This is a genomic window from Agrobacterium sp. Ap1 (assembly GCF_017313375.1).
GTDB classification, from domain to species: Bacteria; Pseudomonadota; Alphaproteobacteria; order Rhizobiales; family Rhizobiaceae; genus Neorhizobium; species Neorhizobium cellulosilyticum.
In genome coordinates this window covers 168,838-388,365 of record NZ_JAFLMY010000004.1, presented here as the reverse complement: position 1 = coordinate 388,365, position 219,528 = coordinate 168,838, and the positions used below count along the sequence as shown (strand labels likewise).

At 58.5% G+C, this 219,528-nt stretch carries 249 protein-coding genes, 8 tRNA genes and 1 pseudogene (2 of these 258 cut by a window edge); 110 read left to right on the top strand and 148 right to left on the bottom strand.

All coding sequences use genetic code 11. The features are described from left to right. Window positions 1–626, bottom strand: the 5' portion of a protein-coding gene (locus tag JZX87_RS10885) for an ATP-binding cassette domain-containing protein (protein ID WP_206825387.1). It extends 313 nt beyond the left edge of the window; 626 of the gene's 939 nt are visible here — the first part of the coding sequence; it begins with the start codon at window positions 624–626; its stop codon lies off the left edge, out of view. Between the two features lie 109 nt (window positions 627–735). Between JZX87_RS10885 and JZX87_RS10880 the strand changes: the two genes are divergently transcribed. Then, the gene (locus JZX87_RS10880) at window positions 736–1,713 is read left to right on the top strand and encodes a metal ABC transporter solute-binding protein, Zn/Mn family (protein ID WP_206825386.1); all 978 of its coding nucleotides are present in this window, start codon (window positions 736–738) and stop codon (window positions 1,711–1,713) included. A gap of 145 nt (window positions 1,714–1,858) precedes the next feature. Here JZX87_RS10880 and JZX87_RS10875 read toward each other — a convergent pair whose 3' ends face one another. The 10 genes from JZX87_RS10875 to JZX87_RS10830 all read right to left on the bottom strand — a co-directional run bounded on the left by JZX87_RS10875 (window position 1,859) and on the right by JZX87_RS10830 (window position 14,345). Next, the gene (locus JZX87_RS10875; protein ID WP_206825385.1) at window positions 1,859–2,215 is read right to left on the bottom strand and encodes an RcnB family protein; all 357 of its coding nucleotides are present in this window, start codon (window positions 2,213–2,215) and stop codon (window positions 1,859–1,861) included. Between the two features lie 151 nt (window positions 2,216–2,366). Further along, complete coding sequence (locus JZX87_RS10870) at window positions 2,367–3,986, bottom strand: glycoside hydrolase family 43 protein (protein ID WP_206825384.1); 1,620 nt, start codon at window positions 3,984–3,986, stop codon at window positions 2,367–2,369. 261 nt (window positions 3,987–4,247) lie between these two features. Beyond that, a complete protein-coding gene (mgrA, locus tag JZX87_RS10865; protein WP_206825383.1) occupies window positions 4,248–5,297 on the bottom strand; it encodes an L-glyceraldehyde 3-phosphate reductase in 1,050 nt (349 codons plus the stop codon). 68 nt (window positions 5,298–5,365) lie between these two features. Next, window positions 5,366–6,499, bottom strand: coding sequence for a Gfo/Idh/MocA family protein (locus JZX87_RS10860; protein ID WP_206825382.1), 1,134 nt, complete (start codon window positions 6,497–6,499; stop codon window positions 5,366–5,368). A 26-nt stretch (window positions 6,500–6,525) separates the two neighbouring features. Next, on the bottom strand, window positions 6,526–7,290 hold the full coding sequence (locus JZX87_RS10855) for a sugar phosphate isomerase/epimerase family protein (RefSeq protein WP_206825381.1): 765 nt from the start codon (window positions 7,288–7,290) through the stop codon (window positions 6,526–6,528). A gap of 23 nt (window positions 7,291–7,313) precedes the next feature. Continuing rightward, on the bottom strand, window positions 7,314–9,758 hold the full coding sequence (locus tag JZX87_RS10850; protein ID WP_206825380.1) for a beta-mannosidase: 2,445 nt from the start codon (window positions 9,756–9,758) through the stop codon (window positions 7,314–7,316). A 274-nt stretch (window positions 9,759–10,032) separates the two neighbouring features. After that, window positions 10,033–11,130 (bottom strand): ABC transporter ATP-binding protein, encoded by a 1,098-nt coding sequence (locus JZX87_RS10845; RefSeq protein ID WP_148146487.1) that lies wholly within the window; start codon window positions 11,128–11,130, stop codon window positions 10,033–10,035. A 6-nt stretch (window positions 11,131–11,136) separates the two neighbouring features. Then, the gene (locus JZX87_RS10840) at window positions 11,137–12,081 is read right to left on the bottom strand and encodes a carbohydrate ABC transporter permease (protein WP_148146486.1); all 945 of its coding nucleotides are present in this window, start codon (window positions 12,079–12,081) and stop codon (window positions 11,137–11,139) included. Beyond that, window positions 12,074–13,009 carry a carbohydrate ABC transporter permease gene (locus JZX87_RS10835; RefSeq protein ID WP_206825379.1) on the bottom strand — a complete coding sequence of 312 codons (936 nt, stop codon included), beginning with the start codon at window positions 13,007–13,009 and terminating at the stop codon, window positions 12,074–12,076. Before JZX87_RS10835 ends, JZX87_RS10840 begins: the two co-directional genes overlap by 8 nt. A 103-nt stretch (window positions 13,010–13,112) precedes the next feature. Continuing rightward, the gene (locus JZX87_RS10830; protein WP_183821781.1) at window positions 13,113–14,345 is read right to left on the bottom strand and encodes an ABC transporter substrate-binding protein; all 1,233 of its coding nucleotides are present in this window, start codon (window positions 14,343–14,345) and stop codon (window positions 13,113–13,115) included. Between the two features lie 358 nt (window positions 14,346–14,703). Between JZX87_RS10830 and JZX87_RS10825 the strand changes: the two genes are divergently transcribed. Next, the gene (locus tag JZX87_RS10825; RefSeq protein WP_206825378.1) at window positions 14,704–15,750 is read left to right on the top strand and encodes a LacI family transcriptional regulator; all 1,047 of its coding nucleotides are present in this window, start codon (window positions 14,704–14,706) and stop codon (window positions 15,748–15,750) included. Between the two features lie 60 nt (window positions 15,751–15,810). On the opposite strand, the gene gnd is transcribed toward JZX87_RS10825, so the two are convergent. The 5 genes from gnd to ccoG form a co-directional block, all read right to left on the bottom strand. Then, window positions 15,811–17,244: an NADP-dependent phosphogluconate dehydrogenase gene (gene gnd, locus JZX87_RS10820; protein ID WP_206825377.1), complete on the bottom strand. Its 1,434-nt coding sequence runs from the start codon at window positions 17,242–17,244 to the stop codon at window positions 15,811–15,813. 131 nt (window positions 17,245–17,375) lie between these two features. Continuing rightward, on the bottom strand, window positions 17,376–17,528 hold the full coding sequence (gene ccoS / locus JZX87_RS10815) for a cbb3-type cytochrome oxidase assembly protein CcoS (RefSeq protein ID WP_112455538.1): 153 nt from the start codon (window positions 17,526–17,528) through the stop codon (window positions 17,376–17,378). Continuing rightward, on the bottom strand, window positions 17,525–19,804 hold the full coding sequence (locus JZX87_RS10810) for a cation-translocating P-type ATPase (protein WP_206825376.1): 2,280 nt from the start codon (window positions 19,802–19,804) through the stop codon (window positions 17,525–17,527). The genes ccoS and JZX87_RS10810 overlap by 4 nt, the downstream gene beginning before the upstream one ends. Then, a complete protein-coding gene (locus JZX87_RS10805) occupies window positions 19,801–20,295 on the bottom strand; it encodes a FixH family protein (protein WP_206825375.1) in 495 nt (164 codons plus the stop codon). Before JZX87_RS10805 ends, JZX87_RS10810 begins: the two co-directional genes overlap by 4 nt. Beyond that, the gene (gene ccoG, locus JZX87_RS10800; protein ID WP_206825374.1) at window positions 20,292–21,878 is read right to left on the bottom strand and encodes a cytochrome c oxidase accessory protein CcoG; all 1,587 of its coding nucleotides are present in this window, start codon (window positions 21,876–21,878) and stop codon (window positions 20,292–20,294) included. The genes JZX87_RS10805 and ccoG overlap by 4 nt, the downstream gene beginning before the upstream one ends. Before the next feature lie 130 nt (window positions 21,879–22,008). On the opposite strand from ccoG, the gene JZX87_RS10795 reads away from it, so the two are divergent. Then, complete coding sequence (locus JZX87_RS10795) at window positions 22,009–22,413, top strand: SRPBCC family protein (protein WP_206825373.1); 405 nt, start codon at window positions 22,009–22,011, stop codon at window positions 22,411–22,413. 92 nt (window positions 22,414–22,505) lie between these two features. Here JZX87_RS10795 and ccoP read toward each other — a convergent pair whose 3' ends face one another. Genes ccoP through ccoN form a run of 4 tightly spaced genes read right to left on the bottom strand, consistent with a single transcriptional unit; the run spans window position 22,506 to window position 25,902 of the window. Beyond that, window positions 22,506–23,369, bottom strand: a complete 864-nt coding sequence (gene ccoP, locus JZX87_RS10790; protein WP_206825372.1) for a cytochrome-c oxidase, cbb3-type subunit III — start codon at window positions 23,367–23,369, stop codon at window positions 22,506–22,508. A 1-nt stretch (window position 23,370) separates the two neighbouring features. Further along, entirely contained in the window at window positions 23,371–23,523 is a 153-nt protein-coding gene (locus tag JZX87_RS10785) for a cbb3-type cytochrome c oxidase subunit 3 (protein ID WP_148146476.1), read from the bottom strand. A gap of 12 nt (window positions 23,524–23,535) precedes the next feature. Further along, a complete protein-coding gene (ccoO, locus tag JZX87_RS10780) occupies window positions 23,536–24,267 on the bottom strand; it encodes a cytochrome-c oxidase, cbb3-type subunit II (protein ID WP_206825371.1) in 732 nt (243 codons plus the stop codon). A 12-nt stretch (window positions 24,268–24,279) separates the two neighbouring features. Beyond that, entirely contained in the window at window positions 24,280–25,902 is a 1,623-nt protein-coding gene (ccoN, locus tag JZX87_RS10775) for a cytochrome-c oxidase, cbb3-type subunit I (protein ID WP_206825370.1), read from the bottom strand. A gap of 207 nt (window positions 25,903–26,109) precedes the next feature. Here ccoN and JZX87_RS10770 point away from each other — a divergent pair, with 207 nt between their 5' ends. Then, complete coding sequence (locus tag JZX87_RS10770; protein WP_246435748.1) at window positions 26,110–26,616, top strand: hemerythrin domain-containing protein; 507 nt, start codon at window positions 26,110–26,112, stop codon at window positions 26,614–26,616. Window positions 26,617–26,623: 7 nt separating this feature from the next. On the opposite strand, the gene JZX87_RS10765 is transcribed toward JZX87_RS10770, so the two are convergent. The 8 genes from JZX87_RS10765 to hemN form a co-directional block, all read right to left on the bottom strand. Further along, the gene (locus JZX87_RS10765) at window positions 26,624–27,334 is read right to left on the bottom strand and encodes a PAS domain-containing protein (RefSeq protein ID WP_206825369.1); all 711 of its coding nucleotides are present in this window, start codon (window positions 27,332–27,334) and stop codon (window positions 26,624–26,626) included. A 154-nt stretch (window positions 27,335–27,488) separates the two neighbouring features. Then, window positions 27,489–28,424 (bottom strand): lipid A biosynthesis lauroyl acyltransferase, encoded by a 936-nt coding sequence (locus JZX87_RS10760; protein WP_206825368.1) that lies wholly within the window; start codon window positions 28,422–28,424, stop codon window positions 27,489–27,491. A gap of 6 nt (window positions 28,425–28,430) precedes the next feature. Continuing rightward, complete coding sequence (locus tag JZX87_RS10755; protein ID WP_206825367.1) at window positions 28,431–29,459, bottom strand: zinc-binding dehydrogenase; 1,029 nt, start codon at window positions 29,457–29,459, stop codon at window positions 28,431–28,433. Between the two features lie 163 nt (window positions 29,460–29,622). Continuing rightward, a complete protein-coding gene (locus tag JZX87_RS10750; RefSeq protein ID WP_148146470.1) occupies window positions 29,623–30,909 on the bottom strand; it encodes a beta-ketoacyl-ACP synthase in 1,287 nt (428 codons plus the stop codon). An 11-nt stretch (window positions 30,910–30,920) separates the two neighbouring features. Beyond that, window positions 30,921–32,120, bottom strand: coding sequence for a beta-ketoacyl-ACP synthase (locus JZX87_RS10745; protein ID WP_206825366.1), 1,200 nt, complete (start codon window positions 32,118–32,120; stop codon window positions 30,921–30,923). Window positions 32,121–32,257: 137 nt separating this feature from the next. Further along, window positions 32,258–32,731, bottom strand: coding sequence for a 3-hydroxyacyl-ACP dehydratase FabZ family protein (locus JZX87_RS10740; RefSeq protein WP_148146468.1), 474 nt, complete (start codon window positions 32,729–32,731; stop codon window positions 32,258–32,260). 18 nt (window positions 32,732–32,749) lie between these two features. After that, the gene (locus tag JZX87_RS10735; RefSeq protein WP_092662234.1) at window positions 32,750–33,034 is read right to left on the bottom strand and encodes an acyl carrier protein; all 285 of its coding nucleotides are present in this window, start codon (window positions 33,032–33,034) and stop codon (window positions 32,750–32,752) included. 145 nt (window positions 33,035–33,179) lie between these two features. After that, the gene (gene hemN / locus JZX87_RS10730; protein ID WP_183821807.1) at window positions 33,180–34,529 is read right to left on the bottom strand and encodes an oxygen-independent coproporphyrinogen III oxidase; all 1,350 of its coding nucleotides are present in this window, start codon (window positions 34,527–34,529) and stop codon (window positions 33,180–33,182) included. A 233-nt stretch (window positions 34,530–34,762) separates the two neighbouring features. On the opposite strand from hemN, the gene JZX87_RS10725 reads away from it, so the two are divergent. Next, entirely contained in the window at window positions 34,763–35,488 is a 726-nt protein-coding gene (locus tag JZX87_RS10725) for a Crp/Fnr family transcriptional regulator (RefSeq protein WP_206825365.1), read from the top strand. A gap of 19 nt (window positions 35,489–35,507) precedes the next feature. On the opposite strand, the gene JZX87_RS10720 is transcribed toward JZX87_RS10725, so the two are convergent. After that, entirely contained in the window at window positions 35,508–36,473 is a 966-nt protein-coding gene (locus JZX87_RS10720) for a nucleoside hydrolase (protein ID WP_206825364.1), read from the bottom strand. 129 nt (window positions 36,474–36,602) lie between these two features. Between JZX87_RS10720 and JZX87_RS10715 the strand changes: the two genes are divergently transcribed. Then, the gene (locus tag JZX87_RS10715) at window positions 36,603–37,439 is read left to right on the top strand and encodes a TSUP family transporter (protein WP_148146464.1); all 837 of its coding nucleotides are present in this window, start codon (window positions 36,603–36,605) and stop codon (window positions 37,437–37,439) included. Window positions 37,440–37,447: 8 nt separating this feature from the next. On the opposite strand, the gene cobU is transcribed toward JZX87_RS10715, so the two are convergent. Beyond that, window positions 37,448–37,969: a bifunctional adenosylcobinamide kinase/adenosylcobinamide-phosphate guanylyltransferase gene (gene cobU, locus JZX87_RS10710; protein ID WP_206825363.1), complete on the bottom strand. Its 522-nt coding sequence runs from the start codon at window positions 37,967–37,969 to the stop codon at window positions 37,448–37,450. A gap of 302 nt (window positions 37,970–38,271) precedes the next feature. Between cobU and JZX87_RS10705 the strand changes: the two genes are divergently transcribed. From JZX87_RS10705 to JZX87_RS10680, 6 genes are all read left to right on the top strand, one after another. After that, window positions 38,272–38,415 (top strand): hypothetical protein, encoded by a 144-nt coding sequence (locus JZX87_RS10705; RefSeq protein ID WP_183686908.1) that lies wholly within the window; start codon window positions 38,272–38,274, stop codon window positions 38,413–38,415. Between the two features lie 735 nt (window positions 38,416–39,150). After that, window positions 39,151–40,146 (top strand): ABC transporter substrate-binding protein, encoded by a 996-nt coding sequence (locus JZX87_RS10700; RefSeq protein WP_206825362.1) that lies wholly within the window; start codon window positions 39,151–39,153, stop codon window positions 40,144–40,146. Window positions 40,147–40,333: 187 nt separating this feature from the next. Further along, window positions 40,334–41,242: an ABC transporter permease gene (locus tag JZX87_RS10695; protein WP_148146461.1), complete on the top strand. Its 909-nt coding sequence runs from the start codon at window positions 40,334–40,336 to the stop codon at window positions 41,240–41,242. Continuing rightward, window positions 41,235–42,287, top strand: a complete 1,053-nt coding sequence (locus JZX87_RS10690) for a quaternary amine ABC transporter ATP-binding protein (protein WP_206825361.1) — start codon at window positions 41,235–41,237, stop codon at window positions 42,285–42,287. The genes JZX87_RS10695 and JZX87_RS10690 overlap by 8 nt, the downstream gene beginning before the upstream one ends. Window positions 42,288–42,389: 102 nt before the next feature. Further along, the gene (gene bmt, locus JZX87_RS10685) at window positions 42,390–43,403 is read left to right on the top strand and encodes a betaine--homocysteine S-methyltransferase (protein WP_206825360.1); all 1,014 of its coding nucleotides are present in this window, start codon (window positions 42,390–42,392) and stop codon (window positions 43,401–43,403) included. A gap of 19 nt (window positions 43,404–43,422) precedes the next feature. After that, window positions 43,423–43,773, top strand: coding sequence for a hypothetical protein (locus JZX87_RS10680; protein ID WP_183821823.1), 351 nt, complete (start codon window positions 43,423–43,425; stop codon window positions 43,771–43,773). A gap of 118 nt (window positions 43,774–43,891) precedes the next feature. Here JZX87_RS10680 and JZX87_RS10675 read toward each other — a convergent pair whose 3' ends face one another. From JZX87_RS10675 to JZX87_RS10655, 5 genes are all read right to left on the bottom strand, one after another. Continuing rightward, the gene (locus tag JZX87_RS10675) at window positions 43,892–45,904 is read right to left on the bottom strand and encodes a vWA domain-containing protein (protein WP_206825359.1); all 2,013 of its coding nucleotides are present in this window, start codon (window positions 45,902–45,904) and stop codon (window positions 43,892–43,894) included. A 2-nt stretch (window positions 45,905–45,906) separates the two neighbouring features. Beyond that, window positions 45,907–46,434, bottom strand: a complete 528-nt coding sequence (locus tag JZX87_RS10670) for an RNA polymerase sigma factor (protein ID WP_206825358.1) — start codon at window positions 46,432–46,434, stop codon at window positions 45,907–45,909. 167 nt (window positions 46,435–46,601) lie between these two features. Then, window positions 46,602–46,967: a hypothetical protein gene (locus JZX87_RS10665; protein ID WP_183822440.1), complete on the bottom strand. Its 366-nt coding sequence runs from the start codon at window positions 46,965–46,967 to the stop codon at window positions 46,602–46,604. Between the two features lie 113 nt (window positions 46,968–47,080). Beyond that, window positions 47,081–47,776, bottom strand: a complete 696-nt coding sequence (locus JZX87_RS10660) for a 4Fe-4S dicluster domain-containing protein (protein ID WP_206825357.1) — start codon at window positions 47,774–47,776, stop codon at window positions 47,081–47,083. Window positions 47,777–47,885: 109 nt separating this feature from the next. Continuing rightward, window positions 47,886–49,460 carry a trimethylamine methyltransferase family protein gene (locus JZX87_RS10655; RefSeq protein ID WP_206825577.1) on the bottom strand — a complete coding sequence of 525 codons (1,575 nt, stop codon included), beginning with the start codon at window positions 49,458–49,460 and terminating at the stop codon, window positions 47,886–47,888. Between the two features lie 252 nt (window positions 49,461–49,712). Between JZX87_RS10655 and JZX87_RS10650 the strand changes: the two genes are divergently transcribed. Next, window positions 49,713–50,414 (top strand): cobalamin B12-binding domain-containing protein, encoded by a 702-nt coding sequence (locus tag JZX87_RS10650; protein WP_112507838.1) that lies wholly within the window; start codon window positions 49,713–49,715, stop codon window positions 50,412–50,414. Between the two features lie 53 nt (window positions 50,415–50,467). Here JZX87_RS10650 and JZX87_RS10645 read toward each other — a convergent pair whose 3' ends face one another. Continuing rightward, a complete protein-coding gene (locus JZX87_RS10645) occupies window positions 50,468–50,629 on the bottom strand; it encodes an entericidin domain-containing protein (RefSeq protein ID WP_148146456.1) in 162 nt (53 codons plus the stop codon). A gap of 14 nt (window positions 50,630–50,643) precedes the next feature. On the opposite strand from JZX87_RS10645, the gene JZX87_RS10640 reads away from it, so the two are divergent. The 4 genes from JZX87_RS10640 to JZX87_RS10625 all read left to right on the top strand — a co-directional run bounded on the left by JZX87_RS10640 (window position 50,644) and on the right by JZX87_RS10625 (window position 54,767). Then, the gene (locus JZX87_RS10640) at window positions 50,644–51,285 is read left to right on the top strand and encodes a DUF1638 domain-containing protein (protein ID WP_286194421.1); all 642 of its coding nucleotides are present in this window, start codon (window positions 50,644–50,646) and stop codon (window positions 51,283–51,285) included. A gap of 118 nt (window positions 51,286–51,403) precedes the next feature. After that, window positions 51,404–51,706, top strand: coding sequence for a virulence factor (locus JZX87_RS10635; protein ID WP_206825356.1), 303 nt, complete (start codon window positions 51,404–51,406; stop codon window positions 51,704–51,706). 46 nt (window positions 51,707–51,752) lie between these two features. Beyond that, window positions 51,753–52,718, top strand: a complete 966-nt coding sequence (locus JZX87_RS10630) for a methyltetrahydrofolate cobalamin methyltransferase (protein WP_206825355.1) — start codon at window positions 51,753–51,755, stop codon at window positions 52,716–52,718. A 9-nt stretch (window positions 52,719–52,727) separates the two neighbouring features. Beyond that, complete coding sequence (locus JZX87_RS10625) at window positions 52,728–54,767, top strand: ASKHA domain-containing protein (protein WP_206825354.1); 2,040 nt, start codon at window positions 52,728–52,730, stop codon at window positions 54,765–54,767. Between the two features lie 33 nt (window positions 54,768–54,800). Here JZX87_RS10625 and JZX87_RS10620 read toward each other — a convergent pair whose 3' ends face one another. Further along, window positions 54,801–55,739, bottom strand: coding sequence for a LysR family transcriptional regulator (locus JZX87_RS10620; RefSeq protein ID WP_373289340.1), 939 nt, complete (start codon window positions 55,737–55,739; stop codon window positions 54,801–54,803). 175 nt (window positions 55,740–55,914) lie between these two features. On the opposite strand from JZX87_RS10620, the gene JZX87_RS10615 reads away from it, so the two are divergent. Further along, on the top strand, window positions 55,915–56,112 hold the full coding sequence (locus JZX87_RS10615) for a hypothetical protein (protein WP_206825353.1): 198 nt from the start codon (window positions 55,915–55,917) through the stop codon (window positions 56,110–56,112). A 286-nt stretch (window positions 56,113–56,398) separates the two neighbouring features. Beyond that, window positions 56,399–57,427, top strand: coding sequence for a GlxA family transcriptional regulator (locus JZX87_RS10610; protein WP_148146450.1), 1,029 nt, complete (start codon window positions 56,399–56,401; stop codon window positions 57,425–57,427). A gap of 123 nt (window positions 57,428–57,550) precedes the next feature. On the opposite strand, the gene JZX87_RS10605 is transcribed toward JZX87_RS10610, so the two are convergent. Next, window positions 57,551–58,816, bottom strand: coding sequence for an FAD-dependent oxidoreductase (locus JZX87_RS10605; protein WP_183821831.1), 1,266 nt, complete (start codon window positions 58,814–58,816; stop codon window positions 57,551–57,553). A gap of 157 nt (window positions 58,817–58,973) precedes the next feature. Beyond that, window positions 58,974–59,726 (bottom strand): pyridoxine 5'-phosphate synthase, encoded by a 753-nt coding sequence (locus JZX87_RS10600; RefSeq protein WP_206825352.1) that lies wholly within the window; start codon window positions 59,724–59,726, stop codon window positions 58,974–58,976. Between the two features lie 417 nt (window positions 59,727–60,143). Between JZX87_RS10600 and JZX87_RS10595 the strand changes: the two genes are divergently transcribed. The 19 genes from JZX87_RS10595 to JZX87_RS10505 all read left to right on the top strand — a co-directional run bounded on the left by JZX87_RS10595 (window position 60,144) and on the right by JZX87_RS10505 (window position 75,550). Then, window positions 60,144–60,220, top strand: a tRNA-Pro gene (locus JZX87_RS10595). 103 nt (window positions 60,221–60,323) lie between these two features. After that, window positions 60,324–61,922, top strand: a complete 1,599-nt coding sequence (locus tag JZX87_RS10590; protein WP_206825351.1) for a site-specific integrase — start codon at window positions 60,324–60,326, stop codon at window positions 61,920–61,922. Further along, entirely contained in the window at window positions 61,919–62,524 is a 606-nt protein-coding gene (locus JZX87_RS10585; RefSeq protein WP_206825350.1) for a hypothetical protein, read from the top strand. The genes JZX87_RS10590 and JZX87_RS10585 overlap by 4 nt, the downstream gene beginning before the upstream one ends. A gap of 92 nt (window positions 62,525–62,616) precedes the next feature. Further along, window positions 62,617–63,849, top strand: a complete 1,233-nt coding sequence (locus JZX87_RS10580; RefSeq protein ID WP_206825349.1) for a phage portal protein — start codon at window positions 62,617–62,619, stop codon at window positions 63,847–63,849. Next, the gene (locus tag JZX87_RS10575) at window positions 63,846–64,232 is read left to right on the top strand and encodes a gene transfer agent family protein (RefSeq protein WP_206825348.1); all 387 of its coding nucleotides are present in this window, start codon (window positions 63,846–63,848) and stop codon (window positions 64,230–64,232) included. The genes JZX87_RS10580 and JZX87_RS10575 overlap by 4 nt, the downstream gene beginning before the upstream one ends. Next, the gene (locus JZX87_RS10570; protein ID WP_206825347.1) at window positions 64,229–65,770 is read left to right on the top strand and encodes a phage major capsid protein; all 1,542 of its coding nucleotides are present in this window, start codon (window positions 64,229–64,231) and stop codon (window positions 65,768–65,770) included. Before JZX87_RS10575 ends, JZX87_RS10570 begins: the two co-directional genes overlap by 4 nt. A 3-nt stretch (window positions 65,771–65,773) precedes the next feature. After that, complete coding sequence (locus JZX87_RS10565; RefSeq protein ID WP_206825346.1) at window positions 65,774–66,370, top strand: hypothetical protein; 597 nt, start codon at window positions 65,774–65,776, stop codon at window positions 66,368–66,370. Next, window positions 66,367–66,711 (top strand): HNH endonuclease signature motif containing protein, encoded by a 345-nt coding sequence (locus JZX87_RS10560; RefSeq protein ID WP_206825345.1) that lies wholly within the window; start codon window positions 66,367–66,369, stop codon window positions 66,709–66,711. Before JZX87_RS10565 ends, JZX87_RS10560 begins: the two co-directional genes overlap by 4 nt. Then, a complete protein-coding gene (locus JZX87_RS10555) occupies window positions 66,660–67,304 on the top strand; it encodes a hypothetical protein (protein ID WP_206825344.1) in 645 nt (214 codons plus the stop codon). Before JZX87_RS10560 ends, JZX87_RS10555 begins: the two co-directional genes overlap by 52 nt. 1 nt (window position 67,305) lies before the next feature. Next, window positions 67,306–67,896 carry a hypothetical protein gene (locus JZX87_RS10550; protein WP_206825343.1) on the top strand — a complete coding sequence of 197 codons (591 nt, stop codon included), beginning with the start codon at window positions 67,306–67,308 and terminating at the stop codon, window positions 67,894–67,896. Beyond that, on the top strand, window positions 67,893–68,195 hold the full coding sequence (locus JZX87_RS10545) for a head-tail connector protein (protein ID WP_206825342.1): 303 nt from the start codon (window positions 67,893–67,895) through the stop codon (window positions 68,193–68,195). The genes JZX87_RS10550 and JZX87_RS10545 overlap by 4 nt, the downstream gene beginning before the upstream one ends. Further along, window positions 68,185–68,616: an HK97-gp10 family putative phage morphogenesis protein gene (locus tag JZX87_RS10540; protein ID WP_206825341.1), complete on the top strand. Its 432-nt coding sequence runs from the start codon at window positions 68,185–68,187 to the stop codon at window positions 68,614–68,616. Before JZX87_RS10545 ends, JZX87_RS10540 begins: the two co-directional genes overlap by 11 nt. Beyond that, complete coding sequence (locus tag JZX87_RS10535) at window positions 68,613–69,032, top strand: DUF3168 domain-containing protein (protein ID WP_206825340.1); 420 nt, start codon at window positions 68,613–68,615, stop codon at window positions 69,030–69,032. The genes JZX87_RS10540 and JZX87_RS10535 overlap by 4 nt, the downstream gene beginning before the upstream one ends. Continuing rightward, the gene (locus JZX87_RS10530) at window positions 69,032–69,346 is read left to right on the top strand and encodes a phage head closure protein (RefSeq protein ID WP_206825339.1); all 315 of its coding nucleotides are present in this window, start codon (window positions 69,032–69,034) and stop codon (window positions 69,344–69,346) included. The genes JZX87_RS10535 and JZX87_RS10530 overlap by 1 nt, the downstream gene beginning before the upstream one ends. Continuing rightward, window positions 69,343–69,726: a phage terminase small subunit P27 family gene (locus tag JZX87_RS10525; protein ID WP_206825338.1), complete on the top strand. Its 384-nt coding sequence runs from the start codon at window positions 69,343–69,345 to the stop codon at window positions 69,724–69,726. Before JZX87_RS10530 ends, JZX87_RS10525 begins: the two co-directional genes overlap by 4 nt. Further along, entirely contained in the window at window positions 69,726–71,351 is a 1,626-nt protein-coding gene (locus JZX87_RS10520; protein ID WP_206825337.1) for a terminase large subunit, read from the top strand. The genes JZX87_RS10525 and JZX87_RS10520 overlap by 1 nt, the downstream gene beginning before the upstream one ends. Before the next feature lie 11 nt (window positions 71,352–71,362). Continuing rightward, entirely contained in the window at window positions 71,363–74,023 is a 2,661-nt protein-coding gene (locus tag JZX87_RS10515) for a phage tail tape measure protein (protein WP_206825336.1), read from the top strand. A gap of 333 nt (window positions 74,024–74,356) precedes the next feature. After that, complete coding sequence (locus JZX87_RS10510; RefSeq protein ID WP_206825335.1) at window positions 74,357–75,166, top strand: hypothetical protein; 810 nt, start codon at window positions 74,357–74,359, stop codon at window positions 75,164–75,166. Window positions 75,167–75,205: 39 nt separating this feature from the next. Then, window positions 75,206–75,550 carry a hypothetical protein gene (locus JZX87_RS10505; protein WP_206825334.1) on the top strand — a complete coding sequence of 115 codons (345 nt, stop codon included), beginning with the start codon at window positions 75,206–75,208 and terminating at the stop codon, window positions 75,548–75,550. Window positions 75,551–75,615: 65 nt separating this feature from the next. Here JZX87_RS10505 and JZX87_RS10500 read toward each other — a convergent pair whose 3' ends face one another. The 5 genes from JZX87_RS10500 to JZX87_RS10480 form a co-directional block, all read right to left on the bottom strand. Further along, on the bottom strand, window positions 75,616–76,767 hold the full coding sequence (locus JZX87_RS10500; protein ID WP_206825333.1) for a hypothetical protein: 1,152 nt from the start codon (window positions 76,765–76,767) through the stop codon (window positions 75,616–75,618). A gap of 16 nt (window positions 76,768–76,783) precedes the next feature. Then, the gene (locus JZX87_RS10495) at window positions 76,784–77,497 is read right to left on the bottom strand and encodes a hypothetical protein (RefSeq protein ID WP_206825332.1); all 714 of its coding nucleotides are present in this window, start codon (window positions 77,495–77,497) and stop codon (window positions 76,784–76,786) included. Continuing rightward, window positions 77,494–78,087, bottom strand: coding sequence for a DUF4145 domain-containing protein (locus JZX87_RS10490; RefSeq protein ID WP_206825331.1), 594 nt, complete (start codon window positions 78,085–78,087; stop codon window positions 77,494–77,496). Before JZX87_RS10490 ends, JZX87_RS10495 begins: the two co-directional genes overlap by 4 nt. A 477-nt stretch (window positions 78,088–78,564) precedes the next feature. After that, the gene (locus tag JZX87_RS10485; RefSeq protein ID WP_286194414.1) at window positions 78,565–79,041 is read right to left on the bottom strand and encodes a DUF192 domain-containing protein; all 477 of its coding nucleotides are present in this window, start codon (window positions 79,039–79,041) and stop codon (window positions 78,565–78,567) included. 35 nt (window positions 79,042–79,076) lie between these two features. Further along, entirely contained in the window at window positions 79,077–79,655 is a 579-nt protein-coding gene (locus tag JZX87_RS10480) for a cold-shock protein (protein ID WP_148146447.1), read from the bottom strand. 195 nt (window positions 79,656–79,850) lie between these two features. On the opposite strand from JZX87_RS10480, the gene gloA reads away from it, so the two are divergent. From gloA to JZX87_RS10450, 6 genes are all read left to right on the top strand, one after another. Then, window positions 79,851–80,291, top strand: coding sequence for a lactoylglutathione lyase (gene gloA, locus JZX87_RS10475; protein WP_183822444.1), 441 nt, complete (start codon window positions 79,851–79,853; stop codon window positions 80,289–80,291). Between the two features lie 127 nt (window positions 80,292–80,418). Then, window positions 80,419–81,027: a hypothetical protein gene (locus JZX87_RS10470; RefSeq protein ID WP_206825330.1), complete on the top strand. Its 609-nt coding sequence runs from the start codon at window positions 80,419–80,421 to the stop codon at window positions 81,025–81,027. A 117-nt stretch (window positions 81,028–81,144) separates the two neighbouring features. Further along, a tRNA-Glu gene (locus JZX87_RS10465) sits at window positions 81,145–81,219 on the top strand. A gap of 141 nt (window positions 81,220–81,360) precedes the next feature. Further along, a tRNA-Glu gene (locus JZX87_RS10460) sits at window positions 81,361–81,435 on the top strand. A 141-nt stretch (window positions 81,436–81,576) separates the two neighbouring features. Beyond that, a tRNA-Glu gene (locus tag JZX87_RS10455) sits at window positions 81,577–81,651 on the top strand. Between the two features lie 141 nt (window positions 81,652–81,792). Beyond that, window positions 81,793–81,867 (top strand) — tRNA-Glu (locus JZX87_RS10450). A 24-nt stretch (window positions 81,868–81,891) separates the two neighbouring features. Here the strand turns inward: JZX87_RS10450 and recJ are convergent. The 5 genes from recJ to JZX87_RS10425 form a co-directional block, all read right to left on the bottom strand. Next, window positions 81,892–83,724 carry a single-stranded-DNA-specific exonuclease RecJ gene (gene recJ / locus JZX87_RS10445; protein WP_206825329.1) on the bottom strand — a complete coding sequence of 611 codons (1,833 nt, stop codon included), beginning with the start codon at window positions 83,722–83,724 and terminating at the stop codon, window positions 81,892–81,894. A gap of 46 nt (window positions 83,725–83,770) precedes the next feature. Beyond that, on the bottom strand, window positions 83,771–83,992 hold the full coding sequence (locus tag JZX87_RS10440; protein WP_183821839.1) for a hypothetical protein: 222 nt from the start codon (window positions 83,990–83,992) through the stop codon (window positions 83,771–83,773). Window positions 83,993–84,192: 200 nt separating this feature from the next. Beyond that, entirely contained in the window at window positions 84,193–85,512 is a 1,320-nt protein-coding gene (locus tag JZX87_RS10435) for a homoserine dehydrogenase (protein ID WP_206825328.1), read from the bottom strand. Between the two features lie 71 nt (window positions 85,513–85,583). Then, window positions 85,584–86,804, bottom strand: coding sequence for an LL-diaminopimelate aminotransferase (locus tag JZX87_RS10430; RefSeq protein WP_148146442.1), 1,221 nt, complete (start codon window positions 86,802–86,804; stop codon window positions 85,584–85,586). A gap of 109 nt (window positions 86,805–86,913) precedes the next feature. Further along, the gene (locus JZX87_RS10425; RefSeq protein WP_183686906.1) at window positions 86,914–87,495 is read right to left on the bottom strand and encodes a hypothetical protein; all 582 of its coding nucleotides are present in this window, start codon (window positions 87,493–87,495) and stop codon (window positions 86,914–86,916) included. On the opposite strand from JZX87_RS10425, the gene JZX87_RS10420 reads away from it, so the two are divergent. Genes JZX87_RS10420 through radC form a run of 4 tightly spaced genes read left to right on the top strand, consistent with a single transcriptional unit; the run spans window position 87,466 to window position 91,797 of the window. After that, window positions 87,466–89,334: a PHA/PHB synthase family protein gene (locus JZX87_RS10420; protein ID WP_502711310.1), complete on the top strand. Its 1,869-nt coding sequence runs from the start codon at window positions 87,466–87,468 to the stop codon at window positions 89,332–89,334. The two genes, JZX87_RS10425 and JZX87_RS10420, sit on opposite strands and share 30 nt — an antisense overlap. Before the next feature lie 10 nt (window positions 89,335–89,344). Continuing rightward, complete coding sequence (sfsA, locus tag JZX87_RS10415) at window positions 89,345–90,088, top strand: DNA/RNA nuclease SfsA (RefSeq protein ID WP_206825327.1); 744 nt, start codon at window positions 89,345–89,347, stop codon at window positions 90,086–90,088. A gap of 47 nt (window positions 90,089–90,135) precedes the next feature. Further along, window positions 90,136–90,975, top strand: a complete 840-nt coding sequence (map, locus tag JZX87_RS10410; protein ID WP_206825565.1) for a type I methionyl aminopeptidase — start codon at window positions 90,136–90,138, stop codon at window positions 90,973–90,975. 3 nt (window positions 90,976–90,978) lie between these two features. Continuing rightward, window positions 90,979–91,797 (top strand): RadC family protein, encoded by an 819-nt coding sequence (gene radC, locus JZX87_RS10405; protein WP_206825326.1) that lies wholly within the window; start codon window positions 90,979–90,981, stop codon window positions 91,795–91,797. Window positions 91,798–91,810: 13 nt separating this feature from the next. Here the strand turns inward: radC and JZX87_RS10400 are convergent, their stop codons facing one another. Next, window positions 91,811–92,707, bottom strand: coding sequence for an SDR family oxidoreductase (locus JZX87_RS10400; RefSeq protein WP_206825325.1), 897 nt, complete (start codon window positions 92,705–92,707; stop codon window positions 91,811–91,813). A 105-nt stretch (window positions 92,708–92,812) separates the two neighbouring features. On the opposite strand from JZX87_RS10400, the gene JZX87_RS10395 reads away from it, so the two are divergent. Together JZX87_RS10395 and sthA are read left to right on the top strand one after the other, a co-directional pair. Continuing rightward, window positions 92,813–93,664: a helix-turn-helix transcriptional regulator gene (locus tag JZX87_RS10395; protein WP_206825324.1), complete on the top strand. Its 852-nt coding sequence runs from the start codon at window positions 92,813–92,815 to the stop codon at window positions 93,662–93,664. Window positions 93,665–93,864: 200 nt separating this feature from the next. Then, entirely contained in the window at window positions 93,865–95,364 is a 1,500-nt protein-coding gene (gene sthA / locus JZX87_RS10390; RefSeq protein ID WP_286194413.1) for a Si-specific NAD(P)(+) transhydrogenase, read from the top strand. Between the two features lie 127 nt (window positions 95,365–95,491). Here sthA and rpsD read toward each other — a convergent pair whose 3' ends face one another. The 9 genes from rpsD to JZX87_RS10345 form a co-directional block, all read right to left on the bottom strand. Further along, a complete protein-coding gene (gene rpsD, locus JZX87_RS10385; RefSeq protein ID WP_148146435.1) occupies window positions 95,492–96,109 on the bottom strand; it encodes a 30S ribosomal protein S4 in 618 nt (205 codons plus the stop codon). A gap of 223 nt (window positions 96,110–96,332) precedes the next feature. Then, window positions 96,333–97,856 (bottom strand): helicase HerA domain-containing protein, encoded by a 1,524-nt coding sequence (locus tag JZX87_RS10380; RefSeq protein ID WP_206825323.1) that lies wholly within the window; start codon window positions 97,854–97,856, stop codon window positions 96,333–96,335. Window positions 97,857–98,007: 151 nt separating this feature from the next. Continuing rightward, a complete protein-coding gene (locus tag JZX87_RS10375; RefSeq protein ID WP_206825322.1) occupies window positions 98,008–98,646 on the bottom strand; it encodes a LysE family translocator in 639 nt (212 codons plus the stop codon). Between the two features lie 64 nt (window positions 98,647–98,710). After that, entirely contained in the window at window positions 98,711–99,166 is a 456-nt protein-coding gene (locus tag JZX87_RS10370) for a GNAT family N-acetyltransferase (protein WP_353654177.1), read from the bottom strand. Beyond that, entirely contained in the window at window positions 99,163–99,414 is a 252-nt protein-coding gene (locus JZX87_RS10365) for a hypothetical protein (RefSeq protein ID WP_148146431.1), read from the bottom strand. Before JZX87_RS10365 ends, JZX87_RS10370 begins: the two co-directional genes overlap by 4 nt. A gap of 399 nt (window positions 99,415–99,813) precedes the next feature. Next, complete coding sequence (gene murI, locus JZX87_RS10360; RefSeq protein WP_206825321.1) at window positions 99,814–100,614, bottom strand: glutamate racemase; 801 nt, start codon at window positions 100,612–100,614, stop codon at window positions 99,814–99,816. Continuing rightward, window positions 100,598–101,437 (bottom strand): RNA methyltransferase, encoded by an 840-nt coding sequence (locus JZX87_RS10355; RefSeq protein ID WP_206825320.1) that lies wholly within the window; start codon window positions 101,435–101,437, stop codon window positions 100,598–100,600. The genes murI and JZX87_RS10355 overlap by 17 nt, the downstream gene beginning before the upstream one ends. A gap of 62 nt (window positions 101,438–101,499) precedes the next feature. Further along, window positions 101,500–103,500, bottom strand: a complete 2,001-nt coding sequence (locus JZX87_RS10350; protein WP_502711309.1) for an FUSC family protein — start codon at window positions 103,498–103,500, stop codon at window positions 101,500–101,502. Between the two features lie 60 nt (window positions 103,501–103,560). Next, window positions 103,561–104,091 (bottom strand): hypothetical protein, encoded by a 531-nt coding sequence (locus JZX87_RS10345; protein ID WP_148146427.1) that lies wholly within the window; start codon window positions 104,089–104,091, stop codon window positions 103,561–103,563. A 228-nt stretch (window positions 104,092–104,319) separates the two neighbouring features. On the opposite strand from JZX87_RS10345, the gene JZX87_RS10340 reads away from it, so the two are divergent. The 5 genes from JZX87_RS10340 to JZX87_RS10320 all read left to right on the top strand — a co-directional run bounded on the left by JZX87_RS10340 (window position 104,320) and on the right by JZX87_RS10320 (window position 107,728). Further along, a complete protein-coding gene (locus JZX87_RS10340; protein WP_148146426.1) occupies window positions 104,320–105,531 on the top strand; it encodes an NADP-dependent isocitrate dehydrogenase in 1,212 nt (403 codons plus the stop codon). A gap of 71 nt (window positions 105,532–105,602) precedes the next feature. Next, window positions 105,603–106,058 (top strand): GNAT family N-acetyltransferase, encoded by a 456-nt coding sequence (locus JZX87_RS10335; RefSeq protein WP_148146425.1) that lies wholly within the window; start codon window positions 105,603–105,605, stop codon window positions 106,056–106,058. Window positions 106,059–106,167: 109 nt separating this feature from the next. Further along, entirely contained in the window at window positions 106,168–106,794 is a 627-nt protein-coding gene (locus JZX87_RS10330) for a glutathione S-transferase family protein (protein ID WP_206825318.1), read from the top strand. Window positions 106,795–106,894: 100 nt separating this feature from the next. After that, entirely contained in the window at window positions 106,895–107,236 is a 342-nt protein-coding gene (locus JZX87_RS10325) for a hypothetical protein (RefSeq protein ID WP_206825317.1), read from the top strand. Between the two features lie 114 nt (window positions 107,237–107,350). Then, window positions 107,351–107,728: a hypothetical protein gene (locus JZX87_RS10320; RefSeq protein ID WP_206825316.1), complete on the top strand. Its 378-nt coding sequence runs from the start codon at window positions 107,351–107,353 to the stop codon at window positions 107,726–107,728. A gap of 63 nt (window positions 107,729–107,791) precedes the next feature. Here the strand turns inward: JZX87_RS10320 and JZX87_RS10315 are convergent, their stop codons facing one another. The 4 genes from JZX87_RS10315 to JZX87_RS10300 form a co-directional block, all read right to left on the bottom strand. Then, window positions 107,792–108,229, bottom strand: coding sequence for a hypothetical protein (locus tag JZX87_RS10315; protein WP_148146421.1), 438 nt, complete (start codon window positions 108,227–108,229; stop codon window positions 107,792–107,794). A gap of 185 nt (window positions 108,230–108,414) precedes the next feature. Then, window positions 108,415–110,037: an ABC-F family ATP-binding cassette domain-containing protein gene (locus tag JZX87_RS10310; RefSeq protein WP_206825315.1), complete on the bottom strand. Its 1,623-nt coding sequence runs from the start codon at window positions 110,035–110,037 to the stop codon at window positions 108,415–108,417. An 88-nt stretch (window positions 110,038–110,125) separates the two neighbouring features. Further along, window positions 110,126–111,598 (bottom strand): trigger factor, encoded by a 1,473-nt coding sequence (gene tig / locus JZX87_RS10305; RefSeq protein ID WP_206825314.1) that lies wholly within the window; start codon window positions 111,596–111,598, stop codon window positions 110,126–110,128. A 159-nt stretch (window positions 111,599–111,757) separates the two neighbouring features. Next, a tRNA-Leu gene (locus tag JZX87_RS10300) sits at window positions 111,758–111,842 on the bottom strand. Window positions 111,843–112,487: 645 nt separating this feature from the next. Between JZX87_RS10300 and JZX87_RS10295 the strand changes: the two genes are divergently transcribed. The 3 genes from JZX87_RS10295 to trmFO all read left to right on the top strand — a co-directional run bounded on the left by JZX87_RS10295 (window position 112,488) and on the right by trmFO (window position 114,687). Beyond that, a complete protein-coding gene (locus tag JZX87_RS10295; RefSeq protein WP_112507721.1) occupies window positions 112,488–112,634 on the top strand; it encodes a DUF1127 domain-containing protein in 147 nt (48 codons plus the stop codon). A gap of 315 nt (window positions 112,635–112,949) precedes the next feature. Then, on the top strand, window positions 112,950–113,093 hold the full coding sequence (locus tag JZX87_RS10290; protein WP_119940433.1) for a DUF1127 domain-containing protein: 144 nt from the start codon (window positions 112,950–112,952) through the stop codon (window positions 113,091–113,093). Window positions 113,094–113,277: 184 nt separating this feature from the next. Then, window positions 113,278–114,687, top strand: coding sequence for a methylenetetrahydrofolate--tRNA-(uracil(54)-C(5))-methyltransferase (FADH(2)-oxidizing) TrmFO (gene trmFO / locus JZX87_RS10285; protein ID WP_183821875.1), 1,410 nt, complete (start codon window positions 113,278–113,280; stop codon window positions 114,685–114,687). Here trmFO and JZX87_RS10280 read toward each other — a convergent pair. The 4 genes from JZX87_RS10280 to yajC all read right to left on the bottom strand — a co-directional run bounded on the left by JZX87_RS10280 (window position 114,665) and on the right by yajC (window position 116,978). Next, on the bottom strand, window positions 114,665–115,174 hold the full coding sequence (locus JZX87_RS10280) for a hypothetical protein (RefSeq protein ID WP_286194408.1): 510 nt from the start codon (window positions 115,172–115,174) through the stop codon (window positions 114,665–114,667). The two genes, trmFO and JZX87_RS10280, sit on opposite strands and share 23 nt — an antisense overlap. 91 nt (window positions 115,175–115,265) lie before the next feature. Next, window positions 115,266–116,120 (bottom strand): phytoene/squalene synthase family protein, encoded by an 855-nt coding sequence (locus JZX87_RS10275; RefSeq protein WP_206825313.1) that lies wholly within the window; start codon window positions 116,118–116,120, stop codon window positions 115,266–115,268. 1 nt (window position 116,121) lies between these two features. Beyond that, window positions 116,122–116,508: an Mth938-like domain-containing protein gene (locus tag JZX87_RS10270; protein WP_206825312.1), complete on the bottom strand. Its 387-nt coding sequence runs from the start codon at window positions 116,506–116,508 to the stop codon at window positions 116,122–116,124. Between the two features lie 113 nt (window positions 116,509–116,621). Further along, window positions 116,622–116,978 (bottom strand): preprotein translocase subunit YajC, encoded by a 357-nt coding sequence (yajC, locus tag JZX87_RS10265; protein ID WP_148146415.1) that lies wholly within the window; start codon window positions 116,976–116,978, stop codon window positions 116,622–116,624. Between the two features lie 182 nt (window positions 116,979–117,160). Here yajC and JZX87_RS10260 point away from each other — a divergent pair, with 182 nt between their 5' ends. Continuing rightward, window positions 117,161–118,033 (top strand): ATP-binding protein, encoded by an 873-nt coding sequence (locus JZX87_RS10260; RefSeq protein WP_206825311.1) that lies wholly within the window; start codon window positions 117,161–117,163, stop codon window positions 118,031–118,033. Window positions 118,034–118,165: 132 nt separating this feature from the next. Here the strand turns inward: JZX87_RS10260 and JZX87_RS10255 are convergent, their stop codons facing one another. From JZX87_RS10255 to JZX87_RS10195, 13 genes are all read right to left on the bottom strand, one after another. Continuing rightward, window positions 118,166–119,707: a peptidoglycan DD-metalloendopeptidase family protein gene (locus JZX87_RS10255; protein ID WP_206825310.1), complete on the bottom strand. Its 1,542-nt coding sequence runs from the start codon at window positions 119,705–119,707 to the stop codon at window positions 118,166–118,168. A gap of 124 nt (window positions 119,708–119,831) precedes the next feature. Beyond that, window positions 119,832–120,473: a protein-L-isoaspartate(D-aspartate) O-methyltransferase gene (locus tag JZX87_RS10250; protein WP_148146506.1), complete on the bottom strand. Its 642-nt coding sequence runs from the start codon at window positions 120,471–120,473 to the stop codon at window positions 119,832–119,834. Window positions 120,474–120,481: 8 nt separating this feature from the next. Then, the gene (gene surE, locus JZX87_RS10245; RefSeq protein WP_206825309.1) at window positions 120,482–121,252 is read right to left on the bottom strand and encodes a 5'/3'-nucleotidase SurE; all 771 of its coding nucleotides are present in this window, start codon (window positions 121,250–121,252) and stop codon (window positions 120,482–120,484) included. A gap of 12 nt (window positions 121,253–121,264) precedes the next feature. Next, window positions 121,265–122,545, bottom strand: a complete 1,281-nt coding sequence (serS, locus tag JZX87_RS10240; RefSeq protein ID WP_206825308.1) for a serine--tRNA ligase — start codon at window positions 122,543–122,545, stop codon at window positions 121,265–121,267. A gap of 50 nt (window positions 122,546–122,595) precedes the next feature. After that, window positions 122,596–123,417 (bottom strand): twin-arginine translocase subunit TatC, encoded by an 822-nt coding sequence (gene tatC, locus JZX87_RS10235; protein ID WP_148146410.1) that lies wholly within the window; start codon window positions 123,415–123,417, stop codon window positions 122,596–122,598. Beyond that, window positions 123,414–124,247: a Sec-independent protein translocase protein TatB gene (gene tatB, locus JZX87_RS10230; protein ID WP_206825307.1), complete on the bottom strand. Its 834-nt coding sequence runs from the start codon at window positions 124,245–124,247 to the stop codon at window positions 123,414–123,416. The genes tatC and tatB overlap by 4 nt, the downstream gene beginning before the upstream one ends. Window positions 124,248–124,280: 33 nt before the next feature. Next, on the bottom strand, window positions 124,281–124,493 hold the full coding sequence (locus JZX87_RS10225) for a twin-arginine translocase TatA/TatE family subunit (RefSeq protein ID WP_112507697.1): 213 nt from the start codon (window positions 124,491–124,493) through the stop codon (window positions 124,281–124,283). A gap of 154 nt (window positions 124,494–124,647) precedes the next feature. Then, window positions 124,648–125,376: an SMC-Scp complex subunit ScpB gene (scpB, locus tag JZX87_RS10220; RefSeq protein WP_206825306.1), complete on the bottom strand. Its 729-nt coding sequence runs from the start codon at window positions 125,374–125,376 to the stop codon at window positions 124,648–124,650. Continuing rightward, entirely contained in the window at window positions 125,373–126,176 is an 804-nt protein-coding gene (locus JZX87_RS10215; RefSeq protein ID WP_206825561.1) for a segregation and condensation protein A, read from the bottom strand. The genes scpB and JZX87_RS10215 overlap by 4 nt, the downstream gene beginning before the upstream one ends. Before the next feature lie 69 nt (window positions 126,177–126,245). Continuing rightward, window positions 126,246–127,262 (bottom strand): beta-N-acetylhexosaminidase, encoded by a 1,017-nt coding sequence (gene nagZ / locus JZX87_RS10210; protein WP_206825305.1) that lies wholly within the window; start codon window positions 127,260–127,262, stop codon window positions 126,246–126,248. A 126-nt stretch (window positions 127,263–127,388) separates the two neighbouring features. Continuing rightward, the gene (locus JZX87_RS10205) at window positions 127,389–130,382 is read right to left on the bottom strand and encodes an SPOR domain-containing protein (protein WP_206825304.1); all 2,994 of its coding nucleotides are present in this window, start codon (window positions 130,380–130,382) and stop codon (window positions 127,389–127,391) included. Window positions 130,383–130,447: 65 nt separating this feature from the next. After that, complete coding sequence (gene argS, locus JZX87_RS10200) at window positions 130,448–132,205, bottom strand: arginine--tRNA ligase (protein WP_206825303.1); 1,758 nt, start codon at window positions 132,203–132,205, stop codon at window positions 130,448–130,450. Between the two features lie 63 nt (window positions 132,206–132,268). Further along, entirely contained in the window at window positions 132,269–133,486 is a 1,218-nt protein-coding gene (locus JZX87_RS10195) for a deoxyguanosinetriphosphate triphosphohydrolase (protein WP_183821894.1), read from the bottom strand. 169 nt (window positions 133,487–133,655) lie between these two features. Between JZX87_RS10195 and erpA the strand changes: the two genes are divergently transcribed. Then, the gene (gene erpA, locus JZX87_RS10190) at window positions 133,656–133,985 is read left to right on the top strand and encodes an iron-sulfur cluster insertion protein ErpA (protein WP_148146403.1); all 330 of its coding nucleotides are present in this window, start codon (window positions 133,656–133,658) and stop codon (window positions 133,983–133,985) included. Window positions 133,986–134,079: 94 nt separating this feature from the next. Then, window positions 134,080–134,886, top strand: a complete 807-nt coding sequence (gene xth, locus JZX87_RS10185) for an exodeoxyribonuclease III (RefSeq protein WP_206825302.1) — start codon at window positions 134,080–134,082, stop codon at window positions 134,884–134,886. Window positions 134,887–134,933: 47 nt separating this feature from the next. Here the strand turns inward: xth and exoR are convergent, their stop codons facing one another. The 6 genes from exoR to JZX87_RS10155 all read right to left on the bottom strand — a co-directional run bounded on the left by exoR (window position 134,934) and on the right by JZX87_RS10155 (window position 142,997). Beyond that, window positions 134,934–135,728: an exopolysaccharide production regulator ExoR gene (exoR, locus tag JZX87_RS10180; RefSeq protein ID WP_148146401.1), complete on the bottom strand. Its 795-nt coding sequence runs from the start codon at window positions 135,726–135,728 to the stop codon at window positions 134,934–134,936. A gap of 469 nt (window positions 135,729–136,197) precedes the next feature. Then, window positions 136,198–137,460: an OmpP1/FadL family transporter gene (locus JZX87_RS10175; RefSeq protein ID WP_206825301.1), complete on the bottom strand. Its 1,263-nt coding sequence runs from the start codon at window positions 137,458–137,460 to the stop codon at window positions 136,198–136,200. A 352-nt stretch (window positions 137,461–137,812) separates the two neighbouring features. Continuing rightward, the gene (locus JZX87_RS10170; RefSeq protein WP_206825300.1) at window positions 137,813–140,728 is read right to left on the bottom strand and encodes a valine--tRNA ligase; all 2,916 of its coding nucleotides are present in this window, start codon (window positions 140,726–140,728) and stop codon (window positions 137,813–137,815) included. A 133-nt stretch (window positions 140,729–140,861) separates the two neighbouring features. Beyond that, a complete protein-coding gene (locus JZX87_RS10165; protein ID WP_206825299.1) occupies window positions 140,862–141,755 on the bottom strand; it encodes a PopZ family protein in 894 nt (297 codons plus the stop codon). Between the two features lie 218 nt (window positions 141,756–141,973). Then, window positions 141,974–142,627 carry a protein-L-isoaspartate O-methyltransferase family protein gene (locus JZX87_RS10160; protein ID WP_206825298.1) on the bottom strand — a complete coding sequence of 218 codons (654 nt, stop codon included), beginning with the start codon at window positions 142,625–142,627 and terminating at the stop codon, window positions 141,974–141,976. Window positions 142,628–142,799: 172 nt separating this feature from the next. After that, window positions 142,800–142,997 (bottom strand): hypothetical protein, encoded by a 198-nt coding sequence (locus JZX87_RS10155; protein WP_148146396.1) that lies wholly within the window; start codon window positions 142,995–142,997, stop codon window positions 142,800–142,802. A gap of 422 nt (window positions 142,998–143,419) precedes the next feature. On the opposite strand from JZX87_RS10155, the gene JZX87_RS10150 reads away from it, so the two are divergent. Continuing rightward, window positions 143,420–143,776: a hypothetical protein gene (locus JZX87_RS10150; protein ID WP_206825297.1), complete on the top strand. Its 357-nt coding sequence runs from the start codon at window positions 143,420–143,422 to the stop codon at window positions 143,774–143,776. Here JZX87_RS10150 and JZX87_RS10145 read toward each other — a convergent pair. The 3 genes from JZX87_RS10145 to JZX87_RS10135 form a co-directional block, all read right to left on the bottom strand. After that, window positions 143,715–144,362, bottom strand: a complete 648-nt coding sequence (locus tag JZX87_RS10145; protein ID WP_286194394.1) for a hypothetical protein — start codon at window positions 144,360–144,362, stop codon at window positions 143,715–143,717. The genes JZX87_RS10150 and JZX87_RS10145 overlap by 62 nt on opposite strands. A 162-nt stretch (window positions 144,363–144,524) precedes the next feature. Next, entirely contained in the window at window positions 144,525–144,827 is a 303-nt protein-coding gene (locus tag JZX87_RS10140; protein ID WP_206825295.1) for a hypothetical protein, read from the bottom strand. Beyond that, entirely contained in the window at window positions 144,809–145,312 is a 504-nt protein-coding gene (locus tag JZX87_RS10135; RefSeq protein ID WP_206825294.1) for a hypothetical protein, read from the bottom strand. The genes JZX87_RS10140 and JZX87_RS10135 overlap by 19 nt, the downstream gene beginning before the upstream one ends. Between JZX87_RS10135 and JZX87_RS10130 the strand changes: the two genes are divergently transcribed. Then, window positions 145,291–145,893 (top strand): HNH endonuclease signature motif containing protein, encoded by a 603-nt coding sequence (locus tag JZX87_RS10130; RefSeq protein ID WP_206825293.1) that lies wholly within the window; start codon window positions 145,291–145,293, stop codon window positions 145,891–145,893. The genes JZX87_RS10135 and JZX87_RS10130 overlap by 22 nt on opposite strands. On the opposite strand, the gene JZX87_RS10125 is transcribed toward JZX87_RS10130, so the two are convergent. The 8 genes from JZX87_RS10125 to JZX87_RS10090 form a co-directional block, all read right to left on the bottom strand. Continuing rightward, window positions 145,844–146,326, bottom strand: a complete 483-nt coding sequence (locus tag JZX87_RS10125) for a lysozyme (protein WP_206825292.1) — start codon at window positions 146,324–146,326, stop codon at window positions 145,844–145,846. The two genes, JZX87_RS10130 and JZX87_RS10125, sit on opposite strands and share 50 nt — an antisense overlap. Further along, window positions 146,313–146,633 (bottom strand): DUF7940 domain-containing protein, encoded by a 321-nt coding sequence (locus tag JZX87_RS10120; protein WP_286194393.1) that lies wholly within the window; start codon window positions 146,631–146,633, stop codon window positions 146,313–146,315. The genes JZX87_RS10125 and JZX87_RS10120 overlap by 14 nt, the downstream gene beginning before the upstream one ends. A 163-nt stretch (window positions 146,634–146,796) precedes the next feature. Beyond that, entirely contained in the window at window positions 146,797–149,085 is a 2,289-nt protein-coding gene (locus JZX87_RS10115) for an SGNH/GDSL hydrolase family protein (RefSeq protein ID WP_206825291.1), read from the bottom strand. A gap of 17 nt (window positions 149,086–149,102) precedes the next feature. Then, window positions 149,103–151,244, bottom strand: a complete 2,142-nt coding sequence (locus JZX87_RS10110; protein ID WP_206825290.1) for a phage tail protein — start codon at window positions 151,242–151,244, stop codon at window positions 149,103–149,105. Window positions 151,245–151,250: 6 nt separating this feature from the next. Beyond that, on the bottom strand, window positions 151,251–151,658 hold the full coding sequence (locus JZX87_RS10105; RefSeq protein WP_206825289.1) for a DUF6950 family protein: 408 nt from the start codon (window positions 151,656–151,658) through the stop codon (window positions 151,251–151,253). Then, window positions 151,645–152,235: a hypothetical protein gene (locus tag JZX87_RS10100; RefSeq protein ID WP_206825288.1), complete on the bottom strand. Its 591-nt coding sequence runs from the start codon at window positions 152,233–152,235 to the stop codon at window positions 151,645–151,647. Before JZX87_RS10100 ends, JZX87_RS10105 begins: the two co-directional genes overlap by 14 nt. Then, complete coding sequence (locus JZX87_RS10095; RefSeq protein WP_206825287.1) at window positions 152,235–152,822, bottom strand: hypothetical protein; 588 nt, start codon at window positions 152,820–152,822, stop codon at window positions 152,235–152,237. Before JZX87_RS10095 ends, JZX87_RS10100 begins: the two co-directional genes overlap by 1 nt. Before the next feature lie 116 nt (window positions 152,823–152,938). Further along, window positions 152,939–154,867 carry a hypothetical protein gene (locus tag JZX87_RS10090; RefSeq protein WP_206825286.1) on the bottom strand — a complete coding sequence of 643 codons (1,929 nt, stop codon included), beginning with the start codon at window positions 154,865–154,867 and terminating at the stop codon, window positions 152,939–152,941. Between the two features lie 379 nt (window positions 154,868–155,246). Here JZX87_RS10090 and JZX87_RS10085 point away from each other — a divergent pair, with 379 nt between their 5' ends. Further along, entirely contained in the window at window positions 155,247–155,639 is a 393-nt protein-coding gene (locus JZX87_RS10085; RefSeq protein ID WP_206825285.1) for a hypothetical protein, read from the top strand. Window positions 155,640–155,973: 334 nt separating this feature from the next. Here the strand turns inward: JZX87_RS10085 and JZX87_RS10080 are convergent, their stop codons facing one another. Continuing rightward, entirely contained in the window at window positions 155,974–156,228 is a 255-nt protein-coding gene (locus JZX87_RS10080; RefSeq protein ID WP_206825284.1) for a hypothetical protein, read from the bottom strand. Beyond that, window positions 156,228–156,932, bottom strand: coding sequence for a phage antirepressor KilAC domain-containing protein (locus JZX87_RS10075; protein ID WP_206825283.1), 705 nt, complete (start codon window positions 156,930–156,932; stop codon window positions 156,228–156,230). Before JZX87_RS10075 ends, JZX87_RS10080 begins: the two co-directional genes overlap by 1 nt. 330 nt (window positions 156,933–157,262) lie before the next feature. On the opposite strand from JZX87_RS10075, the gene JZX87_RS10070 reads away from it, so the two are divergent. After that, window positions 157,263–157,646 (top strand): Arc family DNA-binding protein, encoded by a 384-nt coding sequence (locus tag JZX87_RS10070; RefSeq protein WP_206825282.1) that lies wholly within the window; start codon window positions 157,263–157,265, stop codon window positions 157,644–157,646. A gap of 340 nt (window positions 157,647–157,986) precedes the next feature. Here JZX87_RS10070 and JZX87_RS10065 read toward each other — a convergent pair whose 3' ends face one another. The 17 genes from JZX87_RS10065 to JZX87_RS09985 form a co-directional block, all read right to left on the bottom strand. Next, a complete protein-coding gene (locus tag JZX87_RS10065) occupies window positions 157,987–158,433 on the bottom strand; it encodes a hypothetical protein (RefSeq protein WP_206825281.1) in 447 nt (148 codons plus the stop codon). Window positions 158,434–158,441: 8 nt separating this feature from the next. Then, entirely contained in the window at window positions 158,442–158,906 is a 465-nt protein-coding gene (locus JZX87_RS10060) for a hypothetical protein (RefSeq protein WP_206825280.1), read from the bottom strand. Between the two features lie 17 nt (window positions 158,907–158,923). Then, window positions 158,924–159,319: a phage tail terminator-like protein gene (locus JZX87_RS10055; protein WP_206825279.1), complete on the bottom strand. Its 396-nt coding sequence runs from the start codon at window positions 159,317–159,319 to the stop codon at window positions 158,924–158,926. Further along, window positions 159,316–159,693, bottom strand: coding sequence for a hypothetical protein (locus tag JZX87_RS10050; RefSeq protein ID WP_206825278.1), 378 nt, complete (start codon window positions 159,691–159,693; stop codon window positions 159,316–159,318). The genes JZX87_RS10055 and JZX87_RS10050 overlap by 4 nt, the downstream gene beginning before the upstream one ends. A gap of 47 nt (window positions 159,694–159,740) precedes the next feature. After that, window positions 159,741–160,421, bottom strand: coding sequence for a phage minor head protein (locus JZX87_RS10045; RefSeq protein WP_206825277.1), 681 nt, complete (start codon window positions 160,419–160,421; stop codon window positions 159,741–159,743). Between the two features lie 17 nt (window positions 160,422–160,438). After that, window positions 160,439–160,822 (bottom strand): hypothetical protein, encoded by a 384-nt coding sequence (locus tag JZX87_RS10040; protein ID WP_206825276.1) that lies wholly within the window; start codon window positions 160,820–160,822, stop codon window positions 160,439–160,441. A gap of 8 nt (window positions 160,823–160,830) precedes the next feature. Then, on the bottom strand, window positions 160,831–161,187 hold the full coding sequence (locus JZX87_RS10035) for a hypothetical protein (protein WP_206825275.1): 357 nt from the start codon (window positions 161,185–161,187) through the stop codon (window positions 160,831–160,833). 2 nt (window positions 161,188–161,189) lie between these two features. Next, window positions 161,190–161,684: a DnaT-like ssDNA-binding protein gene (locus JZX87_RS10030; RefSeq protein WP_206825274.1), complete on the bottom strand. Its 495-nt coding sequence runs from the start codon at window positions 161,682–161,684 to the stop codon at window positions 161,190–161,192. A 52-nt stretch (window positions 161,685–161,736) separates the two neighbouring features. Continuing rightward, entirely contained in the window at window positions 161,737–162,267 is a 531-nt protein-coding gene (locus JZX87_RS10025; protein ID WP_206825273.1) for a hypothetical protein, read from the bottom strand. Between the two features lie 12 nt (window positions 162,268–162,279). Continuing rightward, window positions 162,280–163,230 carry a DUF2184 domain-containing protein gene (locus tag JZX87_RS10020; protein WP_206825272.1) on the bottom strand — a complete coding sequence of 317 codons (951 nt, stop codon included), beginning with the start codon at window positions 163,228–163,230 and terminating at the stop codon, window positions 162,280–162,282. Window positions 163,231–163,245: 15 nt separating this feature from the next. Further along, window positions 163,246–163,683: a structural cement protein Gp24 gene (locus JZX87_RS10015; protein ID WP_206825271.1), complete on the bottom strand. Its 438-nt coding sequence runs from the start codon at window positions 163,681–163,683 to the stop codon at window positions 163,246–163,248. Continuing rightward, on the bottom strand, window positions 163,683–164,831 hold the full coding sequence (locus JZX87_RS10010; protein WP_206825270.1) for a DUF2213 domain-containing protein: 1,149 nt from the start codon (window positions 164,829–164,831) through the stop codon (window positions 163,683–163,685). The genes JZX87_RS10015 and JZX87_RS10010 overlap by 1 nt, the downstream gene beginning before the upstream one ends. Before the next feature lie 74 nt (window positions 164,832–164,905). Beyond that, window positions 164,906–166,249, bottom strand: a complete 1,344-nt coding sequence (locus JZX87_RS10005; RefSeq protein WP_206825269.1) for a hypothetical protein — start codon at window positions 166,247–166,249, stop codon at window positions 164,906–164,908. A 102-nt stretch (window positions 166,250–166,351) separates the two neighbouring features. Continuing rightward, entirely contained in the window at window positions 166,352–166,705 is a 354-nt protein-coding gene (locus tag JZX87_RS10000; protein ID WP_206825268.1) for a hypothetical protein, read from the bottom strand. Then, window positions 166,705–168,546, bottom strand: coding sequence for a phage portal protein (locus tag JZX87_RS09995; RefSeq protein ID WP_206825267.1), 1,842 nt, complete (start codon window positions 168,544–168,546; stop codon window positions 166,705–166,707). The genes JZX87_RS10000 and JZX87_RS09995 overlap by 1 nt, the downstream gene beginning before the upstream one ends. Then, window positions 168,546–169,781 (bottom strand): PBSX family phage terminase large subunit, encoded by a 1,236-nt coding sequence (locus JZX87_RS09990; RefSeq protein ID WP_206825266.1) that lies wholly within the window; start codon window positions 169,779–169,781, stop codon window positions 168,546–168,548. The genes JZX87_RS09995 and JZX87_RS09990 overlap by 1 nt, the downstream gene beginning before the upstream one ends. Next, window positions 169,765–170,067 carry a hypothetical protein gene (locus JZX87_RS09985; protein WP_206825265.1) on the bottom strand — a complete coding sequence of 101 codons (303 nt, stop codon included), beginning with the start codon at window positions 170,065–170,067 and terminating at the stop codon, window positions 169,765–169,767. The genes JZX87_RS09990 and JZX87_RS09985 overlap by 17 nt, the downstream gene beginning before the upstream one ends. 137 nt (window positions 170,068–170,204) lie before the next feature. On the opposite strand from JZX87_RS09985, the gene JZX87_RS09980 reads away from it, so the two are divergent. Further along, on the top strand, window positions 170,205–170,459 hold the full coding sequence (locus JZX87_RS09980) for a hypothetical protein (protein WP_206825264.1): 255 nt from the start codon (window positions 170,205–170,207) through the stop codon (window positions 170,457–170,459). A gap of 29 nt (window positions 170,460–170,488) precedes the next feature. On the opposite strand, the gene JZX87_RS09975 is transcribed toward JZX87_RS09980, so the two are convergent. From JZX87_RS09975 to JZX87_RS09890, 18 genes are all read right to left on the bottom strand, one after another. Then, window positions 170,489–170,821, bottom strand: coding sequence for a DUF3307 domain-containing protein (locus JZX87_RS09975; RefSeq protein WP_206825263.1), 333 nt, complete (start codon window positions 170,819–170,821; stop codon window positions 170,489–170,491). 512 nt (window positions 170,822–171,333) lie between these two features. Next, on the bottom strand, window positions 171,334–171,882 hold the full coding sequence (locus JZX87_RS09970; RefSeq protein WP_286194390.1) for a DUF6362 family protein: 549 nt from the start codon (window positions 171,880–171,882) through the stop codon (window positions 171,334–171,336). 15 nt (window positions 171,883–171,897) lie between these two features. Further along, window positions 171,898–172,194 (bottom strand): hypothetical protein, encoded by a 297-nt coding sequence (locus tag JZX87_RS09965; protein WP_206825262.1) that lies wholly within the window; start codon window positions 172,192–172,194, stop codon window positions 171,898–171,900. Continuing rightward, entirely contained in the window at window positions 172,191–172,544 is a 354-nt protein-coding gene (locus JZX87_RS09960; protein ID WP_206825261.1) for a hypothetical protein, read from the bottom strand. Before JZX87_RS09960 ends, JZX87_RS09965 begins: the two co-directional genes overlap by 4 nt. Then, entirely contained in the window at window positions 172,541–173,047 is a 507-nt protein-coding gene (locus tag JZX87_RS09955; RefSeq protein WP_206825260.1) for a hypothetical protein, read from the bottom strand. Before JZX87_RS09955 ends, JZX87_RS09960 begins: the two co-directional genes overlap by 4 nt. A gap of 64 nt (window positions 173,048–173,111) precedes the next feature. Beyond that, entirely contained in the window at window positions 173,112–173,966 is an 855-nt protein-coding gene (locus JZX87_RS31295) for a YdaU family protein (protein WP_286194389.1), read from the bottom strand. Between the two features lie 2 nt (window positions 173,967–173,968). Beyond that, window positions 173,969–174,532 (bottom strand): putative endonuclease domain-containing protein, encoded by a 564-nt coding sequence (locus JZX87_RS09945; protein WP_206825259.1) that lies wholly within the window; start codon window positions 174,530–174,532, stop codon window positions 173,969–173,971. After that, window positions 174,529–174,729, bottom strand: a complete 201-nt coding sequence (locus JZX87_RS09940; protein WP_206825258.1) for a hypothetical protein — start codon at window positions 174,727–174,729, stop codon at window positions 174,529–174,531. The genes JZX87_RS09945 and JZX87_RS09940 overlap by 4 nt, the downstream gene beginning before the upstream one ends. Then, window positions 174,726–175,055 (bottom strand): VRR-NUC domain-containing protein, encoded by a 330-nt coding sequence (locus JZX87_RS09935; protein ID WP_206825257.1) that lies wholly within the window; start codon window positions 175,053–175,055, stop codon window positions 174,726–174,728. The genes JZX87_RS09940 and JZX87_RS09935 overlap by 4 nt, the downstream gene beginning before the upstream one ends. Beyond that, window positions 175,052–175,393, bottom strand: coding sequence for a hypothetical protein (locus JZX87_RS09930; protein WP_206825256.1), 342 nt, complete (start codon window positions 175,391–175,393; stop codon window positions 175,052–175,054). The genes JZX87_RS09935 and JZX87_RS09930 overlap by 4 nt, the downstream gene beginning before the upstream one ends. Next, a complete protein-coding gene (locus JZX87_RS09925; protein ID WP_206825255.1) occupies window positions 175,390–175,647 on the bottom strand; it encodes a hypothetical protein in 258 nt (85 codons plus the stop codon). Before JZX87_RS09925 ends, JZX87_RS09930 begins: the two co-directional genes overlap by 4 nt. Further along, window positions 175,644–175,820, bottom strand: a complete 177-nt coding sequence (locus tag JZX87_RS09920; protein WP_206825254.1) for a hypothetical protein — start codon at window positions 175,818–175,820, stop codon at window positions 175,644–175,646. Before JZX87_RS09920 ends, JZX87_RS09925 begins: the two co-directional genes overlap by 4 nt. Then, window positions 175,820–177,334 carry a DNA cytosine methyltransferase gene (locus tag JZX87_RS31765; protein WP_353654176.1) on the bottom strand — a complete coding sequence of 505 codons (1,515 nt, stop codon included), beginning with the start codon at window positions 177,332–177,334 and terminating at the stop codon, window positions 175,820–175,822. Before JZX87_RS31765 ends, JZX87_RS09920 begins: the two co-directional genes overlap by 1 nt. Before the next feature lie 18 nt (window positions 177,335–177,352). Next, entirely contained in the window at window positions 177,353–177,694 is a 342-nt protein-coding gene (locus JZX87_RS09910) for a hypothetical protein (protein ID WP_286194388.1), read from the bottom strand. A 374-nt stretch (window positions 177,695–178,068) separates the two neighbouring features. Beyond that, window positions 178,069–178,260 (bottom strand): hypothetical protein, encoded by a 192-nt coding sequence (locus tag JZX87_RS09905; protein ID WP_206825252.1) that lies wholly within the window; start codon window positions 178,258–178,260, stop codon window positions 178,069–178,071. 139 nt (window positions 178,261–178,399) lie between these two features. Further along, window positions 178,400–178,606: a hypothetical protein gene (locus tag JZX87_RS09900; RefSeq protein WP_206825251.1), complete on the bottom strand. Its 207-nt coding sequence runs from the start codon at window positions 178,604–178,606 to the stop codon at window positions 178,400–178,402. Beyond that, window positions 178,603–179,529 carry a DUF2312 domain-containing protein gene (locus JZX87_RS09895; RefSeq protein ID WP_206825250.1) on the bottom strand — a complete coding sequence of 309 codons (927 nt, stop codon included), beginning with the start codon at window positions 179,527–179,529 and terminating at the stop codon, window positions 178,603–178,605. Before JZX87_RS09895 ends, JZX87_RS09900 begins: the two co-directional genes overlap by 4 nt. Further along, window positions 179,526–179,765 (bottom strand): hypothetical protein, encoded by a 240-nt coding sequence (locus JZX87_RS09890; protein WP_206825249.1) that lies wholly within the window; start codon window positions 179,763–179,765, stop codon window positions 179,526–179,528. Before JZX87_RS09890 ends, JZX87_RS09895 begins: the two co-directional genes overlap by 4 nt. Window positions 179,766–179,848: 83 nt before the next feature. Between JZX87_RS09890 and JZX87_RS09885 the strand changes: the two genes are divergently transcribed. Genes JZX87_RS09885 through JZX87_RS09870 form a run of 4 tightly spaced genes read left to right on the top strand, consistent with a single transcriptional unit; the run spans window position 179,849 to window position 182,221 of the window. Further along, window positions 179,849–180,580, top strand: coding sequence for a helix-turn-helix domain-containing protein (locus JZX87_RS09885; RefSeq protein ID WP_206825248.1), 732 nt, complete (start codon window positions 179,849–179,851; stop codon window positions 180,578–180,580). Window positions 180,581–180,582: 2 nt separating this feature from the next. Further along, window positions 180,583–181,146 carry a hypothetical protein gene (locus JZX87_RS09880; protein ID WP_206825247.1) on the top strand — a complete coding sequence of 188 codons (564 nt, stop codon included), beginning with the start codon at window positions 180,583–180,585 and terminating at the stop codon, window positions 181,144–181,146. Continuing rightward, window positions 181,143–181,361: a hypothetical protein gene (locus tag JZX87_RS09875; RefSeq protein ID WP_206825246.1), complete on the top strand. Its 219-nt coding sequence runs from the start codon at window positions 181,143–181,145 to the stop codon at window positions 181,359–181,361. The genes JZX87_RS09880 and JZX87_RS09875 overlap by 4 nt, the downstream gene beginning before the upstream one ends. 47 nt (window positions 181,362–181,408) lie before the next feature. After that, entirely contained in the window at window positions 181,409–182,221 is an 813-nt protein-coding gene (locus tag JZX87_RS09870) for a DUF3800 domain-containing protein (protein ID WP_206825245.1), read from the top strand. Between the two features lie 132 nt (window positions 182,222–182,353). On the opposite strand, the gene JZX87_RS09865 is transcribed toward JZX87_RS09870, so the two are convergent. After that, entirely contained in the window at window positions 182,354–182,662 is a 309-nt protein-coding gene (locus JZX87_RS09865; RefSeq protein ID WP_206825244.1) for a hypothetical protein, read from the bottom strand. 389 nt (window positions 182,663–183,051) lie between these two features. Between JZX87_RS09865 and JZX87_RS09860 the strand changes: the two genes are divergently transcribed. The 26 genes from JZX87_RS09860 (at window position 183,052) to JZX87_RS09735 (ending at window position 197,601) form a co-directional block, all read left to right on the top strand. Beyond that, on the top strand, window positions 183,052–183,405 hold the full coding sequence (locus JZX87_RS09860) for a hypothetical protein (RefSeq protein WP_206825243.1): 354 nt from the start codon (window positions 183,052–183,054) through the stop codon (window positions 183,403–183,405). 5 nt (window positions 183,406–183,410) lie between these two features. Continuing rightward, window positions 183,411–183,662 carry a hypothetical protein gene (locus JZX87_RS09855; RefSeq protein WP_206825242.1) on the top strand — a complete coding sequence of 84 codons (252 nt, stop codon included), beginning with the start codon at window positions 183,411–183,413 and terminating at the stop codon, window positions 183,660–183,662. Then, window positions 183,659–183,991, top strand: a complete 333-nt coding sequence (locus JZX87_RS09850) for a hypothetical protein (RefSeq protein ID WP_206825241.1) — start codon at window positions 183,659–183,661, stop codon at window positions 183,989–183,991. Before JZX87_RS09855 ends, JZX87_RS09850 begins: the two co-directional genes overlap by 4 nt. Further along, window positions 183,991–184,551 (top strand): hypothetical protein, encoded by a 561-nt coding sequence (locus JZX87_RS09845; RefSeq protein WP_206825240.1) that lies wholly within the window; start codon window positions 183,991–183,993, stop codon window positions 184,549–184,551. Before JZX87_RS09850 ends, JZX87_RS09845 begins: the two co-directional genes overlap by 1 nt. After that, window positions 184,544–184,900 carry a hypothetical protein gene (locus tag JZX87_RS09840; RefSeq protein WP_206825239.1) on the top strand — a complete coding sequence of 119 codons (357 nt, stop codon included), beginning with the start codon at window positions 184,544–184,546 and terminating at the stop codon, window positions 184,898–184,900. Before JZX87_RS09845 ends, JZX87_RS09840 begins: the two co-directional genes overlap by 8 nt. Further along, the gene (locus JZX87_RS09835) at window positions 184,900–185,148 is read left to right on the top strand and encodes a hypothetical protein (RefSeq protein ID WP_206825238.1); all 249 of its coding nucleotides are present in this window, start codon (window positions 184,900–184,902) and stop codon (window positions 185,146–185,148) included. Before JZX87_RS09840 ends, JZX87_RS09835 begins: the two co-directional genes overlap by 1 nt. Then, window positions 185,141–185,407, top strand: a complete 267-nt coding sequence (locus tag JZX87_RS09830; protein WP_206825237.1) for a hypothetical protein — start codon at window positions 185,141–185,143, stop codon at window positions 185,405–185,407. The genes JZX87_RS09835 and JZX87_RS09830 overlap by 8 nt, the downstream gene beginning before the upstream one ends. Beyond that, window positions 185,391–186,392, top strand: a complete 1,002-nt coding sequence (locus tag JZX87_RS09825; RefSeq protein WP_206825236.1) for a hypothetical protein — start codon at window positions 185,391–185,393, stop codon at window positions 186,390–186,392. The genes JZX87_RS09830 and JZX87_RS09825 overlap by 17 nt, the downstream gene beginning before the upstream one ends. Next, window positions 186,389–187,366, top strand: coding sequence for a recombinase family protein (locus JZX87_RS09820; RefSeq protein WP_286194387.1), 978 nt, complete (start codon window positions 186,389–186,391; stop codon window positions 187,364–187,366). The genes JZX87_RS09825 and JZX87_RS09820 overlap by 4 nt, the downstream gene beginning before the upstream one ends. Before the next feature lies 1 nt (window position 187,367). Beyond that, window positions 187,368–187,787: a recombination protein NinB gene (locus JZX87_RS09815; RefSeq protein WP_206825235.1), complete on the top strand. Its 420-nt coding sequence runs from the start codon at window positions 187,368–187,370 to the stop codon at window positions 187,785–187,787. Next, window positions 187,784–188,206: a hypothetical protein gene (locus JZX87_RS09810; RefSeq protein WP_206825234.1), complete on the top strand. Its 423-nt coding sequence runs from the start codon at window positions 187,784–187,786 to the stop codon at window positions 188,204–188,206. Before JZX87_RS09815 ends, JZX87_RS09810 begins: the two co-directional genes overlap by 4 nt. Further along, on the top strand, window positions 188,203–188,721 hold the full coding sequence (locus JZX87_RS09805; protein ID WP_206825233.1) for a hypothetical protein: 519 nt from the start codon (window positions 188,203–188,205) through the stop codon (window positions 188,719–188,721). The genes JZX87_RS09810 and JZX87_RS09805 overlap by 4 nt, the downstream gene beginning before the upstream one ends. Then, window positions 188,718–188,966: a hypothetical protein gene (locus JZX87_RS09800; protein WP_206825232.1), complete on the top strand. Its 249-nt coding sequence runs from the start codon at window positions 188,718–188,720 to the stop codon at window positions 188,964–188,966. The genes JZX87_RS09805 and JZX87_RS09800 overlap by 4 nt, the downstream gene beginning before the upstream one ends. Continuing rightward, complete coding sequence (locus tag JZX87_RS09795; protein ID WP_206825231.1) at window positions 188,966–189,385, top strand: DUF968 domain-containing protein; 420 nt, start codon at window positions 188,966–188,968, stop codon at window positions 189,383–189,385. Before JZX87_RS09800 ends, JZX87_RS09795 begins: the two co-directional genes overlap by 1 nt. Further along, window positions 189,382–189,654 carry a hypothetical protein gene (locus JZX87_RS09790; RefSeq protein WP_206825230.1) on the top strand — a complete coding sequence of 91 codons (273 nt, stop codon included), beginning with the start codon at window positions 189,382–189,384 and terminating at the stop codon, window positions 189,652–189,654. The genes JZX87_RS09795 and JZX87_RS09790 overlap by 4 nt, the downstream gene beginning before the upstream one ends. Then, window positions 189,651–190,427, top strand: coding sequence for a phosphoadenosine phosphosulfate reductase domain-containing protein (locus JZX87_RS09785; RefSeq protein WP_206825229.1), 777 nt, complete (start codon window positions 189,651–189,653; stop codon window positions 190,425–190,427). The genes JZX87_RS09790 and JZX87_RS09785 overlap by 4 nt, the downstream gene beginning before the upstream one ends. Then, the gene (locus tag JZX87_RS09780) at window positions 190,424–190,768 is read left to right on the top strand and encodes a hypothetical protein (RefSeq protein WP_206825228.1); all 345 of its coding nucleotides are present in this window, start codon (window positions 190,424–190,426) and stop codon (window positions 190,766–190,768) included. The genes JZX87_RS09785 and JZX87_RS09780 overlap by 4 nt, the downstream gene beginning before the upstream one ends. After that, window positions 190,765–192,801: a DNA cytosine methyltransferase gene (locus tag JZX87_RS09775; RefSeq protein ID WP_206825227.1), complete on the top strand. Its 2,037-nt coding sequence runs from the start codon at window positions 190,765–190,767 to the stop codon at window positions 192,799–192,801. The genes JZX87_RS09780 and JZX87_RS09775 overlap by 4 nt, the downstream gene beginning before the upstream one ends. Further along, complete coding sequence (locus JZX87_RS09770; protein ID WP_206825226.1) at window positions 192,798–193,067, top strand: hypothetical protein; 270 nt, start codon at window positions 192,798–192,800, stop codon at window positions 193,065–193,067. Before JZX87_RS09775 ends, JZX87_RS09770 begins: the two co-directional genes overlap by 4 nt. Beyond that, window positions 193,060–193,809: a DUF5131 family protein gene (locus JZX87_RS09765; protein ID WP_206825225.1), complete on the top strand. Its 750-nt coding sequence runs from the start codon at window positions 193,060–193,062 to the stop codon at window positions 193,807–193,809. Before JZX87_RS09770 ends, JZX87_RS09765 begins: the two co-directional genes overlap by 8 nt. Continuing rightward, complete coding sequence (locus tag JZX87_RS09760; RefSeq protein WP_206825224.1) at window positions 193,806–194,078, top strand: hypothetical protein; 273 nt, start codon at window positions 193,806–193,808, stop codon at window positions 194,076–194,078. The genes JZX87_RS09765 and JZX87_RS09760 overlap by 4 nt, the downstream gene beginning before the upstream one ends. Next, the gene (locus tag JZX87_RS09755; RefSeq protein ID WP_206825223.1) at window positions 194,078–194,317 is read left to right on the top strand and encodes a hypothetical protein; all 240 of its coding nucleotides are present in this window, start codon (window positions 194,078–194,080) and stop codon (window positions 194,315–194,317) included. The genes JZX87_RS09760 and JZX87_RS09755 overlap by 1 nt, the downstream gene beginning before the upstream one ends. Further along, a complete protein-coding gene (locus JZX87_RS09750) occupies window positions 194,317–195,570 on the top strand; it encodes a hypothetical protein (protein WP_206825222.1) in 1,254 nt (417 codons plus the stop codon). The genes JZX87_RS09755 and JZX87_RS09750 overlap by 1 nt, the downstream gene beginning before the upstream one ends. Before the next feature lie 66 nt (window positions 195,571–195,636). Further along, window positions 195,637–195,710 (top strand) — tRNA-Cys (locus tag JZX87_RS09745). A 219-nt stretch (window positions 195,711–195,929) separates the two neighbouring features. Beyond that, complete coding sequence (locus JZX87_RS09740) at window positions 195,930–196,187, top strand: DUF982 domain-containing protein (protein WP_183822088.1); 258 nt, start codon at window positions 195,930–195,932, stop codon at window positions 196,185–196,187. Window positions 196,188–196,959: 772 nt separating this feature from the next. Then, window positions 196,960–197,601 carry an exopolysaccharide biosynthesis protein gene (locus tag JZX87_RS09735; RefSeq protein ID WP_206825221.1) on the top strand — a complete coding sequence of 214 codons (642 nt, stop codon included), beginning with the start codon at window positions 196,960–196,962 and terminating at the stop codon, window positions 197,599–197,601. 67 nt (window positions 197,602–197,668) lie between these two features. On the opposite strand, the gene JZX87_RS09730 is transcribed toward JZX87_RS09735, so the two are convergent. Beyond that, complete coding sequence (locus JZX87_RS09730) at window positions 197,669–197,842, bottom strand: hypothetical protein (protein WP_206825220.1); 174 nt, start codon at window positions 197,840–197,842, stop codon at window positions 197,669–197,671. A gap of 266 nt (window positions 197,843–198,108) precedes the next feature. Then, window positions 198,109–198,183 (bottom strand) — tRNA-Asn (locus tag JZX87_RS09725). Between the two features lie 153 nt (window positions 198,184–198,336). On the opposite strand from JZX87_RS09725, the gene JZX87_RS09720 reads away from it, so the two are divergent. After that, window positions 198,337–198,660 carry a hypothetical protein gene (locus JZX87_RS09720; RefSeq protein ID WP_206825219.1) on the top strand — a complete coding sequence of 108 codons (324 nt, stop codon included), beginning with the start codon at window positions 198,337–198,339 and terminating at the stop codon, window positions 198,658–198,660. Window positions 198,661–198,832: 172 nt separating this feature from the next. Continuing rightward, on the top strand, window positions 198,833–199,075 hold the full coding sequence (locus JZX87_RS09715; protein WP_148146393.1) for a DUF982 domain-containing protein: 243 nt from the start codon (window positions 198,833–198,835) through the stop codon (window positions 199,073–199,075). An 88-nt stretch (window positions 199,076–199,163) separates the two neighbouring features. Here the strand turns inward: JZX87_RS09715 and JZX87_RS09710 are convergent, their stop codons facing one another. After that, window positions 199,164–199,808, bottom strand: a complete 645-nt coding sequence (locus JZX87_RS09710) for a ChrR family anti-sigma-E factor (protein WP_206825218.1) — start codon at window positions 199,806–199,808, stop codon at window positions 199,164–199,166. Window positions 199,809–200,072: 264 nt separating this feature from the next. On the opposite strand from JZX87_RS09710, the gene JZX87_RS09705 reads away from it, so the two are divergent. The 5 genes from JZX87_RS09705 (at window position 200,073) to JZX87_RS09685 (ending at window position 203,892) form a co-directional block, all read left to right on the top strand. Next, on the top strand, window positions 200,073–201,110 hold the full coding sequence (locus JZX87_RS09705; protein ID WP_183822133.1) for a cysteine synthase A: 1,038 nt from the start codon (window positions 200,073–200,075) through the stop codon (window positions 201,108–201,110). A gap of 22 nt (window positions 201,111–201,132) precedes the next feature. Continuing rightward, on the top strand, window positions 201,133–201,870 hold the full coding sequence (locus JZX87_RS09700) for an alanyl-tRNA editing protein (protein WP_206825217.1): 738 nt from the start codon (window positions 201,133–201,135) through the stop codon (window positions 201,868–201,870). A gap of 33 nt (window positions 201,871–201,903) precedes the next feature. Beyond that, window positions 201,904–202,767 (top strand): 3-mercaptopyruvate sulfurtransferase, encoded by an 864-nt coding sequence (gene sseA / locus JZX87_RS09695; protein ID WP_502711312.1) that lies wholly within the window; start codon window positions 201,904–201,906, stop codon window positions 202,765–202,767. 15 nt (window positions 202,768–202,782) lie between these two features. Continuing rightward, window positions 202,783–203,340 carry a GNAT family N-acetyltransferase gene (locus JZX87_RS09690; RefSeq protein ID WP_206825215.1) on the top strand — a complete coding sequence of 186 codons (558 nt, stop codon included), beginning with the start codon at window positions 202,783–202,785 and terminating at the stop codon, window positions 203,338–203,340. A gap of 81 nt (window positions 203,341–203,421) precedes the next feature. Then, window positions 203,422–203,892 carry a DUF1203 domain-containing protein gene (locus JZX87_RS09685; protein ID WP_206825214.1) on the top strand — a complete coding sequence of 157 codons (471 nt, stop codon included), beginning with the start codon at window positions 203,422–203,424 and terminating at the stop codon, window positions 203,890–203,892. An 87-nt stretch (window positions 203,893–203,979) separates the two neighbouring features. Here JZX87_RS09685 and JZX87_RS09680 read toward each other — a convergent pair whose 3' ends face one another. Together JZX87_RS09680 and ald are read right to left on the bottom strand one after the other, a co-directional pair. Further along, window positions 203,980–204,690: a PadR family transcriptional regulator gene (locus tag JZX87_RS09680; RefSeq protein WP_206825213.1), complete on the bottom strand. Its 711-nt coding sequence runs from the start codon at window positions 204,688–204,690 to the stop codon at window positions 203,980–203,982. A 160-nt stretch (window positions 204,691–204,850) separates the two neighbouring features. After that, window positions 204,851–205,969, bottom strand: a complete 1,119-nt coding sequence (gene ald, locus JZX87_RS09675; RefSeq protein ID WP_206825212.1) for an alanine dehydrogenase — start codon at window positions 205,967–205,969, stop codon at window positions 204,851–204,853. A 157-nt stretch (window positions 205,970–206,126) separates the two neighbouring features. Here ald and JZX87_RS09670 point away from each other — a divergent pair, with 157 nt between their 5' ends. Next, window positions 206,127–206,588, top strand: a complete 462-nt coding sequence (locus tag JZX87_RS09670) for an Lrp/AsnC family transcriptional regulator (protein ID WP_148146384.1) — start codon at window positions 206,127–206,129, stop codon at window positions 206,586–206,588. 64 nt (window positions 206,589–206,652) lie between these two features. Further along, window positions 206,653–207,405 (top strand): pYEATS domain-containing protein, encoded by a 753-nt coding sequence (locus JZX87_RS09665; RefSeq protein ID WP_206825211.1) that lies wholly within the window; start codon window positions 206,653–206,655, stop codon window positions 207,403–207,405. A gap of 15 nt (window positions 207,406–207,420) precedes the next feature. On the opposite strand, the gene JZX87_RS09660 is transcribed toward JZX87_RS09665, so the two are convergent. Beyond that, window positions 207,421–208,254, bottom strand: coding sequence for an EamA family transporter (locus tag JZX87_RS09660; RefSeq protein ID WP_206825210.1), 834 nt, complete (start codon window positions 208,252–208,254; stop codon window positions 207,421–207,423). Between the two features lie 220 nt (window positions 208,255–208,474). Between JZX87_RS09660 and JZX87_RS09655 the strand changes: the two genes are divergently transcribed. From JZX87_RS09655 to JZX87_RS09645, 3 genes are all read left to right on the top strand, one after another. After that, a complete protein-coding gene (locus tag JZX87_RS09655; protein ID WP_206825209.1) occupies window positions 208,475–208,813 on the top strand; it encodes a PilZ domain-containing protein in 339 nt (112 codons plus the stop codon). A 95-nt stretch (window positions 208,814–208,908) separates the two neighbouring features. Then, window positions 208,909–210,897 carry a bifunctional 2',3'-cyclic-nucleotide 2'-phosphodiesterase/3'-nucleotidase gene (locus tag JZX87_RS09650; RefSeq protein ID WP_206825208.1) on the top strand — a complete coding sequence of 663 codons (1,989 nt, stop codon included), beginning with the start codon at window positions 208,909–208,911 and terminating at the stop codon, window positions 210,895–210,897. Between the two features lie 88 nt (window positions 210,898–210,985). Continuing rightward, window positions 210,986–211,822, top strand: a complete 837-nt coding sequence (locus tag JZX87_RS09645) for a PhzF family phenazine biosynthesis protein (RefSeq protein ID WP_206825207.1) — start codon at window positions 210,986–210,988, stop codon at window positions 211,820–211,822. 3 nt (window positions 211,823–211,825) lie between these two features. Here JZX87_RS09645 and JZX87_RS09640 read toward each other — a convergent pair whose 3' ends face one another. Then, window positions 211,826–212,434, bottom strand: a complete 609-nt coding sequence (locus tag JZX87_RS09640; RefSeq protein ID WP_206825206.1) for a DUF2087 domain-containing protein — start codon at window positions 212,432–212,434, stop codon at window positions 211,826–211,828. 202 nt (window positions 212,435–212,636) lie between these two features. Continuing rightward, the gene (locus tag JZX87_RS09635) at window positions 212,637–213,620 is read right to left on the bottom strand and encodes a LysR family transcriptional regulator (protein ID WP_206825205.1); all 984 of its coding nucleotides are present in this window, start codon (window positions 213,618–213,620) and stop codon (window positions 212,637–212,639) included. Between the two features lie 154 nt (window positions 213,621–213,774). On the opposite strand from JZX87_RS09635, the gene JZX87_RS09630 reads away from it, so the two are divergent. After that, complete coding sequence (locus tag JZX87_RS09630; RefSeq protein ID WP_206825204.1) at window positions 213,775–214,392, top strand: FMN-dependent NADH-azoreductase; 618 nt, start codon at window positions 213,775–213,777, stop codon at window positions 214,390–214,392. 15 nt (window positions 214,393–214,407) lie between these two features. Here JZX87_RS09630 and JZX87_RS09625 read toward each other — a convergent pair. The 5 genes and pseudogenes from JZX87_RS09625 to JZX87_RS09605 form a co-directional block, all read right to left on the bottom strand. After that, window positions 214,408–215,665, bottom strand: a pseudogene (locus JZX87_RS09625) (GGDEF domain-containing protein). Between the two features lie 361 nt (window positions 215,666–216,026). Next, on the bottom strand, window positions 216,027–216,200 hold the full coding sequence (locus tag JZX87_RS31760; protein WP_353654181.1) for a diguanylate cyclase domain-containing protein: 174 nt from the start codon (window positions 216,198–216,200) through the stop codon (window positions 216,027–216,029). Window positions 216,201–216,301: 101 nt separating this feature from the next. Continuing rightward, window positions 216,302–216,622 carry an HlyU family transcriptional regulator gene (locus JZX87_RS09615; protein WP_183989070.1) on the bottom strand — a complete coding sequence of 107 codons (321 nt, stop codon included), beginning with the start codon at window positions 216,620–216,622 and terminating at the stop codon, window positions 216,302–216,304. Between the two features lie 80 nt (window positions 216,623–216,702). Then, on the bottom strand, window positions 216,703–217,950 hold the full coding sequence (gene ilvA, locus JZX87_RS09610) for a threonine ammonia-lyase (protein WP_502711308.1): 1,248 nt from the start codon (window positions 217,948–217,950) through the stop codon (window positions 216,703–216,705). 143 nt (window positions 217,951–218,093) lie between these two features. Beyond that, a complete protein-coding gene (locus JZX87_RS09605; protein WP_206825202.1) occupies window positions 218,094–218,993 on the bottom strand; it encodes an alpha/beta hydrolase in 900 nt (299 codons plus the stop codon). A gap of 182 nt (window positions 218,994–219,175) precedes the next feature. On the opposite strand from JZX87_RS09605, the gene JZX87_RS09600 reads away from it, so the two are divergent. Further along, window positions 219,176–219,528: the 5' portion of a DUF3597 domain-containing protein gene (locus JZX87_RS09600; RefSeq protein WP_206825201.1), read on the top strand. The gene runs 76 nt beyond the window's last position; 353 of the gene's 429 nt are visible here — the first part of the coding sequence; its start codon is at window positions 219,176–219,178; the stop codon falls past the right edge of the window.

The following is a 219,528-nucleotide window of genomic DNA, read 5'->3' as shown; positions in this document are numbered from 1 at the left end:
ATCACCGTATCGGTGCCGGCCATGACCATGTGGAGATCATGCGAGATCATCAGGATGCCGCAGCCTGTCTTGTTGCGGATGGTGCGGATCAGATCGTAAAGGGCTGCCTCGCCGGCGAAATCGACGCCCTGGACGGGTTCGTCGAGCACCATCAGGTCGGGCTTGCGGGCAATCGCACGGGCCAGCAGGGCGCGCTGGAATTCGCCGCCCGAGAGGTGGCGGACTTCGGAATTGGCGAGATGCGCAATGCCGGTGGCCTCAAGAGCGGTCGCGATCTCGGTGTCCTTCAGCGGGCCGGTCAGCGTCATCAGGCGGCGGACAGAAAGCGGCATGGTCCAGTCGATGGCGAGTTTTTGCGGGACATAGCCGATACGCAGATCGCGCTTGCGGGTGACAGAACCTTCATCGGCCTTCAAAACGCCGATCGCCATCTTGGCGGTGGTCGATTTTCCGGCGCCGTTCGGGCCGATAAGAGTGACGACCTCGCCTCGGGCAATATCGAATTCGACGCCGCGTACAAGCCAGCGGCCATCGCGGCGGATACCGGCATTGGAAAGAGAAACCAGCGTTTCCTTCGATTTCGGGCGGTTATCTGCGGCCGGGGCGGCCCGCTTGCTCATCAGCATCTTGGTTCAAAATTCCTGTTACCGGCCCTCTTGCCGACCGTCTTGGCACACGTTATAGCATAACGCAATTGATGTAATAACATTACATCTCTAAACAAGGAAGAATGCCATGAAATTTGCTGCCGCCCTCCTTCTTTCCTCGGCTGCGATGATAACCGCACCTTGCGCCTTTGCTGCCGAGCCGAATGTCGTCGTGTCGATCAAGCCGATCCATTCGCTGGTCGCTTCGGTGATGAAGGGCGTTGCCGAGCCGAAACTGATCGTCGAGGGCGCAGCTTCCCCGCATACTTATAACATGCGGCCATCGAATGCGGCGGCATTGCAGAATGCCGACCTGATTTTCTGGGTTGGCCATGGCATGGAGGCATTTCTGGAGAAACCCCTCGAGGCGCTGGGCTCGAAGGCAAGCGTAGTGACGCTGGAAGATGCGCCGGGGCTGACGAAGCTGAAATTCCGCGAAGGCGGCGTGTTCGAGCCGGAAGCGGAAGAGGAAGGCCATGACCACGGGCATAGCCATGGCGCCGGCGAAGAACATGCCGATGGCGAGGATGACGGCGATCACGACCATGAAGGCAATGACGTGCATCTGTGGCTCGACCCGATGAATGCCAAGGCGATGACCGTCGAAATCGAAAAGCAGTTGGTTCAGGCCGATGCAGAACACGCCGCCGTCTATCAGAAGAATGCTGCCGAACTGATGGGCAGGCTCGACGCACTGGATGCGGAATTGAAGCGCGAACTGTCACCGGTGAAAGACAAGCCGTTCATCGTGTTCCACGACGCCTATCAGTATTTCGAGCATCGCTATGGCGTGAAGGTGGCCGGCTCGATCACCGTCAGCCCGGAAACGATGCCGGGTGCAGAACGGGTCAAGGAAATTCACCAGAAGGTCGAGGATCTGGGTGCGACCTGCGTCTTTGCCGAGCCGCAGTTCGAGCCGAAGCTGGTGAAGGTGGTGACGGAGGGCAGCAAGGCGAAATCCGGCGTGCTGGATCCGGAGGCCGGCGCTCTGAAGGAAGGTCCGGAACTTTATTTCGACATGATGCGCGGTATCGCTACCTCGCTGAAAACCTGCCTGTCGCAGTAATGTGAAGGCCGGGCTGCGAGTTTCCCCTCACGACCGGCCTTAAGGGCAGATGACCGGCGGGTGCCTAACGACACACCCGCCGGTCGCATATTTTCTGGTGCAATACCGGCCACAAAGCCGGCTTCCACCTTTGCTGGAATTGCTCTTAGCGCGCTGCGATGATGCTGGAGATGACGCCGGTGGCGATGCCGATCATCAGGTAGTCGTTATCGACCTTTACCCACTTATAGCCGCGCGGCGGAGCCGACAGACGGTAACGGCGGTAGTCGCGAACATCAGCCATACGACGGCGCTCGGCTGCAGTCGCACGATGCCCCTTGGACCAGCGCTGCTTGTGGATGACCACCTTCTTTTCGACATGGACGCGCTTGTCTACCCGCTTGTCGACGTGACGCTCCACCTGACGGCTGCGGTCATTGCGCCAATCCTGCGCCTGGGCTGCGGTGGCGATCGGGCCGGCCAGAACGGTGGCGGCAACAAGTGCGACAATGAACTTCTTCATGGCTAAATCCTCGCGTTGAACACACCATGAGAATTAGGGCGCAAGCGATGAATGCCGTATGAATGTAAGATTAAATATGCGTAATGAAAATATGGACTTGCGGTAACGCTCTCATGGTGAAAATTAACGAATTCGCAAGCCCTTCCAAAGATCAGCCGGGAATCGCCTCATAGGAGAAGCGGCTGAAATCCGCTGATTTCGCCCGGCCAGACGTATCGAAGGCGAACATGCCGGCAAAGGCACCGGTAAAAGAGCCGTGCTCGCCGCGCCCACCCTCGTCCGATATTACGCTGGCATCAAGGGTGGGGCCGATCGGCTGCCAATCATTCGTTCCGCCGGAACGCCACGAAAATTGCAGGTCGTTGTCGCGGATTCCCATGGAAAGCTCCACCGGGCCATCGGGGATGGCGACACCGCTGCCGGCCGGGAACTGCATGCGGCCATGGGGAAAATCACCAGGGCAGGAAAAGATCGTCACAACGCGGCCGAGCTTTTCATGCAAGGTGACGACTAGGGCGTGGAACTTGTGCCGATTGTAATAGTGGGCCAGGCCGCAGGCCTGCTGGTAGGTGTCGGGATCGAAGGTCTCAACCGTGGTTTCAGCCCGAAACCTGTGATGCTCCTGCCGGCGAGCGACAAGGGACTGCTCGAACCACGAGCCGATGCTTTCGCGGCCGATCAGACGCAGGCGGCCGGGATTTGCCGTGAGGCTGAAGATGCGATCCGGCTCAGGCGTGCGCAACCATTGAAAGTCGATCGGCAGCGTGCCACCGTCGAAGGTGTAATTGATACGTTCGGGTTTTGCGGCTGGCTCGGCATCGGTCGGAGCCGGGACGTCGACATCCGGCACGAGGCCGCCCTGAGCGAGATAAAGCCAGTCGTCCTCCTTCCAGACGCATTTCTGCAGGCCGGTTTCGCGGCCGAGCGGCGAGCGACGGTTGGGCGCCAGCGGCCGGCTGCAGAGATGGGTGTGATAGACGTCACCATCCGGTGTCTCGACATATTGGCCGTGGCCGGAGCGCTGCAGAACGGCCTCGGGATTATCCTTCGACGTCAGCAGATGGGTGTTGGGGTGGAGTTCGTATTGCCCATCGATCGTGCGCGAGCGGGCCATGGTTACCGCATGGTCGTAACCGGTGCCTCCTTCAGCCGTTGTCAGGTAATACCACCCGTTGCGCTTGAAGAGATGCGGCGCCTCGACGAGACCGAGCGGACTGCCGGGAAAGATGTTGGTGATCGGGCCTTTCAGCGCGCTTGCCTCCGTATCCCATTCCTGCAGCAGGATGCCGTCGAAGGCCGGATGTTTCGGGGCGCCGCCATAGCTTTCGGTGCGATGGTTCCACTGCATGTTGACGAACCATTTGCGGCCATCGTCATCATGGAACAAAGACGGGTCGAAACCGGAGGAATTGGCATAGGCCGGATCGGACCACTCGCCTTCGATCGTCGGTGATGTGACGATGTAGTTGTGGGCATCCTTGAAATTTCCGTCATAACGTTTGACGTCGGTGTAGACCAGCCAGAACAGGCCATCGGCATAAGAGAGGCACGGTGCCCAGACGCCGCAGCTATCGGGATTGCCGCGCATATCGAGCTGGGATTTTCGCTCCAGCGGGCGGCGGATGAGCGTCCAGTTGACGAGATCGCGGGAGTGGTGGATCTGGACGCCGGGATACCATTCGAACGTGGAGGTGGCGATGTAATAGTCCTCGCCGACACGGCAGATCGATGGGTCGGCGTTGAAGCCTGGCAGGATCGGGTTGCGGATCATGATCGTGTCTCCTCCCAGAGAATGTGTGAGGCGGCTCCTCAACCGCCTGATGGCAATTTTTGATGTCTGTGTTGGCGACCGGAGCTGCCCCTCATCCGCCTGCCGGCACCTTCTCCCCGTTCTGACGGGGAGAAGGACGCAAGTCGCACCTCTCCGCCTCTCGCTGACGTTCACCGTGGCAAGTCCCCTCTCCCCGCCTGCGGGGAGAGGGTTAGGGTGAGGGGCAGCTTCTTGCACAGAGCGTGGGCAACTATCTCCCGCCTACTTGTTCCGTGCCGGCCCCTGACGTTCTGCCGAGGCTGCCCAGATGTTGATGTCGGCCTCCTTTGCGAACCCGTCGATCTCGGCCAGCTCCTCCGCCGTGAAATCGCGCTTTTCGAGAGCCTTGACGCAGTCCTCGACCTGTTCCGGGCGGCTGGCGCCGATCAGGGCGGTGGTGACGCGGTCACCGCGCAGAACCCAGGCGAGTGCCATCTGCGCCAGCGTCTGGCCACGGCGTTCGGCGATTGCGTTGAGGCCTTTCAGGTTCTCGATGTTCTTGTCATTCAAGAACGCCGGGCGCAGTGACTTGCCCTGAGCGGCGCGGCTGTCTTCCGGGATGCCGCCGAGATATTTCGAGGTCAGCATGCCCTGCGCCAGCGGCGAAAAGACGATCGAGCCGACGCCGAGATCCTCCAGCGTATCGAGAAGACCGTCTTCCTCGACCCAGCGATTGATCATCGAATAGCTCGGCTGATGGATGAGGACCGGTACGCCCATTGCTTTGAGGATCTCGACCGCCTCGCGGGTGCGCTTCGAATTGTACGAGGAAAGACCGACGTAAAGCGCCCTGCCCGAGCGGACGATATGATCCAGCGCGCCACAGGTTTCTTCCAGCGGCGTATCCGGGTCGAAACGGTGCGAATAGAAAATGTCGACGTAATCGAGGCCCATACGCTTGAGGCTCTGGTCGCAGGAGGCGATCAGATATTTGCGGCTGCCCCATTCACCGTAAGGACCCGGCCACATGTTGTAGCCGGCTTTCGACGAGATGATCAGTTCGTCGCGCAGGCCGGAAAATTCCTCGCGCAGGATCTGGCCAAAGGCCAGTTCGGCGCTGCCGGGCTTGGGGCCATAGTTGTTGGCGAGATCGAAATGGGTGATGCCGAGATCGAAAGCCTTCTTGCAGATATCGACCTTGCGCTGGTGCGGCGTGTCGTCACCGAAATTGTGCCAAAGGCCGAGCGAAATTGCCGGCAGCTTGAGGCCGGATTTGCCGCAGCGATTATAGGTCATGCTTTCGTAGCGGTTTTCCGCCGGGAGCCAAGCCATGATGAAAAGTCCTCCAAATGAAACCGGCGCCGAACCTCATTCCCGGCGCCGGATGCTGTTTTAACCGGTCAGGCGAGAAGCGCCAGTGCCTCATCTATGCCAAGTGCCGCAGGTTTCGTGCAGGTCGTGGTGGTGGCGATGAAATTCCCTTCTGCACCGGATTTCAGGATCGAGGTCATGACATCGACACCGTGAAGCGCGCGATCGATCGAGCAGCGGATATCTCGCCCTTCGATCAGCGCCACCGCCATATCGGCCAATCCCGCCGTGCGGTAGTTGGCGCGCGGGCCGTTCGGATGGTCCTGATTGGCCTTGCCGAAGGGATGGTCCCAATCCTTCAGTGGCTGAATATCCTTGTTCCGGCCGCTCGCCTCGACCACGCCGCCGAAGAAGTTCGGGTCGGGCACGTAGAGCGAGCCTTCCGTGCCATAGAGCTCCATATTCGCATGGCGGTGGGACCAGACATCCCAGCTGGCCGAGAGCGTGATCGTCGCGCCTTCCGCGAACTCCAGCAATGCATGGATGTTGGTCGGGGTTTCGACCGGGATGATCGTACCGCTAAGCGGCTCGCTGGTGACGGTGCGGGTCTTGTTCGCCATCGAGGTCAAAGCCGCGACGCGCTTTACCGGGCCGAGGAGGTTGATCAGGTTGGCAATGTAATAGGGGCCGAGATCGAGGATCGGGCCGCCGCCATTCAAGAAGAAGAAGCCCGGATTGGGGTGCCACATTTCCATGCCGGGGCTCATGACGTGGCAGGTGCCGGACGTGATGCGCCCTACCCCGCCGCCATCGATATAGGCGCGGGCGAGCTGATGCGCCCCGCCGAGAAACGTGTCAGGCGCGCAGCCGATCGCGAGACCTTTCTCGCGGCCAAGCGCCTGCAGCTCCTTGCCCTCTTCCAGCGTCACCGTCAGCGGCTTTTCCGAATAGACATGTTTTCCGGCCTGCAGGATTGCCTTGGAGACGGCGAAATGTGCATCAGGAATGGTCAGGTTGACGATTACATCGATCTCGTCATTGGCGAGAAGCTCTTCGACCGTCTGCGCCTTGACGCCATATTCCTTGGCTTTCGCCTCGGCAGCGGCCGGGTTCAGGTCGGCGCAGGCGAGGACCTTGATGCCCTTGAACAGCGGTGACAGTGAAAAGTAGGTGGTGGAAATGTTGCCGCATCCGAGGATGCCGACGCCAAGTTCCTTGGTCATTTTGAAACTCCGAAGATTTTGTCAGATCAATAGGTCTTGAAGGAGGCGATGGAGCGGGAGGCAAGGCGCTCGATATCCTTGGGGTTATCGTGCTCCAGAACATAGTATTTCGCCGACGTCTTCGCCTTCAAGGCGGCGATCAGATCCTTCCACGGAACAGTGCCGTGACCGACATCGGCCCAGCCATCCTCATCGGTGTTCTCGCCGGCCGGCGCGATATCCTTGACGTGGACGGCGGTGATTTTGCGGCCATAGTTCTCGATCCAGGCGAAGGGATCTGCGCCGCCGCGGATGACCCAGGCGATATCCGCTTCCCAGGTGAGATCCGGACCGCCGGCAAAGATCTGCTCCTGCGGGGTGGAGCCATCCGGCAATGCCTTGAACTCGAAATCGTGGTTGTGCCAGCCGAATGTATAGCCGGCATCCTGATAACGCTTGCCGGCTTCAGCCAGCCGCTTGCCGAAGGCGAACCAACCGCCAGCGTCGGTCGGGCGCTGGTCGGCGACCAGATGCGGGCAATAGATTGCCTCGACACCGAGGGTCTTTGCGATCAGCAGTGCCTGTTCCGGCTCCTTTTCGAGAAGGTCGATGCCGAAATGGCCGGTCGGCATGGTGAGGCCGTTGGCGTCGAGTTCGGCGCGCATCGCCTTGAGGCCCGCCTCGTCCAGCGTCGCATAAAGAGCGCCATAACCTTCGACATGCTTGTAGCCATTTTTCGCCACGAGTTTCAGCACGTCCGAGAGCGGCGGGAAATTGCGGGCGCTATAAAGCTGGAAACCAAAGGTCGTCATGTCATCCTCCTTGAAATGAAATATCAGCCTGCGGACTGGCAGGATTGAAGATCGTAGATGCGGAAAACGGGCGGGGAGCCTGGGGTACTTGCCGCCGGCACGCTAGGGGTAAAGCGAACCTTTCGGTTTTCGCCGGCGGCAAGATCGAAAGCGTTGTCCGAATAACGGCCGGGCGTTTCGCTTTCGATGAGAACGAAAAGCGCGAGGCCGGCGGACTGGACGAGAATGTCGAATGCGCCGTCTCCGGATGGAGACACGGACATCTCCAGGCTCGCGGGCAGAAGCTCCAGCGCCTTGTAGCTGTCCATCACATGATGGCCCTCGCCGCCTGAACCGTTAGACGCTGTGAAGTTCCAGGAAAGCAGGCTGTCTCTCGGGATCGTGTCTGCGGGGATGGTCAGGACCGTGACGGCCGCATCCGGTGAGCAGACGGCGTCTATGCTCCTCAGCGGGCGGCGTTCGCCCGTCAGGCTCAGTGTCGAGATATTGAGCGTGACGGTGATGTCTTCGAGCGTATCGTTGACCAGCGAGAAGCGGATTTCACGGCCGTCTTCCGACGGGATTGCGGCGACGGCGACCGGCTGGAAGAAGCAGCGCGCCATGTAATGCAGCACTTTCCAGCCGCCGCCGTAATCGAGGCTTGCCCAGGAGGCGACCGGCCATGTGTCGTTGAGCTGCCAGTAGAGCGCGCCCATGCAATGGGGCTTCAGCGAGCGCCAATAATCGACCGCGGTTCTGATCGCGATGCCCTGCTGGACCTGGCTCAGATAGACGAAATTGGCAAAATCCTTCGGGAAACGGAAATTGCGGAACATGGTGGCGGCGATGCGCTCGTTGCCGCCGACATTGCGCTGGTGATGTTCCATCACCGGGGAGGCGATGTTGAGATCCTTCTCCTCCGCGTAGGTGTGGATCACCGGCAGCGACGTGTAGGACTGGAAGCCGAATTCGGAGCAGAAGCGCGGCTTGACATCGCGGTAGTGTTCGAACGGCTTGTTTTCGTGCCAGACCGACCAGAAATGCATGTCGCCAGAGCCGTCGGCGTGCCAGGCATCGCCGTAATCTAGATAACCGGAGGCTGGGCTCGACGGCCACCAGATCGCCTGCGGCACTGCCTTTTTCATCGCCCGCTCGATCGTGTGGTTGAGGCGATCGTAGGAGACGAGATAGCGGTCGCGATTATTGCGGGTCTCCTCGTACCAGAGAAGCGCGCCGACGAGTTCGTTATCGCCGCACCAGAGGACGATAGAGGGATGGGAGATCAGGCGTTTGGTCTGGTACTCGACCTCGTGTTCGACATTTTCGAGAAAATCCGGCGTCGAGGGATAGATGTTGCAGGCGAATTGAAAATCCTGCCAGACCATAAGGCCGAGCCGGTCGCAGGTGTCGTAAAATTGCTCGTCCTCGTAAAAGCCGCCGCCCCATATGCGGATCATGTTCATGTTGGCGTCGACGGCGGATTTCAGCAGATCTTCCGTCTTCTCCGGGCTGGTGAGCGAGAAGAGCGCGTCGGCGGGAATCCAGTTGGCGCCTCGGCAAAAAATTTCATGACCGTTGATGCGGAAGGCAAAACGGCTGCCGGCCTCGTCCTTGTCGGTCAGGAGTTCGACTGTGCGCAGGCCGATCTGTCTGGTGATCGTTTCGCTCGGTGTGTCGACGATCAGGGAATAGAGCGCCTGTTCACCGCTGCCGGCCGGCCACCAGAGTTTGGGATTTTCGACATGGAAGAGGTGGGTGATGCTGTTTTCGCCGGGGCGCATGCCGCAATCGAGGCGAAGACGTTCTTCGCCGAATGCGAAATGAATGGGGATGACGCCCTGTGTGTCGGCATGCAAGGATACGGTGACGTAGAGATCGACGGAGCCATCATCGTGATGTCTCTGTTCGGTGATGACGTGTTCGATGCGGGCGACATCCAGGCGTTTCAGGGAGATTTCGCCGTAGAGGCCGAGCGGGGCAATGGCGAGGTTCCAGTCCCAACCGAAATGGCATTGCGGCTTGCGCAGCATGTTGCCATCGGGGATCGGGCAGTTTTTTGAGAACGGCAGATAGAAAGGCTGTTTTGCCTGCCGCTCTGCCCCCGCCTTGATGTTGGAATGGAAGAGGATGCGGACGGTATTTTCGCAGGGTTTCAGGGCTGCGGAGACATCCGGGCGGTAGCGGCGGAAGCAATTGTCGGCGGAAAGGACGGGCACGTCGTTGACGAAGACGATCGCCACCGTATCGAGATAGGTGATATCGAGATACCAGGAGCCATCGGGCTCATCAACGTTGAAACTCCGCTCGATCTGCCAGTCTTGATGCGCGACCCATTGGACGTCGTTTTCGTTACGGCCGACATAAGGGTCGGGGATGATGTCGGCGGTTTTCAGCGCCGTGTGGATGTCACCAGGGATGGATATGGTGGCGGCGTGGGTGCTGTCGGGGGATGTGAGGCGCCATTGGCCGGTGAGCGGGATGATGGTCATTGGTGCCTCCCCGGGAGACTACCAGTTGCGGCAGCGAGCCCCCCTCTGGCCTGCCGGCCATCTCCCCCACAAGCGGGGAGATCAGCTAGGCTCAACCGTCTGCCCAAATTTTTACCGGAACTCGTCTCACCAAGTTGATTGCTCTCCATTTGAAGGCTCAGCAAAGAGCAAGCGTAGAGCTTGGGCAAAGGGCGCGCCACTTGTGATCTCCCCCCTTGTGGGGGAGATGGCCGGCAGGCCAGAGGGGGGTGGAACGAGGGACGCAGGACGGCCATCAGATCCGTTCCTCCGTTTCCGCATCGAACAGCGAGGCCATGGTCATGTCGAAGCCGAGGCGGACTTTTGCGCCGACAGCGTAACGGCGGGCGCCGCCGATGCGGACGGAGATCGTGTGGCCGGCGAGTTTCAGCCAGATCAGGTTGTCGGCGCCCATCGGCTCCTCGATATCGACGATTGCGTCATGGGCTTCCTCGCCCGCCAGATCGCCGTCGACCTTGATATGTTCGGGGCGGACACCGAGCACGACCTTGCGGCCGGGCGTGAGCGTTTCTGTTGCCTCGTAGCCGGCGAGCGAAAAGCTGGTGCCGTGGGTTCTGAACACAGTGTGGCCGCCCTCCTCCGCCAGTTCGCCGGTCAGAAAGTTCATCGAGGGCGAACCGATGAAGCCGGCGACGAACTTGTTCCTTGGGCGGTTGTAGATGGTGATCGGGTCGTCGAGTTGCTGGATGACGCCGCTTTTCATGATGGCGATGCGGTCTGCCAGCGTCAGCGCCTCGATCTGGTCGTGTGTGACGTAGATCATCGTGTTCTTCAGCGACTGGTGCAGGCGCTTGATCTCGACGCGCAGTTCGGAGCGCAGTTTCGCATCAAGGTTGGAAAGCGGCTCGTCGAAGAGGAAGACATCGACATCCCGGACGAGCGCGCGGCCGATCGCGACGCGCTGGCGCTGGCCGCCGGAGAGCGCTGCGGGCTTGCGCTGCAGTAGCGGTTCGATCTGCAGGATGCTCGAGGCGCGGGCGATGCGTTTGGCGATCTCGTCCTTCGGCATGCCGGCGACGCGGAGCCCGAAAGACAGGTTCTTCTCGACCGTCATCTGCGGGTAAAGCGCGTAGGACTGGAAGACCATGCCGATGCCGCGGTCCTTGGGTTCTTCCCAAGTGACATTCTTGTCCTTGATGAAGATCTGGCCGTCGGTCGGTTCCAGCAGGCCGGCAATGCAGTTGAGCAATGTCGACTTGCCGCAGCCGGAGGAGCCGAGCAGGACAAGGAACTCGCCGTCCTTGATGTCGAGATCGAGGTTCTGGAGGACGGTCACCGCCCCGAAGTGCAGGGACAGGTCACGGATGGAAACGGAATTGGAGAGGTCGGTCATCAAGGCTTACCCCTTAACTGCGCCGGCGGCGATGCCGCGAACGAACAGCCGGCCGGAGACGAAATAGACGATGAGCGGAACAGCGCCGGTGAGCAGCGTCGCTGCCATGTTGACGTTGTATTCCTTCACCCCCTGGACGGAGTTGACGATGTTGTTGAGCTGGACAGTCATTGGATAGGTATCCGGCCGCGTGAAGACGACGCCGAAGAGAAAGTCGTTCCAGATGCCGGTGACCTGGATGATGATCGCGACGACGAAGATCGGCAGCGACATGGGCAGCATGATGCGGCCGTAGATCTGCCAGAAGCCTGCGCCATCGATGCGCGCGGCCTTGAACAGTTCCTCCGGCAGGCCGGCGAAATAGTTGCGGAAGAGCAGCGTCAGGATCGGCATGCCGAAGATCGTATGGACGATGACGAGGCCGGTCAGCGAGCCGTAGATGCCGATTTCGCGCAGGATGATGACGAGCGGATAGATCATTACCTGATAGGGAATGAAGGCACCGATGATGAGCACGGAGAAGAAAAGTTCCGAACCCTTGAAGCGCCAGTTGGCAAGCGCATAACCGCTGACCGAGGCGACCGCGATCGAGACGATAACCGAGGGCACGAGAATGCGCACCGAGTTCCAGAAGCCGCGGGAAAGACCGTCGCAGTTCAAGCCGGTGCAGGCCTCAGCCCAGGCCTTCACCCAGGGCTCGAAGGTGATTTCCATCGGCGGCGAGAAGATGTTGCCGAGACGGACTTCCGGCATGCCCTTCAATGAGGTGACGACCATCACGTAGAGCGGCAGGAGGTAATAGAGCGCTGCCAGACCGAGGATGCCGTAGATCATGATATTGCGGCGGGAGAGGACCTTCTTCGGCTTTTTGCCGCGCGGTCCCGCTGCAATTTCAGTTCTCACGGCGTCTATCGCAGCGCCGGTCGCATTGAGAGTGGAGACGTTAGCCACGCTTCTTCCCTCCGAATTCGAGATAGGCCCAGGGGATGATGATGATGGCGACGGTGAGCAGCATCATGGTGGAGGCGGCAAAGCCCTGCCCCAGGTTCTGCGCCTGAAACATGTAGTCGTAGACATATTTTGCAGGCACTTCCGACGCATTTCCGGGGCCGCCTGACGTCTGCGCCACGACCAGATCGTAAAGCTTGACGATGCCGCTGCCGATGAGCACGAGCGTGGTGATGAAGACCGGACGCATCATCGGGATGACGATGAAGAGATAAGTTCGCCACATCGGGATGCCGTCGACGCGCGCCGCCTTCCAGATATCCTCGTCGATGCCGCGCAGGCCTGCGAGCATCAGGCACATGACGAGCCCTGTCCCCTGCCAGAGACCTGCAATCAGGATGCCGTAAATGACGATGTCGGGATTGTAGAGCGGGTCGAAGGTGAAGCTTGTCCAGCCAAGCGAACGGACGATGCCCTGCACGCCGAATTCCGGATTGAGGATCCATTGCCAGACAAGGCCGGTGACGATGAAGGACAAAGCGAAGGGATAGAGGAAAATGGTGCGGAAGGCGCTTTCGAAGCGGATCTTCTGGTCCATCAGCGCCGCCAGCACGAAGCCGACCACGAGCGAGAAGATCAGGGACAGGATGCCGTAGATCAAGAGGTTCTGGATCGAGATGATCCAGCGGGACGAGGCCCAGAGGCGCTCATACTGGTCAAAACCGACAAAGCTTGCCCGCGGCAGAAGTCTGGAATTGGTGAAGGAATATATCACCGTCCAGATCGTACCGCCGAAGAATACGACAGCGGCAACTAATATCATGGGGGTGAGCGCAATCTTGGAATTGAGATTGCGGAAGAGCTGATTAGGCCGGCCGGACGATTTCGGCAGCGGTCTGGATGGTGTAGCGGACGGCACGGTACGAGACATTATTCCTCCTCGATCGGCGCGCTCAAGGCGCAGCCCTTCCTTCCGGCCCCGCCCCTCTTGCGAAAGGGCGAGGCCAGTGCGGTTCAGGATCGTGATGGAGTGATCAGTCCGCCGAGCCGATGATGGAGGCGAAGCGTTCCTGCGCCTGTTTCGGCGTGATCGACGCATTGGCGAAGAATTCGGACATCAGGTCCTCCTTCTGCTTCTGCGTATCGGCCGAAACGAGCTGGTCGGTACTGGTTGCTGTGCTGCCCTTCGAGATGATCTCGATGCCCTTCTTCATGCAGTCGTTTGCAGCAGCAAGATCGACGTCACTCCGGATCGGCACGGAGCCCTTCTTGAGGTTGAAGGCGACCTGTACCTTGGGATCGACGATGGTTTCCGCCAGCACTTCCTGCGCCTTGGACTTTGCCTCGTCCTTCAGAACCGGGAAGTAGATGGCGTCACCACCGGTGGTCAGGGTCTGGTTAAGACCAAGGCCCGGGAGGCAGGTATAGTCCTTGCCGGCAACCTTTCCGGCCTGCTGGAACTCGCCCTGCGCCCAGTCACCCATGATCTGGCCGCCGGCCTTGCCGGTGATGACCAGATTGGTGGCCTGGTTCCAGTCCTGCACGTTGGAGCCCTTGGCAAGCTTGCGGGCATCGTCGGCCGCCGCAAAAATCTTTGCCATTTCAGGACCGGCCGCGGTCTCCTCGTCCTTTTCCTTGTAGACCTTGTTGTAAAGGTCTGTGCCGCCCAGCGCTATCACCAGCGTGTCGAACAGGCCGTTGACCTGGAAGGCGGAACCGCCCACGGCGAGCGGTTGAAGACCGGCTTCCCGCAACTTGGGGCCGGCTGCGACGAACTCGTTCCAGTCTTTCGGGACCGGTACGCCCGCCTTTTCGAAGGCCGCATTGGAAAGCCACAACCACTGCCAGGAATGGATGTTGACCGGGGCGCAGTAGATCTTGCCCTCAAAGGTGCAGCTGTCGAGCAGGCTCGCGGGTTTGATGATATCCTTCCATTTGCCCTTTTCGGCGACGTCGCTCAGGTCGCGCATCAGGCCGGACATGACCAGTTCTTCGGCCTGGCGTCCGTGGTTGAACTGGGTGGCGCCCATCGGGTCACCACCGGTGATACGGCTGATCATGATCGGGCGCGCCGTGCTGCCTGAACCGGCAATTGCACCATCGACCCATTTATTGCCGGTTGCATCGAATGCGGTCGCCAGCTCTTTCACGGCTGCCGCCTCGCCTCCCGATGTCCACCAATGCGTGACTTCCAGATCGGCGGCCATAGCTGCACAAGGCAGCGCCGCGGTGGCAGCCAGAACGGCTGCAAATGCACGGATACGCATGAGTCTCCTCCCTCACTGAAACGTTGCAGTAAAAAGCTAGGGCAAAGCCAGAGGGGTGGCAAGCCTGCTTCTCCAAATTATTGCATGACCCATCACAATAGCAACTTATAAGGGCATTAAATTCAGAATTATCAGGTATATAATTCCATGAAATGCCGCCATGAGATCGATCCAAGGCGATTTTATTTCGCATATGCACAAAATCGATGTGCAATTGCGTAATGCCAACACATGGTTGCGGATCGAGATGTTTTCATCGGAGACGGGTTGAAAATTACCTGTAACGTTTCAGTTTTTTCTGTAATAACCGGACTGCGTCATTCAAAAGCCAATGGCGGCAATCGATGCGAGCAGCAAGATGGACGAGATCAGAAAAACATCCACGAGCAGCGCGGCGGCTAACGAACGCCCTACCCTCAAGACGATCGCCTTCATGACGGGTCTTGGGATCACGACCGTATCGCGCGCGCTGAAAGATGCGCCGGATATCGGGTCCGAGACCAAGGAGCGGGTACGACTGGTGGCGCGCCAGCTCGGCTACCAGCCGAACCGGGCGGGTGTGCGCCTGCGGACCGGCAAGACCAACGTGATCGCGCTGGTGCTGAGCATCGAGCAGGAATTGATGGGCTTCACCAGCCAGATGGTGCAGGGAATTTCGGAAGTGCTGGGGGGAACCCAGTATCACCTTGTGGTGACGCCGCACTCCTTCGAGAAAGACCCGATGGTGCCGGTGCGCTACATTCTCGATACCGGTTCGGCGGATGGGGTGATCATCTCGCGCATGGAACCGGAGGATCCGCGCGTGCGCCTGATGACGGAACGGAACCTGCCTTTCGTTACCCATGGGCGAACGGATATGGGCATCGCTCACCCATTCCACGACTTCGACAACGAGGCCTATGTCTATCAGGCGGTGCAACGCCTCGTGCAGCGTGGAAGACGGCGCATCGCGCTCCTGGCGCCGCTCAGCCGGTTTTCCTACCAGATACATAGCCGGATAGGTTTCGAGCACGGCATGAACGATTTTCAGGTGACGGAAGTTTCGATGGGCCGGATGACCACGGAGACGCCACTCGAGGAAATCCGCGCCTATGCGGAGCGCCTGTGTCGCCTTACTGAGCCGCCGGACGGTATCATCTCGCTCAGCGGATCCGCATCGATCGCACTGGTTGCCGGAGCCGAGGCAGCCGGACGCCGGCTAGGCAAGGAGATCGATATTGTCTCGAAACAGTCGGCCGAATTCTTGAACTGGATCAGGCCGGAAATGCTGACCGTGACGGAAGACGTGCGTCACGCCGGCCGGGAACTGGCAAAGGCGGTACTGGCCCGTATCGACGGTGTAGCGCCCGAATTGCTGCAGAGTATCGATGGTCCGGTCTGGTCGCTGATGGGACCGAAGGATTAGGCACTACCTGCAAAAAAGCCCGGCACTTGGCCGGGCTTTTTCATCTAGTTTATCAAGCGATCAGGCGAAATCGGCGAGGCCGCTGCCCCAGGGGCCGTGATGCTTGTCGACGCCATCGAGGCGGTCGAAACCGTGCGCGCCGAAGAAGTCGCGCTGGGCCTGGATGAGGTTGGCCGTGCCCCTGCCGCGACGGTAGGCGTCGAAGTAGGAAAGAGCCGAAGTGAGCGCCGGAGCCGGCAGACCGTTCAGCGCGGCATAGGAGACGATGCGGCGAAGCGCGCCGTCGGTTTCCTTGACCAGCTGCGAGAAGGCCGGGGTGACGATGAGGTTTGCCACGTTCGGATCCTTGGTGAAGGCCGAGGTGATCTCATCGAGGAACTGCGAACGGATGATGCAGCCGGCGCGCCAGATCTTGGCGATGGTCGGCATCGGCAGGTTCCAGCCGAATTCCTTCGAGGCTTCCGCCATGACGGCAAAGCCTTGCGCATAAGCGCCGATCTTGGCGGCCAGAAGCGCGAGTTCCAGATCGGCGAGGAACGCCATTCCGTCCTTAGGGCGATCTACCAGAGCCGGCTTGCCGAGGATCTTTTCGGCGGCTTGGCGCTCTGACCGGAGCGAGGAGATGACGCGGCCGGCAACGGCTGCTTCGATGGCGGTCGCTGCAACGCCCATGTTCTGGGCCTCGATGACCGACCACTTGCCGGTGCCCTTCTGGCCGGCACTATCGACGATGACATCGACCATAGGCTTGCCGGTGATCGGGTCGTTGGCCTTCAGCACCTTTTCCGAGATTTCCATGAGATAGGAATCAAGACGGCCTTCGTTCCAGCGGCCGAAGACGCCGCCGATCTCGGGTGCGCTCATGCCGAGGCCATCACGCAGGATGCCGTAGATTTCGGCGATCATCTGCATGTCGGCATATTCGATACCATTATGGATGGTCTTGACGAAGTGGCCGGCACCGTTCGGGCCGAGCCAATCGACGCAGGGTTCGCCGTTGAATTTTGCCGAAATCGAGGTCAGGACCTTTTCGACGCGCTTCCAGCTGTCTTCCGTGCCGCCGACCATGATGGATGGTCCGTGACGCGCACCTTCCTCACCGCCGGAAACGCCCATGCCGATGAAGGTCAGGTCGCTGCCTTCGAGGCTCTTGAAGCGCCGCATCGTATCGCGGAAATTGGCATTGCCGGCGTCGATCATGATGTCGCCGGACGACAGGTAGGGCTTCAGAAGTTCCATCTGCTGATCGACCGGATCTCCGGCCTTGATCATGATGATGATCGGGCGTGGCGGGCGGATGGCCTTGATGAAATCTTCCATTGTTTCGCACGGAATGATCTGGCCCTGAAGAGCGCCTGCATCCGCGTAGAATTTCTTGGTGACTTCGGTAGTGCGGTTGAAAACCGCGATCTTGTTGCCTTTTTCAGCAATATTGAGGGCAAGGTTGGCGCCCATGACGCCAAGGCCGATTAGGCCGATTTCTGCCTGTTCCACGGGAGGAGCCTCCGATTTTGTTGCGCCTTCTTTTGGCATTGGTGCGCCATGGGGGCAAGGGAGCGATTGTCTAAATCGGTGACATTCTGCATTTGTCTGCCCCCATAGCCTGCCCCTATAATTCGGGCCTGTCAGCCGGGGCGATCCTCGCCATCGTCGATGATGCGCCAGGCGGCACCGTCGAGATCGTCATACTGGCCGTTCTTCAACGACCAGAGGAAGGCCGCAAGCCCGAGGCCGCCTAGAAAGAGCGCGACCGGGATGAGGTAGATGAGCATGTTCATGCGGCGCGCATCTTTCCTTTTTCAGCCGTCTTCTCGGCCCCCACCTGTGCCGTCAGATCCTCGCTGCCGATCCGGTTCAGGCGCAACGCGTTGACGACGACGATGATCGAAGAGGTGGACATGGCGACGGCGGCGATCAGCGGCGTTGCATAGCCGGCAAGCGCGATCGGCACGGCGATGATGTTGTAACCGATGGCGAGCCCGAAATTCTGCCGGATCAGGCGGCTTGCGCGGCGCGAGATATCGATCGCCAGAGGCACGGCATTGAGGCTTTCATGCATGAAGACGAAATCTGCGGCCTTGCGGCCGATATCCGCCGCGGTAGCCGGCGCCATCGAGACATAGGCCGCGGCGAGCGCCGGCGCATCGTTGATACCGTCGCCGACCATCAGCACCTTGCGGCCTTCGCCGGCAAGCGAAGCGCAATAATCGGCCTTGCCCTTGGGCGAGACTTCCGCCTTCCAGCGGGCGATGCCGAGTTGAGTGGTCAGCGCCCTTACCGGCCCGGCGCGATCACCCGAGACGAGGTCGACCGGCATGCCGTCAGCTTCGAGCGTGCGGATAGCCGAGGCGGCGTCCTGACGAAGCGCATCCTCGAAACGGATGCAGGTAACCTCGTGACCGTCGCGCGACAGCACGACTTCGAGATCGGCGTTTTCGCTACCGGCTGCATCACCGCAGGCGAAGCGGCGATTGCCGAGCCGATAGAGCCCTTCGGCACGGCGCGCCTCAAGCCCGCTTCCGGGGATTTCGATCACGTCGTCGAAGAGCGGGAACGGGCCGGATGCCACAGCGCAGATCGCCCGCGACAGCGGATGGCGCGAATGGGCGGCAAGGCCGGCTGCGAGTGACAGGACCGGCCCCGGAATATCGCTGCCATTGACGAGGCGTGGACGGCCGAGCGTCAGGGTTCCCGTCTTGTCGAAGATGACGCTGTCGGCTTGAGCGAGCCGTTCCATCGCCGAGCCGTCCTTGACCATGATGCCGTTCTTGAACAGGCGACCGGCGGCGACCACTTGCACGACCGGTACGGCCAGACCCAATGCGCAGGGGCAAGTTATGATCAGGACTGCGATGGCGATCAGCATGGCGCGCTTCCAGTCCCCGCCGGCAAGCCCCCAGGAGACGAAGGCGGTGAGCGCCAGAAGGTGGACGGCGGGCGAATAATATTGCGCGGCGCGGTCTGCGAGACGGCGGTAACCGGCCTTGGCGCCTTCTGCCACTTCCATCAGCGAGATGACTTCGGCGAGGAAGGATTCTCGTGCCGTTGCGGTGACCTTGATGATGAGCGAACCGGTGAGGCTGAGCGTGCCGGCATGGACGGCGGCACCGGCAGCGACTGCCTGCGGCACGCTTTCGCCGTTGACGATCGAGACGTCGAGATCGCTTGCGCCCCATTCGACGGTGCCATCGACCGGGATGCGTTCACCGGCAGCAATCGCGACGCGATCTCCGGGCTTCACATCCTCGACGGGGCGGTATTCGCGCGTGCCGTCGGGCAAGACGACCATGGCACCGCGCGGTGACAGGCGTGCAAGACCGCTGATCGCCGCCCTCGCCCGATCTCGCATGATATGGTCCAGCGTGCGGCCGATCAGCAGAAAGAACAGAAGCGAGACGGTGGCATCGAACCAGGCATGTTCGCCGTGATGCATGGTTTCCCACAGCGACACCACATAGGAGAGCGTGATCGCAAGAGCGATCGGCACATCCATATTGGTGCGGCCGCGTTTCAGCGCCGCCCAGGCGGAAGCGTAGAAGAACCGGCCGCCATAGATCAGCGCGGGCGCGGCGATGAAGGCGGAAATCCAGTGGAACATGTCGCGCGTGGCATCATCGGCACCGGACCAGACGGAAACGGACAGAAGCATGATGTTGGCAGCGGCGAAACCGCAAAGGGCGACTGCGCGCACGAGATCACGCTGCAGCTTGTCGCCATCGTCGAGCGAGGCATCGAAGAGATAGGCGTCATAGCCGGTTGCTGCAGCGATCGAGCCGACGAAATCGGCAGGATCGACGGCCGATGCGTCGGGGTTCTGGTGCCAGACGATGGAGACGCGTTTGGTGGAAAGATTGACGCGGGCTTTTTCCACTGCGGGCATGACCTTCAGTGCATTTTCGATCGAGACGATGCAGGCGCCGCAATGGACGCCGGGTACGCTCAAATCAACCTGCCGCCGGCCCTCGCCGAGATCGCGGCTTGCCAGCAGCATTTCTTCGGAAGACGGTGCGGATCTGACGATCTCTCCTTCCGTTCCGGGTGCGCAGCAGCTCATTTCCTTGCTCCACGAACGGAAACGCGTTCCGCATGGTGGAGGATGCGTTGTCCGCCGCGCTCGGCGATTGCCTCGACAATCCAGTGACCCGGCAGGATCTCATGGGAAGCGCTGAAAGCTCCCTTGCCTTCTGCGGTCATATCGATGCTGAAATCCTGATGCTCGCCGACAGGGCGCTTGAAATTGAGGACAAGGTGGTCTGCCTCAACCGGCTGGCCGTCGGGGCCGAGCACTTCATAGCGAGCTCCATTGGCGGCAACGGCGAGCCGGCCGTTGACACCCGTCGCGGCAAGCGCCCTCGCTTGGGCCACCTTGCCGTTGAACTGCTGGCTGGCGACATAGGTGTTCGGGACGACGAGACCGCTCCAACTGGTAATGGCGTTATAGGCCATGAAGACATTGACCGATATGATCGTGCCGAAGAAGAGAACCATGACGCCCACCATGTGCCAGCCCGTGAAAACGAAGCCCTTTTGCGATGCCGTGCTCATCTTTTGCCTCCTGGTACGAAAAAGTTAGCCGAGTAACTGTTGCGCTCGTGACTGGAGCGGTCTTCGGCGATGAAATGGAAGGATGCTTCGCTTTTGGCTTCATCCTTCGGCAGCGTGACATAGACCTTCAGCGCCATCGCCTTGTCCGGCGCGGCCTCGATGGCGAATTCGCGTCCGGGCACGTCCGAAATGCCGATGATCTTCATCGTCGCCTCCGGCATGCCGTCAAGCGTCAGCATGATCGTGCGCGGTTCGGGGATCATGTTGAGGAGGCGAACGGTGTAGCCATTGCGGATGGAACCATCCGACTCCATGACGAATTGCGGATTGCGGTCATGCAGCACGTTGATTTCCAGCCGGTCGCGGGACAGGAGCGCAACGACAAGGCCGATGCCGACCGCAGTCCAGACGCCCATATAGAGCAGCGTGCGCGGGCGAAGCAGGATTTTCCAGTTGAAATGGCGGACGCCTTCAACAAAACCACCATCCGGCTTGCGGGTTCGGGTGGGATTGATCGGCGAGGTACCACCGGCCGTCGCCAGCGCCATGTTGGCATCGTATTCGTCGAGCGTCGCATAAGCGATCAGGCCGCGTTCCTTGCCGATCTTGTCCATCACGCCATCGCAGGCGTCGATACAGAGCGCACAGGTGATACAGGCCATCTGCTGGCCGTCGCGAATGTCGATGCCCATGGGACAGACTGCGACGCAGGCGTTGCAATCTACACAGTCGCCGACGATCTGGCCGCTCGCTGCCGCCTTCTTGGCGTGGCGGCTGCGCGGTTCACCGCGCCAGTCGTTATAGGTCACGACCAGAGAATGCTCGTCGAGCATGGCGCCCTGAATACGCGGCCAGGGACACATGTAAATACAGACCTGCTCGCGCATCAGGCCACCGAGCAGATAGGTGGTGGCGGTCAGGATGGCGACGGTGGAATAGGCAACGAAGGCGGCCTGACCGGTGATGAAATCGAAGGCAAGAGATGGCGCGTCGGCGAAATAGAAGATCCAGGCGCCGCCTGTAGCGATTGCGATGGCAATCCAGATCGAATGCTTGACGACACGCTTGGCGATCTTGTTCGCTGTCCAGGGGCCGGCATCGAGTTTCATCCGCGCATTGCGATCGCCTTCAATGAAGCGTTCGACGACGAGAAAGAGATCGACCCAGACCGTCTGGGGACAGGCATATCCGCACCAGGCGCGACCGACGGCCGAGGTCAGCAGGAAAAGGCCAAAGCCCGCCATGACCAGAAGACCGGCGACGAAGATGAATTCCTGCGGCCAGATCTCGATGAAGAAGAAATAGAAGCGCCGGCTGGCGAGATCGACAAGCACGGCCTGATCGGGTGCGAAGGGGCCACGATCCCACCTGATCCACGGCGTCAGATAATAGATGCCGAGCGTGACAAGCATCACCAGCCATTTGAAACGGCGGAAACGTCCCTCGGCACGTTTGGGGAAAATCTTCTTGCGTTTTTCATAAAGCGGCTGGCGTTTTTCGCCAGGCGAATGCACCGCCTTGACATCAATCCGTTCGACAGATGCGTCACCTGCGGCAACGCTTTCGGCGGTATAGAGTTTCATCGGAACATTCCTTTGCACCATGCCTTTTCCCACCGCGCGACCCTCAATTCCTTGACGCAAGTCAAGGCATGCAGCATTCGCAGACCGGTTCACGCCCCTCGCCCATGCGGACGACAGAACGGAGATTACAATGACGCCAATGCCCGCACGCATCATTCACACGACGATCGATAGGCCCTGGCGTGACGTTTACGCCTTCGCATTCCAGCCGGAAAACATGCCCCGATGGGCTGCCGGCCTCGCCTCTGGCTTGAGCCGAGAAGGCGAAGACTGGATCGGCGACGGTGGGCCTATCGGCAAGATCCGTGTGCGGTTTACGCCCCGAAACGATCTTGGCGTCATCGATCACACCGTCACGCTGGATACAGGGATGAGTTTCGAAAATGCACTGCGGGTCGTGCCCAATGGCGATGGCGCAGAAATCATGTTCACCTTGCTCCGACAGCCAGACACGGACGATCAGGCTTTCGAGGTGGATGCGGCGGCCATCCAAACGGACCTAGGCACCCTGAAGCATATCCTTGAACAATCCTAATCGGCTGTAACCTCCTGCCATACCGGATGTTCGATGGCCGGGACCCAAGGATCCCGGCCCAAAAGAGTTTCTGCCCTTGAAGGACTGAAACTCTACTCCCCGCCTCCCAGGGAATGGACATAAACTGCCAACTGCTTGACGGTGACGTCACCAAGACGGGTGGTCCAGGCCGGCATGACGCCGTGCTTCGGTGCACGGATCTGGCCCGCAATCTGATCTTCACCATGCACCTTCAGCCAGATGGCGTCGGCCAGGTTCGGAGCACCCAGATCGCGATTGCCCTCGGCATTTTCGCCGTGGCAGGACGCGCAGTTATCCATGAAGATCTGCTTTCCGGGTTCGACCATAGAAGGATCGCGAGGCTTACCGGTGAGGCTGACAACATAGGCCGCTGCCTGACGTATTTCGTCCGGCTGAAGCACATCCGCAAAAGCGGTCATCTCGCCGATACGAGTATCGGGATCGACAGCATCGCGAATTCCATGCGCAACAGTCTGGTAGATGGCATCTACGCTGCCACCCCAAAGCCAGTCATCGTCGTTAAGGTTGGGATAACCTTCACCACCGGCTGCACCGGTTCCGTGACAGGGCGTGCAGTTGACGCGGAAAGCCGCCGCGCCGCCGGCCATGGCAAACTGATTGAGTTCAGGGTTGGCGATGATTTCTTCTGGTGTCGCCGCCGCGATCCGTTCAAGGATTGCGCCCTGGGCTGCTTTTGCTGTCGCCATTTCGTCCAACAGCGCACCACGGCTGGAATAGCCGAGAACACCGCGGGTCGCATCGTTTACCAGCGGCCATGCAGGATAAAGGATGGTGTATCCGAGAGCCCAGACGATCGTGGCGTAAAACGTCCACACCCACCAGCGGGGCATGGGATTGTTCAGTTCGCGGATGCCGTCCCACTCGTGGCCGGTGGTTTCGACGCCGCTGATCTCATCGATATGTTTGTCCGCCATTTTAGTCCTCCTTCAGAGGGATCTGGGCGGCATCGTCTGCATGAGACTTCGAGCCCGGGCGCAAAGTGAACAGGATGACGCCGGCGAAGAACAGGGTCATGGCGAGCAGCCCCCAACTGTCGGCGAATTGGCGGAGTGCGGTATAGGTTTCCATATCACGCCCTCCTCAGCGGTAACCGGTTGTGTCGTCATAGGTCGAAAAATCGACCAGCGTTCCGAGCATCTGCAGATAGGCGACCAGCGCATCCATTTCGGTCAATTTGGTCGGATCGCCGTCGAAATCGCCGACCTTTGCCTTCGGATACCGTGCCAGCAAAGCGCTGGTATCGGCATTCGGATCGGCCTGCGCCTTCAGATCGGCATTCGCCTCTGCGATCATCTCGTCAGTATAGGGAACACCGACGGTGCGGTTTGCCTTCAGATCCATGGAGACATCGGTCACTTCGAGCGTATTTTCCTTGAGGAAGGAATAGCTCGGCATCACCGATTCCGGCACGACGTCGCGCGGTTCGATGAGATGCTGTACGTGCCACTCGTTCGAATAACGATCGCCGACGCGTGCCAGATCCGGCCCGGTTCGCTTCGAGCCCCACTGGAACGGATGGTCGTACATCGATTCCGCCGCAAGGCTGTAATGACCGTACCGCTCCACCTCGTCGCGGAACGGGCGGATCATCTGGCTATGACAGACGTAGCAGCCCTCGCGGATGTAGATGTTGCGGCCGGCGAGCTCCAGCGGCGTATAGGGCCGCATCCCGTCGACTTTCTCGATGGTGTTTTCGAGATAGAAGAGCGGTGCGATTTCCACGATACCGCCGATGGAAACGACAAGTAGTGATCCGACGAGAAGGAGCGTGGCATTTCGCTCGATGAATTTGTGTTTATCGAGAAGAGACATGCTGTCAGCTCCTTATTCGGCCGGCTGCAGACCGGCGGGGGCGACACCGGGGGTGCGTTCCTGCCGTTCGTGACCGAGAATTGTCATTGTGACGTTGAATGCCATGAGCAGTGCGCCGGCGAGGAACATGAGGCCACCGAGGGCGCGCAGCAGGTAATAGGGGAACATGGCCGCGACAGTTTCCGCGAAGGAATAGACGAGGAAGCCCTGGTCATCATACTCGCGCCACATCAGGCCCTGCTGGATACCGGCAACCCACATGACGGCGGCATAGAGAACGATGCCGAGCGTTGCGAGCCAGAAGTGCCAGTTGACCAGCTGCAGGCTGTAGAGCCGCTTGCGGTTCCATAGTTTTGGCACGAGGAAATAGACCGCGCCGAAGGTGATCATGCCGTTCCAGCCGAGTGCGCCGGAGTGGACGTGACCAATGGTCCAGTCGGTATAGTGGCTGAGCGAGTTGACGGCCTTGACCGACATCATCGGGCCTTCGAAGGTCGCCATACCGTAAAAGGCGACGGCCATGACCATCATGCGGACGATCGGGTCAGTACGGATACGGTCCCAGGCGCCGGAAAGCGTCATCAGGCCGTTAATCATGCCACCCCAGGACGGCATCCACAACATGATGGAGAAGACCATGCCGAGCGTCTGCGCCCAGTCGGGCAACGCTGTGTAATGCAGGTGGTGCGGGCCTGCCCAGATATACATGAAGATCAGGGCCCAGAAGTGGATGATCGACAGGCGGTAGGAATAGACCGGACGGTTCACCTGCTTCGGGATAAAGTAGTACATCATGCCGAGGAAGCCGGCCGTCAGGAAGAAGCCGACCGCGTTATGGCCGTACCACCACTGGGTCAGGGCATCCTGCACGCCGGAGAAGGCCGAATAGCTCTTGATGCCCAGGAAAGAGACCGGCATCGCCAGATTGTTGACGATGTGCAGCATGGCAATCGTGACGATGAAGGCCAGATAGAACCAGTTCGCCACATAGATATGCGGCTCCTTGCGCATGAAGATCGTGCCGAGGAAGACGACGAGATAGGCGACCCAGACGATGGTCAGCCAGATATCGACATACCATTCCGGCTCCGCATATTCCTTGCCCTGGGTGATACCGAGCAGATAGCCGGTTGCCGCCATGACGATGAAAAGCTGGTAGCCCCAGAACACGAACCATCCGAGATTGCCGCCAAACAGGCGGGCCCGACAGGTGCGCTGGACAACGTAGAATGATGTGGCGATCAGGGCGTTGCCGCCGAAGGCGAAGATGACGGCTGAAGTATGCAGCGGGCGCGTGCGACCGAAATTGAGCCATGGCTCAATGTTCAGATCAGGGAAAGCCAGTTGCAGGGCAACGACAACGCCGACCAGGAAGCCGACGACACCCCAGAAAACAGTGGCGATCGTGCCGTATTTGATGACTTCGTCGAAATATTCCGACTTTGCCGGGACGGCTCGTGGTGCACCTGCGGGTGCGAAAGAGACGCGGCGCAGCATGACGATGCTGCTGATGCAGAGTGTCAGGAACAGCACCCACATATGGGCGGCAAACAGACTGTCATGCGCGTAAGCCGCGCCAAGCAGCGCCAGGAATGTCCCGATTACCAGCGCTGCAGTTTCCAAAGGGTAGTTCATTGTTGGTATCCCCCAACGGCGTGATTGGCCGTCGCGAGGGTGGCTAAACAACGATTCCGAACGAATCCCCCCTGCCACTTTCCGTCGCGACCACCGCGACAGATGGCAGCAGGCCACGTCAAATGCCTTGATTTGAATCAACGCAAGTAAGCCGGGCATGATGGAACTTTGCGCGATCAACGGTCATGCAGCTTCCGGAGGTCAGACTTGAGACACGATATCGATCTGACGAATGCAGTTCTGTCTGCTCAGCCCGTCCGACAATACGATCAGGACGTCATCATGTCGTGGATCCGGCAGGCGCATGGGGAACAACTCGCGCTTTGCGTCGAACTTGAAGAAATCGCCGACTCGCTGCCTGCGAGCATCAACAAACAGAAGTGCATCTATGCCGCCAAGGCACTCTGTCCGCTGATCCGCAGCATCCACCATTACGAAGAGAGCGTTCTGTTTCCCCATATTGCACGACAGCACGCCCATTCTGGACCGATGCTGGCAACGCTTTCACGGCTCAAATTCGAACATCTCGAGGATGAAGGCTATGCGGAGGAACTGACGGAAGCGCTCTTGCGCCTTGGCTCAGGCGAACCTGTCAATGACGAAGCAGTAGGATATATGTTGCGCGGCTTCTTTGAGGGCGTAAGGCGGCATATCGCCTTCGAAAAGGCCTATCTGCTACACGACTACCTGCCGTTCAGCCCGATATCTGAGTAACGACCGGTCAGTCGGCACGTCGCCGCCGGCGATCTTCCTTCTCCTGCATCACCACCAGCGCTCCGATCAATGTTCCCGATCTGCTTATCGGCGACATGCGGCAATGAATGACGACTGTGCGGCCCTCAAGCTTGTCAGCATAGGTCAAGGTCAGGCTCTCGCCTGCAAAACAACGATCAAGGCTGGGCTGCAGATCATGACGGAAATGATGCAGTCCGACAAATTCGGCGAAATGGCGGCCAATGAGAGTATCGCGCGGCACATCCATTCGCTGCGCATTGGTTTCGTTACTATAAAAGATGCGATAACCGGGCGCGACAACCATGACCCGTTCCGGCAGGCTATTCAGCAGCGCATCATCGAGATAACCGTCGGCGATGGCCTGCGGGATATCGACGGGCTGGGCCGGATCTTCGGTGGTTTTCGTTTTGGAAGGCAGATGCTGGTCGGTTATCAGATAACGCTCGACCAGCATCTGCAGCAGGTGGCCATTGCGCCTGACGCAGCCACCATCATCGGCTTCCTCATTCAACAGATCGAGTGCGAATCGGAACTGCACGCCAATCGCCGACTGATCGCGCCCCTGGCTTCCAAGTATAGCCTTGACGAGCGGATCAATTTCCCGGTCGATCCGAGAAACCGCATCGTCGTCTTCCTGCTCGACCGCCTGGCGAAGATCAGAATATTTCGCCCAGAACAGATCAATCAATGCCTTCAAAATCGACCCCTCTCAAAACAACGCGAGAAGTGGCGCCTTCTACTGATGCGAGCCTACCCTGCATAAGATATGATTATAATTAATCATTTCGTCTAGTGCGGCCCCCAATAATGCCCCACAAAATACCATAGGATCACAAGTTATCGAAGGCAGATCAGCGCTCGACTGTTCCTTTGATGTTCCAGCGATCATGATACCACAGCCATTGTTCGGGATATTCGCGAACCCAGGTCTCCACCTTGTCGTTCAACACCTGAGCCGTACCCTGAACATCAAGGTTGCCCTTTTCATCGCGCGGCAGATCGATTCTCGGTTCGATCTCAAGGCGGAAGCGATTGTCGGGAAGGCGGATGCAGCGGGCCGGGTAGACCTCCGCATCGAACTGACGGACCAGTTTGGCCAGAAGCGGATTGGTTTTGACCGGCTGCCCGAAGAAAGAGGTCGACAGGCCCTTCTTGAATTTCTGGTCGACCAGAACGCCTACTCCGCCGCCGGCCTCGAGGCGGCGGGCAAGCGCGAAGGACGATCCCGCATGCGAGGGGACGAGACTTCCCATCCGGGCCGCACGGAAGGAAAAGACCTTGTCGGCAATGTAAGGGTTGTTCGGCGGACGGAACAGCACCATGACCTCAAGACCGAATGCCTTTCCAGCAACAGGCAGCAGTTCGAAATTGCCGGTATGCGCGGTAAAGACGATAAAAGGCCGCGGATTATCGCGTAGATCGAGGAAAATCGGTATGCCCGAAACTTCTACCCTGCCCGCTTCCGTCTTTTCCGGATCGAAATCGAAAAGCCGGTCGAGGAACACATATTCGGCAGCCATGCGCCCCATATGTCCCCAGCTGGCGACCGCGATCTCTTGGAGATCATTCTCCGACTTTTCCGGGAAAGCGTTGCGCAGATTGGTCATCATCAGCTTGTGACGCCACAGCTTCGGACCAACGAAACGCGCAACGCGATCGGCAAAACGTATGGCGGGGTCCGCCGGCAATACCTTCAACAGGTTGAGCAAGCCAAAGGTCGCCTGCGCCACCAGCCACTGCCGGAAATGCATGAGCGCCAGAACGATGCGGGTGATGACCATCTTCATGGCCGATCAATCCATGCGCAGGACGATCTTGCCGAAGATCTGGCGACCTTCCATCCGCTCGAGCGCGCGGTCGATCTCGTCGAGGGTGACTTCGGTGTCGATCACCGGATGAACGATGCCCTGCGCCATCTTCTGCATGGCGTCGGCCATGTTTTCCATGCGGCAGCCGAAGGAGCCGAGGAGCTTGAGCTGCTGTTGGAAGAGCATCATCAGGTTGACGTCGGTCGAGACGCCAGAAGTCGAGCCGCAGGTGACCAATCGGCCGCCGCGCTTCAGGCAGAACATCGAGGCGGCGAATGTATCCTTGCCGACATGTTCGAAGACGACATCAACGCCCTTCTTCTTCGTCAGCTTGCGCACGACGCCTTCGAAGCGGTCCGTGCGGTAGTTGATGACGTGATCGGCACCAAGCGCCTTGGCCTTTTCGATCTTATCGTCGGAACCGACCGTGGTGATCACGGTGCAGCCGATCTTCTTGGCGAGCTGGATGGCCGCCGAGCCGATGCCTGAGCCGCCGGCATGAACGAGAATGGTTTCGCCCGGCTGCAGTTTTGCATTGTCGAACAGCATGTGCTCGACCGTGCCAAAGGTGACCGGAGCAAGAGCGGCTGCAACCGCATCGACGCCCGGAGGAGCCGGCACCAGCTGGCGGGCCGGAATGTTCGCCTTTTCCTGGGCAAAACCGTCGAGGTGGAAGCCGTGGACGCCCGAGACGTGCTCGCAGAGATTGTCTCGTTTTTCGCGACAGGGCTTGCAGAGACCGCAGGTGCGGGCGCCGTAGATCGACACAAGCTGGCCGGGAAGGACGTTGGAAACGCCCGGGCCGATGGCTTCTACGACGCCGGAGGCTTCGGCGCCGATCGTCAGCGGCATCTTGCGCTTGGCGAATGCCATGCCGCGCCAGCCCCAGACGTCGATGTGATTCAAGGCGACGGCCTTGACGCGCAGCGTCACCTCACCGGGACCCGGGGCATCCGGCTCGGGAATATCGACGGCTTCGAGCTTGCGGTCATCGATCAGTTGCAGCGCGCGCATGTTCTTCTTTTCCTTCCGGATGCATGAGGCGGGCGCCGACGTTCAAAAATGCGTCATGCCCGGGCATGTCCCGAGCATCTGCCAACACTCAATTTCACGTATCAACGTCAATAGATCCTCGGGACAAGCCCGAGGATGACGTCCTTTTTCTGTGGCGCAGGCCTTAGACCGGTTCCAGCGTCATGACAAGGCTGGCGTTCTGGCCGCCAAAGCCGAAGGAGTTGGACAGAACCGCCTTGGGCGAGCCGTCCCGCTTCACATTCGGCACCACATCGAGCTCGATCGTCGGATCGGGATTGGTGTAGTTGATGGTCGGCGGCAGCGTGCCGGTCAGCATGGTCTGGATCGAGAATACGGCCTCCACGGCACCTGCCGCAGTCAGCGTATGGCCGATCATCGACTTGTTCGACGAAGCCGGGATGTTCTTCATGCGGTCACCGAAGACGGCGAGCATGGAGCCATATTCCATCTTGTCGTTTTCGGGCGTCGAGGTGCCATGGGCGTTGATATAACCAATACCGCTTTCATCCATGCCCGCGTCTTCGAGTGCGGCGCGAATGGTGGCGATTGCCGGGCCGCCATCCGGCGAGGACCGGGTACGGTGGAAATGATCCGCCTTTTCGCCAAGACCCTTGATGATGCCGAGCACGGTTGCGCCACGCGCAAGCGCGGATTCGACCGATTCAAGTACCAGTGTCGCAGCACCTTCGGCGATGACGAAACCGTCGCGATCCTTGCTGAACGGTTTTGATGCCTTTTCCGGCGGGTCGTTTTGCGTCGACAGGGCCGAAAGCAACGAGAAGCGCACCAGCGCCTCGACGCTGACGGAGCCGTCAGTGGCGGCAACAAGCGCCCGGTCGGTGCGACCCTGGCGGATTGCCTCGACACCAAGCTGGATTGCCGTTGCGCCAGATGCACAGGCGGTCGACAGCGTTACGGGCAGACCACGCGTGCCGAACATGTCGGCAAGGCGCTCGGAAATCGAGCCGAACTGAACGGCTTCGAGGAAGACCGGATCTGGACGTTCGCGCATGGCAGTCAAGAAGCGATCATAGGCATCGCCCTCGGTCTTCGACGGCGGCGAACGATCGGCAAGCGCAAAACGGTCATGCCATTCGGGCTCGACGGGCGGCGCGGCGAGGAAGAGCGGGCCTTCGAAATCACCCGAAAGACCGGCCTGCGCCAGCGCTTCCCTTGTCGTTTCGCGGGCGAAAGCGAAAGAACGTTCGACGGAATTGTTGGCAGGAACGGCGATAAAATCAACCGTGCCACTGATGCGGGTCGACAGACCATCGGTCGGGAACCGTGTGATCTTGTGGATTCCCGAAGTACCGGAGGTCAGCGCCGACCAGTTATCAGCAAGCCCCTGACCGAGCGAGGTGATGACACCCATGCCGGTAACGGCTACGAGCGGGCGGCCGAGGTGGTCGGTGAAGCGGTTGTCACTCATCGTCTACTCCTTCACGCGTTCGCCGAGAGGACGGCAACGCCCTCACCGCGCGTGTAACCCACCGTTGTCACCACGGCGTGATTTGCCGGCTTGGACATTGGCTTTTCGTGGTCCGTATCAAAGACTGGGACAAGGCTCTTGCCGTCGAGCGAGAGGGCCGCAAGGATCAGGCCGAGCGGGAACTGGGCTTCCAGCGCGTGACCGGTGACACCACCGAAACCACGGATCGCAGCGCCGTCGAATTCCTTTTCCAGCACGATCTTTTCGCGGGCTGCCAGATCCACAAGGCCGCTTGCGCCGGAAAACACCACCGTGTCGTCGCGCTTGAGGCCGGAGGCGGAGGCTGCGAGACGCGACAGGCGTGTTTCCAGCTTGCCTTCGTCGCGGTTGCCGCGATCACCTTCGACCGCATCGATGACGGCATAGATATGGGCGCCGCGGCTTTCGGCACGGGCGCGGGATTCCAGCACCAGGAATGCGCCAACCGACCCAGTAATCATTCCGCCGCCATTGTCACCCGAACGCGACCAAAGCGGTTGCCATTCGCCTGTCGCATGGGCACGGATACCCTCGACGAGGAGCAAAATGTCGGCGCGCTCGGCGATGAAGGCGCCGCCGACGAGGCTGTGGCTCGACTGGCCTGCCTTGATACGATGAAACGCCGTCTCGACAGCCGAAATGCCGGCAGCCTCTTCACCCATGAAGGTGCGCGAGGAACCGGTGACCTTGTGGACGATCGAAATATTGCCGGCCATCAGATTGGAGAGTTGCGCGAGGAAGAGCGTCGGCCGCAGTTCCGTCGTCAGCTTCTCGTTCAGCAGAATGTCGCGGTCGTTGCGCTTCAAGGCTTCATCGACGATCAGCGAATCGACCTTGATGTCGCGCTCACCGCCACCGGCGGCGACAATCATGTCCATCGAGGCGCATGCTTCGGCATCTTCTTTGAGACCGGCGTCATCAAGCGCCAGACCGGCGGCAAAGACGCCGAGCCGCTGCCAGTTTTCCATCTGGCGCTGGTCGCGTTTGACGATCTGGGCGGACCAGTCGATTTCCGGAAGCGGATGGACCGGATAAGGCGCGAAGCGCTCGGTTTCCACGGTCGGCTTGCCGGTGGTGACCGCAGACAGGAGCGCGACATGCGCATCCTTGCCGACGCCCTGGCCGGTGACAATGCCAATACCGGTGATCACAACATCATTGTCAGACTTCATCTCTGTCCTCTTTCGCGGACTTGCAGCTTTTGCCGCGCCTTCAAAGCAAACCGCGACCCATCAGGATCGCGGTTCAAGCTTCTGTTTCATTCCATGCCGTGGCCACAAGGCCGCCGCGCGTTTCCGCGCAACAGTCTTCACCTGCCGGCATTCATCGCCGCGACCAGACCGACTTCTTCTGCACGCTTGCGCACGATCGGCGCCAGCGGGATTTCGGAAAAGGGCATGGTGCGCAGCTTCAGCTGAGCGTCGCAGACCTTTTTGCCGCCGGACGAAATCTTCGCCTTGGTGACAGCATAGCCAGAACCTTCGTGTTCGAGATACGCTTCGATATCGAGCACGGCTTCGGGCTCGACGAAAGCGCGCATCTTGGCGCCGTCAACGGACATCAGGAACGGCATGGCGGCAAAATCGGTGGCGGCAAGCACGAGCATGCCCGACGCCTGCGCCATGGTTTCGATGAGAAGGACGCCCGGCACGAGAGGCATGCCGGGGAAGTGACCTTCGAACACGGGGCTTTTCGCCGGCACGGTAGACCGCGCCGTCAGCGTCTTTCCTTCGAGATCGAGCGTTTCCACCCGATCGATCATCTGGAAATATTCAAGCAGCATCTGGTTTACGGCAGGACCTTAGCCCTTGGCCGCCTTCAGCTCGTCGATCTTGGCGCAGAGGTTTTTCAGAACGAAATACTCTTCGGTCGAAACCTTGCCTTCATTGACTTCCTGGGTCCACTGCTCGAGCGGAATCTTGATGCCGAATTCCTTGTCGATCGCAAACACGATATCGAGGAAGTCAAGGCTATCAATGCCGAGATCGTCGATCGTGTGGCTTTCCGGGGTGATGGTTTCCCGGTCGATTTCGCTGGTTTCAGCAATGATGTCGGCAACTTTGTCGAATGTAGCAGTCACGCCCATGTCCTTTGAGAATAGGTAATTCGTAGCTCCACATAGGGAAAATGGTTCCAAATGCCAATGGCTTCGTTTTTTCGGACGCAAAATTTGCACCGAAACTGTTGCCTAAACAGCAATCGTTGACACCGCAATCATGAAGGCTTGCGACTTATACCGCAATAGAGTGCCTGCCACGCCCGCTCTCAAGATAACGATCGAAGACCGCGGCGATCGTCCGGGTAAACGGCCGCCCCTCCGGCGTAATCGTGAAGGAGGCGTTGCCGACGCGACAGATGTCATCCGGATTGCTGCGGGCAAAAGCGCGGGCCTCGGAAATCAACGCATGAGCGCCGGCCGGAAAATTGGCGAGCAAGGGCATGAAATCGAAGCCGAAATCGCACATCAGCCGCTCGATGACATAGGCGCGCATACGATCATCTTCAGACAATTCCACGCCCCGGACTGCCGCCATCCCCTCGACTTCGACCATGCGCTGATACTCCCCGGTAGCCGGCATATTCTGCACATATCCCTGCGGCAACTGACTGATGGAAGACGCGCCGAGACCTATCAACGCATCAGCGCTATCGGTCGTGTAGCCTTGAAAGTTGCGCCGCAGCCGGCCTGTCCTTGCCGCAACGGCCATCGAATCAGACGGCTTTGCGAAATGATCGATACCGATCTCCTGGTAACCCGCTTCAATAAGAAGCCGACTGGCAAAATTGCTCTGACGGAAGCGTTCGCCGATATCCGGCAATGCGGATTCGGGTATCATCGTCTGATGTTTCTTCATCCACGGAACGTGAGCATAGCCGAAAAGCGCCACGCGATCGGGCGAAAGGGACAAGATGTCGGAAAGCGTGCGCCCGACGCCTTCCAGCGTCTGATGCGGAAGCCCGTAGAGCACATCACAATTGACCGAACCGACGCCACGTGCACGGACGGCATCAACGACGGACTTGGTCTGTTCGAAGGTCTGGATGCGATTGATCGCCTTTTGGACGGTCGGATCGAAATCCTGAACGCCGAGACTTGCGCGCGTCAAACCAATCGCCGCCAGCGCATCATAACGAGCTTCGTCCAGATCGTTCGGATCCATTTCGACGCTGATTTCGGCATCGGCGGCGACATTGAATGATGCCCGCAGACAGGCCATCAGATCGGTCATGTCCTCAGGCTTCAGCATTGTCGGCGATCCGCCGCCGAAATGTATGGCCGTGACCTTTGCACCTTTCGGCACTTTTGCGCCGACAGCAGCGATCTCCAAGCGGAGTGCGGCGAGATAGGTTGTTATCGGATCATAGCGGAGCGTCTGCTTGGTATGGCAGGCGCAGAACCAACAGAGCCGATCGCAATAGGGGATGTGAAGATAGAGCGACAGATTGTTGCCGGTATCCAGTTTGGACAGCCACTGCGAATAGATGTCGCAATTTACACCAGTGTGAAAATGCGGCGCAGTCGGATAGCTAGTGTATCGCGGCACAGAGCCTGAATATTTCGCAAGCAATCTTTCGCTCATCGCACACCTCTTCTCATGTGCCTCAAGAGCTACCTGCGGAATATTTTAGCGACTTTGACTTGGATCAAGCATGAGAAGGGCAACTGAACCAAGTTCGGACCATCGATCGCCGCCTGCAGCGCCGCACCTTTCGTCAGGTGAATGAGGAATGCTGTAGCTTTTGAGCAGCGTATCAGGTTTGCGAAAATCAATTCCGATTTTCGGGCCAGGTGTGCCGGCGTGGGGGAATGGGAATGGATGCGCAGCTAAAGATTCTGGACATTCACGAGGTGCCGCTGGTGTGTCGCGCCTGCGACGCCCGTCATAGCGGTATCTGTTCGACGCTCACCCCGCTTCAACTCACTGAGCTGAACAAGCATTCGCAACGCAGGGCGGTAGAATCTGGTACGGAGCTTATCGGCCAGGGCCAGCAGGTTCATTCCTATTCGAATATACTCAGGGGCGTCATAAAGCTGTCGAAGATCATGGCGGACGGACGCCAGCAGATCGTCGGCCTGCAATTTGCGCCGGATTTCATGGGCCGGCCGTTTCTCGGCGAAAGCCTGATGGCAGCAGAAGCGGCAACAGATGCCGAACTTTGCGTGTTGCCGCGAAAAATTCTCGAACGAATGATCTCCGAATCATCGGAACTCGGCAGTCGTCTTCACAACCAGGCACTGACGGAACTGGACGAAGCGCGGGACTGGATGCTGACGCTGGGGCGCAAATCCGCCCGCGAGAAAGTCGCAAGCCTTCTGGTTCTGGTCGCAGCACATGCCGACCCCGACCGGCTTGGTGCCTGCGCCTTCGAACTGCCGCTGTCGCGCGCAGATATCGCAGACTTTCTCGGATTGACGATCGAAACGGTCAGCCGCCAGATGACCAAGTTGCGCAAAGACGGCCTCATTCACATAGAAAACAACCGGCAGGTTTATGTGCCGGATCTCGACAAGCTGGCCGTGACCGCGGGCGGCGACTGACCGCCCGCACACACCACGGTTACGGCGTACGTCCTTCGACGAGTACAGCGCGGATTGCTTCGAGTATCGCATCCGGCTGAATGCCGGTGCAAACGAGCTGGCTCGGCACGCCGTCCCAGGCGCTGCCGACATATTTGCGGCCGTGATCCGGTGCCTGGATAGTCTTTCCATCCGCAAGGCCGCCACAAACGACACGAACCGGACCGGTGCGAACTTCAAAGAGATGCGGCTCGGTGAGATAAACGCAGGCGCAGCTGTCGTGCAACGCCATGCCGTCGAGACCGACGCGCTGGCGATAAAAATCGATGTAATATTGCGACAGGTCGGAAAGGAGCCTGAGCTCCGAAGGCCCGGCCTCGACCATTTTCGCCAGATAATCCGATGACATGGTTGTTTTCAGGGTCACGTCGAGACCGATAATCGTGACTTTCCAGGATGCGGTGAAGACGACATCCGCGGCTTCGGGATCGCCGTGGATATTGGCCTCGCCCGCCGGAGTGACATTGCCGTTAACGTCGAAAGCGCCGCCCATGATCACCACGTCCTTGACGAGGGCCGCGATTTCCGGATCGGCCTTCAGGGCGAGCGCCAGGTTGGTCATGCGACCGACGGCGACCAGCGTGACATTGCCGGGATCGGCTCTCACCGTATCGATGATGAACTGCGCCGCCGAACGCTCGTCAATCGGATTGTCGACGTCCAGCGGCACGCCAATATTGCCAAGCCCGTCCTCGCCATGAACGACCGGTGCGAAATGTGCGGCATCGCGGCCATCGTCATAGGCCCGCCCGGCCCCCTTGGCGATGGGCGCTTCGATCTTCCACTGCTGATGCAGGTACTGTGCGTTTCGGGTCGTGATCTCGATCGGAGCATTGCCGAACACTGTCGTGACACCGACGAGATCTATGCCCGGATGGCGGTGCAGATAGAGGAGTGCCATGGCATCGTCCACGCCGGGATCGGTGTCGAATATCACTTTGAGCATGCGAGCTTATCCAGTCTTTCAATCGAATGCGAAGCCGCGCACCATAACGGCATTCGGATCAGGCGCAATCCCGAGGGCATAAGGCAGAACGCCATCAAGGCAGAGAGGGCTTGTCGGACCGGCCGTTCCATGGAAGAAGGCGGCACCTTCCTGAAATTGCCCTCCTCCGAGCCTGATCCCGTGCCCGATATCGCATTCGAACTTCTGTTCCTCCTGTTTCTTGCCGCCGTTTTCGCCGGCTTCGTCGATTCGATCGCTGGCGGCGGCGGGCTGATCACCATTCCCGTCCTGCTGATCGCCGGCATACCGCCGCTGGAGGCGATCGCGACCAACAAGCTGCAAGGCCAGTTCGGCGCGGCGTCGGCAACGATTGCCTATGCGCGCAAGGGACATATCAACCTGCGTAACCAGTTGCCCATGGCGCTGATGGCAGCCGCGGGCGGCGCTGTGGGGGCAGTGCTTGCTTCGGTTGTTCCGGCTTCGGCGCTGGCCGCCGCCATCCCTTTCCTGCTGATTGCAATCGCGCTGTTCTTCGCCTTCAAGCCCAGCCTGTCGGACACGGATGGGCGGCGGCGGGTGACACCGTTCGTTTTCGGCCTGACCGCCGTGCCGCTCGTCGGGCTTTATGACGGCCTGTTCGGGCCGGGCGCGGGCTCGTTCTATATGCTCGGCTTCGTGCTTCTCGCAGGCTTCGGCATGCTGAAAGCGACGGCACACACCAAGCTCATCAATTTCGGCTCGAATTTCGGCTCGTTCCTGGTCTTCGTCGCGACAGGATCGATCCTGTGGAAAGTCGGCTTGCTGATGGGGGTCGGCCAGTTTATCGGCGCGCAGATCGGTTCGGGACTGGCGATGAAAAAGGGCGCGAAGATCATCAAGCCGCTGCTGGTGCTGTCATGTCTTGTGCTGGCGACAAAACTTCTTGCGGACCCGAACCACCCTGCCCGGCTCTGGCTCGGCTGGTGAGAGGAAGATTACCCCTTCATACGAAGGGGCAACCCAGCGGCCACGAAGAACACTTCGTCAACCGAGGCGGCAATCTGCTGGTGCAGGCGCCCGGCGTGATCGCGGAATTCACGCGCCATCCTGTTCTCCGGCACGATCCCTAGACCGACTTCGTTCGAGACAAGAATGATCCGGGCGTCGAGGCTGGAGAGTTGTGCGGCGAGTTCGGCGCAGCGCATCGGAATATCTTCGCCCGCCATCATCAGATTGGTGACCCAGAGCGTCAGGCAATCGACAAGCACTACGCGTCCCGGCCTGTCGATTGCGCCAAGCGTATGGGAAAGTTCAACCGGCTCTTCATGAGTCACCCAGGATGGCCCACGATCCTCCTGATGGCGGCCAATCCGCTCGCGCATCTCGTCGTCATAGGCGCGGCCGGTTGCTATATAATGGCGCTCCAGGCCTGTCGCCTCAGCCAGGCGTTCGGAAAAGGCCGATTTCCCGGAGCGGGCGCCGCCGAGCACAAGAGCTGTTTTGCCGGATAGGATCATGGAGGAAGGTCGCATAGAGGCCAGACGAAACCGGACGATTCGTAGATGTCAGAGGCGTCCGGTCCGTGTTCGGGTTTGTCTGGATTCGTATTGCACTCAGATCGTCGGACATGCGGAGCTTGAAGTCAACAGGTCCCGCAAATCCGAACCGGATTGCCGCCTGCCTGCGCATTTGGACGCACTATTCATTTTGCGACATCGCGTGACGAATTACAGAGGGGCGTCGTGGGTTTGTGAGGCGTATTGGATCGACAAAACATAAGGCGTCGCGACGAGATCGCAGCCACTGAGGAAACACCCAAATGCTCTACGTGTTCAAAAACAGCAATGGCCTGCAGATCGCCTGGAATTCCGAACCCCCCAAGGCATTCCGTCAAACGCGCCCGTCGGACACCGCACGCCGCATGTCGCTGTTCGGCTTCATCAGAACATCCAATTCCGGCTGAAGCCGGCACTGCCGATATTCCGGGCTTTCCGGCACATCACGCTGACGATCGGCAGATCGATGGATCACAAAGTCGCCTTGATGCCACCTAGGAGAGCATCCTTGCTGCATCACAGCTCTGAAATATTTTAGAATGATGAACTAGCCTGAGGCCTATAAAGAGGCAGCCGGTACGCATTACCAAAATTCCGGCGCCACTGGCGGAGCTCTTGTCCGCGTCACGAAATTTAGCGACACTTCCTTACCGGATGGTTATTGAGGAGTGCGATAAGCAAACAATATTCACTGGTCACACGTTTTTTCGGTGCACCGCATTTTTTTCTGAAATTTTTTCGCGCCGCTAATCGGCTACAAAAGGTCAAATCTCGGGCGTGACTTTATCGCCATTTATGATCGCGCCGAAGTTGCGCCTATACGGACAGCGCAGATAGGCGGCAATTGATCGTTTTTAGGCCTTCCAAGCAGCACAAATCACGTTCTTCCAAGGAGTTACGAGAAACTCTCGGATAAGCAACGCTGACAGCTGCTGTTGATTTATTTGATTTAAGCCGTACGCTGCCTGCGCTGACAGAAAAATGCGCCCTATCTGTGGCTGTTGCCAGGTAGCAAAAAGACGCATGGGGACAGCGACCATTGAGAGGGTGCGGCCTCGTCGCTCCCAGGCGCTTTCATCACGGATTTCGGTAACACCGGCTCCACGTATCGATTGTCAACACCAAGACTGGGAGGTCTTACGATGAAAAAACTCCTCGCTTCCACCGTCTTCGCAGCCGGTCTTTATGGGTTTGCCGGGGCAGCCTATGCCGACTGCGGCTCAGTCTCTATTGCTGAAATGAACTGGGCTTCGGCCGGCGTTGCCGCGAATGTCGACAAGATCATCCTCGAAGAAGGTTATGGCTGCAGCGTTGAACTCGTTACCGGCGACACGATGCCAACCTTTACCTCGATGAACGAGAAATCGCAGCCCGACATGGCACCCGAGTTCTGGGTCAATGCCGTGCGCACCCCGCTCGATGCGGCGGTCAAGGAAGGCAGATTGATCGAGGCCGCCGAAATCCTTGCCGATGGTGCCGTCGAAGGCTGGTGGATCCCGAAATTCCTGGCTGACGCCCATCCGGACATCAAGACCGTCGAACAGGCGCTCAAATATCCGGAACTCTTCCCTGCCCCGGAAGATCCGTCCAAGGGCGCAGTGACCAACTGCCCGTCCGGCTGGAACTGCCAGGTTTCGACGGCCAATCTATATCGCGCCCTCGGCGCCAAGGATAAGGGCTTCGATCTGGTCGATACCGGGTCGGCTGCGGGCCTCGACGGCTCGATTGCCAGCGCTTTCGAGAAAAAGACCGGCTGGCTGGGCTATTACTGGGCACCGACCGCCATTCTCGGCAAGTATGAGATGGTGAAACTATCCTTCGATGTGCCGCACGACAAGGCAAACTGGGACGCCTGCACCGCGGTTCCGGACTGCGCCGATCCGAAGGTCAATTCCTATCCGACATCGCAGGCCTTCACAGTCGTGACCAAGCAGTTCGCCGACAAGGCGGGTGTTGCGATGGACTATATCAAGGCCCGAAAGTGGACCAATGCGACGGTCAACGGCATTCTCGCCTGGCAGACTGACAACCAGGGCACCAATGCGGACGCAGCCAAGCATTTTCTGGAGACCCAGCCGGACGTCTGGACCAAGTGGGTTTCACCGGAGATCGCCGAAAAGGTGAAGGCATCGCTTTGATGCGGACAAGGGAGGCGGCGGATTGCTGCCGCCTCTCCTCCGGATGACCTCACAGAAGCGCGCAGCATAAGATCCCTTATGGGCGTGCGACGCGCCAAGTCGTCCGCGATGATTGCCAGCCCGAGCATGAAGCGATGCCGGGAAGCCATGCTGGTAAGATGCAAACAGGCACAACAAGGGGAAGAGCATGGCAATCTGCGAGTTCCTGCCACGAGCCTTCTGTCGGTTCCCGGCCATCAGCGACAGTTATATTCGCCAGGCACGCCAAGTCATCGATGACGGTTTCAGAGGCCTCGTGCGGGAATACGGATATATAATCGATGCGCTGAAAGCTCCGCTTCAGTGGTTCCTGAACTATCTCGAGAGACTGTTCACCACCTCGCCCTGGACGGTCGTTCTGATCGTCATGCTGGTGGTCGTCTATTTTGGCAGCCGAAGCATCCGCATAACCGTCGGCACTGCGATCGGGATGCTGCTCATCGGCCTTGTGGGACTGTGGGAAGACACGATGACGACGCTTGCCATCGTGACCGTGTCGACATTGATTGCCATCATCATCGGCCTGCCGATCGGCATCCTGATGGCGCGATCGGAACGCGTGCAGGGCGTGATAAATCCCATTCTGGACGTGATGCAGACGATGCCCAGCTTCGTCTATCTCATCCCGGTGGTTGTTATTTTCGGTATCGGCAAGGTACCGGGACTGATCGCGGTCGTCATTTATGCCGTGCCGCCAATGATCCGCCTCACCAATCTCGGGATCAGGCTTGTCGACAAGGAGGTGTTGGAGGCGGCGGATGCTTTCGGGTCTTCTCGCGGCCAGAAACTCTGGAACGTGCAGATGCCGCTGGCGCTGCCGACAATCATGGCCGGCATCAACCAGACGATCATGATGTCGCTAGCCATGGTGGTCGTCGCCTCGATGGTCGGGGTCGGAGGGCTTGGCCGCAATACGCTGCAGGCGATCAACAATCAGTTTTTCACCTACGGCTTCCTCAACGGTTTTGCGCTTGTGGCGATCGCCATCATCTTCGATCGCACCAGCCAGGCCTTCGGCATGCGGCTTCAGCGTCATTCGGAGGTGGTGCATGGCTAGTCACGGCATAGAGATAAAGGGCCTCTACAAGATTTTCGGGGCAAATGCCCGACAGCATGTGGAGGCGGTGAGGAACGGCCTTTCCAAAGCGGAACTGAATGAACGCTACGGCCATGTTCTGGGGCTGAAGGACATCAACATTTCCATGCCGGCCGGTGGCATTACCGTTGTCATGGGACTTTCCGGCTCCGGAAAATCGACGTTGATCCGTCACATCAACCGGCTGATCGAACCGACATATGGCGAAGTCGTTTATGACGGTGTCAATGTCTGTGGCATGAACGAGCGGGACTTGCGTGAATTCCGTCGTCACAAGACGGCGATGGTATTTCAGAAATTTGCGCTTTTGCCACATCGTACAGTGATCGAGAACACCGTTTACGGGCTCGATATCCAGGGCGTTCCCCGCTCGGCAAGCCTGAAGAAAGGTCAATACTGGATCGAACGCGTGGGGTTGACCGGGTTCGAGAACCATTATCCGAACCAGCTGTCGGGCGGCATGCAGCAGCGCGTCGGCCTTGCCCGTGCACTGACCAACGATGCAGACATCCTGCTGATGGACGAAGCCTATTCGGCACTCGACCCCCTGATCCGCGTCGACATGCAGACCGTTCTTCTCGACCTGCAGGCAGAACTGAAGAAGACCGTGGTTTTCATTACTCACGATCTCGACGAGGCTTTGCGGCTCGGTGACAAAATCACCATCCTGCGCGATGGCCAGGTCGTGCAGCAGGGGACCGGCCAGGAAATCGTTTTGTCACCGGCCGATGACTACATCACCGCCTTCGTCAAGGAGGTGAACCGCGGCCGGGTGATCCAGGCGAAAACGGTGATGAAGCCGTTCGACGGACTGGCGGACGGGGTGCGCATAGAGGCGACCACCACGCTCGAAGCTGCCGCCAAGGCTATGACCGAGAGTGGCCAGACAAAGGCGACGATCATCGACGAAGCAGGAACGCCCACCGGCACGCTCGACCTGCAGACGATGATGGCGGCCATGGTGACACCCGCCGGTTCCGACACCTCCAAGATGGCGGCAGAGTGAAGACGGAAACAGAAGCGCCGGCGTCGCAGCCGGCGCATATCCTGTTGGTTGAAAGCATATAAAGAGATCCTTATATCTTACTTTCAGCTTCAGGAGGGCGCCATGCCGACAGCCAATCCATTGACCGCGCTCATTGCAGAAAAGGGCGTTCTGCTGGCGGATGGCGCAACCGGAACCAACCTGTTCGCAGCCGGGCTCGAAGCAGGCGAAGCGCCGGAACTCTGGAACGAGGCGCATCCGGACCGGATCACCAAGCTGCATCAGGATTTTGTCGATGCTGGCGCCGACATCATTCTCACGAACACATTTGGCGGCACTCGCCACAGGTTGAAGCTGCATCATGCGCAAGACCGGGTGCTTGAACTCAACAGGCGGGCAGCCGAGATCGCGCGCGCCGTGGCCGACAAGGCTGGTCGAAAGGTCATCGTTGCAGGTTCTGTCGGGCCGACCGGCGAGTTGCTGATCCCGCTCGGGGCTTTGTCCTATGAGGATGCGGTTCAGGCTTTTGCCGAACAGATGGAAGGATTGAAGGCCGGCGGTGTCGATGTCGCCTGGATCGAGACCATGTCGGCGGCGGACGAGATCCGTGCCGCGGCAGAAGCGGCGGTGAAAGTCGGCCTGCCGTACACCTATACCGGATCGTTCGACACGGCCGGCAAAACGATGATGGGGCTTAATCCCAGGGATATCCATGGTGTTGCCGCCGATGTCGGCAGCGGGCCGGAAGCAGTCGGCGCAAATTGCGGCGTCGGTGCGTCCGACATTCTTTCCTCGCTTCTCGACATGACCGATGCCAACCCGGATGCAATCACCATCGTCAAGGGCAATTGCGGCATTCCGGAGTTTCGCGGTTCTGAAATCCATTATTCCGGCACACCGCCGCTGATGGCGGAATATGCGCGGCTGGCGCGCGATGCGGGCGCAAAAATCATAGGCGGCTGCTGCGGTACCTCCTGCGAGCATCTTTCGGCAATGCGTGTAGCGCTGGACAATTATACGCCGCGCCCGCGCCCGACAATCGAAGAAATCGTCGACAAGATCGGCCCGCTCCGCAATAAGACGGCGAGCGAATCCGGTGGCGATTCCGGCCGGGAGCGCCGTCGTCGCCGGAGTTAAGGCAACGGGGACGAACAGAATGACCAGTGTATCGCCAATAGGCAGCCGCGAAACCGTCGCCGAAGGGCTGGCCAGCCTTTCCGAAGACAAACAGAGCTGGCTTAATCTTCTGATGGAAAATCCGGCCCAGGACGACCTGATCCTGGCTGGTCTGCATCTTTATCTCGATCAGGCTTCGGAGGCGCGTTTCCTTAATACGCTGAAGCTCGAAAAATGCGGTGAGTGGCTCGGCAACACAGCGCCGGACCGCCTGCAAATCCGTCTGTCGGAAGCAGGAAAATCCAGCCAGCATCCCGCCTATCTGGCCTTCAAGCAAGGCTTGACCCGCTCCGGTGGTCTGGAGCGGGCCTATCCCAAAGCGCCGGTCTGATCAGCGCGCTAAAGCACGTCGTGATGCTCAAGCTTCGCTTGCCGTGCTTTAGCTCTCTGTTTTTGCGCATGGCTTTATCCCGAAACCAGTGACCACTTTCGGGAGACATGCTGCAGGCCTATCGCTTTAGCGTCTCCGCGAGCCGGACCAGATCCAGGAAACCCGATCGATAACCGAACGGGTCTTCGCCTCGCGCGTTGCGGGCGATATCGAGGATCGAGCCGTAGGAATAGGCTTCAAGCGTCCCGGCGCCCCGCAATTTCTGCCCGAAGGCGGCAACTGCCGTTGCAAAGCGGACATCCTGCGGCGCCGCGTTGAAATCGCTGAAGGCATTTGCCTGTGTCACCGCGGTGGTGATGAGCCTGCTCGTGTCACCATCCGGTTGCTTGTAGCGAAGCTTGACGAAGGCGAGTTCGTCGGAAGCAGGCGTTTCGGAGGACGGTTTGCCATAGCGCAGCGGATCGTTGAGCACGGCCTCGCTGCCTTTCGGAGTGACCTCATAGATCGCCGTCACCGCATGGCCGGAGCCGATATCGCCGGCATCGACGCGGTCATTGTTGAAATCCTCCCGTTGCAAGGCACGCGTCTCGTAACCGATCAACCTGTATTCGGCGATCCGCGCGGGGTTGAACTCGACCTGGATTTTTACATCCTTGGCGATCGGGAAAAGCGTCGACCCCGCCTCCTCCACCAGCGCCTTTTGCGCCTCCGCCAGCGTGTCGATATAGGCGGCCGTGCCATTGCCATTCTGGGCAAGCGTCTGCATCAGGCTATCGTTGAGATTGCCTTCACCGAAGCCGAGCACCGACAGATAGATTCCATCGCGGCGGCGATCCTCGATCAGGCGCTTGAGATCGCCATCGCTCGATGCGCCGACATTGAAATCGCCATCGGTCGCCAGCATGACACGGTTGACACCGTCCTTGATGAAGGCCCGACGAGCCAGATCGTATGCCGCCTCGATGCCTTGCGCACCGGCGGTGGAGCCGCCCGGCTGCAGCGTGTCGATGGCGTTCAGGATTGTGTCACGTTCGCTCGAGGAAGTGGGTTCGAGCACCGTGCCTGCGGAACCGGCATAGGTAACGATCGATACCTTATCCTCGGGCCGCAGCTTGCCGAGCAAAAGACGGAAGGCGCTTTTCAACAGCGGCAGCTTGTCCGGCGCATTCATCGAGCCGGAAACATCGATCAGAAACACGAGATTGGCGGGCGGCGCGGATGACGGCGCGATATCGTAGCCTTTGATCGCGACGCTCATCAGCTGCGTGCCGGCATTCCAGGGCGTCGGCGTCACCGTGACGGTGGTGCGGAACGGCGTGTCGGCCGATTGCGGGCGCGGCCATTCATAGGGGAAATAGTTGACCATCTCCTCGACGCGAACGCTGTCGGGATCGGGCAGCCTCCCCTGCATCAGCGCCCGACGGACGAGCGAATAAGAGGCGGTGTCGACATCGACGGAAAAGGTCGAGACCGGGTCGGTCGCGACGCTCTTGACCGGATTTAAGTCGGCATTGGCAAAACGGTCGCCCGCCTGATGTGATTGAAATGCGGCGGGATCAGAACCTGGCGCGCTGGCTCGCGGCGCAGCACGCAGGGCCGGCGGCGCGGCGATGATGTTCTCGTAAATCGGTGCAGGCGCCGGGGCTGCATCCTGCTGAGGTTTCATTGCGGTGACGTTTCTTGCCGCGCCACCTGCAGAGTTTTCCCTGCTCAGGAGGCGTGCGACGTCATCGGCATTAAAGTCCTTTTTCTTGCCCGATGCCGTTTCTGCTGCCGATTGGTATTGCACTTCGGCTGGCTGTGAGACGGAAATTCCGGTCGCGACCGGCGGATTTCCACGATTAAGTTCGAAGGTGAGATAGGCGGCAGACGGGACGAGCAGAAGCGTGGCTAGCGCCGAGCCTGCGAGATAGTGATGTCGGGTAATCATGTTATTGCTCCAGATCCGGTTGAGGATGGAGCTTTGACGGTGCCACCAGCTTTTTCCTTGGGTCTTTCCTTGGGTTTGGCCCGCTTTTTTTCCCTCGGCATCAAAAACCTGCATGGCAGCAGAAATCGCACGGGCGCGCGCTGCCTCTGACGGGTTGGGAGCTGGCGGATTGTTCCGCAATCTGTCGAATTCGTCGGTCATGGTCAGACTGCCTCCTTCCTCAGAAGGTCCTTCAATCGTTTTCGTGCCTCGTGCAGATGCCAGGACACGGTTTTTTCGGAACAACCGATCACATCGGCCGCCGAGGCGTGGCTCAGGCCTTCGGCATAAACGAGCAAAACTGCATCACGCTGCTTTTCCGGCAGGGTACGGACAGCGGCCCAGAGTGCGTCATCGCCGCTACCATCGTGCTCAGGCGGCGGCGAACTATAAAGCGGGTCGTTTGCGAACCGTTTCTCTTCGCGACTGCGGCGAGCGGCTTGGCGCTGGTGATCGCGTACCGCATTCAGCGTCATTGTGTAGAGCCAGGTACGCAAGGAAGAGTTTCCCCGGAACCCGCGGATCGCCCGGGCAAGCCTTATGCAGACCTCCTGGGCGATATCTTCGGCGTCGCTTGCGACACCGGACCATCGCCAGGCGACCGCGTGGATGAAATCGTAATGCGTCTCGATCAGTGCCGAGAATGCATCCCGGTCACCTTCGCACGCTCTCTTGAGGATCTCGGCGCTCACGCTCGTATTATCCGCTCTCTCGTCTTCTAGAGCTTAGACGCCAGGCGAGAGAAAATCCTTGGGTGTTCAGGGAAAAAATATTCGATCGTCTTCTCGACATAAAAAGGACCGGCCCCTTTTTGTCAGGAACCGGCCATTTTTTTTCAATCTCGTGTCAGCAAGCCGTGTCAGGCTGCGACCGCGGATTCGCGCACGTCATCGAACAGGAAGTGGGCGACGACATATTTGGTCGTGTATTTAGTGCCACTGCCGGAGACGGAATCATCAGATCCACCATCGGCAGGGTGCCAGGCGTGATAATGCGGATTGTTAGTGATCAGCGTGATCGCCTTGCCGGCAAAGCGTCCATCAAGCCGGTAACGGGCCTCGGCGAGTGGCCAAATCCGTTCGAAATCCTGCTGTGACAGACGAACCTTCAGGGCTGGTCGATTGATCGCATCAAGCTCCACACCATCTTCATTCACAGAAGCCGGAGCCTCCAGCATGACCTCCTCGGCGTTGTCCAGAATGTAGTCAAACTCGTCAGGCCACATACGTTTCATACAGTCACTCCTCCCGGCTGGTTTCATATGTCAGACATCATGAATGTAGCGCGCCTGTTGGCAGACGCAACGTCCTTGAGATGCGATGGCGATTTTGACGCGGCTCAGCCCAGCGCCCGCATGTGGAATTTCAGCTGCTCCTTGGGATAACGGTATCCTTGGCCGACCGGACAGGCATTGCGTGCAAGGCAACCGGAGACCATGCAGCCACCCTGCCCCGACGGCGTAACGAGGTGGCTGCGACAGGTCGAAACTGCGAAATCCGCCGGATCCATGCAGATGGCAGAAACGGGACAGGTGGTCAGGCATGGTTTCGTCTCGCAGACGTCGCAGGCATGTCTCCTAACGGTGACGACCTTTCCGGCATGGGACTTTCCAACCACAGCGGGAAAACCGATCGCGCCACGATAACCATGCCAGAGACCGTATTCCGGATGAATGAGGATTCCGAGTGGAGAAGGCTTCAGCCCTTCTGCGCGCATTGCCCATTGCTGGAACGGTTGCCAGGGCGGATCGGAGGGGAAATAACTTGTGCCGCCAATCTTTTCCGCCAGCGGACAAATGATCTTCTTCGACCATGTGTCGAGCGGATCGGGGCCGTTATTGCGAGTATTCCAGCGGGAAAAAGCCGGCCAGATCGAGCCGCCAGCATTGCCGAGCAGCACGACCGAGGCGGCATGGCTGCCATCGGCCAGCAACGGCCCCTCGCCCACGGCAAAATCTACCGTGCCGCGGATCAGGATGCCGCTCGGCTTAAGCGCGGCTTGAATCTCGCGACAGATGGACAAACGGCCGCTCATCGTCTCAGCGCGGCCCCTTGTATTCATAATGCGGCCGCCAGACGCTGCCCTGGATAAAATCGGCTACCTGCCGTGCGCCGCCTTGCTCCCTGGCGGCCTCGGGCTCTCTTCAGGTGAAGGCGTCGGGCATGGAATCCTTGCGGTCCTTGATGAAGGCGAGAAGCGCTTCATCAATCGCCGGATCGAGTGGCGGGGCTTCGTAATGATCGAGCCAGGAGCGGCAGAGCGCATTGGCGCGGTCTTCGATGCGCTTGGAACCTTCGATTTCCCACTGCTCGAAGGAATTGTTGTCGGCCAGCGGCGAGCGATAAAAGGCAGTCTGGAAATGTGCCTGGGTGTGAGAGCAGCCAAGATAATGGCTGCCGGGTCCAACCTCGCGGATCGCATCAAGCGCCTGCCCCTCGGCCGACAGATCGACGCCTTCGGCCATCTTCTGCATCATGCCGAGTTGATCCTGGTCGATCATGAATTTCTCATAGGACGAAACAAGACCGCCTTCGAGCCAGCCTGCAGCATGGAGAACGAAATTGGTGCCGGCAAGCAGGGTCATATTAAGCGTATTGGCCGATTCGTGGGCGGCCTGGGCATCCGGCACCTTCGAAGCACAAAGCGAGCCACCGGTTCTGAACGGCAGGCCAAGCCGACGTGCAAGCTGGGCTGCGCCGTAGGAGACCAGCGAGGGTTCCGGCGTGCCGAAAGTCGGGGCGCCGGACTGCATCGAGATCGACGCGGCAAAAGTGCCGAACAGAACGGGCGAGCCGGGGCGGATGAGCTGGGTGGTTGCGGCACCGGCCAGAACCTCGGCCAGAATTTGTGTCAGCGTTCCTGCAACCGTGACCGGGCTCATGGCGCCCGAGAGGATGAAGGGCGAAACGACCGAGGCCTGGTTATGCCGTGCATAGACTTTCAGTGCACCGAGCATGGTGCCGTCGAAGACCATCGGCGAATTGGCGTTGATGAGGTTGAGAGTGACGCAATTGTTTTCGACAAATTCATCACCGAAGACGAGTTTCGCCATGGCGATCGTATCCTCGGCGCGTTCGGGCGCGGTGACTGACCCCATGAACGGTTTGTCGGAATATTTGATATGGCTGTAGACCATATCGAGATGACGCTTGTTGACCGGCACGTCGACCGGCTCGCAGACCGTGCCGCCGGAAGAATGCATCGACGGCGCCATATAGGACAGTTTCACAAAATTGCGGAAATCCTCGATCGTCGCATAGCGCCTCACCCCGTCGAGGTCGCGGACAAAGGGCGGGCCGTAGACGGGCGCAAAGATCGTCGCTTTTCCGCCGACATGAACATTGCGCTCCGGGTTGCGCGCATGCCAGGTAAATTCGCTCGGCGCAGTCTTCAAAAGTTCACGGCACAGGCCCTTGGGGAAATGCACGCGGCTGCCGCGCACATCGGCACCGGCCTTGGCCCAGAGTTCCAGCGCTTCCTCGTCGTCGCGGAACTCGATGCCGATCTCTTCGAGGATCGTGTCGGCATTACGCTCGATCAGTTCCAGCCCCTCTTCGTCGAGGACTTCGTAAACGCCGATCCTGCGGGTGATATAGGGCAAGGATGCGCCGGGGCCGCCGCCGGTGCGGGCCGCGCGCCTGCCGGCTGCTCCCCGCTCGCCCCGACCGCGCCGTCCAGAACCGCCGCCCGCGTCCGCCTGCTGGCTGATATCGTCCATGATCTTCCTCGCCTCGATCTCACCTGGTCTTTTGATGGGCATGCTAGGCCCCCGCACGGCGACGCTCCTGCCTTTATGCGTCACGCGCTTGTGCGAGACAGACATTCTATCATGCGCTGCCGAGTGTCGCTTTCCGACGTGCGACGTCGCTTACGAAAGAAAACGCGAAACAAAATACGGTTAGACATAGTTGCGGGTATCGTTACGATCTGGGCGATCCGGAACATCGCCCCCAACCAGGGAAGAGAATTCATGTCCGACGACGACATCATTCTATCGGAGCTTTCCGACGAAGAACTCGTTCAACAGATGCATGACGATCTCTATGACGGTCTCAGAGAAGAGATCGAAGAAGCGACCAATATCCTGCTGGAGCGCGGCTGGACGCCCTACGACGTTCTGACCCAGGCTCTGGTCGAGGGCATGCGGATCGTCGGCATCGATTTTCGCGACGGCATTCTGTTTGTGCCGGAAGTGCTGCTATCGGCCAATGCGATGAAGGCCGGCATGGCGATCCTTCGGCCGCTTCTGGCAGAAACCGGCGCTCCGAAACTTGGCAAGGTGGTGATCGGTACCGTGAAGGGCGATATCCACGACATCGGCAAAAACCTCGTCGGCATGATGATGGAGGGTGCGGGCTTCGACGTCGTCGATCTCGGCATCAACAATCCAGTTGAGAACTATCTCGATGCGATCGAGCGCGAGAAACCGGATATCCTCGGCATGTCGGCACTTCTTACGACGACCATGCCCTATATGAAGGTCGTGATCGACACGATGAAGGAAAAGGGAATTCGCGACGATTATGTCGTGCTGGTCGGCGGCGCGCCGCTTAACGAGGAATTCGGCAAGGCGGTCGGTGCCGATGCCTATTGCCGTGATGCGGCAGTCGCCGTCGAGACCGCGAAAGATTTCCTTAGCCGCCGTCACAACCGGATGGCCGCAGGTGCCTGACGGGCAGCGCCGCATCTCAAGAGATGCGGCGCGTTTCTATCGACCGTCTCGATTTAGTGCGAAGCTGCACGGTCTACACGACGACCGGCATCCTGGGTGGCGTTCACGGTATTTGCCGTATCCTGACCCATGCCGCGGATCGTATTGCCGCAGGAGCTGAGCGAAACCGTGGTGGCGAAAAGTGCGGCGATAACTGTGAATGTCTTGGCCGTCATGATGGAATACTCCGATGGGTAAAGATCAAAATGTGCCGGAAAGTGATTTTCCGGCTATGGAACGTTCAACTCGCGAAAAAGTTCACGTGATCGCGTGCGGAGCGATCGCAAGGGAAATTCTTGCGGTTTCCAGGCAACAGGGGCTCAACCATATCGACCTCAACTGCCTGCCGGCGATTTGGCATGCCTATCCGCAAAAGATCGTTCCGGGGCTGGAAGCGGCCGTAGCCGAGGCAAGACAAAACGGGTTCGAGAGAATCTTTTTCGCTTATGCCGATTGCGGAACCGGCGGCGAGATCGACCGGCTGTGTGAGCGCGAGGGCATTGCCCGGATCGAGGGGCCGCACTGTTATTCGTTCTTCTCCGGCAATGAGGCCTTCCACGACAAGGCCGACGATGATCTCCTATCCTTTTTCCTGACGGATTTTCTCGCACGTCAGTTTCGTGCTTTCGTCATCGAACCGCTTGGCCTCGATCGTCATCCCGAACTGAAGCCCATGTATTTCGGCAATTACAAAAAACTCATCTATCTCTCGCAGGAAGAAGACGAGGAGTTGCAGCATAAGGCGCGCGAGGCGGCAGACTATCTCGGGCTGGAATACGAATATCGTTTTACCGGCTATGGTGACCTAACCTCGGCGATCCGCTCGGTGTGATTGTTTCCGGCAAAACATATGAAAGGCATGACGTCGCTTTTCGTCATCTGCGACGTCGTGCGAAGCACAGTCCGAACCGCAGGACCGGTGCATGTTCACGGAGTAATCGGAGGAGCTCATGGCGGATCGCATTGTCGTTTTCTGGCGGGATATCCCGGCCCAGGTGATCATCAAAAAGGGACGGCAGACCGCAAAGCGCGAGCTTTCCTTGCGCTTCACCGAGGCGATCGACATGTGCGCCATGCGCACCGGAGCGGCAGAAACCGACGATTACCTCGCCGAATGGCGTAAGGCCGATCCGGTACCGGTTTCCGACGAGCTGGAAGCTGAGGCGGATGTGGCAGCGGCGGAGCTCGAAGCCGCCTACGACAAGGAAAAACTCGTGGCGCTGGTGAAGGCCGGCGGCCGGGAGAGCGCATAAACCACCGCCGATCCTTTTATCACTCCCCCCTGAACCGGAGATCGCAATGACACGCACCATCGTCGCATCCGCAACCCGGGAAATCGTGATCGGCTTCGACCAGCCTTTCTGCGTCATCGGAGAGCGGATCAACCCGACCGGCCGCAAGAAGCTGGCCGCCGAGATGATCGAGGGCAATTTCGACACGGTCATCAAGGATGCGCTGGAACAGGTGGCGGCTGGAGCGACGATGCTCGACGTCAATGCCGGCGTCACCTCGGTCAATCCGAACGAGACGGAGCCGGGGCTTCTGGTACAGACGCTGGAGATCGTCCAGGGACTGGTGGATGTGCCGCTGTCCATCGACAGTTCGGTGACGGCAGCGATCGAGGCGGCGCTGAAGGTCGCCAAGGGACGGCCGCTGATCAACTCGGTCACCGGCGAGGAAGAGAAACTCGAAGCGATCCTGCCGCTCTGCAAGAAATACGACGTGCCGGTCGTGGCGATCTCGAATGACGAGACCGGGATTTCGATGGATCCGGACGTGCGATTTGCCGTGGCGAAGAAAATCGTCGAGCGCGCAGCAGATTACGGGATCAAAAGCCACGATATCGTCGTCGATCCGCTGGTGATGCCGATCGGGGCACTCGGGTCGGCGGGGCTGCAGGTGTTTGCACTGTTGCGCCGGCTGCGCGAGGAGTTGAAGGTCAACACGACCTGCGGGCTTTCCAACATCTCCTTCGGCCTGCCGCATCGCCACGGCATCAATGCAGGTTTCATTCCCATGGTGATCGGTGCCGGCATGACATCGGCGATCATGAACCCCTGCCGTCCGCAAGAAATGGAAGCGGTCCGTGCTGCCAATGTGCTTAATGGCACCGACCAGAATTGCGGCAACTGGATCATGACCTATCGCGACTACAGACCTGCCGAAGGAGGTGCGACCGCAGCGGCAGTCCCTGCCCCATCGGCTGGTGGCGGACGGCGTGGTGGAAGGGCTGCACGGGCTGGAGCGGGAGCGAGGGCGGAGTAAGCGACGAGAATGGCTGACGCATCCCGTAGAGATCCCCTCGTCCTGTTCATGCCATCCGGCAAGCGTGGCCGCTTTGCGGTCGGCACGCCGGTGCTCGATGCTGCGCGCCAGCTTGGGGTCTATGTGGAAAGCGTGTGCGGCGGGCGGGCGACCTGCGGACGTTGCCAGATTTCGGTGCAGGAAGGCAATTTCGCCAAACATGGCATCGTCTCCTCGGTCGATCACCTCTCCGAGGTGGGACCGAAGGAGGAGCGGTTTGACCGGGTGCGCGGATTGCCGGATGGACGCAGGCTTTCCTGTTCGGCACAGATCCTCGGCGATCTCGTTATCGACGTGCCGCAGGATACGGTCATCAACGCGCAAGTGGTGCGCAAGGCAGCCGACGAGCGGGTGTTCGACCGCAATCCGGCAGTGCGCATGTGTTATGTCGAGGTCGAGGAACCCGACATGGAAAAGCCGCTCGGTGATCTCGACCGGCTGAAAGTGGCGCTCGCGACCGACTGGCATTTCGACGATGTCGAAGTGGATTTCCATATCATCCCGCAGGTCCAGCAGATCCTGCGCAAAGGCGAGTGGAAGGTGACGGCGGCGATCCACAAGGATCGCGAGGACGAACGCCCTCGCCTGATCGCGCTTTATCCGGGGCTGAAGAACGAGGCTTACGGGATCGCCTGCGACATCGGTTCGACAACGATCGCCATGCATTTGTCGTCGCTTCTGTCCGGCCGCACGGTCGCGTCTGCCGGCACCTCCAACCCGCAGATCCGATTCGGCGAAGACCTGATGAGCCGGGTTTCCTATGTGATGATGAACCCGGACGGGCGCGGAGCGATGACCGATGCCGTGCGTGAGGCTCTGAACGGGTTGATCGACCGGGTGTGTGCCGACGGTGGCATTTCACGCGCGGACATTCTCGACAGCGTCTTTGTCGGCAATCCGATCATGCATCACCTGTTTCTTGGAATTGACCCGACGGAACTGGGTGGCGCCCCATTTGCGCTGGCGGTCTCAGGTGCCGTCGAGGTGAAGTCTTCGGAAATCGGCCTGCCGATGACTGCCGGTACGCGGACCTATCTTCTGCCCTGCATTGCCGGGCATGTGGGCGCCGATGCGGCGGCGGCGACATTATCCGAAGGACCGCACCGGCAGGACGAGATGATGCTGCTGGTCGACATCGGCACCAATGCGGAAATCGTGCTCGGCAACCGGACGCGTGTCGTTGCCGCATCTTCGCCGACCGGCCCTGCTTTCGAGGGCGCCGAGATTTCATCGGGCCAGCGTGCAGCGCCGGGTGCGATCGAACGGGTGCGGATTGACCCGGTCACGCTTGAACCGCGTTTCCGCGTGATCGGCGTCGAACCATGGTCGGACGAGCCGGGGTTTGCTGAAGCGGCGGCGCAAATCGGCGTAACCGGAATCTGCGGTTCCGGCATCATCGAGGTGATCGCCGAAATGTATCTTGCGGGGATCATCTCGGAGGATGGCGTTGTCGATGGCGGGCTCGCCGCGCGCAGCCAGCGTATTCTCGAAAACGGCCGCACCTTCTCCTACCTGCTGCATGACGGGACGCCGCGGATCACAGTGACGCAGAATGACGTGCGGGCGATCCAGCTTGCCAAGGCGGCGCTTTATGCCGGCGTAAAACTTCTGATGGACAAGCAGGGCGCCGGCCATCTTGACCGGATCGGACTTGCAGGAGCCTTCGGCACGTTCATCGACCCCAAATATGCGATGGTGCTGGGCCTGATCCCCGACTGTGACCTTGAAAAGGTGAAGGCCGTCGGCAACGCGGCGGGAACCGGCGCGCGCATGTGCCTGCTCAATCGCGATTATCGCCGGGAAATCGAAGAAACGGTCAGCAAGATCGAGAAGATCGAAACTGCACTGGAGCCTAAATTCCAGGAACACTTCGTCGCGGCCATGGCTCTGCCGAACAAAGTCGATGCGTTCCCCAACCTCAGGATGGTCGTCACTCTGCCGGAACGAAAGATGTTGGCGGATGCAGGTGCGGATGGCGGACGCAGAAGGCGCCGCTCGCGTGATACGTGAACGGCGCCGGATATTATCTTGAAATGATGTAACTCAGGCCGCGACGGCATCCAGCGAACTGAAGGCATCCTTGATGCTCTCGGCAACCGCCTTGGCCGGAATGGAGAGATTCGGCGCGGTCAAAAGACGAATATCGAACGTGATGAGATCCGGCATGCCTTCCTTGGGCCCGAGAATCTGCATGTCCTCGGTAATGTAGGACAGCGGGAACGGCGCGATCGCCAGGTCGGAAACGACTGCAGCACGCTGTGCCATCGTGTGGGCGCTGGCATAGGCGATCCGGTAAGGCCGCTTCTGTTTATCCAGCTGGGCGATTGCATCATTGCGCCAGACGCAGCCTTCTTCCCAAACGGAGATGGGAATCGGATCGCGCAGATAGGCATTGCCGCATTTGGCGCCGGCCCAGACGAGTTTTTCCGTGTGAATAATCTCGCCACCGGTCGGAAACGGGCGGGTGGCGCAGTTGATCAGTGCCAGATCAAGCCGCTGTTCCTCCATACGCTTGCGCAACAGCGTGCTCTGATCGACAGTTACGTCGACCATGATGCCGGGAAAATGCTCGCCGAAATCCTTGAGGATCTTTGGCAGCAACCTTTCGGAGATATCGTCCGGTGCGCCGAGCCGTACGACGCCCGACAGTTCCGGCATTACGAAGCGCGACACCGCCTCATTGGACAATGCCAGCATGCGTCGAGCATAAGATAAAAGCACTTCGCCGTTCTGGGTGAGCGTCACAGAACGGGCATCACGCAGAAAAAGCGTCGACTTCAACTGCTCTTCCAGCTTTTTGATCTGCATCGAGACTGCCGAGGGTGTTCGCAGTACGACATCAGCAGCTGTCGAGAAATTGCCGGTTTCGGCAATGGCGACGAAAGTGCGCAGGACATCATTATCAAGCAATGGCAGCGGCGTTCTGAACGGTACGGTCATCGGTGCACCCATCAAATTTTCTGAACTTAAGCACCATATCATTTCGTTTGATTGAAAGTCAAACAGGGCGGATACTGCAAAACATCGGAAGCAGGCGTCGTTGCAAAACAGAATTTCATAAGACGTGCGACAGCCATCCGATCGATTGATGGATTGGCCTTTTCCCTCCCAGAAGGAAGCCGCCGAAAATCTGAACGAAATCCAAGGAGCAAGCGAAATGACGACTATCACTTATCTCGACGAGCGCCGGTTGGGCGCCTCATCAAAGCCTCAGACCTCCCGCCCGCAGCAGGTCATCTCCCTGTTCGACCGTGCGGTTGCAGCCTGGAACCGCCGCAAGACGGAACGCATGTTGGAAGGACTTCCGCAGGAAATCCGCAAGGACATCGGCTGGCCGACAACGATCGGCAAGTGATGTCCATCCCGGGGTCGACCCGCTATACGAGCCGGATAGTTCCGGCGATACAGAGATATGAACCCTAGACATGGTCCGCCAGCCAGACGCTGCGGACCATGTCGCATTCCGGCAATTTGATAAAATGCAGGAAAAGCCAGGAACCTATCACCAGTGCGACGCCTAGATGTCGCAAAAATGCCATTTCCCTGTCGTCAAAAGCTCTGCTCAAGAATAGCATCCATGCGAGTGTCGCTTTTGAAGCAATGCAAGACCGCATCAAGCGGCGGCAAGGGGAACTACGACAATGGATCTGACCAGCAAGCCACAGGTAAAGAAGCGCACGATCGTCTTCTTTCTCGTTCCACACTTCACCATGCTGCCGTTTTCGGCGGCGATCGAAACGCTGCGGATTGCCAACCGCATGCTCGGTTATTCGGCTTATAGCTGGCGGCTCTGTTCCGCCGATGGCGAAAAGGTATATTCGTCGAGCGGGATAGGTATAGAAGTCAATTCGTCGCTGGCAGACGAAAGACGTCATCTTAGCGGCGAAAACCGACCGAACATGGTTCTCGTCTGCTCAGGTATCTATGTCGAGGAATTCAACAACAAGTCAGTCAATGCATGGCTGCGCGAGACCTATAATCGTGGAATCGCCGTCGGCAGCCTGTGCACCGGAGCGCATGTCCTGGCGCAGGCGGGCCTGCTCAACGGCAAGCGCTGCGCGATCCATTGGGAAAATCTGCCCGGCTTTTCCGAAGCCTTTCCGCAGGCAGAGGTCTATGCCGATCTCTATGAGGTCGACGGCAATCTCTATACCTGCGCCGGCGGCACGGCGTCGCTCGACATGATGCTAAACCTGATAGGCCAGGATTTTGGCGACAACCTCGTCAACCGGGTCTGCGAACAGCAATTGACCGACCGGGTGCGCAACCCGCATGACCGTCAGCGCCTACCGCTTCGCGCGCGTCTCGGGGTACAGAATTCCAAGGTGCTTTCGATCATCGAGCTGATGGAAAACAATCTTGCGGAGCCTTTGTCGCTCATCGAGATCGCCGATGATGCCGGCCTATCCCGTCGGCAGATCGAACGGCTGTTCCGCCAGGAAATGGGCCGTTCGCCGGCACGGTATTATCTCGAAATCAGACTGGATCGCGCCCGCCATCTGCTTGTGCAGTCCTCCATGCCGGTAGTCGAAGTGGCGGTCGCCTGTGGCTTCGTTTCCGCCTCGCATTTTTCCAAATGCTATCGCGAGGTTTATAACCGCTCGCCGCAACAGGAGCGCGCCGAGCGCAAGCTGACGCTCAACACGGCGCGCACCGGCGTCGTTGTTTAATACACATCCGGAGGTGCTGTTTATCCGGCGCTACCCTCGCCTCTCGACGAGGGTCTGTCTGCGTTGCAGCTGCTGAGGCGGCAGTAGATGCTCGGGACAAGCCCGAGCATGATGATCGCCGGATCACGCCTCGTCCTTCAGCGTCTCTTTCTGGGTTATCAGGCGAGCGCTGTGCTGGCCCGAAAGATAGATCCATAACCAGCTCCAGGCGACGGCGAGCCGTGATCGCGTGCCGATCAGGAAGTAGATGTGGGCGAGCCCCCATATCCACCAGGCAAGCCCGCCCTTAAGCTTTATCCTGCCGAAATCGATGACAGCGGCTCGTTTTCCGATCGTCGCAAGACTGCCCTGGTGGAAATACCTGAAGGGTGCCGGCGCAGGCTTGGCAGCCAGACGCGCCTTGATGACTTTGGCCACATAAGCGCCCTGCTGCTTGGCAGCCGGCGCGATACCGGGAACAGGCTTTCCATCGTCCTGTTTGACCGACGCTGTGTCACCAATGACGAAAATGTTCGGATCGTGTGCGGCAGAAAGATCGGGACCAACAATGGTACGCCCCGCCCGGTCGGCCTCGGCACGAATCCATTGTGCGGCGGGAGATGCCTGCACGCCAGCCGCCCAGATGACCGTACGGCAAGGCACGAAGGTTTCGCCGACCGTGACCCCCTCCTCGGTAATCGCAGTTACAGGCTTCCCGGTTCTGACTTCGACGCCAAGCTTTTCCAGCGCTGATTTCGCATAAGCCGACAAATCCTCGGAGAAGGCTGCCAGAACCCGCGGGCCGGCCTCGATCAGTATCACCTTCGTTGCTGTCGTATCGATGCTGCGGAATTCCGGCGGCAGAACTTTCTGGGCGAGTTCGGCAATCGTGCCGGCCATCTCGACGCCGGTCGGACCGGCGCCGATGATGGCGAAGGTCAATAGCGCATCGCGGTCGGCCGTCTTCTCCGAAAGTTCTGCGCGCTCGAAGGCAAGCAGGATACGGCGACGCAGCGTCGTTGCATCTTCCAGCGTCTTGAGGCCCGGGGCGAGCTTTTCCCATTCGTCGCGGCCGAAATAGGCGTGGCGTGCGCCGGTTGCCAGAACGAGCGTGTCATAAGGGATAGCGCGGCCGGATTGGAGGCGAACAAGCTTGGCCTCCGTATCAACGTCGACAACCTCATCCAGAATGGTGGTGACATCCTTCCGATCGCGGTAAAGCCTGCGAATCGGCCAGGCGATTTCCGAGGTTGCGAGCAATGTCGTCGCGACCTGGTAGAGAAGCGGTTGGAACAGATGGTGATTGCGCCGGTCTATCAGGGTTATATCGGCGGAGCTGCCTTTGAGCCCATGAACGGTCTGGATTCCTCCAAAACCACCGCCGACGACGACAATCCTATGCTTGGTCACTGTAAGCGCCCTTTCTTCTGGCAGCTTCAATTGACGCAGGCTCCAACCTCAACGGTGGAGCCGCGCTAACAGTGACTTAGGTTGATAATCCTCAAGAACAAATGCGCTGAGCGCATATCACCGATCCAATTCAAAGTGATCCGATAGGATGCAGACCTCAGACCGCCTGGCCGCAGGCGTGGCGGAAGCGGCGGACGGTTTCCGCCATGCCGAATTCCAAGGCATCGGCCGTCAAGCCGTGGCCGATCGAGACTTCCGCCAGTTTCGGGATACGTTTGACCAGCGCCGGAAGGTTGGCAACCGTCAGATCATGGCCGGCATTGATGCCGAGACCAAGAGCGATTGCAGCATCCGCAGTCTTGCCCAGATCGACAAGAATGTCCGCGCCCTTCTGCGGATCGTCGAAGCAGCCGCCATACGGACCGGTATAAAGCTCGATACGATCGGCCCCCGTGGCCTTTGCCAGTTTGACGGCCTCAAGGTCTCCATCACCATCGGCAAACAGGGACACCCGCATTCCGCCCTTTTTCAGCCGCGCGACAATCGGCTTCAGCATCTCGCCGTCACGGCGAAAATCAAACCCGTGATCGGAAGTTGCCTGAGATGGGTCATCAGGCACAAGCGTGACCTGCTCAGGTTCGATCTTTTCACAGAGTGCGAGAAAATCCTCGCTCGGATATCCCTCGATATTAAATTCCGCATGAGGGAACTCATCATCGATCAACGCCCGGATCGTCGGAAGGTCCGAGAAGCGGATATGCCGCTGATCAGGCCGGGGATGAACCGTCAGGCCGGAAGCGCCCGCCTGAAGTGCGATGCGGCCCAGATTTTCGACGCTCGGCCATGGGAGATCACGACGATTGCGCAGCATGGCAACGGCATTCAGGTTCACGGAAAGCAATGTAGGCATGGCGGGTATCCGTTGATCGAAGGACAATCCTTCTTAGATGACCGACCGCGCAAAAACCACCAACCGAAAACCATGATTGTCATCAAGAATTTTCATCGAAGAGATTTTGGTGCACGGCAAGGCTGGATTTGATCGCATTTTACATTAGATTTACCTAACAGAATTCGCCCACCACCCACCGGACCGAGGCGGCGGACCGGTGGGTGGCGCGGCGAATTCTGTCACTTCTTTCTTTCTGCAAACAAAGCAGACCGTATCCGAACAGCCCTGGTAACGCGTCATTATCGGGCAGAAGATTTGCGCTTATAAGCCGAAAATATCCTGGTATCCGCAGATTGACGTATCCTGTCTTGTAGAATGTCTATTTTTGCAGTTGCGGCCTGCCCAGGAACCGTGTATCTCGCCTTCACCTTGGCACGGAGTGTAGCGCAGTCTGGTAGCGCATCTGGTTTGGGACCAGAGGGTCGGGAGTTCGAATCTCTCCACTCCGACCATGTTTTTCCCTTGTAAGTCGTTGTAATGCCGAGAAATCCTTGATTTCTCAGCCTGTTTGTCCGAACTACCATTACAAAACTCGTTACAAACGGGCTTCGGACGATGACCAAGAAAACGACTCGAAAACTCCCCCAATATCTTCAAGAGCTGAATGGCCGCTATTTCGCCCGCGTCCCTATAAAGGAAGAGCTTCGGCCCTATATCGGTGGAACGCAGCTTCGCGAGCCGCTAGGCCCTGATCTCCGAACGGCGAAAGAGAACCTTTTTTATCACGTAGCCGTATTCAAGGAGCGCATTCGCAAAGCCGCTGAAGAATACGAGCGTGACACCGGCAAGTCGCTGGCGCTCACAACCGAGCCAGTCGACCCGAGCAAGCTGATGGTTCGCCACTATCGAGATATTGTCTCACATGACCAGTCTATGCGCGACGCTGGCTCTCTTTATGCTACCTCGGGCGCGGTAGACGACATGCTAGTCAGCTACCTTCGCGACGGCATGAGTGGCCGGCTGACGGATGACCAGTATTATTCAATCATCGCAAATAGCCTCGAAGACATGAAGGTCAGATTCGCGCCCAACGCTCGGCCGGGTGCGGAAGGTTTTCGTGAGCTTGCTCGGCTGATGTGTGTCGCCCAGTATGAAGGGCTGTCACGCATTGCGGAGCGCGACGATGGCATCATGACCGGCGAGCCGGAACACCCCGCGCTCATCGACGCAATCGAGCAGGACAAGACCGAGCAAACCGCCGACGTTGAAATCCGCGAGTTCGATCACTGGACATTCGACGCGGTAATAGATGAGCAGGAACGGCGTGCGGCGATGGGCTTAGGTCGTGCCAAGTCAGAAGCCACGCTCGAAAAATACCGTGTAGCTCAATACGATTTCGAGCACTTCCGCAAACATAAGAAGGTTGCGACGATCACACTCGCCGATGGCAAGGCATGGCGCGATCACATGCTGAACAAGGGGAAGCTCTCCCGAAAGTCGATCAAGGACAAAATCACGATCATCCGCACGCTCATGAACTGGGCGAACATGCAGGCAGAAAAGCAGATGTTCCCTGCCGGCGATCCGTGGGCCGCGTTGGAGCTGCCGAACGTGGAGAAGGCTGACAGCGCCGAACGCACCTATTCCCTGAAGGATGCTCGGCACTTCTTGGAGTTTGCTCGCACGGCCTCACGCACGAGCTTTCGTTGGATTCCGTGGATCATCGCGCATACCGGCGCTCGCGTGAATGAGATCACCGTGCTTGAAAAACGTGACGTGTCCGAAGTCGAAGGCCACTGGTTCATCCATATCCGTGTCGGTGATGGTCGAACCACGAAAACGCATAAGGCGCGGAAGGTGCCAGTCCATCGCGCGTTGATTGCCGAAGGCTTTATCGAGTGGGTGAAAGCACAGCCTGAAGGAAAGCTCTTTCCGGGCGGCAAGAACGAAGATCAGCGCCTCCGCGAATGGATACATGAGAAGGTCTTCCCAAACAGGAACGACCTGCCACCACCAAACCACGGCTTCCGTCACCTCTTCGAAGACGCCCTATTTGGTGGCGTAAGCCACAAAGCGGCGCTCTATATCACCGGACGGTCTTCCGGCTCGTCTGCCGATGATTACGGTGGCAGTGATTACCGGCTTATCGAGATCGCCGAGCAAATGGACAAGGTGCGGAATATATTAGCGCACAAGAGAGGTGTTTCGGAATGACCAATCCGTATTGGCACGAGTATCAAAAGCCTCACGTTGTCGACTTCGATGAAATTCGAGAATTATGCATCGACGCTTTTACCGTGATCGCAGCCAGTCGATCGATGGCGGGCCTTTCCGGTGATGACGTAGGTGGCCCTCTGCACGACTATTTCCTGCGCACCGCCGAGAATCGGCTTTCGCAATCGCTGCTTGATCTTGCGGTTAGAATGCGGACCTTTGAAGATATTCTGGCCGCGTCGGAATTACGCGCTGATTACGATCGCCTTGTGGCTAGCCTGATCGAAATCGACCAACTCGGAAGCTTCGGATGGGAGGATGAGAAGCTAGCTCAAAGGGGCGACCTCTCCTTCCGAGAAGCTTGTAACAAGATCATTCATGCAGTGGATATTCGCCCCGTGTATGACAATGGTTCGAATGCTCGGGATGAAGATTTCGCGTGGGGTATGGATGGGACCATTGAACTCGCGGGCAAGCTCGGAAAGCGCGAGTGGGATGTGTGGATGTATGCTGAAGACTTTCTGGCAACATGCGTTGCGATTGCAAATCACTATGACCCACTCCCATCTCCCGAAGTCGAAAACACTGCGGATATGAAATAATTCCTACGTTATAGGATTATTTTCAAATCAGGGATTCACAAGGGATTCCTGCCGTGGGACAATAGCGCCAGATAAAAACTCTGGAGCTATTGATGAAATTCGCCTCTGCATTCACTTCCGTTAAGAAGGCCTTTGGTCTTCCGACAGAGCAGAAGGCATTCTCCCTTTCTGATCCTGCGATCAACGAGATTTTCGGCATTCTTCCGACCGCATCCGGCGTTTCCGTTACTGGATATTCTGCGATGCAAGTCCCGGCAGTTCTTCAGGCTGTCCGTCTGATCTCCGAGAATATTGGATCGGTGCCTTGCAAGCTCTACCGCGAGACTGAAGCCAGCAAGGAAGCCGCGAAGGATCACAGCGCCCAAAAGATCGCCCATGGCTGGGCGAACGATTGGACAAGCGCCGGCCAACTTCGCGTTGATCTGACCGTTGACGCCCTGCTCCATGGCGCTGGCTATGCACAGGTTGTCCGTGCATCCGACGACCGCCCGCTTGAGCTTCACCGTCTTGACCCTTCGAAGGTGCAACGAAACTTCGAAGACGACGGCGAACCCTACTATCTCGTTTCGGCAGAACGCGGACAAGTCCGGCTATCATACCGCGACGTTCTCTATATCCCGGCGTTTGCCGGTATCTCGCCGATCAAACTGGGCCGCGAGGCTGTCGGTGTTGCCGCTATTCTTGAACGGCACGCATCTCAATTCTTTGGTTCCGGCGCACGCCCTAGCGGCATTCTCAGCAATGAAAAATTGCAGGGCGGCGATGCTGGCGCGAAGGCGATTGCCAATATGCTGAAGTCCTTCCGCAGATGGAAGGCGAGCCTCAACGGCGATCCGCTCATTCTGGATGGCGATTGGAAGTTCAACAGTCCGGTGATGGCCAGCACCGACGCCCAATTCATCGAAAACCGCCTTGAGCAGATCAACGAGATCGCCCGCGTCTTCGGAGTTCCGCCGCACATGCTTTATCAGCTTGAGCGCGCAACGTGGAGCAACGCCGAGCAGATGGCAGCGAGCTTCCTTCAGCTTTGCCTTCGCCCGTGGCTGGATAAGTGGCAGGACGCCTATGCGACCGTGCTGCTCACGGAAGAAGAGCGCGACGACCACTATTTCGAGTTCGTTATTGATGACCTTCAGCGCGCCGACGCAGCCGGCCGAGCCGAAATCTTCGGCAAGCTTGTCGCCATGCGCGCCATGACCCCGAACGAAGTCCGCGCCGCGATGAACCTGCCGGCGCTGCCGGGCGGTGACGATCTCGCCAATCCCTACACCACGACGACCACAACCGGCCCGGCAGATCCCCAGCCGCCGAAGGAAGCAGCATGATTACCCACACCGCCTATTTTGGTGACGGCGAGAAGACCTTCACCCTCACGTCTCCTATGATCGATGAATTGCAGCGCAAGACCGGCGTTGGCATCGGCGCGCTTTACGCTCGCTTCATGCGGCAGGATTTTCACTTCGCTGACGTGGTTGAAATCATCCGCACCGGCCTTATCGGCGCGGGAACATCGCCGGTCGATGCTCAGACGCTTGTCGATACATACGCCAAGCCGCGCCCAATCATGGAAGTTCTTCCGCTCGCCTTCGACATTCTGGACGCGCGCTGGAACGGCAAAGCCGAAGCCCAGGACGATTTGCGACAGGCAGCGGCGGCCGGCGACATGAGCGCGGCGATCAATGAGGCCCTGAAGGAGTCGGGCCTTTGATCGAAGCGGATTGCCTCGAAATCAAGGCCGAAGTCTCGATTGACGACACCGGCACCGTGACCGGCATCGCATGGCCGTTTGACGCGCCCGATAGCGTCGGTGACGTGATCGAGAAAGGCACCATCACCTTCGCCACGTCCGTTCCGATGGTCATGGAGCACGACCAGAAGAAGGTTGTCGGCGTTTGGGAAACCTACACCGAAACCGACAAGGGCCTCGAAGTGAAAGGCCATTTGTTCGTGGAAGGCATCGAACCCGCCCGCGATGCTCACCGGCAATTGAAGGCCGGAAAGATCGCCGGCTTGTCCATCGGCTTCCGTCACACCGGCTTTGAACCGCGCTCAGCAGGTGGCCGCGTCTTCAAATCCATCACCATCAACGAAATCAGCCTTTGCCGTCGCCCGGTCCATCCTGGCGCCCGCGTCACCGTGATCAAATCCCAGATTGAGGAAAGTATGGAAAACGAAATCGAGAATGCACCGGAAGCCAAGGCCGATCCGGTTGTTACACCGCAAGAACTGAAGGCCATCAAGGCCCGCATGGACAAGCTGGAAGCCAAGGCAAATCGCCCGCTTGCAGCCAACAACAACCAGCCTGACGGGGAGAACGACAACGCGCGCAAGGCGTTCGGTAATTTTCTCCGCACCGGCTACCAAGACGCGCCTGACGTGGTGAAGAAGGCGCTCACCGTCTCGAGCGATGCGCCCGGCTACATTCTCGCACCGGAAGAAACTAGCAGCGAATTCATCCGCAATCTTGTCGAATTTTCGCCGGTTCGCGGCATCGCAGACGTTCGTTCGACCGGTTCGCACACCGTTATCCTGCCGAAGCGCCTTACCGTTACGAATGCAAAATGGAAGGGCGAAGCCGTCGCTTCTGAAGCCAGCGAACCGACGTTCGACCAGATGGAATTTTCCGTCAAGGAAATGACCACTCACGTTGATGTTGGAAATTGGCTTATCGAAGATGCCAGCCATGACGTCGAGCAGGAAATCCGCCTCGCGCTGGCCGAAGACTTCGGTGCGAAGGAAGGTCTTGCTTTCGTCAACGGCAGCGCAGCCCTTGAGCCGAAGGGCTTCATGGCCGAAGCAGGCATCACCAACAGCCTGAACGGCCACGCCACAAACCTGAACGCTGACGCCCTCATCAAGCTCATGTATTCCCTGCCCGGCGTTTATCGTAACCGCGGAACGTGGGCCATGAACGGCACCACGCTCGCCGTCATCCGCACCCTGAAGGACGGCAACGGCAACTATCTGTGGCAGCCGTCCTATCAGGCAGGCCAGCCCGAAACGATCCTCGGCCGTCCCGTGGTCGAACTTCTCGATATGCCCGATGTTGCGGCAAATGCCTCCCCGATCATCTTCGGCGACTTCAAAGCCGGCTACCGCATCTATGACCGTATCGAGCTTCAGGTTCGTCCGAACCCGTTCCTTCTGATGACCGAAGGCATGATCCGCTTCCATGCTCGCCGTCGTGTCGGTGCTGGTGTGGTCCGCACCGATGTCTTCCGCAAGCTGAAGATGGCAACGGCCTAAGCCATGACGCACCAGCGGCCCGCATATGAGGAAGTGACGATTGCGCATGGTGGCAGCACCGTGACGCTTCGCCCTTCCTTGCGAGCCGCTGCCACCCTTGAGGCTCGCTATGGCTTCCCGGCGCTCTTCCGCGCACTGGACGAATGTGACCTCACGATAGTTTCAGAGATCATCCTGACGTGCTCCATCACACGGCAGGGTGCAGCGGCCTTCCTTGCGGCAAATATGGGAAGGTCGCTTTCCCCATTCTTCAACAGCGTGCAATCACCGCTCTATCAGCTCGTCAGCATGTTGACGCCGGCACCGGCACCAAACGCGAAGCCTGCCAGCAATCCCGGCAAGCCGCTGGCGTGGGCCGATTACTATGCAGCGCTCTTCGAGCACGCGACCGGCTGGCTTGGCTGGACGCCCGAACAGTCGTGGAACGCTACGCCGACCGAGATCGACCGCGCTCATGCGGCCCTCATCGCAAAACTGAAGGCTATCCACGGCAGCAACGACCAACAGGAGAAGCAGGCTGTCGCATCAGACCCCGACGCCAGCTTTGACCGCAACGCCCTCGAATCCCTTCGCGGCAGCATCAGGAGGCATGGCCGATGAGCAAACCGCCCCGCATCTGCTCTTGTGGCCGCGTCGTGCCGCATGGCGTTCTTTGTGAGTGCCAGCGCACCCTCACCCGCGAGCGTAACCAACGCCATGACGCACGCCGGCCTCCTGCCCGCGCTCGTGGCTATAACCATGAATGGCGCAAAGCCCGGGTCGAATACCTCGCGGCTTATCCCTATTGCGCCATGCCCGGTTGCGGCAAGCCCGCTTCCGTCGTGGATCACATCATCGCGCACCGTGGCGACCGCAATCTCTTTTGGAGCCGGACGAACTGGCAACCCCTTTGCGCGCCCTGCCACAACTCCATCAAGCAACGCCAAGAAAGATCTACGTAATGGACACCGAAACTATCACTGTCGCTTGCCCGCCCCAAGTCTGGACACAGGTTTCGGACGAGCATCAGAGCCTTTTCATTCAGAACCAGGACGCGAAGGCGCTGAAACTGCACTTCGGCAATAGCGAGCCGGAGGTGAACACCAGCGCCTTCATTGTGTCGCAGGACTACAACCCGCTTGAGCGGAATTTTTCTTTCGATCCAAGGTCCAAGGTTAAGCTCTGGATCATGCCAGTTAAATCCGAAGCAACGCAGGTAGTCGTTGTTCGGACTGCTATCGGCTCTTTGATCCCGGAAAATCTCGCAATCAAGACGGTGGAAACAGCCACCCACTTGCTGACGAATGAAGACTGGGGAATTCTGCTTAGCTTCACTCAAGGCTGCAAGATCACCGTTCCGAACGGTCTTGCCTCACACTTTTACTGCACACTGCGGCAATCCGGTGCGGACCAGATCGAAGTTGTTCCGGGTGAAGGTGCGACCGTCGAAGAGATCGATGGCAACTTCAAATCCGAAAAGCGGCTCGCGGTCTTGGCACTGGCACGCATCCCGCTCGATGGCGCGTTTCAATTGACCGGCAGAACGGCAGCGTAACATGTCTAGCGACGCGCACGCCCGCCAGATCGACAAGCAGGAATTCGAAGCCGCGTCACGAGCCGCCCTTCAGCGCGCCCTCGCTTACTCGAAAAAATGCCGAAAGCAGGAACGGCAACTGGTTCGCGCTTGGATCAAAGACAAGAAACAGCCTGTCAAGTCGAGCTTTATTTTCTCCGGCAGGCCACCGGCGACACATACCATCAATGGCGTGACCCGCACCTTCGCGCAGTGGGCCAATCATCTCGGCCTTACCCGTGATGGCCTTGCATCGCGCATCGAGCGCTTTGGCTCTCTTGAGGCATCAGTGGCTAAAGGCAAAGCTGTCAACGTCGGCCGACGACCCGTCATCCTCGAATTCGAAGGACGATCGCTACCACTGTCTCAGTGGGCAGTCATCACGGGCCTGAAGCCTGCCACTATCCATTGCAGACTCAATGCCGGTTGGAGCGTTGCCGACACCCTCACCACCTGCCTGCATGGCACGCCGGGGGTGTCTTCCGACTTTATGCCCGTTGAGGGGACCGGCGCGGGGAGCACCGTGCAAGAGACGCCGAATATAACTTTTTCTGGAAAGGTCGAAAACGCATGAGCAGCGTCACTCTTTCGCTCGCGAAATCACACATGAACATCGACGGCACGACCGACGATGAGCTGATTTCCTTCTACATCGAGGCCGCAGACGCTTGGCTTGGCAACTTCATCGGCAAGCCGATCGCCGATTTCGATCCTGTCCCGGCTGACCTGAAGCGCGCCGCGCTTCTGCTCACCGCCTATTATTATGAGCAGCGCGAGGCCATCGCAGCCGGCATTTCCATGCAATTCGCCCCGCTCGGCGTGACGAATATCGCCAATTCCTACCGTGATGATTGGTTCGGCAATGGCGAATAAGACCGACAACGGCCTCGCAAAAACGCTTGCCGCGATGGATCGCGCCCGCCGCGCACCTCGTGAGGCCATCATGCCGGCGCTGAAAAAGTCCGGCGAAGAACTTGCTCACCACCAGAAACTTCTCGCCGAAACGTCTCGCGATACCGGCGCGCTCATCGACAGCATCGCCGTGACCATGCCCGGCCAATCCACGCCGGCATATTCGCAGCCGGGCGGTTCGCGTGTGGCCGGCGAGACAGAAGTCATCGTCACGGCCGGAAACTCCGATGTCCGTTACGCGCACCTTGTCGAATACGGCACGTTCGAAGCTGACGCCCAACCCTTCTTTTGGCCGGCGCTTCGCCTGCTTCGCAAACGCCTTCAAAACCGCATCAATCGGGCCACGAAGAAGGCCGTCAAAGACGCATGGAATAAGCAATGATCGAACCGACACTCGCCCTTCAGGCTGCCATCGGCAACCGGCTCGCCGCTACATCGGCAGTGACCGACCACGTTGACCCTGCCAACATTCGCGGCGGGCCGATGCGACCTGACGACTTCCCTTGCATCCTCATGGGTAACGGTCAGACGATCTTTCTCGGCAATGCGTCCGGTTCGCAGTATGTCGCTCGCGTCTTCCTGACCATCCACATTTGGGCCGTCGAAGACGGCGCGGACACGGCCAGAGCCATCGGCTTTGCGGTTATGAATGCCCTGAAGCAGCCACCGGAAGCCGAAGATTTCGCCATCGATGAGTTTGGTCTTCCCTCTATCTCGTGGATGCGTGACCCGAACCCGGCACAGTCTTACACCCACGGCGTCATGACCGTGGAAGCCGTCATGCGGTGGACCGTCTAATGCGTGCCGGCCAGCTTAACCGCGTAATCTCGATTGACCGCCTGACCACGACCTTGAACGAAAACCGCAGTTCGGTTTCCGCCTGGGCGAATATTGACACCGTGCGCGCCGAGATCGTGCAGCAATCCGCGACTGAATTTCTGTCTGGCTTCGGCGAGGCCGAAAGCGGCACCATCATTTTCCGCATCCGCTATCTGCCGGGCATCACCACAGCCGACCGCGTGACCTATGCCGGCAAGGCCCATGACCTGAAGGAAGTCACCGAAATCGGCAGACGGCGCGGCCTTGAGCTTAGGGCGGTCGCCACGTCATGACACACCTTCGCGGCGTGAAGCCTATGCTTACGCCAGACCGCGCCCCACTGACGAAAGCACCCTCGGCACCGAAATGGATGACCGATGAGGCGCGCGCCGAGTGGAAGCGGATCATGCCCCGCCTCATCGAAGATCGGATTATCACCAAAGCCGACCTGACGGGCGTTGAAAACTATTGCGTCGCCGTGGGCCGTGTCCGCGAGATCGAAGCTGTCTTCCGCACGTCCGGCTTGGACAAGACATTCTTCGGAATGCAGAACCGCGCCATGCAGACGGCCCGGCAGCTTGCCGCAGAATATGGCCTCTCGCCAGTCTCCCGCGCTCGTGTCGGCACCGCAGCCGATGACGACGGTAGCGATAACCCGCTGATGGTGCAGTGATGGCAAGCACCTATCCCGATTGGATCTTTGACGGCAGCGACATTCCTGACCCGTTCGGCTACGGTGAGCGTGCTGTGAAATTCCTTCGGCTGCTCAAGCACCCGAACAGCACAGCGCCGAAATCCGCGTTCCAGCTTCACGACTGGCAGGAAAGGATTGTCCGGCGCATTTATGGGCCTCGCCACCCAGACGGCCGGCGCATTGTCGAAACTGTCTTCTGGATGATCCCGCGCGGCAACCGTAAGACCAGCCTCGCCGCAGCCCTCGCGTTGCTCCATACCATCGGCCCGGAACGTGTGCCGGCCGGACAGGTGATCTTTGCCGCATCCGACCGCGAGCAAGCCGGGCTTGGCTTCAAGGAAGCAGCAAACATCGTCCGCATGGATAAGCGCCTTGTCGCCGCTACCCGCATCTATGACGCCCATAACAGCGCCAAGAAAATCGCCCTCAAATCTGAAGGCGTCGAACTTCAGGCCATTTCCAGCGATGGCGCGGCCCAGCACGGCAAGACGCCCGCATTCGTTCTCGTGGACGAAATCCACGTCTGGAAAGGCCGCGATCTTTGGGAAGCGCTAAAGTCTGGCATGGTGAAGACCAGCGGCACGCTCATGGTGATCGCCACGACGGCCGGGCGCGGCTCGGAAAATCTCGGCTTCACCGAATACGATTATGCCCGGAAGGTCGCACTCGGCGAGATCGACAATCCGGCATACCTGCCGATTATCTTCGAAGCGGCACCCGGCGACGATTGGCAGGATGAGGCCGTTTGGCATCGCTGCAATCCCGGCCTTGCTCACGGCTTCCCGAACCTGAACGCTCTGCGCACCGCTGCGAAGGAAGCAGCCGACCGGCCCGCCGAGCGCTTCGCGTTCCAGCAGTTCAACCTGAATATCTGGCAGGCCCATTCCCGCGATCCGCTGTTCGACATGGCGACATATGATGCCGGCCGCGACCCGCACTTCGACCTTGTCGACCTCGCGCCGCTGCCCTGCTTCCTCGGCGTCGATATGTCAGTGAACGGCGATCTGACCGCGATTGTCGCCGCATGGAGACATGACGATGGTCGCATCACCGTCCATCCTTGGTTCTTTGTGCCGGCCGACGATCTCAAGGGCCGATCCGAACGTGACGGCGTGCCTTACGAGCAATGGCGCGACGAAGGCCTCATCACCGCTATCGACGGCCCGGTGATCGAACCGGAAGCGGTCGAGCGGCACATTCGCGAAATTTGTGCCGACAACGACAATGTGCAGGAAATCGCCTTCGACCCGCACCTTGCCCGCATGACGATGCAGCGCCTTCACGATGATGGCTTGCCGGCAATCGAGATGCGGCAAGGCCCGCTGACAATGGGACCGGCCATCGGCACGCTTGAGCGCGTCGTCAACGGCTTGAACATTCGCCACAACGGCCACCCGGTTCTTCGCCATCACTTCGATAGCGTCGTCGCCAGCCGCAACGACACCGGCCTCGTGCGGATGCACAAGGGCAAGAAAACCGACCGCATCGACGGCGCGGTTGCCGCTGCGATGGCCGTGTCGCGCGCCGCAGCGAACGATTGCCGACGCTCAATTCTCGACATGGACCCCGACGACCTCGACCGCCTTTGGTCAGAAGCAGCATAGGAATTATTGGAATGGACGACACACAGCGTCTTGTCGTGAGCCTTGAGGCCCGGCTTAACAAGTATGAGAAGGACATGGGCCGCGCAACGAAGGCGACCAATGACAACTTCCGCAAGATGGAAGGTCGCGCCAAGCAGTCTGCCCAGAGCATGGAACGCTCGCTTGGCAATGCCTCGGCTTCCATCGCCGGCAAGCTCGAAAGCATGTTCGCTCCATTGATGCGCGGTGGTGCGGTTGTTGCAGGCGTCGGTGGCGCTGCCATCGCCCTGAAGCAGATCGCCGACACCGTTGCCGAAGTGGATCGCGAAGCGCGCAAGGCTGGCGTCTCGGCTCAAGTCTGGCGGCAATGGACCTATGTTGCGACCGCCACCGGCATGAGCATCGACGGCGTGACGGATGCCTTGAAAGAGCTCAATATTCGGGGAGATGAGCTTGCCCGAACCGGCAAGGGCAGCGCCGAAGAGGCTTTCCAGCGTCTCGGCTACAGCGCCGCAGACGTTGCTGCGAAGCTCCAAGACCCTAGCCGGTTCATGGATGAGATCATCGCCAAGCTTCAGACGATGGACAGGGCGGCACAGACGCGCATTCTCGATGAGGTGTTCGGCGGCACTGGCGCGGAAGAGCTTGCCAAGATTCTCGGCCTGTCCGTCACCGAAATCCAGAACATGCGCAGCGAGGCCGCGACCTTCACCGAAGAGCAGATCGCAGCCGCGCAGAAGATTGACCGCGAGTTCTCGACCATGTGGCGGAATTTCACGGTCTATGCCAAGCAGGCGGCAATCGAAGGCGTCAACGTCGCCTCTAGCATCATCGGCTTCATCAACGATCCTTCAGGCGGTGCGCGCGACCGTGCCATCGCCGACGCCAACAGCCCGGAGCGTCAGCTTGCCCGGCTTCAGGAGCGGCGCGCCCGTATCGAACGCCAGATCGCAGAGACAGTGGCCAACCCGTTCAACGTCTTGAAGGAAGCCGAGCTTCGGCAGCTTCGCGCGTCCCTTTCTGCCGTCGATGAGCAGATCCACGAAGTCACAGGCGGCAGCGATGAATTCAAGCAGGCGCTCAAGGAACTGTCCGCAGCGAGCAACAGCCTGTCCGGTTCCTTCGGCGGCAACGTCACCGCAGCCACCAACTTCAAAACGGCGCTCACCGAACTGAAGAACCTCGTGCCGGACCTGAAGGCCGAACTGGATAGCCTCGCGACGTCGAACGGCATTGATGCCGCGTATCAGCGCGCCGTCGGTAATGCCCGCACGATGGGCGAAGTCATGAGTGCGACCGATCTTGCGAACCGTGCCAAGAGCATCGCCAAGTTCGGCAAGCACGATAATATTCTCGACCTTATCGCAAGCGTCGAAAGCGGCGGGGATTATAACGCCACCCTCGACAATGGCCGCTGGACAGGTGGCGCACAGAACCTCACCGGCATGACGTTGAATCAGGTTCGCGCCCTTCAGCGGCAGATGCTCGCCGATCCGGCGAACCGCGCCCTCTATGGTGAAGGCCGCGGTTCTTCGGCCCTCGGCCGCTACCAGATTACGGGTGCAACGCTTGAAGGCTTGATGAAGGAACTCGGCCTGTCCGGTGATCGCCTCTATGATGAGGCCACCCAGGACGAACTTGCCCGCGCCCTGCTTCGCCGCCGTGGCAGCGACCCGGTAGCGCTTCGGCAGGAATGGACCGGCCTCAAACGTGTTGATGATGGCAGTATCCGCAATGCCTACAACGGCACGCCGACCGCAGCCCAGCCACTCGCGCCGACTGATAGCGAACGCCAGCGCACCGAACTGCTCAAGCAGCAGGACGCGGCAAGGAAGAGCTTGAACCAATCGGTGCAGGAAGGCTTGGACCTTGCCCGTTTCGAACAGTCGATTTCCAGCATGTCGGCATCGCAGCAGCGTGTCGAGCTTGCTGTCTATCAGGCACAGCAGGAAGCCAAACGGAACGGCATCACCCTCGATGCGCAGGAGCTTGCCGCGATCCGTGAGAAGATCACGCTCACGGCTCAGCTTGACGGCGAAAACCAGAAGGTCGCCGCGTCGTCGGAAGGACTGAAGAACGCCCAGCAGTATTTCGCCGAAAGCTTCACCTCGTCGCTGTCCGGCCTGCTCACCGGCACGCAGACGCTTGAGGGCGCGGTTCAAAGCCTGCTCAATTCGCTGATCGACGCCACGCTTCAGGCGGCGCTTCTCGGCAAGGGTCCGCTGTCCGGCTTGTTCGGTGGCGCAGGTAGCGGCCTGCTTGGCGCAATGTTTGGCTTTGCCGATGGTGGTTATACCGGCGACGGCGGAAAGTATCAGCCGGCAGGCGTGGTTCACAGAGGCGAGGTTGTTTGGTCGCAGGCAGACGTCCGGCGAGCGGGTGGTGTCGAAACGGTTGAGGCAATGCGCCTTGGCAGAAAGGGTTATGCAGAAGGGGGATATCACGGGAGCGCCCCGACACTCCGCTCGCCAGACCTCAGACCGGCGAACGGGAATGCCACGCCGGCCTCACAAACCATCACCATTTCCGCGCCTGTCACGGTCAACGCCAACGGCGGGACACCCGAACAGAACGCTGACCTCGCGAAGCAGGTTTCCAGCCAGATCGAGGCGACGATGCGCGGCGTGATCGTTGATGAGCTCTCGCGCCAAATGCGTCCGGGGAATCTGTTGAGCGCCGGAAAAGGCCGATAACGCAAAACGCCGGCAGTCAGGAGCGGCTACCGGCGTTTCACAATCAATTTTGCTAGATGGAAGAGGCAGCGAAAGTGCGGTCCCTTTGATAGCAAGATTCTCACATGCTCAGATCCACCGGTCAATACAGAAAGTAACAATCGCGCCTGTCTAATGTCTAAAATCGATAGACATTAGACAATCATCGCTGTTGAGAGTAAAAAATTGACCTGATACAATCATCAGTCATAAACAAAAATATAGGGCCGATCCGCTTCCAACGAAAATCGGCCCTACAAGGTGTGTCTAATGTGTATATATTACGATTTCCCTCGCGGAAGTCAATGCGAATGCTTGTCTAGTGCTGACATATCAAGCATTTCGGCGTCGCGCAAAAACGAGAATTTTGCAGCAAAACCGACCTCTGCAAATGTGCCTCAATCCCCTATCTCGCATGGGCTTCCGGCCACCCTTGCGAATGAGGGTGTAGTATATGGCAACCGCCATACCCACTATGATCTTCAATTACCTTTCATCACCTCATGGTTCGAACGCCTAGGTGAGAAGGCTAAAGGAACGAAAGCCTTCATCGATCGGAAGAACGACAAGGCAAAAGCAGCGAACAAGAAAACTGTCCGTTGGGATGGACTTCCCGGCGACGAGAAGAAGCGGCTCACCCTTGATCATGCTTTCCGCTCCGAGTCCCTCGCCTTCACCTTGAACCTGACACGGGAGAAGCTGGCGCGATACCTGAAGTCGGATCGTCCGGCGAAGGCGCTTGCCGATGCCGTCAACAAAGCTTGCAGATCGAAGCTCGGCCGCGCCGTGCCGATCTCGCTCGCATTGGAGATCAGCCCGACCGGCAAGCTTCATGCTCATGGCATTGCCACTGTTGAACGTGGCGAGTGGAAGGGTTTCCGCGACGCGCTGAAGAGCGCGGGCGGGAAAATTGAGGGTTCTGCCTCTGGACGTCAGACCGATACGCGCCGGCTTTGGAGTGCGACCGGATGGACAGCTTACATGGCAAAGGCCTTCCATGAGACAGCCGAAGCGGTCGGCACCGATAAGCTCTTCTACCAGTGCAATGCGACCCGTGCCGGCGCAAAGGCCGAATATGAGGCGAGCCTTCAGCGACAAAAGGCAGCGCGCAGGGCTTCCCGGTAAGTCAAAATTGACTTATAACTATTTGATATCTATGATTATTTGTCTATTTTGGCGCTTGCCAAGATTCTCAGCATGAGCGATGATTCCGTTCGTAAACATTACTCATCATGGGACACGTATTACATGCCGCAATTCATTCTCGACAGCTCGACCTACTCCCGGCTGCTCAACGCACTGCTCGCCGCTTCAACCGACGCATATGTCTCGAAGGACACCGACGCCTTCAAGATTGCTCTTGGCGAAGTTGCCGGGATTTGGCCCGAAACGGTTCTCGCCAGCTACAGCGACGCCAATCTCGAAGCGCCGGCGCGTCCGACCTTTGAACGGCCGAACCTCTGCATCTTGGACATTGATGCGATGATCAAAGCAGAGCGCGGCGCATAGGGGATCACGCCGTAGATTGAGGGCAGATTTCTAGAGCCTACCGGTGTTAGCCGGTAGGCTTTTTCTCAAACAGGGCCGCAGTGATCCGCATTAACGTAGTGAGACGACCAGTCATTTGAAGCATAGTCGGGCTGAATTTGGAAATAGTTACGACCATCAAGTCCATTGAGCCACCTTGTGAAGAGAAGCTTCTCACCGGCCGCAGCGATCTTAGCAACCTGCGCATCGCTACTTGCCTTCAACAATCGCGGCGTGTCCTGCTGGATCACGAGTTGGCGCTTAGGCTGATCGAACGGCATAAAGCGAGTCACCGAATGGTGATGTTGCTTCTTAAGGACAAGGTTTATGGCGCGGTCTAGGCAATACTGCGCGTTCTCCACATTCGCCCGAAAGTCACTTTGTAACTCGAAGGTGCTGATGCTCCAATGATTTGAATCTTCTGCACGATAGACGCGGGGAGTTAGCCGCCAGATATTCCAAAAGTCCTGGGTGTTCACACCCCATTCGAGAAGATCAATTTTGATCTTTTCGTAATTCATCTGGATGAAATCGAAAGGCTCTTTCACGTTCTGGGCGATCCAAGCAGAATCCTTGGTGTGATATGGCGCGGAGTTTCCCCGCCCAATCCATATGGTAAGGTCATTGATCTTATCTGGATTAGCCCATTTCGCGATATCATAATCCTGCTCAATGGCTATAAAAATAGCCATTCTTATCCGAAGCAATGCGTCTGATATCTTACCGTTTGCTATATCTTTTTCGGCGGATGCTAAGTGGTCCCGTATCTCAGCACTCGTTATGAGTTCGCTCTGATAGATCTCGTGCAGGGATTTTCCGAAGACTTCCTGCAAAATACCTTTGGTGGCCACCTCACAAGCGTCGAAGTAGTTCCTCACACTCGCCTGCTCCGCGAGCTGACCATAGTGCTTAACGATCACTCGCTCCTTATTCATCGCCTTCAACGTGCCGGTCTTCTTTACCGCAACGCCATTATCGCGAAGGAACGCCATGATCTCGTCGAAGGTCGACTTTTCGAAGCTCTTAACCTCGTCCACCTCTTTCTCGATCAGAGCGGCCTTCATTATTAACTCAACCGCATCTTGCAGGATCACAAGAGCAGCCGAGGTCGCGTATTTGTTATCAGAGTGAAGTAGGGATCTGGCTTGATCGTAAAGTGTTCGAGCCACCAATAAGCTCTGCAGAACTTCCGCTTTCATGATCGTCCTTGGATGCTCAACCGACCTTTGATAGTTTGGAACGCATTATGGAGTGCTTGAACATCAGAAGCAGAGGAAGCGCCTGAAACCATCCTATCGACGTGTAGATTTCGACATTACACGGCATCCGATGGGCTTCACTTGCCGCGAAACCGACACTACCGGAGTTGTCACATGCGAAAAGCCCGATGGCGACAAATCTAGCGAGGGAAAAGTTCAAGCCCTCCGGCGATACTGAAAAATCGGTCGCTCGGAGTTTGATTGGTTTTTGACGCATTTCTTCAAGATCAAGCTCGAATAGACGATCCAGCACGGCCTTATCTTCCGGCTCAAGCTTACTTATTGCGTGTGTGATTAGCGCAGTCACGCCTATTGATTTGTTCACTGGATCAACAGCATTCGAGATATATGCGGCCCACAAATCCTGAAGGCCATCATCGCTTTCCAGCGATAGGGCATCAACTAACGGGATTGCTGCACGCTCATCCAAAGTCAGAAAGGTTGCATCCAATCCCAAAGCACTAAGATGCTTTTCGGTCTTAACTGCTACAGACGCGCGGTTTCTAATACGGAAGCCTACAGCGGAATCGGCAGCTGCGCCGGCGTATGCTGCAATTGCCTCTTGAAAAATCTCAGCAAGATAGCGCCCGCTTTTCTCTCCTACATCAATAGCTTTGCCGGTTGTTTTTGCGATCTCAGTTGCCGCTTTGAAACCTTCATCGCCTATCATTGCGCCCGCCTTTGACCAGATTCTATCTGCTTCGCTTTAACCCGGGCTATACGTGCGGGCTTCACAAAAAGTCGATCAAGCAAATCGTCCGTCAAATCTTGAAGGGCTTCCGCTTCAATCGACGTGTAAGGATCGACATCATGAGCCGCATCGTTGCCGTCCATCAATGCAACGTCAGCCAATTCGACGATATCCTCGTCGAGCACCTTAAGTTGTCCTAGAGCAACGACTCTAGCCCTTGGTGCGTCAGCGGCCTTTTTTCCAGACAATCGCGGATCATTCGTGTAAATTTCCTTGGTCGCGACATCGATCGTCTTGCGGAACATCGCGCCGGCGGCATCAAACAACGACAACTGTCGGCAACGAACAGCTTGCCGGAAGAGGTCCCGAACGCGATCGGGGATATCTTCGGACATTATGGGGTAGTCCGGAAGCGCAATTATTGCCTGCTGGTCGAAATAACGTCCCCTGTCGAGTTCGCCGGTCACGTTACTAATGTGGCTGGCAGGTTGGCCTTGGTAGATACTACCCTTGCCACACGCCTTGCATATGAAAAAGACCTCTGCATTGAGTCCATCGATGTTCGCCATCGCGACTGCATCCAGTTGAGATGTAATGCCACATCGAACACATTTTCTTATGAGGTGCGCCATGAGCCGAATCGCCGTTGATGATGAGGCTCATTTGACTGCAAGCTCTGAGCCGCTTCCAGATCCAATTTCAATCAGAGGTAATTATCCACATCGCTCAAAAGCGAAAACGTCGCCGACGCCCTCTGCGTCCTTGCAAACGGAACTCAATGTTGGATATAGAGGATCACGTTCGTTACAAATAGGCGAGCATTACAAGCTTACAAAACGGTCGAAATAGTCGTTGAAATTCAAATGTCTAGCTGATTTCGAATCTCTCCACTCCGACCATTTATTTCCCAAAAAAGCATCTGTTCTGAAGCGCTTAGGCGCTCATCTCAATACGTTTTGTTGCTAAACAGCCGCAACTCGTTGTGTTGACTGTACTTAAGTTGCGCTCACGATGGATTTTTAAAGCGGTTTCCGCAAACTCCGCAGTCAGCCGCCATTGTGCAAAGGCTTGCCGATTACCTTGTCGCCGACCTTGATGCCAAGGGCTCTGGTGCGGCCGGCATTGAGTTCCAGCACGTATTTCACCGGGCCGCGCGAATCGATGATGTCGCGAGAAAAAGGGACTGCGTTTTCGCGGATATGTGAGATCGAGCCGTCGGTCCGGATGAAGACCATATCGAGCGCCAGAACCGTATTCTCCATCCACATGGACACCTGACGCTCCGCTCCGAAATCGAAGAGCATGCCGTGATTGGTGTCCATCTGCTTGCGGAACATCAGGCCGCGTTCGCGTTGCGCGTCGTTGAGCGCGAGTTCGATTGTGAAAGGATAAGTCTTGCCGCCGGCGGTGCGAATGGACAGCTCGGATCGTGGAAAAACCACATCCTGTTGCGCCTGCGCCGTCTGCGATGATGCACCGGCGGCAACAAAAACGAAGAAAAGCGCCATCAAGGCGCCTTTCATAATATTCCTGGTTTCTGACCGAACTGTTGCAAACATCAATGCGACCGGTTTGTGGGCACGACATTATCAGGATGGATTTCGGCTGCCATCAACCCCTTGTCGCCAGGCCCGAAGCGCACCAGAACGACCTGACCCGGCCTCAACTCGGTCAGGCCGAAGCGTCGCAATGTTTCCATGTGAACAAAGATATCTTCCGTGCCCTCGCCGCGGGTCAGGAAGCCGAACCCTTTGGTGCGGTTGAACCACTTGACCAGCGCGCGTTCAAGACCGCTCGTCGCCGTCACCTGCACATGGGTGCGTACCGGCGGCATCTGCGACGGATGAACCGCCGTCGACTGGTCCATGGAAAGGATGCGGAAGGCCTGATAGCCGCGATCGCGTCGCTGGATCATCGCCACGATGCGTGTGCCTTCGAGAATGGTCTGGTATCCGTCGCGGCGCAGGCAGGTCACGTGCAGCAACACGTCCTGCATGCCGTTGTCCGGCACGATGAAGCCGAAGCCCTTGGCCACGTCGAACCATTTCACGACGCCGGTGATCTCGATCAGATCAACCGGTTCACCCGCAAATTCTTCGAAACTGGCAATGCCCTTCGATGACATTCTGTCTGCCATACCTGTCGGCCCCTCGGTTACGCGCCACACATGACGGTTAACTGATTCTTAGAGGATAGATTAACATTGCGCCAACCGTCCAGCGCAAGTCTCGTGTTCTTCTTATTCACGTCCTTTCTATTCGCGGTGGCTTGCTCCAGGCTGGCGGCTGTTCCATATCGAAGATGGCGAAAACGCTTAAATCGAGGGATCCAAATGCGATATCTCCACACTATGGTCCGGGTCAAAGACCTGGATGCCTCCCTTCATTTTTATACAACTCTGCTCGGCCTGAAAGAAGTCCGCCGAATTGAAAACGAAAAGGGCCGTTTCACCCTGGTTTTCCTCGCGGCAAGCGACGATATCGATCAGGCGACAGCCAATCAGGCACCTTGCCTGGAACTCACCTATAACTGGGACACCGAGGACTATACGGGCGGCCGCAATTTCGGCCATCTCGCCTACGAAGTCGACAATATCTATGAATATTGCGAGCATCTGCAGAAGAACGGCGTGACCATCAACCGGCCGCCGCGCGAAGGCCGCATGGCCTTTGTACGTTCTCCCGACGGCATTTCATTTGAAATTCTCCAAAAAGGCGGCAATCTTCCGGTTGCTGAGCCATGGGCCTCGATGCCGAATATCGGCAGCTGGTAATGACTTTTGACGGCGGCGCATTTCGTGTCGCCGTCAACCACTCAGGGTCCACGCAAGCTTGAAGGTGATGATTGACGCTACGCGATTCGCGGCTTCAATCTTTCTCACCAGCCGGAAGGCCAGAGCGTTGACGACCATATCTCCCAGCCATTTTCCCCGTTCCGCCACAGGCACCGTCATCAGGCAGATTGCGTTGACGGGAATTCTGATCACCCTGCTCGGAAGTTGCGCCACGACAAAAAAAGTGGCCGAGGCAGATGATGCGGGCCAGGCGGACACCGCCGCGGCGGCGGTCGACATGCTCGCAAGGGGCGAGACCGCGACAACAGGCTCCCAAAGCGCTTATGTCGATCCGATGGTGACAACCGCGCATGGCCGCAAGATCCCCCAGAAGGGAACGCAGGTTATGGGCATGCGGGCAACTGCTGGCGGCACGCCCACCCACAACGCACTGACACAGACCTATTCGCCCCTTCAGGCATCGATCGCGGGCGCGGTAACCGAGCCGACCGGCGTGCGTGCCGGCAATACAAGCATCTTTTCAGGGCACGCCCAGGCGGCTGGCCCGGAAATGGCGGCGACAATGACGACCGGCTCGACTGCGCTCGATTCCCCCTATCCTGCGGCAAGAGCCATGCCGGCTGGCGGCGTGAACGCAATGACGCGCAGCGTATTCAGCACCGGCACACCCGTCGCTTGTGGCAACGACGTCAATGGAAACATGATAAGCTGCTGATTTCACGAGCCCTTCTCTGGTTTCATACAAGTTTTTACCGCTTGTCATTTTTTTGCAAAAAACATCGTTTTGCAGCTTGCGGGAAAGAAATCCCCTCTCTATAAGGCACCTCAGCACGCGCCCTTCGTCTATCGGTTAGGACGTCAGATTTTCATTCTGAAAAGAGGGGTTCGACTCCCCTAGGGCGTGCCACTCCCCCTCCGCCAAGTCATTGTTAGAATTACCCAATTACCATCTGATGGCAGTTTGGAATTTTTCTTAATTTGACCTTTGAAAAGTGCATTTTTGCGCTTGCGGTCTTTAATCGACGCCCCTATAAGGGCGCCACAGCACGCGCCCTTCGTCTATCGGTTAGGACGTCAGATTTTCATTCTGAAAAGAGGGGTTCGACTCCCCTAGGGCGTGCCACTCCCCCTCCGCCAAGTCATTGTTAGAATTACCCAATTACCATCTGATGGCAGTTTGGAATTTTTCTTAATTTGACCTTTGAAAAGTGCATTTTTGCGCTTGCGGTCTTTAATCGACGCCCCTATAAGGGCGCCACAGCACGCGCCCTTCGTCTATCGGTTAGGACGTCAGATTTTCATTCTGAAAAGAGGGGTTCGACTCCCCTAGGGCGTGCCACTTCCTCTCTGCCAAGTCGTTGTTCAAAAGAGCCTATTCGGTTTTGTGGATATTTCTGTTTTTTTCCGCAGAAGATGGCGAAGACACGCATTTTTCGCTTGCGATATCTCCTCTTCCCCCCTATGAGAGCGCTCACCGCACGCGCCCTTCGTCTATCGGTTAGGACGTCAGATTTTCATTCTGAAAAGAGGGGTTCGACTCCCCTAGGGCGTGCCACTTCCTTATCCAAAAATCGGAAAATCATTTTGCCAATGCTGCATCCAGCAGGCGCAACTGTATCCGTCGACTGCCCTGCCAATAGTCTGCGCTCAGGCTTCCGGCGGCATGGATCTGCAGGCCGCGGGATTTCATCAGGAGGTCGCCCAGAGGTGTATCTGCGGCGCGGAAAGCGATCCCATCCAGGCGTGAGCCGTCCATTGCTTCCAGCGTTATCTTGATGTGAGCGGTGCCCACCGGACGGACATCCCTCAGGCGATGGGAGGGAATTGCGAAGATCGGCTGCGGATGACCCGACCCATAGGGCCCGGCTTTTTCCAACTGGTCGAAAAGGTCGAGGGTCGCACCTGATGCCGACAGAGCGCCGTCGATCTTCAATGAGTGGCTCGAGACAAGAGACGGCACGCGCGAAGCGGCGCTCTCCTCAAAAAATGCCCTCAGCGCTCCCAACTTGCTGCGCTCGACGGTGAGGCCAGCTGCCATGGCATGACCGCCACCTTTCACCAGCAGGCCGTCTTCCACGGCCGCGCGCACCATATGGCCCATGTCGAAACCATTGATAGAGCGGCCGGAGCCGGTGCCTTTCCCTTGCGAATCGAAGGCGATCGCGAAAGCGGGGCGCTTGAATTTCTCCTTCAGCCTGGCTGCAAGCAAACCGACGATGCCGGGATGCCAGCCTTCATGTGCGGTGACCAGAACATTGGCGCCCTCGCCGTCTCCGTATTCGGCCAGCACTTCGGCTTCCGCTTCGGCAAGCATCGCAGCTTCCATCGCTTGACGATCCCGGTTGAGTTCATCGAGGTGGGCTGCGATTTCCTCTGCCTGCACGCTGTCTTCGAGGGTCAGGAGGCGGCTGCCGAGCGCTGCATCGCTGATGCGTCCGCCGGCATTGATGCGCGGACCGATGAGGAAGCCAAAATGATAGGGCGTAACCGGTCCCGATAGGCCAGCCTTCCTGAAAAGTGCCGCGAGGCCGAGATTGGTCATATGGCGGGCCGCAATCAGCCCCTTGACTACGTAAGCTCGGTTCAACCCCTTGAGCGGCACAACATCACACACGGTCGCGAGCGCCACGAGATCGATCCACGCAAGAAGATCTAGATTGGCCGCTCGCCGGTCTCCGGCTTCACGCAAAAGACGCGCGGTGGCGACAAGAACAAGAAACACCACTCCGGCGGCACATAAGTGCCCCTGCCCCGACAAATCGTCTTCGCGATTCGGATTGACGAGCGCGACTGCTTTCGGCAGCTCGGTTCCTACCTGGTGATGGTCGATCACCACGACGTCACATCCCTTCGCCGCGGCTGCCGCAAGCGATTCGTGGCTAGTCGAACCACAGTCGACGGTGACGATCAGGCTCGCGCCGCGTGCGATCAACTGTTCCATGGCGGCAGCATTCGGGCCATAGCCTTCGAATATGCGGTCAGGAATGTAGATTTCGGCATCAATCTCGAAATGCTTCAGGAAACGATAGAGAAGTGCTGAGGACGATGCTCCATCGACGTCATAGTCGCCGAATATAGCGACACGTTCGCGCCGGCGGATCGCTTCGAGAATTCGCGCCGAAGCCTTGTCGCAATCCGTCAGCGTCAATGGATCTGGCATCAGCGAGCGGATGGTCGGATCGAGAAACGCCGGAGCATCATCCAAAGCCACGCCACGGCCGGCAAGAACACGGGCGATGATCTCGGGAATTCCATGAATCTGGGCGATTGCCAGTGCACGGTTCTGTGCTGCCTGATCGAGCCTGGACATCCAGCGCTGCCCGGATGCAGACCGCTCCACTCCTAGAAATGCCCTCTGGACGGGATCCGCGGGTTCCTGGGGCGTTAAAGCGGTAAATGTCTTTGTCGTCATCGGCTATCCATAGCCGACGACGTGCAGAAGCGGAAATGCTTTCGCGTCAAAGCCAGTTGTGAATCAACAACCACACTGCAGCGAACATAGACGCCGATGCAACAGCGAGGATAGCGACAACAAATGAACCTGCCCTTTCAGGCTCGCCATCGTCTTCGCCAACCAAATCCTCGTTGAACGAATAAACAAGCTTCAGATACGGCACACTGCTGTGCCCGCTGTGACGCTTGGGTTGGCCGTAAAGGCCGTCACTCATGTCAATAGACATCACGCAAACGCCTCCTCCTGCGATGGTGAATGAGGAGAGTGTACGGCGATTTTCTCCCTGCGACCAGTCATCAAACTGTCATTCAGGAATATTTTCACAAAATACTAAAATAGAGCCAAAGCGCGTCGCCCCTTCAGGTCTACACGCTACGCCTTGGCTTCTTGTTCTTGGCTGTTGTTACGCAGCCGGCCCGAGATTTTTCAGGATGCGCGGGGCCGCTCGATGCGGATCACCTGCGGCTCGCCGACGAGATAGGTCTCCTGCTTGATCCCCTCGACTGCCTTGCGTATCGATGCTTCGGTCGTGGCGTGGGTGACGAGGATGATCGTCTTGGAGGTGTCCGTCTGTGCGGGCTTCGGCCGCTGGACGATCGATTCCAGCGAAATGTTGTTTTCCGCCATGCGGGCCGCGACGCTGGCAAAAACGCCGGTGCGGTCGGCAACCGTCAGGCGGATGAAGTAGCCGCCTTCATGGCTGCGCATCCGGGCCTTCTGATAAGGGGCAAGTGCGATTGCCGGAGTGCCGAGTACCGGCACGCGCTGCGCACCAGGCTGGCTCTTGGCGATGTCGGCGATATCGCCGAGCACGGCCGAGGCCGTCGCATTGCCGCCGGCACCGGGGCCGACCATCAGAAGTTCACCCAGGATATCAGATTCAATCGCCACGGCATTGGTGACGCCGTCGACCTGCGCAATCACGCTGTCATGCGGCACCATGGTCGGATGAACGCGCTGTTCGATGCCGCTTTCGGTGCGCTGGGCAACGCCGAGCAGCTTGATGCGGTAACCGAGATCGGCAGCAGCCAGAATGTCGTCGATCGAGATGTTGGTAATGCCCTCGAGATAGATCTCGTCGGCCGCGATCTTCGTGCCAAAAGCGAGCGTCGTCAGGATAGCAAGCTTGTGCGCCGTGTCATTGCCCTCGATATCGAAGGCCGGATCGGCTTCGGCATAACCGAGACGCTGGGCTTCCTTCAGGCACTCCTCAAACGAAAGGCCTTCCTTCTCCATCTTGGTGAGGATGTAGTTGCAGGTGCCGTTCATGATGCCATAGACGCGCGAGACAGTGTTACCCGTCAAGCTCTCGCGCAGCGCCTTGATGACCGGGATACCGCCGGCAACGGCGGCTTCGAAGTTCAGGAGAGCGCCCTTTTCTTCGGCGATCGTCGCAAGCTCGACACCTGAAGCTGCCAGAAGCGCCTTGTTGGCGGTCACGACATGGAGACCACGTTCCAGCGCGATCCTGACAGAATCGGCCGCGGCACCCGTAGCGCCGCCCATCAATTCGACGAAGACATCGATATCGGCTTCGGCTGCAAGCTTTTCCGGTGTTTCAAACCACGCCATGCCGGACATGTCGAAGCCACGGTCACGGTTGCGGTCGCGGGCGGTAATAGCAGTGATCTCGATCGCTCGTCCGCATGTCACGGCCAGTTCATTGGCACGTGTCTGGATGATCTTGACCAGCGAAGCACCCACGGTTCCAAGACCCGCGATGCCGACTTTGAGGGCGTCTGCCATTTCGCATTCCCGATGTTTGAAAAAGCGGCCACGAACGGGCCGCTTGAGGATTATGACGGTCGATGACCGACTTAGCGGTGCGTATTCAACGAAATGACGTTGTGCATCGTCTCGTCGACGGTCGAGAAAAACTTCTTGATATTACGGGCCGCCTGACGAATCCGGTGCTCGTTCTCAACAAGTGCGAGACGGACGTAATCGTCGCCCATTTCGCCGAAACCAATACCCGGAGCGACAGCGACGTCAGCCTTTTCGACGAGAAGCTTGGAGAATTCAAGCGAGCCGAGGTGACGGAACTTTTCCGGGATCTTTGCCCAGGCGAACATCGTGGCAGCCGGCGGCGGCACTTCGAAACCAGCCTTGCCGAAGCTGTCGACCATCACGTCGCGGCGGCGCTTGTAGACATTGCGGACTTCCGCGATATCGGAGCCATCGCCGTTCAGCGCGTGGGTTGCAGCAACCTGGATCGGCGTAAACGCGCCGTAATCCAGATAGGATTTCACACGCGTCAGCGCTGCGATCAGGCGCTCGTTGCCGACGGCGAAGCCCATCCGCCAGCCCGGCATGGAGAAAGTTTTCGACATCGAGGTGAACTCAACGCAGACATCCATTGCGCCCGGAACCTGCAGCACTGACGGCGGCGGATTGTTGTCGTCGAAATAGATCTCGGAATAGGCAAGGTCAGACAACACGATGATGTCATGTTTCTTGGCGAATGCGATGACGTCCTTGTAGAAATCGAGGCTCGCCACAAAGGCCGTCGGGTTGGACGGATAGTTGATGATCAGCGCCAGCGGCTTGGGAATCGAGTGCTTTACCGCGCGCTCAAGCGGCGGGAAGAAGCTGTCGTCCGGCTCTACCGACATGGAGCGGATCACGCCGCCTGCCATCAGGAAGCCGAAGGCGTGGATAGGATAGGTCGGGTTCGGGCAAAGGATGACATCGCCAGGCGCGGTGATCGCCTGCGCCATGTTGGCAAAGCCTTCCTTCGAGCCGAGGGTCGCAACGACCTGTGTATCCGGGTTGAGCTTCACCCCGAATCGGCGAGCGTAATAGGCGGCCTGAGCGCGGCGCAGCCCCGGAATGCCCTTGGAGGACGAGTAGCGGTGGGTGCGCGGGTCCTGAACCACTTCGCACAGCTTGTCGACGATCGCCTTCGGTGTCGGAAGGTCGGGATTGCCCATGCCGAGATCGATAATGTCCGCGCCACCCGCTCGCGCGCTGGCCTTCAAACGGTTGACCTGTTCGAAAACGTAAGGCGGCAGTCTGCGGACTTTATGAAACTCTTCCATCTCTCTTCCCATTGGCGCACGAAGCAGCAATTGAGCGACATCAATGTGTCGCATCCGATTGCTTTGCGGCCAAACAGGACGAAAGGCAAGTGCTAAGAGAGGCGGCCCGTTACTTCGAGATGGTGTTCAGCGCGTCAGTGCCGTGCTCAGTGGCCAATTTGCGATATTCGGCGACGCGTTTCTTGTATTCAGCTTCGCTGATCGAACCGCTGCGGCGAGCACGAGCAAGTGCTGCCATACGAGGCTCGGTCTTGTTGTAATCCTCGTCCTCGATCTGCTCGTTGGCGGCGAGAAGCGTGCGATCGAAGGTTGGATAGGTGCCGGTATCCTTCTTGACCAGCGGACCCGGCGCGCGTTCAGTCTTAGACTGAGAAATAACGGCCGGCGGCGCGGTGCTGGGGATACCGTCGTCAAGCGCAAAGCTCTGACTGTTGCAGGAGGCCAGCAGCGGCAATAGAGCCAGAGGTGCCGCGACAGACAAACATCCGATCCCGCGCTTTAGAATTCCCATGGCCTGCCCCATCTCCGTCAATGCCGTCATCGGACCCTGTCCGACCTTGACGCGGGCGGTGATCCGCCATCGTCGTCCTTTCCGGCACTTGTATTCGGTTTCGGGCGCGATGTACAAATGAAAACAACGGTCATGCACGGGAGGCTGCGATTGGCGCAAAAGTCCGACGATCACGGGCATTCCGGACAGGAATTTCCGGGCTTCGATGCGCGTTTCTTCGAAGCCTATGCGATCAAGGACCCCCAGTCCCTGATGATGAATGCTGCGCGGGCATTCGAGAATCTGGGTCGCGCCGCCTCCGAATGGCTCGGTCCACGTGAACGCGGCGAGACATCGGATGATCTTTTCGCCGGGCCGATCGGCGATTTCATCAAGACCATGTCGGCGCTCACAGAATACTGGACTTCCGACCAGAAACGGATGCTCGAAGCGCAAACACTGCTTCTGTCCACCTATTTCGAGATCTGGATGCGCAGCATTCAGCAGACGGGCGGGACAGAGGAAAAGAGCGCCGAGGCCGAGATGGCGGCAAACAAGGACCGGCGCTTCGCCGACGAGGACTGGTATCGAAATCCGTTCTTTTCCTTCCTGCGGCAGATCTACCTGGCAAGCGCCTCCTGGGCCGAAAGGCTGGTGAGCGAGGCGGACGGGCTGGATGAAATTACGAAATACAAGGCCCGATTCTATGTCAGGCAGTTCACCGCCGCGTTTTCACCCAGCAATTTCGCGATGACCAATCCGGAGGTCTGGCGCGCGACGGTGGAAAGCCAGGGCATGAACCTCGTCACCGGCATGCGGATGCTGACTGAAGACGTGATCGCCGGCGGCGGGCATTTGCGACTGCGCCAGACGGATGCCAGCCAGTTCTCTGTCGGAAACAATCTCGCAATCACGCCCGGCAAGGTGATTGCTCGCAACGAACTTTGCGAGATCATCCAATATGAACCTTCAACCGAGACAGTGTTCAAGCGACCGCTGGTGATCGTGCCGCCCTGGATCAACAAGTTCTACATCCTCGATCTGACACCGGAAAAGAGCTTCATCAAGTGGTGCGTCGATCAGGGGCATACGGTCTTCGTCATCTCCTGGGTCAATCCGGACCGTGAGCATGCGGCAAAGGATTGGGAATCCTACATTCGCGAAGGCATCGATTTCGCGCTCGATACGGCCGAACAGGCAACCGGAGAGAAACAATCCAACGTCATCGGTTATTGCGTCGGCGGCACTCTGCTTGCCGCGGCACTTGCATGGCATGCGCAGAAGAAAGATGCGCGGATTGCTTCCGCCACGCTTTTGACCGCGCAGGTGGATTTCGCCGAGGCAGGCGAATTGAAGGTGTTCGTCGATGAGGAACAGCTTGCCGTCATCGAGGCGCAGATGAAGGCAAGCGGTTATCTGGCGGCGTCGCAGATGGCAGCGGCCTTCAACCTTCTTCGCTCGTCGGAACTCATCTGGCCCTATGTCGTCAACAATTACCTCAAGGGCAAGGAGCCGATGCCCTTCGACCTGCTCTACTGGAACTCCGATTCGACGCGGGTGGCGGCCGCCAATCACGCTTATTACCTCCGCAGCTGCTATCTCGACAATGCGCTCTCTGCCGGCCAGATGAAGCTCGGCGGCGGCTCGATCGATCTCCGCGACATCACCATCCCGATCTACAATCTCGCCACGCGCGAAGATCACATTGCCCCTGCCCGCTCTGTCTTTCGCGGCAACGCCCTGTTCGGCGGGCCGGTCGAATTCGTTCTCTCCGGCTCCGGGCATATTGCCGGCGTCGTCAACCCACCGAGCCGGACGAAGTATCGTTATTGGGCCCAAGGCGACACAGGTGCCAAGTCTGCAGATACGCTGTACGGCTGGTTGAAGGAGGCGACTGAAACCGCCGGCTCCTGGTGGCCGCATTGGCAGGCATGGGTGGAAGCGCAGGATACCGACCTTGTTCCGGCCCGCATTCCCGGCGACCGAACCCTGTCACCGCTTGGAGACGCCCCCGGCACCTATGTTCTGGCGCGCTCCTGACGGACTTCTTATGCGTTTTCACCCCCCTCTTGTTCCCGCCACGCTGGTGCAGCGCTACAAGCGCTTTCTGTTCGACGCCATTCTGGACGACGGCACGCCGATCACCGGCTCGTGCCCCAATACCGGCTCGATGCGCGAGCTGACGACGCCCGGATCGCGGATCTGGCTTTCCGAGCATGACAGCCCGACACGAAAATATCGACATGTCTTCGAGATGATCGAGGCAGACGGAGAAATGGTCGGCGTCAATACCGGCATGCCGAACAAGCTCACCGAGGAAGCAATCCGCGCCGGCCTGATCCCCAGCCTTTCCGGTTATCCGACGATCCTGAGAGAACAGAAATACGGCCGCAACTCGCGGATCGATTTCCTGCTGAAGGGCGACGGCCTGCCGGATGCCTATGTGGAGGTGAAGAACGTCCATTTCAGTCGGCAGGCGGGACTGGCCGAATTTCCCGATACGGTCACCAAGCGCGGCGCCAAACATCTGGAAGAACTTGGCGACATGGCGGAACTTGGTCACCGGGCGGTGATGATCTACCTCATCCAGAGACCGGATTGCCAAAGCTTCTCGATCTGCGCCGACCTCGATCCGTTTTACGCTGCGGCATTCGCCCGGGCACAGAACCGTGGTGTCGAGGCATACGCGCTCAGATGCGCAGTTTCTCCCGAAGGAATAGAACCGCTGGATCTGATCGAAATGAAGCCCCTGTCGGGAGGAATGCAGTCGGAATTATTGTTCGCCATGGACTAAGGCGGGCGTGCTGCATTATGAACGGGGGAACGATTGAGAGAAATATGATGGTCAATTACATCGAGGCGGTTTCCGCCCCCCAAAAAAACACGGGTGCAATCCGCCTTTACAACACGGCCGACGACTTCGCCGGCATGCGCAAGGCGTGTCTTCTGACCGCACGTTGCCTCGACGAACTCGCTTCGATCATCAAGCCGGGCGTTACCACAGCGGCGATCGACCGGTTCGTTTTCGAATTCGGCATGGATCACGGCGCGCTTCCCGCGACGCTGAACTATCGCGGTTACAAATATTCAGTCTGCACCTCGATCAACCATGTCGTCTGCCACGGCATGCCGGACGACAAGCCGCTGCGCGAAGGCGATATCGTCAATATCGACGTGACCTACATTCTCGACGGATGGCATGGCGATTCCAGCCGCATGTATCCCGTCGGGCAGATCAAGCGTGCTGCCGAACGGCTGCTGGAAGTGACGTATGAATGCCTGATGCGCGGCATTGCCGTCGTCAAGCCCGGCGTGCGCACCGGCGCGATTGGTGAAGCGATCCAGACCTATGCGGAAGCCGAGCGCTGCTCCGTCGTGCGCGATTTCTGCGGCCATGGCGTCGGGCAGCTGTTCCACGATTCGCCGAACATCCTGCATTACGGCAGATCCGACGAAGGGCCAGAATTGAAAGAGGGCATGATCTTCACGATCGAGCCGATGATCAATCTGGGCAAGCCGCATGTGAAGGTTCTTGCCGATGGCTGGACGGCGGTGACCCGCGACCGGTCGCTTTCGGCACAATACGAACACGCAATCGGCGTTACCGCCACGGGCTGCGAGATCTTCACCCTTTCGCCGGGTGGTTTCGACCGCCCCGGACTTCCGCCGCTCGAAGGCTGATCCATGAACAAGCGCCCCGCCTCCTCGCAAGATTCGCATGAACCAGCCGAGGAGACGGGCCGCGACGACCTGTTCGCCGACGAGCGCGGTTATTTTGCCGAACATGTGGGAAAACGGCCGCCGCTCAAGGCGGATCAGCTGCCCGGAGCCGCCGAGCATTATCTCGGGCACCGCGAGCGGTTACGCGACAAATACCGCGACCATGGCGATACGTCGCTCGCCGACTACGAAATCCTCGAACTTCTGCTGTTCCGCTCGATCCCGCGCCGGGACACCAAACCTCTCGCGAAAGCGCTATTGGCCCGTTTCGGTTCGCTTGCAGGCGTGTTTGGCGCCCCGACAAGCCTGCTGCAGGAGGTCAAGGGGATCGGCGAGAGCGTCGCGCTCGATCTGAAACTGGTTGCGACGGTCGGCCAGCGGATTTTGCGCAGCGAGCTTCGTGAAAAGCAGGTTCTCTCTTCCTGGTCTTCCGTGATCGATTATTGCCATGCGGCCATGGCCTATGAATCCCGCGAGCAGTTCCGCATCCTGTTTCTCGACAAGCGCAATGCGCTGATCGCCGATGAAATCCAGGGCAAGGGAACGGTCGATCACACGCCGGTCTATCCGCGCGAAGTGGTGCGGCGGGCGCTGGAACTTTCCGCCACCGCCATCATTCTCGTTCACAATCACCCGAGCGGAGACCCGACCCCGTCACGCGCCGATATCGACATGACCAAAACGATCGTGGATACGGCAAAGCCGCTTGGCATCACCGTCCACGACCACATCATCATCGGCAAGGATGGTCATGCCAGCCTCAAGGGATTGAGGCTGATCTGACCCCCCGCCTGCTTCAGCCGGCGAAATAGGCGTCCTGATCGAGATCTTCCAGCAAACCAGGCTGGATTGGCTTCCAGTCCAGCCACTCCTTCGTTGTCGCGCTCGACGCCGGGCTGTCCATGCCGGCGAAATGTGCGAACCAGCCGAAATGCGCAGCGGCCTCTTCGTGAGATTTCGAGACGACCGGCACGCCCAGACGACGGCCGATGAGTTCGGCAATCTGCCTGAACGGGACGCCTTCTTCCGCGACGGCATGGTAGCGTGGCTCAAGCGCTCCCCGCTCCAGCGCCAAACGATAGACGTTTGCGGCGTCTAACCGATGGACCGCCGGCCAGCGGTTGTCGCCATCGCCGACATAGGCGGAGACGCCGGTATCGCGCGCCTTGGCGATCAACATCGGGACGAAACCGTGGTCGCCGGTTCCATGAACCGAGGGCGGCAGACGGATCAGAGAGACTTTAACGCCGCGCTCAGCGATTGCCGCCACGGCCTCTTCAGTCGCGACACGGGGAATGACGGATGAGCCGACATTCGGCAGGTCGTCTTCCGTGGCCGGCCGCCCCAGCTGAAGCAGGCCCGTGCCGGATGTCACCAGAAAAGGACGATTGGATCCGGCGAGCGCGTCACCAAGGGCCGCTATGATCCGTCGATCCGCCTCACAGTTCTCCTTGAATTTGGAAAAGTCGTGGTTGAAGCCCGTATGGATCACCGCATCCGCGGTAGCCGCTCCGGCTTGAAGGCTGGCGAGATCATCCAGCGAGCCGCGATGAACCTCGGCCCCTGCAGCCTGCAGCGAGGCGCTGCCGGCATCGGAGCGAGACAGGCCGAGAACCTGATGACCGGCGGAAAGAAGCTCCCGAACGACGGCGGTGCCGACAAAACCCGTTGCACCCGTAACAAAGACACGCATATGAAAACCTCATGCTCGCATGTTGACGGATGTCGAATATGATCCGGATTCGGGCGATAAAAGCCGTGACCTTATACCGGTATCGGGACTAACAGGCTGGCGACAATGGCAGAGGCGATCAACAAAGCGCGGGACGACAATCCGCTTGGGAGCTACCTGAAGGATCGCCGGGCAAAGCTCGATCCGGCGGAATTCGGTATCGAAGCAACACGCCGCCGCACGCCGGGGCTGAGGCGCGAAGAAGTTGCTCAGCGCGCCAATGTCAGCGCCACGTGGTATACGTGGCTGGAACAGGGCCGCGGCGGCTCGCCTTCGAGCGATGTACTGAACCGGCTCGCCAAGGCGCTGGCGCTCACCAGCGCCGAACGCGAACATCTTTTCCTGCTGGCGCAGCATCGGCCGCCCGAAATACGCCACCAGCCTTTTGAACCCATATCAGCGCAATTACAGCGGGTTCTGGACGCAATGACATTTAGCCCAGCCGTACTGCGCACCGCGCTTTGGGACGTCGTCGGCTGGAATGCCGCGGCAAGCGTGGTCATGACCGATTACGCTCTCCTGCCACCGGAAGAGCGCAACATTCTGAAGCTGATCTTTTGCAACCAACGGGTTCGCGGACATATGGTCAACTGGGAACGGGACGCTCGCTCGGCGGTCGCGTCTTTCCGTGCCGAAGCGATCAAGGCGGCACCTGCGCAAGCTCTGCAGGCGATGGTCGAAGATCTCAGCCACGCAAGCCCCGAGTTCAGCGCAATCTGGCAGGATTACGACATTCAGAACTATGGTGCCGGAACAAAACATTTCCGCCACGAGATCGCCGGCGACCTGATGATGGAATATTCCTCCTTTACCGTCGATGGCCGGCCGGATCTCGGCCTTGTTGTGTTCACACCGATGACCGAAGCTGATGCCGAACGCGTCAGGCAGTTGCTCGGCATGGCAAGAAACGGCCGATAGCCGCCGGCCACGGCTCAAACACCGTCATCATTGCACAGCACAATAGTCGTATTTTTAGACGCGCTCGGGCCTTGCTCGTGCACTTGTCTTTTGTCATTTTCGAAACATTGCCGGATGCAATCAGAATTTTAGAATAGTCGTGTAGATCAGGTCTGGTTGTTTTGGCTGGCGGGACCAGCGAGTTCTAAACGGAGAATTTCATGCACCAGTACGACCTCATCGTGGTTGGCAGCGGACCGGCCGGACGGCGTGCAGCCATCCAGGCGGCCAAACTCGACAAGAAGGTGCTTGTCGTCGAGCAGGGTCGGCGGGTCGGCGGCGTATCGGTTCATACGGGCACGATCCCGTCGAAGACGCTGCGCGAAACCGCGCTTAATCTTTCCGGCTGGCGGGAACGCGGCTTTTACGGCCGCTCCTACAGGGTTAAGCAGGAGATCAGCGCGGAAGACCTGCGCCGCCGCCTGCTCATTACGCTCGACCATGAAGTCGACGTTCTGGAACATCAGTTTGCCCGCAACCGGGTCCAGCATATTCGCGGCAAGGCGAGCTTCGTTTCCAAGGATACGATGCAGATCGTCAAGGACGACGACGACACGGTTCACGTTTCGGGCAAGAGCATTCTGCTCGCCGTCGGCACCCGGCCCTTTCGGCCGGCCTCCATTCCGTTCGACAACAAGACGGTTCTCGACAGCGACGAATTGCTGGAAATCCACAATCTCCCCCGCTCGATCGTGGTGATCGGCGCCGGCGTTATCGGCATCGAATACGCGACGATATTCAGTGCTCTGGACGCCGCTGTTACCGTCATAGATCCGAAGTCGACGCTGCTCGACTTCATCGACAAGGAAATCATCGAGGACTTCACCTACCAGCTGCGCGACCGCAACATGAAGCTGCTGCTTGGCCAAAAAGCCGAGAAGGTGGAAAAACTGGCGGACGGCAAGGTCGCCGTGACGGTCGATACAGGCCGCAGGATCGTCGCCGACATGGTGCTTTATGCAGCCGGGCGCGTCGGTGCGACCGATACGCTGAACCTTGCCGCCGCAGGGCTTGACGCAGACAGCAGAGGCAGGCTGCGTGTCAATCCGGAAACCTTCGAGACCTCCGTTCCGGGCATTTACGCTGCCGGTGACGTTGTCGGCTTTCCGAGCCTTGCCTCCACATCTATGGAACAGGGGCGAATCGCTGCCCGCGTCGCGGTCGGCGCCATGGCCAAGGAACCGCAGAAATATTTCCCCTACGGCATCTACGCCGTGCCGGAAATCTCCACCTGCGGCCTGACCGAAGAAGAGATGCGCGAACGCGGAATCCCCTACGAATGCGGCGTCGCCCGGTTCCGCGAGACGTCACGCGGCCATATCATGGGCCTCGACAGTGGCCTATTGAAGCTGATCTTCTCGCTGAAGACGCGGCGCCTGCTTGGCGTGCATATCGTCGGCGAAGGTGCGACCGAACTGGTTCACATCGGCCAGGCCGTGCTGAACCTCAAAGGCACCGTCGAATATTTCGTCGAAAACACCTTCAACTATCCGACACTCGCCGAAGCCTACAAGATCGCCGGCCTCGATGCCTGGAACAGGATGGGGGAAAAACGGACGGACGAAACGCCGGCCAAAACCGTTCAGCTGACCGATGCGGCCACGCCGACAACGGTGGAGCCAACCGTCACGGTGGAAAAGAAGAAGGCGTCTTCGAAGTAGCCAGTATTTACTGATCAACGAAAAAAGCCGCCCCGAAAGGAGCGGCTTTTTTCGTATCCACATTGTGGCAGTCGGCAGATACAAAAATGGCCCCGAAAGGGGCCATTTTCGCAAATTTTCGTCGCGATTAACGCGAGTAGAATTCGACGACCAGCGACGGTTCCATGATGACCGGGTACGGTACATCCGAGAGAGCCGGTACGCGAGCGTAGGTGGCAACCATCTTGTTGTGGTCGACTTCGAGGTAGTCCGGAACGTCGCGTTCAGCGAGCGAAACGGCTTCGAGAACCGTAACGAGCTGCTTGGACTTCTGACGGACTTCGATGACGTCGCCGGCCTTGCAACGGTAGGAACCGATGTTGACGCGAACGCCGTTGACCGTGACGTGGCCGTGGTTGACGAACTGACGGGCAGCGAAGACGGTCGGAACGAACTTGGCGCGGTAGACGATGGCGTCCAGACGCGATTCCAGCAGACCGATCAGGTTTTCACCGGTGTCGCCCTTGCGGCGGTTAGCTTCTTCGTAGATCGCGCGGAACTGCTTCTCGCGGATATCGCCGTAGTAGCCCTTCAGCTTCTGCTTGGCGCGGAGCTGTACACCGAAGTCGGAGAGCTTGCCCTTGCGGCGCTGGCCGTGCTGGCCCGGGCCGTATTCGCGGCGGTTAACCGGGGACTTCGGACGGCCCCAGATGTTTTCGCCCATACGGCGGTCAATTTTGTACTTGGACGATTCGCGCTTGCTCATCGCATTTCCTTTCGAACAGTTGCACCGGTTTGTTGCCAAACCGGATGAAGGAAACACGCCCTCCTCTGAACCTCGTTTTGGAAGTTCTGACAGGCTTCTCACGAAAGCGATCGGAGAGTGCCACGGGACATGTCAATAAAACACCGGGCGTTGCCACCCGGTGCCGGGCCGGTCTTTAGGGGGCTGTCATGGAATTGTCAACAGCGGAATAGCTTTAAGCCCCTTATTCCGCAGCGATCTTGAGATCACCCTCATCCGGCGCTTCGGCGCTACCGGGCGCAGTTTCGGCCTGCAGGTCCGGGAAGGCGACGATTCGTTTGCCGGCGAAATCCGCGTGGACGACGATCAACCCCTGCTCCTCGAAATAACCGAGAAGGCGCCTCGCGCGGCGCGCGGAATGGGTGCCGTAAGCGCGGGCGATGCGGGCATCAGACGGGCAAGGCTCGGAACCGAGTGCCGCCTTGGCCATCATCAGGAACACGCCCTGAAGGTCATCGGAGACACCATTCGACAGCGAAAGCACGGTCGCCCAGGCCTCGCTCGCCGCCATGGTCGCATCGACGCCGGAACGGGCGATCGCGGTGCGGCGGCGGAAATCGCTGAGCGAGATCGGCGGGCCGGGCAGACGGCGCATGCGGGCGCGCACGAGAAAATCCTGATAGAGGACGCTGTCGGTCCGATAAGCCGATTGCGGATCGTCGAGAATTTCCGACATCACCGCCATCAGCCGCTCTTCGCGCTCTTCTTCAGTCAATTCCGGCATGGCCACACGGGATTCGTTGGCCGCTGGCTGAACTGCTGCCGGCGTCGAACGGGAGAGTTCAGCCAGAATATCGGTGGTCGGGCGTGGCGTCGGTGTCGGGCGGCGAACTGCGGTGATCGGCCGGGCGAATTCTTCCGGATCCGGCGTGAAGATCAAGTCTTCGACATCCTGCGGCGCATCCGGCAGCGGCATCAGCTTGGGGCTGGAGGAGCGCGCCGATGTTTCGACATTGCCGATGACGATCGGCAGCGGGCGGCGCGACAGAGCCGGGCCGAGAGCAACGAAATTGCCGCGCTTCAGGTCACGGAACATTTCCGCCTGGCGGCGATCCATACCGAGCAGGTCGGCCGCTCGCGCCATATCGATATCGAGGAAGGTACGACCCATCAGGAAGTTTGAGGCTTCGGCCGCAACGTTCTTGGCAAGCTTTGCCAGACGCTGGGTTGCTATGACGCCGGCGAGACCACGCTTACGGCCGCGGCACATCAGGTTGGTCATCGCGCCGAGCGACATTTTTCGGGCATCTTCTGAGACATCGCCGCCGACTGACGGCGCAAACATCTGCGCTTCGTCGACGACAACGAGAACCGGGTACCAATAATCGCGATCGGCATCGAACATGCCGTTCAAAAAAGCGGCTGCGGCCCGCATCTGCTCTTCGAGATCGAGACCCTCAAGCGTGAGCACGCAGGAGACGCGGTTCTTGCGGATGCGGTTGGCAATGCCGGCGAGCTCGGCTTCGGTGCGCTCGCCATCAACGACCACATGGCCGTATTTATCCGACAGCGTGACGAAATCGCCTTCTGGATCGATAACGACCTGCTGCACCCAAGGGGCGGACTGTTCCAGCAGGCGCCGCAGGAGATGCGACTTTCCAGAACCGGAATTGCCCTGAACAAGCAGACGCGTCGCCAGAAGCTCCTCGATATCGAGCTTGGCCGGCGCACCGCCGGTCACAGTTCCCATATCGATGCCGACTTGCACTATGCTGCCCTCGTATGCCGTAAATTGGTGGTTTGCCGGCGGTCTTGCTGCGGTGACACAGCGCGCCGACCCCTCCCCTTAACAGAGATCGAGATTCGTTTCTTCGGGAAAGAGAGAAAAATCAACAGGCATTAAGATCAGACATTTGCGATCAGGCGGCAACGCGTTTGAAGCCGAGCGACAGTAGCCCCGCACCGATCATCAGCGAACCGCCGGTGCGATTGACGATACGCTGGACCTTGGGCTTGCGGATCGTGTCGCGCGCCATCGAGGCAAGAAGTCCGTAGAGCGCGGCATTGATGGTTGCCAGAATGAGGAAGGTCACTTCAAAAACCGCCATCTGGAAGAAGAGCGGCCGCGACAGATCAAGAAACTGCGGCAGGAAGGCGACGAAAAATACGATGCTTTTCGGGTTCAGCGCCGTCACGGCATAGGTGTGGAGGAGGACCCGGAACGGGCGGATAGCCGCCGCATCTGCCTCTTCGACGGCCTGCGCCTGTCCGGATACCGGCGCGCGCCACAGCTTGATACCCAGATAAATGAGGTAGGCGGCACCGACCCATTTCAACACGGTGAACAGCATGGCGGATGTTGCCAAAAGCGCACCGAGGCCAAGCATGGAGGCGGTCATGGCGGTGAAATCGCCGAGCGCCACGCCAGCCACGGTCGCGCTTGCCACCTTGCGGCCATGGCTCAACGCATAGGAAATGACGAGAAGGATAGTCGGTCCCGGAATTGCCAGCAGCACGGCGGATGCGGCAACGAATGCAAGCCAGTGTTCGAGCGACATGGAAATTTCCTCAGGTAGATAGCAAGATCAAGTCACGGAAAGATCCGCATGACAAGTGTGCGTTTCAGGCGCAGCGGCGCCAGCTGTAAAGAATGTCAGGCTCGTATTGTTCGTTGTCTGCGCCATCGGTTTCGCGAACGGCCTCAAATCCCTGACTTTCATAAAAATGCCGGGCACCGGTATTCTTCTGAAAGGTCCAGAGATTAAGGCGCGCATGACTGGCCTTGGCGAGATAGAGAAGGCGAGAGCCGATGCCCTGCCCCTGCATGTGCGGCAGGATATAAAGTTGATCGACCCGGCCCTTGCGGAACGCGATAACGCCGATCAGTTCACCCTGTCGGGCAGCACCCCAGATGGCGCAATTCGAGAACAGGTATCCCGACCAGAAAGCCCGATCCTCTTCCGGCTTGTGAAGGCCGGCGAGCCATGGAAGTCGCGCATGGAATGTGGTGCGAAACACATTCGATGCGGCCTCCATGTCTGCCAGGGCCAGTTGGCGGCAGGTCAGACCGTCGCTCACAGGTAGTTCCTCCAGTCGACGAACCGGGACTGCAGGACGAAATCGACCTCCGGAACGTTCTCGGGCAAACCGATATCCCGAAGCATGTGATTGTCGAGATCGGACGAGCGGTTTGCCGAAAACGGCGAAGAGCGCCTGACGAGGGTCGCGACAAGTGCCTTTATCAGACGCCAGGGACCGTGGCGCCGGTGAAGAGCGTCCATTTCTGCCGACAGAACATCGGCAACCATTACGTGCATTTCACGCATAGCTTTTCCGCCCCGCCTCGCGCATGCGAGCGGGTCCTTTCGTGGTTTTGGAAAGACGCGCGCGGAAGTGCTAACGGCAATAGCCGTCAGACGGATAGACCGGTCACGTCAAATCGAGTTTAGATCGAGAAAGATGCCAATAGGCGGATTCCGGGCGTTATCAGCCGCGGAAAGCCAGTCCGAGCAGATTGCGCGGGTAATTCACCCGCATGGTTCGGACCAATCCGCCAGAGAGGCGCATGTAAGCAGAAAATGTATTCATCGATGCTCTCCCTTGCTTGAGTTGCGGATGCTGGAACATTGCACGGTCTTTTCAAACGCGCAAGCACCCACAATCGAAAATTGCACTCAAAGGTATTTTTGTTGCACGAGGGCAACAGTCGGCGATCAGGCCATGCCTCAGCCGGTGCGCAGGCCAAACCCCTGCATCAGGCGGCGGGTGGCAAAATCCGGATTACCTGAGGTGAAGACGGCAAAGTCGAAACCTTCGGGATGTTCAGCGCCTTCGATGAGCGGCGCTTTGCGTCGAGCCTGCCTTGCTATTGCTTCGGCCGGGTCGAGCCAGTCGACGGGCCAGGGCGCAAGACGACGGAAGAGATTGGCCATGAAGGGGTAATGCGTGCAAGCAAGCACGACGATATCGGTCTTCTCGCCATCCTTCTCGACGAAACATGGGGCGATCTCGGCGAGCACCTCGTCATCGGAAATCGCCTCGCCGCGGATATAACTTTCCGCCATGCGGGCAAGGTTTTCGGATCCGACAAGGCGGACATGACACTGGGTGGCGAAGGACTGGATGAGATCGCGCGTATAGGCGCGCTTGACGGTGCCGGGTGTTGCCAGAACAGAAACGAGGCCGGAGCGGGTGCGCTCGGCGGCAGGCTTGATTGCCGGCACTGTGCCGACGAAGGTCATTTGCGGGAATTTTTGGCGAAGTGCGGCACCGGCAAGGGTGAAAGCCGTATTGCAGGCGATGACGCAGATTTCGGGCTGATGTTCCGCAAGAAGCTTTTCGAATAGCGAAAGGATGCGGCTCTGCAGAGCGCCCTCCTCCCAACTGCCATAGGGAAAGGCTGCATCGTCGGCAACATAAACGAAACCGCGCTCGGGCATCAGCACGCGCGCTTCACGCAGCACCGTCAGCCCACCGATGCCCGAATCGAACACCAGTATGGGCTTCAGCTCATTCGCCGCTGTCATTCCCCTCTGTCTCCCCTGCCTCTGAGGCCTTCCTCTGTCTCGGAACAATCTTTTCCGGCCATTGCCGCGGAAAGCGATCAAGCGAGCGTATAACACCGCGAAACACGCTGATCTCCTGTTCGGAAAAGGCCCGACGCGACAGGACGGCACGAAGGTTGTCGATCATTTTGGGCTTTTTTTCAGGCGGATGGAAATAACCGCGGGCATCCAATGCCTCCTCGACATGCTCGAACATGCCGAGAACCTGTTCCTTGGTCGAGGGATTCTGTTCGATCGGCTGGAAGCGAGTTTCCTCGAGATCGTCGATGCCCGACTTCATCCAGTCATAGGACATGAGGAGCACGGCCTGGGCGATATTGAGCGACGCGAAGGCTGGGTTGACCGGGAAAGTAACGATTTCGTCGGCAAGCGCCACTTCCTCATTGTTCAGACCCCAGCGCTCGCGACCGAAAAGGATGCCGGTCTTTTCACCCGCTTTGAATTTTTCCCGCAAGGTGGCGGCGGCGAAGACCGGCGAGCGGACGGGCTTGAAGCCGTAACGTTCGCGCGCCGTCGTCGCATAAACGAAGTTGAGATCGCTGATCGCCTCTTCCAGAGTCTCATAGACCTTCGTGCCGTCAATGACGTGATCGGCCTTGGAGGCGGCAGAGCGCGCCTTTTCATTCGGCCAACCGTCACGCGGGTTGACGAGGCGCAGTTCGACGAGGCCGAAATTGGCCATGGCGCGGGCGACCATGCCGATATTTTCTCCGAGTTGCGGCTCGACCAGAATGATCGCCGGCCCTTCGGCAATGAGTTCACGTTCGCTATTGGTGCCCGACATATTCGTTTCCGCTTGTTCTTGGAGCCGGGCAATAGACCCGTCGGCCAACAACGGCAAGCCGGTTATTGGCTCTTTTGCTCATCTGCTGCCGGTGGATAAAGGCGATTGAGCAGATTGGCGACCATATCCGCCCCATGTTCGGCGCCCTGCCCCGGTGCCGGCAAATTGCCGCTTGCAGCAGCATGACGCGGCGTCTTGATGGAAAAACAGTCCGCCTTCCTGGCTGTGGCCTTCTCCAGCGCCTGCCTTGCATTATCGATCGCTCGGTGCATTTCCGGGTCGTTGCCGTTTCCAGCATTTGCAAAATCCCGCGCCAGGATCCGGGCCCAATAGGAGGTGGCGAGGAAAATCGCCAATGTCTGGCGGATCGGCCCCGGCCGGGTGACCAGCGACCATGCACTGCCCAGCGGACGCGCAGCAACGGTCAGGTCTCGGTAAGTCTCATCGAGGCGGTTCGACAATTCGATCAGCCGGTAGCGGCTTTCCCCGTTGTCCACCGCCTCCAGCAATTGTCCGAGCGCGTCGTACCATCGGGCAACCGCCAGTTCGACGGTCGAGCGGGTGGAGGATGGAAAGATGACGAAGGCGACGAACATGCCGGCGATTGAGCCGATCACCGTTTCCTCAAGCCGCAGCAAAAGAACCTCATATGTGAGCTGGCCGATCAGGCCATAGACGAGGCAAAGCACGATGGTGACGAAGAAGCTCAAAAGTGCGTAGGAGACCTGCAGGTAATAGAAAGCCAGAAACACGCAGACGGACGCAAGGCCGACGGTTGCTACCGTATGACCGGAAAGAAGCGTCGCCAGGGCAAGCCCGATCGCAACGCCGAGCAGGGTGCCGACTGATCGCTGGATCGCCCGCAGCGCCGCGTCGCCGCGCGAGCGAGTGTTGTTAAACACGAGAAATGCCGTCAGCACGGCCCAGAACCAGCGGTCACGGGAGAGGAGCAGCCCGAAGACCATGGCGATACCGGAGGCGATGGTGATCTGGATGGCCGCGCGCACGAGCGGGTTCTTCCAGGAGAAATCCGGTTTCACCGGCGGCCCTGCCCGCGGCAAGTCGCCAAAGGCCATCAACTGCTGGAAGGCCCGGTCGGTGGCAGCCTCACGCAGGGCGGAAGAGGCCCGCTGCAGCCATAACAGCGCATGGACGCTATGCCTTGTTCGCTCTTCACTGGCCGCAATAGAAGGGTCTTCCGCGATCAGCTTTGCCGCGACCGCATCATCATGGAGCACGGCATTCACAAGAGCGGCAGGCGGCAAGGCCACAAGCGATTGCACGATGACGCTTTCAGCGGCAAGGTGAAGATCGAAGATGGCGATCGAAACGGCCATGACGGGACTGCTGTCACTGGGCATGGAACCGTCAGCACTGCGCGGGAGAAGGCCTTCCGCCATCAGCACCACGTCCTTCAGCTGCTCTTCCATCTGGCGCAGTTCGAGGCGATCTTTCTCCGTCAGCGTTCCGCTTGCGGCAAGCCCGGCAAGTCGCAGCAGAATATCCGACACACGATGCTCTATCGCCCGAAAAGTTTTGCTCAGATCGCGACGCCAGTCGTCAACCAGCAGGTATTTGCGGATCAGGTGCCCGAAGGCGACGGCAAAAAGCGGCCCCAAAGCCGCCAGCGGCAGTTCCGAAAATGTCGGTCGCAAATAGGCGCCGATGAAATAGGAAATGAACGCGAACATGCCGACGGCAAAACCGCGCTGGCCGAATACGCGTGCAATGCTCGCCGCAAGGATGACACATAGGAAGGTCAGGTCGGCGACAAGCCGGTAAGGTTCGAGCGCTGCCGCAAGCGTGATGCAGAAAAGGCTTGCCGTGCAGCCCATCAGGCGCGTCGTCAGCTGGTCGCCGGGCCTCTTGTCCTTCACGGCGACGCCGCCTTCGATCGACAGCACGATTGCCAGCGCATAGGAAATCGACGGCAGCGGCGTTACCGCCAGATGAATGGCGATCAGGACGAGGATCGAGGCGAGGATGGTGAGCGTCACACGCGCTCCCATCTTCACCCGCGACAAGGCGGGATCATGGGCCAGCAGGCGATCGGCAAACGTCATGGCCATCCGCCGCGCCCTAGACATCGCTTGTATCATGCCGAAAGCCGGGCACGCCCGGCATCACTCGCCCTTGGCTATCGACTGCATTTCCTCGACGACGCTATCGCTTTCGCCATCGGCCACACGGTGGATGTCGTCAATGACGGGCTTGCCGCCCTCATCGATCACATCGAAATGCACTTCGGAGACCGTGTCCTTTAGATCGGCGTCATCGATGCAGGTCCATTGCTTGAACGTGACCTTGAAGTCGGTTTTGCCATTTACCGCTACGCCCGGCGCGATGACGATATCCTGCAGCGGGCAGCCATCCTGCGAGGCGGTGACGACATCGTAACCGAATGGGTCGCCTGGCTGGTTGTTTTCCGTTTCATAGGCCGGATGCTTGGCGGCATCGGCATAGGCCGTCTGGAAGCGCTTGCTGAACAGGCGCGCCAGCGGATCGGGATCGAAGATGAACTTCCAGTCGCTGTCGTTGCTGTTCCAATTTTCTTCGGTGACCTTCATCACCTCCTTGACCGGATCGACGGGTTCGGCAGCAACCGAAACCGTGGACAGAAACGACAGGGCAAGAGCGAGCGGCAGAGTTCGCATGGCGGTGATCCGTATTCGAAGCGATTTGCGCGGACATTACCCCTCGGCCTTTATTTGGCAATGACCATTCTTGCTGTTTTTCAAAGCCAGAAGGGCCCTGCGTTGAAATCTCACAGAAAAGCCGCCAATCCCTGTCTCACGGCTTTGCACACCTGCCCTGCGATGTTATAGCGCAACCCGTTGATCCATTCGGGGCCGGTCCGGCCCATACACGACAAGAGGAAGTCCATGCAGAAGATCAAGGTAGCCAACCCGGTCGTCGATCTCGACGGCGACGAGATGACCCGCATCATCTGGCAGTTGATCAAGGATAAGCTGATCCTGCCCTATCTCGATCTCGACATCGAATATTACGATCTCTCGGTCGAGAACCGCGACGCCACCGACGACCAGGTGACGATCGACGCCGCCAACGCCATCAAGAAGCACGGCGTCGGCATCAAGTGCGCCACCATCACGCCGGACGAAGCCCGCGTCGAAGAATTCAAGCTGAAGAAGATGTGGAAGAGCCCGAACGGCACGATCCGCAACATCCTCGGCGGCGTCATCTTCCGCGAGCCGATCATCATGCAGAACGTGCCGCGTCTGGTTCCGGGCTGGACCAAGCCGATCATCGTCGGCCGTCACGCTTTCGGCGACCAGTATCGCGCCACCGATTTCAAGTTCCCGGGCAAGGGCAAGCTGTCGATCAAGTTCGTCGGCGACGATGGCCAGACCATCGAGCATGACGTGTTCGACGCTCCATCCTCTGGCGTTGCCATGGCAATGTACAACCTCGACGATTCTATCCGCGATTTCGCCCGCGCTTCGTTCAACTATGCCCTGCAGCGCGGCGTTCCCTGCTACCTGTCGACCAAGAACACGATCCTCAAGGCCTATGATGGCCGCTTCAAGGATCTGTTCCAAGAGATCTTCGACGCCGAATTCAAGGCACAGTACGACGAAGCCAAGATCTGGTACGAACATCGCCTGATCGACGACATGGTCGCTTCCGCGCTGAAGTGGTCCGGCGGTTACGTCTGGGCCTGCAAGAACTATGACGGTGACGTCCAGTCCGACATCGTTGCACAGGGCTTCGGTTCTCTCGGCCTGATGACCTCGGTTCTGATGACGCCGGATGGCAAGACGGTTGAAGCCGAAGCAGCACACGGCACGGTTACCCGCCACTACCGCCAGCACCAGAAGGGTCAGGAAACCTCGACGAACTCGATCGCCTCGATCTTCGCCTGGACCCGTGGCCTCGCACACCGCGCCAAGCTGGACGACAATGCGGAACTGACGAAATTCGCCGACACCTTGGAAAAGGTCTGCATCGACACGGTCGAAGCCGGCTTCATGACCAAGGACCTGGCGCTGCTCATCGGCCCGGATCAGCCGTGGCTCTCGACCACTGCTTTCCTCGACAAGATCGACGAAAACCTTAAGAAGGCCATGGCGTAAGCCATAATCTTCGGATTACATTTGAACGGCGGGGTTTTCCCCGCCGTTTTCTTTTGCGCCGGAGGCTTAGCATGTCTGCCAATCGTCCTGTCGAAATCCGCCCTCTCGCGCCATCCGATCGCGAGGCGTGGCAACCGTTGTTCGAGGCCTATATCCGCTTCTATGAATCGGAACTACCGAAGGAGCAGTACGACATCACCTGGTCGCGGTTTCACGACCCGGAAGAACCTATGCATGCACTGGGCGCATTCGACGAGGGCAAGCTTGTCGGCATCGTGCATGCACTCTTCCACCGCTCGACCTGGCTGCCGGACACGACCTGCTATCTGCAGGACCTCTATGTCGATGACAGCCAGAGAGGCCGCGGCGTCGGCGAGGCGTTGATCGAGAAGGTGGCGCTGCTTGCCCGGGACAAGAATGCCGGGCGTCTCTACTGGCTGACGCAGGAAAAGAACGACGCGGCGCGGCGTCTCTATGACCGGGTCGCCGTGGCGCCGGGTTTTATCCAGTATCGCAAGCCGCTTTAGCAGATACTACCAGCCGGGCCGGGCAATCCGGTCGCCATTGCCGCGAACTTCAGACCTTAATTGTATGCCGCACGCTCCAAAACAAGGAGCGGCAACAGGAGGACAACGGATGGCAGACGAAATTCTATTTTACACCAACCCGATGTCGCGCGGCCGCATTGCCCGCTGGATGCTGGAGGAAATCGGCGCGCCCTACCGCACGGAGATCCTGCAATTCGGCACGACGATGAAGGATGACAGCTACAAGGCAGTCAATCCGATGGGCAAGGTCCCGGCAATTATTCACGGCAAAAAGACGGTGACGGAATGTGCGGCGATCTGCGCCTATCTTGCCGATGCCTTTCCCGAAAAAGGTTTGGCGCCCTCGCTCGCAGACCGCGCCGATTATTATCGATGGATGTTTTTCGCTGCCGGTCCGCTCGAAGCGGCAGTGAGCAACCGTGCGCTCGGCTTTGAAGTTCCACCCGGCCGCGAGCGGATGATCGGCTACGGCAGTTTTGCCGAAGTCATGGATGGGCTGGAATTCGCCCTTCGCAGCAATTCCTACATAGCCGGCGAAAAATTCAGCGCGGCGGATGTCTATGTCGGCTCGCAGATCGGCTGGGGGCTGCAATTCGGCTCGATCGAAAAACGGCCGGCCTTCGAGCAATATTTCGGGCGCATCGCTCTTCGCGACGCCTATCAGCGTGCGGTGGAAAAGGACGACATGGCAGCATCTGCCCTTCAAACCACTTGATTGACGAAAGCCAAGATTCATCATGAATCCGGAGGCTTATTGAAGGTCTTTACCAATGGGGTAATGATCTACCGCCCAATCATGGGCTGGGATCTTTCACATGACACGGTTCACTTCCATCGCCACCGGTGCGTTTGCAGCGCTTATTCTTTCTGTTGGTGCCTCGCGCGCCGCAGACGATCTCGTCTTTACATTGATCAACAAAACCAGCGGCACGCTTGAGCGATTCTATACTTCGCCGACCGGTGTCGACAATTGGGAAGATGACGTGTTCGGTGATGATGTTCTCGAGCCGGGCGAGAGCATGAAGATCACGATCGCCGACGGTCGCCGGACCTGCAAATACGACATGCGTTTCGAGTTTACCGAAGATTCCAATTTCGAGGACATGGAAGATACTCAGGATCTCTGCGCCATGGGATCCTACACGATCCATCAGTAGGACTGTAGCTAGACCCAAGGAAAGAGCGATTTCGTTCAAGCTACGTTAAGGCAGACTGGCGCAATGTCCGCCATCGAAGCGCCAAGGACAATCCGGCGCCCAGGGACGAAACACATGAAGAAGATTGCTCTTTCTGTCCTCTCCATCGCCATCCTCACCAGCGCGGCCATGGCCCCGGCCGGAACAGCGATGGCGCAATGGCGCGACGGACCGCCGCCGCGTTGGGACGACCGTCGCGGACCGCCACCGCCACGTTGGGATCGCGACCGTGACCGTCATCATCGCCACCACGACAATACCGGCAAGGTCATTGCCGGAGGCTTGGCTGCAGGTATTGTCGGCGGCCTGATCGGCGGGGCCTTGGCCAATAGCGGCGGTCCCCGTTACGTGGAGCCACCACCGCCTCCGCCGCGCTGCTGGTTCGAGGATCAGCGGGTTCGCAACGCCTATGATGGCGGCTGGCATATGGAATCTATCCGCGTCTGCCGTTGAGGCATATCGCAAACCTACAAAAGCCGCGCATTGCGCGGCTTTTTTCATGAGATGGCGCTACCTTCATCGCGCCTTTTTCTTGCGGGCATAGATCAGGCAATTGTCGATCATGCTGACGCAAAGACCGTTCAGATCGGTTGCGGTGTTGTTGTCACCCGCAAACTCCACCTGCTTCAGCCTGTTTTCCGCGAATCGAAACTGCGTGCTGCAATTGCCGCCCGAGGATCCGCTCGTCGACGTGTTCACCGCGGGTATCGCGCCGAAAAGGGTGAAGGACGGATTGACGACGTTCCAGTTTCCGCGCGGCATGTCACGGCGATAGGCCCAGATCGTGCCGCCGTCGGTAGTCGCAGTGCTTGCGGTCGGAAAACCTGCACACATGCGAACATCGTCTTCATCCAATCCGACGAGTTCGGTTCGCGCCGCCGCTACCGTCGAATTTTCACCGATAACCCGCGACGTATCCGGCGGGATCGTGCATGCGCCAAGCAAAATACTCAAAATCGATAGCCGGGCGAAGGCCCGCAAACACAGTGTCTGAAAATTCATAATCCAACATCGCCGTTTTACCTTTACCAGCCACCGGAGGACTAGCTAGGCGCAAGGCGCTACGGATCAAGACATTCAAAACCAGTAACCGGCCAGAGAGCCGATCACAATTTCCAATGTTGTGCTCGACGGGGACGTCAGGCGACAAGGCCGGGAGCTTCGTAACCGGTGCGCTCGACGTATTCGCGGTAGCCGCCATCATAACGATGGACGCCTTCGGAGGAAACTTCCAGCACGCGATTGGAAAGCTCGGAAAGGAAATGGCGATCGTGGCTGACGAAAAGCATCGTGCCTTCATATTCGGATAGTGCCTTGATCAGCATTTCCTTGGTATCGAGGTCGAGGTGGTTGGTCGGCTCGTCAAGAACGAGGAAATTCGGCGGATCGAACAGCATGGCCGCCATGACGAGGCGCGCCTTTTCGCCCCCTGAAAGCACACGACACCTCTTCTCTACATCGTCGCCGGAGAATCCAAAGCAGCCGGCAAGCGTGCGCAGTGCGCCCTGCCCGGCACGCGGAAACTCCGATTCGAGCCATTCGAACACGGTCTGCTCGCCATCGAGCAGGTCCATGGCGTGCTGGGCAAAATAGCCCATCTTGACGCTGGCACCGATCGCAACAGATCCCTGATCCGGTTCGGCCGAACCGGCAATCAGCTTCAGAAGCGTCGACTTGCCGGCACCGTTGACGCCCATGATGCACCAGCGTTCCTTGCGGCGAATGGAGAAATCCAGGCCTTCATAGATCGTCCTGCTGCCATAAGCCTTGTGAACGCCCTTGAGGTTGGCAACGTCTTCACCCGAACGCGGCGGTGCCTGGAATTCGAAAGCGACCGACTGGCGGCGCTTCGGCGGCTCGACGCGCTCGATCTTGTCGAGCTTCTTCACCCGGCTCTGAACCTGAGCGGCATGCGACGCACGCGCCTTGAAGCGCTCGATGAACTTGATTTCCTTTGCGAGCATCGCCTGCTGGCGCTCGAACTGCGCCTGCTGCTGCTTTTCGTTCTGCGCCCGCTGCTGCTCGTAGAACCCGTAATCACCTGCATAGGTATTGAGCGACCCGGCATCTATCTCGATGATCTTGTTGACGATCCGGTTCATGAACTCGCGGTCGTGCGAGGTCATCAGAAGCGCGCCGTCATAACCTTTCAGGAACTGTTCCAGCCAGATCAGACTTTCGAGATCGAGATGGTTGGATGGTTCGTCGAGCAGCATCACGTCCGGGCGCATCAGAAGAATGCGGGCCAGCGCCACACGCATCTTCCAGCCGCCCGAAAGCTTGCCGACATCGCCATCCATCATTTCCTGGCTAAAGGAGAGACCGGCAAGCACTTCACGTGCCCGGCTTTCCAGCCCATAACCGTCGAGTTCCTCGTAACGAGCCTGAACCTCGCCGTAACGCTCGATGATGGCATCCATCTCGTCCATACGGTCCGGATCGACCATGGCGGCTTCGAGTTCGCGCAGTTCGGCCGCAACCGTGCTGACGGGACCCGCGCCATCCATCACTTCGGTGACGGCGCTGACGCCGGACATTTCGCCGACATCCTGATTGAAATAGCCGATGGTGACGTGCTTCTCGACCGAAACTTGGCCTTCATCGGGGATCTCACCGCCGGTGATCATCCGAAACAGTGTCGTCTTGCCGGCGCCGTTCGGGCCAACGAGGCCGATTTTTTCACCGCGATTGAGCGCAGCCGAAGCCTCGATGTAGAGAATGCGATGGCTGTTCGACTTGCTGATATTTTCGATACGGATCATGGCTCGGCAAACGTCAGTTGATGGGTTGTAGACAATAAAAAAGCCGGATCGTTGCCGACCCGGCTTTTCCAATCATTTTCTGCGAAGATTATTCGGCGCTGTCTTCAGCGGCCTTCTTCTTCGGAGCAGCCTTCTTCTTCGGAGCGGCTTCTTCGCCTTCCGCAGCTTCAGCCTTGGCCTTCTTCGGCGCAGCCTTCTTCTTGGCCGGCTTGTCGTCGCCTTCGGCTTCGTCGTCAGCCATCAGCTCTTCCTTGGTGACGGTCTTGTCGGTGACCTTCACTTCGGTAAGCAGCTTGTCGATAACCTTTTCTTCGAAGATCGGAGCGCGCAGCGAGTTGGAAGCACCAGGCGTGTTGCGGAAGAAATCGAGGATTTCCTTCTGCTGGCCCGGGAACTGCTGCAGCTGTGCATAAAGCGCGCGCTGCAGTTCTTCTTCGGTCACTTCAACGCCAGCCTTCTCACCGATTTCGGAGAGAACGAGGCCCAGGCGAACGCGACGTTCGGCAAGCTTGCGGTATTCGGCGCGAGCTTCTTCTTCGGTCGTGTCTTCGTCTTCAAAGGTCTTGCCAGACTGAGCGAGATCCGTGTTGATCTGGCGCCAAATGTTGTCGAACTCGGCGTCAACGAGACCCTGCGGGGTGTCGAACTGATACATTTCATCGAGCTGGTCGAGGACCTGACGCTTTACCTTCTGGCGCGTCAGGTTGCCGTACTGGCTTTCGATCTGGCCGCGAACGATTTCCTTCAGGCGATCGACCGATTCGATGCCGAGCTTGGAAGCGAGTTCGTCGTTGATTTCGACTTCGCCCGGAGCAGCAACATCCTTGACGGTGATGTCGAAGGTCGCTTCCTTGCCTGCGAGATTTGCAGCCGGATACTGTTCCGGGAAAGTAACCGTGATGACCTTTTCGTCACCAGCCTTAACGCCGACCAACTGGTCTTCGAAGCCCGGGATGAACTGGCCGGAACCGAGAACCAGTTCGGCATCTTCGGCAGCGCCGCCATCGAAGGCTACGCCGTCGACCTTGCCGAGGTAGTTCATGGTGACGCGGTCGCCGTTGGCGGCCTTGCCCTTCTTGGTTTCGTAAGTACGAGCGCTTTCAGCGATCTTGACGATCTGCTCGTTGACTTCTTCGTCAGCGATTTCGACGACTTCACGAGTAACCGTGATCTTGTCGGTCGACTTCAGCTCGATCGGCGGAATGACTTCGTAGGTGAGCGTGAACTCAAGGTCAGCCTGTGCGGACAGGATCTTTTCGGCTTCTGCCTGATCCTCGGTCATTGCGATCGACGGCTGAGTTGCCGACTTCTCGCCGCGATCTGAAAGAATCTTGCCCGGACGGTCGCGGATGATCTCGTTGACGAGATCTGCCATGATCGACTTGCCGTAGGTCTTCTTGAGGTGCGCCAACGGCACCTTGCCCGGACGGAAGCCGTTGATGCGGACCTTATCCTTCGCATCGGCGAGGCGCACGTTCAGCTGTGCTTCCATCTCCTGCTTAGGGATGACAACTTTGATTTCGCGCTTCAGCCCTTCAGCGAGCGTTTCGGTAACCTGCATTTTCAAACCTTCATATCGTGGCGGCGGCACCAACTATCCGGCATCTCCAGCCGTTCAACAGTCAGCACATCGCCGGAACTTCAAAGAGACCAGCCGCGGCATTAAAGGCGCCGGTCGTTCGCCCTATTCTTTGGCTCAAGACCACACCTTGGCGGTGCTTGGTGCGGGTAGAGAGACTTGAACTCCCACGCCTTGCGGCACCAGAACCTAAATCTGGCGTGTCTACCAATTTCACCATACCCGCGCCCCAAACCGCGTCGAAATACCTCGTCGCCGGAGGCCTTCCAGAGCGCGCGTCTCTATATCATCCGTTTTCCTGCACGCAAAGGAAAAATGACAGGGACAAAAGAAGACTGTCAGAACAGGATGAAAGCAGGGGATATTCGTTCTGGCGGTGTCAGCACAATCTCCCGGACGCCACGTGCGCCGACCAAAACAGCCATGCACAGAAAGCATGCCATCCATTCAGCGTTTGCAGTGCACAATTTATCTTCCTTTATATAGGTTCAGCTTAACGAACGAAGCAGAGAGCAGGCCGGGGCAAACGCCTCCTAAATGCAGCAGCTTTAAAGGCGGGTTTTCCCCGCAAGACATTCGGGGCGCGCACTCCTCCTCCCAGCGTTGTCCCGTACAGACCGGCGAGACTCCTCCTCCCATTCGCCGGTCATCCATATGACGCTCACCGGACCTCCTCCCCCGGTGGGCGTTATTTGTTTCAGCAGTGTCTCCATCACCCGAACATACCAGAGCCACGCACCTCCATATCGCAATGCGCCAGACGCATAGGTGGCATACGTAACGGGCGCTGTTTTTTGTGCAGAAGAACATTTAAAACGATTAGCAGATGAAGAGGGCGGATATTACGCCCACAGGGCAAAGGATCCCCACAATGAGCATCGCAAAGAAATTCAGCGACTGGCGCAAGTACCGCGAAACCGTTTCCGAGCTCGGCCGCATGACCGACCGCGAACTGGGTGACCTCGGCATCGGCCGTGCAGACATCCGCCGCGTAGCTCGGACTGCAGTCGGCTTCTAATAAAACCTCGACTCTCCAGTCGGTCGAAAGCGCCTCCTTCGGGAGGCGTTTTTCGTTTGTGCAGTTCATTATTGCCTGGAAGCCTTTTCGCCTGCTGTTGAAACGCGAAATCGCTCTGTCTTTTGCTAGAATTGCCATAGCGCAAATCCTCAGCTCATTTTTCGCCCATCGCCCAGAAAAGCGACAATTCACCGCACAAATGCATGGCAGTTGCACATAATTTGCACTGCACATTCTTATTATTCGGTCGTATAAGAAGCACATCGCCGGAGCCGATAACGAGCGCCGGGAAAAAGACGACTTGAGGAAACCACCATGAACCCGATCCGCATCGCAAAGAACTGGGTCAGCTACCGCCGCACGATGAACGAACTCGGCAATCTGTCGAACCAGGCCCTCTCCGACATCGGCCTGACCCGTTACGATATCCGTAACATCGCTGCTCGTTCGTTCCGTTAATCCCTGACGGGGGCGGTATCCCAACCGCCGGAGGAACAAGTCTAGCGGCTGAAATGCCCAAGGATGATCAAAGGCACCTTCTCAGGTGCCTTTTTGATTCTAGTTCGCCTCAGGCGCCAAATTGACTTCGAATGAAGTGCTTTTTGATTCCTGTCGGCAGCTTGTCGTGATAATGACGCGGCCCATGACAGAGACATCCTATTCCCCCATTCACGTGATCGGCGGCGGCCTTGCCGGCTCCGAAGCAGCTTGGCAGATCGCACAGGCCGGCATCCCGGTCATCCTGCACGAGATGCGCGGCGTTCGCGGCACCGATGCCCATAAAACAGACGGCCTTGCCGAACTGGTGTGCTCCAATTCGTTCCGCTCCGATGATGCGACAGCCAACGCCGTCGGCGTGATCCACGCAGAGATGCGACTTGCGAACTCGCTGATCATCGCCTCGGCCGACAAGCATCAGGTTCCGGCGGGTGGCGCTCTTGCCGTCGACCGCGACGGATTTTCGGATGCGGTCACTGCCGCAATTTCCAGCCATCCGCTGATCACAGTTCTCCGAGAAGAAATCCAGGGACTGCCACCGAAGGAATGGGACCTGGCAGTGGTCGCCACCGGCCCCCTCACCTCGCCTTCGCTTGCCGCATCCATCCAGGCGGAGACGGGTGAAGACCAGCTCGCCTTTTTCGACGCGATCGCACCCATCATCCATCGCGATTCGATAGATATGGATACATGCTGGTACCAGTCGCGCTACGACAAAGTCGGCCCTGGAGGCAACGGCAAAGACTACATCAACTGCCCACTCGACAAGGATCAGTACGACGCCTTTGTCGACGCCCTGATCGCCGGCGATACGGTCGGGTTCAAGGAATGGGAAGGAACACCCTATTTCGATGGCTGCCTGCCGATCGAGGTGATGGCGGAACGCGGCCGCGAAACCTTGCGCCACGGACCGATGAAACCGATGGGCCTCACCAATTCACATAACCCGACGGTGAAGGCCTATGCGGTCGTGCAGCTGCGCCAGGACAATGCGCTTGGCACACTCTACAACATGGTCGGCTTCCAGACGAAGCTGAAATACGGCGCGCAGGCAGAGATCTTCCGCATGATACCCGGCCTGCAGAATGCCGAGTTTGCGCGGCTCGGCGGCCTTCACCGTAACACCTATATTCAGTCGCCGATCCTGCTCGACAAATCACTGACGTTGAAAAGCCGGCCCGGCTTGCGCTTTGCCGGCCAGATCACCGGCTGTGAAGGGTACGTGGAAAGCGCCGCGATAGGCCTCCTTGCCGGACGATTTGCGGCTGCCGAGCGGAAGGGGGAACCGCTTGCGCCACCTCCTGCCACCACAGCCTTTGGCTCGCTTCTCGGCCACATCACCGGTGGCCACCTCATTCATGATGAGGAGCCCGGCAAACGATCCTTCCAGCCGATGAATATCAATTTCGGCCTTTTTCCAGAACTCGAGCCCGGCTCGATCGTCAAGCCGGAAGGCGTCAAACGTTTTCGTGGCAAGGACAAGACCGTTATGAAACGGCAGTTATTGTCGGCGCGGGCGCTGAAAGATTGCGCTAATTGGCTCGGTCTGGCGTAGAGGCATCACCATCGGCGGCGGCCATTTCACGCCCGCCATCCGGCTGGCCGTCGTCGCTGATTTTACCTGTAACGCTGACATAATTGTCGAGCAGCCAGAGAGAAACTTCGGCTGCTTCACTTTCCTTCACGAATACAAATTCGCCATTCAATGTTGGTGCATCGAGAAATTCAGCAACGAACCCTTTAGCATTTGCCAAGGGAACGATCCGCACTCGACCGGGCTGGATGAGATGGCAGGCATAATGGTTGCGGCGATTGCGCATGAAGCCCGTCTTGTCGTTATGCAGGCGAACGAAGACATCACCATCCTTTGTGCCATGCAGGCTGCGAATCGCTTCTTCCGGAAAGGCCCGGCCGAATTCGAGGATTGCGGTCCCGAGATCGTAACGCCCCTGTTCGTCGTTCCTACGGGCAATTCGCCTTATGTAGAAAACGAGAACGAGAATCAGCGCAACGATCGTGATCCAGATGATAAGGGCACTCAAACCGCTTCTCCTAGGCATGGAAGGTTTGGGGGGCAGGTTTTTGGGTTGCATAGTGCCTAGCGTGCGAGGCTTGCGCGAGTGTTATGTCGCATCAGAAGCGGCGAAGCAGCGTCGCTTTCATCATGCTGATCTGGCGACGCCATTGCGGTTGCTGCAAGCCACCGAAAAGCGCCGAAGCGCCCAGTTTTCTGGCCCGCTTCAAGATGTGCTCCGCCAGAGAGACAGGCAAAAAGGCCGGAAAAAGTGGCTTGGCGATCGGCCCTGCATGGCGGGCCCTTTGCAAATGCTCCAACCCCAGGCCGGAAAAAGCCTCGATCGCTGCCGAGATGCGCAACTTGTCCTCGCCGGCCAAAAAGCCGTCACGATCAAGGCCTGTTGCGGAAAGGATATCGAGCGGGACATAGATCTGCCGCCTGCGGTTATGGATCGGCAAAAGCATCAGCAAGCCGGCTATCGACTGTCCCACGCCAGCATGCCCGGCAGCATCGGCCGATTGAGTCGCATCTTCGGGTGACAAGACAAGACCAGCAAGCTGGATCAAAGCCGATGCAGTCTCACCCGAATAGCCCTCCAGCGCGTTTTGGTCAGGCATGGCATCGTCATAGAGGTCGAAGATGCGTGCCTCTGTCATGGCGACCAGTGTTTGCCGTGGCAAACGATAACGGTCTATGGTCTCCAACAGACCAGCGGCGAGCGGATTGCCGCCGGTATCTCCTGCGGCTCCACCTTCCAAGAGATCCCGCCACCATTGCAGTCGGATTTCGCCGGGAAGCGGCTCGCGCACCACGTCGCGAACGCGGGCAATTTCCGCATTGAACGCATAAAGTGAGGCAAGCGCACCCCGCTTATCTTCAGGCGAAAGAAGACAGGCCAGATACCGGTCGCGGTCCGTCTCTCGCAGCATGGAGAGGCAAAGCGCGCCGTTTTCGGAAAGGGTATCGGTCATGTCAAACCGCGATGAGAGCCGCCGCGACAGCACGGGATTCGGCCAGCATGATGTTGAATGTGCGCACGGCTGCACCGGTGCTCATCGGATCGGAAGAGATGCCTCTGGACTTCAGCGCAGCTTTCACGTCAGCGGGTATAGGCCTGAGGTTGGCCCCTGCGCCGATCAGCAGCACTTCGATGCCGGATGCATCGGCCAGTACGCGCTCTAGAGAGGCGATCGTCAGGGGATCGCCCTCCCGCATGTCCCAGCCATGAATGCCAGAGGGCAAGCATAGAATGGAGCCGCGATGGGACATGTCAGCGAAACGGAAACCACCATTGCCGTAGGCATCGATCGGCGCGCGGCCCGGAAAATGAGCGTCTCGGATTTCGATGCCTTTCGCCATTGGCATGGCTTCCTTCCAGAACAACTTTGCCCGGATCAAGCCTCCGTCCGATGGACAGAAACGATCCGGGCAATCAGGTAGCCGACTTTCGAGCAAGCCGGTTATCGTGCCGCTTACTTGGTCGGAGCAGATTCGGTCTTGACCGGTTCGCCCTTTACCTTGACTTCGGCGATATAGGCACGCTGGGCGCGGATCTTGACGCCTTCGGCGATTTCGACTTCCAGTTCGTTGTCGTCGATGACCTTGCTTACCTTGCCCGTGATACCGCCACCGAGAACGACCTGATCGCCACGACGAATGTTATCAAGCGTTTCCTTGCGCTTCTTGGCCTGAGCACGCTGCGGACGGATGAGAAAGAAATACCACACCACCATCAGGGGTGCGAACAGCATGACCATCTGCAGGATGGAATCGGTGCCCGAGGGGGCTGCTGCGCCACTCGCCTGGGCGAATGCTTCGGTAATGAACATCGAGAACTCCTAAAACTACCGGAGACTCCCCGCCCCCGTTCAAGCCGCCGGAATATAGTTGCGATGGCCCGGAATGCAACAGAAAGCGGCAATTTGCGTACCGAATCCACGGCTCAAAGCCTTTCTATGCAATGACGAGCGTGTTACCCGGCCCGAAACAGAGGAAAAGGAAGGGCAGCGTCATGAGCGAGGACATTAACGCACAGGTGCTTGCCGAAATAAGGCGCCTTGCCGATGCGGTCGAACGTCTTGCGGGACCGCCTCCCGCAGTCAACGACTGGGATGCCGCAGATTGCTTCGTCTGGGTGCCATCCAACCTGAAGCTCCAGCCAGTGCCGCGGCCGAACCGTATCGCGTTGACGCTGATCCGCGGTGTCGATCATGTGCGCGATATCCTGCATGAAAACACGCTTCGTTTCGCCGAAGGATATCCGGCAAACAATGTGCTTTTATGGGGCGCGCGCGGCATGGGCAAATCGTCGCTGGTCAAGGCCGTGCATGAAGATGTGCGTGTGGCAACCGGCTCATCCCTCAAACTCGTAGAGGTCCACCGCGAGGATATCGCTTCACTGCCCGGCCTTCTGGACATTCTCAAATCATCGAAGCAGCGCGTGATCCTTTTTTGCGACGACCTGTCTTTCGATCATGACGACACCGCCTACAAGTCGCTTAAGGCCGCGCTCGACGGTGGCATAGAAGGGCGACCGGACAATGTGCTTTTCTATGCAACGTCCAACCGTCGCCATCTCCTGCCCCGCAACATGATGGAAAACGAGCAGTCGACGGCCATCAATCCGTCCGAGGCCGTGGAAGAAAAAGTCTCGCTTTCAGATCGTTTCGGCCTGTGGCTCGGCTTCCACAAATGCAGCCAGGACGATTATCTGGCAATGATCGACGGATACGCAGCGCATTTCAACCTGGGCCTGGGTCAAGAAACACTTCACGCCGAAGCACTGGAATGGGCAACGACACGCGGGGGCCGTTCGGGTCGTGTGGCCTGGCAATACATTCAGGATCTCGCCGGCCGACTGCGCAAGCCGCTGGATCGCACATGACGTCACAGAACTCGATCGCCAAGGCATAATTCCGGACACACCACGGCTGCCGCTTCTACTGAAATCAAGCGAAAAACGCAAAAAAGCCCGGCAGAGCCGGGCTTTTTCGTTGTCCCCTTGAAACGCACTACATTATTCAAGGTAGGTATTCGGATTGACCGGCGTTGCGTCCTTACGCACCTCGAAGTGAACCTGCGGACGCTGTGCGTCGCCGCTCATACCCGAGGATGCCAGCGTCTGGCCGCGGGTAACCTTCTGGCCGCGGGTGACGTTGATCGCGCTGGCGTGGCCGTACACGGTGACCTTGCCGTCGTCGTGACGTACGAGCACGGTGTTGCCGAGTTGCTTCAGGCCATTGCCTGCATAGATAACGACACCGTTTTCGGCTGCCTTGATCGGCGTGCCTTCCGGAACCGAGATGTCGATACCATCATTGCGGCTGCCATTGACGTTGGAGCCGTAGCCGGCAATGACCGCGCCATTGACCGGCCAGCGGTACTTCTCGATCCCCGTGGACTGTGGGGCGACAGACGCAACATCAGCTTTCTTTTCGACTTCGCTGAGCGATGCATTTTCTGCAGCGGCAGGCTTGGACGGTGCTGCTACGGCAGGCTCAACCTTGGCGACAGCCGGCTGCTGCGGAGCTGCAGCCTTCGGCGCTGCTTGCATAGGCTCGGCAGGTTTCTGCGGAACCGAGGCTGTGCGAACAGGGTCGGTCATGCCATTGGCAACCTTTAGCGTCTGGCCGATGCGAACGGTGCCATCGGTCATGCCGTTCGCAGCCTTCAGCGCGTCGACCGATGTGCCAGTTTCGCGGGCGATCTTGGTCAGCGTGTCGCCGGGCTTGACGGTGTATGTGCCGCCAAGCGGCTTGCCGCCGGGAGGCGTGATCTTGCCCGGCTCCGCCAGCGACTTGTCACGCGACGGCAGAACAGCGAGTTTCTGCTCGGACTGGTTTTCCGGCGCAGGTGCATTGTTCTGAAGATCGATATCGCCAGCGGCAGTCTTGGCAGTATTGCGCGCAGGACCAAAGGTCGGAATTACGACCGATTGGCCGGCTGCGAGCGTACCGCCATTTGCCCGCAGGATTTCCTTTTCAGGAACGCCATAACGGTTTGCCAATGTCTTGGCCGACTCGCCTGGCCTCAGCGTGACACGCGGCGCATTGACCGTTGACCAGCCGGACATCGGCTTGACCGTGCCGGTTGTCAGGTTGTCTGCACCACGAACCGGAGCCGTGTTCGACTGCTGCGGAAATGGCTGAGCCATGGCCTGCTGGCGCGTCGAAGAATCGGAGCCGGACACCGGAGGAAGACTGCTTGGAGCAGACAGCTCCGAACGCTGAACGCTCGAAGGCGCGGAAGCGACGCGCGCCGGCGACGAATAGCCACCCGAAGGCGGATAAGACGGAGACGAAGCAACGTTATTCGAACCGTACTGCGGCTGCATGCCCTGAGACGAAGACACGTCACCACGCGGAACCGGAGCCTGACCGTATGCACCACCTCCCTGCCGCTGAGGAATGGATGCCGTGGTCATATTGTCCGTACCGTCGAACAGACCGGAAAAACGCGTAGCGTCTGAACTGCAACCGGTCGCAGCGCTGGCCAGCAAGGCTGCCGCTGCGAACTTTACAACGGATGTACCGAACTTGGATGAACTCTTGAAACGCATTGACTCGACCTACTCATGACGCCACCATCATGACGATCATTAAAACCTGTTAGTCTTACTGGCAGGTTAAGGCGCCGCACCAAAAGTCGGTATTTTGTCAAATTGCTAACCATGCCAGCCAAGCTCAGAGAGCTTCGGCCACGTGCGGAACAAGCGGAAGATAGGGGGCCGGGAACAGATCCTCACGCTCGAAACGGCTGCCGGTCTTGGTCAGACGCGTCATGAGGCAGGTCTCGTCATCAAGGATGAGCGGAGCGATCATGGAGCCGCCATGCGTGAGCTGCTCGGCATAAAACCGCGGTAAAGTGGTAAATGCGGCAGTCACCAGGATGCGGTCGAAAGTTCCCTCACCCGGCTGGCCGTTGCTACCGTCCGCCTGTCGAATGATGACGTTGCGAAGACTCAGTGCGTCCATTCGGGCGTTGGCTGCCGTAACCAGCGTGCGGTAACGCTCGACGGTCGTCACGCGCTCGGCAATTCGCCCCATCACCGCAGCGGTGAACCCACTACCTGTGCCAATTTCGAGCACACGATGACCAGGCTTTACCTGCAGACGATGCAGAAGGCGCACAGCGAGGTCGGCGCCTTCCATGAAGGCACCGCAATCGATCGGGATCGTGCGGCTGGAATAGGCCTCCTCGGCCAGCGGAGCTGGTACGAACTGGGAACGAGGTGTCTGCTCCACGGCCGTCAGAAGATCCAGATCGGAGATACCCTCAGCCCGCAGGCGCAGGACGAGTGCAGCAAATCCTTCTTTTTCGACCATCCCAGTTTTCAACCGGCAACTCCTGCTCCCAGCGCGGAAGCCAAACGATCCTGGACCGAATAATCGGTCAGGTCCAGCTTAAGCGGCGTTACGGAAATCTTGTTTTCCTTAAGCGCCTGGATATCCGTGCCGTCACGGAAATTTCCTTTCCGCTCCGAAAATTTCAGCCAGTAATAGGGTCGGCCGCGACCATCCTCTCGCGCATCGATCATCAGGCCGAAATCGAGTTTGCCCTGCGACGTTACCTCGACACCCTGTACCTCTTCCGGCGCACAATGCGGGAAGTTGACGTTGAGGAAGGTTCCATCCGGAAGCTCCACCGTCATCAGCTTGCGAATAAGATCACCAGCATGAGTTTCGGCCACTTCCCATGGGGTAAAACGGCCATTTTCCTTGCGCGCCGCCTGGCTGACCGCAATCGAACGCACGCCCTGCAGCGTCCCCTCGATCGCACCAGCGACCGTACCGGAATAGGTGATGTCGTCCGCGAGGTTGCCACCGTCGTTTATACCAGACAGGACGAGATCGGGCTTGCCGCCCATGATCTCGCTGATGGCCATGATGACGCAATCTGTCGGCGTGCCGCGCAGTGCATAACGCTGATCGTCGATCTTCCTCAGCCGAAGCGGCTCAGATAGGGTCAGCGAATGCGCAAGACCGCTCTGGTCCGTCTCCGGCGCAACGATCCAGACATCGTCAGAAATCGTCCGTGCGATCCGTTCCAGGACGCCGAGACCTTCCGCGTGGATACCGTCATCGTTGGTGAGCAGAATGCGCATCGTGATATATCCTTATGCCTTCTCAATCTTGGTCAGGCCGCCCATGTAGGGCAGAAGCACATCAGGAATTGTGACGGAACCGTCTTCGTTCAGGTAATTTTCCAGAACCGCGATCAGGCAGCGACCGACGGCAGTACCCGAACCGTTCAGCGTATGAACGAAACGAAGCGCCTTCTCGTCCTTGACGCGATAGCGCGCGTTCATGCGACGGCCTTGAAAATCGCCGCAGACCGAGCAGGACGAAATTTCGCGATAGGTGTCCTGTCCCGGCAACCAGACCTCGATGTCGTAGGTCTTGCGAGCGCCAAAGCCCATATCGCCGGTGCAAAGCGTCATGGTGCGGAAATGCAGGCCCAGACGCTTCAGAACATTCTCGGCGCATTCCGTCATGCGCTCGTGTTCAGCGATCGCGCTTTCCGCATCGGTGATGGAAACCAGTTCGCATTTCCAGAACTGGTGCTGGCGCAGCATGCCGCGCGTATCACGGCCGGCAGAACCTGCTTCCGAACGGAAGGACGGCGTCAGCGCGGTAAAGCGCAGCGGCAGTTTTTCCTGCTCAAGCGTTTCGGCCGAAACGAGATTGGTCAGCGTCACTTCGGCCGTCGGGATGAGATAACGGCCGTCAGTGGTCTTGAACAGGTCTTCCTCGAACTTCGGCAACTGGCCGGTGCCATACATGGCCTCCGCCTTCACCATCAGCGGCGAGGAGACTTCCGTATAGCCGTGCTCCATTGTGTGCATGTCGAGCATGAACTGGCCAAGCGCCCGCTCAAGACGGGCGAGCTGGCTGGTCAGAACCGTGAAGCGTGCACCCGACAGCTTCGAGGCGCGATCGAAATCCATGTAGCCGAGCGCTTCACCGATATCGAAATGCTCCTTCGCCGGATGGTTCCAGCGCGGCTTTTCACCAACGACGCGTTTCACGACATTGTCGTGCTCATCCTTGCCGACCGGCACGTCATCGAAGGGAATATTGGGGAGACGCGACAGCGCATCGTCAAGCGCGGCGATCGCTTCGCGCTCTTCCTGCTCGGCGGCAGGCATGGTTTCCTTGATCTCGGCGACTTCGATCTTGAGCTTGTCCGCCAGTTCAAGATTTTTCTGCGCCATGGCAGCGCCGATCTCCTTGGAGGCGGCGTTGCGGCGGGACTGCATGTCCTGAAGCTTCTGGATTATACTGCGGCGACGTTCATCCATCGCCACGAGTTCAGCGGCCATCGGCCCGGCGCCACGCTTGGCGAGCGCCTCATCGAGTGCCTGTTCGTTTTCACGAATCCATTTGATATCAAGCATAATCCTAGCCTTCAACGCGAGACGCCGCGCGCATCAGGCCAGGAAAATCCTCAAGCCTTATCGGTCTCGGCGACTTCCGAGGAAGATTCTGCAGTTTCAGAATCTTCACTGCGTTTGCGCTCGACGAGTCGCGCGGCATAGATGGAAATCTCGTAGAGAAGGATGGTCGGTATAGCAAGACCGATCTGAGACATCGGATCCGGCGGCGTCAGGATTGCTGCGGCAATGAACGCGATGACGATCGCATACTTGCGCTTTTCCTTCAGCCAGTCGCTTGTCAGCAGACCGACGCGGGCGAGCAGAGTGGTGACGACCGGCAGCTGGAAGACCAGACCGAAGGACAGGACCAGCGTCATGATCAGGCTGAGATATTCCGACACGCGCGGCAGAAGCGAAATACCGACTTCACCTTCGGTCGGCGCCTGCTGCATCGCGAGGAAGAACCACATCACCATCGGCGTGAAGAAGAAATAGACCAGTGCGCCGCCCAGAAGAAACAGGATCGGGGATGCGATCAGGAACGGCAGGAATGCAGATCGCTCGTTCTTGTAGAGGCCGGGCGCGACAAACTTGTAGATCTGCGACGCGATCACCGGAAAAGCGATCACCAATGCACCGAACATCGCGACCTTCACCTGGGTGAAGAAGAATTCCTGTGGGGCGGTGTAGATCAGTTCGGACTTGGCGATATCCAGCCCCGCCCAAACCACAGCCCATTTGTAGGGAATGACGAGCAGGTTGAACAACTGCTTGGCAAAGAAGAAGCAGACGACGAAAGCGATGAAGAAGGCGCCGATCGACCACATCAGTCGGGTGCGCAACTCCATCAGGTGTTCGATGAGCGGCTGCGGCTTGTCCTCGTAGTCGCTCATGCTTCGTCCTTCGGAGTATCAGTCTTTTTGGGCGTGCGCTTGCGGGCGGGCGCCTTGGTAACCGGTGCCTCAACGGCAACGGATGCGGTTTCGACAGTCTTCTTCGGCGCGGCCTTGGCCCGCTTGGGCCTTTCAACCACAGGTGCGATTTCTGCAATCGTCTTGCTGGAACCCGCGGAATTCTTGGAAGACTTGCTGCGCACCTTGGCTTCTCCGCCGGCCTTCACCACCGACGTGCGGGGTGCACGAGGTTTTGCAACGGCAGCCTCTACCTTGGCCGGCGTCGCAGCCACAGGCGCAGCTTGAGCGAGGTTTTTCGCATCGGCAACAACGGGTACCGGCGTTACCGGGGCTGACACCGTATTTGCGGCCACTGCCGTAGGAGCAGCTGTTGCAGCGGCTGCCGGCTCGACGCTTGCCGGAACTTCAGGAGCAGCAGAAATCGGCTCGGCCCCTTCGATCGACTGCTGCGCCTCAGCATCTGTCGGTGAAAATTCGGTCGTGTTTTCGGCGAGAGGACTGGGAATCTGAGTCGCCTTCTGCAGGTCCGACTTGATATCCTGCCCCATCTGCCTCAGCGGATTGATAGCATCACGCAGGGCATTTGTCGGATTAAGCTTTTGCGCATCCGATATGGTTTTGCGGACGTCATCCATATCCGCCTCACGCAAGGCTTCATCGAACTGCGTGCGAAAATCACCAGCCATCTTGCGGAAGTTGGCTGTCATTTTACCAAATGCGCGGATCATGGGTGGCAGATCCTTCGGACCGACCACAACAATAAGTACGACCGCAATGACGAGCAGTTCGGTCCAACCGATATCAAACATGCAACGAAGCTCCTGAAGCCCCTACCCGTTCCACTAGGACCGGGTGGTTTCCTTCGCCTCGTCAGCCTTGTGGTCGACGGTCTTCGCAGTGGTCGTTTCCGGAGCGTCCTCGTCGGTCATGCCCTTCTTGAAGCTCTTGATACCCTTTGCGACGTCGCCCATCAGCTCCGGAATCTTACCACGCCCGAACAAGACGAGCACGATGACCAGAACGATCAACCAATGCCACACACTGAAAGAACCCATTAGTCCAACTCCAATTCGAATTAGTCTTCGATGTAAGCGCTTTGTGGCGCTTTTTCAAACAGCAAATTTGCATGATACATCGCTAATCACGCGCTCGTTAGCGCCATGCGAGATCATTGGCCGCCGATACACGCTCTGCGATAAATTGCGAAAACTAATCGTCCGAAGCACCGCCAGGGCTCAGCAGACCAAGTTCCTCAAGATCAAGCTGAGTGATTGGATCTTCTTCATCCGACAGATCAGTATCCGCACCCGGCATGGGAATATGGAACCCCGGGGGTATACGGCCGCTCAACAGGCCGGCACCCTTCAACTCTTCCAGTCCAGGCAGATCACGCAGTTCCTCGATACCGAAATGATCGAGAAAATCCGTTGTAGTCCCGAGCGTGACCGGGCGACCGGGCGATCGCCTGCGACCGCGAAAACGAACCCAGCCGGCCTCCATCAGCACGTCGAGCGTACCTTTGGAGGTTTGAACGCCACGGATATCCTCGATCTCCGCGCGGGTGACAGGCTGATGATAGGCTATGATCGCCAGCACTTCGAGCGCTGCACGCGACAGCTTTCTGACCTCGTTATCATCCTTGCGGATAACGAAAGAAAGATCGGGAGCCGTGCGGAAGGCCCAGCAATCTGCCATGCGGACAAGATTGACGCCCCGGCCGGCATAGTTTTCTGCAAGTCGGCCCAAAAGCGCCGGGATATCCGTTCCGCGCGGCAGTCTATCGACCAGAAATCGCTCAGGAACAGGCTCGGCCGAGGCAAAGATCAGTGCCTCGGCGATGCGCTCGGCTTCGAGGTCCGAAAATCCCCCGGCATGACCGTCATCCACATCGTGACCAGCGTTCGAAAAGGTTTCGATTCCGTCGGTTCCGGACGTCATTCGCCACCTCCAGGCAACTGGGCGGATCGCTGCCGGTTGCCACCACGAAGATAAATCGGCTGGAAGGCGCCGTCCTGGCGGATCTCCAGCTTACCCTCACGCACGAGTTCCAGAGACGCGGCGAAGGCGCTTGCCGTTGCCGTCACCCGATCCTCCGGCGGCAGATAGGGAAGCAGATAGGTCTGCAATGCCGTCCAGTCAGCGATCTCGCCCAGCATGCGCGTCAGCAACTCACGTGCATCCACCAGCGACCACACCTTACGCCTCTCGATCGTGACCTGGGTGATCGCCGTGCGCTGCCGAAGGTTGGCGTAGGCTGACAAGAGATCGTAGAGGCTCGCATCGTAGGCGGATTGAACGCGATGCGGAATATGTTCCGGCGCGCCACGGGCAAAGACATCACGTCCCAGCCGGTTGCGATTGACAAGCTGGCTTGCCGCTTCCCGCATTGCCTCCAGGCGCCGCAAACGAAAGGCAAGTGTCGCCGCCATCTCTTCGCCGGTCGGGCCATCATCACCCTTGACCTGCTGAGGAATGAGCAGGCGTGATTTCAGGTAGGCAAGCCAAGCCGCCATCACCAGATAGTCGGCGGCGAGTTCTATGCGCACGCGCCGCGCGCTATCGACGAAAAGAAGATATTGTTCTGCAAGCGCGAGCACGGAGATGCGGGAGAGATCCACCTTCTGGCTACGGGCGAGATGCAGGAGAAGATCGAGCGGACCTTCGAATCCGGCAACGTCGATGACAAATGCCGGGTCGTCGGCAGCACGTTCGGACACGTCCTGCCAGAGCTTGTCCATTGGAATGGCGCCCTGCCCCGAATTCCCCGCCAAACCAGTTCACCTCTCTCGTTCGGCAGCCCTAACTCGTCAGGCGACCGCCATCATTTCGTGAAATTCTGCACGCAGCGCCTGTTCGTCGGACGCATCGGGAGCTGCAAAGCCGCGCTCGACGGCCTCGGCGCGCTGCAAAGCCTTACCCGACAAAGGCACAACTTCCTTCACCACCGCTTTCATTTCGTCCATGACGCCATTGCAATGCAAGACAATATCGCAACCTCCCCCCATGATTCGTGCGGCACGTTCGCCGATCGTGCCTTTCAGGGCATTCATCGATGTGTCGTCCGAGACCAGCAGGCCGTCAAACCCGATATGACCGCGAATGACCTCTTCGATCACCACCGGCGAAATCGTTGCCGGATCGCGATCGTCATAGGCGGTGAAGACGATATGTGCGCTCATCGCCATCAACTCGTCCTTCATCGCGACGAAAGGTACGAAGTCATGACCTTCGAGTTCGGCGCGCGAAGCGGTGACGACCGGCAGTTCATGATGAGAATCGGCCATGCCTCGGCCGTGGCCCGGCATATGCTTCATGATCGGCAGCATGCCACCCGCCTTCAGCCCTTCGGCTGCTGCCTTGCCCATTGATGCTACCGTTTGCGGATCGAACCCATAGGCGCGATCGCCGATGACATTGCTCGCCCCCTCGACAGGAACATCGAGGACGGGGAGGCAATCGACGGTCACGCCGAGCTTCATAAGGTCGAAGGCATGCAGGCGCGACATCAGCCAAGCTGCGCGCAGGCCCTTTTCTCTGTCCTGCCGATAGATTTCACCCAGAGCGGTGGCCGAAGGATAACGCTCGATCATCGGCGGACGGATACGCTGCACACGGCCACCTTCCTGGTCAATCAGAACCGGTGCATCAGGCCTGCCGACTGCGTCACGCATGGCGGCAACGAGATCGGCAATCTGAGGAAGTTCGATGCAGTTGCGGGCGAAGAGAATGAACCCCCAGGGGCGCTCATCACGATAGAGCGAGATTTCGTCGGCAGTCAAAGTCGCGCCGCTGGCGCCGAGAATCATGGATTTCGAAACACTCATATCAAACTACCCGCTGTGATGATCTGGAGCATTTCCGGACGCAAAACCGTTTTTTTCAATTTTGCTGGAATTGCCCTAACGAAAACGGGGCGCCGCGCGCCCCGTCTGTTTCGGCTGAATCAAGTCTTATCGCGCCACAAGGCAGCTGCCGCCGGCCGAGCGATATTTTTCGCAGAGCGCGACAGCCTGCTCCTTGCTACCGGCCGGGATACGGACGCGGTAGAAAGTCCCCTTGCCGGCAACTTCGGCAGCCTTGATATCGACGCCACGTCCACCGATCACACTGCCGAACTTATTCGAAAGGCTCTGGTAGGACTTCTGCGCATCGGCCTGGGACGGCAGTGAAGCAATCTGGATCACGTATCCACCTTCGCCAAGCGAAGCCACCTGCGTATTCTGCGCAGCCGGTGCGACGGCGGCAGGTGCTGCCGGGCGAACATTGCCCTGATCACTGACACTGGCGACGACATTGGCAGGCTGAGTCGACGGACGGGTGGTCGGAACGGGAGCCCGAACGGCGGCAGCCGGTGCGGTATCCGCCAGTTGCTCAATCGATGCCGGAGCCTGGGCGGCGACCGGCATGGTCGATACAGTATCGGCTGAGGCCGAGACCGGAACGATACCTGTCGAAGGTGCGGCAGGAGCCGGGGCGGCGGTCGGGAAGGCTGCAGCCGTCTGCTGTGCCGGAGCATCAGCCCGAACCGGAGCCGCAGCGATTTTTGCCGTAGCGGCAGGTTCGACTTCCTGCTCGACCAGCTTGCCGTCGGCGCGAACGATCATTGTCTTGACCTTGCGCGGCATAACCGTGACGGCCTGCTGTTCACCGGCCTGCTGCTGATCCTGCGGCAGAAGACGTGGATCCTCGGTCTCTGCTACGTCGGTCATCTGCACGTCGTTTTCCCCTTCAAGCGGAAGGGTATCCGGCATCAGAGTCTTCTGGACGACGTCAACCGGTTCTTCGCTGCTCGAAATCAGCTGCTGCTGCTTGGGAGTTTCCGATCCTGCACCGGCGACGCGGTCGTAAACGGCCTTGTCCTGGTTGGGCACGGTCTTGCCGCCCGGGTTCGCCGGCGCAATCTTGACCGGCTCGCTGTCGGCAGCGATCACCATCGGCTCACCATTTCCGCCAAGACCGGACGCGGAGTTTCCAAACCATGCAAAGGCACCCGCGCCGCAAACGGCGACAAGACCAACGGCAACGAGAGGAGCAATCCAACGTCGCGAAGATCCACGCTGTTCGACGTCATCGACATTCTGCTCATAGTCTTCGGCCTGAGCATAACTTTCATTGGCGGTAAGCGGGGTTGCAAGACTGCGACGGAAATCCTCTTCGAGGGCCCGCTCGAAATCATCCAGATCCGCGTAAACGGATTTCTGAGCAGCCGGTGCTGCGGCAACAGCCGCGAGCTGCGGTTGGACACTTCCGCGCTGGAGCGATGCCGCAGTCTCAGGTGCCTCCAGAAGAGAGGCGAGTTCCGCGTCGATATCGAGATCGAAATCGTTCCGATAAGCAGGCTGCTCTTCCTTCTCCTCTACAGGAAGGGTCGGCACATCGAGTTCTGCAATCGCTTCCGGCTGTTCTTCAGGCTCGGAAAGGAGAGCCGGATCAAACGGCACGTCGTCTTCAGGCTCCAGGTCGAATGCCGGCGCAGCGGAATATACCGGGGCCGCAGCATAAACAGGAGCGGCGGCGGCCGAAGAAAGAACAGGCGCCGGAGCAGGCTGTGCGATGGGAGCAACCGTGGCAGGAGCGGAGACCTCGGGGTCGACAGCGGCAACGACGGGAGCAACAACCTTGCTATTCTCCTCGACCACCATATCCGTTAGGTCGAGTTCCAGAGCGTCAAGCGCCAACTCGAAATCCAAGTCGGCAAAGGGATCGGAGGCTTCGTCGACCGATTCGGAGGGAACAGGCGCGGTGGGAGCTGCGTATACCTGCGGCTGCGCGGGAGCCGGCGACAGGAGTTCGCTGTCGACAGGAACCTGCACGGTCTCAACGACCGGAGCCACAGTGCGCGAGGAGACCGAATAATGATCAACGCCTGAAAGAAGGGCATCCAGATCAGCGAACTGATCTTTCGGCAGATCCGGCGCGACCTCCCCGACAGGTGCGGCAACCTTGGCGGCAATCGGCTCAGCCGGGCCAGCAAGGGGAAGATCCATCGCGGGGATTGGCAAATCCGAGATGACAGGGGCAGAAACCGCAGCCGACACCGGCGCGGCAACATTCCATCCATCGAAAGAAACCGGTTCAATCTTTGACGGAGCAGCCTGCAATTCGACTTTGGCCTCTGTCCGCTGGTGGGAAGCCACTCCTGCGCCTGACTGGAAGTTAGCAAGAGGCATGCGGAAGCTTGGCGTATATCCTGCCCCTTTACGTTTCGCATCCATCGGCGGCGACTGAGCCTCCACAGACAGGGGTTGGGCCGCAACAACGGGGGCGACAACCGGGGTGGAAACGAAGGACGTTTCCAATTCCGCGGCCAGATCGAATTCGTCGAATGACAGATCCTGATCCGCCAACGAAGCGGCTTGATACGCCGGAACTGCATCGACAGCCTCATTCGGCACATGCCACGAACTGGCCTCTTCAGGCTCTGTAGGTAGGGGTTCCGGAAGGCTTTCTACGTAAGCGTGATTGGCAATTCCGCGATCGCCGCCATCGACCAACTCTGCTTCGTAAGCTGAAGCTTCATCGTTCGAAGCCACGGCATCATGCGAAATGTCGTCTGAAGCCCACGGCTCCAGCGGATCGCCTTCAGCCTGCGCCTGATCTTCGCCTGTTGCCTGATCGAGACCGGAAACAAACCGGTTGCCTTCGAACGCAGGCTCGACGGAAACATCATCCATCGCAGCGATCGAAGGCTCTGCAACGACCAGATCATCGACAGGATCGAGCCGAGGCGCATCGTAACGCTCGAACTCGCGGAGAAGCTCATCTTCAAGGTTGAAGACCGGATCGGTCCGCCTTGCCGCTACGGGCTCGGCAACAGGAGGGGCCGGGTTTGCAACAACCCGATCCTCATAACCGACGATCCGCGCCAGTTCAGCCAACGGATCACCATCAGCAAAAAATTCCGGCACATCATTCCGGCTACGCGCAAGGTTATTATCCGCCATGACGTCGTCCACTCACCTACATTACTACGCTTCTGCCAGAGCAATATGGGCAAATGAGGGCGTTTTTAGCGCATCTCCTCCGGCGCAGCCGTACCCGTAATTGTGAGGCCAGACCTCAATACGGAAGCGACTGCACGCACCAGCCCAAGTCTGGCGATGCTCAATTCTCGGTTTTTATCGTTAACAAAACGTAATTCAGGTTGTTCCTTACCTTTATTCCAGTGCGCATGGAAGAAGCTGGCCAGATCATAGAGGTAAAACGCTATGCGATGCGGCTCTTGCGAAAGCGCTGCGCTTTCGACGATTCGCGGGTATTCGGCGAGCTTTCCAACCAGCTGCAACTCGTTCGGATCCGTTATTTCACCGACGGTCGAGGCCAGATCGAGCGAATCGATATCAAGACCCGGAAACGCATCCTTAGCTTGCCGGAATACAGACATGCAGCGCGCATGTGCATACTGGACATAAAAGACCGGGTTATCCTTCGACTGTTCAGTAACTTTTGCGAAATCGAAGTCCAGAGGCTCGGAATTCTTGCGGTAAAGCATCATGAAACGAACCGAATCACGACCGACCTCATCGACGACTTCGCGCAATGTGACGAAATCGCCGGAGCGTTTCGACATCTTGACCGGCTCGCCATCGCGATAAAGCTTGACCAGCTGGCACAGAAGCACGGTCAACTTCGCCTTGCCGTCGGATACGGCACGGGCGACCGCCTCGAGCCGCTTCACATAGCCGCCATGGTCGGCGCCGAGCACATAGATCATCTCGTCGAAGCCGCGGTCGTACTTCTCCTTGAAGTAGGCGACGTCGGCGGCGAAATAGGTGTAAGCGCCATCGGACTTGATCAGCGGCCGGTCGATATCGTCACCGACTTCGGTCGAGCGGAACAGCGTCTGGTCGCGATCTTCCCAATCTTCCGGAAGCTGGCCTTTCGGCGGCGGCAGCTTGCCCTTGTAGACATGGCCTTTGAAGGTAAGGTCGTTGATCGCCGCGCGGATCAGCTTGGCGCCTTCGGCATGCAGCGTGCGCTCGGAGAAGAAGACGTCATGGTGGACGTTCAGAGCCTCAAGATCCTCGCGGATCATCACCATCATCGCGTCAACCGCACGATCCTTGACGAGCGGAAGCCATTCTTCTTCCGGCATGCTGTGCAGCCGCGGGCCGAACTCTGCAGCAAGTTCCTTGCCGACGGGAACGAGATAGTCGCCCGGATACAAGCCGGCCGGGATATCGCCGATATCCTCACCCAACGCCTCGCGGTAACGCAGGAAAACGGAACGGGCGAGCACGTCAATCTGGCCGCCCGCATCGTTGATGTAATATTCCTTGACGACATCGTAGCCGGCAAAGGACAGGAGGTTGGCCAAAGCGTCGCCAACCACCGCACCGCGGCAATGGCCGACATGCATAGGCCCGGTAGGGTTGGCCGAGACGTATTCGACATTGGTCTTCTTGCCCGAACCGAAAGTCGAGCGACCATAATCGGTTCCGGCTTCGATTATCGAGCCAAGGATACGCTGCCAGTAGCCGGTCGAAAGGCGGATATTGATAAAGCCGGGGCCGGCCACAGAAACTTCGCTGACGTCGGGATCATTGCGCAATGCTGCCGAAATCAGGTCGGCAAGCGCGCGCGGATTGGTGCCGAGCGGCTTTGCCAGGACCATAGCTGCGTTGGTCGCCACATCGCCGTGGCTCTGGTCACGCGGCGGCTCGACAGTCAGTCGTCCGAAATCGATTTCACTGCGCTTTTCCTTGATAATATCAATTGTTTCCAGCGCGTTCTTAATTCTATTATCGAAGTCAGCAAAAAGATTCATGTCTCGTATCCACGCGTAATGCGAAGCGGGCTCTTGTAAAGCCGGTGGTGTTTGGAGGTCGGCCTAGCGCAAATCGGGAGTCTGGTCAAACAGCTCTCCATGTACGCGGACGGCATAGGTGTCGGTCATTCCGGCCAGATAATCGGAAACGTGACGGGCCTTGGCGGCCTCTTTCAACCCGGAAATATGATCCACCCAATAGTGGCTGCGCATCAAGGTCGGGTCATTCATGTAGGCCTCGAAGAGATCGGTGACGATCTTGGAAGCGCCAGCACGGATGCGCATAATCTCCGGATGGCGATAGATGCGGGCAAACAGCAGCTTCTTGATCAGCTGATCCGTCTGCGCCATTTCTGGCGAGAAGGTTGCGATCACCCGGCCTGCCGTCCGGACATCGGCAGCACTTTGCGGGCGGATATCGGCAAGATTGGCCTGCGCCACACCGATCACGTCCTCGACCATATGGGTGATCTGCCGGCGCGTCACCTCATAGGCGAAGCGGCTCGGCTCAAGATGTGGATATTTTGCCCTCACCTGCCGCATCAGACCGGACAGAAACGGTACATCTTCCAGCATCTCGAATGTCAGCAGGCCAGAGCGCAGGCCGTCATCTATGTCATGAGTATTATAGGCGATATCGTCCGAGATCGCAGCGACCTGAGCCTCAAGGCTGGCGAAACTCGCCAGTTCGAGATCGTGGAGTTCGCAATAATCGCGGATCGGTTGCGGCACAGGCCCGTCCAGCCCTTCGCCTCCCGCTGTCATCAGCGGACCATTATGCTTGACCAGACCTTCAAGACTTTCCCAGGTCAGGTTGATGCCATCGAATTCCGCATACCGGCGTTCCAGCTTGGTCACGATTCGCAGCGATTGGGCGTTGTGATCAAAGCCGCCGAAAGGTTTCATCACCTCGTCGAGGGCGTCCTCTCCCGTATGGCCGAACGGCGTGTGGCCGAAATCGTGGACAAGTGCGACGCCTTCAGCCAGGTCCTCGTCGAGCTTCAAGGCGCGCGCCAGTGCGCGGGCGATCTGGGCGACTTCGATCGTGTGAGTGAGACGGGTGCGATAGTGATCGCCATCGGGGCTGATGAAGACCTGCGTCTTGTGCTTGAGGCGACGAAAGGCGGTGGTGTGGACGATGCGGTCGCGGTCACGCTGGAACTCCGAGCGCGTCAGACTGCCATCTTCGGCAAACATCCGCCCCCGGGAATTCCAAGGGTCCGACGCATAAACCGCCCGCTCGCCGCTACCGAAACCGAGCGTCCTGGTATCGATCGTCATGCCTTCACCTGCATTTCCATTGCAATTCCGTTCCGCCCGGCCCATTGACGTGCCGTTCACGTCTTCATACCTATAGTGAGGCTGTGCGCAAAGCCGGTGACAATAATCTTCGAGTTGTTCAGGCACGACCTGCAGCTCACCGGGCCTTTACCCCGGCAGGAGACACGAAATGACTGAAAATGTAACCCTCTCCGATGCCGCGGCAAAGCGGATCTCCCAGATTGTCTCGGCCGATAGCGGCAAGCAGGCACTGCGCGTCTCCGTCGAAGGCGGCGGCTGTTCCGGCTTTTCCTACAAGTTCGATCTGGCCGAGGCGCCGGAGGCAGACGACATCGTCATCGAAAACGGCAATGCCAAGGTTCTGATCGACAGCATGTCGTTGATTTACATGGCCGGATCCGAGATCGATTTCGTCGACAACCTGCTCGGGCAGTCCTTCCAGATCAAGAACCCGAACGCGGTTGCCAGTTGCGGCTGCGGTACCAGCTTCTCCATCTGATCCTTTTTTCTGACCGGCATTTGAATCCAACCCGGCTTCCTTCCTGCGCCCGATCGTCTAAAAGGGACGATCAGGAACATGAAGTGGATGACGCATGAAGATCGCGACCTGGAACATCAACGGCGTCAAGGCGCGGATCGACAACCTGCGCCAGTGGCTCGCCGATTCGTCACCGGATATCGTCTGCCTTCAGGAGATCAAATCGGTTGATGAGGGCTTTCCGCGGCTCGAGATCGAAGCGCTCGGCTATCATGTGGAAACGCATGGCCAGAAGGGCTTTAACGGCGTCGCGATCCTGTCGAAGATCAAGCCGGACGAAGTGATGCGCGGTCTACCGGGCGGTGAAGGGCCGGATGGCACTCTCGATGAGCAATCGCGTTATATCGAATGCGTTTTCTCTATTGCCGGCGGCGTTATAAGGGTCGCGTCGATCTATCTTCCGAACGGAAATCCGGCCGATGATCCGGTGAAATACCCTTACAAGCTCGCCTGGATGGAAAGGCTTCGCCGCCATGCGGAAGCCTGCCTTGCGCTGGAAGAGCCACTGATCCTCGCCGGCGACTATAATGTCATTCCGGAACCGCATGACTGCTTCGATCCGGCCGTGTGGGCGACAGACGCGCTGTTTCTGCCGCAGACGCGGGAGGCCTTCCGCAGGCTCGAAAATCTCGGCCTGATCGACGCCGTGCGCGCCACGACTGACGCAACCAAACTCTATTCGTTCTGGGATTATCAAGCCGGCGCATGGCCGAAGAACAACGGCATCCGCATCGATCACCTGCTGCTGTCACCGGAAGCAGCAGACCGGCTGAAGGCAACCTCGATCGAAAAACACGTGCGTGCGTGGGAAAAGCCATCCGACCACGTTCCGGTGGTCGGCATATTCGATTTCGCAGCCTGATCCGCAACGCCAGGGCAACGCGAACGCGCTTTAAAACGCGGTTCGGGTCAGTCGTCGGTATCTGCCAGCTGGTGCGACAGCGCAACCGCACCGCGGCGGTCCCGTTCGTCGGCGACCGAGAATGCCTGTTCCTGAAGCTGCTCCATCCAGCCGCAATCCTTGGCGATGCAGCGGTCCAGCGCAGCCGTCATGAATGCCAGCCCGCGAACCGCCTGCCCTTCCTGGAAGAGGATATTGCCGAATACCGCCATGGCGCCGGCATGGCCGGTCTTGCGGGCCTGATTGAGCCACTTCTTGGCCTGCTGGATGTTTGAGCCGCCGCCCTCACCCGACAACATCATTCGGGCAAGCTGATACTGCGCTTCGGCCACACCGAAGGTGGAGGCTACCTGGAAATAGAGCTGACGCGCCTGATAAAGGTCGGGCTTTACCGGGCTGCCCGGAATGCCATGGCTGTAATAGCTCGCAAGCGACAGAAGCGCATTGACGAAGAAGCCCGTGTCCTCGGAGCCCGGCTCGACGCCCTGGGCTGCAATCTCGTTATAGATCTTGAAGGCCGTATAGTCGTCCTTGGTCACGCCATCGCCATAGGCATACATGTTGGCAAGCGCCCAGCGCGAACCGGTATGACCTTTTTCGGCAGCATAGCGATAGGCTTCGACCGCATCTTCCTTCTGGCCGTTCTTGTAAGCCTTGAAGCCGAACTTGAAGAGGTCGAAAGGACCAGATTCTTTCGACACACCTGCCTTGATGTCGAAGGCAAGAGCGTTCCCGGCACAGAATGCCGCCAGCGATATTCCAAGAAGCAATACTCTCATGGATCCAGTGCCAGACTTCCGCATGGTTCAGTTTCTTTCGACCCGCTCGCGGCTAGGAGCCGAAGCGTGCATTATTGGCCGTGCGGACAGAAGATCAGGACAAGACGATCCCGACATTCTGCCTCCCGATGGGCGAGAGAAACTGTAGGTTCCATTTCCGGCAAGACTTGGACCCGTAAACAAGATCGCGGCAGCAACGGAAAACGAATTCGCAATCCGCTTGCCCAATCCAGCAAAGCCCCGTTTATCTTCAGAAAACCCGCCCATGATACTCCAACACGCACGTTCCGCCCCCGCAGTTCGTGCTCTCTACTTACATACCGCTGCGCCTCGTTTGTGGCGGGAAATGGACAAAAGTCCTAGCCTTGAAACGCGCCGCGATCGTCACAAAAAAGTGTTGCGAAATCGTCACAGTATTTTAGCAGCCAAGCGAATAACCGCGACAAGCAAAAGCCCGGTCGAAACCGGGCTTTTGTCTTTGACAAAGCAGAGATCAGAAACGGACCTTTATACCCGTCGAAATAGCGGCAACGATATCGTCGTCGAAATCGTAATTGGCTCTTTGCCCATAAGTCAGGCCATCCAGTACAACGGTACGGGAAGAACCACCGGTCATCAGACCAAGAACCCCGGCAAGGCGGAATTCGACATTTTTCGTCGGTGAGTAGCTGCCGAGAACGCCGAGCGCCCAGGTATCCGTCTGAGATCCAAAGCCTTGCGACGTTCCACGGTCCCAAGTCAGGCTGACAGCGCCACTCCACTGCTCGTTGAACTTATGGCCGATGCCGCCCATGACAGTCCAACCGTCCCGATAGCCGAGGTCGAGTGTTGTGACCTGAGTGCCGGCGGCGCAGACACCTGCAACTCCGGAAGAGCAGAAGAACGGCACCTTCTGCAACTGGCTCCAATCCGTCCACTTCACGGAACCGAATGCCAACCAGTCGGGCGCGATACCGGATTGCACCTTGAGCTCAAGAACATCAGGCATCGCCTGAGAGCCATAGACATCAAATTTGGGAGTTCCCGACACCTGGGAGAGATCGAGTGTGCCAGTAATGTCGTTCAGCTTGACTTCGCTGTTATACACCAGGCTCGCGCGGAATGCGTATTCTGGAATTTCGTAGGCAACACCTGCCCGCCAACCCCAGCCATCGCCTTCCAAATCGAGACGGCCGACGCCGGAGAGTGGAAATCCGGCAGGAAACGCCTGAACCAGACGTTCCTGGAAGCCATATACCTCTTGGTAGAAGCCACCGCCGATGAGGCGAAGCTGCCCCGGTCCCACATCAAAACGGTAGGAACAGGTGGTCGCATAGTTGCGGCTCTTTACCTCTGTTTCGATGTCCTCGTTGGCCCCAGCCCAGTTACGGCCTGGATTTTTGTGCGCACCCCACGGTTCGGAATAATCGAACATGCAGTCTACAGCGTCACCAATTCCGGCCTTTACGCCAATACGGGGCGACCAGTAGTCCTCGCTGCCATTTGCCGATGTCGGAAGGCCGGTCAGATTACCACCACCACCCGTAGGCGGAGTGCCGCCAGGATTGAAAGGACTGGGATCTATATCCCTCACATTCTTCAGCTTGCGGTCCGGCATGACGAAGGTCGACGTCGCCTCTGCCGTAAACCTGGACGTATCGAACAAGAGATCGATGTTGTAACCGCCGCGCTCAAGCCCCCCAGCGAGCGCTGGCGTTTGCAGCATACCGACCGCCGCCGCAGCCAGAACTCCGCCTGAAATAAAGTGTCTTACCATGTTTTCTCCCACTCCCGGTAAGTTACCGGCATCACTGTAGATCGTTGATCCTAAACAACAACTTTCGGGCGTCGGGACGATTGCAATGCACAATCGCTCAAAATTTACGTAAGCTACTCAGCAACGGGGAGAGAATCGACCGACAGGAGATGAAATTACCGCAAAATTGACGAATCGCAGTCGATCTTGGAATTTTATCTTGTGGTAATATGCGTCTGTGACCTTCACGCAACAGAGTCCTTTTCTCCGGCCACGCATCTGCACAATAAAGCAATTGGACATCTAAGCGCATACGAAAATGCCGCACCCATGGCTGGATGCGGCATTTGACATCGCTGAGTCGTCTCTAAAATCAGCCGGCTTCGGCGATCCGCGTCAGCGCGATCTTGAGATTGGCAAGCTGAACTTCGAGTTCGACATAACGCTCGCGATCGGCGGCAACGACTTCCGGATCTGCATTGGCGATGAACTTCTCGTTGGAGAGCTTCTTGTTCAAGCGCTCCATCTCCTGTTCCGTCTTGCCGATCGCCTTTTCGATACGGGCCTTTTCAGCGGCCAGATCAATCAGGTTGCCGAGCGGCAGGCAGGCTGTCGCCTCGCCGACGACGATCTGGGCGGCGCCCTTGGGTGCGCTATCGGCCGGTTCTATGCTTTCGACGCGCGCCAGGCGCTTGATCGCAGCCTCATGGCGACGCATGCGGAAGGCCGTTACCTCATTTGCGCCGACGACGATCAGCGGTGCGGTCGCCGACGGCGGCACGTTCATTTCCGAACGCGCCGAACGCAGACCGGAGACGAGATCGACCAGCCAGTTGATCTCGCTGGCGGCTTCTTCATCACTGAAATCAGCAGCTGGCCAGTCGCCGTGAGCCAAAAGACCATCACGCTCTGCCGTGTGCGCCCAGAGTTCTTCGGTCATGAACGGCATGAATGGGTGCAGAAGCGCGTAGGTCTTTTCCATGACGTAGGCCATGCAAGCCTGCGCTTCCGCCTTCGCCTGCTCATCCTCACCCATGAAGACCGGCTTCAGGAGTTCGACATACCAGTCGCAGACCTGATTCCAGACGAAACGATAAAGACCGCCAGCCGCTTCATTAAAGCGATAGGTCTCGATTGCCGTCGTGACTTCCTCGACCGTCTTCGACAGTTCGGTGAGGATCCAGCGATTGACCGTCAACTTTGCATCTTCCGGCCTGAAGTCGGCATTGCGGGTAACGCCGTTCATCTCGCCGAAACGCGTCGCATTCCACAGCTTGGTGCCGAAATTGCGATAGCCGGCAATGCGGGCCGGATCGAGCTTCACATCCCTGCCCTGCGCCGCCATGACCGCCAGCGTGAAGCGCAGCGCATCAGCACCGTATTCGTCGATCAGTTCGAGAGGATCGATTACGTTGCCCTTGGACTTCGACATCTTCTGACCGTTCTTGTCACGCACCAGCGCGTGAACATAGACGGTGTTGAACGGCTCGACCGGATTTCCTTCCTCATCCTTCATGAAATGAAGGCCCATCATCATCATGCGGGCGACCCAGAAGAAGATGATGTCGAAACCGGTGACAAGAACGTTGGTCGGATAATAGCGCGCAAGCTCCGGCGTCTTGTCGGGCCAGCCGAGCGTCGAGAACGGCCAGAGCGCAGATGAGAACCAGGTGTCGAGCACGTCTTCGTCGCGGGTCAGGATTTCACCCGGCGCAAAGTTTTCGAGCTTTTCCTGAACCCAGGCCTTCCACGGGCCTTCATGCGCCAGATAGTGCTGGACGGCCGCGTCGAGCGCCTCTTCCTCGGACTTTTCGACGAAGCACTGGCCATCCGGTCCGTACCAGGCCGGGATCTGGTGACCCCACCAAAGCTGGCGCGAAATGCACCACGGCTCGATGTTTTCCATCCAGTCGAAATAGGTCTTTTCCCAGTTCTTCGGAACGAAGTTGGTGCGGCCTTCGCGAACGGAAGCAATCGCCGGCTCGGCCAGCGTCTTTGCATCGGCAAACCACTGGTCGGTCAGCATCGGCTCGATGACGACGCCGGAGCGGTCGCCGAACGGCTGCATGATCTTCTTCTTCTCGACATAGGGAATGTCGTTGCCTTCGGCATCCTTGACCGTGACGGCCAAGCCTTCGGCATTAATCGCCTCGATGATTCTCGTACGCGCGACCATGCGGTCGAGGCCGCGATACTCTTCCGGAACGAGGTTGATCTCGTCGACATCGCTCTCGCTCGGCAGTTCGCCGGACTTGGTGATGGCAAGCGCCCTTGCTGCACATTCGGCGTAAGAATCGCCGTCTTCGCGCATGGAAGCGACCGTATCCATCAGGCGATAGAGCGGAATCTTGTTACGCTTGGCGACTTGGTAATCGTTGAAGTCATGCGCGCCGGTGATCTTGACGGCACCCGAGCCGAAATCAGGCTCCGGATATTCGTCAGCGATGATCGGGATCAGGCGGCGATGCTCCTTCGGACCAACCGGGATTTCACAGAGCTTGCCGACGATCGGCGCGTAACGCTCGTCCGACGGATGAACGGCAACCGCGCCGTCACCCAGCATGGTTTCCGGGCGGGTTGTGGCGATCGAGATGTAGTCGCGTTCTTCCGACAGGATGACGTTACCGTCGGCATCCTTCTCGACATAGGTATAGGTTTCGCCGCCGGCCAGCGGGTACTTGAAGTGCCACATGTGGCCGTCGACTTCCTTGCTCTCGACTTCGAGATCAGAAATCGCCGTTTCGAATTTCGGGTCCCAGTTGACCAGTCGCTTGCCGCGATAGATCAGGCCTTCCTTGTAGAGCGTGACGAAGACTTCGAGCACGGCCTTGGAAAGACCTTCATCCATGGTGAAGCGTTCGCGCGACCAATCGCAGGATGCGCCGAGGCGCTTGAGCTGATTGAAGATCAGCCCGCCGGATTCGGCTTTCCAGTCCCAGACGCGGTTGACGAAGGCTTCGCGGCCCATGTCGCGACGACCGGGAAGCTGGCGCTCCATCAACTGGCGCTCTACGACCATCTGCGTTGCGATACCGGCATGGTCCATGCCCGGCTGCCACAACACGTCCTTGCCGCGCATGCGCTCGAAGCGGACCATGATGTCCTGCAGCGTATTGTTGAGCGCGTGGCCCATATGCAGTGAACCGGTAACGTTCGGCGGCGGGATCACGATCGTGAAGGTGTCCGCACCCGGCTTGGCATTGGCGCCAGCGCGGAAAGCATCCGCATCGTCCCAGGCTTTTGCGATCTTCGGTTCGACGGCGGCGGAATCGTAGGTCTTTTCGAGCATTTCCTGACCCGTTTTTATTTATGAATGAGATGGTCGGTTGTTAAAGATGTGGGGGGTGACAAGTCAATAAAAAAGCCGCCCCGTTTCCGGAGCGGCCATATTCAATGGCGTAAGCGGCGATTTGACGGCGCGTTTATCTGCGCGGGCCGCGGGCGACACGCTCGATTTCTTCGCGAACAAGGCGCTCGACGAGCGTTGGCAGGTTATCGTCGAGCCATTCCTGCAGCATCGGCCGCAACATTTCCTGCGCCATATCCTCGACAGAGCGCCGCTCCAGGCCATCGAACACGTCGGCGAGCTCGCCAAAGGACTTCGCCACCTGGGCACCGGCGGTTTCAGAAAGAAGGCCGGCCATCATGGCAATCGAGGCTCCCGCCTGTACTGCTTGCGGCCTTACCTCTGTGGAAGCAACAGGTTCCGGCTTTACATGATCGGAATTGACAGCCTCAGGCGCCGAAATTGCGGGAAGCTGACTCGGCTTATCTTCTTCAAGCTTTACGGCCTCGACACTCGCCGGAGCAACCGGAGATTTTATCGCGCTATCGTCGAAAGACGGGCGCAGCTCGGGCAACGGCAAGGGGATCACCGGCGCGGAAGGTTCGCTGAATACAGTCTGCGACGGAGCTTCATTCGCGGCCGGCGCAGTATCGCGCATCAACGGGATGCCGACATCGGAGGGGCGGCCGGAGCCGGATATCGCCATATCCTGATGCCGTGCGGAGGCTGCGCGAACCCGGGCGGCGACATCAGCAAGCGACAGGGATCGTTCTGTTGCTGCTGGAGCCGCGACCGGCTCCCGCTGGATAGAAAACTCCGGTTGCCGCGGCAAACCGGCATCGTTAGCCACCAAATCGGGAACGAAAGCGGCAGATTCGTCAAAATCCTCGATCTCGTCGTCTTCAAAGGTCGAGGAAGCGTCGTGCAGGCCAGCCGCGTCTGAACCGGGATCATTGCTTTCAATGATCCGACGGATCGAAGCCAATATCTCCTCCATGGAAGGTTCACGCGCTACATTTGGCTGAGCCATTTCATCCTCGCAGTTGCCGAGTGCTACCGTCTTCTCGACGGTGGTAAACTCGTTGCTAGTGTAAGGGCTTGGCGACAAGACACAATGTGACGGGGATAAGCAAAGGCAGCGATACACAGCTTTTGCACAGACATAGAGTCCCGTTTGCAACAGCCGATATTGGCTAAAAACAAAAAGGGGCGCCTGGCGCCCCTCGTGTCACGGCCATTATACCGATGTCAGAAGACGAATTCCTTGACCTTGGCGAAGCCCGGTAGCGGCTTCACGGAAAGATTGAAGCGGGAGCTTTCAGAAATGGCCCCATGTTCCTTGAGCAGAATCTTTGCCTGCGCAGCGTTACCGTAGCCGATCACAGCAACGAGGCGCCCGCCTTCCGCCAACTGCTCCAGAAGTGCGGCAGGCACCTCTTCCACCGAGCCGTTGACGAAAATGAGATCGTATGGCGCAGCCGCCGCATATCCCTTGGTCAACTCGCCCGTCACGACGGTGACGTTCTGACAGCCCAGCGCATTCAAATTGGCCGCTGCAAGCTCGCACAATGCACCATCGCTCTCGAGCGCAGTGACGGAACCGGCCAAATGCGAAAGCAACGCCGCCACGTAACCGCTGCCTGCACCGACGTCGAGCGCGCGATCGTTCTTGGTAATCTCGGCTGCCTGAAGCAGCTTAGCCAAAGGGGAAGCTTCCATCAGGTAACGGCCAGGCGAAAGCTCGATATCCGCATCGAGATATGCAAGCGGCTTAGCCTTCTCGGAAACAAAAGCCTCACGTGGCACGGAAAGAAACGCACGCAGAACAGAGTGCGACGTTACGTCAGTGGTCCGGATCTGATGTTCAACCATCTTTATCCGGGCGGCCTCGAAATCAATCATGTCCTGCGCCTCGTATACTGTCTGCCGACCGTATTACTGGCGCAGCCCACTGGTTTCAAGACGGCGCATGGCGGCTCATTAAAAAACCTTCAGAGAGTGCCGTTACCGAAGCCGAAAACGCCAGATAAAAGAGAATCGAGGAGACAGGCCCGGCGTCTCACTCAAACAGGCGTCATGAATGTGGCCTTAGCGGCTGATTCAACTTTTTCGCCGCCAGATAATCTTTCTCGTAGGAGGATCGCAAACCGCTCGCACCGTCAAATTCCAGCTGATTTGCAAGCGCGGCGGCAAAAAGACCATCAGGATAGGTTCCTGTTCCCTCAACCTCGGCGACAGACGGGCGAAACGCGTTGACGAATTTGGTGAGCACGGGCAAATCCTCCATTCACTTCAAGTACAGCCTTAAAAGCGCATGACGCGCCTTCGGTTCCAGGCTCGCGTAAAGAAGTTAAAAATTAACCATGATCCGTGGCGGGACTTGGGTGGTTGCATGAAATTTCTGCGACACAAGATGCGACAAGAAAAATATGCGCATTGATCGTCAAGGCGCTTGCACAGCGTTTCGATTCGTTCTAAACGCCCCGACACACACCGCAAACTACTGCATGGATGGCCTCGTGGCGGAGTGGTGACGCAGAGGACTGCAAATCCTGCCATCTATCAATGTTTTCAATGCGCATTCTGACTATGACGCCGGGAAACGCCATTTTTCTCAATTATTCGCCCATTGATTCTACACGGCTTTTAGCCGCGTTCAGAATGGCTTTTTAGCATCTTTACGGCTCAACCGCCATGACCAATCAACCGGCACCCTGGCAGAAGAAATACGAATGGCGCGTCACATGGCCCGGTGAAGGCCACGAAGACTGGTCGGCCTATGACGATGACCTCTACATCGGCCGAATCATGAGGGACAAGACCACCCACACCAAGCGCGGCCATTTCATGTGGTCCGGCGGTGCTGCCCAGCATGATGGCTTTCCGAAACGTCTCATGCCTCATCAGGGATGGGAGCCGGAACACTGGCAGGCTGCCAAGGCTGTTGAGGACTGGTATGATGCCATGAGGGAGAGGAACGGGCTGGAGCCTAGGGTTGCCCCAGTCTCTGGCGCTCTACCCGGTCAAGACGCTCCCGAAGATCGAGGATGATATCGCGCTGGCCGTAGACCGAGCCCTGCGCCTGCTTCATCTCGTCAAGCTGACGTTGCAGATCCTCGTCCTTGCTCGTGTAGTTCATCCAGACCCGTTCGTGTTCCGCTCTCGGAACGAGTCCATCGCGGATATCCTTTATGGTCTGCTCCATGCGCTGGCGATCCTCTTGCCCCCTCGCCTGCCTCCAGTCCATTTCCTGACGGGTGATCATCGTCGAGGTGATTTGCGAGAGAGAGGACTGTGTGGTTTCGGCGAGCTTGGTGATCGAGGCTTGCGCGATCTCAGCCTGCTTCACCACAGCGGTGTCGAGACGGTCTTGGCCCTTGCTCAGGCTATTGTAGAAGAACGCCCCGCCTGTAGCCAGAACCGTGAAGCAAACGCCGGCAGCAGCCCAGATCACCGGCCATTGGGTCTTGCTGTTGCTGCGAAGCTCATTCGAAAGCGTTGTCAGACTTGCATTGACACTCTGGAACCCGGTATTCATGTTCGATCGGAGATCGACGATATCCTTCCCCTGGTTCTCAACTCGCTCGGATAATCGAGCGTATTGAGCCATTGGATCGAAACCGTTCCCATTCGACATATCGTTATTCCCTGCCGCCATTCGTCCCGTCGCCCTTTTCTATGCGTATGCTATTCAGGCAGGCTCAGGAGAGCAGCCAGTATGAGAGAACCGTGGCCACGAGGACCACGATGGAGACGACAATCGCCATGACCGCAGGCGGATTGTTGTGGAGCCAGCCCATCAGCGTCCCCACCGCTTGCTGAGATCAGCCCACCAAGCGCTGCAGTCTTCCGACTGGCGGTCCCGGTTATCGGCAACCACCTCCCAGCGCTTCAGTGTGACGACACGAGGTTCGTCTGGCTTCGGAATGACGCGGCCGGTCTTTGCATCACAGGAGGCGTCCAGCGCCGGAAGAGGCGTTGATGCCTTCGCCTCACCTGTTACTACCGCCGCGGCCTGAGAGCGTCCCTCGATCGTCTGGCATCCCTTGTTGCTCATCAACAGCAGAGCCAGCGGCAAAAGCATCAGTGCTTTCCGAACCATTCCAGCTCCTCCTGTGTCCAGCCCGGCAGGTTTGCTTTGCGGGCTTCAGCCTCTAGCTCAGCAACCTTGGCGTCTGCCTGCTCTTTTGCCTTCAGCGTGGCGTCAGCGCGTTTCTTCGCCTCTGTCGCGGCAACCTCTGCGCTTGCCCTGTCACGGCGCTCCTTGTCGAGCTGAGCCTGCAAAGCATCCCGTTCGAAGGTGGTGACCATAGTTGATTTTGCCGCATCCACGCGAAACCAAACGACGCCGGGGATGACTTGCCCGATCCAAGGTAGGCGTAGGCCTTCGTAGACCAGCACCGCCAGGATAAGGCCGGCGATCACCGCGACGGGGATTTTGATGATGTCGGAGAGGTTGGTGAACACTTTGTTATACCTGCCTTTCGTGGTATAAACGACGAACGCGCCGAAGGCTGGCAGGCCGTCGACGCGTTCTAACCAAGCCAACACGAATGAGGTGTCAGATGGCTGAATTGACTTACGCACAGGTCAGTGCGCTTCTCAAGTATGATCCAGAAAGCGGAAAGCTGTTTTGGCGTGAGAGATCTGCAGATCATTATCGCCATACGACCAAGCCAGACGCTCTCGCTAAAACCTTCAACTCGACATTCGCCGGTCGAGAAGCTTTCACATACGTCGATTCCAACGGGTATCGATGTGGCAACTTGATGAACAAGCCGAACCGAGCCCATCGGGTGATATGGCTACTGTCTCATGGGGTATGGCCTACCAATGGCGTCGACCACATAAACGGCAATCCGGAAGACAATCGGCTGGTCAACCTTAGAGCGGCCGATCAGCAATTGAATTGCAGGAACCAATCTCGAAGCCGCAGGAACACGTCCGGTGTCACCGGTGTGCACTATGACAAGAAGCTGGAAAAATGGAGCGCGCACATCACGGTGTGTCGACGCAACATCTATCTGGGTAATTTCGATGATTTTTTTGAGGCGGTGCAATGCCGCCTAGAGGCCAACATAAAATATGGGTTTTCTTCAACGCATGGTGAAAGGGACCCTAGATTGCCCCCTGAAGGCATATCTTACGCTCCTCAGCACGACGGTTGACCAGCCCTTGGACCACCCGGCCGCCTGCCCTGTCCCACATCGTAATGGCATTGCAGGCTCCCCGAATATCGCCAACGTTCGCTCTTCGAGCCACAGTCGATCCGCAAAAGGCTCGCGTGCCGATATTGTAGGAAAGCGAGAGGAAAGCGACGTAGGGCTTTTCGGGGATACTGTCGGGCTTGGTAAGGCACGCCCGCATCCCGGCTTCGAATTCGACTAGGCCATCGCCAAGCATGGCCCGGCATTCCTCCATGGTGTAGCGATCGCCCATCTTCACGCCGCGGGTCTCACCAAAACATACGGTCGGGACCCCCACGATGTCCTTATAGGCAACTGTGCGAACTCCTTCCCATGCAGCCACTAGGGCTATTGCCGCGGCGGCGATGGAGCTTCCTTTTTTTAGTCGCGTCGATGTAGTGCTATTGATCGGCATTTGGATTGTCCTTCGATGAAGTCGATACGGATTGCTGTGCGACAAGGCGCGAAACGAGTGCCGCCATCGACGTGAAGCCGGAAAGGCCAGCGAACAGGCCGCGCGGCAGGTAGAGCCACTGGTCGAGGATCGGCAGCGCGATCTCTAGGCCTGAGAACAGGCCCGCCAGAAGGATGAGCCTAATTGACCACGCCCGCTTGAACACCCGGCCAAAGTGCGCGACCGGCTCCAAGCCGAACACATCCAGCGAGGAGACAAAGCTCCGCTTCACCGCAGCCGTTACCGGCGCGGGTTGTTCCCCGTTCATTGGTTTCTCCGATATTGATGATGTCAGTTCAGGCGGGCATGCGTCTCGACATGAAATCTTCGGCAAAGCCACGCCCGGAATACTTCGTCTTTCAGATGCTCCTGCCACTGGCCTTCCGATATCTGGCCCGAAAGATAGCAGGCCAGAAGAAGTTCATATCCGCTCATGTCGGAGCGTACAGAGCCGTAGCCTCTGCTCCCTGCTGGGCTGCGGATTTGAAGGTGATCTTGTAATAGCCAGCCGGCGTCCCCGAAAAGGTCAGCCAAAGCCAACCTTGTTCCTGCGTCGTCGGGTATCTTGTCTTGTTCAATGAGCCGGGGCCCTGATCATAGGGAGTGAACCCTACACCGGCAGCTGTCGGCAAAGGCACCCCGGCATTGCTGGTCGACTGCTGCCAAATCCCGACAAGGTTCGAATTGTCCATACGCGCGAGGCCGAATTTGCGAATGCCGTTATTGGCTCCGCCAGGAGTCCCCACCGCAAGGATTTCAACATCCACCGTGCCGGTCGCTGCGTAGTTTCCGGGATCGTTGCTTCGGCTGAACAAGGCAGCCGGAAGCGGAATAATCACATCGCCGTCGAGACTGACCGCGGTAGGCAGGGAAGCACCTTCCGCAGGTTTATTAAAAACGGTGATTTCTTCTCGTGCGGCATTGAAATTCACACCGCCGGCGCCAGCCTCTCGGGGGTCTTTCGGTTCAATGAAGAACTCATTGATGTACGCCACACCGTTGCCAGTGCCTTTGCCGACAAGGCGGATGGTTTTCCAACCACGGCCAACAAGCGTGCCGACATAAGTCTTTCCACCCGGGATGTACTGGGCGGCAATATAGCGAGTGGTTTCGAGGGCGCCGCGCTGGTACGCGTTCTTCATAGGGGCGCGATTAATACCCTTGCCAGAAGCATCGACCGGTGCGCTAAGTTCGAAGGTCACACCATCTGCTGCCCCGGCGATGTAGACGTCTGCCACTTCAGCATCGAGATAGAAGGATTGCGAGTATCCGCCCGTTTCAGCAATCCCCATGGCCGCCCCGGAGATCACGTAGCTCTGCGTCACCGTCGCCCCGAACGTTCCCCCGGTCATGAATGCGCCAATTCCCTCCGTGCCGCGCATAGGCTGAAAATGGCAGGCGGATGAGATGTTGCGCGCTGGCTGAAGGAGAACGCCGCTCATAAGGAACGAGGCGATCGCATCACCGAACTTGGCATATCCGTATTTGTTGAGGTGAATGCTGTCCGAGTAAACGTCCGGCTGGTAGCAATACTGCAGTACTTCGACGCTATCGAAGACAGGGCACCCGTAGGCTTCCGCCAGCGACTTCGCGAACTGGCCGAACTGCGCCTGGCTGATGTTGGCGTTGTTGAGGCTGACGGCGTTGGGCGTGGCGATGACTACGCCAATTCCCCACTGAATATATCGACGAACGATCGCTTCATAGAACAGGCAGTATTCGCTGAACGTCGCACCCGCCATACCGTTCGCGTCATTCGTTCCAAGCATGAGGATGACGAGCTGCGCAGACGGCTTGGAGGTCCAGCGCTGATAGGAGAGCTTGGCGGTATCGCCAGAGAACCCCATATTGATGACGTTGACCGAAGAGTTCGTGCAGGCATTCAGCCTCAGATGCATTCGAGCCGGGTACTGGATCGAGGCGCGATCCGCCGTGTGCCCTGCTGCAGGCCCGATGCGGTCAGACGAAACCGTGTCCTGTCCATAGGTGAGGCTGTCGCCCTGACACGCGATCGAGATGGCAGTGCCGGCCAGAAGCGCGTAACCCACGATCGCGAGAAGCTTCTTGTTGCGCAGCCGAAACCATGCAGTGTCTCGATCATCGCTGACGCGATACCACGTCCGACCGTCGCCCGATGAGAACGTGTCATTGGAGCCCGTGTTGGTTGTCGTGAACAAGCCACCCTGCGCGTCGGTCGCAGACGCCCGACCATTGACCTGAATGACAGTCATGGCCGGATCAACGTTGATCGAAGCAAGTCCCGAGATCGTCGAGAAGATCGGGACCTCCTTCTCGGATACGATATCATTGACATAGCCCGCCGCTTGATCACGCGCCGCCAGCGCTTCATCCTTCGCGGCTTGTGCGGCCAGCTTCTCCGCCTCCGCCGCGTCCGCAAACTGTTGTGCGGAATCCTCAGGGAGAATGCGGTCGAATACCCAACCGACGCCGTTATGCTTGTATATTCCTCGATCCGGCCCCGAATACACGATACCAACGTCACCATTGGCATAGTCGCCCGCAACTGCATCTAATGAGGATTTATCCGCCTTCGCGACGGCTGCCCCTTGCGCTGACAAGAGAGCGTCGATGGCCGATCCAACGGCGTCGACAAACGGGAAAATATCGGCTGTGTCGGGCTTATTCGCCCCTGATGACGAAACGCCGTCCATAGCCCATTTGCGCCAGGCCCTGCGGCCAAGCTGACTTATGCTTGCCATTGATGATCTCCGGGAGATTAGGAAACGATTGCGCCGTCTGGTCCTGAAAGAGGCCCGGCGATGCTGGAGCGGTTGAAGGGCTCTGCGTAGATGTTGAATGAGCCTGCCGTTGACGTGATTGGCAGGGCATACGAAATGCCCGGGGCTACTGCGTAGCGCGGGCCGACCTGATGGAGCGGCTTGTTGAGTGAGGATCCTACGGGAACTCGATAAATCGCTACCGACGCAAGGTGACTATCGTTGATAGATCCGAAATTGGCCGTAAACTGGCCAACGCCATCTGAAGCTGAGAAGCTGATCAAGGCAGCGGGCGGAGTACCGTCGACAACGACTGTCACCGGGGTGCTGGATTCCTGCCAGTCGAAGGTCTTGCCTCTAGCGATGTTTCGGATTCGCCAATCGTAAGCCCCGCCATCCGCTACTGGAGAGAACTGCGCGGTTCTTTGCTCCTGATTGACGATTGCATCGGTCCACTCATCAGCGTCAGCCGGGGAAACCTGAACCTGCTGCGAATAGCTATCCGGCAACGTTGCTCCACCAGCAGCCGCGAAAGCGAACCGCAGAACTGGCGCGGAGTTTTCCAGAAGCTCCACCGTCACCGTGACTTGCAGGGCAATGTCATCGACGTTTGAAGGGAGATCGAGTGGAATAACTACCTCGTCCTGTTCGTCGGCCGCAGGGTTCCAGTTCGTCGCGCCATCACGATAGACCACGAACGGGACAGAAACAGTCATGCTTTCGCCGTCATATTCTATCGTCCCGCTGGCACAGGCCGACCGCTCGAAGTCGTCTTCCGGTGAAAGGTCCAGCGTGAAGTTGTAATCCTCTGCCAGGTCGAGCGCCTGAGGCCCGGAGGTAAGCGAGCCAGCATAGTCTGGATTTGCCTCATAGACCGCCAGCTTCGCCAACCGTTGGGCCTGTGTTCCTGATGGGCAGAGCAGACCTTCGATCGCCTCCGAATATTCCTGCCCGTCATCATCCAATAGGTCGGGGTGCCGCCAAAGGACTTCGTTTGCCTTGTAATTGAGAGCCGGCTCAACGTAAGTGAACCGAGCCGTATTGAAGAGCCTTTGGAGTGAGCGTCCGCCCTCAAGCTGTAAGTCGAGATGGTCGCCGTTCTTGGCTCTCAGCGCGATAGAAGGAGTTTCCCCCATCTTCTTCCGAACGGCAATTCTTCCCTGAGGGTCCATGTAGACGTCAGCATTGCAGATTGTCGTGATCGACTGAACGCGGGCTTCATTCTCCGCATTCATGCTGATTTGACCGGCGCAGCGGTAGCGCTTTTCAGTGCCTCCCGCTTTCAGGCTCACATCTTCATCGCAATGATCAGCAAATGTCGCGAAGCTCTCAAAGTTGATGTCATCGTCGTCGTCAGGCGTCAGCCCGTAAACGTCCATGATCTCATTCAGGAGGCAGGCCCCGGCATTACCTGACAGGTCGCGCGCTCCGGTTCGCGGGTCCCACACCTGGTCATAGCCATCCACCAGGAACTGCAGACTGGGCATGTTGTTAGGATACGTGTCCTGCAGCTTGTCCTGTGGAACCTGCTCAACAATCTGAAGGACCATCGCGCAGCCGCGATGCCGGAACGGCGTCAGCGGCGTATTCAACTCAGGAAAGGCCGCAATCAGTTCGGCAAACGGACCATCAGTCATCGTCCCGATCTTACTCAGGATCTGAACCCGAGAGCGGCCCTTCACCTGATACTGAGCATCTGTGACAAACCCATTCGCATCGAGCGTGACCGGCTTCTTATCTAGCCGGAAAGACACGAAACCACGGATCGGTCCTTCGCAGATGTAGTGAAGCAGGTAGCTCTTCTCGCCGCGGCGGAAGCCAAAGACGATAACAGAGCCAGTCAGATACCTGGAATAGATGCGCCGGCGAGCTGAGATTTCCTGCCGAATATTGGTCTGCACGTCTGCCGGGTTCTGCGTCGGCGGCTTCTGTTGTTTGACCAACAGGAGCGATGCGCCGAAAAGAACGCCTGCCCCGATACCCATAGCCAGAGCGCCCACGCCCGCGAAGCCAATTGCCCCGACCAGGCCGGCGAAAGCCGCATTGGGCAGGAGACCGAGGACAACAAATCCGAGCGCTTGAGGCATGCGGAATTTGCGTGCGCCGATCCGGCCCACTTCGGTCATGTCAGGTTTTTTCATGATGCCTCAGGGTCTTGCCGGATTAGGCGACCATACGAATTCAGGCGGCCGGCGGATGTATCGGATGCCGCTTGTGCCGGCGCGCAATACCCACATCGAGCCAGTGCAGATCATGGCGAGGTGCCATCCGTTGAAAGCCATCAGACCGATGTCGCCGCGCTCGCCTTCTGCCTTGCGGGGCCCCGACACGCGGTCGAAGAAGACCACGGCACCCCCTTCGGCATTGAGCATCGCTCTTGCTCCGGCCTCATCACTATACCGGCCTCGCAGGTGCGCAGCGAAATCGATGCCATTGAGAAGCATCCCCCAGCCGGCCACAAAAGTCATGCAGTCGCCGGTTCCGAAGCTGTCCCAAGAGAAAGGCTTCCCCTTCTCTTCCGCCAGGTACTTGTCGAGCAGGTCAGTTTCGCGCATCGAACAGGTTCAAGGTCTGGTCAACCATCTTCTGCACGTAAATGAAGCCTGTCGATCCGGGGTCGCGCTTCTGCTGATCACTATGCGTCACCATCGAATTTGCCGAGCGACGGCGGCGAACAAACCAGTCTTCAAGCATGAGGGTTATCGAGCGCGACGACGGCCCGCTCTTTTCCATCCGCAACCTGTCACCAAGCCCGGTGTAGATGTGAAACCGAGGGTCGAGCGGCTGAAGGTCGGCGTCGTAGAACTGCCCCCAGAACCGGAACCGCCTGCCCTTGATCTGGCGCTGATCAGCCTCGAAGAAGTATTGCTTGATCGTGGTGTTTTCCATGTCCAGCGTGGCAGTGACTTGTCTTGATGAGCCTATCTTCGACGCGCCAAGGCCGGAAACCTGCGCGAGGCCTTGCATCCCCTTCCATGCTATAGCCTCGACGGTTCCATCAAACCCACGCGATCGCAGGACGCCGCCTTCATTGTGGACGTACATAGTGCCAGAGACGAACTGCATCTCGACGAGGACGACACAATGAACTCGATTACCTCGGGTGGCTAGCTTGATCGTCTCGCTGAACATCAATCAACATCCTCAACTAGACGGGTGAGATCTTCGACGAACTCGAGACTGTGCTCCCCATATCGCCCATGAGAAAGAGCATCGAACCCAGGGGAATCTGACACGCAAACACCGACGAACACGGGCGCGAGTGAAATCATGTCACCCACAGCCGCAGGCTTCCTAAGGACTGGCGACAAGCGCAATCTCTGCACTCCTCCTTCTATCCACGATCCGGCGATGCCATAGCAAAACTCGTCGATCGAGAGCGCGCATCCGCCCGGTATTTCGGTGCTCTCGGTAACATAAATTTCCCTGTCATTGAGAGCGGCCGGGTCTCTAAAACTCGTTTCCAGCGTCGGGACGGCATGCCCTACCCCGGTCGCATACATGGCATCGGTCGCGAACGGGATGCCGAGCGCGTTTGCCATCCGGTAGGACCTCGTTGCGGCGGCATACGGCCCATCAATCCCATAAACTTCCGGCAACCGAACGCGGACGAGGGTCGTGTCAGCTTCCATGTTGAAGAAAAAGCCGCGCATGGTTCGCGCGATCTGCTCGTTAAAGACGGCAACGCGGAATGACAGCCGGAACTGCGCACCCGACATCCCGCGAGAGCGCCGCATCCCATTTGTAGCTTGCAGCCCTGGCCGGGTGCTGTACCCGAGTGCGATAGCTGGATCCAAAATTGGAACGGACTTCACGGGGAAATCAACGGGAAGGCTCATACTGCGTTGCGCTCCATCACATCCTTGACCCGTCCGGGAAGCTGTTTGTCATACTTGCCGACCAGCCCGCCCGCTTCACTCCTGGCAACGCTTGTCACGAATGGCATAAGGTTCCCGTTGCTATCGGCATCGACAGCGAAGGTCACCCGCATTGCGCCACCCGTGCTGCCGCCCTTCGTGTGATCTACCACGCTCTCCTGAGGGTGGATCATGGCAAGATAACCACCCTTGCCATCCAAGCCGCCGCTGCGGGCGCCGTCTCCGGTGTAGCCCCCGCCGTCGAATGAAAAGAGCTTGCCGAGGAACCCGCCAAGGAACCCGCCGAGACCTCCACCACCCGATTTTCCGCCGCCTTGCGCGAAAGGCCCTGTGCCAAAAAGCGCTGCTTCGAGAGCTGCTTTTGCGATCTTCTTTGCGAGGTCCTCGAAGACATCGCCCAAATTTTCGCCTTCGACGATCGCGTCTAGAATGCCTTCCTTCAAGTCTTCATTGATGTCCTCAAGGAACCTCGCGGACTCTCCTGTATCCTTAAAATCGTCGCCTAACTGCTTGACGGCGCGAGAGTACGTGTCGGCGTTGATGAAGCCACGGCTATGCAGATCATCAAGCTTCTCCATCTCCTTTTCGTACTTCTCGGCTTCCGTTCGGGTGTCCTCGAAAATCCTCTGGGCTTCGCGCTGGTCATCTTGGAGTGCCTTCATCGCAGGGCTTCGACCCCCGCCGCCCCGACGCCGGCTTCCGAAGTTCTCCCATGGAAAGCCGCTTAGTTCCGGAGTTCCACGAGGGGTAGGTACCGGTCCGTTGAACGGAAGATCGGGATCGGAACTTCCCTGGATAGGCCCATCGCCAGTCCGAATTATTCCGTCGTACGCGCCCTGGCTTGGGTATTTCGCGGTAATAGCGCCGCCCGCTGCAGCCATTGCTTGAAAGATTGATGCCGCACGGGCTGCCTGATCAGCTACCCCAGACATAGTCCCTTCAAGCGTGGCCGCCGCCCCATTTGCTTGTCCAAGCATATTTGTGAAACGCGAGGTGTCTAAGTAAGTAAGGAGTGCTTGTTTTTGCACCTCCTTCATCTGAGGCGAAATCTTCGCACCTTCTGCCTCTGCTTGTTTGATGGCTTCGGAAAATTCCTTTGCCGCCGCGGCGGCTTCCTGTGGGCCTTTTGCCGCCGCCAGATCGTCAAGCGCATTATTGATGCTGTTTGCTTGGATCAGTGTCAGGCCGAATTCTCGATTGAGAAACTGCACCTCCTGCTGCGCTACCATAATTGCGTCTTCCGGAAAGAAATTCTTCGTTGCCGACTGGACTCTCTCTACGGATGACTGAAGATCGGACATTGCCGACCCAATGGCTGCTTGAGCTTCAGAAAGCTTTTTATAGTAGTCAAGTTCGGCTATCTGGCGCAGAACGTCGTAAACCTCTTGTGCACCTTTCGCTTGCGCCCCGAACTTCTCAACAAGGTCACTGCCGCTCATTGAAGCGTTGGCAACCGCCTTCTCATAGGCATCGGTTGCCTTCTCCAGGTCGCCGATCTTGTCAGCAAGCTCTTCTGCTTCCTCTTGCGTCATTATCAAGTTCGCCGCCAGCGGCAGGAGAGCACCAGCAGCCGCACCGGCGAGAATACCGATCGGGCCCAGGCCGAGCGCAAGATCGGGCAACTGGATAGCAATCGCCTGCAGCCAATCTCCAGTTGCCGACGCCTGCTGCGCTACCTGAGACAGCTGCATGCTGGTCATGCGCATCTGCTGGCTGGCAAATACGGACTGTTTGCCAACGTCGTTTGCGGCTTTTCCAACGTGCTCAAGGGCTTTACCTGCGCGCGTCTGCGTACGCTCCGCAGTCGAGGCAATGCTGTCTAGTGCCCGCTCGCCAGATACCAACCCTCTGGAATCTGCGGTGAGCATGAGTTCGAAATCGGACAAGCTTTACGTCCTCACGGCCGGCCACTATCGTCCGCCTCAAATTGGAGGACGTTATGGATTCTTGGTTGAAAGGGTTGGTTGCCGCTACTTGCGCGGCAGTGCTGGTCTTTATTGGCTACTTTGCCTGGAGCGAATGGAGCAGGCTAAATCCGCCGCTTACTGAGAGACAGAAGGCGGAGCAGGTATATCGCGAGATGCAACATAAGGACGAAGGACGGATGAGAGAAAGATGCTCTCAACCATTCGGGCCGGGCTTGACCGAGCGGGAGGAGCGAAACCGGAAATGGTGCGTCTCTAACGGCCTGCTTGATCCTATCTGACTCGACTCCCGGTTGCCGCCGTGCTGATTTACTCCCGCCAAGCTAACAGGGAGAGATAAATGCCACTCAGCGAGCAAGAAATCGTCAACGCGTTCCAGAGCGTCACGAAACGCGTCGAGCAACTTGAACGAACTGTCCAGCAGCTTTCAACTAATGAAGGCCGCTGGCAGATGACCAACCAACTGCACCCAATCTCAACAAATCTCTCCAACATTCGAGAGATGTTCCTGCTGGAAATCATCCGAGAAGCCGGCCTTTTGGATAAAGCCGACATCGATAAGGTGACTGAAAAGGTCAGGGCTCGTCTGGTTGATGCTGAAAACATACCCTGGGCCAGAGCGGATGACGAAGGTGGGAAAGCTAACCAGCGCATCGCAGCTAAAAACCTTGAGCAAGTAGTATCCGAAATTCGCGGCTCTTACGCGACATCAGACGACAGCTCGGACAAGTAGTATCGCTTACGATCATCAAAGGAATTTTGGGCGCCAGTCCGGCGCTCATATTCTGCCAGGGCTTTCATCGCGTGCTCCGGTGGGAGCCGAGCAGCTTCACCCTTTGCGGACCAAGCGGCCAATTCATGGGCCAGTTCCTCGTTCGTCCATTTTGTAAGATCCATTCCATCGTCCTCCTAAAGAAAGAGGCTCCCAATTTGGGAGCCTCTGTTTTGCCTGCCATAGCGAGCCGTAACCCACCGCACCGTAACACGACGCAACGCGCCGCGCCTTGCCAAGCCTGCCTTGTTCGCTTTCGCGCCCGAGGTTGAAAAGAGAACTCTCGGCGTAACTCTTAGGCGACCATACCCTGTATCGAAACGTTTGAAGCGTCGATGTCGGTGAAAGCAGCCCACCGAAGGTCAGGTCGCATCTCCGACAAGGCCTCTAGAAGAGCGTTCGTATGATATCGGGCGACTTCCGCCGGAGTGGCGACTTTCAAGAACTCGTCCACGGATACGGGGACCGGCGCCAGTTCCGAGGTGTTCGTCGCGGCGTGCGACGTAGCGGCGATAACGAGACCGGCTTTCAGGACTGTGCGGCGGTTCATCACACAGACTCCATGGGTTTCGGGAAGGCTTTTGCCAACACAGTAAGTCCCTTGGCAGTGACGCGCACCTGTGTTGAAATCCATTCGGTCCCATCGGGACGCGGTCCAGTGGTTACCTTGTGGTCAAGATAGCCAGACGCCATCTTGGATTGATAGGCCAGATCTTCCTTCGCCCCTGCCCTGCGATAGGTCCAACCGTTTGTCTTCATCCAGCGAATTAGAACATTTGGTGGAACGCCAAGGTGTTTTGCCGCTTCAGTGCGGTTGAAAGTGCCCGTTGCATCGGTCAAATGCTCCAATGCCGCAACATCTTCCTTCATTTCCTCGACCTGCGCTTCGAGCTTGATGACCTTTTCGACATTGTCGAGGAGAAGCTGCCGAAGGCTGGACGGGTTATTCAAGATGCGTGCTGGGTCTGCCGCCGCAGTTTCGAGCTCCTGCCAGCGATCGACGAGCCGAGCGGTAAACTCTGGCGAGAGCTGCGCCACGACGACGTAGCTGTCGCGCTTGTCGACGTGATAGACGGTGCCGGGACGCCCGCCTGTGCCAGCAGCGGAGTTTTCCTCAGCCTGAGTAAAACTCACCAAGCCCTTTCCAGCAAGCGTCGAGATGGTGCGTTTGACGTTGTCATGGCGCAGGTCGAGCAGATCTGCGATTTCGCGGCTGGACATTGTAAGCGGGCCGCGGCCCGTGGTATTGATCATTTCATTCATATCGGAACCTCTATTTCCGGTGTGATGTGAGCCCGCCCTGCAAGGCGGGTTTCGTTTAGGTGGCGGGGCCAGCCTGCAAGCTATTTCCCCGCCACCGCTTCCTGCGCCTTTCTAAGCGCCTGGATTATCAGCGTATTCTGTGATGCGCTTTCTCTCTTTGCCTTCTTTTCCAGCCATATTTTTAAGTCTGCCGGTATGCGAAGCGTGAGTTTGGGCATTTCGTCGCTTGGGTACATCGTACTCCTCTACGTGGGTGCAACTTGCACTCATTAACGTAGTGTCGATTCGACGTGATGTCAACTCGCACCCATTGATTTTTGAGTGCAAGTCGCATTCATCAACAGGATGAGTGATAAATATCCAAGTCAGCTAGCAGAGCGCTTTCAAGTTAGGATGCCTGAGGGCCTCCGAGATCAAATCCGCAACCATGCTGATGCCAACAACCGATCGATGAATGCCGAGATTATCGCACTCCTCGAGAAGGGTCTGCGTGACGCTGATTACCTACGCATCCTGCAGGGCCTTGAACCTTTCGGTGAACTGACTGAAGAGGAAACGGATCGCTTGCTTCTTGGATTAGAGGATACCGACCGGCGATTGGCTGCCCGGGCTAAAGTTCTCGCTGATCATGGCGTTGATGACGTTTTGCATGATGTTACAACACGCCTGGCTCGCATCGAAGCGATGCTGGCGGATAAGAGTTAGTCTCCCCTCTCCATTGGCGGTATCGACAAAGGTTCTTTGCCGGACTGAAACCCGATCAGATAAGCCGAGCACATCTTTCGCATTGCGCGGTATTCCCAGGGCGCAAACGTCAAGCCATTTGCCCCCGCGAATGCTGCCAACTCCTGCCATTCCGGCGTAGTAAGCCCCATTCCATTCGACCTGATCGGTCCTAACTCGCGTAAGGCGTCAAGAAGATATTCGCCCGCCTCAATCGGGATTAAAGGAAGGGGTACCCCAGCATTGATGTACCGCTGCCCGCGGGACACCTTTTCGTTTTCGATGGTGGAAGCCAGCCAGCCTAGTTGCTCAGCAGCAAGGACTAGCTGGCGCTCCCGTTTCCCAGGATGGCCGCGCGGTCAGTGGCGAACGCCCTCACCTGCTCTGCAAAGGACTGCTGTCCCCGCGTGCCGCCGATCATCTGCAAGGCGAGGAACCAAGCTACGTCATCGGGTGCCTTCGCCGGCTTATCGCCTCGATTGACGTTTTCGAAGCCGGTGATGAGCGGGGAAATCTCTTTCACCAGAGCATCATGGATATCGGAAACCGGCGTCGGCTCGCTGGCCGATCGGTCCTGCTTCATCCGCTCACGCTGAGACTGAAGAATGGCGGACTGGCCCGTCTCTCCCTCAATGCCGAGGACGAGAACCCGGCACGGCTTGCTTTCGTCGCCGTCGTCATAGAGCAACTTGCCAGTGCCAGGGTGCTTCAGGTGAAGCGCGCGTGGCGTTTCGGATGCCTTCCGGCTGTCGAAGGTGTTGAAATCCATGAATCACCTCAAGGAGCGTCAGCTACGACGGAATCGTAGTTCGCACGGATGGAGAAGGTGAAGCCTGCGTAGCTCGTGGTCGAACGCTCGTTGCGCTGCCAATTGTAAGCGATGCCGGAAATGTATTCGACTTCGCCAGAAGCGCCAGGCTCGATGATCTTGAACGAGTACAGGTTGTGCGGGCCTTCCTGGGCGGCGTCCTTAACGGCAGCCTGACCAGCGTCGTTCTTTATTTCGCGCAGCGCAATAGCCGTGTCCGAGCCTGTCTTCGCGCCTTTGGCACCCATGACGATGCCGGTTTCGAGGTCCGGCACGTCGATGATGTTGTTGGTACCGCCCACGGGGCCGATCGACACGATGCCGCCAACTTTGATGGCTCCGGTGGCGAACAGGGCTTCGTAGCCAGCTTCGTCGAACGTCGCCGGCAGACCGGGCTTGAAATAGAGCTGATGCCCAATGTCAGACGTGCTCATTGCTATTCCTTTCAGGGTTAGGAAGCTTCGTAGGATATGCGAACAGGGACGCGCCAGTCGGCGCCTTCTGGATAGCCGTCCATGACGTCGGCCGGTTTCAGTATGACGATTTCGCCGCCCGGGACGGCTATGCGCCGAGCCATCGGGAAAAGCTCTGAGATCGCGTCTGCCTTCTCGTTTGCCACTTTGGTGGAGGTGCCCTTGGCAACAACCACCGTAGCGATGAGGCGCCCAAGCGAGATCGGGCTTTCGCCGGCCAGCGTTTCATCCCGGCGATTGACGCGGACAATCTCAACCACGATGTGCGGCTTGTCGCCCGGCAGGTCTTGGTTCGGCCAAGCAACGGGCCATGCAAGGTTGCCGGCCTCGATCGCTGCCTTGAGCGCAAGCTCAATGTCTGTTTCTCGGATCATGTCTTCACCTTCGCTGACCAGTATGCCACGCGCTGTGGGAACTGTGCTGCAGCCGCCCCAACGAAGTGATTGCCAGGATGGGCGTAGTTCCGGCCAAGGCTGTCTGTCCCTGTGAACCCTAGCTCGAGGCGGCGCGCATAAGGGGCGGTCCATGCGAAGCGCGCAACGTCGCCAAGCTTGAGGCCTGCCAGCGTCACGATGTAACTATCCTCGCCCGTGTTCGCGAAGGTTCCATTGAGCCCGCTGGCAAGGCTGTTGATCAGTGTGCCGGTGATGCGGTTAGGCATCCGCCCGCCTTTGCTCTTTTCGAGCTGGGCCATCTCCACCACATCCTGCACGGCCTCCGCGAACACGTCGCGCATCCGCTCCTTCATCACGTTCGTCCGAGCGCGGAAGTGCTTTGCGTCAGCTCTGGGGGCCATTAGCGGATGTACCTGATCCTTACGCGCTCGAAGCAGCGGCAACGGATGATTTCTTCTGTCGGAGCGCCGAGCGACCGATCGCCGGGGAACATCATCTGCGCTCCTGTGACTGGCGAGATGAAAGGTTGCGAAAGGCCCGTTTGTTTCTGGTTGTCCAGCGCTTGGTGAGACAGCCTGGTCTTTTTATCGTTGGCCGCATCCCATGTCCGCTCGATCTGATCATCTCTGACCGTGCCGCTATCGAGAAGCTGCCTATACCCTTCATGTCGGCCGGCACGCATCGCCGTAAGCGTTTCGTTCTCGGCTATCAGGTCAGCCCGAGCTTTGATGGACCTGTCTTTATAGGCATCGACGATGCGAGCGATGATCTGCGCTTTAGTCAATGGCTGGCTTCTGCCCTTGTTGAAGGCCGCGAGCGCCGCGTCCCAGCCTTCGGCGGCCGCTCTTCGCGCCACCGCGTCGTACTGGCGGTTGCGGAGCTTGTAGCCGAGGTATTTCGCTATCTCCGTCTTGTCGGCCTGGATAAGTCCGTTACGCAGGCGCAAAACCAACTCTGCCTGACCCGGAGACAACCCGATCATGCCATTCTCGCGGCGTAGTGTGACCTTGTTCTTTCTCCCAGCAAGATCCGTAGCAATCGCGGCCGGGGTGCGGTTCTGCTCCATCCCCGAGAGGATCACAGCCCTTGCGGTCTCCCTTATTCCCTCGACGAGACCTTGAGGGCCGGTGATGAAGGCTGCGATGAGCTCTCGTCCCCATGCTTCGGCGCGGTCATGTCTTCCATTGAAGCCAAAAACCGCTGAACCGCCCGAAAAGGGTCTGGTATCTTCGGAAGCGCGGCAAGTGCCGTCACCCCTCCCTGATAGAAAGCTTCCGAAAGTAACCGGTCGAGCGGCTGGAAGAACGTTGGGTCAACCTTTAGCGCTAGGATGGCTGCCTCGACGTTACCGGCCTCGATATGCGCTATGATGGTGTTGATCTGCGCTGAAGACGTAATCTTCGACAATGCGTCAAGGAAAGCTTGCCGGACTTCCGGCTCCAGCTTATCCAGAACGGCTTGAAACTCGGTTGGGAAAGCCATGAAAGATCCTACGCGGCGATGATGATTTCATAGACGACCGTGGTTCCTGCCGGTGAAAGCGGCTTCACGATCTTCATGGCATGGGGTTTGCCATCAATGGTTATCTTGTCGGCGGTAGTCAAGGCGATAGGTAGGCCTACCACGGATACGTAACCCATCTTGTCAGTTGCCTCGATCAGCGTTCCGTCGACCTTTGAAATATCGATTTCCATGATCACCAGCCGACAAGGATATTCTGTCGTTGTCTGGGTCGGGTCGTACGAAGGGCCAGAAGACGTGATGCGCGTCACCGTGCCCTGCTGGCCGAACTCGGTGATGAGCTCATCTGCAACGGCCTGCATTTCAGCATAGTCGAATGTTGCCATCGTCAGACTACCAGGATCGCCGGGAGAACCGGCGTCATGAACTGCCAGAGCAGATCCTCGATGATCGTCACCACCGGAGTGGCCAGTTTCACGAGGTCGTCGATATCGGTAGCGCTGGACGATGCATACTCGATTTCCAGTTGGCCTACCTTTTTCCGCTTCGCCATAGAAGATCCGGTGACGACAGGGCTGAGTATTCCCGGCTTACCGAACTCCAGCCAAGCAGCTTCGAATGAGGCGTTGGCGATAGCTATTGGCACAACACCATTCGGAATTGCTTGTCCATAATATGTGGTTGCGCCGTCGCGGCCCCACGCATGCGCCTGCTCGAAGCCTCCCGACCGAACGCCGGAGAACCGAGCCTCATAACGATCGATGACGGACGCGCCACGGTTCCAAGCTGCGGATAGCTTGGCCGGGTCAGCGTCGGAAGGAACGACATAGCCGGCTTCGGCCCAATACGCTTTCATCGCGTCTACGGTCTGATATCCGGCCATGTTGTTCTCCTGAGGGGAAGTAGGCCCGGCAGTTGCCCGCCGGGGTCAGTGATTATTCGGCGAGGAGCTGCTTCTGCTCTTCGAAGGTCATAGCCTTGAAGGCATTCGCATCGTCTTCGCGCATCTTGTTGCCGACCTGCTTGCCGTCCTTGTCGAGGACGGCGAACCAGCCGGGCGACGTTTCCGTGACGGTGTAGGCTGTTTGGGTCTCGCCAGCTTTGAGTTTGGCGATCTCAGCGTCCTTCTCCCCGATCGCGGCATTCAGGCCGTCAATCTCACTTCGCAAGGAAGCCATATCCGAAGCCTGCTGCTCGAAAGCAGAGCGCATCGAATTGAACTCTGCCGATGGGATGTAGACGCCATCCTTGCCGTCCCCGTCTTTGACGGTAACCTGCGCTGCTGAGCTTCGGCTCTGGTCGTCTTCGGTGTATTCGCCGTCGACAGTGAACCATCCTGCAGCTTCAATGTGCTCCCGTTCCCGAGAGAACACCTTAGCCTCGACTGTTGCGCCAGGCTCAACGAGAACCGGCCCGTTGACGGTGTTGACGCCGCGCGGGCCGGACTGAGTGTTGGTGATCTTCATGACTGATCCTCCTCAGATACCGTCGAGGTAGCGAACAGCCTTCGGGCGACGGATGTCGACGCCACCGAGACGGAAGATGCCAGGGACATCAAAGCGCATCGGCCCGGTCTGCCATGCAGGCAGGAAGCGGAAAGGCATGGGAATGTGCATCTTCAGCACGTCGGGCGAGCGGCGGTAAGCGACGAGACGCTTGGTGCCACCGGCTCCGGCGGTATCCAAATAGCCGAAGACACCGCGGATGGTCAGTGGCTGGCCAGTCGTGCGGGTGTAGATGTTGTTCCGCTCGATCCATTCCAGGATGGTGGTCTGGTTGACGGCGTCGATCCGGCGTGTGGAGAGATCCAGCATGACCGAGTACGGCATCAGGAGGGTATCCGCGATCTCGCCGCCCAGAGTGCCGGTGAACATGCCGGTAAGCTGGCCGTTGATGTCGCGAAGCACCTGGTCAGGCGTCTTGCTGGCGAAGGTCGTCGCCGAACCCGTGCCGTCGGCAGGCGCCGTGGTGGCGGTCGGGGTCGAGGCGTTGACCAACCCCGTGAACCCCTTGCCGGTATCGCCGACGAAAGCGACCTGATCGATCTTCTCTTCCGCGATGCGGCGAGCAAGCTGCGCCTTGTCTGCGGAGAGATTCATGCCGAGAAGCTGGGCAGTGCCAAGCTCTTCGAGGTTGTAACCGTACCCGATCGCCGCCATGGAGACGCCGGTTTCGAACTTCTCGCGGGTCAGTTCGACCTTTGGGACGTCCTGCGCGGCGCCAGCGAACCACTGTGCCTGGCCGACACCATCCATGGAGAAGTAGGTGACGGACTGAATCCATTCAGGAGCCGACGTATCGACCGGGATCAGCTGGGGATACTGGATATCCTGGTAGCGGATCGCGTAGACGGTCGGCTCGATCAGCGAGGCCTGACGGATGAGAAAGCTCATCGCGACCTGCTGAGCGTCGTTCATGTGCATGTTCATTTGAGGTCGCTCCTGTTAGCCGAGGCGCAGCGCGGCGAGGCCAGCAGCGGTTGTGCTGGTATCCCACTGGGCATTCGCGATGAGGGTGTTTCCGGATGCGACGTTTGTCAGGACGCCGGTTGCCGGGACGTAGTAGACGGGATCGCCGACGGCGACCGCGACGGATGCCTGCACGACGATGACGCCCTTCTTCATGACGGCGACGTTGTCATACTGGTCGTACTTGCCGTTTGGCCGGGTCGTGTCGAGCACGGCAATGCCGGCGAACTTTACGGTTGCTTCGGAGTCGACGACCTGGTTGTCGGCCGTTCCCTGAACGCAGACCTTGCCGAAGCCGATGCCTTCAACGTCTTCCGCGAGGCGGGTGACGATGACCTTCGGCTCCATGTTCAGTTCCATGCCCTCAACCCAGCGGGCGTGAGTGGCGAGATAGTTGGTCTGGATCGTAGGCATCAGGCAGCTCCCTTGTTCTGGGTCATCCATGCCGTCGACATGTCGGTGACCATTGCGGTGTGAGCGGTGGCGGCTGGAGCGCCGTCAACCTGCTTGAGGCCATCGGCAACGACGCGGGCGAACGGATCAGCGACAGCAGCCTTCTTGGCGTCTTCAGCCAAGATGTCGAAGCGGGCATCGATGTAAGCGTCAGGCTTGCCGGCAATGGCCGCATCGCCGAGCTTGGCAGATACGACAGCCTTGCGGATGGCAGCATCGGCAAGACCAGCGGTTTTCACGTCCTTTGCAATGGCGGTAGCAAGGGCGATCAGGTCAGCGCGGTCCTGCACGCGCTTGTCGATATCGGCGTCGGAAAGCACCTTGGCCTTCTCGGCGTCGAGTGCGGCATCCTTCTTGGCGAGATCTGCATCCTTGGCGGCCAGCGCTGTCTGCATGGCAGTTTCGGTTGCAGTGATCTTGGCAAGCGCATCAGACAGCCGCGTCTGCAGCGTGGTGATGACGATGGCACCCTGGTCGGTTACTTCAACCGGGATGCCGTCGACGGTAACCGTCTTCAGGGTCATGATCGTTTCCTTCTGAGGTTGGTGATCATTGATTGGGGCAGCGCCCCATACGTCGGAGGCTGCATCGCCTATCCGAGCCTTTGAACCAGCCCGCGCTCGATCGACGATAGCGAGGTGGTTGATCTTGATGTTGGTCTGGGTGGCGTTGAACGCCTGCCCGTCTTCGGTGACGCCGTCGCCCCACACGAGTTCGCAGGTGTAGCCAGCGGAAAGTTCGCGCTTGCCACTGTCGACCGCCGTGATAGCGGCGGCGTCCTTGAGGATCAGCGGCAGATGGACCCACTCGCCGTCCTTCTTGGCCGCGGTGCTGACTTCGCCAACAGAAAGGCGCTTCCAGTTCTCAGCAGTGACGGATTCGGCCGGATGATCCATCGTCACCGGCGCGTGGCTGAAGCTCTGAAGGCTGTCCTGCGAGAAGACCTGATCTGCCGGGCGATAGACCCGCACCACGTCGAGATCTGGCTTGCCTACTTCCTTGCCGGAATAAAGCTGGATGCCAGTGCGAACCGACTTGGCTTCGGCAACGAGGTATCCATCGGCAGTCCGACGCGTGCCGGACACCGTTACAGCGTCGGTGAATTGCATGGTCATTGCCTCAATGAAAAAGCCGCCCGGAGGCGGCCTGTGTGGCGGTCGTTTGATGCCAGGGCGGGGGAGGGTTACCGGATCAGCGACAGCAGCTCCGGCCCCTTATTCCTCGCGATGAGCTGCCGTCCAAAGAACTGAAGGTGCAAACCGTCACCGGAAAGAAGGCCGGCAGTCGAGAGCGCCCGGCTGGAGACATTCGGCTTCGGATAGGTACCAGAACCATTGAACTGACGATTGAGACGATAGGTGCCGGCCGCGCCGGCGGTACCGGTCAACTGCTCCACAATCCATGTAGAGGCGAGCACCGCGCCCTGCACTGGCTGCGCCGGATCGACAACGGCATCGCCTGGGCTGAGCACACCGGAAGAGACCGCAGAGACGGTAAGTGTGCTTCCCGCAATCTGACCGGTGAACAGGCAGGGGGTGCGGCTGGTCGCCGATGGATCGCGACTGACCGGATATTTCCCTTCTCGGAAAGGATCTATGCCATCGGCGGCATCCCAGCAGAAGTCTTCCCCGGCAATACCTGCTCGGATCGCGTCGTTGAGCACGAAAATACGCTGCTGCGCCACGCCTTGGGTCTGTCCCGATTTCGTGAGCATGATGTCGGAGGTGGTGACATATGGGTAAAGCGTGCTGCCGATGACGACAAGATCAGGCCGGGCTGCCTTCAGCGCAGCTGCGAAAGTGGCTCGGGCGGCTATGACCACCGACGCCGCCTGAGAAGGCACGTCGTTGACACCGTACTCATCGAACGCGTGCGTCCAGTAGCCTGCAGCAATCAGCTGATTGAGGAAGGTGTGCGTCCCGGCATTCCAGTTGCTCAGCAAAGTGCCGGACATGGCGTGGTTGGTGACGCCCATGACCTTGCAAAGAATGCTGCTGATCAGGCCGGTGTCGAGGGTGGCATCGGAGATGTAGTCCCCGACCTCGCGGCTTGTGCCAAACACGATACCTGACGGACGGCGCGTCTGCGCGGCGATAACGAGCGGGAAAAGAGAGATGCCGTTCGCGAACGAGATCGTGCCACTGGTAGTCTTGTCGTTGTCGGTGGTCCCAATCTCCATGCCTTCCTGCGGGGCTGATCCGTAGGCGCTATCAACGCCTCCGGAAACCTGCGTCCATAGGATGCCGTTCGGGTTCCTCTGAGCTACCCTGGGCATGATGATCGCATTTTCAGGGATCGGGTTATTCAGCGTAAAGGTGAACTTTGCATTCCCCGCCGGCACGGATACATAGTCCCCCCCGGCGTTCTGCTCCGACAGGATGATGGAGTTGTCGGGCATCTTCAGGGCAAGCTTGAAATCGCTGGCGCCGAACGTCTGTTCCGTCGTCCCGTTCATCCGATAGTTCGGGTAGGTGATCTCGATGCCGCCGCTGATTTTCTCGCGGACAAAATGCGCCGTCGTGGTCATGCCTCTGGTTAGGGCACCGTTTTGGTTGGTTGCTGGCATGCAGCGTCCGGCAACCTGACGCAAACCGGCCGACCGAGTTGGGAGAAGTTCAACGTCAGCCATCTATGCGGCCCTCTTCAGTTCGATGACACGATTGCCGTTCTCGGGAACCTGCGTTCCGTTTTCGACGACGAATGCCCACTCATATCCGGATGGCGCTGGATAAGGCGGAACGATGGGGGCCACCCCACCGCTCACCGGTATCGTATCCACCCACTGCCCAGCCGAGTTGAGAACCGCCTTGCCCGTCACGAACCGGACAGGAACACCTGCCACGCTCTCCTCTACAACAATGGCATCGACCGGACGACCGACGATGTCGGTCTCACCGGCCACGGCTTGACGCACCGGCAGCGATTCCACGGTCTGCCCGGCGCTGTTGGTGGTGATGACTGCGGTGACGGTCTTGATGAGCATCAGTCTTCTCGAAGCTCCTCGAAGATTTCCGGACCCAGTACAATCTTGCCCTGATAGGGCTCGACCTCGGAAAGATCGACATCGCCGCCGATCTGGATTGAAATGTGCGGCTGATATTCCGGGTGATCCCAGGATGCTCCGTTCTCGATGATCTCGCGGTGACGCCAAACCAGCTCGGGAGCGGTGATCAGCAGCACCTTGTATTTCCCATCATCACCGAAGCCGTCCATCTGACGCGGGCCACCGGCTCCGATCTCAAGCCTTTCCGCCCAGCTGGTGCCGACCTTGAACCAGTCGACCATCTGGCGGCTGTAGGCGATCGTGACGTGGAGATCCGGCACGATATCCGTGAACCCCTGCTCTGTCGCCCACCGGACGATCTCAGCGCGGTTGATCACGTCGCGGCGGACATACAGAGTCCGCGGCGCTGCATCGTTCGCTGCGGCCTGCATGCGGGTCACGTTGTTGGTGTTGGCTGCCTGTGCGGCTGCTGCGGCGGCAAGCTCCTCTTCGGAGGGCTCTTGCTCGCCAATCTCTCCAAACTCATCCACTGCGGCAGCGAGGCCCGGCAGGTTGCCGTCTTCCTCGATGCGCGAGATAAGCGCCTTGGACACTGCATCGCGAACGATGATCTCCTGCCCTGTCCCCGACCCGACAAGCTGTCGCGCGCCATCGGCATAGAGCTTGAATACCTCTGCCCGTTCCTTTTCGGTCTGGCTGTAGAGTGGAGACCATTCGTAATAGATGGCCGGGTCGCGGCTGCCCGTCGCTGAACGGATCGCGCACTCATCGAAGCGCCATAGCGCCGGGGAAAGCTTATTCCGCTGTCCCGCGCCGATCCCATCGTAATAGTTCTTGATCGTCGTTTCGCCGTTCGAACCGAGACCGCTCGGCGCATCCTGGAGAAACCGTACCAGCGGGATATCTGCGGAGCCAGCTGCCACGGTCATGAACTGACGCAGCAATTCGGGGAACTGCCCGAACTGGATGGTCTTCTGCTCCCAGCGCTCGCCCTTGGCATTCTCCCCATCGCCACCGTTGCCTTCCAGCAGAAGCATGTTGAACATGCTCTTGAGGGTGTTGGCGTAGGTGAAGCGATCGGTGAGCTGCTGGGTTGTGGTCGGGTTCTTCAGATATTCCGACAGGTTCGGGACATACAGGACATCGGTCTTCGCCTCAGGGATCAGAGACGCGGTATGCTCCTGTGACGATGCGGCGTTCTGGATGGCGTCATATACCACCTGCAGGATGCTATCGCCCCAGATCTCATCGACGGAGGTCGACTTGTCGAGGATCGGCGCACCGATGAAGCGAATAACCCGCGACGGGTGGATCCGCACCATCTGCCCGCCGTTGCTGGTGAACTCCCACATGATAGGCTCGCCATAGTAGGGCGACGTGATGTCACGGTTGATATCGGTGTAGCTGACCTGATCGCGCCCGAGGACATGAACGTATTTCAGCGCGCCCTTGGTGACCCGCTCAAGGATAAGCTCATCTTCCGGCCGGCCGCTGTCCACGCCAAGCACGATGACCGATCCGCCGCGGAGGCGAGCAAGCTGCAGGGCCTCATTGACCTTCGCCTGGATATTTATCTGCGGAGCGCGCTCGACCTTCTCGATTGCCTCGACGATCTCCTCGTCTGCCTTCCACTCGCGCCATTCTCGGGTCATGTCATCGGGGATGATGTCAACGACCTTACGGGCCATCCAATCTGACCGGTGCATCGCGACAAGTTGCTGCGGATCGATCGGCTGGAACACGAACGCCGTGCCGACGCGCTTATCCTTCGCAGTGCCGAGGCCGCTGACGAAGTTCTGAAGTCGGTCAATTAGAAACATTAAACGACCCCAAGCATGCCATAGTTGAACCCGCGCCTCACCATCGGCCCGAGGGCGTACCGGATTGCGTCCATGTAGTGGTTGTTCGCATCGACGATGGTCGGGAGAACGTCACCACTCAGCCTGTCCACCTTGTACGAGTAGAGCCGGCATTCGCGGGCTGTCTTCTCGCATCGAGGATGGACGACGATCTTCTCGAAGTTGCGCATGAAGGCGATGCCGTCTTCGACACTGCCCTTCCATTTCTCCACCGATTCCGATTTCGGCAGGCCATGCCGGCGAATGTGGCTGATGCCCTCCGGTCTGGCGCTGTCCCATCGCGTCGTGTAGCGCGCGAAGTCTGGAATGCGTCCACCGATGAAAGTGCTGTAATCATCTAGCTCCAGCGCGGTCTTGCCGGCCTCGTATTCGATCCAGAGCCGACCATCTCCGATCCAGCACCGCACCGCGGCTGTCGGATCCTGGCTGAAACCAAAGTCGCCGCCCTGATATGGGCCATCCCAATGCGGTTGCGGTTCGAATTCCTCGACGACATATTTGCCGGAGAAGATCTGCGCTTCCGTGAGAGTGAGGAATGCCCCTTCCCAAACGTGTTCGTAAGTCTCAGGCCGAAGGCGTTTGTCTTGCTGCCTCTGTTGGTCAAGGACGCCGGGGAACCATGGGTTATCCGACCAATTCACATCTGATATGATGCAGTCATCAGCCTTCTGCTCGATGAAGCGCTTATGCGTGGCGCTGTCCGGACTTTCCGGGTTGTAGCTGACCCAGTTCTCGACATACCAGCCGGGGCCCTCGTCGCGGAGTGTCGGGATCAGCTTTCGCCAAGCAATCTCCGAAACGCTCTCCGCTTCGTCGGTCCAGTTGCCGATGATGCGGGCCTTCGACTTGATGCTGTCGAGGTTATGTCTCAGGCCGGCGAACGCGTAGCTGATGCGCCGGTTCTGCGTCCTGATGTATTTCTCGCCGATGTCGAAGTAGTCAGCTAGCCACGGCTGCGACCGTATCGACGCCTTGATTTCCTCCATGGAGCTTTCATCCAGGGAGTTGAGATGTTCGCGGCTCGCAAGGAAGACACCTTCGACGCCCATCTCTGCCAGCTGGTAGACACGCAGCGCCGATCGAAGCGCAAGCCCCCTCGTCTTCCCCGAGCCACGCCCTCCTTTGAAGACCCGCGTCCTTGCCGGTCTGGCGAAGTTGCGCGTGATCTTCGGGATTTCATCAATCGTTACTTCCATCGACTTCCGGCGATCTGAACACGATGGTGGTTGGCTTCTGGCTCATGCTGCCGTCGCTCGACTGGTGGTCGACGGTGGCAAGCTTCGGGTGAACGTACGGCGCTGCAGCCTTTGCCGCTTCGAACCGGTCCTCGACGGTCTTTGTCTCGTCTCGCAGGATCGAGAGCATATAGTCGAGCGGGGTCAACCCGCTGCTTGCCACTGCCTCCTGCCTTGCTGCCGTCGCCTTGTTCGGGGCACCAGCTTTACGGCCAGCGCCGGGGCGCTTTCCGCCGCGCTCTGCCATTTTGATTTCCTTTGATTGTTTTTCAAACCACTGCCTCCTGTGGACGGCGGTGGATATCTCTCGGGCGTCAATCTACCGCTTGAGCGATTCGATGACGTGTAGGATGGTCTGCTTCTCAGCTATGGAAGGAGAAGTGCATGCGATACGAACAGATCAGTGATCTGGCACAATGGGAGCCGCACAGCGTTATGGTCCATGTCGGCCAAGATCAGACCGCGCTTGTTCGGCTCTATCATCTCAGCACAATCCCGAATGAATGGTTCAGTATCGGGGATGCTCTCAGGCGAGCGCACTCAATGGTACGCTTACAGCCTGATTATCGAGATGTGGTCATCTACCTTGAAGACGGCGCATCGTGGGAGGAAGAACACGGCGAACTTGTTGCCGCTTAGCTCATGATCTGCCTCGGGTTAGGCGGGGGTTAGGCGGCAAAGACGATTGCGAGCCACAAGGCCTTGCAAATGACGTGCAGAGCTTGATCGACCGCGAACGTCGTCTTGCCCCTAACCTTCAGCTCGTCGATGACAATATGCGCCAGCCATTCGGAAAGGCCGAACCAGACAGCTTGCGGGCCGATGAAGACGAAGAAAACAACCGCGACACCGGTGCCTTGAATGCCAGCGTGGGCAACGAGGTGATAGAAGCGAAGCGGGCCGTTGAACTTTGCGTTGGCGAGGAAATCGCCCTGCAGAGGGTAATCGAGGATCCAGTGGACGCCGACAAGCATCAGCGCCATCATCATCAACGCTTCCATCAATCACCTATGTCTGAATGTGAGAAACCCGCCGGCAGGAGACCTGACGACGGGCTGGGTTGGTACGGGAAGGCCGGTCCTGCATGCGCCCTAGCCGACCCGTAGGCCTGCGGCTCTGGTGGAACCCAGGAGTTCGGACGCATGCAGTGTTTGGTCAGGAAGGCGTTGATCCCTCAACTTACCCCGGGTCCAAAGCCAGCTTTCGCTACGGAACTTTGGCAGGCCGTTCGCCTTCCCGATATGAATTCGATGGGCCGAGATTCGGATACCGCTAGGGCATCCTACTGATCGGTTTCGCGCCCCTGTAACATCTAGCCGCCTCTACCGTTTCCGGCGCTTGCACTCTGCTACCACGCTCCGAGCATCTTAAGACCTGCCCGACTGTCGGAAGCGCGTCGGCAGGAATCAAAAAGGCGACCTAAGCCGCCTGATTTGGGTGAACGTGCAAATCACCTGATCTTATAGGCAAATAGGCCACATATTGCCACGTTTGCCAACCATTTTCTCTAAGATCACGCCACTTTTCTAGGATTATTCACTGCTATCCACGCATCAGTGATGACATCCTCGAAACGTCGGCGGGCGGTCTCATCGCTTCGGCCGATCCTTTTGCCGATCAGACCGAACGAAACGTCGAAGGATCGCCACCACACGATCTGCCATGCTGACTTGTCGAGATGCCGGATCCACGAAAGGGCCGTGAGGCAGTCGGAGACATCGGCCGGCGTCGGCTGAAAGCGCGGGCCGTAATCGTTGTCGGGGTCATAGGCGTCCATGTATTCCCGCACGTAATCTGGCGATGAGGACTTGACGATGAAGAACCGCTTCTCGCGATCAGGTAGCGCTCGCAGTGTCTTCAATGCCCGCATAAGCCGTTCGGTCACGTCGGTACGGGAGACGCGCTCTCCTTTCGTGATGCGGGGCGCTGGCTGGCGCGGCGGCTGCGGATTGAGCCGGTGTTTCGCCGTTACCTGGTTCGGATCGTCCTCCGGCAGAACCATGCAGCCAGGCGGCGGCAATCCCTTCGGTTTTTTCGTTCGCTTCTGTCTGATCTTCGCCATCTTCATTCCCTCGCCTTAGACCCGCTCAACCTGGATTGTTCTGGCCCCGCCGAGGAACAGCATTTCTGCTTTCGCGCGCGCCACAGTCGCTGGCTTGACCACCTCGAACGTCTCGCCCCTGATCGGACGGCCGTTCATGAAGGCGACGAGGTGCCTCAAGCACTCCTCCGCTGCCTCGCCTCTTGTGTCGAAGACCTTGGGACGATCTTCACCGGCCATGACCGGAGCCGGATGGGCTTCACGGCAGACACGGATCATTGCCCAATAGCGGCCGCCAGGAAGGCGGTGGGGATATGCTGCGTAACCGTTCAAGCTGCGTCCTCCATGTCGTCGAGAATTGCGTCCACCATCCGATCCGCTGCGACGGTCTGGAGAACCATGTAGATGAGCCTGTCGACTGTGATGCCCCGGCGCTCTGCGTCATGCTGCAAGCGAGCTGCGGTTGCTGCGCTGTAGAGCGGAGGATTGGCGTTGATGAGCTTGTGCTCGGCATTCTTCCTCCTGACGGCGGTGAGTCCGTTGCGACGGAAGGTGCAGCGGACATACTCGGCACCAACGCCAAGTGCTTCTGCGATTTCGTCTGTGGTGGCCTTTGGGTTGGCGAAGTGAAGACGGATGACCTCGTCCTTGAGGCCTACCCGGCGGATATCTGCGGGTCTCATTGCGCTGCCTCCTGCCGATCTTCCGGCGTCTCCATGTTGATCTTGTTTCGAAACTGCTGATGTTCGTCCGTCACCTCCGGCGCGTCTTTCATCGCCTCGATCTTGCGCCAGTATTCGGCCTTCTCATCGCTCATGGGTTCCGGGGCGACATAGCCGCGCTGTTGCGCCTTGTGGGCCTCGTGATTTGCATTGAAGCGACCAAGCATCGAACGCACCCGTGCCCTAGCCTCCTCCGATACAGGCTCCGGCTTGTCATGCAGATCGCGCAGAGTGGCTTGCTTTTCCCGAAGCCGGGTCAGGTCATCGATCGTTACCTTTGCTTCGGCCCGCGCCATCGCGGCGAGATTTGCCGGAGTCGGTATAAAATCCAGATTGATGTTCTCGTACTGTCCGTGCTTGAGCTTGGTCATTGCGCGGCGAAGTCCGCAGCTTGGAACAGCCGACAACACCTTGCTGTATTCCTCGATCGCCTTCGTTTTGGCTATGCTCGGCGGGTAGTTCATTCCGCCGTCCATAAGCCAGTTGAGACCGGACACGATGTCGTCTGCGGTTGGCCGGGAAAGAGCCTCAGTGAGGTTTCCAATTTCCCGGTTCAAGGTCGAAAGCTGGACCGCTGCTGGCAAATTCTCTGTCATTTCGCTTGATCCCTAAGTAGTTCTCGAGTTCCTGCTTCACGTCGTCCTGATGCTGTCGAAATTCGCTCTTGCGAGACGGTGGGGCTTGCGAGTGGTGGCCGCTGGAACGAGCGCCGCCCTTGTCCTGATCTCGGGTCAGCCAAGACACGACGAAACGCCGCATTCCTCGGCTGGTTTTTCGCTTTTGAGGGTTGGCTATGAGCCACTGGCGGATGCCGCGAAGCTGCTGCAGAACATCGACGGCTGGGAACGCGCCGGTCCATTCGGACACATCGGCTTCGGTTATGGCGACTGATTGGCCTTGAGTGGCCGGAAGCTCGATCACCGTTGGCGAGGCCGGAGCTGCTTGCGGCTCCGGGCAAACATCCGAACGAGGTGAGGATGTATCTTGGTTGTCGGTTAAAGGTGGCACGCGCGTATCATTGCACTTGCTTTGCACATGCATTGCATTTGCATCTGATGGCTGCTTTTTCGTCTTCGAGAACCGTGCCTCAGCCGCCGCGCGGCGCTTCTCGATAATGTCGTCGGCCTTCGAAAGCTCGGCATCGATGCGCTTGTGCGTCCAGCCCGGACCAAAGAGCATGGCGAGCATGTCGCGGCTCTCTTCCCACTGGTCAGGCGTCAGTTTTGCGATGCGAGCGATGACGCGCTCGTTCTCTGGCAGGTGGCCGTTTTGCCAGTAGTGCATGATGAGCAAAAGGTAGGCGCCATGCTCTGTCGCCGTCAGGTGACCTGTGTCAGCGAGATAGTCAGCAATGTGGAGTGGCATCCAGGCACGGTTGTTCATGGCTACGACACCCTTCTGATTTCGGCGGCGAGACGTTCTGTCCAAGCATTGTCGCGCCATATCTCGCCGCCACGGGCACGGATCACAGCCTTAAGGCCATAGCCATCTGTGAGGACCACGTCGCGCTCGCCATCACGCTCAGCGTCGTGGAATTTCTTGCCGTCGCACTCTACCGCGATCCGGCGACCGCCGGGGAACATGACGAGAAAGTCGACGCGGTACGGGCCGATGCAGACTTGAGGGACGATGACGAAGTCTTCTTCCCATACGTTGGTAGGTACGACCGGAGACACACTTGCATAAAGCGGCAGGTGGAAGTCGTGACCATAACGGCGGCCGGCCATCTGGTAGAGCGCTACCTGCTCGATGGGGCTTTCGCAGAGATCCACCGCACGATCGATCTCCCTGACTATCCGTGAATACTGGTCTTGGGGCAGATCAAGCATCTCGTCGGCGCGGGCAACGGCCGACCGGATCTCAAATCGCTTCCAGGATTTGCGATACTTTTGGCCACGCTCTCCCGAGCGGATGGACTTGACGATATCTATATCGGCAAAGGTTTTCACAGGCGCATCCCCTTAATCAAGGCAGCCGACAAGCCGCGATGTTCGCGTGGGACGAAGAGGGCTAGCCAGGCAGACCAACAAGAGTTTGCCGCGGCGATGTCGACCGCTGCGCCCGTCTTGCCGGCCGTGGCCTTCGCAGTGACATACGCTTCCCAGACCTTGGCCTGATGGTCATGGAGAGACACCACGTTGCTCATGCTGCTTTCCTCACAATTCCAAGCTCTTCGAGAAGCCGGATAGGCTCGTCGCGGCCATAGGTGACGTAAAAGGGAATGCCTCTGGCGATGCAGAGGGATTGGAAATCCTGCTGGGGACCGGAGAGTTTGCCGGTCTCGGTCTTGAGTTCAAGATAGCCGTGGAGCTTCGGCGCGATCAGGATGAGGTCTGGCAGACCCTTGGTGAGGCCCGGTTGACCAAATGCCCCAGCGTTGGGGATAGCGCCGACGAACGTGCCGGGAAAACCCATCTGGCGCCAAGCGTCCATGACGGCTTTCTGAATGTCGGATTCGCGAAGCTTCCTCATACCCGGTGCGCCTCCCTGATCTCGGCCAGTTGGGCGCGCATGCGCTTGTTGTAGGCCTGCTTGAGGGCTTTTTTCTGCTCCGGTGTCTGTTTGACACGGGGAGGCTTTGGAACGCTGGCAATGGATCGGGCTGCCAGACGCTCAGCCTCACGTTGTGCGGCGACGCGTTGCGCCTCGCGCTTGGCTTCCCGCTTTGCTCGCTTCGAGAGATATGGCTGGATCCGCTCGATACGGCGCAGCCTGTGTATCTGGCGCTCTACCTCTGCCTCTGTGGTGTTGAGGTGGGAGGCGATGGAAATGTAGTCCATGCCGGAGCGGAAAAGCTTGAGCGCGTTCATTTAACCACCTCAAGCTTTCGCTTCGACGGCGGTTTGCGTGGGCCGTATCCTTCACCGAGGGCGTGACTGTCGTTGATGTGGCCGACCGGATCATTCCCGAGCTGCTGACGCACCTTCTCGACGCCGACCTCAACGTCCATCTGATAGACGCGATCTCTTGGGCAATGATCGTTGACGCAGAAGAACTCGATCGGCTCGTCGGAGTAGATCGTCCAGCAGCCTTGAGCGTCCATGTTCATGACGACGCGGTTCATGCCTGCACCTCCAGCCTCGCCAGCGACCGCTTGAGGCGGTCGAGCGTGCGGGTCTTGATGGCGATACGCGACAGCTTGACCCCGTTGTCCTGCTTCTGAAGGCTGCCGCGAATGCGGAAGAGGTCGCCCTCGATGTCTTTGATCTCTTCGCGGAGGAGGTCGAGTTCGGTCATCAAACCCTCCCTGCCTGGATGAGCTTTTCCATGATGTCGATCCTCTGACCTATCCAGCGCATCGCGTTGCAGGCCATGGAGTTGCCGAGGGCCTTGTAACGCGGGCCGTCAGGAGCAGTGTCCTTGCCGCGCCATGGAACGTTGGTGAAATTGTCGGGGAAGCCTTGGAGGCGTTCGCATTCCATCGGAGTAAGGCGACGGACTGCCCAAGCAGATTGGATGTAGTCGCCACCTTGATTCCCGCCTACAGGTCCACCGGCCATGATCGGCTGCGCTACATCGACTTCCCGTGCCTTGAAATCCTTTCCGCTATTCTGCGGCATGATAGACCAGGCGACCGCCTGCACTTCCGAACGGGCTTCAACTTTATATGCGACATCAGCTTGCACGCCGACGCCGTCAGGGCCGCAGTGCGGGTTCGAGCGCAACGCACCTGCCTGAATGGCGTGAGCAACATAGGACTGCTGCTTCATGCCTGGTTCGGCGGCCAATGCGCCGACAGTTTGCCCATCGCCGCCAAACAAGCGAACCTCATCCCGGGTGTTCTGAGCGAAAGCGATGGCCTGTGATTGAGGACTGCCTGAACTAAGCGCCCCAGTCCGATCCCAGGTGACCTCTGGATCCTCTCGCGAGTTGAAAGCGATAGGTTCAATATGGCGACTACCAAAGACGACCGCAGGCAGTGGTCGTCCGCCGCCTGTGGGACTGCCTTTCAGTAAAGGCCCAGTAGCATCATGGGGACCGTGAGCGTTGTTTTCGTAGTCGAACCCGCCGATCAATCCGCCGCCGAGTTCGAAGTCGCCAACGCCTCTAGTGCCTGTGCTAACAGTGGGGGCAGTTCTTTGCCCCTTGTTTCGGCGCGGCGCAGAATCCCCGCGCATGCCTTCGGGCTCAAGTAATACCGCTGCGGCACGTCGCCAGTCTCCAAGATATCCGACAAGGAAGACACGGCGCCGTCGCTGTGGGACGGCACGAGCGAAGTCGTCCACTCGGACATATTGAGCGTCAAGAACCCGGTAGGCGAACCCATACCCGCATTCTTGAACGAAGCTGAGGAACGTCGCGAAGTCGGCGCTTTCGAGCCCTTCGTCGCCTTCGACTTCGTCTTCTTCGCCTTGTTCATCATCTGTGTGAGAGGAAAGGACGCCGGGGACGTTTTCCCAGACGATCCAACGGGCGCGCAAGCGCCGAGCCAGGGCGAGATATTCGAGGGCGAGGTTGCCGCGCGGATCATCCAGTCCGAGACGCTTTCCAGCGACGGAAAAGGACTGGCAAGGGGTTCCTCCGACCAGAAGGTCAATAGGTCCTGCGTCTGGGCCGATCGTTGTGAAGTCGCCATAGTTAGGGATTCCGTTCTTGGCCAGCGGTTCGCCTGGCATGTTGCTTCCGTAGTGATGAGCGAGGACGGCCGAAGGGAATGCTTCAATTTCGGAGAAGAAGGCCGGGGACCAGCCAAGCGGATGCCATGCCATAGTGGCCGCTTCGATACCGCTGCAGACAGATCCGTACCTCACTCCTCGTCCTCCCTGATCTCAGGCGCGATCGCGTAGGCCAAACGCCTCGCGTACCGCAGCAACCAGCGTGCGAACGAGACGCGTATCTTCCCCGCGGAGGAGAGCTTCGGCTCTTTCGATTGCTCGGTCATTTTTGCGCATCTCCTGCCTTGCATAGGAAAGCCCGCTCACCGCCTCGACACGGAACAGCTCTTCAGGCTTGATTGAAATTCGGGGGTCGGCGTACCAAGCGTCCTTCGTTCTGGTGTAGGACCAGCCGAGATCGCGGGCAGCGGTTCGGATGCGCAGCTTCACGCTTCCAATGGACGGAGGCGCAATTTCCTCCCTCAAAGCTCTCTGGCAAAACTCAACCGTACTCATTTCTGATTTCTCCAAATCAAATTCGGACATTTCCGAAAGCTCCTGTGCGACCAATGATCTCGTTCGAAGGAGATGCCTTGATGCGCAGGACCGGTATTGATGACGACGGAGCGAACACCCTGGCAGGTGACCCTGCTCCGTCGTCTGGTCCGCCGCTCGGGCCAACCGTTATTCAGTTCCCTCGCAGAGCCACCGCCGCCGCTTTGGGCTCTGCCGGGTGTTCCGAGACCTCCTCGGGACACCCCTCGTTTGAGCCTCTTGGCTCTATCGTCCGCGCCGTCGTTTTGAGGCTGCAGGACGACAGAGTGAGGCTGAATGTTCTGGTCCCGGGCTCGTTGGGGAACGGGGGTAAGCCCGGGACCAGTGACGACGGCTCAATGGGAGGCTGAGACCGCCGTATTCGGAAATGCGATGAGGCGTTTCGATGTCTGTTCCGCGAGGGTGGCGGCCTGCTCGTCGTCCTCTGCGGCAGTCGCGCAAGCGCCGGACATTCCGACAGCTGCGATTGCAGCGATGACGAGGCAGGCAGCAACGATGCAGCCGACGATGATGAATGCGGTGATCATGCTCTGCTCCCTTCGCGTTGAACCTGTTTCCGCTCCCAACGGGCCGCGCCCTGCGTGGCCTCAATGGCGTCTTGAGCGTCTATGTCTGTTTGGACGGATTGAATGTCGGATGGCTTTTCGGATGGGCCGGGGCGCTGGGTCATGCATCGACCTCAACGAATTTCCGAATTTCGTAGCGTTCTCGATGCCAAACTTCGCCGAGATGATCCGTCACGTAATAGTCGGGTCCGAAGTAGCCGCTGACGGTGCCAACAAACTCTGGCTTGTTGCCGACAGCATTGCTCGTGACCTTTGTCCCGATCTCAAACATTCCGGGAGAATTTCTTGGACGGCGAAGGACGCTCATGCCACCTCCTCCTCACGCATCGCCGCAGCACAAGCGCGGCAATGGTTTTTGCCCGATCCGCCGCAGATCTCTTCGCCGGGATGCTGGCGATGAGGGCGGAGGAGAAGTGCAGGATGTTTGGCCGGGCGGGGTTCACTGACGAGGCCCGACCCGGCCTGATGTTGATGAGCGGCGTTCGGTGCAGTTACATCTTCGCCTCCTGTGTTGGCGTCGAAGCTGCCGTGTATCTCGGGGCTTACGCTCTCGGCGCTGGGGGCCTCGGCTTCGCCTTGAGAGGCCGGAGCGATAGGGGCGGACGACGACGGTTCAACGTCAGTGACGTTCGCCAGTCGGGCCTTGCCCTTCACTGCAGCGATTGCGTCGTCATCCGATGTAAGTGCCTTTTCAGGCGAATAGAGTTCACCGGGGCAACGGTCATTCGATCCGTCGATCTCTTGGCCTTGGTCCCCGGCGGCAGGAATGTCGACAGACTGACTTGGAAGGGCCGTCGCCGCCGCCACACTGTCCCCGTATACCTGCTTGGGCGTCTCGTTTGCCGTTTCCGGCTGATTGGTTGCGGTCCTCTCGGATACCACCTCCGCCGCCTTGCGCGGGGATTGGTGGACCGGTTCATCGGAAACAAACTCTCCGGTGATCGGGTCGAATTCCTCCTCATGCGTGTGCGTAGCAACCGCCGTGCCAGATGCACGGTGATAAGCCTGCAGATACGTGTCGAAGTTCATTTCCTGTTCGGAAACGGCATCTTCTCCCGACTTCTGAACCTTGCGCAGATGAGCAACCAGCTTGCCCATGATGGTCTTGTCGTATCCTTCGGCTTTTGCCTCGGCATAGACTTCACGGATATCGTCGCCGATCGTGTCCTGTTCTTCCTTCAAGCGGAGAACTCGGTCGATGTAGGCCTTGAGTTGCTTGTCGGCGCTCATGCTGAAACCGCCTTCCGGCTGGATGCGTGGCGAGCAGACAGCCACTTCCAATCAACACCCTTGATCTTTTTCCGAGTTGCGGCCGCGATAACGCGATCCCAATGCCTTGGCGAAATGCTGTCGCGCAGCCTCATCTGGCGCGCGGCCTCGTACTCAACTCCGACATCAGAAGCGAAATCGCCAATGGTGTCCCAGAGGTCTATCAGGCCAGAAATGGAAGTCGGTGATGTGCTCATGAACGTCATCGTACGAAAAGTACTGCGATGGCGCAAGATGAAATCGTACACATTGCACGATAATTTTGAGCGATAATGTACGAATGGAATTACCGAAGGACAGATTGAAGCGCGCGCGAGCTGCGGCGGGGTATGCAAGCCCCACCGATGCTGCGAACGCGTTCCCGCGCGACATCAACAAGAACACGCTGATCAGCAACGAGAACGGCAACCGCCCGATCTCGCGAAAGGCTGCGGAGAAGTATGGCGAGCTATTCGGCGTAAAGGCTGGATGGATCTTGTTTGGCGATGCCGACGATGAGACGCCGGCGCCCATCAGCGACATCATCCTCAATAGGATAGGAATGGTCGCGGGGCGTGTGGCTGGCGTCGTCGAGGCTGGCGCCTTCCGTGAGGTCGACGAGTTCGATCAATCGGAGCCTGTCGAGATCATGCTCCCGCGCGACGAGAAGTTCCCGAATGCCAGGCAGCTTGTTTTCGACTGCGCTGGCGACAGCATGAACGATTTGCGCCCGCGGCCAATATTCCCGGGCGATCGGCTTGTGTGCCTCGCCTATGAGGATGTCGGACACGAGGTCGAGCTACGATCCGGGATGGTCGTGGTAGTGCAGCGTGAGCGCGACGGTGGTCATTTTCGTGAATGGTCGGTGAAACAGCTCGAACTATTCCCAGATCGAGCAGAGTTTCATCCTCGATCGACGAATGCCAAGCACAAGCCCATCATCATCCAGAGCGACCATGAAGCTGATGATGGGGTGACCGTTCAGGTGATCGCTCTGGTCCGACGCGTGATGAATGAGATGCCGGGGTTCTAACGATGAACGACAAGCGCGAAACCCGCTGCAACTTGCCCCTGTTGATGGCTGCCGCCGTCGTTGCGTCGGCTGCCTCAACACCTTCTTTCGCCGTTACTCCTCTCTCGCCAGCGTCCTGCTCATCGATTTCAGATGCAGTAGCCCGCCTCTCCTGTTTCGACCGGTTATTCCCATCACCAAACCAGCCGGTCACATCGAAGTTGGCCGGCGTCTGCATCGAACGGCTCAAGCAATCACTGAAGGCCCCGTCAACATTCCAGTTGGTCGAGACGGAAACCGATAGTGAGCGACTGTCGATCGACGAATACAAAGACCACGAGCTGATCAGAATACGTGACAGCTACGACGCAGACACGGCGTCGATGTACCGCGCATTGATGATCGAGCGCGTGGATGCACTCCGCACGCAGGTGGATGCCGTCACGGCTTTCAGCGTCTCTATCTCATACGATGCGCAGAACGCGTTCGGTGCGATGCTAAGGGGCAAAGCGCATTGCTCAGCCGTATCGACAACCGACAGAGAAGACGATGTGATCGCAGGAACGCTTACGGTGGAAAGCAGATGACAACCGACCGCTTCAACGAATGCCTTCGCGTGATCCGATGGACGCCGATCAATCTGGCATCGGCGCTGCAATGCGATCTTTCGTGGGTTGAAGCGCTGGAGACTGGAGAGATCGCGGTTCCGGTCGGCCTCGCTGCCTGGTTGGAAGTTTTGGCGCAATCGCACGAAGCGCTACCGCCGCCGAAGACTTATCGAGGCAAGAGGGCTCCGCTCTGAACAATCCGTCTGGTTCATCTCAGAAAGTATGCCGATTCATCGCGTACGTGGATGAGGCGGGAGATGAAGGATTCGGAAAACTAGCTGAAGGGAATACTGCTCAATCGCATTGGCTGTCCCTAGGGGCTGCCATCGTCAACGAAGCCAACGATCGCCAGATACCTCAATGGCGCGATGAGATAATGTCTTCGTTTGTTTCCAAGAAGAACAAGCGCGACCTGCATTTCAGAGAATTAAACCACGATCAAAAAGTGCATGCCTGCGCGACAATAGCGACAAAACCGATCGGCGCCTGTGTGGTCTCGTCGAATAAGATCACCATTTTGGAGGCTGAAGAGCTCGAGGTCTTCAAGAGGCCACAGCATCTGTACAACTACCTTACGCGACTGATGCTCGAACGCATCACGCATACATGCAGGAGGAGAGCAGAGGCAGAAGGCGGCAAGGCTAGTCTTCGCATAGTCTTTTCCCGTCGAAAAGGTACGGACTACGATAAGATGCGTGAATACCTAGAATTCATGCGAGATGGGAAGGAGAAGATGCGGCCAATCAGAAGCATTGACTGGTCCGTCCTTGATCCCGCAGACATCGCGGTCGAGAACCATAATGTCCGCGCTGGACTTCAAATCGCGGACTTATTTACCAGCGCCGTTTGGAAGGCCTTCGAGCCGAATGCCTTTGGTCGATCCGAGGACCGCTATGCAAAGGAACTGGCAAGCAGGCTGTTGAAGATACGGGGCAACGCGCTCAACCATGGCCTGACCATCGTTCCGCCAATATCAAAGTGCCCGCTCTCCGCCGCGCAGAAAAACTTTCTGCAATGGATTATTGATAGGAAAAGGAAGGGCGTGGGCCCCTAGACCCCTGTCCCACACTGCGAAGAGTGCTGCCGCCTTTCGGCAACTCGGGGTGATTCTAGCGCTTGCCCACAAGAACAAAATAGGAATTCAATCCTTAATATCAAATGAACTTTTGTTAATCTGCCGCAAGGTTCAGGCGGCATAACTCCTCTTCCCCTTGAGATCGAAGGCGGCACAAGCGTCTGCTATCTCCAGCAGGAACCATCGCTTCGGCGGATCGCACATGTAGCTCTTGCCGTCCGGACCCTGATAATTCATCACCGGCAAGACGCAAAACGCCTCATCGTCTCCGACCGGCGCGAATGGCCCGACCTTGAAATCATAGCCAGGAAAGCGGCGAGATAGATAATCCTCGAACCGTTCCTTCGCCGCTATGACTGCCGCCCGCTGCTCGAATGGCGGCACGATGATGAAACTCAGGACTTCTCGCTCAATAGCCATATGGGTCTCCTCCACTGATCCCTACAAGCCTGCCAATTACGCTTCCGCACGGCTGGCATCGGAAAGGAATGCTTTCCAAAAAGACGCTCTCGATCAGTTCGTCCGCATCGCGCGGGACGCCCTCACCTACCGGCATCACGACTAACTTCTCGCTGTCTCTAAGGCAGTTCTCACACCTGATGTGGAGAGTGAATTCTGCCGAACTGTTTACTGCTGCCAGCCCCATAATGTTCTCCTTTCGTTCTATTCAGCCAGAACGGAAAGCGAGAGTCGAGTCTGATTCGCACAGCGCTCGCTAAAAAACAAAATCGCACAAATCGTACATTTCGTACTTTACATCGCATCGTACATAAAGTACGTTTTCCTCATCACCACATGAGATCACAGCGATGCAAACCGCAGCAGACATCACAGCCACAGCACTGAGGGAAAACCTCAAGATCGTTGACGCGAAGATCTTCCGTATCCGCCAGCGGACCGCGAAGGGACTGCGCTCTCCGAATGCTGCCGCGGCCTATGTCGACGCTCTCCGCTTTTGCCACGCTCTCCGCGAGAAGGGCATCGCCCTCGGTGCCAAAGGTCCGCTCTGGGCTGACCTCGAACCTACCCCTCTCAGAGACCAGCTTGTCGGCTTCACCGCCGAACAGCGCAAGGAACGCGAGTGGAAAGGTGTCTTCGCCGATTTCCCGTTCGAGCCTGCCCAGCTGGTCGCCCCCGTTCAATTCCTCGAAGCTGCGGAGTAACCGCCATGAGCATCGCATCCCAGTTCAACGCCACAAAGGACTTGTACGAAGCCCTTGGCGACATGACCAATCCGAACCTTACCGTTCGCGCCATCGCATCCCGCAAGGCAGAGGAAGCTTTTCAGCGCCTCGTTAAGGCTCGCGGGCAAACTGACGACATCGTTTCGTCGCTCGACTTCCGAGGCGAGGTTCCCGTCATCACCACTTCTCCCCGCCCCGACATGAGCAGGAAGTCCAGAGTGGAGGCTGTGTCGTGAGCAACAAGTATCGCGCCGAACAGGTTATCTCTATCGCCGGTTCCGAATGCGGGACCGAGATTGAACTGACGATGGTTGCCACCTTCACCGTTCATCCCGGTTCTAAAGCCACGATGATCGATCCCGCCGAAGAGCCGACCGTCGAGGTTGACGCCGTCCGCTTCTTTGATGGCACCGACGAAATCAAGCTGCCTTGGTCAATCGAGGACCGCATGACCAGCCGTTCAGAGTTCAAGGACTGGCTTATGGGTGAGGCAGCCGATCAGCACGAAATGGCTGTCGAAGACGCCGCCGACCACAAGCGCGAGATGATGCGGGAGGGTTTCTGATGTCCGTCGTTCATTCAACCCGGCAGGCATCTGTCGACGAAATCGCCGCTGAAATGGATCGGCGCGGGACCGTGATCGAAAGCCTTGAGGCCGATCGCAATCTCTTCAAAGGCAAATACCGCTCCATGGCCGCCCTCATGGAAACCGCTCGATCGCAGATCCGGCAAATATCCGACCATACCGAGAACGAAGGTGACCGGGCTTATTTCGGCAGTACGAACCATGCCGACTATTTGCAAGATCTGGCCGAAGACATGGAAGGCTGGTGCATCGATTTTGAGTTGCCGAAGGGCGACATCAACAAAATGGAGCGCGACCCTTACGCGATGATCCGCGAGCAGCGCAACCGAGCCGACAAGGCCGAAGCCGCCCTCGCCGCCAAGGACGCGGAGATCGCCGCCTTGAAGGCTGCGCTGGAACCGTTCGCGGATGCTGCCGAAAACCTCGACGACGATCACAAGGACAGCAGCCCGATATGGGAAGCGCCGGCCGCAATGTCGATCGACGCCAAGCACCTTCGTGCTGCCCGCGCCGCTCTCAAGGAGAAGGCCGATGTCTGAGGCTCGCATTGAACTCGCTAGCGCCCTGTCGAAGATCCATGCGCTGATTAGCAGTGTTCCGACGTTGGAACAGCGGAAAGCCTCTGCATCGGAATACTACCAGTCGATGCAGGTTGGCTTTGACCAATACGGCAATCGTCGGGTTCCTGATGCACTCGTTGAACACGCAAACCGCGCCAACAAGATCATCAAGGCTGAGTGTGTCGCCGCCGTCGAAGCAGAGTTTCGAGAAAAGGTGGACGCTGTAGCCGCCGAGATCGAAACACTCCGCGTCATCCTTCCGCACCTAGCGGCAAAGGCCAGCGTCGAGCTTGGCCAGACCGCCCGCGATCTCAAGGAGGCCGTGTGATGCGCCTCACCTGCTCAACCTGCAACGGCGAAGGCGCGATCTTCAAGTCGCGCTACGGCGGAAACGATCCTGATGTCTGGCGCGATCGCGAATGCGAAGCCTGTAACGGAAGCGGCAATCAGGTCTGTGAAGCCCGTAGTTGCTCCGAGATCGCCGTCGCTTTCAACGACGATGGCGAGGCCCTCTGCGAAGACTGCCTTCTCGAATGGACAGTTAGCGAATTTGATCTGGAGGAAGACGATGTCTGATCACTGCGGCTTCAAACCCTTTCAGGATTGCAACTGCGGCACTGAGTGCAAGAGCGCGACAGCACGCCTCGCTGAGATCAACCGCAAGATATCGACCGTCCAGGCTAAGCGCCGTGCGGGCTTTGCGCTGCTCACCTACGCCGCGACGACCTGCATCACCGCCTCGGTCGTCTCCCTCGCATTCGTCTTCTTCGCCGTGCCGGACGGAAAACGGCAGGCTTTGCAAAATCAGGAGAATGTTCATGTCGTCCAACGATAACGCATGGGCTTGGTGGCAAGCCGCCCTCGCCGGCAACTTCGGCCCGATCCACGATAGCTCACCCGAATGGGGATACTACCGTGTCCGCGACGGAAAGAATGGTCCGTTCCTTCCTGTCGCCATCTGGCAGGAGAACGGCGAGTGGATCGCTCTTCGAAACGGTCAGACGACTGACGCCGCCGCTATCTGGACGTGGGTATGCCGCAACCCGATCACGGAAGACGCCTATCATGCGGCGATGGCCGGCAAGGGCTGGGGCGATGAACCGGAACAGGTTCGCGGTATGGGCGACAATCTTCCGAGCGACCCGTTCGAAGCCTTGAAGCTGGAGTTCGCCGGTGAGCAGGAGCTTGCCGAAACGTTGCTCAAGTCCAAGGTCGAAACCCAGGATCAGGCTAACAAGATCGGCGTCCTGTCGAAACGCATCGCCGGCATTACCAAGCGCGCCACCGACCTGCACAAAGTCGAAAAAGCCCCACACCTTGAAGCCGGTCGAGCTGTCGATGACAAATGGCGTGACCTCAAGGAAGAGCCTGACGCTCTGAGCAAGAAGCTCAAACGCCACCTCGACGCTTACCTGCAGGAACAGCAGCGCATCGAACTGGAACGCCAGCGCAAGGCGCGCGAGGAAGCCGAACGCATCCAGCGTGAAGCCGACGCCGCCCGGATCGCTGCCGAACAAGCATCGGCTAAGAACGATAATAGCGCGGCGGAAGCGGCAGTCGAGGCTGAACGTCTCGCCCAGCAGGCGGCAGCCGCCGAACGGGAAACGCAGGCCCGTAATGCAAGCGCCGGCCGCACCGGCGCGAAGGTCTCGCTCCGCACCTTTACCTATGCCGAGATCACCGATTTCGAAAAACTGCTCATGGCTTTGAAGGATCGGCCGGAGATCAAGGAAGTCGTCGAGACGCTGGCGCACCGCGCGGCGCGCTCCGGCGTCGAGCTTGCCGGCATGGCAATCAAATCTGAACAGAGGGCGGCATGACCATGAACGCACACGTTCCAGCAACACTCTCCGCCGGCGGACAGGTTATGGCTATCGTGCCGCAGACCTTCGAGGAAACGATGCGCGTCTCGCGCGCCGTGGTCGCCTCTGGCCTAGCACCGTCCGCTCTGATCGGGAAGAAGACCGGCGATGACGCGGCGGCTGCCGTGGCGGTTTGCATCATGTCTGGCGCCGAGCTTGGGCTCAAGCCGATGGTCAGCCTTCGGAGCTTCACGGTCATCAACGGCAAGCCCGCCCTCTACGGCGACGGACTGATCAACGTCGTTCGCCAGTCTGGCAAGGTTGCCCTGCTCAAGACCGGCCACGAGATGCGCGATGGCCAGATGGTCGGCTACTGCCACGCAAAACGGAACGATACCGGCGAGGAAAGCCGCGTTGAGTTCACCCAGGCGGAGGCCGAGCGCGCTGGCCTGTGGGACAATCGACCGACTATCCGGAAGAAGGTTTGGGAAGATAACAAACCGATCTGGAAGGACGGACAGCCGAACGACGCCCCTTGGTACAAGTACCCCCAGCGCATGATCGCGTGGCGCGCGGCCGGCTACTGCCTCCGCGAGCTGTTCGGTGACGTGCTTGGCGGCATTCGCGACGAGTTCGAAGCTCGCGAGATCGCCGACGCGGATGAGATGCGGGACGTCACCCCGGCTTCCGAAAGCCGACCGACACCGCCTAAGCCTCCGAAGCCACCTGCACCGCCGTCGGCCAAGACGATCGATGCCGAGCCGGTTCAGGACGAACAGCAGTCCGAAAACGAATTCGACCTAGGCGGCTATCTCGAAGAAGTCGAGACGGCCCTTGCCAGCGCGGCGGATGAAGCCAGCGTCGAGGAAATCTGGAACGACTTCGACGCGCCAGCCACTCTGGAAAGCGAAGGCCATGCCGACATGATCGATGCGGCATTCTCGATCAAGACGCGCCGCCTCGCCCAGCTTCATCCGATGAACGGGGGCTGACATGGGCCGCGCTCTCCTCGTCCTCGCCAACGACCGTTTCAAGCGCCGCGCTATCGAGTGGATAGAGAAAGCGCCATGGGAGACCCGCGTCGAGTTCAAGGGACCGAAGCGCACCCTGCCGCAGAATGACCGCATGTGGGCCATGCTGACCGATCTCTCGGTTCAGCTTGCCTGGCATGGTCAGCGGCTCGCGCCGGACGACTGGAAGCTCGTCATGCTAGACGCGCTGCGCCGGGAGACGCGGGAGCAGCTTCGCATCGTCCCGAACACAGACGGGACTGGCTTCGTCAATCTCAGCACGTCGTCATCGGATCTGTCCAAGGACGAGATGACGATCCTCATTGAAATCATCTTCAGCTTCGGCGCTCAGCACGGCGTCGAATGGTCCGAACCTCAACAGGATAACAGGGGCGTGGCATGACCTTTACCATTGAACTGACCCAAGTCGTCAGCAAGGAAGTGAAATACCTGCAGGCCGAATGCGGCGTCCGCTATTGGGAGGACGCTGACGTCAACGGCACGGAAGACACCGATGGCACGTTGATCCCCTGCCGCGTCAAAGATGACTGGTGCCCACTGATCGATCTTGAAACCGGCATCATTCAGGATTGGCCTGCCGGGACGATCGCAGACGTTCACTATAAGGTCTGCGATGCAGGTATCTACAAGCTGCTCGATGCCGACAAGAACGTAGTCCGAGAGATCGACGGCTACGTTCCCGGCATCATGGCTCCCGGCGGATCTGGCTATGGCGACTACGTCATCATGACGATCGGCGCGGACGGCAAGATTGCCGACTGGTCGGTTGACCTCGAAGAGTTCGAGGAGGAGGCCAAGTGACCCACTACGCCACCTGCTTCAACTGCGTGAATGATCGCTATACCTGCCCGCGCCATCTCGCGATCCGCGAAGCTTTGAAAGGTAACGGCGTCTATAGCGTCAAATTCAAATGCCCCGAGCGCCGTGCGTTCTTCTCGCCCGGCCAGCGCGTCGTGTTCGATTGGAAGCTATTCGAATCCGACGAATATGACACGTCCGTCCTGCACCTGACGTTCAAGGGCACCGTGATCCGCGAGCGAGGAACCAAGTTCGTTGTCCAAGTGGATAGCGGCAAAGACATCGAGGAAGAGATAGACGCATCCGAGGTCTTCAAGAAGAACGACGCTCTGCTGATCAAGGTTCGGCCCGCGGACATGCGCCCGCTCAACGATCCCGCCCAGGCTGTCTGCCTGACCTGCTATCAGGTCGAGGGGCAGGAAGAGCGTTGCTACCGATCCGAAGGGCAGGTCTGGGTTCCGAAAGGATGCATCAAGGCAAGTGAACCCGCTCCGAAGCAAGAGGAGTATGTGTTTTGACCCGCATTACCTCAGTCTCCAGCCATACACGCCGTCTCCCTGAAAAGGCGCCAGATCCATTTGCCCCGGTGATCGAGGCAAAGCGCGCGACCTTTGCGCGGAAATGGGGTGTCGAGATCGTCTCGGCCAACGACGACCGCCTCGCGAAGCCCATAGCCGATCCGGTACCCGGGCCGGGTCGATTCAGCCTGTTCGAACACAACTGGCTTATCCGAAGCCTCGCCAAGCTGCGAGGTGCAGAGTGATGGCATCTCGCATCGCCTACATTCCCCGAGAAGAACCGCCGAAGCGCCGACCCGCGAAGCGCGGCAACTATCTCGCATGGCTCCACAGCCTTCCTTGCGTCGTCACCGGCCGCAATGATGTTCAGGCCGCCCACGTTTCTTTCGCCGCCCCATGGCACGGACACTATGGCCGCGCTCGCGGAACGAAGGCACCGGACCGGTTCGCCCTGCCCGTCTGCGCTTCCGAGCACGCCCGCCAACACAACATGTCCGAATCCGCTTTCTGGGATTCGGTCGGCATCAATCCGCACGAGCTGGCAAACACCCTCTTTGGCATCTGGTCGGACTACGACGAGCAAGAGGCAACCAGTCGCGCAACCTCCCGCATCCTTTCAGGCTTGGCAGATGCCGGCCGTCTACCATCGAGGGATTTGGCATGACACAGCAGGAAAAGACTTCTAACCCCGCGCCCGTTGCGCAAATGGTGGTGCCGGAAGAGCTATTGAAGCTGACGTTCGCCATCCAATACAACCCGAACTGCCCGTCTCCGTGGCTGGTTCGTCTCCCGGGCAAGTCGGGCTCCATCGACATGAAGCCTTATCGCGATCTGATCGGCATTGTCCCGCATCAGACCGGCGACGTTCTCGGCTTCGGAAAGACCCTTGAGGAAGCCGCCCGCGCCGCCCTCACCACGGAGGGCCAGCCATGAGCGAACCCCGCATCGTCTGCCGGTTCTCTTGTGGCGCGGCCTCGGCTGTTGCCACCAAGCTCGCGCTGGCGCAATTTGATCGCGACCGGATCGTCATCACGTACAGCAATCCGGGCAGCGAGCATCCCGACAACATACGCTTCCTCGCTGATTGCCAGCGCTGGTTTAACCACGAGATCGTTATCCTCAAGTCGGATAAATACGATGACACGTGGGACGTTTTCGAAAAGGAACGCTTTCTCGTCGGTCAAAACGGCGCGAAGTGCACCGGCCTCTTGAAGCGCGCCCCCACCTACGAGTTCCAGCGGCCGGGCGATATCCTCGTCTTTGGCTACACGTTCGAGGAAAAGGGCCGCGCGGCTTCGTTCCGCAAGCAGAACTTCGAACAGCCTTTGCTTACGCCCCTGATTGAGGCCGGTCTTACAAAGGCGGATTGCCTCGCCATGATCGAGCGCGCCGGGATCGAACTGCCTGCCATGTACCGGCTTGGCTACCACAACAACAACTGCATCGGCTGCGTTAAAGGTGGGATGGGCTACTGGAACAAGATCCGGCGCGACTTCCCTGAAACATATGAGCGGATGGCCGCCCTACAGCGGGAGCTTGGCCCTGGCTCCTATTTTTGGCGGGAGCGAAAGACGAAAGAGCGCATCAGCCTGGACGCCTTGGACCCGGATCGCGGCAACCACGACGAAGAACCAAACATCGAGTGCTCGCTCCTTTGCCATGCGGCCGAGGCGACCATTGCCGATGATGATTGCGAGGCAGCATGACCAAGTTTCGGGAAGACATTATCGACGCGATCGCAACTCGTCTTTCGGTTCAGCAAGGCCACGGCCTGCCTGCCGCCGAGGGCTTCCGTTACCTAGCGGAGGAGATCGCCACCGACATTCGGCCAATCATCAACGCCGAATTTATGCGCCTCGACGACCGTGCGCCGCTCCCATCCCCCGAAACGAATTTGCGGGGTGTCTCCGAAGCATGGGAGCTATTCAACAGCCGACGCTTTCTGCACGGACACCGTGAGAGTGCGAAGGAAAGCTTCCAGGTGATCATGAAAGACGTGATCGTCTCTACGCCGCCCTCACCACATTCGCGGGGTGATGCCGAATGATCGAGCCTTTGATCGTTGACAGCTTCGCAGGCGGTGGCGGGGCATCCACCGGGATCGAGATCGCCTTGGGCCGCTCTCCGGACATCGCCATCAACCACAATGCCGATGCACTGGCGCTGCATGCCGCCAATCACCCTGAGACGCTGCACCTGTCGGAAAACATCTTCAAGGTCGATCCACTCGACCACGTCGCCGGCAAGCATGTCGGCTTGGCTTGGTTCTCCCCTGACTGCAAGCACTTCTCTAAGGCCAAGGGCGGCAAGCCGGTCGAGCGCAACATCCGCGACTTGGCCTGGGTTATTGTCCTATGGGCGCAGCGCGCCAAGCCTGACGTCATAATCATGGAGAACGTCGAGGAATGGAAGGAATGGGGACCGCTCATCGAAACCGAGCGCGGCCTGATGCCTTGCCCTGACAGCCGTGGTCAGACGTTCCAGAAGTGGTGCAAGGCGATGAAGGCGGCCGGTTATAAGCTGCAGCATCGCGAACTTCGTGCCTGCGATTATGGTGCTCCCACCATCCGCAAGCGTCTGTTCGTTGTCGCCCGTCGGGATGGCCAGCCCATCGTGTGGCCGGAGCCTACACACGGCGCGCCGACCGACCGCGATGTGATCGCCGGTCGCAAGCAGCCTTGGCGTACTGCCGCCGAGATCATTGACTGGTCTCTGCCTTGCCCGTCGATCTTTGACACCTCGTCTGAGGTCATGGAAAAGCACGGTCTGCGGGCGATCCGTCCGTTGGCAGACGCTACGATGGCCCGCGTAGCGCGCGGCACCAAGCGGTATGTGCTCGACGCGGCACGGCCGTTCCTCGTCCAGACAGGCTACGGCGAGCGCAAGGGACAGGATCCCCGGTGCCTTGATGGTGATGCCCCGCTCGGCACTGTTGTAGCCGGTGGCGTAAAGCATGCTGTCATCTCACCGTCGGTTACCCGGTTCAACACTGGCGCGACCGGATCGGCAATGGATGAGCCCGCGCCGACGGTTACCGCCAACAGCTACATCAAGAAGCCCGGCGGCGCTGCGCCGCTCGGTATCATCGCCCCGAGCTTGTCCGCCTTCTATGGCCCAGGCGCTGGCGGCAAGGACCGCTCGGCCAGTGCTGAAGAGCCGGTGCGCGTCGTCACGACCGAGAACAGGCACGCTGTCGTCGCGCCGGTGCTGACCTACGCCCAGCAAGGCGGCGCTAACCGGTCGGTCGAAGACCCTCACCACACCATCTGCGCGAGCAAGAAAGACCAAAACTCGGTCATCATCCCCAGCCTCATGAGCATGAAAGGCACCGACCGGCGCGACAGCTCAGTTGAAGAGCCGCACCCGACGGTGCTTGCCGGTGGCGGCCATTCCGCTGTCGTATCGGCGTTCATGGCCCAGCACAATGGCGATCCCCGCAAGGATGGCACGAACGCGGCTCGCCCCGGGCGTCCTGTCGATGAACCTATTGCCACGGTCACCGCTACCGGCGCGCAGCAGGGCGTAGTCTCTGCCTTTGTGTCCCGCCAGTTCGGCGCGAGCATCGGCCATGGCGTCGACGAGCCATCGGCAACTGTCACGGCAGGCGTGAACAAGTCGGCGCTCGTCGCTCCTCATCTACACGCCGATTACGGATCCGACCAGGACACGCCGGAAGACGAGCCTTTTCACACGATCACCACGAAACCGCGTTTCAGCCATGTCGAAGCGGCTATCAGCGCGCCACCATTCACGCCAGACCAGCACGACCGCGCCCGACAGGTTGCCGACTTCCTCCGCTCTTACGGCTTCTGGGATGACCGCGAGTTCGTCACGCTGATCATAGGCGAGGCTGAGTTCGTCATCGTCGACATCGGTATGCGCATGTTGACGCCTCGCGAGTTGTATTCCGCTCAGGGCTTCCCAGCCGACTACAAGATCGACGCCGACGCCAACGGCAAGCCATTCCCGAAGAATGTTCAGGTTTCATGCGTCGGCAATTCCGTATCCCCACCCGTCGCGGCCGCGCTGGTTGCCGCCAATTGCCAACACCTCATCGAGTACAGGGAGGCCGCCGAATGACCAAGACCGAAAACCCATCACCGTCACCGAATGTGGGCTGGGTCAAAGTCCCAGACGACATCCCTTACGAGCTTCTGAAATCGATTAACGCTGACAACCAGGTGCTGGCCTACGAGAATGGCCGGTACTTTAACGCGTGGTTCGAATTCGAGGCATCGGAGGGCGGCTGGTTCTGGACCGACGACGCGGACACCGAACCCAAACCATCCCACTTTTGCCCGCTTCCCACGCCGCCCGCCACCACGGAGTGCCAGGACAATGGCTGAGAACAGCAAGATCGAGTGGACCGACCACACCTTTAACCCTTGGATTGGATGCACAAAGGTCTCGCCGGCCTGCGATGGCTGCTATGCGGAGAACCTGATGGCAAACCGCTACGGTCGCGTCCAGTGGGGAGCCGGCGAGGATCGACAGCGCACAGGCAAGGCCAACTGGCGCAAGCCGATTGCCTGGGACAAGGAAGCCGCCGCCACCAACAGCAGGCCGTTCGTTTTCTGCGCCTCTCTCGCTGACGTGTTCGACAACGAAGTTGACGAGATGTGGCGCTATGACCTGATGAACCTCATCGAGGCAACGCCGAACCTTGTGTGGCTCCTGCTTACGAAGCGCATCGGCAATGTATTGAAGATGACAGACCCGGCGCGAGGGCATCGGATGCTGCCGCGAAACGCCGCGATCGGCGCTACTCTACCTAATCAACCGGAGTACGATCGCGACCGCATGAAGCTCTGGGAGGTCAAGCAAGCCCTTGAACCGCTCTTTACGTTCGGCAGTCATGAACCCCTTCTGGGGCGGATCATTCTCGACAAATACGCGCCCGATTGGATCATCACCGGTGGCGAGACGGATCAGGGGCCGCACAAGGCGCGACCAACCGACCCTGACGACTTCCGATATCTGAGGGATCAGAGCCGCGAACTGGGCCGCGCATTCTTCATGAAGCAGATGACGCGCAAGGCGCCGATCCCTGCCGATCTTCTCATTCGCGAGTGGCCGGAGGTAGCATGACAAATCCTGACACCCACAACTGCCCGATCTGCGCCGAGCCTTTCAAGCCGGACGATATCTGCGCCAGCGACATCGAACTGTTGACCGTGCACGCCGAGTGCCTGGACGGATGCGAAATCGTTGACCTTGAGACGGGAGAGCCGACAGACAAGCCGCTCACCACCTATCGCTACAGCGAGGTCATGGAGCCGGCACCGCCGCAAACGAGGGCGGGGGGATGCACCCCTGTGGATAACCAGCCTGTTAACAACGGGGATTGTGGGGATTGATGGCGAAAGAAGCTGTGATCCCGACCGGATGCTGGCCTGCTGTCCTGCGAGACGAGCTTGCGGCCGCCTATGCCGGCGAGAAGACGGTTGACGCCTTCATCAGCCGTGTGGGCATCATATGGCCGAAGCCGTTTATTGAGACGGGCACAGGCAAGGGGAAATTCAGAGCGTGGCGGAAGAGCGACCTGGACAGGGTGATCGATCCCGCAAGCGTCGGCGGCGATCCGGCGGGCTGGTGATGATCCCTGTCGAGATGCCGCGGTATACCTCGTTCAAGACCCTGTCGGATGGCTCCACCGGGTACTATTGGACGTGCCCCACCCGCTATCGAAAGCGCAACTGCCCGTATCTTTCTGCGGCTCTTGGCGTGAACCTGTCGCAGAAGGATCTTCATGAAGCGGCCTTGATCTGGAACGAGCGGCTAGATGGCTGGTTGAAAGAGCAGTCGCCTTTCAATGAGATCGACATATCGAAATTCGGGACCGTCGAATGGCTGGTCAACTCCTACCTGAAGCACGACGCTTTCCTTGAGCGCGTTGCAGAATTTAGCCGACCGGACTACCGGCGAGTGCTAGACCGGGTCTGCGCTCTTGAGGTGACGCGCTCCGATACCGGCACGAAAGCCAGGATCGGTGACGCCAAGGTTTCAAACATCACTGTCGCGACTGCCACCAAGATCTACACCGCATTTACTGAGGAAGGTGCGAGCCGCACGGCGGAGAAGGTTGTCACCTACTGCAAGGCCATGTGGAAACGCATGAAGCCTCACCATCCAGAGATGTTTCGTCAGGACACGCCGAACCCATGGGAAGGCGTCACGATCAAACGCCGCGCAAAGGCAGTGAAGGGTCATGTCGACCGCTCTGTGGTCTATGCCTATGCGAGTAAGGCCGTTGAAAAGCAGCGCGGCGAATTGGCTGCGGCGGCAATCCTTGCCTTCGAATGGCTCATGCGGCCATCCTCGATCGGTGCAGGCTATGCTGCATGGACTGGATATCGTGGGAAGAGTGCGCCGGACAAGATCATAATCGGGCACAGGAAGACATCGGAGCGAGCCGAGCACCCTCTCGAATACGTCGACGAGGAAGGGAATGTGGTCGAGCTTTACGCCGATGCAGAGCGCATCTTGAAGGCAATTCCGCAAAACGGAGCTTCGATTGTGTGCCAGAGGAACGGCAACCTCTTCGGAGATGGAACCCGACTGTCGCACGAGATCAGAGATTTCGCGGACAAGAACGGGTTTGCCGACTTCACCCTAGATAAGGCGCGGCACGGCGGCATGACTGAATTGGAGGAGAGTGGCCTCACGGAAGGACAAGGAAGGGCCTTGTCGAAGCACCGAACCAGCGGAGCTTATAGAGGCTATGCCAAGGACACCGAGAAGCGTGTCTTGGAGGCGACGAAGCGCCGGTTTGGCATCGAAGATGCGCCTGTGGATAGAACAGTGTCCGAACAGGCGTTCAGAACGAAAAAAGGACAGCGTTCAGAATGAAGGGGCTTGCGCGCATCGAATAATCGTTCTAAAGCGCTGCCACCACACGCGAATTTCGCACCGGATGGCCTCGTGGCGGAGTGGTGACGCAGAGGACTGCAAATCCTCGTACCCCGGTTCAATTCCGGGCGAGGCCTCCAATTTTCCCCGATATTTAAGTGGACATTGCCCCATATGGCAAAAGCCTCCTCATAGGTTAATTTCATTTATCTACAACATGTTAGCAATCGGCATCCGCGCCGAAACTTGAGATCGTGATCGCCTCTCCTGTCTGGCGAATTCGGAACACAATTTTGCAAGAATTTGGGAACCGAACCGAACGCAGCCCGTTTTCTGCGCCGCAAATAAAGGTGCAGGACATGGACGACAGGCACATCCAAGATACGATTCTCTGGTCAGAGCCCGTCAGGGTAAGGGTGGGCTACGGCTTTATAGAAACCATCAGGGGACCACGTGAAGCGCTCGAATACCTCAATTGGCGCTGGCCGGTTCGCTACGGTGACTATTACGCAAAAGCGCTGAATGAATGCGCAGCATGTCTGCAAAGACGGGTTCCGCTCGACGAGGTCAGGGAAACCTTTATCCTCGCCAGCATTGAGGCAAAGATGCTTGGATGAACGCTCAACAAGCGAGCTCTTCTTAACTGAATATTTACACTCCCCGTTAGTCCATTTTTTAAAGCGCGCCACCTAATCATGTCGTTAGCGGCGATGTTGCCGTAACCTTTTATTTCGGAAGGATCGCCATGACGGCGATGATCGACATGAAACTGACTTTTTCAGACGCCTTCGCGGCGCTCGCGACTATCATATCGCTCTCCAGCATCCTGTATGTGCTCCACATGGTGCTTGCGCTCTTCTAGCCAATTCCCCCTGCCCGACCTCCCGCGACTGAGAACAAACGCCGCTGAATCATTCCTCGCGGGCAAGCCATACAGCAGCAAAAAACGGCAGGGAGCCGGAGCACCTTGGTGCGCCGCTCACTTGGCGACCAACTCTCTTGAAGCGCCCTCACCGGTAAATTCGGCAAGATCCGCATACTGCGTCCTTTTGACGGGTAACATATTTTTGCGTCGGGACGGCGTTGGTGATAAAATGGTTGTGTACCAGGCGGGGAAGGCGTCGGGTATCGGATATGCAGCAGGAGGAGGCTGGCATGCATTACGTCGAATTTTTCACATCCATCAATCCCATCGTGTTGGGCGTATTAGCCGTGGTCGTCATTTGCGGCATCTATGACCACTGGCTGGAGACCCATCACAAGTAGCAAAACCACGGACATATGCCGCACTTCTCTCTCCATCTCGCGCGAGAGTAGGAGCTTCGGGTTTGCTTGACTGGCTGTTCCTGATATCCATTGCCACCTCTGCGGCGGCAATGGAGTACTATTTTGCAGGCAAAGTTCGACTTTCAGGATACCAGCACATCCCTCAGCGAAACTCTCCGAGGTCTTATCAAAGGCATTCAGGGACCAACTGTATCGTTGCGGGATCTGATGGAGCGAATTGGAGAACAGGGACTACTGCTCGTCTGCGCCGTCGCCGCCCTACCCTTTCTTATTCCGGTCTCCATTCCCGGCGTCAGCACGGTGTTCGGCGCTGCCATCATTCTGATCAGCATTTCAATCACACTGAACCGGATGCCCTGGCTTCCGGCAAAGATTTTGGATCGCGAACTGGACACGAAAAAACTTCTGCCTGCGCTGCATAAAGGCGCAAACATCGTGTCGCGCCTCGACCGCTTCCTCAAGCCGCGTTTGCGGGCGCTAACGATCGGAACCACCATCAACCGACTGAACGGACTTGCCATCACTCTTGCCGGCGTACTTCTAATGTTTCCGTTAGGGCTTATACCGTTCTCAAATACACTTCCCGGCATAGCCATACTCCTGCTTTCTGCAGGCATACTCCAGCGAGACGGCGCGATCGTACTTGTAGGCCATTTATTCAACGTGATTACGATCGTCTATTTCGGCATTCTTGCCTACGCAGCCTTCAGTGCCGGGCAAGGCCTCGCGACCTTTTTCAGCTGACCAGATCAGCTCTCCTTCGTTGAGCGGAGAAGAATTCCGGCACGCTATGGCCCAGCCAGGCCGGGACCTATTGCAGGTCTAATCTGAGCTGTATCCCCTTGGGAATGTTCAGCTTGCGCAGCGATGCTATCTGTACCCGCTCGTAGACTTCCTTGCGCTGCTTCTCGTGTCGCTCCCGCAAAGCACGGGAGGCAGCGACCATCGCAAGCGCACGTTCAGCGACATCTTCGGCACGTTTCATCTGCACCTCCATAATGTTCACTTTATGTTCCATTATTTTTGGAGAGAAGTCAACAATAGAACTGGCCATGCTGAATCGCTGGGTCGCTTGGCATCTGAAAGGCTGGGAAGGCCCGCCGTGGTTTTTAAGACAAAACTTCGGACCTTATGGCGATCGATAAGGGATCAATAGCCATCAAGGCAACGCCGCAGAATATAGCAGAAACGGATGTGAAATAAAAAAGCCCTGTTTTCATGGATATCCATGAAAACAGGGCTTTTTGAATTTGGCTCCCCGGGCCGGATTCGAACCGGCGACCTGTCGATTAACAGTCGAATGCTCTACCGCTGAGCTACCAGGGAACACCGCGTCGCGGCGTGTGCGGCGGGTAATACGCATGCTTTTCCGATTTGCCAAGCGCTTTTTTACAAAAAAACGAAATTCCTTGTTTAATCCCCAGCCCATCCCCATCTCAAAGCAAGATCTCTCATGTTTTCAAAGGTTTTTTCGACTGGATGGCATCGACACCGCATAAACGGCATTTCGGCATAGATCCTCGCAGCGGCAAATTGGCGCTCGGCACATGGCGTATTCCGATGCCGAGATCACGCGTCGGACGCATTGGCCTGGGGTCCGCCCTGATGGTGGGAGGCACACTCGGATTTCTTCCGGTACTCGGCTTCTGGATGCTGCCGCTCGGCTTCATCGTTCTGTCGAACGACATCTCATTTATTCGGCGCAGGCGCCGCCGGCTGGTGATCTGGTGGTCGCGGCGCAAACGAGGCTCAAAAGCCGACGTCGATATGAAGCGGAGCCCGCATCGGCCGGATAATCCGTAACCGCTGCAAATTCACCAATGCGGCGAATGGAGCAGGTGTTTTCCAAGCATCCGCGCTTATGCGGCAACTTGGCCTAACGCGTGCAGCCTAAACGGGAAAAAAATCGTAGCCGCAATAAGGCGCGGGGTGTAGGCTCGCTATTGTTCGGGGCTGAGCACTGGGAGGATCGTTCATGCCGCATGAAAATTGGCAAAAGCCGGTTCAAGTCGCATTCGGAAATCATGGGACAGAGATGATCAGCGGCCCTTCGGAGGCCTTGATGGTGCTGACCGATCGCTGGCCGGATTTGCGAGGGCCACATTTCGTCAAGGCGAGAAGTTGCTGCCGCGCAGCTCTCGATGGGCGTCGCACGCCCGAGGAGGCCCGGCAAGAGTTCGAAAATGCGGTGAGCGAAGCACAGCTCCACGTCAATTGAGATTGGCTTACTGACTTTTACGAAGTCAGATTGCGGTCACCCGTCGGGTGGCCGCATTTTTGGGCTGCGGCCATGTATCAGCGCAACATTACACGCCCAAGATATCGCCCAGCATCCTGAAGGTCGGCCCGCTCAAGGTGATGGGCGCCAGCAGAACCGAAAAGCACAGGCAAGGGCTATCGGAAGCCGCGACGGGTCGATGAATGATTGTCTCGTCGGCAACGGAAACATCACCCTGCGAAAACGCACCTCGGTGATCGTAAAACTGTCCCTGCAAGACAAGTGTCAGCTCCAGCCCTTTATGGTGATGATGCGGCAATGCACGACCGGGCCTTGCCCATAGAAGACTTGCCTCCATGCCGGAGGATTTTTCGATCACATGCTGCTTGAGGCCTGGAAGCTTGGTCTTCCACGGCACATCATCGAGATTTCGCCCTGCATAAGAACGAAGGTAATGCGGCAGCGAATCGCCTCGCTTGGCGATTACAGGCGGCACTTCGATTTCCGGCCTCGATTCCAGTATCGCTTTCAACCGATTTTCGGATGACGACAACGCGCTCGGCTCGGCATCTTCCAGGCTTTGCCCGGCAAGCACTTCCAGTTCACCGGCCAAACGTCCCGAAGACGGCTGCATCTCCAGATGAGAGCCCACGAGGATATGCGCCGGCTCCGGTAGGCAACCGGCGACGTAGTGAGCAACAAGCAGATCCAGTCGTTCCAGGTTCAGCAACATGTCTGTTGTCAAATCTAGAGGCCTATCTGCACAACGTAAAGATGGTAGATTTTAGGGGTTCGTCTAATCGGATCACAAAATCGCGCGCATGGTTTCCATCTCATCCGCTCAAAAAGGCCGTGTTTCGACGCGCTTTTGCGTAACCTGTCGCGAGGCAGCAGAGCTTTTCCTATCAACCGAGAGGTCGAGAACGGATTTTCTTGCACGCAAACGCTTGTCCGTGGAAAAGACGCTGATTAAATCAGCCAAAAAAGGCGCTTCATCATGGTTTCCTATCCCAACGTCATCGACATCATCGGCAACACCCCGCTCATCCGATTGAAGGATGCGTCGGAAAAGACCGGCTGCGAGATCCTCGGCAAGGCAGAATTTCTCAATCCGGGCCAATCGGTGAAGGACAGGGCTGCCCTGTTCATCATCCGCGATGCCGAGCGGAGGGGCTTGCTGAAACCAGGCGGTGTGATCGTCGAGGGCACGGCCGGCAATACCGGCATCGGCCTGACGCTGGTTGCCAAGGCGCTCGGATATCGGACGGTTATCGTCATTCCCGAGACCCAGAGCCAGGAGAAGAAGGATGCCCTGCGGCTGCTCGGCGCGGAACTGGTCGAGGTTCCGGCGGTTCCCTATCGCAACCCCAACAATTACGTGAAGGTCTCGGGCCGGCTTGCAGAGCAGCTCGCCAAGACAGAGCCCGCAGGTGCGATTTGGGCAAACCAGTTCGACAATGTCGCCAACCGTCAGGCCCATATCGAAACCACGGCACCAGAAATCTGGGAACAGACCGGCGGCAAGGTGGACGGGTTCATCTGCTCGGTCGGCTCAGGCGGCACGCTGGTCGGCACGGCCATGGGCCTGAAAGCCAAGAATGCCGACATCAAGATCGGCATTGCCGATCCCGAAGGTGCGGCACTCTATGAATATTACGCCCATGGCGAGCTGAAGTCGGAAGGCAATTCGATCACCGAAGGCATCGGCCAAGGCCGGATCACCGCCAATCTCGAAGGGTTCACCCCGGACTTCTCCTATCGCATCCCGGACGCGGAAGCCCTGCCCTATATTTTCGATCTGGTCGAGACAGAAGGTCTTTGCCTCGGCGGTTCCTCCGGGATCAACATTGCCGGCGCTATCCGGCTTGCCCAGGACCTCGGACCGGGACATACGATCGTCACGGTGCTCTGCGACTATGGCAACCGTTATCAGTCCAAGCTGTTCAACCCTGACTTCCTGAAGTCGAAAGGCCTGCCGCTGCCGAAATGGCTGACGCAGAAGCGGCAGATATCCGTGCCCTTCGAGACGGCCTGATCACGACATCTGCGAGCATCCCATGTCTTCCCAACTGCTTTATCGCGACGACTTTTATCTGACCACGACAGAGGCCGTCGTGACATCCGCGCATGACGATGGCGGGATCGAGTTCGATCGAACCTGTTTTTACGCGACCTCCGGCGGCCAGCCGGGCGACACCGGTTTTCTCGACCGGGCGGACGGAAGCCGCATTCTGCTCGGCCAGACCCGACATGGGGCGACAAAAGATATCGTCATTCACGTTCCGGTCGAAGGCCAGGCCCAGCTTCTGGTCGGCGAGACGGTTACGCTGTCGATCGACTGGCCGCGCCGTTTCAACCTGATGCGCATGCACACCGCCTGCCATCTGCTTTCGGTCGTCTGCCAGTATCCGATTACCGGGGCTGCCGTCGGCGAGGAGGAAGCGCGGGTCGATTTCGACATGACCGACACGATCGACAAGGACGATGTCACGGCAAGGCTGATGGAACTCGTCGATGCGGATCACCCGGTTTACCTGCAATGGATCACCGACGAGGAACTGGCCGCCAATCCGGGCATCGTGAAGTCGAAGAATGTCCGCCCGCCGGTCGGCCTCGGGCGAGTCAGTCTGGTCTGTATCGGCGAAAACTCCACCATTGACAGCCAGCCTTGCGGCGGAACACATGTCGCCAGAACAAGCGAGGTCGGGGCGATCCATATCGCCAGAATAGAAAAGAAGGGCAAGGAGAACCGCCGCTTCCGGATTAGGTTCGGCGAGCCCGAAATACAGGCCTGAAAAGGCCAAGGGAGAAATGGCATGAGCGACGCGATTGAGGGAAAGACGAGCCGTTTCGTGGTCTCGTCGGACTGGCTGGCAAACGAACTGGGGGCGAGCGACCTGAAGGTTATCGATGCCTCCTTCTATCTGCCGGCGCAGGGTCGCAACGCAGATGCCGAATATCTTGCCGGCCATATTCCCGGCGCCATCCGTTTCGATCACGACAAGGTCGCCGATCATTCGACCGGCCTTCCGCACATGGTCCCTGCCCCGGACTTATTTGCCGAGGCTGTCGGCAAGATGGGCATCAGGGAGACGGACCGGATCGTGGTTTATGACGGCCCCGGCATCTTTTCGGCGCCGCGCGGATGGTGGTTGTTCCGGATCATGGGGGCTGAAAACGTCTTCGTGCTCGATGGTGGGCTGGACGGCTGGAAGGCCGAAGGGCGGCCGCTGGAGACAGAGACCCCGGCGCCTTCGACCACCACATTCAAGACCGATCTGCGCCTCGACAAGGTGATCAATTTTCGCGAAATGCTGTCGATCGTCGTCGACGGCAAGCGGCAGATCGCCGATGCGCGCAGTGCCGGCCGGTTTGCCGCGACAGAGCTTGAAACGCGCCCGGGCTTGCGCTCCGGCCACATGCCGGGCGCCCGCAGCCTTCCTTCCGGCACATTTTCCGTCAACGGCAAGCTGCGCAGCCTGCCGGAGCTGCGTCAGGCGATCGAGGATGCGGGGATCGACTTCGGCCAGCCGGTCGTCACCACCTGCGGATCGGGTATCACCGCCGCGATCATTACGCTGGCGCTGGAATCGCTCGGTCACGAGGACAATGCGCTTTATGACGGGTCCTGGACGGAATGGGGCGCTCGTGAAGAGGCACCGGTGGTTACTGGCCCGGCGGATGCTCGATAGGCCGGAACAGTTTTGATGGCAAAGAAACCTTCCCCGCTGAAAGTCCGTGTCACGCGGCTTGAAATGACAGCGGCACCACGCAGCAGTCTGCCGGTGCCGGTCAATGTGCAAACGGCGATCATGCGCTCGCCCGACATTCCGCTGCATTTCTACCGCTATCTCTACCGGCAGGTGGGGAAGCGATGGCAATGGTATGAGCGGCTGCGGCTGAGCGACGAGGAACTGGCGGCTATCATCCATGGCAAGCCGGTTTCCATCAGCGTGCTTTATGTCGATGGCGCGCCCTCGGGTTTCTTCGAGCTTGCCAAACAGCAGGAAGACGTGGTCGAGCTTTCCTATTTCGGCCTGTTCGAACGGGCGATGGGACTTGGGATAGGCAAGTGGTTTCTGCTGCAGGCGCTTTATGCCGCCTGGCAGGACAATCCGTCGAAGGTGACGGTCACCACCAACAATCTCGACCATCCGCGGGGAATCCAGCTTTACCAGATGATGGGTTTTTCGCCGGTAGGCACCAGCGAAGAGGCGATCGTGCCGATTACGGATGCGGAGCTTCTCAAGGCGCTGGACGGATAAGGGCCAAGGCCGGCAAGAAACGGGTGGCGGTTTTGGCCGAGCACCGCCATCACATGGCTTTTCCAATTCAAGGAGAGGCCAATGTCTACAATTCGCTTTCAAGCCATGCCGACGAAAGAGGCCGAGGCCCTCTGGAACGGCGGCGCCGATGCCTATGAAAACAGGCCCGAAACGATGGTTTCGGATGGTCCGGGCCATCCCTGCCGCCACTGCCTGCAGAACATAGACGAAGGAGAAGGCCTGCTTGTGCTTGCCTATCGGCCCTTTCCCTCGCTGCAGCCTTATGCCGAGACAGGCCCGATCTTCCTGCATGCGAACCCCTGCCCACGTTATGCCTGCGAAGAGGGTTTGCCGCCGATCCTTTCTAGCCCGGACTATATCGTTTGCGGCTACGGCTTCAACGACCGTATCGTTTACGGCAGCGGCGCGGTAACGCCGACCGACACCATTGCCGAACGCGCGGCAAGCCTGTTGGAACGCGACGAAATTGCCTATGTGCATGTGCGCTCGGCCCGCAACAACTGTTATCAGTGCCGGATCGATAGAGCTTAATTCACCAGCCTTTCCTTCAGCACTTTTCCCCGCAAGCGAAGGTTATCCAGAGAGCAACAACTTGTTCTCTGGATTGGTGCCTAAAGGTCAGCTCAAGCCACCGGTATCCTTGTTCCCGTCACGATCGAGATCTTCGGCCATTTGCAGCAGAAGCTTGACGAAATCACCGGCTTTCCTTTCGTCCGTCGCCAGCTTGGCGGCGATGACTTCGCGCAGGTTGAGGAGCGCCGCGTCGACGCTGCGCGGCAGTTCCGGGCCGTGTTCGCGGCGCTGGTGATGTTCGTTGCGTTCCTGCCGCTGCTTGATGCGTTCGGCGAGCTCGGAAAGCCTGCCGAGAATGGTGGAGGCAAAGCTGCGGTTTTCTTCGAGATGGGCCCTGCCCTCTTCGGTGATGGCGTAACGCTTCTTGTTGCCATCGGCTTCAGAGACCACATAACCGGCCTCCTCGAGATAGGTCAGCGTCGGATAGATGACGCCTGGGCTTGGCGCGTAAAAGCCGTAGGTCATGTCCTCGATATGCTTGATGATCTCATAGCCATGGCGCGGTTCCTTTTCGATCAGCGCCAAGACCAGAAGGCGAAGATCGCCTTGCATCAGGAAGCGGCCGATACGACCGTCGCCTTCATCACCGAAGCCATGACCGCCGCCCGGGCCACCTCGCCCACCACGGCCGGGACCGCCAAAGCCGCGACCGAATGGGCCGCCGCGCACGGCAAAGATTTCCTCGAAGCCCTTGCGGCCTCCTCGGCCTCCGTGTTCGCCGCACCGATCGCGGCCATCAAACCTGTGTCCAAACATTTCCGTCTCCTTAGACTATCTTTCGATATATCTAAAGATAGTCAAACAAGTTAATAACGCAAGCTTTTCGATATATCTAAATAATATCGAATTGATTTTACGTACAAAAAACGCCGGGCGCTGCTGCACCCGGCGTTCAGACTGGCAGAATTGAGGCAGATCAGGCGACGTTCAGCAGGCTTTCAGGGGCGAAGGCTTCATAACCGAGTGCTTCGGCAACGGCCCTGTTGGTGACCCGCCCCTTGTGCACGTTTAAGCCGTTGCGCAGATGCCTGTCTTCGGCGATGGCGCGTAAGCCCCGATCGGCGAGAGCGAGGCCATGCTGAAGCGTGGCGTTGTTCAGTGCATGTGCGGACGTGATCGGTACCGCGCCCGGCATGTTGGCGACGCAATAATGCACGATGCCATCGACTTCATAGGTCGGGTCGGAATGGGTGGTGGCATGGGATGTCTCGAAGCAACCGCCCTGATCGATCGCAACGTCAACCATGACCGCGCCCTGCTTCATGCCGGACAGCATTTCGCGCGTGACAAGTTTCGGGGCTGCAGCGCCAGGGATGAGCACTGCACCGATGACAAGATCGGCCGAGAAGGTTTCTTCTTCGAGCGCATCGATGGTCGAATAACGGGTATGGACGCGGCCGGCGAAAATATCGTCGAGCTGGCGCAGGCGCGGCAGCGAGCGATCGAGAATGGTTACATCGGCTCCGAGGCCTGCCGCCATCCGGGCAGCATGAAGCCCGACGACGCCGCCTCCGATAACGGTGACCTTGGCAGGCGCAACGCCGGGCACGCCGCCGAGCAGGATACCACGACCGCCATTGGCTTTCTGGAGGGCCGTTGCACCGGCCTGAATTGCCAGCCGACCGGCGACTTCCGACATCGGCGCCAGAAGCGGAAGGCCGCCGCGCTCATCGGTGACCGTTTCATAAGCGACGCCGGTTACGCCGGAGGCGAGCAGGCCCTTGGTCTGTTCCGGATCGGGAGCAAGGTGAAGATAGGTGTAGAGGATCTGGCCCTCACGCAACTGTGCCCACTCTGCCGGCTGCGGCTCCTTGACCTTGACCACCATGTCGGATTTTTCGAAGACATCCTTGGCCGAAGCGACGATTTTTGCGCCAGCCGCCTGATAGGCGGCGTCATCCGCGCCAATACCGGCACCAGCCTTCGTTTCCACGATCACATCATGGCCATGCGCCACATATTCACGCACGGCACCGGGCGTGAGACCGACACGATATTCATGGTTCTTGATTTCCTTCGGGCACCCGACACGCATACAGCATTCCTCTCTTTTATATTGGCTATCGCCAGTTGATTTTTTGCCCGACGAGCACATCAGAAAAGCGACGGAATGTCCTTGCGAAGAGTGATTGCTGCAACCCTGATTTTCGGGGATTATTGCGCCAGATCGTCATTTTTCGGAAGAAACCGCAATGAGCAGCTTTGATGCCATCGATCGTGCGATCATGCGGACATTGCAGGATCACGGGCGAATATCCAACGCGGAACTGGCCGAGCGTGTCGGGCTTTCACCATCCGCCTGTTCGCGCCGCCTCGACATTCTGGAAAAAAACGGCACGATCAGCGGCTATCACGCACGCCTTTCCAATGCCGCGCTCGACTACAAGATGATGGTCATCGTCCACATCTCGCTCTCGGGCCAGTTCGCCAAAACGCTGACCGAATTCGAAGCCGCGGTGAAATTGTGCCCCAATGTGCTCGTCTGCTATCTGATGTCCGGGGAATATGACTACATCCTGCGCGTCGCGGCCAAGGATCTTGAAGACTACGAGCGTATTCATCGCGACTGGCTCTCGGCTCTACCGCATGTGGTGAAGATCAATTCAAGTTTCGCGCTCCGTGAAATCATCGATAGACCCAATGTCGGCCTATGATTATTTAGGGTTGCATAAATCCAAAATACACCCAATCTTGAGGCGCCATTCAAGGGAGGGGTAGATGAAGCGAAGTTCACTGGAATTAGGCGCGGGTATCGTCAGCATTATTTCCATATTGCTCGTCATCGGAGAGGTGATCGGGTATCAAAGCAGTGACAGTGCAAAGATCGCCACATATCTTGCCATGGCGATCATAGCGTTGCTTGCTCCAAAACTTGCGAGCATTAGTGTCGGCAAAGATGGTCTCGTAGCCTCCCTGGCCGAGAAAGTGGAAGAAAATGGCCAGCGTATCGAGCGGACGAAAAACGTTGCGATCGAGCTCGATGAACAGTTGAACCAGAAGATCTCGCAGATATTCGAGGAGCTTCGACAGCTACGGCAATTTTCCTCCAGTCTCGAAAGCGGCTTTGAGGCTCAGAGTATTTCCACCACCGACAAGCCCGAATTGCCGGCGATCACCGTCGCCAATGATCCGCAGAAACAGCGTTTCGGAGGTCAGGAAACCAATAAGGGGCTGCAGATTGCCGCCATAGTCGAGAAATCTGATGTCGGCGGCGATTGGCAGAAGGTCTCGATCACCGTTCGGGCGACAAAGGACACCATACTTACGGGAGTGGTCGATTTCTTCCTGCATGATAGTTTCCAGCCCAATCAATACCGCGTTCCGGTGACCAAGGGTGAAGTCAAGCTGGTCATCAGAGCCTGGGGAGCCTTCACCGTGGGGGCACTTGCAGGCGAAAAACGCATTCCTCTTGAACTTGATCTGGCAACCAGCCCCAATGTGGTTGCACCTATGAGCTGGAAATCCCGTTAAAGATGGGTCGCGGCGTCACGAAACCCCAATAAGGATGGCGCCGGCGGCAACCACGATGCATGCAAGGATGCGCCTCGGCGTCAGGCGCTCCCCCAGGAACTTCCATCCGATGAGAGCAGCGAACACCACGCTGGTCTCCCTGAGTGCCGATACCGGACCGGCCGGTGCCAATGAATAAGCAACCAGAACAGTGCCGTAAGAGAGAAGCGAGACCAGGCCGCCGCCGATCGCCTTGCGGGTTTCCGGTGAGCGGATATCGATATGCAGAGGCCCACGTATAGCCATGTAGGCCGCGGAAAGAAGAATGCCCGGAAGAATGAACACCCAGGCAATATAGGCTACTCGTTCTCCTGCCACCCGGATGCCGATGGCATCAAAGGTCGAATAACCCGCGATCGCCACGCCGGTCGCAAGTGCAAACAGCATGGACGTGCCGGATGCCCTCGCCTTGCCGAGCGCCAGCGTCATGATGCCGAGCACGATGCACAGAACGCCGAGCATGGCCAGGGGCTGCAGCACCTCGCCCATCAGGAAGAAACTGCCAACCGTGACCAGAAGCGGTGCACTTCCACGGATGATCGGATAAACCTGCCCGAGTTCACCATGCCTGTATGCGGCGACGAGCAGAAGGCCGTAGGCGACCTGAAACAGCGAAGATCCAATGATATAGGGCCATGCATCCGCGACCGGCACGGGAAAGATGAGCACAACCGGAATGGCGGCAACCGTGATGGCAAGGTTCATGACCGTCATCATCCAGAAGCGATCGGCCCCCGAACGCAGGAAAGCATTCCAGCTGGCATGAAGAACTGCCGCAAACAAAGCCAGAAGCACGACCGACGTGCTCATCCGGCATCCATTCCGGTCGTGGCAGTATGGCCAAAATATCGAGGCAAATGCAGATCCTCCACGGCGAGAGAATCAGCTTCTCTCCCTCCTCCATTCGCGCCAGACGCAAGCGGATGTAAAGCGGCGGTTACCCGATCTGTTACAATTTTATGACGCAAACTAAAGGCGTTTCAATTCATGCCAGATATAATCCGGATAAAAGGTCAGGAGGTATCAGGACATGGCAGTGAACAATCTCAACATGAAGGTGCGCTCTGATCCTCGGCGCAAGGCACGCATTCCCGGAACGCTGAAATATTACGGGCAATCGGTCAATGCTCGCGTCGTCGATATTTCGGCGACCGGTCTGGCGCTAGACCTCGGCGCACCACTCAATGCCTCCATCGGAAGCCCCGTCAGGATTGACAGTGAGGAGCTGGGTGTTCTGGAGGGTATGGTGAAGTGGAGCCATAATGGACGCCTCGGCATCCAGTTTCGCCCCAATACGAACGCAGCAGCACAGGTCGCAGCCTATTTCCGCTTCTTCCATCAGGACATCCAGCCCGTGCTGAAGCGGTAGGCCAGAGAAGGATTATTCCCCCTGTCATTTTGGTGATGCAGGCTCATGCGAATGCGCCTAGTGTTACGCCTTTCGATGACGAATAGGGAGATATCATGCCGTCCTCCACTTTATCCTTTCAGCTCTCGCGCCGTTCGGTTCTCGGTGGGATTGCCGCCTCTTCCGCACTGGTCGCGCTGCATCCTTTCGCCGCGCGAGCGCAGGCCAACCAGGCACATCTTCGGATCATGGAAACGACGGATATCCATGTCCACGTCTTCCCTTACGATTATTACGCCGACAAGCCGAACGACACGCTGGGTCTCGCCCGCACCGCCTCGATCGTCGACGCGATCCGCGCCGAGGCCGGCAATTCGATGCTGATCGACAATGGCGACTTCCTGCAGGGCAATCCGCTTGGCGATTACATTGCTTATGAGCGTGGCATGAAGGAGGTTGACAAGCATCCCGTAATCAGCGCGATGAACGTGCTTGGTTATGACGTCGGGACACTTGGAAACCACGAGTTTAATTATGGCCTAGACTTCCTCAACAAGGTGCTCGCCGGATCGGGCTTTCCATACGTTTGTGCGAATCTAACCAAAGGCATGTTGGCATCCGATGCCAAGAAGGATGAACTTTTCTTCAAGCCCTATGTGATCCTCGAAAAGCAGATCCGTGACGGGTCAGGAGCCACCTCGCCGATCAAGGTCGGGTTCATCGGTTTCGTGCCGCCACAGATCATGGTCTGGGATGCCAAGAACCTCGAAGGCAAGGCGCAGACGCGCGACATCGTCGATGCAGCCAAGGCCTGGGTGCCGCAGATGAAGGAGGAAGGTGCTGATATCGTGATCGCGCTTTCACATTCCGGCATCGACGGTTCCGGCCAGAGCGAGCGGATGGAAAATGCCTCACTCTATCTCGCCGGCATCGAAGGGATCGATGCGATCTTCACCGGGCACCAGCACCTGGTTTTCCCCGGGCCGAAGGATTTTGACGGGATTGCCGGCGCGGATGCCAAGAAGGGCACGTTGATGGGCAAGCCCGCAGTGATGGCCGGCTTCTGGGGCTCGCATATGGGCCTGATCGACCTGCTGCTGGAAAAGGATGGCAACAGCTGGAAGATAATCTCGTCCACGTCGGAAGCACGGCCGATCTACCATCGCGACGAGAACCGCAAGGTGGTCGCCGATGTCAAAGACAAGCCGGAGGTTCTGGCCGCGGCCAAGGCCGAACATGAGGCGACGCTCGCCTATGTGCGCAGACCTGTCGGCAAGACCTCGGCACCGCTCTATTCCTATTTCGCGCTGGTGGCCGACGATCCTTCGGTGCAGATCGTCTCGAATGCGCAGAGCTGGTATATCAAGCAGATGCTGAAGGATGGCCAGTACAAGGACTATCCGGTGCTTTCGGCTGCGGCACCATTCAAGGCCGGCGGACGTGGCGGTGCCGAATATTATACCGACGTGCCGACCGGTGATATCGCGATCAAGAACGTCGCCGACCTCTATCTCTATCCGAACACGGTTCAGGCGGTGCTGATTACCGGCGCGCAGGTGAAAAACTGGCTGGAAATGTCGGCGGGCATGTTCAATCAGGTCAAGGCGGGAGCCAAGGATGCGGCGCTGCTGAACGACGGTTTCCCTTCCTACAATTACGATGTCATCGATGGCGTGACCTACCAGATCGACCTGTCGCAGCAGGTGCGCTTTGACAAGGACGGCAAGCTGATCAATGAAGATGCGCATCGCATAACTGACTTGAAGTTTGAAGGAAAACCGATTGATCCAGCTCAGAAATTCGTCGTCGTGACGAATAATTATCGTGCTGGTGGTGGCGGCAAGTTCCCGGAAATTGCCGGTGACAAGGTGATCTTCGTTGCGCCCGATACCAACCGTGACGTGATCGTGCGCTATATCGTCGAACAGGGGACGATCAACCCGTCGGCCGATGGCAACTGGTCGTTCAAGCCGTTGCCGGGTACTACGGCACTCTTCGAGAGCGGGCCGAAGGGGCGCCATTTCGCCGGCGAGATCAAGGGCGCAAAAATCGAGGATGCCGGCGACGGCGAAAACGGCTTTGCAAAATTCCGGCTGGTGCTGTGAGCCGATCGGCCACTCGCCAAATCATTTGCGGAATCAAACGGCAGCTGAAAGGCTGCCGTTTTCGTTTCAACCGGATGCAGTGATCCCTATGCCAAGCTTTTCCTTCCAGCAGGTCGATGTCTTTTCCAGCCAGCCGATGCGCGGCAATCCGCTTGCGGTCGTGATCGGCGCGGATGCGCTGGATGACGCGCAGATGCAGGCCTTCGCCAACTGGACCAATCTGAGCGAAACGACCTTTCTCTTGAAGCCGGTAGCCGCGCAGGCGCATTACCGGGTGCGGATCTTTACGCCGACACAGGAGCTGCCGTTTGCAGGGCATCCGACGCTGGGCAGCGCGCATGTGTGGCTGAGCCAGACGGCGAATGCGCCTCAGGGCGAGATCGTGCAGGAATGCGGCGCCGGACTGGTGCGGATCCGCCGCTATGGCCAGAGGCTTGCCTTTGCCGCACCACCGCTCGTGCGAAGCGGCCCGGTGGAGCCGGCGTTGATCGAGAGGATAGCCAAGGGGCTCGGCATCCCGGTCTCGATGATCGAGGACGCCAACTGGGTCGAGAACGGCCCGGACTGGATCGGCGTGCGCCTGCCCTCACGCGCGGATGTGCTGGCGGTCAGGCCGGACTACTCTATTCTTGCAGGTGCGCGGGTCGGGCTGGTCGGGCGCTTCGATCCGCAATCGGACGGTGAAGAGGCGCAGTTCGAAGTGCGCGCCTTTACCCGCAACGGCTACGAGGACCCGGTGACGGGAAGCCTCAATGCCGGGCTTGCACAATGGCTGATCGGCTCCGGGATTGCGCCGGAAAGCTATATCGCCGCACAGGGCACCGTGCTTGGCCGCGCCGGCCGGGTGCATGTCGACAAGCTCAGTGACGACATCTGGGTCGGTGGCGAGGTGGCGACATGCATTTCCGGCACGCTGACGCTGTGACGGTCAGGCCGGGCTTGCGGTTTGCGGCAAGCCGGCCGCACCTCTCTGCCGGGTCGGGGTCTTTACCGGCAAGGCTGCGACCTTGCGCAGCAGAAGTCCCAGTTCCGGCGGCGGCTTTTTCTCGATGCGGCGATAGTCGCTGCCGTCACGATTGCGGGTGACGAGGCCGAGATCGAAGAGATCTCTTCTCAGCAATGCGGCATCCTCGAAAAGGTGCAATCCGTTCAGGAATGCGCTGATCTCGCGTTCGGAAAACACTTTTCCGCGCGGGATCTTCGACCAGAGGAACCAGAGGCAAAGCTCCTGCTGCGAGCGTTTTCCCGGCCAGCGGATGATACGCCCGTCACGGTCGAAGACGCGAAGCGTGTGCATCACACGACGTTCGTTTGCCTGCAGTTCCGGCTCGGCCGTGGTATGGCTCATCTCGACGGGATCGGTGCTATCGGCCGTCGCGCGAAAATGCTGGTAGTTGCGGAAACCGGCGGCGCGGCTGAGGAGATTGAGCATCTCCACATGGCTTGGTTTGTGATCGAGCCTGTCGATCAGGTCCCGCAGGGATTTGGCGAAGGCCGACATATCTGAAACGGCCATCGGAAAGATGGTTCTGGGCATGGCTTATCCTTCAAAGCGTGCCGGTCCGTCTGGTATGTCGCTGGTCACCGTCTTGTCGACTTCGGCACAGGATAAGTGCTGATATCTGAATGTGCAGGTTTAGCTTCCCATAAGGGACGGCGACGCCTCGGTGAACTGCTGACCGTGATGCGATCTATATCAAGATCAGCCCGACGCGGTCAATCGTCCGGATTGCGCCGGCCTACTCCGCCGCCTCGGGATAGGCAGGCACATCGATGGGCTTGTCGATATCGGCGCGGAGCATGGTGGTGAAATGCTCCTTGTTCGGGCAGGTCGAGAGCCGGCGTGCGAAGCTCTCGATCAGCCATTGGCCGGCAGGCCCGGGCGGGCTTGCCGTCCTGCGCAGCGCATAAAGCGGGTATTCGCCCTGCTCGTAGGCTTCGATATCGAGGACGACGAGATTGCCGTCGCGTACATCATCGCGCACCAGCGATGCCGGCAGGCCACCCCAGCCGAGCCCGCCCTTGACGAGATGGTGCTTGGTGGCGATGTCGCTGACCCGCCAGATCTTGTAGGAGAGAACATTGAAATCGCGGCCGGCGGTCATGCCCGAAGCGTCGGTGACGACAAGCTGTGTCTCTTCGCGGACATCGGCAAGTGTAAGCGGCCGTCCGAGTTTTGCCAGCGGATGGTCGGCAGCTGCGACCGGCAGCAGGAAGGCGTGCCCGATCCTTTCGGCAATCAGGGAATCGTCCTGTTTCAGCAATGCGCCGCCGATGCCGATATCCGCCTTACCGTTCATGACGAGGTTCATCACCATGCCGAGTTCACCGACATTGAGGTTGAGCGCGACAGTCGGAAATTCGGTCCTGAATTCCTTCAGTTCGGCAACAAGCGCATCGGCCGGAACCATGACGCTGATCGCCAGCGTGATTTCCGCCTCAAGCCCCTGCCGGATACCCTTGGCGCGCGAGCGCATGACCTGCAGGTCGGCAACAATCCGGCGAGCATCGGCCAGCATCGCCCTACCAGCTTCGGTGAGTTTTGGCTGGCGTGCACCGCTGCGCTCGAAAAGCGTGACTTCAAGCTGGGCTTCCAGATTGCCGATCGTGTAGCTGACCACGGATTGCGCCCGGTTGAGCGAACGGGCCGCGGCCGAAAAGCTTCCCGTTTCCGCAACGGCGATGAAGACCTGCAACTGGTCGAGGGTCGGATTTGCATCCATAAGAGCTATCCAGATATTCGATAGGAACCTTCGATATTATCCCCGTTTTATCGATGGCGGTCTAGACCTATTTGTCAGCTACACGAGCCTCCAGTCTCGCCCCACATATCGAGGTCGCAAGAAGACCTCCAAGACAAATCAAGGAATTGGCACCATGTCTTCCATTCTTCTCGTCACCTCCAGCCCGCGCGGCGACGAATCTCTTTCGACCAAGATCGCTAACGAATTCGTCGATAAGCTGAAGGCAAACAATGCCGGTTCAACCGTTGTCAGCCACGACCTCGGCCAGAACCCGATCGCCCATCTGGACACCGTCACCACCTCGGCCATCCGCAAGCCGGCTGATCAGCGCAATGCCGAAGAAGCCGCGGCTGCCGAACTGTCGGACAAGCTTGTTGCAGAACTGCTCGCCGCCGACACCGTCGTGCTGGCAACCGGCCTCATCAACTTCAACATCTATTCGCAGCTGAAGAGCTGGATCGACAACGTTGCCCGCGCCGGCCTGACCTTCCGCTATACCGCAGAAGGCCCGGAAGGCCTTGCCACCGGCAAGAAGGTTTATGTCGTTCTTTCGGCCGCCGGCATCTATTCCGAAGGCCCGGCCATGGCGATGAACCATGCCGTTCCCTACCTGAAGACCGTTCTCGGCTTCATGGGCATGACCGACATCGAAGTGATCTATGTCGAAGGCACGGCTTTCGGTCCGGAAGCCTTCGAAAAGGCAATCGCTTCTGCCCAGGAACGTACGCAGCAGCTGGCGCTCGCCGCCTGATTTAAACGGCGAACTTCAGAACCTTCCATGACGGCCGTGAACCCTATCGCGGCCGTCATTTTTTGCCTGGTAAAGTCGTTCATCCGCCCGGCTCAAGATGAGGTCGAGCGTACGGCCATCCTCCGGCGCGGTCGCGACGCCGACAGAGACCGTCAATGGCACCCCGTCGGGACGTGCTATACGGGCGGCAATATCCTGCCGAAGGCGCTCTGCCACTTCCAGAGCCTTGTCATGATCTGTGTCGGACAACAGGAGCACAAACTCCTCGCCGCCAAAACGAGACAGGTGATCGCTTGCGCGAGCGCTCCTGCTCAGACAAGCAGCCAACTCTCTCAGCACCGCGTCACCGTGCTGATGGCCGAAGCGGTCATTGACGTCCTTGAAGTGATCGGCATCGACGATGACCATGCTGATCGACTGGCGTATTGCGAGGCTCTTTCGCACCAGTTCAGGTCCGTCCATCTCATAACGGCCGCGATCGAACAGCCCGGTCAGTCCGTCCACCCCAGCCTTTGCCAACAGCGCCTGATAACGCTCGCGGAACGTCAGATCATGGAAAATATCCTTGATCTGACGCGATGAAGCGGACCAGCGGTCATTCTGATCAATCCGTAGGTAGACGGCAAAAAGGCTTGAATAGATGACCACAGCAAACAGCTTTGCATACCAGCCGCCGAAGAAGACCGGCAGCGGCACACCAAGCAGGATGTGGAGTACGGAGAAGAAAGCGACCTGATCAAAGGTCAGCATGATAGCGCCGCTAATTGCGAAGCGCACGACCACATTGTCGACGAAACGCCCCAACCGCTCGTAAAGCAGGATGATGGCAATCGCATCGACATAGAGGATCGTCGTGCCCCAGACCATGAGCCAACCCATCTCATCGAGAAAAGCCATATCAGCAGCGCGTCCGCCCGGCAGCGTTACAGCCGCGTGCAGCTGCAATATCTGGGCGATGCCGACCGTCAGAAGATTACCGAGAAACAGTCCGTAGATGGGCTGCCGCACCGTTGCTGCGTCTTCCTTGATATAAAGCATCAGGATCATCATCAGCTTGCCGGCAAAAAAGATGGAGGAACCTGGCGATACCGTTCCGAATGGAAGCTCGACGTAAAAGACCGCCGCCAAGGTAGGTCTCCATGAAGTGCATCACACCGAGCGCGGCCAAAAACACACCTAGGCCAAGCGAACGCCGAAAATGCAGGAACGCCGTCATGACGGAGAAATAGACGACCGCTTCAATCAGAAACAGGCCGAGATTAAGCCATTGCATGGGCGCTCCTTGCGCCATTGAGAACAAGCTCTTTTAGGATCGTCTCAGTTAAGTTTTCCTCAAATCCCGGCGGGTCCAGCGCAAGTTATCTGATAAGACGGACAATCGCGCCCTCATTGAAGTCGAGACCTGCAACTTCCGGCAATCGTCTTGGCATGTGTTTCAATGGACCAGCAATCAGGGATCATCTCAATAGAGCGCGATATCGGCACAACCGACTGACGTATCATTGTCAGCCGTATGCTCCGGGCAGAGCGCTGAACGTTTCCAGATCCTGTGCCGTCGACACGCTTGCCAGAATTGCTGCGAAGTCTTCTCAAGGCGAGCGATCATATCCTGCGGCCCGGTCTTAGCCTTCAGCCTAACAGAGACCTCGCGGATGACCGCATCGCCAGCCTGATGGCCATGAATTGAAACGATCGAGATCTATCATGGCGATACTGAAAGCGTGGCCGTTGCCGGCATGCACCATGATTTCGTTGAGGCTTTCAGTGAACAGGACTCGACTGGGCAAGCCGGTCGGCCGATTGTGCAGCGCCAGATGGCGGCATCGTCTTTGAGCCGGATGATCTCAGAAACACGGATAACCTCCCCGTGTCTAAGGAAACTGAAGATGAACGTCCGATCAGTGGCGGATCAGGCGGAACGGGAGCTTTGACCGTCCGAAAACAGCGACGGGCCGTTCTGGTCGATGATCTGTTCAGCCTTGCGAACCGTGAAAGTCACAGCGTCGTCCATCGATGAGAACATGTCGGCCCGAATGACATGGCGAACCAGCGTTTCGCCATTTACGTCCTTCTCGATCCGGCCAGCGAGGCGATATTGTCCGCCTTCGGCGATCGGTGCCGGATAGATCAGGCAATCCTTGTAAGCAACAGGTTCCACGCCTTTGGCAGCCTGAGCCGGCTTATCCTTGCCTGAAAAGGCGGAGAGGAGAGAAGAGAAAAAAGATGCCATGATTTTGCCTACCACATTGCTCCCGGCGCCGAAACGCACCCAACCGCCTGTAACTGTTTCAGGCCGGAAGCGCCAGCCCATCAGATGATCAGGTTGGCGAGGATTTCGTTTTCGGTGATGTCCTCGTACCCGAGCCCTGCCCCTTCAAAACGTTCATAAAGGCCGGCGAAGTTTTCCGACGCCGTCGTTTCGATACCGATAAGGATCGAGCCGAAATTGCGGGCCGATTTCTTCAGATATTCGAAACGGGCGATGTCATCATCCGGGCCCAGAAGGTTGAGGAAATCGCGCAAAGCCCCGGGACGCTGGGGCAAACGCAGGATGAAATATTTCTTCAGGCCCGCATAACGCATGGCCCGCTCCTTCACATCGGGTAACCGCTCGAAATCGAAATTGCCGCCCGAGACGATGCAGACGATGGTCTTTCCGGCGATCTTTTCACGCGGAAGAAGCGACAGGGCGGTGATCGAAAGACCACCTGCCGGTTCCAGCACGACACCTTCGACATTCAGCATGTCGGTCATCGTGACGCAGATCGCATTTTCGGGAACCAGCATCACCTGCGACGACGAAAAACCTTTCAACGCTTCAAAATTGAGATCACCGATGCGCGCGACCGCGGCACCATCGACGAAGTTGTCGACCTTCGGAAGCGTTATGGGCGATCCGGCCTCGAGGCTTTTCTTCAGGCTCGGCGCGCCTGTCGGCTCGGTGAAGAGAAAACCTTCAGCGGCGACCGCATCCTTGAGGTAGCCAGTGACGCCGGAAGCAAGACCGCCGCCGCCAACCGGAAGAATGACCAAGTCCGGCAACACGCCATCGGGTAGCTGGGTCGAAATTTCCGCAGCAACGGTCGCCTGCCCCTCGATTATGTCTAGATCGTCGAAGGGTGGCACCATCATGCCGCCGATTTCCTCCACATGGGCACGGGCGGCAGCGTAGCATTGGTCGAAGATGTCGCCGACAAGCTTGATGGTGATGAATTCGCCGCCGAAGATGCGGGTCTTGTCTATCTTCTGCTGCGGCGTCGTGACCGGCATGAAAACAATGCCCGGCACTTCAAAATGGCGGCAGACGAAGGCAAACCCCTGCGCATGGTTGCCGGCCGAAGCGCAGACGAACGTCTTGCCGCTCGCGCCAGCAGTGATCGCCTTGCGCAGAAAATTGAAGGCACCGCGGATTTTGTAGGAACGGACCGGCGACAGGTCCTCACGCTTCAACCAGATATCTGCGCCGTAACGGCGGCTCAGATGCTCGTTCAACTGGAGCGGGGTCTCCGGAAAGATCGTCCGCATCGCCGCCTTGGCATCATCCACACCTGTCTTCATCACATAAACCATCCACGGCTCGTCAAGATTTTCATCGCTATGCCATAGCTTGTGGATGAAGACCAAGCCCGTTTAATCAGCTTTCAGTTCTCCGCCGACTTCAGCATTCCGGCGGAGACGAACAAATAATGTCTAGCGGCCTGTTATTGACGAAAAACCTTACCCATAAAAACGGTCGCCTGCGGCAGCCCGGTGCGCCAATAGGTCCAGTCATGACCACCCTCGCGGGCCATGAAATGATGCGGCACTTTCAGCTTCCGGAGTTTCATTGTCAGCTCGGCATTGCCGACGAAAAAATCGTCATAGGAACCGCAGTCTATATAGAGCTCGGTCTTCTTTAGATCGTCAGCCGGGACCTTGTCGACCAGATCGAGAACGCTGTTGGCGTAATAAGGTTGATTGAGGCGATCGCGTCCGGCCAATCCGACACCCCAGGCTTTGCCATAGCGCCGATCGTATCCTGCCTGATCCATTTCGACGATCTGCTGGTCGGTGCGGAAGGCCGCACTCAATGCAGCGGCACCGGCGAAAAGATCCGGATATTTCATGGAAAAAGCAATTGCTGCATATCCGCCCATCGACAGGCCGAGAATGCCGCGGGACTTTTTACCTGGAATGACGGGAAAGGTCTTTTCGATGTGCGGAACGAACTCTTTCACGAACATGTCCTGCCACAAATACTGGCCGTCGGCATCGTTCATGTAATAAGTGTTGAATTTGTTGTCGTCATCCCGGCGGCCTTCCGGCGTGACGGCGATGAAGGGCGGCACTTCACCTGATTCGATCAGCCTGTCAAAAACAAGATTGGCGTTGCCGAAACGATACCAATCCTGATTTTGGCCGTCGCCGCCACCATGCATAAGGTAGATGACCGGATAACGCCTCTCGTCACGACCGTAACCCGGTGGCAGATACAGCGAGTACTCGACGTTCTTTCCGAGAATGCGGCTGGCCATGACCTGGCCTTCCTTTACCGTACCTTCCGCATGCGCCACCGAGCCGGCGAAGATTATCATCAAAAAGAACAATACTTTCCCGACCATATTTTCCTCCTCGTTATGGAGGAGGACATAGCCCCGGACATTAAAGCGTCAACCTGAAGCGATCCTGCACCTCCCCGACAATATTGCTCACCACCACAATTCGCTTCGTTTAGACATCGGCCCCATTTCCTCCAGCACTGGACGCCCTAGTTCCTTACCATATAACCTCGAGGAGAAGACCCATGAGCATCTTCAGCAAGATTAAGAATGCGATCTTCGGCTCCCCGGCAGCGGCAGCTGAAAATCCAGCTGCGGCTCCCGCCGCAACGGGCTCCGCGCCGACTGCAGCCACTTCGTCCCCTGCCCCCGCAGCGGCGTCCGCCGCTCCGGCAGCAAGTCCATCAACGTCTGCGCCCGTCGACGTCGCGCCCATCCTTGACGCTGCGGTCAAGAAGAGCGGCCAAAAGCTCGACTGGCGCCACTCGATCGTCGACCTTATGAAGGCTCTTGGCATGGATGCGAGTCTCAGCGAGCGCAAAGAACTTGCAGCCGAACTGGGCTACACCGGCGACACAGGGGATTCGGCCAAGATGAA

Excerpts from the sequence above, each read along its gene's own strand:
- JZX87_RS10600 (WP_206825352.1), bottom strand. The coding sequence starts at position 59,726 with ATGCCTACATTGCTTTCCGTGAACCTGAATGCCGTTGCCATGCTGCGC.
- JZX87_RS10125 (WP_206825292.1), bottom strand. The coding sequence starts at position 146,326 with ATGCCGATCAATAGCACTACATCGACGCGACTAAAAAAAGGAAGCTCC.
- JZX87_RS10065 (WP_206825281.1), bottom strand. The coding sequence starts at position 158,433 with ATGGATTTCAACACCTTCGACAGCCGGAAGGCATCCGAAACGCCACGC.
- JZX87_RS09890 (WP_206825249.1), bottom strand. The coding sequence starts at position 179,765 with ATGAGCACATCACCGACTTCCATTTCTGGCCTGATAGACCTCTGGGAC.
- JZX87_RS09815 (WP_206825235.1), top strand. The coding sequence starts at position 187,368 with ATGGGCCGCGCTCTCCTCGTCCTCGCCAACGACCGTTTCAAGCGCCGC.
- JZX87_RS10195 (WP_183821894.1), bottom strand. The coding sequence starts at position 133,486 with ATGACGATCGATACCAGGACGCTCGGTTTCGGTAGCGGCGAGCGGGCG.
- JZX87_RS10165 (WP_206825299.1), bottom strand. The coding sequence starts at position 141,755 with ATGGCTCAGCCAAATGTAGCGCGTGAACCTTCCATGGAGGAGATATTG.
- JZX87_RS10020 (WP_206825272.1), bottom strand. The coding sequence starts at position 163,230 with ATGAACATGCACATGAACGACGCTCAGCAGGTCGCGATGAGCTTTCTC.
- JZX87_RS09885 (WP_206825248.1), top strand. The coding sequence starts at position 179,849 with ATGGAATTACCGAAGGACAGATTGAAGCGCGCGCGAGCTGCGGCGGGG.
- JZX87_RS09830 (WP_206825237.1), top strand. The coding sequence starts at position 185,141 with ATGTCTGATCACTGCGGCTTCAAACCCTTTCAGGATTGCAACTGCGGC.
- JZX87_RS10610 (WP_148146450.1), top strand. The coding sequence starts at position 56,399 with ATGGATCTGACCAGCAAGCCACAGGTAAAGAAGCGCACGATCGTCTTC.
- JZX87_RS10110 (WP_206825290.1), bottom strand. The coding sequence starts at position 151,244 with ATGAAAAAACCTGACATGACCGAAGTGGGCCGGATCGGCGCACGCAAA.
- JZX87_RS10025 (WP_206825273.1), bottom strand. The coding sequence starts at position 162,267 with ATGAAGATCACCAACACTCAGTCCGGCCCGCGCGGCGTCAACACCGTC.
- JZX87_RS09955 (WP_206825260.1), bottom strand. The coding sequence starts at position 173,047 with ATGAACTACCCGCCGAGCATAGCCAAAACGAAGGCGATCGAGGAATAC.
- argS (WP_206825303.1), bottom strand. The coding sequence starts at position 132,205 with ATGAATCTTTTTGCTGACTTCGATAATAGAATTAAGAACGCGCTGGAA.
- JZX87_RS09865 (WP_206825244.1), bottom strand. The coding sequence starts at position 182,662 with ATGGCTATTGAGCGAGAAGTCCTGAGTTTCATCATCGTGCCGCCATTC.
- JZX87_RS09635 (WP_206825205.1), bottom strand. The coding sequence starts at position 213,620 with ATGGATGCAAATCCGACCCTCGACCAGTTGCAGGTCTTCATCGCCGTT.
- JZX87_RS10430 (WP_148146442.1), bottom strand. The coding sequence starts at position 86,804 with ATGGAAGAGTTTCATAAAGTCCGCAGACTGCCGCCTTACGTTTTCGAA.
- JZX87_RS10805 (WP_206825375.1), bottom strand. The coding sequence starts at position 20,295 with ATGAGCACGGCATCGCAAAAGGGCTTCGTTTTCACGGGCTGGCACATG.
- JZX87_RS09670 (WP_148146384.1), top strand. The coding sequence starts at position 206,127 with ATGAGCAGCTTTGATGCCATCGATCGTGCGATCATGCGGACATTGCAG.
- JZX87_RS09780 (WP_206825228.1), top strand. The coding sequence starts at position 190,424 with ATGACCAAGTTTCGGGAAGACATTATCGACGCGATCGCAACTCGTCTT.
- JZX87_RS09785 (WP_206825229.1), top strand. The coding sequence starts at position 189,651 with ATGAGCGAACCCCGCATCGTCTGCCGGTTCTCTTGTGGCGCGGCCTCG.
- JZX87_RS09990 (WP_206825266.1), bottom strand. The coding sequence starts at position 169,781 with ATGGAAGTAACGATTGATGAAATCCCGAAGATCACGCGCAACTTCGCC.
- JZX87_RS10870 (WP_206825384.1), bottom strand. The coding sequence starts at position 3,986 with ATGATCCGCAACCCGATCCTGCCAGGCTTCAACGCCGACCCATCGATC.
- JZX87_RS09645 (WP_206825207.1), top strand. The coding sequence starts at position 210,986 with ATGCCAAGCTTTTCCTTCCAGCAGGTCGATGTCTTTTCCAGCCAGCCG.
- JZX87_RS10310 (WP_206825315.1), bottom strand. The coding sequence starts at position 110,037 with ATGATCCGTATCGAAAATATCAGCAAGTCGAACAGCCATCGCATTCTC.
- JZX87_RS10760 (WP_206825368.1), bottom strand. The coding sequence starts at position 28,424 with ATGAAGATGGTCATCACCCGCATCGTTCTGGCGCTCATGCATTTCCGG.
- hemN (WP_183821807.1), bottom strand. The coding sequence starts at position 34,529 with ATGAGCGAAAGATTGCTTGCGAAATATTCAGGCTCTGTGCCGCGATAC.
- JZX87_RS09715 (WP_148146393.1), top strand. The coding sequence starts at position 198,833 with ATGCCGCATGAAAATTGGCAAAAGCCGGTTCAAGTCGCATTCGGAAAT.
- JZX87_RS10735 (WP_092662234.1), bottom strand. The coding sequence starts at position 33,034 with ATGGGCGTGACTGCTACATTCGACAAAGTTGCCGACATCATTGCTGAA.
- recJ (WP_206825329.1), bottom strand. The coding sequence starts at position 83,724 with ATGACGACAAAGACATTTACCGCTTTAACGCCCCAGGAACCCGCGGAT.
- JZX87_RS10640 (WP_286194421.1), top strand. The coding sequence starts at position 50,644 with ATGGGTAAAGATCAAAATGTGCCGGAAAGTGATTTTCCGGCTATGGAA.
- JZX87_RS10000 (WP_206825268.1), bottom strand. The coding sequence starts at position 166,705 with ATGCTCATCAAGACCGTCACCGCAGTCATCACCACCAACAGCGCCGGG.
- JZX87_RS09880 (WP_206825247.1), top strand. The coding sequence starts at position 180,583 with ATGAACGACAAGCGCGAAACCCGCTGCAACTTGCCCCTGTTGATGGCT.
- JZX87_RS10725 (WP_206825365.1), top strand. The coding sequence starts at position 34,763 with ATGGATGCGCAGCTAAAGATTCTGGACATTCACGAGGTGCCGCTGGTG.
- JZX87_RS10145 (WP_286194394.1), bottom strand. The coding sequence starts at position 144,362 with ATGTCGAATGGGAACGGTTTCGATCCAATGGCTCAATACGCTCGATTA.
- JZX87_RS09765 (WP_206825225.1), top strand. The coding sequence starts at position 193,060 with ATGGCTGAGAACAGCAAGATCGAGTGGACCGACCACACCTTTAACCCT.
- JZX87_RS09910 (WP_286194388.1), bottom strand. The coding sequence starts at position 177,694 with ATGAGTACGGTTGAGTTTTGCCAGAGAGCTTTGAGGGAGGAAATTGCG.
- JZX87_RS10060 (WP_206825280.1), bottom strand. The coding sequence starts at position 158,906 with ATGAGCACGTCTGACATTGGGCATCAGCTCTATTTCAAGCCCGGTCTG.
- JZX87_RS10845 (WP_148146487.1), bottom strand. The coding sequence starts at position 11,130 with ATGACCGACCTCTCCAATTCCGTTTCCATCCGTGACCTGTCCCTGCAC.
- JZX87_RS10320 (WP_206825316.1), top strand. The coding sequence starts at position 107,351 with ATGAAGAAGATTGCTCTTTCTGTCCTCTCCATCGCCATCCTCACCAGC.
- JZX87_RS09940 (WP_206825258.1), bottom strand. The coding sequence starts at position 174,729 with ATGAGCAACGTGGTGTCTCTCCATGACCATCAGGCCAAGGTCTGGGAA.
- JZX87_RS09710 (WP_206825218.1), bottom strand. The coding sequence starts at position 199,808 with ATGTTGCTGAACCTGGAACGACTGGATCTGCTTGTTGCTCACTACGTC.
- JZX87_RS10355 (WP_206825320.1), bottom strand. The coding sequence starts at position 101,437 with ATGTCGGGCACCAATAGCGAACGTGAACTCATTGCCGAAGGGCCGGCG.
- JZX87_RS10375 (WP_206825322.1), bottom strand. The coding sequence starts at position 98,646 with ATGTCGCTCGAACACTGGCTTGCATTCGTTGCCGCATCCGCCGTGCTG.
- exoR (WP_148146401.1), bottom strand. The coding sequence starts at position 135,728 with ATGCGGAAGTCTGGCACTGGATCCATGAGAGTATTGCTTCTTGGAATA.
- cobU (WP_206825363.1), bottom strand. The coding sequence starts at position 37,969 with ATGATCCTATCCGGCAAAACAGCTCTTGTGCTCGGCGGCGCCCGCTCC.
- JZX87_RS10015 (WP_206825271.1), bottom strand. The coding sequence starts at position 163,683 with ATGCCTACGATCCAGACCAACTATCTCGCCACTCACGCCCGCTGGGTT.
- JZX87_RS10485 (WP_286194414.1), bottom strand. The coding sequence starts at position 79,041 with ATGAAAGGCGCCTTGATGGCGCTTTTCTTCGTTTTTGTTGCCGCCGGT.
- JZX87_RS10675 (WP_206825359.1), bottom strand. The coding sequence starts at position 45,904 with ATGACCGACGAATTCGACAGATTGCGGAACAATCCGCCAGCTCCCAAC.
- JZX87_RS10325 (WP_206825317.1), top strand. The coding sequence starts at position 106,895 with ATGACACGGTTCACTTCCATCGCCACCGGTGCGTTTGCAGCGCTTATT.
- JZX87_RS10215 (WP_206825561.1), bottom strand. The coding sequence starts at position 126,176 with ATGGACAAGCTCTGGCAGGACGTGTCCGAACGTGCTGCCGACGACCCG.
- JZX87_RS10480 (WP_148146447.1), bottom strand. The coding sequence starts at position 79,655 with ATGGCAGACAGAATGTCATCGAAGGGCATTGCCAGTTTCGAAGAATTT.
- JZX87_RS10810 (WP_206825376.1), bottom strand. The coding sequence starts at position 19,804 with ATGAGCTGCTGCGCACCCGGAACGGAAGGAGAGATCGTCAGATCCGCA.
- JZX87_RS10700 (WP_206825362.1), top strand. The coding sequence starts at position 39,151 with ATGAAAAAACTCCTCGCTTCCACCGTCTTCGCAGCCGGTCTTTATGGG.
- surE (WP_206825309.1), bottom strand. The coding sequence starts at position 121,252 with ATGCGCATTCTGCTCACCAACGATGACGGTATCCACGCGGAAGGTCTC.
- JZX87_RS10585 (WP_206825350.1), top strand. The coding sequence starts at position 61,919 with ATGACCAATCCGTATTGGCACGAGTATCAAAAGCCTCACGTTGTCGAC.
- JZX87_RS10330 (WP_206825318.1), top strand. The coding sequence starts at position 106,168 with ATGGCAGACGAAATTCTATTTTACACCAACCCGATGTCGCGCGGCCGC.
- trmFO (WP_183821875.1), top strand. The coding sequence starts at position 113,278 with ATGACAGAGACATCCTATTCCCCCATTCACGTGATCGGCGGCGGCCTT.
- JZX87_RS10130 (WP_206825293.1), top strand. The coding sequence starts at position 145,291 with ATGGCTGAATTGACTTACGCACAGGTCAGTGCGCTTCTCAAGTATGAT.
- JZX87_RS09960 (WP_206825261.1), bottom strand. The coding sequence starts at position 172,544 with ATGAGACCCGCAGATATCCGCCGGGTAGGCCTCAAGGACGAGGTCATC.
- JZX87_RS09700 (WP_206825217.1), top strand. The coding sequence starts at position 201,133 with ATGTCTTCCCAACTGCTTTATCGCGACGACTTTTATCTGACCACGACA.
- JZX87_RS10440 (WP_183821839.1), bottom strand. The coding sequence starts at position 83,992 with ATGTCTATTGACATGAGTGACGGCCTTTACGGCCAACCCAAGCGTCAC.
- JZX87_RS10270 (WP_206825312.1), bottom strand. The coding sequence starts at position 116,508 with ATGGCGAAAGGCATCGAAATCCGAGACGCTCATTTTCCGGGCCGCGCG.
- JZX87_RS09760 (WP_206825224.1), top strand. The coding sequence starts at position 193,806 with ATGACAAATCCTGACACCCACAACTGCCCGATCTGCGCCGAGCCTTTC.
- JZX87_RS10490 (WP_206825331.1), bottom strand. The coding sequence starts at position 78,087 with ATGGCGAACATCGATGGACTCAATGCAGAGGTCTTTTTCATATGCAAG.
- JZX87_RS10400 (WP_206825325.1), bottom strand. The coding sequence starts at position 92,707 with ATGCGTGTCTTTGTTACGGGTGCAACGGGTTTTGTCGGCACCGCCGTC.
- JZX87_RS09905 (WP_206825252.1), bottom strand. The coding sequence starts at position 178,260 with ATGATCACCGCATTCATCATCGTCGGCTGCATCGTTGCTGCCTGCCTC.
- sthA (WP_286194413.1), top strand. The coding sequence starts at position 93,865 with ATGCACCAGTACGACCTCATCGTGGTTGGCAGCGGACCGGCCGGACGG.
- JZX87_RS10140 (WP_206825295.1), bottom strand. The coding sequence starts at position 144,827 with ATGGTTCGGAAAGCACTGATGCTTTTGCCGCTGGCTCTGCTGTTGATG.
- JZX87_RS10545 (WP_206825342.1), top strand. The coding sequence starts at position 67,893 with ATGAGCAGCGTCACTCTTTCGCTCGCGAAATCACACATGAACATCGAC.
- rpsD (WP_148146435.1), bottom strand. The coding sequence starts at position 96,109 with ATGAGCAAGCGCGAATCGTCCAAGTACAAAATTGACCGCCGTATGGGC.
- ccoO (WP_206825371.1), bottom strand. The coding sequence starts at position 24,267 with ATGTCTCTTCTCGATAAACACAAATTCATCGAGCGAAATGCCACGCTC.
- JZX87_RS09720 (WP_206825219.1), top strand. The coding sequence starts at position 198,337 with ATGGCATCGACACCGCATAAACGGCATTTCGGCATAGATCCTCGCAGC.
- tatC (WP_148146410.1), bottom strand. The coding sequence starts at position 123,417 with ATGAGCGACTACGAGGACAAGCCGCAGCCGCTCATCGAACACCTGATG.
- JZX87_RS10755 (WP_206825367.1), bottom strand. The coding sequence starts at position 29,459 with ATGCGCGCGCTGCAACTGATCGATGACCGCAAGCTCGAAGCCGTCGAT.
- JZX87_RS10650 (WP_112507838.1), top strand. The coding sequence starts at position 49,713 with ATGTCCGACGACGACATCATTCTATCGGAGCTTTCCGACGAAGAACTC.
- JZX87_RS10295 (WP_112507721.1), top strand. The coding sequence starts at position 112,488 with ATGAGCATCGCAAAGAAATTCAGCGACTGGCGCAAGTACCGCGAAACC.
- JZX87_RS10365 (WP_148146431.1), bottom strand. The coding sequence starts at position 99,414 with ATGCGTGAAATGCACGTAATGGTTGCCGATGTTCTGTCGGCAGAAATG.
- JZX87_RS10550 (WP_206825343.1), top strand. The coding sequence starts at position 67,306 with ATGTCTAGCGACGCGCACGCCCGCCAGATCGACAAGCAGGAATTCGAA.
- JZX87_RS10425 (WP_183686906.1), bottom strand. The coding sequence starts at position 87,495 with ATGCCCGTGATCGTCGGACTTTTGCGCCAATCGCAGCCTCCCGTGCAT.
- JZX87_RS09680 (WP_206825213.1), bottom strand. The coding sequence starts at position 204,690 with ATGTTTGGACACAGGTTTGATGGCCGCGATCGGTGCGGCGAACACGGA.
- JZX87_RS10715 (WP_148146464.1), top strand. The coding sequence starts at position 36,603 with ATGGAAGAAGGCGGCACCTTCCTGAAATTGCCCTCCTCCGAGCCTGAT.
- JZX87_RS10150 (WP_206825297.1), top strand. The coding sequence starts at position 143,420 with ATGACCAATCAACCGGCACCCTGGCAGAAGAAATACGAATGGCGCGTC.
- JZX87_RS09660 (WP_206825210.1), bottom strand. The coding sequence starts at position 208,254 with ATGAGCACGTCGGTCGTGCTTCTGGCTTTGTTTGCGGCAGTTCTTCAT.
- JZX87_RS10030 (WP_206825274.1), bottom strand. The coding sequence starts at position 161,684 with ATGGCCGGATATCAGACCGTAGACGCGATGAAAGCGTATTGGGCCGAA.
- serS (WP_206825308.1), bottom strand. The coding sequence starts at position 122,545 with ATGCTTGATATCAAATGGATTCGTGAAAACGAACAGGCACTCGATGAG.
- JZX87_RS10830 (WP_183821781.1), bottom strand. The coding sequence starts at position 14,345 with ATGCGTATCCGTGCATTTGCAGCCGTTCTGGCTGCCACCGCGGCGCTG.
- JZX87_RS09730 (WP_206825220.1), bottom strand. The coding sequence starts at position 197,842 with ATGAAACGTGCCGAAGATGTCGCTGAACGTGCGCTTGCGATGGTCGCT.
- JZX87_RS10880 (WP_206825386.1), top strand. The coding sequence starts at position 736 with ATGAAATTTGCTGCCGCCCTCCTTCTTTCCTCGGCTGCGATGATAACC.
- JZX87_RS09855 (WP_206825242.1), top strand. The coding sequence starts at position 183,411 with ATGAGCATCGCATCCCAGTTCAACGCCACAAAGGACTTGTACGAAGCC.
- JZX87_RS10630 (WP_206825355.1), top strand. The coding sequence starts at position 51,753 with ATGACACGCACCATCGTCGCATCCGCAACCCGGGAAATCGTGATCGGC.
- tatB (WP_206825307.1), bottom strand. The coding sequence starts at position 124,247 with ATGTTTGATATCGGTTGGACCGAACTGCTCGTCATTGCGGTCGTACTT.
- JZX87_RS10855 (WP_206825381.1), bottom strand. The coding sequence starts at position 7,290 with ATGACGACCTTTGGTTTCCAGCTTTATAGCGCCCGCAATTTCCCGCCG.
- yajC (WP_148146415.1), bottom strand. The coding sequence starts at position 116,978 with ATGTTCATTACCGAAGCATTCGCCCAGGCGAGTGGCGCAGCAGCCCCC.
- JZX87_RS09860 (WP_206825243.1), top strand. The coding sequence starts at position 183,052 with ATGCAAACCGCAGCAGACATCACAGCCACAGCACTGAGGGAAAACCTC.
- xth (WP_206825302.1), top strand. The coding sequence starts at position 134,080 with ATGAAGATCGCGACCTGGAACATCAACGGCGTCAAGGCGCGGATCGAC.
- JZX87_RS10705 (WP_183686908.1), top strand. The coding sequence starts at position 38,272 with ATGCTCTACGTGTTCAAAAACAGCAATGGCCTGCAGATCGCCTGGAAT.
- JZX87_RS10665 (WP_183822440.1), bottom strand. The coding sequence starts at position 46,967 with ATGTGGCCTGACGAGTTTGACTACATTCTGGACAACGCCGAGGAGGTC.
- ccoG (WP_206825374.1), bottom strand. The coding sequence starts at position 21,878 with ATGAAACTCTATACCGCCGAAAGCGTTGCCGCAGGTGACGCATCTGTC.
- JZX87_RS10530 (WP_206825339.1), top strand. The coding sequence starts at position 69,032 with ATGCGTGCCGGCCAGCTTAACCGCGTAATCTCGATTGACCGCCTGACC.
- JZX87_RS10520 (WP_206825337.1), top strand. The coding sequence starts at position 69,726 with ATGGCAAGCACCTATCCCGATTGGATCTTTGACGGCAGCGACATTCCT.
- JZX87_RS10260 (WP_206825311.1), top strand. The coding sequence starts at position 117,161 with ATGAGCGAGGACATTAACGCACAGGTGCTTGCCGAAATAAGGCGCCTT.
- JZX87_RS10040 (WP_206825276.1), bottom strand. The coding sequence starts at position 160,822 with ATGGCTTTCCCAACCGAGTTTCAAGCCGTTCTGGATAAGCTGGAGCCG.
- JZX87_RS09770 (WP_206825226.1), top strand. The coding sequence starts at position 192,798 with ATGACCAAGACCGAAAACCCATCACCGTCACCGAATGTGGGCTGGGTC.
- ccoS (WP_112455538.1), bottom strand. The coding sequence starts at position 17,528 with ATGAACATGCTCATCTACCTCATCCCGGTCGCGCTCTTTCTAGGCGGC.
- JZX87_RS10225 (WP_112507697.1), bottom strand. The coding sequence starts at position 124,493 with ATGGGTTCTTTCAGTGTGTGGCATTGGTTGATCGTTCTGGTCATCGTG.
- JZX87_RS10175 (WP_206825301.1), bottom strand. The coding sequence starts at position 137,460 with ATGGTAAGACACTTTATTTCAGGCGGAGTTCTGGCTGCGGCGGCGGTC.
- sfsA (WP_206825327.1), top strand. The coding sequence starts at position 89,345 with ATGCGTTTTCACCCCCCTCTTGTTCCCGCCACGCTGGTGCAGCGCTAC.
- gloA (WP_183822444.1), top strand. The coding sequence starts at position 79,851 with ATGCGATATCTCCACACTATGGTCCGGGTCAAAGACCTGGATGCCTCC.
- JZX87_RS10010 (WP_206825270.1), bottom strand. The coding sequence starts at position 164,831 with ATGCAATTCACCGACGCTGTAACGGTGTCCGGCACGCGTCGGACTGCC.
- JZX87_RS09895 (WP_206825250.1), bottom strand. The coding sequence starts at position 179,529 with ATGAGCGCCGACAAGCAACTCAAGGCCTACATCGACCGAGTTCTCCGC.
- JZX87_RS09650 (WP_206825208.1), top strand. The coding sequence starts at position 208,909 with ATGCCGTCCTCCACTTTATCCTTTCAGCTCTCGCGCCGTTCGGTTCTC.
- JZX87_RS10835 (WP_206825379.1), bottom strand. The coding sequence starts at position 13,009 with ATGTCTCGTACCGTGCCGTCCGCTACACCATCCAGACCGCTGCCGAAA.
- JZX87_RS09640 (WP_206825206.1), bottom strand. The coding sequence starts at position 212,434 with ATGCCCAGAACCATCTTTCCGATGGCCGTTTCAGATATGTCGGCCTTC.
- ccoP (WP_206825372.1), bottom strand. The coding sequence starts at position 23,369 with ATGGCGGACAAACATATCGATGAGATCAGCGGCGTCGAAACCACCGGC.
- JZX87_RS09755 (WP_206825223.1), top strand. The coding sequence starts at position 194,078 with ATGGCGAAAGAAGCTGTGATCCCGACCGGATGCTGGCCTGCTGTCCTG.
- JZX87_RS10105 (WP_206825289.1), bottom strand. The coding sequence starts at position 151,658 with ATGCGCGAAACTGACCTGCTCGACAAGTACCTGGCGGAAGAGAAGGGG.
- JZX87_RS10575 (WP_206825348.1), top strand. The coding sequence starts at position 63,846 with ATGATTACCCACACCGCCTATTTTGGTGACGGCGAGAAGACCTTCACC.
- JZX87_RS10535 (WP_206825340.1), top strand. The coding sequence starts at position 68,613 with ATGATCGAACCGACACTCGCCCTTCAGGCTGCCATCGGCAACCGGCTC.
- JZX87_RS09845 (WP_206825240.1), top strand. The coding sequence starts at position 183,991 with ATGTCCGTCGTTCATTCAACCCGGCAGGCATCTGTCGACGAAATCGCC.
- JZX87_RS10120 (WP_286194393.1), bottom strand. The coding sequence starts at position 146,633 with ATGAACGGGGAACAACCCGCGCCGGTAACGGCTGCGGTGAAGCGGAGC.
- JZX87_RS09750 (WP_206825222.1), top strand. The coding sequence starts at position 194,317 with ATGATCCCTGTCGAGATGCCGCGGTATACCTCGTTCAAGACCCTGTCG.
- erpA (WP_148146403.1), top strand. The coding sequence starts at position 133,656 with ATGACTGAAAATGTAACCCTCTCCGATGCCGCGGCAAAGCGGATCTCC.
- JZX87_RS10565 (WP_206825346.1), top strand. The coding sequence starts at position 65,774 with ATGACGCACCAGCGGCCCGCATATGAGGAAGTGACGATTGCGCATGGT.
- JZX87_RS09630 (WP_206825204.1), top strand. The coding sequence starts at position 213,775 with ATGTCTTCCATTCTTCTCGTCACCTCCAGCCCGCGCGGCGACGAATCT.
- JZX87_RS10095 (WP_206825287.1), bottom strand. The coding sequence starts at position 152,822 with ATGTCGGGTGCGCAGTTCCGGCTGTCATTCCGCGTTGCCGTCTTTAAC.
- JZX87_RS10160 (WP_206825298.1), bottom strand. The coding sequence starts at position 142,627 with ATGATTGATTTCGAGGCCGCCCGGATAAAGATGGTTGAACATCAGATC.
- JZX87_RS10275 (WP_206825313.1), bottom strand. The coding sequence starts at position 116,120 with ATGACCGATACCCTTTCCGAAAACGGCGCGCTTTGCCTCTCCATGCTG.
- JZX87_RS09970 (WP_286194390.1), bottom strand. The coding sequence starts at position 171,882 with ATGGCGAAGATCAGACAGAAGCGAACGAAAAAACCGAAGGGATTGCCG.
- JZX87_RS10825 (WP_206825378.1), top strand. The coding sequence starts at position 14,704 with ATGGACGAGATCAGAAAAACATCCACGAGCAGCGCGGCGGCTAACGAA.
- JZX87_RS10720 (WP_206825364.1), bottom strand. The coding sequence starts at position 36,473 with ATGCTCAAAGTGATATTCGACACCGATCCCGGCGTGGACGATGCCATG.
- JZX87_RS09840 (WP_206825239.1), top strand. The coding sequence starts at position 184,544 with ATGTCTGAGGCTCGCATTGAACTCGCTAGCGCCCTGTCGAAGATCCAT.
- JZX87_RS09925 (WP_206825255.1), bottom strand. The coding sequence starts at position 175,647 with ATGAACCGCGTCGTCATGAACATGGACGCTCAAGGCTGCTGGACGATC.
- JZX87_RS10515 (WP_206825336.1), top strand. The coding sequence starts at position 71,363 with ATGGACGACACACAGCGTCTTGTCGTGAGCCTTGAGGCCCGGCTTAAC.
- JZX87_RS10590 (WP_206825351.1), top strand. The coding sequence starts at position 60,324 with ATGACCAAGAAAACGACTCGAAAACTCCCCCAATATCTTCAAGAGCTG.
- JZX87_RS10635 (WP_206825356.1), top strand. The coding sequence starts at position 51,404 with ATGGCGGATCGCATTGTCGTTTTCTGGCGGGATATCCCGGCCCAGGTG.
- JZX87_RS09975 (WP_206825263.1), bottom strand. The coding sequence starts at position 170,821 with ATGGAAGCGTTGATGATGATGGCGCTGATGCTTGTCGGCGTCCACTGG.
- JZX87_RS10560 (WP_206825345.1), top strand. The coding sequence starts at position 66,367 with ATGAGCAAACCGCCCCGCATCTGCTCTTGTGGCCGCGTCGTGCCGCAT.
- JZX87_RS09935 (WP_206825257.1), bottom strand. The coding sequence starts at position 175,055 with ATGAGGAAGCTTCGCGAATCCGACATTCAGAAAGCCGTCATGGACGCT.
- JZX87_RS09995 (WP_206825267.1), bottom strand. The coding sequence starts at position 168,546 with ATGTTTCTAATTGACCGACTTCAGAACTTCGTCAGCGGCCTCGGCACT.
- JZX87_RS09875 (WP_206825246.1), top strand. The coding sequence starts at position 181,143 with ATGACAACCGACCGCTTCAACGAATGCCTTCGCGTGATCCGATGGACG.
- JZX87_RS10580 (WP_206825349.1), top strand. The coding sequence starts at position 62,617 with ATGAAATTCGCCTCTGCATTCACTTCCGTTAAGAAGGCCTTTGGTCTT.
- JZX87_RS09835 (WP_206825238.1), top strand. The coding sequence starts at position 184,900 with ATGCGCCTCACCTGCTCAACCTGCAACGGCGAAGGCGCGATCTTCAAG.
- JZX87_RS09795 (WP_206825231.1), top strand. The coding sequence starts at position 188,966 with ATGGCATCTCGCATCGCCTACATTCCCCGAGAAGAACCGCCGAAGCGC.
- JZX87_RS10080 (WP_206825284.1), bottom strand. The coding sequence starts at position 156,228 with ATGAACCGCCGCACAGTCCTGAAAGCCGGTCTCGTTATCGCCGCTACG.
- JZX87_RS10850 (WP_206825380.1), bottom strand. The coding sequence starts at position 9,758 with ATGACCATCATCCCGCTCACCGGCCAATGGCGCCTCACATCCCCCGAC.
- JZX87_RS09655 (WP_206825209.1), top strand. The coding sequence starts at position 208,475 with ATGGCAGTGAACAATCTCAACATGAAGGTGCGCTCTGATCCTCGGCGC.
- map (WP_206825565.1), top strand. The coding sequence starts at position 90,136 with ATGGTCAATTACATCGAGGCGGTTTCCGCCCCCCAAAAAAACACGGGT.
- JZX87_RS09615 (WP_183989070.1), bottom strand. The coding sequence starts at position 216,622 with ATGGCATCTTTTTTCTCTTCTCTCCTCTCCGCCTTTTCAGGCAAGGAT.
- JZX87_RS10435 (WP_206825328.1), bottom strand. The coding sequence starts at position 85,512 with ATGGCAGACGCCCTCAAAGTCGGCATCGCGGGTCTTGGAACCGTGGGT.
- ccoN (WP_206825370.1), bottom strand. The coding sequence starts at position 25,902 with ATGAACTACCCTTTGGAAACTGCAGCGCTGGTAATCGGGACATTCCTG.
- JZX87_RS10500 (WP_206825333.1), bottom strand. The coding sequence starts at position 76,767 with ATGAAAGCGGAAGTTCTGCAGAGCTTATTGGTGGCTCGAACACTTTAC.
- JZX87_RS09775 (WP_206825227.1), top strand. The coding sequence starts at position 190,765 with ATGATCGAGCCTTTGATCGTTGACAGCTTCGCAGGCGGTGGCGGGGCA.
- mgrA (WP_206825383.1), bottom strand. The coding sequence starts at position 5,297 with ATGGCTTGGCTCCCGGCGGAAAACCGCTACGAAAGCATGACCTATAAT.
- scpB (WP_206825306.1), bottom strand. The coding sequence starts at position 125,376 with ATGACGTCCGGAACCGACGGAATCGAAACCTTTTCGAACGCTGGTCAC.
- JZX87_RS10645 (WP_148146456.1), bottom strand. The coding sequence starts at position 50,629 with ATGACGGCCAAGACATTCACAGTTATCGCCGCACTTTTCGCCACCACG.
- JZX87_RS10785 (WP_148146476.1), bottom strand. The coding sequence starts at position 23,523 with ATGGAAACCTATACCGCACTCCGCCAATTCGCCGACAGTTGGGGGCTG.
- JZX87_RS10170 (WP_206825300.1), bottom strand. The coding sequence starts at position 140,728 with ATGCTCGAAAAGACCTACGATTCCGCCGCCGTCGAACCGAAGATCGCA.
- JZX87_RS09685 (WP_206825214.1), top strand. The coding sequence starts at position 203,422 with ATGTCTACAATTCGCTTTCAAGCCATGCCGACGAAAGAGGCCGAGGCC.
- JZX87_RS09900 (WP_206825251.1), bottom strand. The coding sequence starts at position 178,606 with ATGAGCGTCCTTCGCCGTCCAAGAAATTCTCCCGGAATGTTTGAGATC.
- bmt (WP_206825360.1), top strand. The coding sequence starts at position 42,390 with ATGCCGACAGCCAATCCATTGACCGCGCTCATTGCAGAAAAGGGCGTT.
- JZX87_RS09980 (WP_206825264.1), top strand. The coding sequence starts at position 170,205 with ATGCGATACGAACAGATCAGTGATCTGGCACAATGGGAGCCGCACAGC.
- JZX87_RS10680 (WP_183821823.1), top strand. The coding sequence starts at position 43,423 with ATGACCAGTGTATCGCCAATAGGCAGCCGCGAAACCGTCGCCGAAGGG.
- tig (WP_206825314.1), bottom strand. The coding sequence starts at position 111,598 with ATGCAGGTTACCGAAACGCTCGCTGAAGGGCTGAAGCGCGAAATCAAA.
- JZX87_RS10690 (WP_206825361.1), top strand. The coding sequence starts at position 41,235 with ATGGCTAGTCACGGCATAGAGATAAAGGGCCTCTACAAGATTTTCGGG.
- JZX87_RS09820 (WP_286194387.1), top strand. The coding sequence starts at position 186,389 with ATGACCATGAACGCACACGTTCCAGCAACACTCTCCGCCGGCGGACAG.
- JZX87_RS10795 (WP_206825373.1), top strand. The coding sequence starts at position 22,009 with ATGACGCCAATGCCCGCACGCATCATTCACACGACGATCGATAGGCCC.
- JZX87_RS09790 (WP_206825230.1), top strand. The coding sequence starts at position 189,382 with ATGACACAGCAGGAAAAGACTTCTAACCCCGCGCCCGTTGCGCAAATG.
- ilvA (WP_502711308.1), bottom strand. The coding sequence starts at position 217,950 with ATGAAGACAGGTGTGGATGATGCCAAGGCGGCGATGCGGACGATCTTT.
- JZX87_RS10250 (WP_148146506.1), bottom strand. The coding sequence starts at position 120,473 with ATGGTCGAAAAAGAAGGATTTGCTGCACTCGTCCTGCGCCTGCGGGCT.
- JZX87_RS09605 (WP_206825202.1), bottom strand. The coding sequence starts at position 218,993 with ATGGTCGGGAAAGTATTGTTCTTTTTGATGATAATCTTCGCCGGCTCG.
- JZX87_RS10525 (WP_206825338.1), top strand. The coding sequence starts at position 69,343 with ATGACACACCTTCGCGGCGTGAAGCCTATGCTTACGCCAGACCGCGCC.
- JZX87_RS10350 (WP_502711309.1), bottom strand. The coding sequence starts at position 103,500 with ATGACGTTTGCCGATCGCCTGCTGGCCCATGATCCCGCCTTGTCGCGG.
- JZX87_RS10740 (WP_148146468.1), bottom strand. The coding sequence starts at position 32,731 with ATGCTGCTTGAATATTTCCAGATGATCGATCGGGTGGAAACGCTCGAT.
- JZX87_RS10655 (WP_206825577.1), bottom strand. The coding sequence starts at position 49,460 with ATGGACGATATCAGCCAGCAGGCGGACGCGGGCGGCGGTTCTGGACGG.
- JZX87_RS10620 (WP_373289340.1), bottom strand. The coding sequence starts at position 55,739 with ATGATATGGTGCTTAAGTTCAGAAAATTTGATGGGTGCACCGATGACC.
- murI (WP_206825321.1), bottom strand. The coding sequence starts at position 100,614 with ATGACAGCGGCGAATGAGCTGAAGCCCATACTGGTGTTCGATTCGGGC.
- JZX87_RS10495 (WP_206825332.1), bottom strand. The coding sequence starts at position 77,497 with ATGATAGGCGATGAAGGTTTCAAAGCGGCAACTGAGATCGCAAAAACA.
- JZX87_RS10205 (WP_206825304.1), bottom strand. The coding sequence starts at position 130,382 with ATGGCGGATAATAACCTTGCGCGTAGCCGGAATGATGTGCCGGAATTT.
- JZX87_RS10745 (WP_206825366.1), bottom strand. The coding sequence starts at position 32,120 with ATGAAGTCTGACAATGATGTTGTGATCACCGGTATTGGCATTGTCACC.
- JZX87_RS10100 (WP_206825288.1), bottom strand. The coding sequence starts at position 152,235 with ATGTTCAGCGAGACGATCAAGCTAGCCACCCGAGGTAATCGAGTTCAT.
- JZX87_RS10695 (WP_148146461.1), top strand. The coding sequence starts at position 40,334 with ATGGCAATCTGCGAGTTCCTGCCACGAGCCTTCTGTCGGTTCCCGGCC.
- JZX87_RS10860 (WP_206825382.1), bottom strand. The coding sequence starts at position 6,499 with ATGACCAAGGAACTTGGCGTCGGCATCCTCGGATGCGGCAACATTTCC.
- JZX87_RS31295 (WP_286194389.1), bottom strand. The coding sequence starts at position 173,966 with ATGAACAACCGTGCCTGGATGCCACTCCACATTGCTGACTATCTCGCT.
- JZX87_RS10615 (WP_206825353.1), top strand. The coding sequence starts at position 55,915 with ATGACGACTATCACTTATCTCGACGAGCGCCGGTTGGGCGCCTCATCA.
- JZX87_RS10255 (WP_206825310.1), bottom strand. The coding sequence starts at position 119,707 with ATGCGTTTCAAGAGTTCATCCAAGTTCGGTACATCCGTTGTAAAGTTC.
- JZX87_RS10395 (WP_206825324.1), top strand. The coding sequence starts at position 92,813 with ATGGCAGAGGCGATCAACAAAGCGCGGGACGACAATCCGCTTGGGAGC.
- JZX87_RS09665 (WP_206825211.1), top strand. The coding sequence starts at position 206,653 with ATGAAGCGAAGTTCACTGGAATTAGGCGCGGGTATCGTCAGCATTATT.
- JZX87_RS10050 (WP_206825278.1), bottom strand. The coding sequence starts at position 159,693 with ATGAAGGAGCGGATGCGCGACGTGTTCGCGGAGGCCGTGCAGGATGTG.
- JZX87_RS10290 (WP_119940433.1), top strand. The coding sequence starts at position 112,950 with ATGAACCCGATCCGCATCGCAAAGAACTGGGTCAGCTACCGCCGCACG.
- radC (WP_206825326.1), top strand. The coding sequence starts at position 90,979 with ATGAACAAGCGCCCCGCCTCCTCGCAAGATTCGCATGAACCAGCCGAG.
- JZX87_RS10075 (WP_206825283.1), bottom strand. The coding sequence starts at position 156,932 with ATGATCAATACCACGGGCCGCGGCCCGCTTACAATGTCCAGCCGCGAA.
- JZX87_RS10660 (WP_206825357.1), bottom strand. The coding sequence starts at position 47,776 with ATGAGCGGCCGTTTGTCCATCTGTCGCGAGATTCAAGCCGCGCTTAAG.
- nagZ (WP_206825305.1), bottom strand. The coding sequence starts at position 127,262 with ATGAGTGTTTCGAAATCCATGATTCTCGGCGCCAGCGGCGCGACTTTG.
- JZX87_RS10055 (WP_206825279.1), bottom strand. The coding sequence starts at position 159,319 with ATGATCCGAGAAACAGACATTGAGCTTGCGCTCAAGGCAGCGATCGAG.
- JZX87_RS10540 (WP_206825341.1), top strand. The coding sequence starts at position 68,185 with ATGGCGAATAAGACCGACAACGGCCTCGCAAAAACGCTTGCCGCGATG.
- JZX87_RS10035 (WP_206825275.1), bottom strand. The coding sequence starts at position 161,187 with ATGGCAACATTCGACTATGCTGAAATGCAGGCCGTTGCAGATGAGCTC.
- JZX87_RS09985 (WP_206825265.1), bottom strand. The coding sequence starts at position 170,067 with ATGGCAGAGCGCGGCGGAAAGCGCCCCGGCGCTGGCCGTAAAGCTGGT.
- JZX87_RS09810 (WP_206825234.1), top strand. The coding sequence starts at position 187,784 with ATGACCTTTACCATTGAACTGACCCAAGTCGTCAGCAAGGAAGTGAAA.
- JZX87_RS10115 (WP_206825291.1), bottom strand. The coding sequence starts at position 149,085 with ATGGCAAGCATAAGTCAGCTTGGCCGCAGGGCCTGGCGCAAATGGGCT.
- JZX87_RS10750 (WP_148146470.1), bottom strand. The coding sequence starts at position 30,909 with ATGAGTGACAACCGCTTCACCGACCACCTCGGCCGCCCGCTCGTAGCC.
- ald (WP_206825212.1), bottom strand. The coding sequence starts at position 205,969 with ATGCGTGTCGGGTGCCCGAAGGAAATCAAGAACCATGAATATCGTGTC.
- JZX87_RS10625 (WP_206825354.1), top strand. The coding sequence starts at position 52,728 with ATGGCTGACGCATCCCGTAGAGATCCCCTCGTCCTGTTCATGCCATCC.
- JZX87_RS09705 (WP_183822133.1), top strand. The coding sequence starts at position 200,073 with ATGGTTTCCTATCCCAACGTCATCGACATCATCGGCAACACCCCGCTC.
- JZX87_RS09825 (WP_206825236.1), top strand. The coding sequence starts at position 185,391 with ATGTCGTCCAACGATAACGCATGGGCTTGGTGGCAAGCCGCCCTCGCC.
- JZX87_RS10345 (WP_148146427.1), bottom strand. The coding sequence starts at position 104,091 with ATGCGAACTCTGCCGCTCGCTCTTGCCCTGTCGTTTCTGTCCACGGTT.
- JZX87_RS09740 (WP_183822088.1), top strand. The coding sequence starts at position 195,930 with ATGGACGACAGGCACATCCAAGATACGATTCTCTGGTCAGAGCCCGTC.
- JZX87_RS10875 (WP_206825385.1), bottom strand. The coding sequence starts at position 2,215 with ATGAAGAAGTTCATTGTCGCACTTGTTGCCGCCACCGTTCTGGCCGGC.
- JZX87_RS10005 (WP_206825269.1), bottom strand. The coding sequence starts at position 166,249 with ATGACCACGACGGCGCATTTTGTCCGCGAGAAAATCAGCGGCGGCATC.
- JZX87_RS09930 (WP_206825256.1), bottom strand. The coding sequence starts at position 175,393 with ATGAACGCGCTCAAGCTTTTCCGCTCCGGCATGGACTACATTTCCATC.
- JZX87_RS09690 (WP_206825215.1), top strand. The coding sequence starts at position 202,783 with ATGGCAAAGAAACCTTCCCCGCTGAAAGTCCGTGTCACGCGGCTTGAA.
- JZX87_RS10335 (WP_148146425.1), top strand. The coding sequence starts at position 105,603 with ATGTCTGCCAATCGTCCTGTCGAAATCCGCCCTCTCGCGCCATCCGAT.
- JZX87_RS10340 (WP_148146426.1), top strand. The coding sequence starts at position 104,320 with ATGCAGAAGATCAAGGTAGCCAACCCGGTCGTCGATCTCGACGGCGAC.
- JZX87_RS09920 (WP_206825254.1), bottom strand. The coding sequence starts at position 175,820 with ATGACCGAACTCGACCTCCTCCGCGAAGAGATCAAAGACATCGAGGGC.
- JZX87_RS10085 (WP_206825285.1), top strand. The coding sequence starts at position 155,247 with ATGCCACTCAGCGAGCAAGAAATCGTCAACGCGTTCCAGAGCGTCACG.